The organism is Streptomyces rimosus (assembly GCF_008704655.1).
Taxonomy (GTDB): domain Bacteria; phylum Actinomycetota; class Actinomycetes; order Streptomycetales; family Streptomycetaceae; genus Streptomyces; species Streptomyces rimosus.
In genome coordinates this window covers 3,274,890-3,505,575 of sequence record NZ_CP023688.1, presented here as the reverse complement: position 1 = coordinate 3,505,575, position 230,686 = coordinate 3,274,890, and the positions used below count along the sequence as shown (strand labels likewise).

Sequence of the window (230,686 nt, the reverse complement as noted above, 5' to 3'; positions counted from 1 at the left end):
GCGCACCACGGCACTGAGCGCCGGTGCCCGGCGCGGGCCGCACCACCGGCACCGATCACGGGGGCGACATCGTGTCATCCACGCAGCGGCTCTCGCTGCTCAACGACGAGCCGGTGGACTCCGCCGGAGGCGACCTGCTGGGCGCGGGCCGCGCCGCCCGGCAACTCGCCGACCTGCTGCTCGCCTCCCGGGCCTCCACCCCCTTCACCCTCGCCGTGGACGCGGGGTGGGGCATGGGCAAGAGCAGCCTGATGCGCCTGGTCGACGCGGAGCTGACGACGGCGCCCGAGGTACACACCGTCTGGTACAACGCCTGGACCTCGACCGGCGCGGACGCCCTGGAAGGGCTGATCAAGTCGGTGCTGATGCGCTTCGACCGGCGGCTGCTGCGACGGGCCCTGCACCGGGTCTCCGAACAGCGGGCCCTGCTGCGCGTCCTGCGGGCGCTCGCCACCGTCGCGGCGGGCCCGCTCGGCGCCGCCGGGCTGGTCGACGAACTGTGGAGCAGCCTGTCCGTCAACTCCCAGGCGCGTAACGAGATGCGCGACGCGATCCGCGACCTGGCCCAGGAGTGGTCCCAGAACGCGGCCTACTCGCCGCGCCGGATGCTCGTCGTCTTCATCGACGACCTGGACCGCTGCTCCGAGGAGACGGTGCTGGCGGTGTGCGAGGCGGTCAAGGTCTACCTGGACGTACCGGGACTGGCGTTCGTCATCGGCTGCGACCGCTCCGTGATGGGGCCGAGCGGCCTGCTGCGCGACCTGTCCCCGGCCGGCACCGCCTTCATGGAGAAGATCTTCCAGACCAGCTACCGCATCCCGGTGGCCGACGGCCAGGACGTACGGGAGTACATCGCGCGGTGCGCGCGCACCGCCGGGATCGAGCAACTCCTCGACGAGCCCCTGGTCGACCTGCTCGCCGAGCGCTCGGCCCGCAACCCGCGCCGCATCAAACGGCTGGTCAACGGCTTCGTCCTGGAAGCCACCCTGAATCCGATGTGGGCCGACCACCCGCCGGAGGCGGTGCTGCGCACCCTGCTGATCCAGTACTTCTACGCCGACTTCTACCGGATGATGACCAGCCCGCCGGGGGCCGATGAGGGGGATGTGGTCGCGGACTTCTGTACGTACCGGCGGGTGCGGACGCTGTTGCGGACGTCGGCGCCTGTGCCCGACGAGGAGCGGCCGATGGTCGAAGCCTTTCTGGCGCAGCGCGATGTGCCACAGAGCCTGACAGACCCGTACGCCGTCCTGGAGCGGCTGGAACGCGAACTGCCCACCGTCTTCCCCGACATGGTCACCGACGCCGCGTTCAACTCGCTGCTCGACGGCCTGCTCGGCCTGCCGCGCTCCGAGAAACTGGTGCGCAGGCTGCGCGAGGGCGCGCCCGCGCTGGTGGCGGCGCCGCAGCGGGAGCCGGACATCGGGGCCGGGGCGATACCGGACGCGCGGACCGGCATCGTCGTACGGCGCGGGGCCGGCTTCCCGGACTTCGATCCGCAAGCGCCCCTCGCCGGACGCACGATCCTGTGGGTCGACGACCGCCCCGAGAACAACACTTCCTTGGCCGCCTGGTTCCGCCGGGAGGGGGCGACCGTGGAGACAGCGGTGGACTCCGCTGCCGCCGACGCCGCCATCGCCGCCCGGGTGCCGTCCCTGATCATCTCCGACATCGCCCGCGGCACGGACGACCGGGCCGGTTTCACCCACGTGGCGGCCCTGCGCCGGGACGAGCGCTACACCGGCCCCGTCGTCTTCTTCGCCGGCCGGGTCACCCCCGCCCGCCAGGACACCGCCCGGGACCTGGGCGCACTGGGCGTCGCGGCCGACGCGGACGAGCTGATCCGGCTGATCAGGGGCGCGTTCGCTGCACCGTACGCCCCGCCAGTACATCCGTCCGCCGCCCGTCCTCGATGACGAACCGCCCGTCGATCAGGACGTGCGCAATGCCCGTCGGCAGGGTGCGCGGCGCGTCGAAGGTGGAGCCGGCGGCGACCGTGTCCGGGTCGAAGAGGACCAGGTCGGCGCGGTACCCCTCGCGGACAAGACCGCGGTCGGGCAGCCGCAGCCGCGCCGCCGGGCGCCCGGTCAGATGCGCCACGCACTCCTCCAGCGACAGCACGCCCAGCTCCCGCGCGTAGGTCCCCAGGTACTTCGGGAACGTGCCGTACGCCCGCGGGTGCGGCTTGGCGCCCTGGAGGATGCCGTCGCTGCCGCCGGTGTGCACCGGGTGGCGCATGATCGCGCGGACGTTCTCCTCGTGGCCGACGTGCTGGAGGATCGTCGGGCCGAGCCGGTCCTGGAGCAGCAGCCGCCGGGCCGTCGTCCACGGCGCCTCGCCGCGCTCCCGCGCCGACGCGGCGACCGTCCGGCCGACGTGGTCCGCCAGCGCGGGGTCCGAGACGCCGGAGATCTCGATGGTGTCCCACTCGATCGGCACGCCGTGGCAGCCGTCCGCGCCCTCCACCTCCATGACGTGCCGGATGCGCTCCGCCGTCGCGTCGTCCCGCAGCCGCGCCAGGATCGCCTCGGGACCGCCCTCGCTCGCCCAGCTCGGCAGCATGGCGACCAGCGTCGTACAGCCGGGCGTGTACGGGTACGTGTCGAGGGTGATGTCCGCGCCCGACGCCAGGGCCTCGTCCAGGAGGGCGAGGAGTTCGGGGGCGCGGCCCTTGTTCACGCCGAAGTTCATGGTGGCGTGGGCGAGGTGCAGGGCGCAGCCCGCCTGGCGCGTCAGGCCGACCATCTCCGCGTACGCCTCCAGGGCGCCCGCCCCGTATGAGCGGTGGTGCGGGCAGTAATAGCCGCCGTAGCGCGCCACGACCCGGCACAGCTCGGTGAGTTCGGCGTCGTCCGCGTACATGCCGGGGGTGTAGGTGAGGCCCGAGGACAGCCCGACGGCGCCCTGCTCCAGGCCCTCCGCGACCAGCTGCCGCATCCGGGCCAGTTCGCCGGGCGTGGCCGCGCGGTCCTCCCAGCCGAGCGCCAGCATCCGTACGGTGCCCTGCGGGACGAGGTACGCCGCGTTGACGGCGATGCCCTGACCGCCGAAGCCGTGGTCGAGGCGGTCCAGGTACTCGCCGACCGTGCGCCAGCTGAAGTCGATGTCCGAGCCGTCCCCGTTCCAGCCGGTGATCTGGGCGCGTACCTCGGCGAGCGTACGGTCGTCGACCGGTGCGTACGACAGGCCGTCCTGCCCGATGACTTCGAGGGTGACGCCCTGCGCGGCCTTCGCCTCGTGTGCCGGGTCGCGCAGCAGCGCCAGGTCGCTGTGCGCGTGCATGTCGATGAAGCCGGGGGAGAGGGCCAGGCCCGCGCCGTCCACGACGCGTGCGGCGCCGGGGCGCGGCCCGGAGTCCGTCTCCCGGCGGATCTCGGCGATCCGGCCGCCGTCGAGGGCGACGTCCGCCCGGTAGGAGGGGGTGCCGGAGCCGTCGATGACGCGTACGTCGCGGACCACGGTGTCCATGACCGAACTGCCTTTCCTGTCGAACAAAGGCCGGGGCCGGGCCGCGGCGTGCGGCCATGGCGTACGGCCCCCGCTCCGGCGAAAGGGGGGTGCACCGGAGCGGGGACCTGGCGCGCCCGGGGGCAGGGGGATGCCCCCGGCGCTCGGCGCGGGGCTCGGGGGTGGTGCTCCGCGCCGGGATCGTGGGGCCCCGGTGGTACGGGGCCGTGATGGGGCCGCCTCAGAAGAACGTACGGACGTAATCCACGACCGTGCCGTCCGCCTCGGCCACCGGGATCAGCTGCCACTTGTCGAAGGACGTGCACGGGTGCGACAGCCCCAGGCCGACCCAGTCGCCGACCTCCAGGGCGTCGCCCCGCTCCGTACGGACCCAGGCGTGCTGGTCGGAGAGCCCGGTGATGGTGATCCCGTCCGCCGGCCGCTCGCCGCCGTCCCGGCCGGACCGTACGACCTGGGCCTGCGGCAGGTCGAGGTCGTACGCCGCGTCCCGCTTGCCCGCGTTCAGGAACGCCTGCTCGGGGGTCGGGCGGGAGACGACCTGCGCCCACAGGCGGAAGGCGGGCCGCAGGGCGCCCTCGTCCGGGACGCGGTTGAAGGGGGTGATGCGGCGGTAGTGGCCGTCGTCGTGGGAGACGTACGCGCCGGAGCGCAGCAGCTTCAGCAGCGGCCGGGACAGTTCGGGCGCCTCGGCGAAGACCTCGGCGACCGCGTCGAACCAGGCGCTGCCGCCCGCGCTGAGCACGATCTCCTCCAGGTCGGCGAAGCGCCCGGTCCGGTCGAAGGACACGGTCAGCGCGAGGAGACGGCGCAGCCAGGCCGTCACCCGCTCGTGCGTGGCGTCGGGCACCTCGCCCTCGTACCCGGCGATGCCGACCAGGCGCAGCGTGTCCACGCCCGCGACGGCGTCGGCCAGTTCGAAGCACTCGGCGTCGGTACGGACACCGGTCCGCGCGCCCTCGCCCGCGGCCAGTTCGATCACCACGTCCAGCGGGCGGGTGGCGCCCGCCTCGCGCAGGGCGGCGTCCATCAGCTCGATGCCGCGCAGCGAGTCGACGTAGCAGACGCAGCGGAAGCCGGGGTCGGCGTCCAGTTCGGCGGCGAGCCAGCGCAGCGCGACGGCGTCGACGACCTCGTTGGCGAGGAAGATCCGCTGGATGCCGTAGGCGCGGTAGACGCGGGCCTGGTGGGGGACGGCGGCGGTGATGCCCCAGGCGCCGCGGGCCAGCTGGCCGGCGAAGAGCTGCGGGGCCATCGAGGTCTTGCCGTGCGGGGCGAAGGCCAGGCCGTGCCGCTCGGCGTAGCTCTCCAGCAGCGCGAGGTTGTGCTCCAGCGATTCGGCGGACAGGGCGAGGACGGGGGTGGTGAAGCCGCCGGTGAACAGGTTCCGCCGCTCCGCCGCGAGCTCGCCGACGGTACGGCCGTCCGCGTCCGGGGGAAGCCCCTTGAAGCGGTGGTCGACGCGTTCGTCCGCGAGGGTCTTCGCGTGCCGGGCGGCGGTGGCTGCGTCGGCGCCGGACGCGGCACCGGTGGCGCTGCGGTCGGCGTGGGGCGCGGCGGCCATGGGGGCCTCCTCCAGATCATGTTGCACTGTGTGCAACACCCATTGCGCATATCGCTTACAGCTGTCTAACATCCGAGCCATCGCCGGGTCAATGGTGCGCAACACGTCGCGGAACGGCTCAACGAGCCCGTACGCAAAGGAGTGCAGGAGATCGTGACCACGTCCCAGAACGACCGCACCGATGGCACCGACACGACGGACGGCGGTAACACGCCGCAAGGCGCCGGCGCGCCGGACGGCACCGGGCCCGGCGGACCGGGCACCGACGTCGTCTGCCTCGGCGAATCCATGGTCACCTTCATGCCCACCGAACCCGGGCGGCTCGCCGACGTAACCCTCTTCGAACGCGGCATCGGCGGCGCCGAGTCCAACGTCGCCTGCGCCCTCGCCCGCACCGGCCACCGCACCCGATGGATCTCCCGCGTCGGCGCCGACGCCTTCGGCGACCACCTGCGCGCGGCCGTCGCCGCCTGCGGCGTGGACGTCTCCCACGTCCAGCGCGACCCGCACCGCCCCACCGGCGTCTACTTCCGTACGGCGGGCGAACGCGCCACCGGTACGCGGACGGCCGCCGGCGAGGCCGAGGTGGCGTACTACCGCGCCGGATCCGCCGCCTCCGCCATGGCCCCCGACCTGCTCGACCACGACGTACTGCGCGACACCCGCGTCCTGCACCTCACCGGCATCACCGCCGCCCTGTCCGACAGCTGCCTCGACGTGCTGCGCACCCTCACCGCGCCGTCCCCCGGGCGCCCGCTCGTCTCCTTCGACGTCAACTACCGCGTCGGCCTCTGGCAGGACCGCACCGTACGCGGCCCCGAGATCGTCCTCGACCTCGCCCGCCGCTGCGACCTGGTCTTCGTCGGCGAGGACGAGGCCGCGGCCGCCTGGGACCTGCACGGGCCGGAAGCCCTGCGCGAAGCGCTGCCCGAACCCGCCGTCCTCGTCGTCAAACAAGGCGCCCACGGCGCCACCGCATACGCCCGCCAGTCCGACGGCACCGACACGCTCACCACCGCGCCCGCCCTCGCGGTCGAGGTGGTCGCGCCCGTCGGCGCGGGCGACGCCTTCGCCGCCGGATTCCTCTCCGCCACCCTCCGCGACCTGCCCGTGTTCGAGCGCATCCGGCACGGCCACCTCATGGCCGCCGCCTCTCTCACCGTCCCCGGCGACCTCGGCACACCCCCGTCCCGCGACCTCGCCGACCACCTTGCGGGCCTCGACCCCGCCGCCTGGGGGAGACTGCGACTCGGCCCCGGCTGGACGACCGACGGTGACACACCCACCGACCGCAACGGCGACACCACCAGCCACGGGGTGCACAACCCACGGGTGGAGGTCCGTACACGATGAGTCAGACAGTCGACCGCGCACTGAGCATCCTGCCGCTGCTGGCGGAGGGTCCGGCCAACCTGGAACAGGTGGCCGGCCGCCTCGGCGTGCACAAGTCCACCGCGCTGCGGCTGCTGCGCACGCTCCACGAGCACGGCATGGTCTACCGGCAGGGCGACCAGCGCTACCGCCTCGGCGCCCGGCTCTTCGCCCTCGCCCAGCAGGCCGTGGAGAACCTGGACGTACGCGAGATCGCCCATCCGCACCTGGTCGAGCTGAACGAGAAGTGCGGGCACACGGTGCACCTCGCGGTGTACGAGGAGAACGAGGTCCTCTACATCGACAAGGTCGAGAGCCGCTACCCCGTACGGATGTACTCGCGCATCGGCAAACCCGTCGCCATCACCGTCGCGGCCGTCGCCAAGCTGCTGCTGGCTGACCTGCCCGAGGCCGAGCGCCGCGCGCTTGCCGAAAAGCTCGACTACCCCCTCTACACGTCCCGTTCGACACCCAACGCCACGGCGTTCCTCGCCGAACTGGCCAAGGTGCGCGAACAGGGCTGGGCCACCGACCTCGGCGGCCACGAGGAGTCCATCAACTGCGTCGGGGCCCCCATCCGCGGCGCGGACGGCCGGGTCGTCGCCGCCATGTCGGTGTCCGCGCCGAACGTGGTCGTCACGGCCGAGGAACTCCTCACCCTGCTTCCGTCGGTACGCCGTACCGCGGACGCCATCAGCCGGGAGTACTCCGGCACCACCCCGCAGAAGGACCAGTAAGGAAGCCTGACCATGACCGAGAAGACCGCCCTCACCCCCGCCACCCACACCACCCCGCCCGCCAAGTTCTCGCACGGCGTGAAGAAGGGCAACATCCTCCAGGTCGCCGGCCAGGTCGGCTTCCTGCCCGCCGTCGAGGGCCAGGCCCCCACCCCGGCCGGCCCCACCCTGCGCGAGCAGACGCTCCAGACCTTCGCCAACGTCAAGGCGATCCTGGAGGAAGGCGGCGCGACCTGGGACGACGTCATGATGATGCGCGTCTACCTCACCGACGTCGACCACTTCGCCGAGATGAACGAGATCTACAACGCGTACTTCGAGGCCGAGGGCCTGAAGGAAGCGCCGGCCGCCCGTACGACCGTGTACGTCGGCCTCCCCAAGGGCCTGCTCATCGAGATCGACGCCCTCGCGGTGCTGGGCTGACCGGGACACCCCCTTGCCGTTACCGCCGCTGAACCCGCCGCACGGTGCGGCGCCCCGCACGCCCGGGGCGCCGTGCCGCGGTCCCCCCTGCCTGGAACCACCCTGTCTGACAACGGAGTCACCACATGGTCCACGCTGCCCTCGCCGCTGCCGCGGCCCCCGCCGCACCACCGGCGCCACCCCACACCGGCGGCCTGCTCGCCCTCATACCGGGTACCCCCGGGCTGCTCACCGTCGCCGCCCTGGGAATCCTCCTTCTCCTCTTCCTCATCATCAAAGTCCGCCTCCAGCCGTTCGTAGCGCTGCTGGGCGTCTCCATAGCCGTAGGCCTGGCGGCAGGCTTGTCCGTCACCGAACTCTTCGGCACAGTCCAGAAATCCAGCCTCCCCTCCCTCATCGAGAGCGGCATGGGCGGCATCCTGGGCCACGTCGCCATCATCATCGGCCTGGGCACCATGCTCGGCGCGATCCTCGAAGTCTCCGGCGGAGCCGAGGTATTGAGCGCGCGCCTGCTCGGCCTCTTCGGCGAACGCCGCGCCCCCCTGGCCATGGGCCTCACCGGCCTGATCTTCGGCATCCCCGTCTTCTTCGACGTAGGCATCTTCGTCCTCGCGCCCATCGTCTACGCGGCAGCCAAACGAAGCGGCAAAAGCATCCTCCTCTACTGCATGCCGTTGCTCGCCGGCCTCTCCATGACCCACGCGTTCCTGCCGCCCCACCCCGGCCCGGTCGCCGCCGCCGGCCTGTTCAAGGTGGACCTCGGCTGGATCATCCTCATGGGCATCGTCTGCGGCATCCCCGCCGTCCTGGCCGCCTGGGCCTACGCCGCGTGGATCGGCAAGCGGATCTTCGTCCCCGTACCGCAGGACATGGTCGAGGCGGCCGAGGAGTCCCGAGCCGCGGTGATCGCCGAACAGACGGCAGCAGGCGTCCGGCCCCACGAAAAGCCGGTCGCCCTGGGCACCGTCCTCGCCATCATCGGCACCCCGCTCGTCCTGATCCTCCTCGCCACCTTCTCCTCGATCGCCCTGGATCCCTCCACCCTCCGCTCGGTGGTCGAGTTCTTCGGCAACCCCTTCGTAGCCCTGACGATCGCCCTGCTCCTCGCGTACTACCTCCTGGGCATCCGCCGAGGCTGGTCCCGCAAGTCCCTGGAAACCGTCTCCACCGCGTCCCTCAAGCCGGTCGGCAACATCCTCCTGGTGGTCGGCGCGGGCGGCATCTTCGGCGCCGTCCTCAAGGGCAGCGGCGTGGCCGACGCCCTCTCCGACACCTTCCACAACGTCGGCCTCCCCGTCATCCTGCTCGCCTGGCTGGTCTCGGTGGTCCTCCGAGTAGCCCAGGGCTCGGCAACCGTAGCCATCGTCACCACCGCCGGCATCGTCCTCCCCCTGATAGACGGCCAACACCTCTCCCAGCCCCACCTGGCCCTGATCATCATGGCCATCTCAGCCGGCTCGATCTTCGCCTCCCACGTCAACGACGGCGGCTTCTGGATGGTCGCCAAGTACTTCGGCATCTCCGAACGCGACACGTTGAAGTCGTGGACGGTGTTGGAGACGGTGCTGTCGGTGGTGGGGTTTTTGGTGGCGGTGGGGGTGGGGTTGGTGGTGTAGGTCAGGCGCTTCCGTGGCTGAGGCCCGCAAGAACTGCGTGCGCACGTGCGTCGGAGTCTCCGAAGGTGGTGGCCGTACACCCGCGGACTTGGGCGACGCGCTGCTGGAGCGTAAGGCGCAGCGCGTCGTCATGAGCGAGCCTGCACCAGTTGTGTACGAGGCAGATCGTGGCCCGGCGCCCAGCCTCGACGCGCATCACCTCGATAAGCGCGCAGAACTGCGGGCGCGTAGCACTGAGTGCGTCGTCTCCTCGGTCGACCCACAGCCCTGCGATCTGCCAGCCATGGCGGTCGGCGTAGTTGACGCAGCCGGAGAGGCGCAGATCGAGGATGGCACTGGACCGCGTCGCGTTGCGGTCGTAGATGAGGACGAGCGGAGACGGGGTAGCTGTATTCACCCGCTCAGATTCGTACTTTGCCACTCGGACCTCGATACCCAGCCGGTAATCTCACGGTGGGATGACTTTCCATCCCACCGTGAGCCCGAGGAGCGGCGATGGTGCCGGTTCAATTGCCGGACCGCGCTTGGCAGTAAGCGGCTGTACGCCAGGCGTTGAGGTCGCGGGACATCGGTGCCGTGTTCCGCCACGTCCAGCAGTACGGCGGCGCCAGCCAGGCCCGTATTGCCACGGCGGTGGGCATGACGCAGGCGCGCGTCAACGAGATCATCAATGGGCGCAGAGAAGTGGTACGCCTCGACGTCTTCGAGCGGGTCGCCGACGGGTTGGGCTTGCCGGATGACGCACGCCACCTGCTCGGCCTGGCGGCGGGTCGGGAACGCCGTGCCGGCGGCCCGGTCTTCGAGCTGGCGTCGTTCCCCGAAGTGGTCCGCGTCTACCAGACACAGTCGGCAGCGGCGCAGGACATCCGTGAGCAGGCGCGTACGGCATCAGAATGGGACGTGCTGGCGGTACGCGGGCTCGGCCTTATCGGTTTGAAAGACTCGATGCTACGTCCCTGCCTGACCCGGTCGCAGGAGGCGTCGCCCCGCGTACGGGTTCTTCTGCTGGACCCCACGGCCCCCGCACTGGCACGTCGGGCGGCTGAGATCGGTGAGTCGGCGGAATCATTGGCCGGCGGGGTGCGACTCGCCGAGGCGCGCCTACGAGAACTTGCCGACGGCGGTGATGTAGCGGTGTACCGGTACAGGACCTTGCCCACATGGCGGGTCATCCGGCTGGACTCCACCATGTTCGTGTCTGCCTTCGATTCCGGGTGGGAAGGACACGAGTCCGCCACGTACAAGGTGATGGAGACGCCGCATGGACCGCTGTTCCACGGCTTTCGGCGCATGGTGGAAGCGACCGTGGCCGACGGTGAACGCACGGTATGACGACCGGGGGCAGGCGTGATCGAAGCCGAACTGAAAGCGCGTGTACGGGAACCGGCGGTGGTGCGGGAGCGTTTGGGGCGGATGGCCGTAGGGCGGGACGAGGTGTATCGGGACGCGTATTTCGATACCCCGGGCGCGGATTTGGAGGCGGGGGACCGGGAGCTTCGGCTCCGTACCGTGGACGGCCCGGACGGGACGCGGGCCCTGTTGACGTACAAAGAAGCGCGGGTCGACGAAGTGTCGGGGTCGAAGCCGGAGTACGAGACGGGTGTCGGCGACCCGGCAGCCGTCCGGGTCATGCTCAATGGTCTCGGGTACACCGAGACGCTCGCCTTCGAGAAGCACTGCCGGAACTACGAGTTCACCGCGTATGGGCGGCCGATGCTCGCCACTCTCGTCCGAGTCCCGGAAATCGACGGGACATATGTGGAGGTGGAGACGCAGGTGTCGGGTGAAAGGGAATTACGGGGTGCTTTGGGGGATGTACGGGCTGTCCTCGACGCGTTGGGGGTCGGGGAAGGTGACCTGACCGCCGAGTTGTACACCGACGCCGTACGGCAACGGCGTACCCGGGAATCCTGACGGCCGGGGCCCGCCGTGCGGCAGGCCCCGGTTACGCGATCGGAGGCGGCCCGCTCAGGCGTCCGGATTCTTGCCCTCCGCGACCTTCTTGATGCGGTCGATCTGCAGCTTGGCGAAATCGGCGTAGGGTTCGCTGTCCGTGAGGTCCGTGGATTCTAGGCGGATCAGGACTCCGCCCAGGCGCATGTGGACCTCGGTGTGCTTTCCGGTGAAGGCGTCGGTCGCTTCGGCGCCGGCCGAGATCTGGAGGGGCTTGGCGTCGGCGCCGGCCTTGTGGCGTTCTCTCTTGGTCAGGCCCTTCATGGCGGCCTGTGCGTCTTCCGGGGTTTTGAAGGAGAAGAGCGTGAAGTAGAGGTGTCCCGTCCGGCCTTCCGCGTTCTGCTTCTCCTTGAGGAAATACGTGTTGCCGTAGCTGACGAAGCCGCCGCAGTTCGTCTCCGTGGTGTCCTGGCACTTGCGCAGGGCGTCGTTCGGGGACAGGAACTTCGGGCTCCGGCCCTTCCAGCCCTCTGGTGCGCTGGACTTGCTCACGAGGGCGGTGCGCACCTGGTCCGCTGCCAGTACGAGCGGCGCCTTCTGCTGATCTCCGCCGCCCTGGTCCGCGCCGTTCCCGGTGTCGCCGCCGCTGCCTCCGCCGCTGCCGCAGGCGGCCAGTGACGCCGCGAGCACCGCTCCGGTCACGATCCCCCGTACCGATCTGAACACGTTCGTCCCCTCTCTCGGATGATCCAATGATCAATTGGCATGTACTCAACCGCATGGCTGTGCGGCATGCCAACTCCCCGAGGGGCGGGATGGTTCGGCCCCGGCCGCCTCCCTCACCGATTCCGGTCGCGTACGGCCGCGGCGATCGTCACCGCGGTGCCGGCGAGTATCGGGACGAGCATCGCCGGGACAAGCCAGCCGGGCACGTCCGGGTCCGGCGTGGAACGCCAGAACAGGCCGCAGCCCGCGAGGAGGGAGAGGCCGATGCAGGCGTTGAGCAGGAGTACGGCGCGGGCGATGCGGCGGGCCGAGGCCCGGTTGGCGGGCCTGTTGGTCAGGGACGAAGCGGCCCGTACGGCGAACGGTGTGTCGGTGGCCGTCAGCTCGTCGCGTGGTGTGAGCCGCAGTGTCATCTCCGCGCCGGCGGCCGTCACCACCGTCACGCCCGCGTACACGAAGACCAGTATGAACGCGCTGCCGATCGACTTGTCTGCCCAGACGTCCACGCCATCGCTTCCGATATGCCACGGTATGCGGTCTGGCAGGTGCGGATAGCGCAGCGCGCCCCAGACCGCCTGTGCGGCGAGCAGGACGACGCTGGGAAGCAGCCACAGCCGGACCGGGGAGGAGAGGATGGCCATGAGTCGATCATCCGATGAAAGGCCCGGGCGGGGAAGCGGGGGATGCGGGCGTGGCCGGGGCCCGCCCCACGGCAGACCCCGGCCACAAGGGCGATCACCTCACCCCGTCTTGCAGTACTGCGCCTCCTTGCCGATCGAGCGGTACATGCAGTCGCTGTTCTCCAGGAGTTGGAGGACCGCGTCCCGGTTGCGGGACGTTTCGCGGGTGATGACGGAGTCGCGGGGGTAGAAGCCGCCCGCGCCCGCGGAGGACGGGTACATCTCGAAGGTGTAGGCGAAGATCTTCTGGTTGCCCCAGAGCCAGTCGTCGATGGAGCCGTCCGTGATGTAGAGGTCGCTGGACTGCTCGGGGGTGTAGCCGTTGCTGGCGGCCATGGACTTGCCGACGGCGGCGAACGCGTCGCGGTCGTCCTGGGTCATGCCGGGGGCGGTGTCGTTGTAGGTGTAGCCGAAGGGCCACAGGACCAGTTCGCTGTACGTGTGGAAGTCGATGGCGGTCTTGATCTGCTGGACGCCGCCGATGTTACGGCTGCGGACGAAGTTGCTGACGACCTTGACCTCGGGGGCCGATGCGGCGGACGGGCCGCGGTAGGTCTCCGAGCCGGTGCTGCCCGAGGAGCCGCCGCAGCAGCCCCACTTGAAGTCCCAGTTGCGGTTCAGGTCGGTGCCGACGTTCGCCGAGCCGCTGTTGGGCTGGCGGTTCTTGCGCCAGCTGCGGAACGAGCCGCTGGCGATGTCGTACGCGCCGCCGTCCGGGTTCACGTCCGGGATGATCCAGATCTCGCGTGAGTCGAGCATCTTGGTGACGCGCGGATCGCTGCCGTACTTGGACGTGTAGTCGTTGAGCAGGTAGAGCGCCATCTCCACGGTGAGGTGTTCGCGCGCGTGCTGGTGCGCGGTGAAGAGGACCTCGGGTTCCTGTTCGTCCTGGGCGACGTTCTTGCTGAGTTTGAGGGCGAGGATGTCCCGGCCCTCGTAGGACGTGCCGATGACGCGCTTGCTGAGAATGGCCGGGTACTTGGCCACCAGGGCGTTGATCTCGGCGGTGGCCTCGGCGTAGTTGTGGTACTTGCCGTACCCGGAGGGGAAGTCCTTGACGCGGTTGCCGGTGCCCGCCGGGGGCGCGGGCAAGGCCCGCAGGCGGTAGCCGAGTGAGCGTACGAGGGCGGCCTGCGCGGTGTCCGCGGTGATGACGACGGTGCGGCCGTGCACCTCGTCGATGGACACCCCCGTAGAGGCGAGCGCGCTGCGCTGCGCGGCGGTGGCGGGGCCGGTGATCTCGTACTGGCGGGGTGTGCCGGTGTCCTCCGCCGGGGTGCCGACGCCGACGGCGGTACGGGCGGAAGTGTCCTGGCGAGGAGAGTCCTCGGCCTGCGCGGCGAAGGGCGCGGCCAGGGCGAGGGAGACGAGCGCGGTGAGGACGGTGGTCCGCCTGCCGCGTCTTCGGGGTCGTCGCATGGTGTCCTCCGTGGGGGTGTGAGGCGAGCGACGGCGCCAGTGTTCGGCGTTGGCATGCCTCGGTCAATCCCTTCTGTTGACGCAAACACGCCAAATTCACGCGGGTTTCCGGAAGATTCTTGTCAGGGGCCGGTGCCGCCCCAACAATGCGCACGACAAGTCCGGCGCCACGCCGGACTCACCAGTGTGAGAGGACCCCCACATGAACAGACCTCTCGTCGGCGCCCTGGCCACGGCCGTCCTGGGCGCCACGGCGCTCGCGGGCACCGCCGGTACGGCCCATGCGACCACGACATCGGACGCGGCGGACCGGGGTGCGGCCCGGACCGCGACGGCACCGCAGCTCGCGGCCGTGGCCGAGGCCGCGGCTCCCAAGGCGAAGGCCGTCACCTTCGCGGGAACGGTCGCGCTCAGCAACTGTTCGGGATCGATAGTCCGGATGCCGAACTCGGCCGACAATGATCCGGCTCTGGTCATGTCCAACGGCCACTGCCTGGAGAGCGGTATGCCCGACCCGGGTGAGGTCGTCGTCGACCAGCCGTCCAGCCGCAGCTTCACCGTGCTCAGCGCCTCGGCCGGCAATCTCGGCACGGTACGCGCCACCAAGGTCGCGTACGCCACCATGACCGACACCGACGTGTCCTTCTACGAACTCTCCTCCACCTACGCCCAGATAAAGCAGCGTTACGGCATCAAGGCCCTGGACATCGACACCAACCACCCCGCCAAGGGCGCCGGGATCACCGTCGTGTCCGGCTACTGGAAGAAGACCTACTCCTGCAACATCGACGGGTTCGTGCACCAGTTGAAGGAGGGGGGCTACGTGATGAAGGATTCCGTGCGCTACACCCCCGCCTGCAAGACGATCGGCGGTACGTCCGGGTCGCCCGTCATCGACACCGCCTCCGGCAAGGTCGCCGCCATCAACAACACGGGCAACGAGAACGGCGGCCGCTGCACCATGAACAACCCGTGCGAGGTCGACGAGAACGGCAAGGTCACCGTGCGCAAGGGCATCAACTACGCGCAGGAGATCTACACCATCCCCAAGTGCTTCGGCACCGGCAACAAGCTGGACCTGGGGCGGGCGGGCTGCGTACTGCCCAAGCCGTGACGGCACGGGCGGCACACGCGGTCCGCAGTTCGTAAACCGCAGTGCGTAAACCGCAGTCCGTAGGACCCGAGCCGGCCGCGCGGCGCTTCGAGCACCGCGCGGCCGGTCTTCCGCCGTACGTAAGGGATCACGTACCTACGGGATCACGCACCCACGGGCTTACGGCATCCCCTGCACATGCGCCCCCACCTGCCTCGCGAACGCGTTGCCGTCCGCCGCGTCCCAGTTGGTGGACCAGGCCATCGCGCCCCGCAGCCCCGGGTACGTCTTCGGCGGCTTGAACGAGCCGCAGTTCCTGCCCTGCGTCAGGCAGTCCAGCGCCGCGTTCACCACGGACGGCTCCACATACCCGCCGCCCGCCGCGCGCGACGACGCCGGTACGCCGATGCCCACCTGCGACGGCGCGAGCCCGCCTTCCAGCTGGACGCAGGCGAGCGAGGTGAGGAAGTCCACCGTGCCCTGCGCGTACACCTTGCCGTCGCAGCCGTTCATCGAGCCGCTGTTGTAGTACTGCATGTTGACGACCGTGAGGAAGTCCTTGATGCCCAGGGCCGTCTTGAAGTACTCGTTCTGCGGCGACTGCATGTCGACCGTCTGCGGCGCCATCGTGACGACCACACCGCTGTGCGCGGCGTGCAGAGCCTTGAGCGCCTTTGTCATATAGGCCGAGTTGAGGCCGTTCTCCAGGTCGATGTCGACGCCGTCGAACCCGTACTCGTCCATGAGCTTGCCGACCGAGTCGGCGAAGTTCTTCGCGGAGGCGTCGTCGCTGACCGAGACCGCGCCCTTTTCGCCGCCGACCGAGATGATCACCGATCTCCCGGCCGCCTGCTTGGCCTTGATGTCCGCCTTGAACTCGTCGGCGGAGCCGTAGCCGACCGCCGGGTCGAGGTGGAATCCGACGGCGCCGGGCGTGCCGGTCGCCTCCGCGAAGGACACCGCGATGATGTCGTAGGCGTCGTTCACGTCCTTGAGTTTCTGGACCGTGGCGCCGTTGTCGAAATTCTGCCAGTAGCCGGTGACGGCGTGCTTCGGTACGGCCGCGGCGCGGGCCACCGTGGGGGAGTGGCCGGTCCGTGAGGTGGTGGGCGGCGTGGCCTCGGACGCGTCGGCGGTGCCGGCCGCGACGACGCCGGCGGCGGTCAGGGCCGCGGCGGCGAGCCCCGTCAGCGCCCGCGCGCCGCGTCGTGCTGTACGTCCTGTACGCCGTTCCGCATGTGCTGCTCTTCCTGATCGTGCGCGTACCACTGGTGCCTCCGTGGGGGGAGTTGAGCTGGGTGGTTCTGCTGCGCGTTCAGGGGCCCCTGAGCTGTTGTGGTGCTGGTGTTGCACGTGGTGCGTCGTGCTGGCGTACAAGGTGGTCCAGACCAATGTCCGTGTCAAGAGGTCGCGCGGAATCCTGAATTCCCCGGGGCCGGGGCAGGAGAAGGGAGCGACGGGGGAAAGGAGATGCCAAGACGGGGGCCGAGTACCCCGGAACGTGTTCTCCGGGGCGGAACTCGTGGATAAGGTGCTGAGCCAACAGCAGTGCCGACAGCGCCAACAGTGCCGACAGCGCCAGCAGCGCAGTGGGGGACGCGACGTGCCGACCGCGATTGCAGTCACCAGCGCCGACCTCGCGCTGCCCGCCACCGACCGGCAGACCCCGGCCGCCGTCGTCGTCCGCCCGCCGCATGCCCAGCCGTTGGACGAGGCGCTGACCGAGCTGGGCGCGGTGCTGGAACACCACGGCCATCTCGTCGCGCTCTACTCCACCGCCTGCCCGCCGGACCACGTACGCCGTCTGCACACCCTGCGCGCCGTCCTGGAGAGCGACCGTTTCGCGATCGTGCCGGTCGACCTGCCGCCGCTCGGCCTCGCCGTACTGGGCCACCAGCTCCGGCAGTTGTCGCTGTGCGACTTCAGCCCCGGCCTGCTGGCCTGTGCGGCCCGCCTGCTGGCCCACTACGTGCACGCGGGCGCCCTGCTGGGCAGCGTGGCCCGGCTCGACCGGGTCGCCACCGATCTGCGCTCCCACCTGCGCTCCTGGGTGCCCGGTACGCAGTTCGCGGTGCTCGCCAACCCCGAACCGCACCTCGTCCACCTCGACCGGCACGCCGAACGGGCCGCCGAAGCCGGCCTGCGCCCGCCCGGCTTCGCCACCCGCCTCGTCCACGCGCGCGGCCAGTTGGCCGGCGACTGGGTCGGCGGCGTGCTGGCCCGCTCCTGGCAGGTGCAGGGGACGTACGAGGTCCCGCTGCCCGCCGAGTCGGCGGCCTGGTGGGGCACGCGCAAACTGGCCGAGTTCGCGGCGGCCATCCCGGATCTCTCGGTGCTCTACCAGCTCGTGGCGTCCGTACGGAGAGAGGAGTGCGGCTGGTGCGGTCTCGAACTCATCGGCGACCGGTGCGCGTTCTGCTGCGCGCCGTCCGCCGCTCCGACCGCGGGCGCGGGCCCGGGCGCCGCGCGCCGTACGAACGGGGCCGCGCGCTCCCTCCCGGGCCCGGACGCCGACACGCCCGCCTCCTCCCTGCTGCGGCGGCGCGGTCTGGCCCCGGTCGCACCGGCCGGCGTCCCCGGGCCCGAGCCGGGCCGACGGACGGCCGTACGGGCGCGCTGAGCCAACGGCGCACGGCCGGCCGGCCCGTACCGAACCCGCCCGTATCCGCCCCGCCCGGCCCCCGCGCGCCGGGCCCCCACCCGTGCGAACCGCCCCGCCCGGCCCAGGCCGGACCCGCCCCCGCCCGCCCCGTCCCCAGCGAGGTCCCGCACTCATGAACTCACGCCAGCGCCGCGGAGTGATCCTGCTGCTCCTGTCGGTCCTCTGCGCGCTCGGCGCGTTCGTCGGCGTGCTGTCGGTGATCCGCGACGTGGAGTCCAAGGTCGGGCCCGAGCGCACCGCGTACCGGCTCACGTCGGACGTGCCCGCCTACCAGGCGCTCGATCCGGGCCAGTTCGAGCAGGTCGCGATACCGGAGCGCTGGCTGCCGGCCACCGCCGTCACCGACCTGGCCCGGGTACGCGGGAAGATCGCCGTCACGCCCCTGCACAAGGGCTCGCTCCTCCAGAACGACATGGTCGTCGACCGCCCGGCGCTCAAGCCGGGACAGCAGGAGATCGCCATCATGATCGACGCGGCCACCGGCGTGGCCGGGAAGATCAACCCCGGGGCGCGGGTGAATATCTACGCCACCTTCGAGGGCAAGCGTGCCGAGGACAAGCCCGTCTCCAAGGTGATCGTGGCCAACGCGCAGGTCATCGACCGCGGCAAGCTGACCCCGCTGGAGAACAAGGACCCCGGCGACACCCGCTCCTCCAGTACCCGCCGCGCCACCGAGGCGGTGCCGATCACCTTCGCGCTGAGCACCGCGGACGCCCAGCGCGTCGCCTACGCGGAGTCCTTCGCCACCCACGTACGGCTCGCCCTGGTCGCCCCCGGCACCGAGGCCGCCATCCCGCCGGGCGAGCGCACCTACACCCTCGACGGCGACAAATGACCCGGAGGCACAGGTGACCATCCGCATCCTCGCGGCCGTCGGCGAACCGGACGCAGCCCGTGCCGTGTCCTCGCTGATCGGCCAGCTGCCGGGCGCCGAGCCCGCGCCGCCGGTCGCCGACTCGACGGCCCTGGTCAACGCCCTCGACCAGGCCGCGTCCCGGTCGGTGGCCGGTGCCGCGGCCCCGCCGTCCGCGGCCGTGGACGAACTCCCCGAGGTCGTCCTCGTCCACGAGCGCATCGGCCCGGTGCCCGCGCTGGAGCTGATCCGCGACATCGCGCTGCGCTTCCCCGCCGTCGGCGTCGTGCTGATCACCGCCGACGCGGGCCCCGCCTTGTTCGCCGCCGCCATGGACGCGGGCGCGCGCGGCGTCGTCGGCCTGCCGCTCGGCTACGACGAACTGGCCGCCCGGGTGCAGGCCGCCGCCCAGTGGGCGACCGGCGTACGGGTGCACCTGGGCGGCGGCCAGGAGGCGGCGGCCGGGCCCGCCGGGACGCTCGTCACCGTCACGGGCGCCAAGGGCGGTGTGGGTACGACCCTCACCGCCGTCCAACTGGCCCTCGCCGCGCGCGCCGCCGGGCGCAGCGTCGCGCTGGTGGACATGGACCTCCAGTCCGGCGACGTGGCCTCCTACCTGGACGTCCAGTTCCGCCGCTCGATCGTCGACCTGGCGGGCATCCAGGACATCTCCGTACGCGTACTCCAGGACGCCGTGCACGCCCACCACACCGGCCTCGGCCTGCTGCTGGCGCCGGAGGAGGGGGAGCGCGGGGAGGAGGTGGACGACCGGGCCGCCCGTACGGTCCTCTCAGCGCTGCGCTCGCGCTACGAGCTGGTGGTGGTGGACTGCGGCGCCCAGATGCAGTCCGCCAACGCGGCAGCCGTGGAACTCTCCGACGTGGCGCTGCTGGTGACCACGCCGGACGTGGTTGCCGTACGGGCCGCCAAGCGCCTGGTACGGCTGTGGGACCGCCTCCAGATCCGCAAGGCCGAGGACACCACCACCGTCGTCAACCGCCTCACCCGCAACACCGAGATCCAGCCGCCGCTGGTGGCCAAGGCCACCGGCACCCGCGTCGCGCGCACCCCCGTACCGGCCGGCTTCAAGGAACTCCAGCCGTACGTCGACGCCGGCCGGATGCAGGACCTGGACGCCCGCTCCACCGTTCGGCAGGCCCTGTGGGCGCTGGCGGGGGAACTGGGCCTGGTCGACGTGCCCGCCGCACGGCAGGGGCGGGGCAGCCACCGCGCCCGTACGTCGCTGACCGGGCGGCGGCGCAAGGCGCTGACGGCCGGACCGGGCGCCGCGGAGCCGGGCGCGGGCTCGTACGGCCCGGCCGATCCGTACGAGGAGGGCTGAGGCATGCGCCGCGCCCGGCCGGGCGACGACCGCGGTCAGGTCTCCGTCGAACTGCTCGGCCTCACCCCGCTGATCCTCGTAGCCCTCGCCGTCGTCTGGCAGTTCGTGCTGATCGGCTATACGTACGCGCTCGCCGCCAACGCGGCGGACAAGGGCGCGCGAGCGGGCACCGCCACCCGGACCGGCGGCGAGGGCGCCTGCGCGGCGGCGGCGAAGAAGGACCTGCCCGGCGCCTGGCAGGGCGGCGCCGACATCACGTGCGGCGCGCAGGGCGGCCTGTTCACCGCCCGGATCGGGCTCAAGGTGCCGGTGCTCTTCCCCGGCGTCGCGGACTTCCCGTGGGGGACAGTCACGGGTTCGGCGGGGGCGGCGGAGGAGGAGGGGACGTGAGGGGGACGGTACGCACCCGGAGAGGCAGCAGGCCGCGCGTCCGGCGCGACGACCGCGGCCAGATCTCCATCGAATTCCTCGGCTTCCTGCCGATCCTGCTGCTCATCGCCCTCGCCGTGGTGCAGCTCGGCCTGGCCGCGTACGCCGTCCAGCAGGCCGGTACGGGAGCGCGCGCCGCCGCCCGTACGGCCACCCTGGACGAGGCCGACCGGAAGATCGGCCCGGTCGCGGCGGGCAAGGCGGCCATGAGCGGCTGGGCGGGCGCGGACGCCGTGGTCGAAGCCTCGGAAGGCGGCGGCGAGGTCCACGCGACCGCCACCGTCGAGATCCCGACCCTCCTTCCCGGCGTCGGCCCCTGGCACGCCACCCGCACCGCCACCATGGCCCTGCCCGCGGAACCCGGAGGAACGACCGCCCCATGAGCCTCAAAGCCCGCATCGCCGCGCCGGAGGCCCCGCCGTCCGGCCGCGAGGACGGCCATCTCGTCGCCGTCTACCGTGCCAAGCTGCTCGAAGAGATCGACCTCGCCGAGATGTCCGCGCTGGCCGCGGCCGAGCGCCGCACCCGCCTGGAGCGCGTTCTCGGCCACATCATCAGCCGCGAGGGCCCGGTCCTGTCCACGGCCGAGCGCGCGCAGCTCATCCGCCGGGTGGTGGACGAGGCGCTCGGCCTCGGCGTCCTGGAACCGCTCCTCGAAGACGCCTCGGTCACCGAGATCATGGTCAACGGTCCCGACCAGGTGTACGTGGAGCGGCACGGCCGGGTGGAACTCGTACCCGTCCGCTTCGCCTCCCACGAACAGCTCATGCAGACCATCGAGCGCATCGTCTCGACCGTCAACCGGCGGGTGGACGAGTCCAATCCGATGGTCGACGCGCGGCTGCCGTCCGGCGAGCGCGTCAACGTCATCATCCCGCCGCTCGCCCTGAACGGCGCCACCCTCACCATCCGCCGCTTCCCGCGCGCCTACACGCTGCCCGAGCTGATCGGCATGGGCACGCTCGACGACCAGATGGTGATGCTGCTGGCGGCGCTGGTGCGGGCCAAGTTCAACGTCGTGGTCTCCGGGCCCACCGGCGCGGGCAAGACCACCCTGCTCAACGCCCTCTCCGGGCTGATCCCGGAGGGCGAGCGCATCATCACCGTCGAGGACGCCGCCGAACTCCAGCTCCAGCAGACCCATGTGATCCGCCTGGAGTCCCGGCCGCCCAACGTGGAGGGCAAGGGCCGGATCACCATCCGCGACCTCGTACGCAACTCGCTGCGCATGCGTCCCGACCGCATCATCGTCGGCGAGGTCCGCGGCGGCGAGACGCTGGACATGCTCCAGGCGATGTCCACCGGCCACGACGGCTCACTGGCCACCGTGCACGCCAACAGCGCCGAGGACGCCCTGATGCGCCTCCAGACGCTCGCCTCCATGTCGGACGTCAAGGTCCCCTTCGAGGCGCTGCGCGACCAGATCAACAGCGCCGTCGACTGCATCGTGCAGATCGCCCGGCACGCCGACGGCTCCCGCCGGATCGGCGAGGTCGCCATCCTGGACTCGCACGGCCACGCCGACTACCGCCTCGCCACGGTCTGCCGCTTCGAGGCCGAGCCCAGCGGCGCCGACCGCACCGTACGCGGCCGCTTCCGCTACTTCCCACTGCCGCGCCGGGTCGCCCAACGCCTCTATCTGGCCGACGAACCCGTACCCCCGGCCTTCGGTGTCGCCGCCACCGACGGCCGGCTCGCCACCCGAGAGGTCACGTGACGGCCCCGTAGGCCCACAGCCCGTAAACCCACAGCCCGCAGCAGGAGGACGGACGTAACCCCCATGTCCCTGGACAGCATCGCCCTGCTCACCCTCGGCACCACGCTGCTCTGCGCGGTGCTGGCCGTGGTGGGTCTGCGGCTGTACGCGACCGGACGCGAGCGACACCAGGCCCTCGTCGACCGGCTCTCCGACGACCCCGGCCTGCCCCGGACGGGCCGCGGCCGCCGCTTCGCGGGCGTCGACCGCCGGCTGCGCGCCACCCGCCTCGGCCGCGGCCTCGAACTGCGGCTGGCCGCCACCGGCCTGGACGTCACCCCCGGCGAGTTCTTCGTCTGCCTGCTCGCCGTGGTTGCCGGGGTGTGGCTGATCGCCCAGGCGGTCCTGGCGCCCTTCTTCGGGCCGATCGCCGCGCTGGCGGCGGTCTGGGCCGCGTACGCCTTCCTCAACTGGCAGCGGCAGAAACGTATCGAGCGGTTCATCAACCAGCTGCCCGAACTGTCCCGCATCCTCGCCAACGCCACCCAGGCCGGGCTGGCCCTGCGCACCGCCCTGGGCATGGCGGCGGAAGAACTGGAGGCACCGGCGGGCGAGGAACTGGCCAAGGTCTCCGACAAGCTCGCCGTCGGCCACTCCCTGGACGATGCCCTGGACGAGCTGGCCGCCCGCCTGCCCTCGCGCGAACTCGTCGTCCTCGTCACCACCCTCGTGCTGTCCAACCGCGCGGGCGGCACGGTCGTCGGCTCGCTGCGCAACCTCACCAAGACCCTGGAGGAGCGCAAGGAGACCCGGCGCGAGGTGCGCACCCAGCTCTCCCAGGTCGTCGTCACGGCGTACGTCGTGCCGTTCCTGGGCCTGGGCACGCTGCTGCTGATGGACCGCATCGCGCCCGGGGCCATCGACCGGATGACGGCCACGTTCCTGGGGCAGGCCGCGGTGGTCGTGGCCTGCGTCCTGTACGCGGTCGGCTTCTTCGTGATCCGCCGCATCTCCAAGATCGACGTCTGACCGCGCCCGCCGCACCTCCCCTCCAGAAGGCACCCACCCATGGGAATCGGAACGACCGGCCTCCTCCTGGCCCTCGCGCTCGCCCTCTCCGTGGCGGGCATCTGCTACGGCATCGCCCTCTACCGCCGCGAGGCCAGACTGCCCCCGGACATCGCCGTCGCCCTGGAGATGGGCGCGTCCCGTACCACCGTCGTCGGCTCGGCGGTGGACCGGATGGGCATGCGCTACGCGCCACTCGTCCTACGCCTGATGGGGGAGAAGCGGGTGGCCAAGGTACGCAGGCGCATCGATCTCGCGGGCAACCCGGGCGGCCTCACCGTGGACCGCTACGCGGCCCGCCGCGCGGTCTACGGCTTCCTCGGCTTCGGCGGCGCGCTCGTCATGCTGCTGCGCTCCCAGCTCCTGCTGGCCCTCCTGCTGTTCGCCTTCGGCCTCTTCTGGAACGAGGTCGGCATCTGGGCCGCCATTCGCCAACGCAAGGACACCATCGAACGCACCCTGCCCGACTTCCTCGACGTGCTCGCCGTCGTGGTCAGCGCCGGACTGGGCTTCCGGCAGGCCCTGGACCGGGTGGCCGACAAGTACGAAGGCCCCTGGGCCGACGAGCTGCGGATCACCCTGCGGCAGATGGACATGGGCGTCAGCCGCCGCGAGGCGTTCGAGGAACTGCGCAGACGCAACGACTCCGATCAGGTGGCGCAGTTCGTCACCGCACTCCAGCAGGGCGAGGAACTCGGGTCCCCGATCGTGGACACCCTCATCCAGATCGCCGACGACATGCGCCGCACCGACGCGCAGAACGCCCGCCGCCGCGCCGCCCGCGCGGTGCCCAAGGCCACCGTGGTCGTCACCACGTTCATGGTGCCCGGCACGATGATCCTGCTGGTCGCGGGCTTCTTCCTGGGCTCGGGAACCGACTTCGGCTCGCTCATGGGCAAGTGATCGGTGCTACGCGGGCGGCGCGTCAACTCACATACCGCACACGCGGTTTCCGCGTCTCGAAACGGCCCCCTGTTGTGCGTACGCCCTTCGCGTACGCAACGGTATATGGCACAGTCGGCATCCATGTGTTCCCCGGCCCCGGCCGTACCGCCGGGCACACCGGGACATCCGGAAACGGCGCTGCCGACGAGGACGGGGCGGGGGTGGGACCAATGCCGTCGGACGGAACGGGCGTACCGGGAGAGCCGGGCGCGGCGGAGGGGACGGCGCTGCCGGGCGGACCGGACGGCCCGAAGGACCCCCCGATGCTTCAACTCGGTTCACCGGGAAAGGAATGGTGCCGTGTGCCCTGTTCCGGGACCGGTGTTCCGGCGTACGTTTCTCGTGTCGCGAGCGTGTGTGTGCGCAGCGTGCTCACGTTCGGAGCACGGACGTCCGGTGCCCGTGCGAACCGGGCCCGCCCGTACGGCGCCCGCTCGCGCGGCGACACCACGGGGGCAGACCATCCGGACCGGAGCGGCCCGGCCGCCCATGGAGGGGAACACGATGGCGAAGCGGTTGTTCGGAAACGACCGGGGACAGACCTCGAACGACCAGGGCCTGATCTCGAACGACCGGGGGCAGACCTCGATCGAGTACCTGGGCATCATCGCCGTGGTGGTGGCGATCGTACTGGTGCTGTCGACCACGGACTTCGGCAGCCAGATCGCCACGGCCATCTCGAACAAGATCTCCCAGGTCGTGGGCATCTGACGCGGGGCGCGTCCCGCCGGCGGGCGCGACGCGCCGGGCCGGAAGGGGACGCGCGAGGGGCCCGGGACTCCGGGCAGGCGTTCCCCGTCTACATCGTGGCCGTGGCGGGCCTGCTCTTCCTGGCCCTGGCGTTCTTCGCGGTCGGGCAGGCCGCGGCGGTACGCAACTCCGCGCAGACCGCGGCCGACGCGGCGGCCCTCGCGGCCGGTCAGAAGTACCGCGACCAGCTGACCACGAAGCTCCTGGACGCGGTCCGTACGGGCGCGCCCTGGCGCGACTTCCTCGACGGCCGTGGCGTACCCGGCGACGAGGCGTGTACGAACGCCCAGTGGTTCGCGGGGCGCAACGACGCCGACGCGACGTGCACCCCCGGCTCGTACCCCACGTCCTTCGCCGTACAGGCCGACACCCGTAAGACGGTGGGCCGTTCGGTCATTCCGGGGACCGAGGGCAAGCACGCGTCGGCACGCGCCAAGGCGGTGGTGGAGCCGCGCTGCGCCGCGGGCCCGCAGCGGGAGCCGGGGCCGCCCGGTACGGGCCAGGACGAGGGTCAGGGGCAGGGCGGGGATCAGGGCCAGAGCGGGGGTCAGGGCCAGAATGAGGACGGCGACCCGCCTGCCGGGGAACCCGCGCCCGGCCCTCCCCTCGACCTCGTCTGCGAGCACGGCAAGAAGTGGACGATCGACCCCGCCGACCCGCGCGGCGAGCTGCCGGAAGCGTCCGACCTGTTCTCCGTACGCCTTGCCGAATGACCAGCCGACGACGAGCAGAGGGAATCGCATCCATGAGTACCGGGCGCCCTTCGAAGGCCAGGAGAGTGGCCGCCGCGGCGATCGCCGCCGGGCTCGCTCTCGTCGTGAGCGGCTGCGGCGGGGACGACGGCGGCGGCGCGGCCGACGGCAAACCCCCGACACGGGCCGCCGCCCCGAAGACCACCGGCCGCGGCACCCCGGCCGCCGACACCACCCAGGCCATCGGCGAGATGAAGGGCCCGGACGGGGTGGTCGTCACCCTGCACTCCGCGGTCCGCGACTCCGGAGGCTTCGTCACGGTCAGCGGTACGGTCACCAACAAGGGCACCAAGATCTTCAACGCGATCAACTGGCGCTCCAACGAGACCGGCATGCGCTCGCGCTCCTCCGTCTCCGGCGCCACCCTGGTCGACAAGGCCGGCAAGAAGCGCTACCTGGTGCTGCGCGACACCGAGGGCGAATGCCTGTGCACGACCGGGCTCAGCGGCCTCAAACCCGGGGAGAGCCGTCCCCTGTTCGCCCAGTTCCCGGCCCCGCCGGAAAAAGTGACCGAGGTCGACTTCCAGCTGCCGACCCTGCCGCCCGCCACCGTCACGATCTCGGACTGACCCATGGCCACCACGTCCGGGACCAGGACCCGTACGGCGCGCGCCGCCGTCACCACGGCCGCCGCCCTCCTCCTGGCCGTCACCCTCGGCCCGCCCACCGCCCGCGCCGACGACCCGCCAGGCGTCTCCGAGGACACCACCGCCCCGGTGAAGATCGACCCGCACGACCCGGACCTGCGGATGGTCCAGGGCGCCACGCTCGCCCCCGCCAAGGTCCTCAACATCAAGTCCATCGTCGAGACCGACGACGGCGCCGAGCGGCGCCAGGACACCAACGCCAACGTGACCTTCGCCCTCCAGGCCGAGGTCCTCTTCGGCAAGGACAGCGCCGAACTGACCCCCGACGCACTGTCCCGCATCGGCACCATCGCCACCGAGATCAAGCGACAGCACGCCACCAGCCTGCGCGTCTTCGGCTTCACCGACAACCTCGGCACAGCCGCCCACGGCCTGGTCCTCTCCAAGGACCGCGCCAACGCCGTCCAGCGCGAACTCGCCAAGACCCTGGGCCCGACCATCACCTTTCAGATCCGCGGCTACGGCGAGGAGTATCCGATAGCGGACAACGGGACGGAGGAGGGGCGGAAGAAGAACCGGCGGGTGGAGGTCAGTTTTCCGCGGGCGGGACGTTAGGTCCCGGGGGCGGGACGTCAGGTTCCCGGATACGTCCGCTCCTACGTCTCCTCCATCGGGCCGACCAGTATTGGACTGATCGATACAGTACCTGTACCGTCATCGCCATGGCCCGTCCCAGGAAGTTCGACGAGGAGCGGGCGGTCGACGCGGCGATGCACGCGTTCCGGGCCGCCGGCTACGAAGCCACGTCCACGCAGGACCTGTGCGAGGCGACCGGCCTCGGGCGGAGCAGCATCTACAACACCTTCAAGAGCAAGCACGACCTCTTCGAGCGGGCGCTCGACCGCTACATGGGAGAGCGCAACGGCGAACTGTTCGCGCTGATGGAGAGCGACCTGCCGGTGCGGGAGAAGATCCGTACGCACCTTGAGCGGGTCGTCGAGGAGGAGTGCGGCGAACAGGACGACCGGCGGGGATGCCTGGTGGTGAACACCGCCGTCGAGGTCGCGGCCCGTGACCAGCAGGTCGCGGGCGAACTGGCCCGGGACTACCGGGTGCGGCTGGAGGTGATCCGCGCCGCGATCGCGTCCGGGCAGCGGGACGGCGACATCGCCCCGGACAAGGACGTCACCGCCCTCGCGCACCTCGTCATCGCGGCTGTCGGCGGCCTGCGCGTCTCGGCGCGCTGCGGGGCCGGCCGGACCGCGCTGCGCGGGGTCGTGGAGGGGGTCATGGCGGCTTTGTGAGGGGGCGGGCCGACGCGCGATGCGGCCCGCCTTCTTTTTGCCTTCGTTTTGGACTGATCAATACATAACGCCGGGCGGTTGTGCCCGCGCGGTATCCGAGAACCGGAGCAGGAGCAGAACCACGTGAAAGCCACACCCATAGCCGTTTACCTTCTCGGGCTGGGGATCTTCGCCCAGGGAACCTCCGAATTCATGCTCGCCGGGCTGCTGCCCAACGTGGCCGCCGACCTCGGGGTCTCCATCCCCGACGCCGGGCTCCTGGTGTCCGCGTTCGCCATCGGCATGGTCGTGGGCGCGCCCGTACTCGCCATCGCCACCCTGCGCATGCCGCGCCGGACCGCACTGGCCGCCTTCCAACTCGTCTTCGTGGCGGGGCACGTGGTCGGTGCCCTGGCCCCGAGCTACGGGGTGCTCTTCGCGACGCGGGTCGTCAGCGCGTTCGCGTACGCGGGCTTCTGGGCGGTGGCCGCCGCGACGGCGGTGAGCCTGGTGCCCGCCGGCGCCAAGGGCAAGGCCCTGTCGGTCGTCGGCACCGGCCTCACGCTCGCGACTATCGTGGGCGTACCGGCCGGCACGGTGCTGAGCCAGCACGTGGGGTGGCGCGCGGCGTTCTGGGCCGTCGTCGTCCTGACCGTACTCAGCCTGCTCGCCCTGCTGGCCGTACTCCCCGCCGGCCGCGCTGACGACACCGAACTCCCGTCCCCCCGGCGGGAGATCAGGGCCATGACCCGGCCCGCCCTATGGGTCTCCTACCTCCTCACCACGCTGAGCTTCGGCGCCGCCATCGTCACGTTCAGCTACCTCGCACCCCTGCTGACCGAAGTGAGCGGACTGCCGTCCGGGCTGGTGCCGGCCGTACTCGCGCTGTACGGCGTCGGCGGCCTCCTCGGCATGACCCTCGGCGGCCGCACCGCCGACCGCCACCCCCTGCGCACCCTCTTCCTCGGCATCGGCGCCCTGGCCATCGCCTCCGCACTGCTGGCACTGACGGCCACGAACCTGCCCGCGACCATCGCCCTGACCTTCACCCTCGGCCTGACCGGCTACCTCACCAACCCGGTGGTCCAGTCCCGCGTCTTCACCCTCGCCCCGGACGCGCCGACGCTGGCCCCGGCGGTCAACACGTCCGCCTTCAACGTGGGCATTACCCTCACGCCAATGCTCGGCGGCCTGACGATCGACGCGGGTTACGGCTATACGTCGGTGGCCTGGGTGGGGGCGGCGGTCGGCGCGTTGGCGTTGCTCGCGGCGCTGTGGGCGGCGATGTTGCAGCGGCGGGCGGAGGGCCGTACGGCAATGGGCCGATCGGCGGACGCGGCCTCGGGTGTCGCTACCGCAGCCAGACCGGACGCCCTGACGGCAGCCGACTGACCGACTGGCTCAGCGGTACAGCTCGCACCACACGATCTTGCCGTCCACTCCGAGGCGGTTCGGATCGAGTGCGTACCACCCCCAGTCGTCGGCATACGCCCCGACGAGCCGCAACCCGCGCCCGGACCCGGCGACGAGACCGTCCGGCGCGGGGTGCTCGGCGACGCCGGGCAGCGTACGGCCGGTGTCCCACATGCTCATCCGCACCATGCCGTCCTCCCAGGAAAGCCGCATGCGAGCCGGGCCGGGCGCGTGGAGGTAGCAGTTGGTGGCGAGCTCCGACGCGAGCAACCGGGCCCGGTCGCCGAGTTCGGGGAGCGAGTGGCGGTTGAGGACGAGGTGGGCGGTGGTGCGGGCGATCCCGGGGCTGAGGGGGCAGTAGGGGAGCCGGAGGCTGTACTCCCAGTTGCCGTGCCGGTAGGCGGGGTGTCGGAGGGGGGTGACTGCGTGCAGGGGCATGCGCATCTCCACTACTGCGAGAAGTAGTTGATCCGACACGGACGGTAGTGCAAGGCGGGTGCTGTAGTCCACGCCTTGGGTGTACTTCAGTACCCGGCTGTAGATTTGGCTCTCACCGATCCGGAGGTGTGTGACCGTATGCCTGCCAGGGAAGCGCCAACTGTTCGGCAGCGGCGCCTAGGTCGTGAGCTGAGAAAGCTGCGCGAGCGCGCCGGACTGAGCGCGACTGAAGCCGGTTCACTGACCGGACTGGGCCAATCGCGGGTCAGCAATATCGAAGTGGCACGCATCGGGGTGAGCCCGGAACGGGTGCGTACCTTGGCGCGCGCCTACGGTTGCGCCGACTTGGCGCTCGTGGAGGCTCTTGCGGCCATGGCGGTTGGTGGGAAACGCGGTTGGTGGGAGGAGTATCGCGATACGCTGCCACCAGCGCTGCTTGACCTCGCCGAGATGGAACAGCATGCGACTGCCATTCGTACGGCCCAGGTGTCGCACTTGCCTGGACTTTTGCAGACCCCCGACTACGCTCGGCTGACCTTCCTGCAGAATGTTCCCGAGCCTTCGCCTCCACACGTCGAACACCTTGTTTCGTATCGTGTCAAACGGCAGGAAGTCCTTTATCGGGATGGTCCTGTGCCATACACGGCGATCATTCATGAGGCCGCGTTGCGCATGGAGTTCGGCGGGCGCTCGCTGACGCGTAAGCAGCTTGAGCACATTGTCACCATGAGCGAGCGGGAGCGGATCACTGTGTCGGTGATTCCCTTCTCGGCAGGCATCTTCCCGGGCGCGGGGCAGACGGTCGTCTACGCGGAGGGACCGGTCTCGCAGCTGGACACCGTGCAACTCGACACCGAGCATGGTTCGGTGTTCGAGTGCGCGGATGCCCAACTGGACATGTACCGCACGTTCATGGAGCGTTTCGAGGCCATGGCACTCGGAGAAAACGCTTCGCGGGACTTCATCTGCGGCATCATCAACAACCTTTGAGAAGGCGGGCCCTAATCGTGACCATAACCAACTGGCAGAAGTCCTCCTACAGCGGCAACGCGAGCAACTGTGTCGAACTCGCGGAGGCCGCCGACAGGACCGTGCTTCTTCGCGAGAGTGATGAGCCGTCCACCGTCGTTGTCACCAGCCCTCAGGTTCTCGGAGGGCTGCTGCGGGCCGCCCGAGGTGATGTGATCGACCGCTGAGGACCGTGACGCCTTGGAGGTACGACCATGTCCGCCGAACCCGACCCAACGCCCAGCCACCGGGCCATCGAGAACCTCATAGCGCGCTACGCCGAGCTCGTGGACGACGGTGACTTCGCCGGGCTCGGGGTGTTGCTGGCCGATGCGACCTTTACCGGGAGTGGGGCACCGGTCAGTGGGGCCGGGGCTATCGAGCGGATGTTCCGGGAAACTCTGATCGTTTACGGCGACGGTACGCCGAGGACGCAGCACGTCACGTCCAATGTGGCGATCGAGGTCGACGAGCGGGCGGGTACCGCGGACGCGCGGTCGTACGTCACCGTGTTCCAGGCGCTGCCCGAGTTGCCGCTACAGGCCATTGCCGCTGGTCGTTACCGTGATCGGTTCGAGCGTCGGGGCGGGCGGTGGCGTTTTGCGGAGCGGCGGGTGCGGATGCGGCTCGTCGGTGATGTGAGCCGGCATCTGCGTGGGGGCACCGCGTAGCGGGGCGGCGTTCGATCATGCGTGCGGCGCGGCGTGGTCATGCCTGGGTTGACGGCGCGGAGGCGCCATCTCGCGGTTGTCGGGGCCGGTTGCCGACTGGAAGGGGTAATTGCGCGGTGTCGGGCGGTTGGTTGGCACTGGAAGATAGTACATATGCGGGTATGTGCCCTATGGTCGTTTTCGCACCGATCACGCGCGATCAGCTGGAAGCGCATCGCGCGGGCCTGTCTGCTTGCTCCTGCCCTGGGAGAGGCCGGCCCGCGGCAGGGAGACGAGCCACCAGCTGATGCGGCGTGCGGGCGGTGCCGAGCTGTCGAGCGGGTGGAGGACCGAAGTACGGGCAGATCAGGGGGCGTCGACCGTGACGCGTACGCCGGGGCGCAGGCCCCAGCGGGCCATCGCGCCGGCCTCCGCCTCCAGGACGTGCCGGGCACGGAGACGGGGGAGCCCGAGCCGTCCCGGCCGCATGGTGCGGACGGTCAGCACGGTGAGGTCCCGGGTGAGGTAGGCGACGTCGATCGCGAAGCGCATACGGAAGGTGTGGACCGCGCTCGCGGGGGTGAGGAGCAGGGCGCCGTCGATGCCGTCGCGCCCGAGGAGGCCGCGGCTGCGCGCGCGGTAGGACGCGGCGATCTCCAAAGGGATCGCCGCCCGGCCGGAGGGTGCGGTGCTGCCGGAGGGTGCGGCCGGGGCGCCGGACGCGGCAACGCCGCCGGACGTGGCCACACTGCTGGGCGCGACCACGCCGCCGGACGCCCCCAGTGTGCCGCCGGACGCCCCCGGTGCGCCGTCGACCGCCCCGGCCGTCCTGTCCGCCCCGTCCGCCCCGCCCATCCCCAGGGCTTCCGCCCCCGTCGTTTCTCCGCCGCCCCCCTGCGCAAAGCGGAGCGTTCCTGATCCGTTCTGCCAGTGGGTCATGGGGAGCGTTTTATCAGCCTAGGGTCGGCTGCGTGGCTGTGATGGTGATGGTTTTTGCCGCCGTGTACGGGGCCGCGGCGGGGGTGCTTGTGCCGCGGCCTGCTTATCGGCTGGCCGTTGAGCCGGGGGAGGCGTGGCGGGTCCGCTGTCCGGGTGGGCATCCGGTCGCCGGTCCGTGGCGGGGGTGGCTGGGTGTGGGGCGCTGTCGTTCGTGTGGGCCGTACGGGCCGCGCGCGGTGCCGGTCGCCCTGGTCACGGCGGTGGTGTGCGTACTGCTCGCCGCCGCCACCGGTCCCCGCCCCGAGCTGGTGGCCTGGCTGGCGGCCGCCCCGGTGGCGGTGCTGCTCGCGGTGGTCGACTGGCGCGTGCGGCGGCTGCCGGATGTGCTGACCCTGCCGCTGGCGGGCGGCGCGGCGCTTCTGCTCGGGGGTGCCGCGCTCGGTACCGAGGCGGCCGGCTCGTGGGGCGGGGCGGTGCTCGGGGGATTCGCCCTCGCGGGGTTCTATTACGTCCTTTATCTGATCAATCCGGCGGGAATGGGACTGGGGGACGTCAAGCTGGCGATCGGGTTGGGGGTCACTCTTGGGTGGTACGGCTGGGCAATTCTGATCACTGGCGCGTTCGCGGGGTTGCTGCTCGGCGCGCTCTACGGCTGCGGGGTCCTGCTGCGGCGCGCCGGACGCGCGGAACGCCGTAATGATGGGCTCAAACAGGCCATCCCGTACGGCCCTTTCATGATCACCGGCGCGTTTCTCGGGGTGCTTCTGGGGGGCGCGGCGGCGTCTTGATCCAAAATCCGGGCGCGCCGTTCCACCCGAAGTTGCACGGAGCACCCCCTCGGCGGGGTTATGGTGGAAACCCCCCCTCGGGCCGGTCCGTATCCCCCCCACGGACCGGCCCGCTTTTTTGTGCCCGGGTATGGATCTCGCCATGATCACGCCAGGACGGGTTTCGTACACGGAACGTGCGAACGTCTCTACGGAAGGTAGGGAGTGTTCCGTAAAGGCGTCGCGGACCGAACAGAATCAGCCGCGCTTGGCCCAGATGTTCACACCGTCGGTCGACTTCGCGAACTCCTCGATCTCGGACAATTCCTCATCCGTGATCTTCGGGGCGCCCACCGCGGCCACGTTCGCCTCCAGCTGCGCCACGCTGCTCGCCCCGATCAGCGCCGAGGTCATCCGCTCGTCCCGCAGCACCCAGGACAGCGCCAGCTGGGCGAGCGACTGCCCGCGGCGCGCGGCGATGCCGTTCAGGCCGCGCAGGCGCCGCCGTACGTCCTCCGAGAGCAGCCCCGGGTCGAGCGACTTGCCCTGGGACGCGCGCGAGCCCTCCGGAATGCCGTTCAGGTACTTGTCCGTCAGCAGGCCCTGGGCGAGCGGCGCGAAGGAAATGCAGCCCATGCCTTCCGCCTCCAGGGTGTCCAGCAGCGCGTCGTCCTCCGTCCAGCGGTTGATCATCGAGTACGAGGGCTGGTGGATCAGCGGCCGTACGCCCATCTCCCGCAGGATGCGGGCGGCTTCACGGGTCTGCTCGGAGGAGTACGACGAGACGCCCACGTACAGCGCCTTGCCCTGCTGGACGGCGGACGCCAGGGCGCCCATCGTCTCCTCCAGCGGGGTGTCCGGGTCGAATCGGTGCGAATAGAAGATGTCGACGTAATCGACGCCCATCCGCTTCAGCGAGGCATCCAGCGACGAGAGGAGGTATTTGCGCGAACCCCATTCGCCGTACGGCCCGGGGTGCATGAGATATCCGGCCTTGGTGGAGAGGACGATCTCGTCGCGGTAGGGCCGGAAGTCCTGCGCGAAGATCTTTCCGAAGTTCAGCTCGGCCGAACCGGGCGGCGGGCCGTAGTTGTTCGCCAGGTCGAAGTGGGTCACGCCCAGGTCGAAGGCGCGGCGCAGGATCGCCCGCTGGGACGCCAGCGTGCGGTCGTCACCGAAGTTGTGCCACAGTCCCAGGGAGACGGCGGGGAGTTTGAGGCCGCTGCGCCCGGTGCGGCGGTACTCCATGGAGTCGTAGCGCGTATTCGCGGCAATGTGGACAGAGGCGTCAGTCATGGTCATCTCCTTATCACGGAGTTGTGACACACCTGATTGGGCCGCCGGGACGTCCGCGACGTAAAGTTGCCGACTTGAGGCGACGGGGGCGACCGCCATTTGCACGGAGGGGCTTGACCACACATGCTGCGATCTTCCGGGGTGCGCATCCCGTACCCGCCCGCGTTGCGCAACCTCGTCTACAGGCTCTACGCCCGCCGGGTCGAAGGCCGCCTCGACCATGCCCAGGTCCCCAAGCACATCGGCGTCATCCTCGACGGCAACCGCCGCTGGGCGCGCGCCGACGGCCGCACCACCGTGCAGGGCCACCAGGCCGGCGCCGAAAAGATCACCGAGCTGCTGGGCTGGTGCGCGGAGACCGACGTCGAGGTCGTCACGCTGTGGCTGCTGTCCACGGACAACCTCGACCGGTCCGAGAAGGAACTGACCCCGCTGCTGGGCATCATCGAGAACACGGTGCGCGGCCTGGCCGCGGACGGCCGCTGGCGGGTCCACCACGTCGGCAACCGCGACCTGCTGCCCTCCGACACCCAGCGGGTGCTCAAGGAGGCCGAGCAGGCCACCGAGGGCCACACCGGCATCCTGGTGAACGTCGCCGTCGGCTACGGCGGCCGCCAGGAGATCGCGGACGCGGTGCGCTCGCTGCTCCTGGACCACGCCGAGCGCGGCACCACCTTCGAGGAACTGGCCGACATCGTCGACATCGACCTCATCTCGGAGCACCTCTACACCCGCGGCCAGCCGGACCCGGACCTGGTGATCCGCACCAGCGGCGAACAGCGGCTCTCCGGCTTCATGCTCTGGCAGAGCGCCCACTCGGAGTACTACTTCTGCGAGGTCTTCTGGCCGGCCTTCCGCAAGGTGGACTTCCTGCGCGCCTTGCGCGACTACGCCGCCCGTCACCGGCGTTACGGCTTTTAGGCCACCCGGACCATCAACTCCCGGCGCGGGACTCCACCCGCGCCAAAGCCGTAACCAAGCGTTCACCGACCGTGCGTCATATGCCATTGCATGGGGGCGCGCGTTCGCGGGAATATCCCTTCCAGGTCGGTATCCGGCAGTACCAGTCATCGGATGCCGTATCTCAGCGGACGGCACGGGGCCGTCCGCCCGGGAGGCCCTTTGCACACCACGGACGACCGTGCGGACCGCACGGACGACGCGGAGGGCCGGCGCTCGGCCCGCGTACGAGGGTCCGAGCCCGGTCCCGTCGCCCGCCGCCCGACGGCGCGGCGACTTCTCTCCCGCGACGCCGTCGCACCCCGACCTCATCCGAGGGGGTACGTCCACCCGTGGTGAACAGCAAGCAGCGCCGTGAGAACGGCCGGCGCACCTATGTCCTCGACACCAGCGTCCTGCTGGCGGATCCAGGGTCCATGTCCCGCTTCGACGAGCACGAGGTCGTGCTGCCGGTCGTCGTGGTCACCGAACTGGAGGCGAAGAGGCATCATCCGGAATTGGGCTACTTCGCCCGGCAGGCCCTGCGCCTGCTCGACGAGTACCGGGTGCGGTACGGGCGGCTGGACGCCCCGATCCCCATCGGGGACCTGGGGGGAACCCTCAGGGTCGAGCTGAACCACGCCGACCCCGGAGTGCTGCCGGCCGGCTTCCGCCTGGGCGACAACGACTCGCGCATCCTCGCGGTGGCCCGCAACCTCCAGGCGGAGGGCTATGACGTCACGGTCGTCTCCAAGGACCTGCCGCTGCGCATCAAGGCGTCCGCGGTGGGCCTGCTGGCGGAGGAGTACCGCGCCGAACTGGCCATCACGGACTCCGGCTGGACGGGCATGGCGGAGCTGACCGCCACCGCCGAGCAGATCGACGGGCTCTTCGCCGCGGAGAGCGCGTACTTCCCGGAGGCGGCCGGGCTGCCCGTGCACACCGGTCTCGTACTCCAGTCGGAGCGGGGCAAGGCACTCGGCAGGGTGACGGTCGACGGCAGCGTACGGCTGGTGCGCGGCGACCGGGACGCGTTCGGCATCCACGGGCGCAGCGCCGAGCAGCGCATCGCCCTGGACCTGCTGCTCGACCAGGAGGTCGGCATCGTCTCGATGGGCGGCCGGGCCGGTACGGGCAAGTCGGCGCTGGCGCTGTGCGCGGGTCTGGAGGCGGTGCTGGAGCGGCGTCAGCACCGCAAGGTGATGGTCTTCCGGCCGCTGTACGCGGTCGGCGGCCAGGAGCTGGGCTATCTGCCGGGCACCGAGGCGGAGAAGATGAGCCCGTGGGCCCAGGCCGTCTTCGACACGCTGTCGGCGGTGACCACCGCCGAGGTCATCGAAGAGGTGGTGGGGCGCGGCATGCTGGAGGTGCTGCCGCTCACCCACATCCGCGGCCGTTCGCTGCACGACGCCTTCGTCATCGTCGACGAGGCACAGTCGCTGGAGCGCAACGTCCTGCTGACGGTGCTGTCCCGGATCGGCGCCAACTCGCGGGTGGTGCTCACGCATGACGTGGCGCAGCGCGACAACCTGCGGGTCGGCCGGTACGACGGCGTGGTCGCGGTCGTCGAGAAGCTCAAGGGCCATCCGCTGTTCGCGCATGTGACGCTGACCCGCTCGGAGCGGTCGCCGATCGCGGCGCTGGTGACCGAAATGCTGGAGGACGGCCGGATCTGACCGGGTGTGGCATGAGCGCCGTCCGGCAAGAGCGCAGAAGCTTAGCCGGGCGGCGCCGTGCTGCGCGGGCTTTTCCGTGAATCATCCGGGCCAAACGAGGTGTGAGCTTTCACACGCAACGGAGAATTGATTCGACGACTCCGCTTCGGGCAAAGTCTGGTTCCTGTCAGGCCCCGCATACGGCACACCAGCACCCCCAGCGGTGCGGAACCCCGAGAACTGCATAGCGCGCCGTATGCCGCCCGAGCACCACGCGGACCCCGAGGGGTACGTACCGGGCCAGTGCCTCCCGTGACCAGCCGTCCCCTCCGCTCGTTCGGGGCCGGAACAAGGGGAGACCAGCGCCAGGGGCACGATTGCGTCCGCGAGGTCACCTATGCGGACGATGCTGGAAGGAAAGCGTGTGAGCCGGATTTCGGTCCGGGGATTCGCCGTGGCCTCCGCCACCGCGGTCACCACCGTCGGCGCCGTTGTCGGTGTCGCGTCAGGTCAGGAGCAGGGCTCGGTCGCCCACACCGAGGCCACCGCGGCCGACGCCACGATCGCCGACATCCCCGCGGGCCTCCAGGCCCAGGTGCAGGCCGCGCCCCTGACGCAGCAGGCGGACGAGGCGTCCACGCAGGCTGACGCCGCGGCGCTGAAGTCCGCGCAGGAGGAGGCCCGCAAGGCGGCCGCCCAGGACGCGCAGGACAAGAAGGACGCCGCCGACAAGAAGGCGAAGGCCGAAGAGGACGCCAAGAAGCGCGAGAAGGAGAAGGAAGACGCTTCCCGCTCCGCCGCGCGGGACGCGTCCACCTTCACCGCCAAGGCGTCCTACAGCATCGCCGAGACGCAGGCGATCGCCCGTCAGATGCTGCCGGGCGACCAGTTCCAGTGCTTCAGCAACATCGTGGACCACGAGTCCGGCTGGAACTACCGGGCCACCAACGCCTCCTCCGGCGCCTACGGCCTCGTCCAGGCGCTGCCCGGCACCAAGATGGCCTCCGCCGGCTCCGACTGGCGGACCAACCCGGCCACCCAGATAAAGTGGGGGCTGAACTACATGAACAGCCGTTACAACAGCCCGTGCGGCGCCTGGTCCTTCTGGCAGGCCAACCACTGGTACTAGAAACGCGTGCGACGGCCCCCGCGCAGGGCGGCCGTTGCTCCGCTTCGTACGCGAAACCCCCGACCGCGACGGCGTCGGGGGTTTCGCGCGCCTGTCACCGGTAACGTCGTCCTGACAGCACCGGGGGGCGGGAGGGGAAGAGGAAGCGACATGTCCAGATTGCCTCAGTGGGTCGGTGGCCTCGGCGCCGGTCTGACGCGGATCGCGCAGCGGCTGGAGGACCAGCGGCGGCGCGCGGAGGCCGCGGCGGCCGAGACCGACCCGGAAGAGCTGAGGCGTGCCGAGCGCACGGACGGTTCCCGGGTGCCGCACGACGGCCCGTACCCCGACGGCCGGGCCTCCGGCGCACCGCAGGACGCGCCGCACCAGCCGGCCAACTCGGTCCCCGCCCCGCCGGCCTACGCGCCCGCCGTCGCGCCCCGCCCCGACCCGGTGGCCGCCGTGCCCTGGGGCGTACGGGTCGCGGCCGAGGCGGGCTGGCGGCTGCTCGTCCTGGCGGGCACGATCTGGGTGCTGGCCAAGGCCATCACCTCCATCCAGCTGGTGGTGCTGGCGTTCGTGGCCGCGCTGCTGATCACCGCGCTGCTCCAGCCCACCGTCGCCTGGCTCAAGCGCCGTGGCGTGCCGCGGGGGCTCGCCACGGCGCTGACGTTCATCGCCGGTTTCGTCATCATGGGCCTGGTCGGCTGGTTCGTCGTCTGGCAGGTCCAGGACAACATCGACTCGGTGTCCAGCCGTATCCAGGAAGGCATCACCGAGCTGAAGGGCTGGCTCCTCAAGAGTCCGTTCCATGTGACCGAGGACCAGATCAACCACATCGCCAAGAACCTCCAGGACGCGGTCGGCGCCAACACCCAGGCCATCACCTCGGCCGGGCTGGAGGGCGTGACCGTCGTCCTGGAGGTGCTCACCGGCATCCTGCTGGCGATGTTCACCACGCTCTTCCTGCTGTACGACGGCCGGCGCATCTGGAACTGGGTGCTCAAGCTGGTGCCGAGCGCGGCGCGCGAGGGCGTGGCGGGCGCCGGGCCGCGCGCCTGGCGCACACTGACCGCCTATGTGCGCGGGACGGTGATAGTGGCCCTGATCGACGCCATCTTCATCGGCATCGGCATCTACTTCCTCGATGTGCCGCTGGCCGTGCCGCTCGCCGTCTTCATCTTCCTGTTCGCCTTCGTCCCGCTGGTGGGCGCGGTGGTCTCCGGCGCGCTGGCGTGCGTGGTTGCGCTGGTGACGCAGGGCGTCTTCGCGTCGCTGATGGTGCTCGCGGTGGTGCTGGCGGTGCAGCAGATCGAGGGGCACATCCTGCAGCCCTTCATCCTGGGCCGCGCGGTACGGGTCCACCCGCTGGCCGTCATCCTGTCGGTGGCCGCGGGCGGCCTGATCGCCGGCATCGGCGGCGCGGTGGTCGCGGTGCCGCTGGTCGCGGTCACCAACACCGTCGTCGGCTACCTCCGCTCGTACTCCCGCGAACAGGCCCTGCGCATGACACCGCCTCCGCACGGCGCCACGGCCCTGGACATCGCGCCGACGCCGCCGAAGGGGGCCGACCCGCAGGACTGAGCGGGGTCCGGCTCAGTACGGCGCGTCCTTCGCGCCCTCGTACGCGCGCAGCCGGGCCGTGTCCTGATCGGTCCAGCCGGGCGGCGGGACGACCGCCGCCCAGCCGTCGACCGCGCCGGTGCCGTAGCGGTGCCCGTGCGGCGGCGGCGCTCCGAAGGACACCGCGAGGTCGACCGTCGTCTGCCAGAAGGTGATCACCGGCCAGAAACGCATCTCGTCGGTGACGTCCGGGCCGAGCGGCCGGTTCAGCCAGGCGGGCCGGTGCCAGAGCAGGTCGGGCGTCCACCACACCACCGGGTCGGAGGCGTTCTGGAGGTAGACCACCCGGGGGTGCTCCCACGGCCCGTCCGGACGCTTGAGGTCCCGCTCCGGATACTGGGCGAAGCGCACATGCCGCCCCCGGTCGTACTCCGGCCGCCACACCGGGCTGCCGGGATCGCGCCCGGCGGTCACTTCCTTCCATACGGGGCTGACGTTGGGCGGCCCGGCCAGCAGCGCGCCGTCCACCTTGCCGAGCATGTCGTCCAGGCCGTCGAACGCCGCCTCGGTCGCGTACGTCCCCAGGCTCTCGCCGCCGACGACCAGCTTGGGCCGGTCGTCGGCGGGCAGCGCGGACCACTTGGCGTACACCGCGTCGAACACCGCGCGGGCGTCCCGTGCCGCCTTCTCCTTGTCGACCAGGAAGGAGATCCAGGACGGCAGATACGAGTACTGGGTCGCCACGATCGCCGAGTCACCGCCGTACATGTACTCCAGCGGCTCCGGCATCCGCGGGTCCACCCAGCCGCTGCCCGTGGTGCCCAGCAGCGCCAGCACCTTGCGGTCGAAGCCGCCGGTGCGCTCCAGCTCCTGTACGGCGAGGTCGGCGGTGCGCCGGAAGTGGGCGTCGCCGCCCTCCTGTTCGCCGATGTAGACGCGTACCGGGTCCTTGGCGGGCCGGCCGGTGAAGGCGGCGATGTCCTGCTTGCGGGGCACCGAGCCGATGAAGTTGCGGCCCTCGGCGCCCAGTTCGGCCCAGTCGACCACGGAGGTGGGGCCGCCGGAGACATACGCGGAGGCGGGCTGGGTGATGCCGTCGGCGGTGCTCAGGTTCGCGGCCTTGGAGATCCGGTCCACGATGTCGATGAAACCGCGTTCGTACAGGACGTCCTTGGAGCCGATGGTGACCAGGAGGGCGGTCAGCGCCACCCCGATCACATACGCCGCCGGGCGCGGCACCCAGCGGCCGAAGAACCGGGTGAGCCGGCGGGCGACCAGCCGTACGCACCGGGCCAGCAGTACCAGCAGCGCGCAGACCGCCACCGCGATCAGGATGATCATCGGCGTGTGCCAGACCAGGGACGGCTCGACCTCCTGGAGACGGCGGAGGCGGCGCTGCGCGTGGGCGCTCCAGGAGACCGCCGCGGTGGACAGCGCGATGCCGAGGACGTGGAAGGCCAGCCAGCAGCGGGCGCGGGCGCGTTCGCCGGGGCGGCGCCGGCACAGCGCGCGGAAGAGGCTGCTCGCCGCGGCTCCAAGGGCGTAGCCGATGGCGGCCGTGATGCCGCCGACCAGGCCCTGGAGGTACCACGGGCGGGGGAGCAGCGACGGGGTGAGGGAGAGCCAGAAGAAGAGGGCCGCGACGCAGCAGGCGGTGAGGTCGGGCCAGCGGCGGACGATCCAGGAGGGGTCGGGCGCGTCCCAGTAGGGGCGTGTGAGCCACCGGGCGAGCAGGTGCAGCAGCGCGGACATTTGCCCCATTATGCGCAAAACCCCGCGGACCGGTGGTCCGCGGGGCTCTGTCGTACCGGCCGGGTGCCGTGGGGCACCTCCGGTTCACCTACTCGGCGAGGGTGGCCTCGGCGTCGAGGGTGGCGCCGACGGCCTGGAGGACCGAGGCGATCTTGATGGCCTCAAGGATCGTCTCGCGGTCCACGCCGGCCTTGCGCAGCACCTGCTCGTGCGAGTCCAGGCACATGCCGCAGCCGTTGATGGCCGAGACGGCCAGCGACCACAGCTCGAAGTCGACCTTCTCCACGCCCGGGTTGCCGATGACGTTCATCCGCAGGCCGGCGCGCATCGTGCCGTACTCGGGGTCCGACAGCAGGTGCCGGGTCCGGTAGAACACGTTGTTCATCGCCATGATGGCGGCGGCGGACTTGGCCGCGGTGTACGCCTCGTCGGAGAGGTTGGCCTTGGCCTCCGGCTCCAGCTCGCGCAGCACCTTCGGCGAGCGCGAGGCGATCGCGCAGGCCAAAACGGTGCCCCAGAGCTGCTGCTTGGGCAGCTCGCTGTTGCCGATGACCGAGCCGAGGTTCAGCTTCAGGTCCTTGGCGAAGTCCGGGATCGCGGACTTCAGCTCGTCGAGAGCCATGTCAGATCAGCCTTCCAGTTCCGCTGTTCGCCGCAGTTCACTCGCCCGCGAGCAGCGCGACCGGGTCGAGGGTCTCGTCGCCCTTGCTCCAGTTGCAGGGGCACAGCTCGTCGGTCTGCAGGGCGTCCAGGACCCGCAGGACCTCCTTGGGGTTACGGCCGACGGAGCCGGCGGTCACCATGGTGAACTGGATCTCGTTGTTCTGGTCCACGATGAAGACGGCGCGCTGCGCGAAGCCGTCCTCGCCCTCGATGCCGAGCGCGCGCATCAGCTCGTGCTTGGAGTCGGCCAGCATCGGGAAGGGCAGGTCGGTCAGGTCCGGGTGGTCCTTGCGCCAGGCGTGGTGCACGAACTCGGAGTCACCGGAGAAGCCGAGGATCTGGGCGTCACGGTCGGCGAACTCGTCGTTCAGCTTGCCGAAGGCGGCGATCTCGGTGGGGCAGACGAAGGTGAAGTCCTTGGGCCAGGCGAAGACGATCTTCCACTTGCCCTCGTAGGTCTTGTGGTTGATCTGCTCGAACTCGCTGCCCTTCTCCAGGGAGACGCAGGCGGTCAGATCGAACTCGGGGAACTTGTCACCGACAGTGAGCACAGGCTCTCCTTCGTGTGCCGTAAGTCCTGATTCAGGGCTTACGCGAGGGGTTGGACGGTTCCCTACACTGCCACAGGCCCCATTGATCAGTGAAATAGCCAGATCAACAAGCGTTGATCGGTGCTGGCTATCAGTCGCCCCGAGAAGGGTGAGGCGGGGGTGGCGGGCGGTCCGAGATGTGAGTGAGGTGTTCCGAGCCGGGCAGCCTCGTGCACAACAATGCCGGATCGGTCGAAAAGGGACGGGAATCCGGGGAATCCACCGGCTATCTCCGAAACGATGTTCCCCGGATCGTGCACCTCGCCAAAGCATCGCCCCATCACGAGCCATGAGACGTACAATCACCCGCATGGCACAGAAGATCGTCACTATTTACACGGATGACCTGACCGGGGAAGAATCCTCGGAGGTCGCCACGCACTCCCTCGCGGTCGACGGTATTGCTTACGAGGTCGACCTCGCGCCGGACAGCTACGACAAGCTGCTGGAGGCGATCGGCCCCTTCCTGAAGGCCGGACGCCGTACCGGGCGTATGAAGACGAGTGCCGGGGCGCGCAAGAGCGGCTCCGCCTCGGGTTCGGGCGAGACCGCGAAGATCCGCGCCTGGGCCAAGGAGAACGGCTACGAGGTGAACGAGCGCGGTCGCGTGTCGGCCGAAATCCGTGAGGCGTACCAGAACGCCAACAAGTAGCACCCCGCGGCATCGGCGAAGATGCCGCCGCCGTGCCCCCTTTCGCTGCTGTCCGGGGCGCGGTCTGCTGAAAGGTGCTGGTGGCAGCCGGTGCGCCGGGGAATCGGCGACGGCTGCCACTGCCCGAATCGCGGCCGAATCCGGCCGCGGAAAAGACCGGACCGCACGTTTCGCGAACGGTACGTACCGGGCAGGTCCGTTTCCGCGACGGCCCGGTTACGAGGTGCCCGTGTGGCGGGTGTGCTGCCGCGCCTGCAAAATACACCGCCCGCGTCCGGAGAATCCGGTGCGCGCCGGCCGGACGTCAATCCCGGAGCCGGCGAGTCAGCCGTCTCGTGGCAGAACGGCGAAATAGGACGAGGGGAATCCCGGCCGCCGGAAATGTACGGTCCGGAACCCGGCCGGCGGACGCGCGCGGACACCGCTCCCGAAACCGGACGGTAACCCGCCGTGGCAATTGCCCGGCAGCCCGCCCGCCGGAACCCGCCCCGGAAATCTCTCCGCCGGGGAGCGGGCCAGGACGCCATTAGACTGGACGGTCCTGATCGGAGGTGGCTATCGGTGGCGTCCCCCACGAATGCCGGGACCCGGCAGCGGCAGCCCAGCCTGGCGCAGCTGCGGGCCTTTGTCGCGGTGGCCGAGCACCTGCACTTCCGCGAGGCCGCGGCCGAGATCGGCATGAGCCAGCCCGCGCTGTCCGGCGCCGTGTCCGCGCTGGAGGAGGCCCTCGGCGTACAGCTCCTGGAGCGGACCACCCGCAAGGTGCTGCTCTCCCCGGCCGGTGAGCGGGTCGCGGCGCGGGCCCGTACGGTCCTGGAGGCGGTCGGCGACCTCATGGAAGAGGCGGAGGCGGCGCGTGCGCCGTTCACCGGCGTGCTGCGCCTCGGGGTGATCCCGACCGTCGCCCCGTATCTGCTCCCGACCGTGCTGCGGCTGGTCCACGACCGGTACCCGGACCTGGACCTCCAGGTCCACGAGGAGCAGACCGGCTCGCTGCTGGACGGCCTTCAGCAGGGCCGGCTGGACCTGCTGCTGCTCGCGGTCCCGCTGGGCGCCCCGACGATCACCGAACTCCCGCTCTTCGACGAGGACTTCGTCCTGGTCGCCCCGCAGGACCACTGGCTGGGGGGACGCGGCGACATCCCGCGCGAAGCGCTCAAGGACATGGACCTGCTCCTGCTGGACGAGGGCCACTGCCTGCGCGACCAGGCGCTCGACATCTGCCGGGAGGCGGGCCGCGAGGACGGCGCGCCGGTGACGACCAGCGCGGCCGGGCTGTCCACCCTGGTGCAGCTGGTCGCGGGCGGCATGGGCGTCACGCTCCTGCCCCGCACCGCACTGCGCGTCGAGACCGCACGCAACGACCAGCTGACGACCGGCTACTTCGCCGACCCGGCCCCGTCCCGCCGGATCGCCCTGGCGATGCGGTCCGGCGCGGCCCGCCAGAGCGAGTTCGAGGAGTTCGCGGCGGCGCTGCGCGAGGCGATGCGGGGGCTCCCGGTGCGGATCGTGGAGTGAGGCGGCGCGGGGTCCGTACCCGTACGTGAAGGGCCCCGAGCGACGTCTACTCCGTACGCAGCCCGTCCGGCCGCATCAGCCGCCACAGCAGCGGCAGGCTGAGCGCGGTCACCGCGAGGATCACCGCCCCGGCCGCACCGGTGAGGGCGGCGATCCCGGACCAGTCCGGCAGCACCGGCTTGCTGACCAGGTGCAGCAGCAGAAGTCCGAGGCCCAGACCGCAGCCGACCGCCAGCGCCAGCCCGAGGACGACGGGGACGGCGGTCTGCCACAGCACCGACCGGCCGAGCGTGCGGCGCGGTGTGCCGAAGGCGTCGAGGGCGGACAACAGCCGTCTGCGCTCGCGGAGTTGCTCCAGCACGGTGATGAGCAGACCCGCGCCGATGATGCAGAGCACGCCCACCGCGCCCGCCTGGAGCGCCGAGCCGACGATGTCGTACACGCCGGGTTCCCGCAGGCCGTCCCCTAGCGCCGAGACGTGCAGCAGCGGATCGAAGCGGGCGGCCGCGTTGCGTACGTACTCGACCGCGTCCGGGCGGCCCGGGTCGAGGTGGACCTCGGCCTCGGCGGTCGGGGCCCGCAGCAGCGCGGGGTCCAGGGCACCGGGCGTGGCCAGGATCTTGGTCGGTGCCAGGGAGAAGAGGCTGGCGCGCGGGGCGACGGTGCGCGCGGTGTGCGGAAGCGTCCAGGTGGTGGGGTTGCGGGCGGCCTCCGAGCTGGAGTAGGGCGAGATGGCCAGCCGGGCGCCGGGGGCCGGGAGGCGCGGCACTTCGCGGTCGATCGGGTTGTCCGGGATTCCGCTGCCCCGGCTGAGGAACACGTCGCCGTCCGCACACCGGTCGATACGGGCCAGCCTGCGCAGCGCGTCGCAGTCGCCGACGGCCAGCCCGTAGTACTCCGGCGGGGAATTCCTGCCCGGGGCGGGTGGCTTGCCGGGCGACGCCGGGGCCGCGCTGTCGAGCAGTACACCGTACGAGTTCCGCACGCCGGTCGTGTCCCGCAGCCGCTGGAACATGGCGGCGGCGTGAGAAGGGGCCCAGTGCCCGGACCAGGAGCCGACCTGCACCTGGTTCGCGTCGGACGGCCGGTACATCCGGTACCCCAGGGACGGGTCGGTGGTCTGCACGCCCGCCAGCAGCAGTTGCACCGCGACGGCTCCGGCGACCGCCACCGTGATGCCGCTGACCGAGCGCGCCGCCGCGGTCGTGCTCAACTGGAGGCGCCGTACGGCCAGTTGCCAGGACGGTACGCCGCCCCCGCCGAACCGGGCGACCACCGCGTCCAGCAGCCACGGCAGCACCGCCGCCACACCCAGCAGGAGCAGCGAGGTGCCCACGACCACCTGGACCCCGGCCCCGGTGCCGACGATCGCCGCGTCACCGGCCGCCTTGGGCCACAGCAGCGCGGCGCCCGCGGCGGGCAGCAGCAGCCGCCACCACAGACGGCGCCGGACCGGCGGTGCGGAGCGGGTCACGCCGAGCGGTTCGACGGTGACCCGGCGCATGGTGACCAGGGCGACGCCGACCGAGCAGACCGGCACGGCCACCGCGACGAGCGCCGTCAGCCACGGGTCGGGCACCACGTCGGAGGGGAAGACCCCGAGGTTCAGCATCCGTATGCGCGCGATCGGGTAGCGGACCGCGAGGAAGAGGACGGCGCCCGTGAGCAGGCCCAGCAGCGACCCGGCCAGCGCCTCGCCGGCCGCGATCCGCCGGGTCGTGGCGCGGTCGGCGCCCACCAGTCGCAGCGCGGCCAGCCGCCGGTCGCGGCGCTCCCCGCCGAACCGTACGGACACCGCGATGAACACGGCCACCGGAGTGAGCAGCGCGGCGCATCCGACGAGGACCGACAGCAGCAGTACCGGTTCTTCGGCGGCGGCTTCTCCGGAGGCGTGCGGGTCGAGGACGCGGCCGAAGCCGTGGATACGCGTCACACCGGCGCTGATGCCGGTGAGCCGGTCCGTCCCCTGGTAGTAGGCCAGTTCGCCGCGACCGGCCAGCCCTTCGTCGCCGATCCGCCCCACGACGCGGGCGCCCTGGAAGCGGTCGCGCAGCAGCGCCCCGTCCGGGGAGGCCAGCAGGTCGGCGAGGGCCGGTGAGACCACCATCTCGCCGGGGCCCGGCAGCCGGGTCACGCCGGGCGGGAGGGCGGGCCGGTCGCCGTCGGGCTGCACCAGGCGGCCGCGCACGGGCTGTTGGCGATAGGCGGTGTCGGTCTCGGCGACCAGCAAAGAGTGGGCGCCCGGACGGCTGTCCTCGATCAACCGGTCGGAACGGGCGTTGTCGCGTGCGACCGCCGTGGTCACGGCGTGCGGAACCGCCGTGGCCACCAGCAGCACGGCGACGCCCAGCCCCACACCGAGCGCGGTCAGCGCCGTACGGATCCACCCCTCGCGTCCGCCGCCGACCGCGAACCGTACGCCCATGGCAAGATCACGGCACCAGCGCCGGACCGGGTGCCGTCCGGGTTCCCCCACCTGCGTTCACTCCGTCCGTAGGCCGTCCGGCCGCATCATCCGCCACAGCGGCGGCAGGCTGACCACCGTCACCAGCAGGATCACCGCCGCTCCCGCGCCCGCCATGCCTGCCACCACCGGCCAGTCCACGAAGACCGCACTGTCGATCATCAACAGCAGCAGTGTGCCCAGGGCCAGGCCGCCGCCGACGGCGAGCAGCAGGCCCAGGGCGACGGGGATCGCGGTCTGCCACAGGACCGACCAGCCGAGTGTGGTGCGGCGGGTGCCGAACGCGTCCAGTGCCGACAGCAGCCGCCGGTGTTCGTACAGCTGCTCCACGGTGGAGATCACCAGGCCCGCGCCGATCAGCAGCAGGGTGACCACCGCGCCGATGAACAGGCCGGTGCGCAGGCTGTCGTACTGCCCGTCGTGGCGGTTCTCGGCCAGCGCGGTCACGCCCAGCGTCGGGTCGATCCGCGCGGCGGTGGTACGGATGTGCTCCACCGCGTCCGGTGTGGCCGGGTCGTAGCGGACGCTCAGGTGCATGAGGGGCCGGTGCATCCGGCCGGTGTCCACCGCGGACGGGGTGATCAGGATGCCGTGGGTGGGCAGGCCGTCGTCGTCGGCCTTCGCGTGCACCACACGGGCTGTGGCGGGCAGCGTCCACAGCTGGGGCGGGCGGACGGGGCCGACGCCCTCGGGCGGGTCCAGATTGAGCCGGGCGCCCGGTTTCACGAAGGGGCGGTTCTCCAGGTTGGAGGTGATGAAGACATCGCCGTCGCGGCAGGTGCCGACCTCCGCGATCCGGGCCAGCTCCGCGCAGTCGCCGACGGTGGCGAACACACTGTCCGCCATGCGGTGGTCGCTGCCCTCCATGAACCGGCCCCGGTCCCCGGCCGCCGAGACGGACGATTCGATCGTGCCGCCGGCCGTACGGACTCCCTCGGTGCCGCGCAGCTGCGCGAGCGCGCGCCGGATCTGCGGCCAGCCGTCGGTGCCCCCGGTCATCTCGACCACCGGGCGGCCGTTGCGGGCATAGCTCTCGGCGAATCCGGCCTGCATGCCGGTGAAGGTCATGTGGACGGCGATGGCCCCGGCGACCGCGACGGTGATGCCGGCGACCGCGCGGGTGGCGGCGCCGCTGTTCAGCTGGAGGCGGCGGGTGGCCAGCTGCCAGGGCACCGGGCCGCCGCGCAGCCGCCGTACCACCGCGTCGACCAGCCACGGCAGCAGCGCGGTGACGCCGAGCAGCAGCAGGGTGGCGCCGGTGGCCAGCCGGATGGTGTTGAGCGGGGTGTCCACCCGGCCGACGTCCCGCGAGACGGTGGCCAGCAGCACGGCCCCGGCCAGCGGCACCAGCGGCCGCCACCACAGGCGCCGCCGTACGGGCGGCCGGTGGCGGACGACGCCCAGCGGCTCGGCCGTCACCCCGCGCTGCGCGAACAGCGTCACCAGTACGGCGGCGGCCGGCACCAGCACCGCGATCAGCACGGCCAGCAGCGGGTCCGGGACGATGTCCGACGGGAAGACGTTGATGTCCCACAGCGTCACCACCGAGGCCAGCTGCCGCCCGCCGAGGAAGAACCCGGCGCCCAGCACCAGTCCCGCCAGCGAGCCGAGCAGCGTCTCACCGGCGGCGATCCGGCGGGTCGTGCGGATGTCCGAGCCGACCAGGCGCAGCGCGGCGAGGCGCTGTTCGCGCCGCTCGTTGCCGAACCGTACGGACGTGCCGATGAAGACCATGACCGGCGTCAGCAGCGCCACGCACGTCATGATGACCAGCACCACCGCCGGGGCCCGCATCGGGCGCTGCACGAACTCCAGCCCGAAGTGGTCGATGCGGTAGGCCCCGGACCGTTCGGTCAGCGCGGAGCTGCCCGCGAGATAGGTCAGTTCGGCCGGTCCTTGCAGGCCCTCGTCGCCGATGGTGCCCACCACGCGGTACGGGAGCCGGTCGCGCAGCGCCTTGCCGCCGGACGAGTCCAGCAGCTCCTTGAGGGCGGGGGAGACCAGCATGGTTCCCGGGCGCGGGAGTCCGGCGATGCCCGGCGGCTTGGGCGGGTGCGTGCCGTCGGGCCGTACGAGCCGTCCGCGGATGTTCTGGTGGTGGTAGCGGGTGTCGGCGTGCGCGTACAGCAGCGTGGTGTCGGCGGCCCGCGGCTCTTGTGCCTGGCCCAGGTTCTCGCGGGCCTTCTCCCGGCCGTGCCAGGAGTCGAGCAGGGAGGGCACGGACGCGCCGAGGAAGAGGACGGCGACGCCGAGCCCGACGCCGACGGCGGTCAGGGCCGTACGGATCCAGCCTTCACGGCCGCCGCCGGCGGCGAAGCGCAGACCCATCATCAGGTCGCGGGCCCAGGCGGCGGGGCCGGCCGGCGGGGAGTCGGGCATGGCGGGGAGCGTAGGTGCGGCGGCTTCGCGGGCCGGGGTGCCGCGCCCGGCGGGTCCGCCGTTGGTACGAGGGCCGAGCAGCGTCATCCGCAGGTGCCGCCGGACGGGCCGCCGTGTGGCGTGTGGGTGCCGGGCGGGCTCATATCAGGCCCGCCAGCATGTCCTTCACCTTGCCGTCGCGGACGACGACCTCGCGGTCGGAGTAGGCGGCGACCCGTGCTTCGTGGGTGACCAGGACGACGGCCGCGTTGGTGTCGCGCGCCGCGTCGGTCAGCAGGGTCATCACGCGCTCGCCGTTGAGGGAGTCCAGCGCGCCGGTGGGCTCGTCGGCGAAGATCACGCGGGGGCGGGCGGCGAGGGCGCGGGCCACCGCGACCCGCTGGCCCTGGCCGCCGGAGACCTCGCCGGGCCGGCTGCCCGCGGTGTCCTCGACCTCCAGCCGCTCCAGCCACTCGCGGGCGTGCCGCTGCGCGTCCTTGCGCTTGACGCCGTTCAGGCGCAGCGGCAGCGCCACGTTCTCCAGGCAGGTCAGCTCGGGGACGAGCTGGCCGAACTGGAAGACGAAGCCGAAGTCCGCCCGGCGCAGGGCGCTGCGCTGCGCGTCGTTCATCCCCGTCACGTCGTGGTCCCCGTAGCGGACCGTGCCGGAGTCGGGCAGGACGATGCCCGCCAGGCAGTGCAGCAGAGTCGATTTGCCGGAGCCGGAGGGGCCCAGGACGGCCACGACCTCGCCCGGGTGGATGGAGAAGTCCACCCCGTCCAGCGCGGCGGTCTGCCCGAACGCCTTGTGCAGCCCCTCGGCGGCCAGCAGCGATCCCGCGGGCGTCACGAGCCGATCACCGCGGCCAGCTTGTCCAGGCGCGCGGCCGTCAGCTCCAGCCAGCGCAGGTCGGCCTCCAGATGGAACAGGGCGTGGTCGCAGATGAGCTGGTCGGCGAGGTCGCCCTTGCGCTTGCGCTCGGTCAGGCCGCGCATCAGCCGCAGGTGCTCGGTGCGCTGGGTGTCCAGCAGCTCGGCGGCGTCCCGGCCGGTGAGCAGGGCCAGCACCACCTTCGTGTACAGGGTCGACTGGAGGTACGGCTCGGGCTTCTCGGGCCGGGCGAGCCACTGCGCGACGTCGGTCACGCCGGCGTCCGTGATGGCGTACCGCTTGCGCTCCGGGCCCGCGCCCGCCTCGACGCCGTCCACTTCGACGAGGCCGTTCTTCAGCAGCCGGGACATGGTCGAGTAGACCTGTCCGTAGTGCAGCGGACGGTCGTGGCCGAAGTGCTCGTCGAACGCGCGCTTCAGGTCGTAGCCATGGCGGGGGCCGGACTCCAGGAGGCCCAGCAGCGTATGACCGATTGACATGCGACCACCTTACTTTGTCGCTACGGCCGTGGTGTATACGTGCGGTGCATAGACCGCCCGGCCCCGGGACCCGTCGCGCGGGTCCCGGGGCCGGGCGGCGGCGCGGTCACTCCGTACGCAGCCCGTCCGCCCGCATCATCCGCCACAGCGGCGGCATGCTGAGCAGCGTCACGAGCAGCACCAGTGCGGCGCCGAACAGCGGCAGCGGCCAGACCACCGACCACGCGATGCCGCTCTTGTGCGTCAGGCCCAGCAGCACCCGGCCGAGGCCCAGGCCGCCGGCCACCGCGAGCGCCAGGCCGAGGGCCATCGGGACGGCCGTCTGCCACAGCACGGACCAGGCGAGCGTGCCGCGCCGGGTGCCGAAGGCCACCAGGACCGACAGCAGGCGGCGGCGTTCGCGCAGCTGCTCCAGGGTGGTGACCAGCATGCTGGCGGCGATCAGCGTCATGGTCGCCACGGACGCGATCAGCAGGCCGTTGCGGACGCTGACGAAGCGCCGGTCGTCGCTGGTGTCCATGAGCTGGAAGGTGTTGGCGGTCACGTCGATGCGGGCCGCGGTGTTGCGGGCGTACTCGGCGGCGTCCGGGACGGCCGGGTCGAGCCGCACCATGGCCCGCGCCGTGGGGTCGGCCAGCTTCGCGACGTCGATCGCGCCCGTGGTGGCGAACAGGCCGGTGCGCTCTTCACCGGTCGGGTCGGGCCGGGCGTCGACGGGGCGGATCGTCCGGGGCAGGGTCCACGGGGTGGGCCGGCCCTTGAGCTTGCCGTGCTCGTCGAAGTCGTTGAGCAGCACCCGGGCACCGGGGGATACGACCTTGGGCAGCTCCTCGTCCGTGTAGGAGCCGGGACCGCCCTTGATCAGGAAGACGTCGCCGTCCTTGCACGGGCCCGGCCGGGCGATCTCCTGGAGGGTCTCGCAGCTGCCGACGGTGAGCGAGGTGCTCAGCGGGAAGCCCCCTTCGTTCCGCTCCGGGCCGGGGGAGACGATCCGCGAGTTGACGGTGGCGATGACGCCGCTGACGCCCTTCGTCCCGTTGAACGCGTCGATCATCTTCTGTGTGGCGGCGCCGTCCCTGGCGGGCAGCATCACCTGGAGCTGGGCCCGCGACGCGTCCTGCCCGGTGGGCTTGGTGAAGTCGTCGCCGACGGCGGTGAACAGCATCTGCAGCGCGATGGCACCGGCCACCGCGACCGTGATGCCGCTGACCGCGCGTGCCGCGCTGCTGCTGCTCAGCTGGAGCCGGCGGGCGGCCAGCTGCCAGGGGACCGGGCCGCCCTTGAAGCGCGCCACGACCGCCTCCACCAGCCAGGGCAGCAGCATGGTCAGGCCGAGCAGCGTCAGCACGGCGCCGCCGCCGATCAAGTACGTGTTGACGGAGCCGGTCTTCCTGTCGACCGTGCCGAACGCCGCCAGTACCCCCAGCCCGATGACCGGGATCGGCAGCCGCCACCACAGCCGCCGGCGGCGCGGCACCGCGCTGCGGACGACGCCCAGCGGCTCGATGGCGATGCCGCGCAGCGCGAAGAGCGTGACGACGACGGCGGACGCCGGTACGGCCAGCAGGATCAGGACGGCCAGCGCGGGGACCGGCGACAGGTCGGTGGGAAAGGCGTTGAGGCTGCTGATGTCGACAGCGCCGATGAACTGCCGGCCGAGCAGGAACATCCCGACGCCCACGACCAGCCCGAACAGCGAACCGAGCAGGGCCTCGCCGGCGGCGATCCGGCGCGCCATGTGGTTGTCGGCGCCCACCAGGCGCAGCGCGGCCAGCCGCCGGTCGCGCCGCTCGCCGCCGAAGCGGACGGCGGTGGCGATGAAGATGGCCACCGGCATCAGCAGGACGACGCAGCCCACCAGGATCAGCACCAGCAGGACCGGGTCCATGTCCCGTGACTCGATCTTCCGCCCATAGGCGTCGGCGCGGTTGGTCCCGTTGCCGTCCTTCAGGACGAGCTGGTCACTGCCCGCGTAGTAGTAGTACTCGCTGGGGCCGATCACGCCGGCTTGCCCGATCGTGCCGACCACGCGGTACGGGAGCCGGTCGTGCAGCAGCTCGCCGTCCGGGGATTCCAGGAGTTCCTTCAGGGCGGGCGAGACGACCGCCTCGCCCGGCCCGGGCATCTTGTCCACGCCGGGCGGCAGTACGGGGTGGCTGCCCTCCGGACGCAGCAGCAGGCCGTCCACGCTGTCGCCGCGGAACTGGGAACCCACGTGGTGGAAGAGGAAGGAGTGGTCGGAGCGCTTCGCGTCGTGCTCCCCGAACATGAGGTTGCGCGCGTTGCTCCGCTCGGAGCGGCTGTTCAGCAGGTTCGGTACGGAGGAGGCGCCCAGCAGCAGCGCCACGCCGAGGCCGACGCCGACGGCGGTCAGCGCCGTACGGACCCAGCCCTCGCGGCCGCTGCCGACCGCGAAGCGCATGCCCATGACGAGGTCGCGGAACCAGACGGCCGGACCGGCCGGGGCCTTGGCCCGGGACTCCTCCTGGCCCGTGGGGCCGGGGCGGTGGTCGAGGGTGGTCATGCCAGACCCGCCATTTCCCGGGCCTGGCCGTCGCGGACGACGACCTCGCGGTCGGAATAGGCCGCGACCCGTGCTTCGTGGGTGACCAGGACGACGGCCGCGTTGGTGTCCCGCGCGGCCTCCGTCAGCAAGGTCATCACGCGCTCGCCGTTGAGGGAGTCCAGCGCGCCGGTGGGCTCGTCGGCGAAGATCACGCGGGGGCGGGCGGCGAGCGCGCGGGCCACCGCGACCCGCTGGCCCTGGCCGCCGGAGACCTCGCCGGGCCGCTTGGCCCGCACCTCGCCGACCTCCAGCCGCTCCAGCCACTCCAGCGAGCGCTCCTCGGCCTCCTTGCGCTTGACGCCGTTCAGGCGCAGCGGCAGCGCCACGTTCTCCAGGCAGGTCAGCTCGGGGACGAGCTGGCCGAACTGGAAGACGAAGCCGTAATCGGAGCGCCGTAGCGCGCTGCGCTGGGCGTCGGACATGTGGGTCAGGTCGCGGGAGCCGTAGAGCACGCTGCCGGAGTCCGGGCGGATGATCCCGGCCAGGCAGTGCAGCAGGGTCGATTTGCCGGAGCCGGAGGGGCCCATGACGGCGACGACCTCGCCCGGGTGGATGGAGAAGTCCGCGCCGTCGAGCGCGGGGGTCGAGCCGTACGCCTTGTGCAGCGCGCGGGCCGTGAGAAGGGAACCGGCCGGGGTCATACGAGGGCCTCCGGAAGTGCGGACAGGGGCGGTGGGGCGGCAGCGGCCGATGCCGCTGCCGGGGTGGGCCGGTGCCGTGACGGATACGGCGAACGGCGGCCTCCAGGGACCGGCCCCAAGGGACATGCCACAGACTACATGGCGTGTATACCCATGGTGTATAGCTGGGGAAAGGAAGGCCGGGGACCCCGCCCGCGTACGGGCCGGGTCCCCGGCGTACCGGTCTCACCCGTGCGGTCCGGCGCCCTCCGGGCCCGGCGGCTCTTCGTCCCCCGCCGCCTCCCGCGGCTCCGCCGACTTCGGCGGCCGCCCCCGCCGGGGCAGGCCGCCCGCGCCCTTCGGCAGCCGGCCGGCGTCCGAGAGCGCCTTCCGCAGCAGGAACTCGACCTGGGCGTTGGCGCTGCGCAGCTCGTCGTCGGCCCAGCGGGCGAGCGCGTCGTGCACCAGCGGGTCGAGCCGCAGCAGCATCTGCTTGCGCCGCTGCGCCGCCCGCCGCTTCGGCGCCTGCCCGCCGTCCCCGGGGCCGCCGGCCCCGGTCGCGTCCTGGGAGCCGCCCTCGCTCACTGGTACAGGGAGCCGGTGTTCAGTACGGGCTGGGCGGCCCGGTCGCCGCACAGCACCACCATCAGGTTGCTGACCATGGCCGCCTTCCGCTCCTCGTCCAGTTCCACGATGTCCTGCTCGCTGATCCGGGCCAGCGCCATCTCGACCATGCCGACCGCGCCCTCGACGATCTGCTGGCGGGCCGCCACCACCGCGCCGGCCTGCTGCCGCTGGAGCATCGCCGAGGCGATCTCCGGAGCGTACGCGAGGTGGCTGAAGCGGGACTCGATGATCCGTACGCCCGCGGCCTGCACCCGGGCGGTCAGCTCGACGGCCAGCTTCTCGGTGATCTCCTCGGCGTTGCCGCGCAGCGACAGCGCGTCCTCGTCGTGCGCGTCGTACGGGTACTCGATCGCGATGTGCCGCACCGCCGCCTCGGTCTGGGTGGCGACGAACTCCAGGAAGTCATCGACCTCGAAGAGGGCCTGCGCGGTGTCCTCGACCTGCCACACGACGATGGAGGCCAGCTCGATCGGGTTGCCGTAGGCGTCGTTGACCTTCAGGACCGCGGTCTCGTGGTTGCGGACGCGGGTGGAGATCTTGCGGTCGGCGGTCAGCGGGTTCACCCAGCGCAGGCCGTCCTCGCGGATGGTGCCGACGTAGCGGCCGAAGAGCTGGATGACGCGGGCCTCGCCGGGGGCGACCATCTTCACGCCGGTCATGCAGAACAGCGAGCCCACCGACAGCAGGACGCCGACGACGATCAGCGGCACGCCCACCGCCTTGTTCCCGCCCGCGGCGAGGGCGCCGCCACCGATGATCATGCCCAGCCCGGCGAACGCGCCGAGGACGGTGAGCAGCAGGCCCAGGCCGCCCGGGATGCTGTGCGCCGGCGTCTCGCGGACCTGCGGGCGGGGCATCTGCGGCGCGTCGGCCGTGAGCTGCGCCCCGCCGTCCGCCCCGTCGTTGCCGCCGCCGGCCGGTGTCTGGTCGGACATGTGTCTCCCCGTTTCTCGTGTACTGGTCGGTGATGCTCGCGCAACTCTAGCAAAGTGATAGCACTTTAAGAGGGTTCTCAGTCGAGTGCGGCATCCTTGGGCGGAGGTTCCCCCAGGAACGGGTGCTCTTTGTCACGCCGGCAAAAGCCTTGATCGATGAGCATTTGTCGACAGATGCGGTGTTAGCTTCGTGAGCTGAGTTATTGGGGGCGGAACGACTGGAGTTGCGGGAGCGATGGGGCGAGCGGACGCGAGACGGGCGGCGCAGGGACGTAACCGCCGGGCCAAACCGAAGACCAAGGCCAAGAAGGGCGGCATACGCCGCTTCTTCACCTGGAAGAAGCTGCTCGGGGCCTTCCTCGGTGTGTGCCTGCTGGGCATCCTCGGCTTCATCGGCCTGTACCTGTACGTGGACGTGCCCGACCAGGGCAACGCGGCGGCCACGACCCAGAGCAACGTCTACAAGTACGCCGACGGCACGGTCATGGCCCGCAAGGGCCTGCTCAACCGCGAGACCGTCAAGATCGACGAGATCCCCGAGCCCGTCCAGCACGCCTTCGTCGCGGCCGAGAACAAGACCTTCTACCAGGACTCCGGCGTCGACCTGAAGGGTACGCTGCGCGGCGTCCTCAACACGCTCAGGGGCCGGGGCAAGCAGGGTGGTTCCACCATCACCCAGCAGTACGTCAAGAACTACTACCTGAGCCAGGAGCAGACGGTCAGCCGCAAGCTCCAGGAGATCGTCATCTCCCTCAAGGTCGACAACAAGCTGGACAAGAAGGACATCCTCGCCGGCTACATGAACACCAGCTACTACGGCCGCGGCGCGTACGGCATCCAGGCCGCCGCCCAGGCGTACTACGGCGTGGACGTGGACAAGCTGACCGTCAGCCAGGGCGCCTACCTGGCCTCCCTCCTCCAGGCGCCGAGCCAGTACGACTGGGCCATCGCCTCCGAGGCCGGCAAGAAGCGGGTGCAGGAGCGCTGGGCGTACACGCTCGACAACATGGTCGAGATGAAGTGGCTCAGCCCGGAGGACCGGCAGAAGCAGAAGTTCCAGGAGCCCATCAAGCCCAAGCCGCTGCCCGGTGTGGCCGGCCAGATCGGCTACTTCGTCAACGCCGCCAACGACGAACTCATCCGTAAGGGTGTCGACGAAAAGGAACTCGCGGCCGGCGGCTGGACCATCACCCTGGGCATCGACAAGAAGCGGCAGCAGGAGCTGGAGAAGGCGGTCAAGAACAAGCTGACCGACGACCTCAAGCCCGACGTCCGCAAGGTGGACCGGGACGCCCAGCTCGGCGCCGTCTCGGTCGACCCCAAGACCGGCCACGTGGTCGCCATGTACGGCGGCGCGGGCTACACCAAGCACTACACGAACAACGCCACGCGGGCCGACTTCCAGCCCGCCTCCACGTTCAAGCCGCTGATCTTCGCCTCCGCCCTGGAGAACCACGCCAAGACCCAGTCCGGCGTGCCGATCACCCCCGACACGGTCTACGACGGCCGCAACCGGCGCCCGGTCGTGGGCGGCACCAAGCCGTTCGCCCCGCCGAACGAGGACGAGCGCTCCTACGGCCGGATCAGCGTCCAGCAGGCGACCAACAACTCCGTCAACTCCGTCTTCGCGCAGATGGGCGCCGACGTGGGCCTGGACGAGGTCAAGAAGACCGCGGTCGGCCTCGGCATGGACGGCAGCCGGATGGACGTCCAGCCCGCCATGACGCTCGGCACCATGGGCGCCAGCCCGCTCCAGATGGCCGGCGCCTACGCCACCCTCGACAACCACGGCAAGAAGGTCACCCCGTCCCTGGTCGTCAAGGCGGAGCACGGCTCGCAGGAGACCGAACTGCCCGACCCGATCGGCTCCCAGGTGCTGACCCGCAACACCGCCGACACCGTCACCTCCGTCCTGCGCGGCGTGGTCAACGACGGTACGGCCAAGGAAGCCATAGGCGGCACGGACTACCAGGCCGCGGGCAAGACCGGCACCTCCGACGACAACAAGTCGGCGTGGTTCGTCGGCTACACGCCCAAGCTGGTCACCGCGGTCGGCATGTTCGGCGAGGAGGCCAAGGGCGGCAAGCAGGTGACGCTCAAGGGCACCGGCGGTGGCGGCCGCGTCAACGGCGGCGGCTACCCGGCCAAGATCTGGGCCGCCTACACCGCCGCCGCGATCGGCGACGACACCGGGGCCAAGTTCGACCTGGAGACGGACCTCGGCTCCGGCGGCGGACCGGTCAACACGCCGCCGCCGAGCCAGACGCCCTCGCACACCCCGTCCCAGACGCCCTCGCAGACGCCGTCCCAGACCCCGTCGCAGACGCCGTCCCGGACTCCGTCGCACTCGCCGTCCCAGACCCCGTCGCACTCGCCGTCGCGGACGCCCTCGAAGCCGCCGGAGTCGCCGCCCGCCTCCCCGACGGCCGGCAGCGGCGGCAGCGGCAACAACGGCCGCCCGCCCGGCTTCGACGACCTGGGCTGACCCGGCGTCCGGCACGAACGGCCGTGGCCCCCACCGCAGTGGTGGGGGCCACGGCCGTTTCCGTCCCGCGGGGCGCGCTCCGGCTCAGCTGCCGTTGAAGCGCGCGGCGATCCGGTCGCCGAGTGCCTTGTCGACATTGCGCCAGTACTGCAGGGCGCGCAGCAGCACCGGCCGGCTCACCCCGTTCGACAGGTGCCCGACCACGTTGTTCACCAGCCGCTCGCGCGCCGCGTCGTCCAGCACCTTGCGCACCTGGGTGCCCGCCTGGCCGAAGTCGTCGTCGTCACGGCGCAGCTTGTACGCCTCACGCACCATCTCGCCCGCCGCGTGCCAGCCCGCCGGGTCGCCGAAGTTCTGCGTGTCGGCGGCCGGCCCGCCGTACGAGTTGGGCGCGTACGGGCGGGCCGCTTGGGACGGCTCGTAGCGCATCGGGCCGTCCTTGGCGTACGAGCTGACCACCGAGTGCGGGCGGTTGGGCGGCAGCTGCGCGTAGTTCGGGCCGATGCGGTAGCGGTGGGTGTCCGGGTACGAGAACAGCCGCCCCAGCAGCATCTTGTCCGGCGACGGGCCGATGCCCGGCACCATGTTGGACGGCTCGAAGGCCGCCTGCTCGATGTGGACGAAGAAGTCCTCCGGGTTGCGGTCCAGCGTCATCCGGCCGACCTCGATCAGCGGGTAGTCGCCGTGCGGCCACACCTTCGTCAGGTCGAACGGGTTGAAGCGGTAGTCCGGCGCGTCGTCGAACGGCATGACCTGGACGTACATGGTCCACGAGGGGGCGTCCCCGGACGCGATCGCCTGGTACAGGTCGCGGCGGTGCACATCGCCGTCCTCGCCCGCCAGCCGGTCCGCCTCCTCCTGCGTCAGGAAGTCGATGCCCTGGTCCGTCTTGATGTGGTACTTGATCCAGAACCGCTCGCCGCCGCCGTTGATCCACATGTAGGTGTGCGAGCCGTAGCCGTTCATGTGCCGGTACGTCTTCGGGATGCCGCGGTCGCCCATCAGCCAGGTGACCATGTGCGCCGACTCCGGCGAGAGCGTCCAGAAGTCCCACTGCATGTCGTTGTCGCGCAGCCCGTTGTCCGGGCGGCGCTTCTGCGACCGGATGAAGTCCTGGAACTTGATCGTGTCCCGTACGAAGAAGACCGGTGTGTTGTTGCCGACCAGGTCGTAGTTGCCGTACTCAGTGTAGAACTTCAGCGCGAAGCCGCGCGGGTCGCGCCAGGTGTCCGGCGAGCCCTGCTCGCCCGCGACCGTCGAGAAGCGGGCCAGCATCTCGGTGCGCCGGCCCGGCTGGAAGAGATCCGCCTTGGTGAACTGGCTGACGTCGTTGGTCACCTCGAAGAACCCGTACGCGCCGCTGCCCTTGGCGTGCACCACCCGCTCGGGCACCCGTTCCCGGTTGAACTGGGCCATCTTCTCGATCAGATAGTGGTCCTGGAGCAGCAGCGGACCGTCGGGACCCACCGAGAGCGAGTGCTCGTCGCTCTCGACCGGGATGCCGGCATTGGTCGTCGTACGCGGGACGTCGTGCGCGGAGCTGGTCATGGGGGTGCGCCTCCCGGTGGTGGGTCATCGGTCCCTTGCCACCTCAGAAGTCAACTCCGCCGACGCGGTGTCGGCAACCGTTGGACGCCGTCCAATTCGGGACGAAGTCCGGCCGCCGGTACGCCCGTTGGCGGCCCGGCGGCCGGTATCGCGAAGCGCAGGAGGCCCGCCTAGGGCGTGCCCCCGAACGGCATGGACAGCTCGAACCACACCACCTTGCCGGTGCTCAGCCGTGTCGCGCCCCAGCGCCGGGCCATCCGATTGACCAGGTACAGGCCGCGGCCGCCCTCGTCGGACGGGCGGGCCTGGCGCAGCCGCGGCAGCTGCGGCACATCGTCGCCGACCTCGCAGCGCAGCACGTCCGTCCGCAGCAGGCGCAGCGTGATGGGCCGCTCCGCGTACCGCACCGCGTTCGTCACCACCTCGCTGACCAGCAGTTCCAGCTGGTCGGTCAGCTCCTCCAGGCCCCACCGGGACAGCGCCCTGCGGGCCAGCCGGCGGGCCTGCCCGGCGGTCTGCGCCTTCGGGTCCAGGTACCAGTACGCGACATCGCTCGGTGCGATCCCGTCGAACCGGGCCGCCAGCAGCGCGATGTCGTCGTCCCGGTCGCCGGGCCCGAGCATGTCCAGCACCTCGTCGCACAGCGGCTCCAGCGGCGGCGGGTTCGGCCCGGTCAGCCGGGCTGTCTCGGTCAGCCGCTCCCGCAGCTGCTCGATGCCGGTCCACACATCGCGGATACGGGACTCCACCAGGCCGTCCGTGTACAGCACCAGCGTGGCGCCCGCCGGCGCGTCCAGCTCGACCGCCTCGAAGTCCACCCCGCCGACGCCGATCGGCGCGCCCGGCGGCACGTTCAGCACCTCCGCGCGCCGCCGCGGTGCAGCATCACGGGCGGCGGGTGCCCGGCGTTGGCGACCATGATGCGGTGCGCGACCGGGTCGTAGACCGCGTACAGGCACGTCGCCATCCGGTCCGAGCCGAGCCGCTGCGCCTGCTCGTCGAGGTGGTGCAGCACCTCCTGCGGCGGCAGGTCCAGCCCCGCGAGGGTCTGCGCGGTGGTGCGCAGCTGGCCCATGATCGCCGCGGAGGTCATCGAGTGGCCCATCACGTCACCGACGACCAGCGCCACCCGGCTGCCGGGCAGCGGGATCGCGTCGTACCAGTCGCCGCCCACCCGCGCCGTCTCGGCGGCCGGCAGATAGCGGCTGGCCAGCCGGACGCCGGTGGGCTGCGGCAGCGAGTCCGGCAGCATCGTGCGCTGGAGCGCGTCCGCGATGTACGCCTCGCGCCCGTACAGCACCGCCTTGTCCACGCCCAGCGCCGTGTGCGTCGCCAGCTGCGCCGCCACCAGCAGATCGTCCGCCTCGAAGGCCGGGCGGTCCGGGCGGCGCAGGAACACCGCCGCACCGATCACCCGGCGGCGCCCGCGCAACGGCGCCAGGATCACCCGGTGCCCGGCGGGCAGCTGGGTGAGCGGGCCGAGCAGCTCGGGCAGCGCAGCGCGCGCCGCCTGCACCTCGCCGAACAGCGGCCGTACCCCGCGCAGCACCTCCGCCAGCGGCCCGCCCGGCAGCACCTCGGACAGCTCCGCCGCGCTGCCGCCCATCGCCGGGCTCAGGTCCGGCTGCGCGGGCAGCATCGGCAGCCGCCCGCCGTTGGTGTCCGGCTCCTCGGGAATCCGGTCGGTACGGCGCAGCCGCAGCACCACCGGGCCGGTCGGCCGCTCGTCGCCCACCGGCAGCGGATCGCGCAGATAGACCAGGATGGCGTCGGCGAACGTCGGCACCGTCGCCCGGCACAGCCCCAGCACGATCTCGTCCAGGTCTATGCCGCGCGCGATCCGCCGGGTCGCCGCGCCGATGAAGCGCAGCCGGTCGCCGCCCGCCTGACGCGCCGCCAGCACCTCGCTGCTCTCGGCCGGGTGCGCGGAGCGGGCGGGCGGCGCGGCCGGTCCCGCGGCCTGCTCGGACGCCCGGGCGGGCTGCTCACCGCGCGCGCCGGATTCCACCGGTACGCCGTGCGGCGCGGCGGGCGGCGGGACCGCGGGCGTCCCCTCGGGGCACGGGCGCGGCCGTCCGACGCCGCCGGCGGTGCCGCCGTCGCCGGGCCCCTGCCAGGGCGTGCCCCCGGCGTCGGCCCCGGGCTCCTCGCAGCGGTTGTCCGCGGTGTGCGCAGAATCGTCACCGCGCGGTGCCGCGGGAGACATCTCAGCCACCTCGGCCGGTCCGTGGGGTGTGGGCCGCCCCGGCAGGCCGCCGGGACCGGCGGCCGCGGTGTTCGGCGCCCGGTGCGGGGTCGCCGAGGACGCGGCAGGCGGGGCGGCCTGCCGCGGTTCGTGGGAGGTCGGGTGCTCCGTCACGCGTGGGATTCCATCCATCCGGGGCTGCGCGCGTGGCGCGCCGCGTCTCAAGCGCGTCGCAGGTGCAGGAAGAGCTGGATCTCGGGTGGGGTGTCCGTACTGGCCGGGGCATACGCATACGAGTCCTCCCCGGTGACTTCGAAGCCCGCGTCGTGCACGACCTGGCGCAAGTCGTCCCGCAGGTAACCCGATACCCGGATCGTGCTGCCCAGGAACGGAATCGGGCAGTCGTCCAGATCGGCTTCGACCATGGCCAGCACCAGCAGCCCGCCCGGCCGCAGCAGCGAGCGCAGCATCCGCAGCGTGTACGGGATCTCCGCGCGGGGCAGCATCAGCAGCGAGAAGAAGGCGGTGACGCCGTCGAAGGAGCCGGGCCCGCCGAGCTTGCCGTGGCGCAGGTCGGCGATGTCCAGCCGGTGGAACTCGCCCGCCGGGACGTTTTCCCGGGCCAGGTCCACCATCGAGGGGGACAGGTCCACACCGACGACCGTGTGCCCCGCGTCCGCCAGCTGACGGGCCGTCGGCAGCCCCGTACCGCACCCGAGGTCCAGCACCCGGGACCCGGGCGGCAGCGCGGCCGCGAGCCGGGCGCCCGCGGCGAGCTGGCCGTCCTTGTGGGGGAATGCCTCGTCGTAGCGGTCGCCGATCGCGTCGAACGCCTCCGCCTGCCCCGCCCGGTCCAGGACTAACCCGTTCAGGCCCTCGTATCCGTCGTAGCCTTCAGCGCTCACGACCTCGCCTCTCCTGCGACCGCGGTCAAGTTCGGGGCTCCGGCGCGGGAGCCACGTCCGTGCAGTTCCGTGCAGTCTTGAGTTACGCCTGTGCAGTCTTGTGGAGGACGATCCTACGGTTGATCCCCAGGGGCGCATCAAGGGGGCTCACTCGCACGCCACGTGACGCCTTGACCTGCTCACCGGGGCGCGCGGGCGCGCCCCTGCACCGGGCGGACCGCGCCCCGCGCGCGGAAGCTCACCCCCGCGCGTCCGGTGCGGGTACCGGCCGGTCCCAGTCCTCCGGCAGCCCCGGCACCTCCCACGCCGGGTCCGGCCGCCAGTCCTCCCAGCCGCCGCCGAACGGCACCCCCCACGCGCCGATGTGCTCGACCGCCGCGCGGCCCGCCGCCCGTACGTCCGCCGCCAGCGCGGCCGGCATCAGCCCGTCCCGCTGCGCCTGCGCGAATTCGTCCTCGTCCCGCCACTCCCAATGCCGGTCCGGATACACGCAGATGTCCAGGAAGTGGTCCTGGGAGTCGATACCGCCCGCCCAGCGGCGGCGCGGCTCCTCCAGGTTCACGTACCAGTTCTTGAAGTGCCAGCCCGGCTCCCAGAACAGCCACACCGACCAGGGGTCGTGCGGCCGGGCCAGCTTCAGCACCCCGGTGCCGAACCACTGGTCGAGCGCGGTGCGCCGGGGCTTCTTGTAGCGGGTGGCGAGCGGCTCGCGGTGGACGGGCGTCCCGTCGGCCAGCACCGGCTTGACGCAGGGCGTGCCCGGGGCCATCCACACCGCGAGCAGCTCGTCGGTGTCCTGGACGACGGTCATCGGGCGGCAGATGTGAATACCGTCGCCGGCGTTGTCGCGGTAGCGCCACAGAATCCGGTCCCCGGGCGCCCAGCTCCCCGTCCGCTCCACGGCGTCCCGCGCGTCCCCCGCCCCGGCGGCGCCCTTCCTCGTCTCCACCATGTCCGCTGTCATGCGCAGATCTTAGTGGCGTACGGATGGCCGCGCCGTGACGCAGGACGCACGGTCCGTTACGGACGGGGGCCGGCGCCACACGGGTGTCGCCCCCTTACGGGTGCGTCATCCGCAGCACATCCAGCGCCTCGTCCAACTGCTCCTCGGTCAGCAGTCCCTTGTCGACGTACCCCGACTCGATGACCACCTCGCGAATGGTCCTGCGCTCCGCGAGCGACTTCTTGGCGACCTTCGCTGCCTCCTCGTACCCGATGTACTTGTTGAGCGGGGTGACGACGGAGGGCGACGACTCCGCGTACTCCCGGGCCCGTTCGGCGTTCGCGGTGATCCCGTCGACCGTGCGGTCCGCCAGCAGCCGTGTGACGTTGGCCAGCAGCCGTACCGACTCCAGCACGTTCTTCGCGATGACCGGCAGCATCACGTTCAGCTCGAAGTTGCCCGCGGCGCCCGCCGCGGCCACCGTCGCGTCGTTGCCGGTGACCTGCGCCGCCACCATCAGCGCCGCCTCCGGGATCACCGGGTTGACCTTGCCCGGCATGATGGACGAACCCGGCTGGAGGTCGGGCAGGTTGATCTCGGCGAGGCCGGTGCGCGGCCCCGAGGACATCCACCGCAGATCGTTGGCGATCTTCGTCAGGCCGACGGCGATGGTCCGCAGCTGCCCGCTGGTCTCCACGACCGCGTCCCGCGCGCCCTGCGCCTCGAAGTGGTTGCGCGCCTCGGTCAGCGGCAGCCCCGTCGCCCGCGCCACCTCGGCGATCACCGCGGCGGGGAAGCCGGGCGGGGTGTTGATCCCGGTGCCCACGGCCGTACCGCCCAGCGGCAGTTCGGCCAGCCGCGGCAGCGCGGCCCGCAGCCGCTCCACGCCGTAGCGCACCTGCGCGGCGAAGCCGCCGAACTCCTGGCCGAGGGTGACGGGCGTGGCGTCCATGAGGTGCGTCCGCCCCGCCTTCACCACCTCGGCGAACTCGGTCTCCTTGCGCTCCAGGGAAGCCGCCAGGTGCTCCAGCGCGGGAATCAGATCACGGGTGACGGCCGCGGTCGCCGCGATGTGGATCGAGGAGGGGAAGACGTCGTTGGAGGACTGGGAGGCGTTGACGTGGTCATTGGGGTGGACGTCCCGCCCCAGCCGCTCGGTCGCGAGGGTGGCCAGCACCTCGTTGGTGTTCATGTTGGACGACGTACCGGAGCCGGTCTGGAAGACGTCGACGGGGAAGTGCTCGTCCCACTTCCCGTCCGCGACCTCGGCCGCGGCCTCCTGGATCGCCCGCGCGATGTCCTCGTCCACCACCCCGAGCTCGGCGTTCACCTTGGCCGCCGCGGCCTTGATCCGCGCCAGCGCCTCGATGTGCGCCCGCTCCAGCCGCTGCCCGGAAACCGGGAAGTTCTCGACGGCACGCTGGGTCTGGGCGCGCCATTTGGCGTGAGAGGGGACCCTTACCTCGCCCATGGAGTCGTGTTCGATGCGGAAGTCGCCGTTGTCGTTCATATCTATGACAGTGCCCGGGAACCGCGATGTGTTCCCGGGCACCGTCAGGAGTCAGCCGTCAGGCGGACCGCCCGGTGGCTCAGGCGGTACGTACCGGAATGCTGGTGAAGGTGGGAGCCGGCGCCGGGTCCTGGAAGAAGTCGTTGCCCTTGTCGTCGACGACGATGAAGGCGGGGAAGTCCTCGACCTCGATGCGCCAGACGGCCTCCATGCCGAGCTCCTCGTATTCGAGGACCTCGACCTTCTTGATGCAGTCCTGCGCCAGGCGGGCCGCCGGGCCGCCGATGGAGCCGAGGTAGAAGCCGCCGTGCGCTGCGCACGCGTCGGTGACCTGCTTGGAGCGGTTGCCCTTGGCGAGCATGACCTTCGAGCCGCCCGCCGCCTGGAACTGCTCGACGTAGGCGTCCATGCGGCCGGCCGTGGTCGGGCCGAAGGAGCCGGACGCGTAGCCCTCGGGGGTCTTCGCGGGGCCCGCGTAGTACACCGGGTGGTTCTTCAGGTACTCGGGCATCTCCTCGCCCGCGTCCAGCCGCTCCTTGATCTTCGCGTGCGCGATGTCGCGGGCGACGACCAGGGTGCCGGTGAGCGAGAGGCGGGTCTTGACCGGGTGCTTGGTCAGCTCGGCCAGGATGGCGTCCATCGGCTGGTTCAGGTCGACCCGTACGGCGTCGAGGTCCGGGCCCGCGCCCTCGGTCAGCTCCTCCTCGGTCGTCTCCGGGAGGAAGCGCGCCGGGTCCTTCTCCAGCTGCTCCAGGAAGACGCCCTCGGCGGTGATCTTCGCGACGGCCTGGCGGTCCGCCGAGCAGGACACCGCGATGGCGACCGGGCAGGACGCGCCGTGCCGGGGCAGGCGGACCACGCGTACGTCGTGGCAGAAGTACTTGCCGCCGAACTGCGCGCCGATGCCGATCTTCTGCGTCAGCTCGAAGACCTTCTCCTCCAGCTCCTTGTCCCGGAAGCCGTGGCCGGTGGGGGAGCCCTCGGCGGGCAGCTCGTCCAGGTAGTGCGCGGAGGCGTACTTGGCGGTCTTCAGCGCGTACTCGGCACTGGTGCCGCCGACGACGATCGCCAGGTGGTACGGCGGGCAGGCGGCCGTGCCCAGCGAGCGGATCTTCTCCTCCAGGAACTTCATCATGGAGGTCTCGTTGAGGACCGCCTTGGTCTCCTGGAAGAGGAAGGACTTGTTGGCCGAGCCGCCGCCCTTGGCCATGAACAGGAACTTGTACGCGTCACCGTCGGTGGCGTACAGCTCGATCTGCGCCGGCAGGTTGGAGCCGGTGTTCTTCTCGTCCCACATGGTCAGCGGGGCCATCTGCGAGTACCGCAGGTTCAGCTGCGTGTACGCGTCGTAGATGCCGCGGGACAGGGCCTCCTCGTCCCGGCCCTCGGTCAGCACGTTCTGGCCGCGCTTGCCCATGACGATCGCCGTGCCGGTGTCCTGGCACATCGGCAGCACGCCCGCCGCCGCGATGTTCGCGTTCTTCAGCAGGTCCAGCGCCACGAAGCGGTCGTTGGCGGACGCCTCGGGGTCGTCCAGGATGCGGCGCAGCTGGGCGAGGTGGGCCGGGCGCAGGTAGTGCGAGATGTCGTGCATGGCCTCGGCGGCCAGCTTGCGCAGCGCCTCCGGCTCGACCTTGAGGAACGTGCGCCCGTCGGCCTCGAAGGTGCTCACGCCCTCCGAAGTGATCAGGCGGTAGGGGGTGTTGTCCTCGCCTACTGGGAGCAGGTCGGTATAGGCGAATTCCGGCATCAGGGCCATTCCTCACTCGGCAGTGGTTTCGGCTGACATCTGCGGCAGCGCCTGAACAGCGTAGAACCCTTACTCGCGGCCGCCGCTGTGAGGTAAGGCTCACCCGGGGCGCGCGACGGGGCCGCGCGTCCCCTGGTCGCGATCTATCGCGTTTCGGTACGCTGCTGCCCGTGGACGAATCGCCGCTCGCCAAACGAGCCCAGCAGCCGGTGAACCTGACCAAGCCCGTGGCGGAGGCCGGAATCCGGGCCTCCGACGCCGACCGGGACCGGATCGCGGAGATCCTCCGCGAGGCGCTGGCGGTCGGACGGCTGGACGCGGAGGAGCACGCCGAACGTATCGACCTGGTCTACCGCGCCAAGACGATGGGCGAACTGGAACCGCTGGTACGGGACCTGCCCGCGGAGGACGGCGGACCCCGGCGGCAGCCCGCGTCCGCCGCGTACGGGGACGGGCCGGGCGCCGCGCCGCCGGACCAGACCATGGTCGCGATCTTCAGCGCCTCGACCCGCAAGGGGCGCTGGCGGGTGCCGGGCCGGATCAACGCCGTCGCCATCTTCGGCAGCGTGGAGATCGATCTGACCGAGGGCATCTTCCAGCAGCAACAGGTCCAGATCAACGTCACCGCGATCTTCGGCAGTGTGGAGATCCGGGTGCCGGAGAACATCACGCTGCGCAGCAACGGTTCCGGCGTGCTCGGCGCCTTCGAGGTCGAGACGAACGAGTCGGTGGAGGGCGACGCGCCGGTCGTCCAGGTCAACGGCTACGCGGTGCTCGGCAGCGTCGAGGCCAAGGCCAAGCGCGGCAAGTGGCTGCGCGACCTGCGCGACGATCTGCGCGGCGCGCGGCGCGCGTGGCAGGAGCAGCGGCGCGACGAGCGGCGGGCGCTCCACGAACAGCGCCGGGACGAGCGCGGGGCCTGGCGCGAGCAGCGCCGGGACGAGCGGCGCGAACGGCACGGGCGGCTGCACGGCGGCTGGGACTGACGGGGCCGGAGGCGGCGGGGGAGGCCGCCGGCGGCGCAGCCCGCAGCCGGTCGGTGTGCGACGGGAGAGACGGGGGAAAAACCGGGCGGACCGCACCCTTCCGGGCTGCGGGAAGGTTGAATTCCCCGCGCTTCCGCACTGCTCAAACGCCGTTCGCAACCGTGTGCATAAGCACGCGTACAGCGGGTAGGGCTGGTGCATCGTCTCTCGTACGGCTGCGGGGTGCGAAAAGTCGTGCGCAGCGAGACGGGCAAGGGTGACTCTTTCGCCGAAGCCGTCGTCAGGAGTAGACCGTGCTGCTACCGCATCAGCCTCTGCAGGACACCGCAGTTGTTCCGCCCCAGCGGGTTCCCTCTCGCGAAGAGGCCGGTCCCTGGCACGCGGAGGCGGTGTGCCGCCGTGACGAGGCGGGACTGTTCTTCGCACCGTCCAAGGAGCCGACCGCCGCACGCCTGGCGCGGGAGGAAGCCGCGAAGCGGGTCTGTGCCCGCTGCCCGGTGATGATCGAATGCCGGGAGCACGCCCTGATGCAGCCCGAGCCCTACGGAGTGTGGGGCGGCCTGACCGCCGCCGAGCGCCGGGTCGTGCTCGCGCGCCGTCGGCGCCGGGAGACCGAGCTGCAGCGCTCGGCCCGGATGCAGGCCGCCGGCTGAGCGGCCCATGCACCCGGCACGCGTAACGGGCCGGGACCCCGCCGAGTGTGACGGCGGAGTCCCGGCCCGATTGCTGTGCGCGCCGGCCGGCCGTTGCCGGTCCGGCTGCCGCTAGCTGGGGCGCTCGAAGTCGACCGAGCTGTACGCGCGCAGCTTGGCGAGCCGGTGCTCGGAGTCGACCCGGCGGATCGTGCCGGACTTGGAGCGCATCACCAGCGACGAGGTGGTCGCGGTCTCGGCGCGGTAGCGCACGCCGCGCAGCAGGTCGCCGTCGGTGATGCCGGTGGCCACGAAGAAGACGTTGTCGCCGCGCACCAGGTCGTCGGTCTGGAGCACCTTGTCCAGGTCGTGCCCGGCGTCGATCGCGCGCTGCCGCTCCTCGTCGTCCTTCGGCCACAGCTTGGCCTGGAGGGTGCCGCCCAGGCACTTCAGGGCGCACGCGGCGATGATGCCCTCGGGCGTACCGCCGATGCCCAGCAGCAGGTCCACGCCGGTGCCCTCGCGGGCCGCCATGATCGCGCCGGCCACGTCGCCGTCGGAGATGAACTTGATCCGGGCGCCCGCCTCCCGTACCTCCTTGACCAGGCCCTCGTGGCGCGGCCGGTCCAGGATGACGACGGTGACGTCCTCGACGGCGGACTTCTTCGCCTTGGCGATCCGGCGGATGTTCACGCCGACCGGAGCGGTGATGTCGACGAAGTCGGCGGCCTCCGGGCCGGTGGCCAGCTTGTCCATGTAGAACACCGCGGACGGGTCGAACATGGCGCCGCGCTCGGCGACGGCCATCACGGAGACCGCGTTGGCCATGCCCTTGGCGGTCAGCGTCGTACCGTCGACCGGGTCCACGGCCACGTCGCACTCGGCGCCGGTGCCGTCGCCGACCCGCTCGCCGTTGTAGAGCATCGGGGCGTTGTCCTTCTCGCCCTCCCCGATGACCACGACGCCGTTCATGGAGACGGTGTGGATCAAGGCGCGCATGGCCTTGACGGCGGCGCCGTCGGCGCCGTTCTTGTCGCCGCGCCCGACCCAGCGGCCCGAGGCCATGGCTCCGGCCTCGGTCACCCGGACGAGCTCCAGTGCGAGGTTGCGGTCGGGAGCCTCGGGGCTGACCTCGAGTTGGGACGGCAGATGATGCTCGGTCATCGAGCGCACCTTTCTGTACGGCGACGGCCGGAATGGTGAGGGTGGCTATGACTTTATCGGTAGGTCGCCACAATGAGCAGTGGGCCCTACGCATGAGCAGCGCCCGCGCGCCATACGGGCGTGTCCCCGCAAGGGCGGGCACCGGGCGGCGAACGGCAGGGGGCGTGTCTTCGCAGGGCCGGGCATGGGGGACGATAGAGACGTGGCAGGTATGCGAGGCAAGCAGACGGTTCGGGACATGGTCCTGTCGATGGCGGTGATCGGCGCCCTCGTCGCGGGCATCTATGTCTTCATCCCGCACAACGACAGCAGGAGCGCCGAGGTCAACGCGGTCAAGACGGTCGACTACCGCGTCGAGCTCGCGACCGCCCGGCGCGCCGCGCCGTACGCGATCGCCGCGCCCAAGGGCCTGCCCGAGGGCTGGCGCGCCACCTCCGTCACGTACAAGGCGAGCAACGACGGCAAGGGCGGCGCCTGGCACCTGGGCTTCCTCGACCCGGAGCAGGAGTACGCGGCGCTGGAGCAGAGCGACGCGCCCGCGAAGAAGTTCATCCAGGACGTCACGCTGGGCGCCGAGAAGGCGCCGGGCAAGCAGGCCGTCGGCGGCGTGAAGTGGGACCGCTACAAGGGCGAGAAGTACCGCGCGCTGGTGCGCGAGGAGGAGGGCGTCACCACCGTCCTCACCGGCACCGCGCCGTACGGACGGCTCGCGGAACTGGCCGCGTCTCTGGAGGCGAAGAAGGGCTGACGCTGACGGCCGGGGTGCCTGCCCCCGTGGCCGTACGGCTGCATACGTACGACGAGGCCGCCGCACCGGGATGGGTGCGGCGGCCTCGTCGTACGTGGGGAAGGCTCAGACGGTGGTCACGGCCTCGTCGAAGCTCAGACGGGGCGAGCGCGGGCTGTGCTGTCCCGGGGGCGACCCCCGGACCCCCGGCCGGATCAGACCGTCGTGACGGCCTCGTCGAAGCTCAGGCGCGGCGAGCGCGGGAAGAAGGCGTCGGCGCCCGGCTTGCCGACGTTGATGACCATGAAGGACTTCTGCTTGCCGTCGCCGAAGAACTCCTTGTCGATGCCGGCGAAGTCGAAGCCGGTCATCGGGCCGGCGGCCAGGCCGGCCGCGCGGATGCCGAGGATGAGGTAGCCCGCCTGGAGGGTCGCGTTCTGGGCGCCGGCGACCTCGCGGACGGACAGCTCGCTGAAGTAGGCGTCCTTGATGCCCGGGGCGTGCGGGAACAGGGTCGGCAGCTTCTCGTGGAAGTCCAGGTCCGTGGAGAGCACCAGCGTCAGCGGCGCGCTCAGCGTCTTCGGGCCGTTGGCGCCCATGGCGTGCTTGACCAGGCGCTCACGGGCGTCCGCCGAGCGGACCAGGGTCAGCCGCAGCGGCGACTGGTTGAAGGCGGTCGGCGCGTACTTCACCAGGTCGTAGATGGCCTGAACCTGCTCGTCCGTCACCGGCTCGTCGGTGAACGAGTTGGCGGTCTGGGCCTCGCGGAAGAGGAGGTCCTGGGCGGCGGCGTCGAGCGCGAGAGACATGAGGGCACCTCGGTGAGTCGGTGATTTCCGTGTTCGGTATCAACTGTAACCAAGATAGATTAAGTTTCAACTAAAACGGGGGAATCGTGACTCGGTTCACAAGGTGGGGGAGTGACGCGCGCAGACGCTTAGGGGAGGGGCGCGGATGCAGGCGGGCCTACGAGTGGTCGTAGGCGCGGCCGTACGCGTGGTTACGTGCGCGAGGGGCCGTGCCGCCCCGTACCCCTACGTACGCGGGCCCGGCCCCTTATCCGTACAGCCGACCGCTACTCGGCCTCGGCCTCGGCCTCCGCCTCGTCCTCTTCCGCCAGCGCCGCGTCCAGCCGCGCCCGCGCGCCGTCCAGCCAGCGGCGGCAGACCTTTGCCAGTTCCTCGCCGCGCTCCCAGAGCGCGAGGGACTCCTCCAGGGTGGTCCCGCCGGCCTCCAGGCTGCGGACGACCTCGATCAGCTCGTCCCGGGCCTGCTCGTACCCGAGCGCGGAACCCGCCGGCTGCGCCGCGTCCGCCGCGCCGCCCGCCACCGTGTCGTCCGTCTTCGCCTTAGCCATGGCTCTCACCCTAATCCTGGGGTCCGACATCGGACGGTGCGCCGGAGACCCGGACCCGGAACTCGCCCTCGGCGACCCTGGCCCGCAGCTCGTCGTCCGGCGCGACCTCACCGGGCGAGCGCACGGCCGAACCGTCCGGCCTCTGGAGGACGGCGTACCCGCGCTCCAGGGTGGCCTTGGGGGAGAGGGCGACCACCCGCGCCAGGGTGTGCGACAGCTCGGAGTCGGCCCGGTCGAGCAGATGCCCCAGCGTGCGTCGGCCGCGCTCCAGCAGCGCCGTGACCTGCTCCTCGCGCTCCTCGACCATCCGGTGGGGCCGCTCCATCGAGGGCCTGCTCAGCGCCGCCGCCAGGCCGCGCTCCTCGCGGTCGAGGAAGCCGCTGACCGCGCGCAGCGCCCGCTCCCGCAGCTGCTGGATACGGGCGAACTCCTCGCCCACGTCCGGTACGACCTTCTTGGCCGCGTCCGTCGGCGTCGAGGCGCGCAGGTCGGCGACCAGGTCGAGCAGCGGCGAATCCGGTTCGTGGCCGATCGCGGAGACGACCGGCGTACGGGCCGCGCCCACCGCCCTGACCAGCTGCTCGTCCGAGAACGGCAGTAGGTCCTCGACGCTGCCGCCGCCGCGCGCCACGATGATCACGTCGACCTCGGGCAGCGCGTCCAGCTCCTTGACCGCCTCGATGACCTGCGGCACCGCGTGCACCCCCTGCACCGGTACGTTGCGCACCTCGAAGCGGACCGCCGGCCAGCGCAGGCGGGCGTTCTCCAGGACGTCCCGCTCGGCGGCGCTGGCCCGCCCGCAGACCAGGCCGATCAGCTGCGGCAGGAACGGCAGTCCGCGCTTGCGCTCCGCCCGGAACAGGCCCTCGGCGGCGAGGGACTTCTTCAGCTGCTCCAGCCGCGCCAGCAGCTCGCCGACGCCCACCGGTTTGATCTCGGCGGCGCGCAGCGAGAGCTGGCCGCGCGGCGCGTACCACTCCGGCTTGGCATGCACGACGACGCGGGCGCCCTCGCTCACCACGTCGGCGATCTTGTCGAAGACCTGGCGGTAGCACGTCACGCTGACCGAGATGTCGTACGACGGGTCGCGCAGCGTCAGGAAGACCACACCGGCGCCCGGCCGCCGGGACAGCTGGGTGATCTGGCCCTCGACCCAGACGGCACCCAGCCGGTCGATCCACCCCCCGATGAGCCGCGACACCTCGCCGACGGGGATCGGCGCCTCCGCAGACGTCCTCACACTCATGCGTCGAGCGTATAGCCCGGCACTGACAGCGCGGGGCGGCGCGGGGCGGGCGGCGGGGTCCGTACGAGGCTGGGCGGCGCGGGGCGGGCGCGAACCCGTAAGAGGCCGGTCGCTCGCCGCAGCCCCGTACAAGGCCGGTCGCTTGCCGCAGCCTCGTACAAGGCCGGTCGCTCGCCGCAGCCCCGTAAAGTCGGCCGCCTGCCGCCTGCCGCCTGCCGCCTGCCGCCTGCCGCCTGCCGCCTGCCGCCTGCCGCCTGCCGCCTGCCGCCTGCCGCAGGCCCGATCCCGGCGTGGCCGGCCGATCACCGCTCGACGGTGCCCGTCGTACCGCCCCTCCTGCGCCCGTACTGCACCGCCAGCACCACCAGCCCCACCGCCAGCCAGACGGCGCCGACGGTCTGCGCGGTCCCGGACGCCTCCACGATCACCGCGACCACCACCGCAAGGCCCAGCAGCGGCACCAGGACGTGCTTGAGGACGTTCGGCCGCCCGGCCCGCTTGCGTACCCAGAACCAGCCGATCACCGAGGCGTGCAGCAGTCCGAAGGCGGTCAGCGCGCCCACGTTGACGATCGAGGAGAGATGGTCCAGGCCGTCGTCGCGGCGGGCCGCCCACACCGCCGCGATCAGCGTCACCACCGCGGCGCCCAGCAGCGCCCGCCGCGGCACCCCGCTGCCCGCGTCCACCTTCGACATCGCGCCCGGCAGCCGCCGGTCCCGCGCCATCGCGAACAGCAGCCGGCCGGCCGCCGCCTGCCCCGCCAGCGCCGCGAACGCCGCGCCGATCGCCTTGCTCGCCGCCACCAGCTTCTGCAGCCACTCGCCGACGGCCGCGTCCGCCGTCGTGTAGAAGGCGTCGCCCTGCCCGGCGGGGTTCGCCGCCAGCTCGGCCGCGGACATCGGCGCGAGCAGCGCCGCCAGATAGGTCTGCACGGCGAACAGCACACCCGCCAGCACCAGGCAGGTCAGCACGGCCCGCGCCACCCGCGCGGAACTCCCCGTGGTCTCCTCCGCGAACGACGCGATCGCGTCGAACCCCAGATACGACAGCACCGCCACCGACACCGCCGCCAGCACCGCGCTCGTCGAGAAACCGCCCTCCCCGGTCAGCGGTACCGACCACCCGCGCCGCGCCCCGTCCGTGACCAGCACCCACACCGCCGCCACCACGAACACCACCAGCACCGCCAGTTCCATGGCCAGCACCGCGAACCCGGCCACCGCCGCGGTGCGTACCCCCATGAGGTTCAGCAGCGTGGTGACGACCACCGCGAGCGCCGTCCACACCCACTGGTGCACGGACGGCACCAGCGCGTGCATGGCGATACCGGAGAAGAGGTACGCCACCGCCGGAATCAGCAGATAGTCGAGCATCGCCATCCACCCCGCGACGAAGCCCGCGCCGTCGCCGAGCCCGACCCGCGCGTAGGTGAACACCGAGCCGGCCTGCGGGGCGACCCGCACCATCTGCGCGTACGAGTACGCGGTGAAGGCCATCGCCACGGTCGCCACGAGGTAGACGACCGTGATCGCGCCGTGCGACTTGGCCTGGAGCGTGCCGAAGATGCCGACGGGCGCCATCGGGGCGATGAAGAGCAGCCCGTAGACGATCAGGTCCCGGAAGCTCAGCGTGCGCCGGAGCCCGGCGTCGGCGGACGCGCCGGGTGACGCGCCGGGTGACGCGCCGGGTGACGCGGTGGTCCCGGCGGACGGCGGCGGGGAGGACCGGGCCGGCTCGGAGGACGGATTCGGTCCGGGGGACGGGTTCCGCCCGGAGGACGGGTTCGGCTCGGACGGTGCGCTCATGACGGTCACTCCAGCGGGGGACGTACGTGCCGACGATGATCGTCGGCTGCCTTCCAGCTTCGGGCAAGGCCGCGCGCCGGGTGGGGTGGACGCGCCAGCAGGGGCGGAGGGGGCCGGGAGGCGGCCTCGCCGCGGCGCGACGCATACGCACTCCGGTGGCGTACGGCGGCGCGGCACTCCGGTGGCACTCCAGTGGCGTACGGCAACACGTACATACCCGCGGCACGGCGCACGCGCCTCCGTAACAGGGCGCTCGCACGCTCGCACCGCCATACGCACGCCTCTACGCCCCGCGATCCCCACCCCCCCATGCCCGCGGTCTCACGCGCCGCCCCACACCCGTGCAGCCACCCCGCGCCGCGGTCTCACGCACCGCCCCACACCCGTAGAGCCACCCCCGCCACCCCGGTGACACCGTCCCGCGCCCCCGTCAACCCCGTTCACCCCGCCGCGCCCCCACGGCAGCACGAACCCCGAAGTACGCCCCGTACGATGGATCGTATGACTGCTGCTACGCCCAGCCCGTCGCCCGCCAGCGCTCCGGACGGAGCCGCCACGCCGCGCGAGGACCGCCGCCGGGTCCTGCTCGCCGCGCCGCGTGGTTATTGCGCGGGCGTGGACCGTGCCGTGATCGCCGTCGAGAAAGCCCTGGAACAGTACGGCGCGCCCGTCTACGTGCGCCACGAGATCGTCCACAACAAGTACGTCGTCAAGACCCTGGAGAAGAAGGGCGCGATCTTCGTCGAGGAGACGGCGGAGGTCCCCGAGGGCAACATCGTCATCTTCTCCGCGCACGGTGTCGCCCCGGTCGTCCACGACGAGGCCAAGCAGGGCAAGCTGGCCACCATCGACGCCACCTGCCCGCTGGTCACCAAGGTGCACAAGGAAGCCGTCCGGTACGCCAAGGAGGACTTCGACATCCTCCTGATCGGCCACGAGGGCCACGAAGAGGTCATCGGCACCAGCGGCGAGGCCCCCGACCACATCACCCTGGTCGACGGCCCCGACGATGTGCAGAACATCGAGGTCCGCGACCCGGACAAGGTCGTCTGGCTCTCCCAGACCACCCTCTCGGTCGACGAGACCATGGAGACGGTCGACGCCATCAAGGGCCGCTACCCCAACCTCCTCTCCCCGCCCAGCGACGACATCTGCTACGCCACGCAGAACCGCCAGACCGCCGTCAAGCAGATGGGCGCCCAGACCGACCTGGTCATCGTGGTCGGCTCCAAGAACTCCTCGAACTCGGTCCGCCTCGTCGAGGTCGCCCTCGGCGCGGGCGCCGGCGCCGCCCACCTGGTCGACGGCGCCGAGGAGATCGACGAGAGCTGGCTGGAGGGCGTGACCACCGTCGGCCTCACCTCCGGCGCCTCCGTCCCCGAGATCCTGGTGCACGGCGTCCTGGACTGGCTCGCCGAGCGCGGTTACGAGGACGTGGAGACCGTCAAGGCCGCCGAGGAGTCCATCACCTTCTCGCTGCCCAAGGAACTCCGCCGCGACCTGCGCGCCGAGGCGAAGACCGCCGCCGAGGGCTGAGCCCGAGGGCCCGGGGACCGCGTGCCCGGGCCTGCGGAGGCCATCCGAGGGGTGAACCGGCCGCCCGGCGCCTAGCCTCTAAGGCATGAAGGTCTTTGGTGTGGACATCGGCGGGTCGGGCATCAAGGGCGCTCCGGTGGACCTGGAGCGCGGCGACCTGGCGGAAGAGCGGTTCAAGGTACTGACCCCGCATCCGGCCACCCCGGACGCGGTCGCGGACTGCGTCAAGCAGGTCGTGGACCATTTCGGCTGGTCGGGGCCGGTCGGCGCGACGTTCCCCGGCGTGGTGACGGACGGCGTCACCCGTACGGCGGCCAATGTCGACAAAGGGTGGATCGACCGGAACGCCGCCGCGCTGCTGGCCGGCCGCCTCGGTGACGAGACCGGCGGCTGCCCGGTCACCGTCCTGAACGACGCGGACGCGGCGGGCCTGGCCGAGATGCGGTTCGGCGCGGGCCGCGGCCGCCGGGGCACGGTCATCGTGCTCACCTTCGGCACCGGCATCGGCAGCGCCGTCTTCACCGACGGCGAACTGGTCCCCAACACCGAGCTGGGACACCTGGAACTGCACGGCCACGACGCCGAGAAGCGGGCGTCCACCAAGGTCAAGGACGACGAGGACCTGAGCTGGCCGGACTGGGCGCACCGCGTACAGAAGTACCTCGCCCACGTGGAGATGCTCTTCTCGCCCCGGCTGTTCGTGATCGGCGGCGGCGTCAGCCGCAAGGCGGCGAAGTTCCTGCCGCTGATCGAGGGCATCCGGGCGGAGATCGTGCCCGCGCAGCTCCAGAACAGCGCGGGCATCGTGGGCGCGGCGATGGCGGCCGCGGCCGCGGAACGGGACGGAGCGGCGGCCCCGGCCGGCGCCGGCGCGTCCGCCGGCCCGCTGGCCGCCCCCGCTTCCGCCCCTTCCTCCGACGGCCCTACGTCGCAGGTCGGCTGGCCGGCCGATCCCTGACCTGGCCCGCGCGCGGCCCGGGGCTGCGGGCGTGATGCGACCCCTGGGCCAGCCCCGGCCGCTGCCCGGGGCCAGGGCCCTCGTCCACCTGCCCGCGCCTTCGCTGCCAACGGCCGGACACCGGATCCGGCGCCTGCCCGGAGGCGCGCCCGGCCGCACCGTTCGCGCTCCTGCCCTTCGCGGGCTCCCGGCCTTGCGCCCCCTGCGCCCCCTGCGCCCGCGCCACCTGCCGTTGCGCGTGCCGCTCGGCCTGCCGCCGTGCGATGGCCGCCGCCTTGCGTACGACGACGATCAGCGCGCAGGCCAGCGTCCCCGCGAACAGCCAGCCCGCCTGCGTCGCCAGCACCGTGAAGACGCCCATCAGCAGCCCGGTGAACCCGCCCGTGTTGTGGCTGATCGGCACGGTGCCGAGGGTGAACATGATCGGCAGCGCGATCGGGGCCGTGATCAGGTCGTACGGCCGTACCCACAGCCCGGCCGACACGCCGACCAGGAGGAAGAAGACCCCGTACGCCGTCGGCGCGCCCCCGAACAGCAGGTTGTCGAAGAAGGCGAAAGCGAACAGGACGAAGGTGCCGAGCAGACCGCAGCCCAGGCCGGTGAGCCGGGGCGACGGCAGCCGCGCTGCCGCCGCCGCCAGCGGGGCCAGCGGGCCGCGCCGGCGGGCACGCACGCGGTAGACGGTCGACGTCTCACCGCCGGGTGCCGCCGCACCCGGCGCGCGTGGGGCGCCCGGGGCCCGCGGGGCACCAGGGGTGCCTGCCTTGCCCCGGGCCTCCGGAGCGTTCGGCGGCACGGCCTCCGCGGGACGGGGAAGCCGTGCGTCCTGGCCCGCTGCCGGACGGACGGTCCGGGGCGGACTGTGCTGAGGGCTGCGCGCTCTGTGTTGCTCCACTCGGCAACGGTAGGCCGCTAAGTGGGATCAATTGGTTACAGGACACGCGTTTTGACTGACCTGACCGGACCATTCGGCGTACAAATCACCCGTTGGGCGGGACGCCGCGTACGCAGAGGGGGCCCTGCGCCGCAGTACACCGGGCGTCCTCCCGCCCCGTCCGGCCGCCTCCACCTCCGCCGCCCGCCGCCCTTCCCCCGCCCCGTAGACTGGACGACCGGTCCTCCATGGACCGCACCCCTTACGGCCGCCCCGGCCCCGCAGCGGGCCGTACGCACCGTCGCCCAGTCCACCCGCATCCTCTCCGGGAAGTCGCCACCGTGTCGCTCACGATCGGAATCGTCGGTCTGCCGAATGTCGGCAAGTCGACCATGTTCAACGCCCTGACCAAGAACGACGTGCTGGCGGCCAACTACCCGTTCGCCACCATCGAGCCCAACGTCGGCGTCGTCGGCGTCCCCGACCCGCGCCTGGCCAAGCTGGCCGAGATCTTCGACTCCCAGAAGATCCTCCCGGCCACCGTCGACTTCGTCGACATCGCCGGCATCGTCCGCGGCGCCTCCGAGGGCGAGGGCCTGGGCAACAAGTTCCTGGCGAACATCCGCGAGTCCGACGCGATCTGCCAGGTCATCCGCGCCTTCAAGGACGAGAACGTCGTCCACGTCGACGGCAAGGTCTCGCCGAAGGACGACATCGAGACCATCAACACCGAGCTGATCCTCGCCGACCTCCAGACCATCGAGAAGGTCCTGCCGCGCCTCCAGAAGGAGTCGCGCATCAAGAAGGACGTGGCCCCGAAGGTCAAGGCCGTCGAGGAGGCCAAGGCCATCCTGGAGGAGGGCCGCACCCTCTTCTCCGCCGGCATCGTCCAGGGCGCCGAGAACTCCGAGCTCCTCCACGACCTCCACCTCCTCACCACCAAGCCCTTCCTCTACGTCTTCAACGTCGACGAGGACGAGCTGACCGACGAGGACTTCAAGAACGAACAGCGCGCCCTGGTGGCCCCCGCCGAAGCCATCTTCCTGAACGCCAAACTTGAAGCCGACCTCGCCGAACTCGACGAGGAAGAGGCCCTCGAACTCCTCCAGTCCGTAGGCCAGGAAGAACCCGGCCTCGCCACCCTCGCCCACGTAGGCTTCAACACCCTCGGCCTCCAGACCTACCTGACGGCCGGCCCCAAGGAAACCCGCGCTTGGACCATCAAGAAGGGGGCTACGGCTCCTGAGGCGGCTGGTGTTATTCACACCGACTTCCAGAAGGGGTTCATCAAGGCTGAGGTCATTTCGTTTGATGACCTGGTGGAGACGGGGTCGGTGGCGGAGGCTCGGGCTGCTGGGAAGGCGCGTATGGAGGGCAAGGATTATGTGATGCAGGATGGGGATGTCGTGGAGTTCCGCTTCAACGTGTGAGCGGATGAAATAACACCACGTCGCTGACCCGGCAGACCTGCTGGTCAGAAGGGGTCGGGCTCTTGAGGGCCCGGCCCTTTCGTCGATCCCGCGCTGGATCGGTGCTGGATATTCTGACCTGACGTGAGAAACACTCAGGCGTCGTAGACGGTGGAGCGATGCCCGACGTGTACCACCCACACCACCAGCTCGCCGTTGTCGATCGTGTAGATCAGGCGGTAGTCACCCACTCGTAGGCGTCGGCGGTCGGGCTGGGAGACGAGGGCGGTGGTGTTGAACCCCAGCGGGTCGGTCTCCAACTCGGTCAGCTTCGCCAGAATGCGGAGAGCCATGTCTCGCGGGACCTTGCGGAGTTCGGTCTGAGCCTCGGGGCGGAAGACGGTGCGGTACTCACTCACTGCGTGCCAGCGTCTCCCTCATGATGTCCTCGAGCGGGATGCCGGGTGCAGGGTTGGCCATGCGCTCATCGATGATCCGGTTGATCTCGCGCTCTTCCCACTCCTGGTACTTGCGCAGCGTCTCGATGGAGACGACGGCGGCGACCTGCTTGCCGCGTCGGGTGATCACGGTGGGTACGTCGTCCCGGTCGGCTCGCTCAACGACCTCGGCCAGATGCGCCCGGACATCGCGGATGGACTCTATGGGCAGTGGCTGCGTCATGCGCTCAAGGGTACCAAGTGTCTCATGTGTACACAATGGCTGGGCTCTCGTAGGTGCTGGGTATACCGCCTCCGTGCTGGATCGGTGCTGGATGTGGCCTCGGAAAGGTGCATGTCCGCAGGCCGCAGCGTTGTGGCGGACATTCCGGTTCAACGTCTGACCGGACACGTCAGTGTCTTCCAAGCCTGCAAGGGGCCGGTTCCTTCGGGACGCTGTTGGTTTATTCGGTCCCTCGCGTGACGTCGGTCTCCACGATCCGGTTGTGGTCGTGGAGACCGACGTTGTTGTGTGGGGTGGGTGTCGATGTCGATGCGTCCGAGTGGGCCGGGGGAGATTCCGGCGGAGACGGTGCGGGTGGCCCGGGCGGCGTTTGCGAAGGGAAGCCTGGCGATCCGGGTCCGGGACGAGCTGGGGCCGATGTTCCGGGACGAGGACTTCGCGGATCTGTTCGCCTCACGAGGCCGGCCTGCCTGGTCTCCGGCCGGTCTGGCGCTGGTGTCGGTGCTCCAGTTCGTGGACGGGCTGACCGACCGCCAGGCCGCGGAAGCGGTGCGGGCGCGGATCGACTTCAAGTACGCCCTCGGGCTGGAACTGGGCGATCCCGGCTTCGACTTCTCGGTGCTGTCGGAGTTCAGGGACCGGCTGGCCGGGGCCGATGGAGGGCGCCGGGTCATGGACGGTGTGCTGGTGGCAGCCCGCGAGAAGGGGCTGCTCAAGAGCGCGGGCCGGGCCCGCACCGACTCCACGCACATCTTGTCCTCGGCACGGCAGCTGAACTGGCTGGAGCTGGTCGCGGAGACGCTGCGATCGGCTCTGAACGCACTGGCCCAGGCTGCCCCCGGCTGGCTGGCCGAAGCCGCCGAGCCGGACTGGTTCCGGCACTACGCGACCCGGGCCGAGGAGTCCCGGTTCCCCAAGGGCCGTGCCAGGCGGGACGAGGTGGGCCTGCGGATCGGCAGGGACGGGATGCGGCTGCTGGAGGAGGTCTTCGCCACCGTTGCACCGCACCGGCTTCGCGCACTCGATGAGGTGGAGATCCTGCGGCAGGTCTGGGTCCAGCACTTCCACATGGTGGAGGGCGAGGTGGCCAGGCGGGACCCAAAAGACCGTCCGCCGGGCATGATGCGCCTGGTCACCCCGTATGACCGCGAGGCCCGTGGCAGCGTGAAGCGGGACATCATGTGGGACGGCTACAAGGTCCATCTCACCGAGATCTGCGAGGCGGACGCCCCGAACCTGATCACGAACGTGGCCACCACCGTCGCCACCGTCTCGGACAGCGTGATGAGCCAGTCGATCCACGCGGGCCTCGCCGACCGCGACTGCCTGCCCGGCGAACACTGGGTCGATGCCGGTTATCCCACCGCCACTCAAGTCCTGGCCGCCCGCACCGAGCATGGCGTCGCGCTGCACGGGCCCATGGCTGCCAACACGTCCGCCCAGTCCGCGGGCCCCTACGGCCTGGACGCATTCACCGTCGACTGGGACCAGCAGCAGGTGGCCTGCCCCGGCGGCGTCACCACGACCCAGTGGTATCCGCGCACGGACTCCAAGGGCCTCGCGGTCATCCGCGTGCGGTTCCGCCACAGCGAGTGTCGCCCCTGTCCCCACCGGCACGAGTGCGTGGGCTCGGCTACCGGCCAGCGCCGGGAGATCATGCTGCGTCACCGGGAGGAACACGAGATTATCCGACACAGCCGCGCCGAGCAGCAAACCGATGCCTGGAAGGACCGTTACAAGATCCGTGCCGGGGTCGAGGGCAGCATCTCCCAAGCAGTCGGGCGCTGCGGCCTGCGCAGATCCCGCTACCGGGGCCTGACAAAGACCAGCCTCCAGCACCAGCTCACCGGAGCCGCGATCAACCTTGCCCGCATCGACGCCCACCTCACCGGCACACCCCGAGCCCGCACCCGCACCAGCCACTTCGCAGCACTGTGCCCCGCCGAGATGACGCTCGACGGGGCACAAGCAGGGACCGAATAAACCAACAGCGTCCCTTCGGGGCCGGCCCCTTGGCGTGCTTTTCAGCCGCGGCGCCGAGCCGGGACGAGACTGTCCAGGTCGAGGCTGATCGGGAAGGGTACGGGGCGCCGGAGCGAGCCTCGGAAGATGCCAGCGGGGGCGTAAGTGCGGGTCGGCTGGTCGAGCTCGTAGGTGTGGACGACGGGTGAACCGTCTTCGTCCTCGACGCACCAGTAGTGCGGGATGCCGGCCTCGGCGTATTTGCGGAGCTTCACCGTACGGTCACGGTGGGCCGACTCGGGGGAGACGACCTCGACGGCGAGGTGCACGGCGTCTGGTGAGTAGTACGTACGGTCCGGGTCGTAGGGAAGAGTTGTCAGGAGGAGATCCGGCTCGGGGCGGTTGCGGTCGTCGAGCCGGATCGTCATCTCCCGCTCGACCTCGAAGCCGGCCGGCGCTTGCGCCATGAGCGCGGTGGTCAGGGCGGTGACGAGACGGCTGTGCCAAGCCCGCTGGGGCGGGAGCCTGAAAACGAGCGTCCCGTCGATGAGCTCTGAGTGGCTCGGTGCCTCGGGGAGACGGTCCAGGTCCTCCGCGACCCAGCCTTCCGCGCGCGGCGGGCGTATCCGGTTGGGTCGTGCGGTCATGACTCAACCGTAGGGGGCGGCAAGGCCTGGCCCCGGTCGCTCATGCGCTCGCTGCGAGTGTGTGGCGCCGATACTCGGGCCCCGGCTCGGCGAAGGTCAGCCCGTTTTCGTCCAGGGCGTTGTAGATCGTTATGCGGCCGGACGGGAAGAGGAAGCTGACGGCGACCATTCCCTGGGCCATGTCGGCGCCTTGCCAGTCCAGGAGCTGGATGTCCTGGAGGGGCTGTCCGAGGAGGACGGTCGTCTGTGGGGCCGCGTCGTGACGCCATTGTGTAGGGAAGGCCGGCCACTGCAGAGGAACTCGGGGGTCCACGGAGTTCCAGGTGATCGACAGGTCGTGGAACTTGTAGTGGTTGATCTCGACCTGCTCGCCGTCGAAGTCGAGAAGTACGGGGCAGTCGCTGAACCACTCGTCGTCCTGGGTGTCCCAGACGAGCCACAGGCGCGTCAGCGGGCGGCCGATGAGCGTCCGCAGGCGTTGTGCGTGCGTTGCGCGGATGCCGGCGATGCCGTTCAGCCAGCGTGGGCTGTAGTTCTCGATGCCGAACATCTGCGTGTTGTTCCACTGAGTGAGGGCCGTTCGCCGAGTGGCGTAAGTCCATTATGGGCCGCGCCGGCCAGGGAAATCTACGTTCTTGCGGATGATCTTGGGGTGATTTCGGCGGCCTAGCGTGAAGGCATGACTGCTGCGCATGACATTGAGGACATTCGGGTTGTCGCGCCGGACGGTGTGGAGATCGCCGTGCGGGACCACGGCGGGAACGGGCCGGCCCTGTTGCTTCTGCATGGGGCCGGGCGGAACTTGGTGGACTGGGAGCTTGTGGGGCCGTTGTTGGCCGAGGGGCATCGGGTGGTGGCTATGGACTTGCGGGGGCATGGGAAGTCGGGGGGTGGGGACGAGCCTTGGACGTTTGAGGGGGCGGTTGCTGATGTGGGGGCCGTGTTGGAGGAGTTGGGGATTGCGGGTGCTGTGGTGGTGGGGCATTCGTTGGGTGGGATGGTTGCGGCTTGTTGCTTGGAGGGGCTGGACGGGACGCTTGGTGCGGTGAATTTGGATGGGCATGGGATGGGGCGGGCTGAGCAGTACGTGGGGTTGGACAGGGGGTACGTGGAGCGGCGGTTGGCGGAAGTTCGGGCATTCGCCGATGCGGCCATGGGGCGGCCGTTGCCGGGAGGTGGGCTGGAGGGTGTATTGGCCTATAACGCTGTCATGGCGGAGGAGTTGGGGGTTTCGAGGGAGTTGCTGGAGGCGGGAGGGCGGCGGGGAGCTGTGCGGAATGCGGAGGGGGAGGTTTATCTGCGGCCCGAGCGGGTGGCGGGGCTTGGGATGCAGGAGGCTATGGCGGGGATTGATTTGTTCGGGTTGTATCGGCGGGTGCGGAAGCCGTTGCTGATTGTTCGCGCGTTGCGGCCGAATCCTTCTACGCCCGGTATGCCGTGGATGGATGAGTTGATGGCGGCCTACGTGAAGGGGTTGCACGCGGATCTGGATGAGTTGGCGCGTACCGAGAGGTGGGTCGAGGTGGCGGGGGTGGATGCCACGCATGCGATGTTGTTGGAGCGGCCGCGGGAGGTTGCTGCTTTGGTGGCGGACTTTGTCCGGCGTGTGGGGGCGGGGGAGTGGGGGGTCCCGCCTCAGCGGGGGTAGAGCTGGAAGAGGGTGGCGGGGGTGCCGCGGTACTGGTCGCCTGCCCCGCGCAGCATGGGCTCCAGGAAGCCGCGGGCGTAGGCGGCCGGGTCCTGGCCGGCGCCTTCCAGGCCGGTGATGTACGCGCGGTGCTCGGCCAGGGAGGCTACGGCCCGCTCGATCCCGGCGCCGACCTCCTTCGCGTGGGTGGGGTACGGGGACCCGGCCACCGCCACCCACCGGACGCCGTCCCAGGGGTCGAGCCCCTGCTCGGCGATCAGGTCCGGGAAGATCCAGCGGTTGCCCGCGTCGCCCGCCGCGTCCAGGGCGGCGCGGCCCACCACCCGGTGGTCGGGCGTGTTCCAGGCCACCCCGCCCCAGGTGTCGTGGTGATTGAGGGTGATCAGCAGTTCCGGGCGGTGCCGGCGGATGGCGGCCGACAGGTCGCGCCGCAGCGGCAGCCCGGCCTCGATGACGCCGTCCTGGTGCCCGTCCAGGAACTCCACCGTCCGTACGCCGACCACGGCGGCGCTCGCCCGCTGCTCCGCCTCGCGGACCGCGGCGCACTCCTGGGGGCCGAGCCCGTCGATCCCCGCCTCACCGCGCGTGACCAGGAGGTAGGTGACCTCGCGGCCGGCGGCCGTCCACTCGGCCACGGCGGCGGCCGCGCCGTATTCGAGGTCGTCGGGGTGGGCGACGACGGCGAGGGCGCGCTGCCAGTCCTCCGGCATGGGGGAGAGGGGAGGAGTGGAGGGCCGTTCGGTGCCGGTGCGGGGGGCGTCGGGCACGGTGGGCTCCTTCCCGTACCGCTCGGGCGCCGATCGGCGCGCGGGGCGGGTCGTACCGACTGTCGGACGACATGTCGTACCGACTTTCGCACGAAACGTACGGCCGCGCCGGACCGCCGGGAACGCGTGTCGTGAGGCGGCCAACTTCCATGATCGGCACATCGGTTGAGCTGGGCTTCATCACTTCGAGTGAATTACTGGCCCAGGCTTGCGGTCAACAACGCGCGGTTGCCACGCTGTTGCTGACTGTCAAGCTGTTGGGAGGGGCATGTGCCTTTCGGTGAGCAGCCCGCGTACCTCCGCGTCGCCGGCGACCTGCGCCAGAAGATCGTCGAAGGTGTGCTGCCCCCGCACACCCGCCTCCCCTCCCAGGCGCGCATCCGTGAGGAGTACGGCGTCTCCGACACCGTCGCCTTGGAGGCCCGCAAGGTCCTGATGGCCGAGGGCCTGGTCGAGGGCCGCTCCGGCTCCGGGACGTACGTACGCGAGCAGCCCGTCCCACGCCGTATCGCCCGCGCCGGCTACCGCACCGGCGTCGGCGCCACGCCCTTCCGGCAGGAGCAGGCCGACGAGCGGGTGAAGGGCACCTGGGAGTCCAGCAGCGAGCGGGAGGAGGCCGGCCCGGCCGTCGCGTCCCGGCTGCGCATCCAGGTGGGCGACCGGGTGATGCGCACGCGCTATCTCTTCCGCGCGGAGGGTGAGCCGTCCATGCTCTCGACCTCCTGGGAGCCGCTGGACCTGACGGGGCGCACCCCGGTGATGCTGCCCGAGGAGGGGCCGCTGGCCGGGCGCGGCGTGGTCGAGCGGATGGCGGCCATCGACGTGATCGTGGACAACGTCGTCGAGGAGGTCGGAGCGCGCCCCGGCCTGGCCGAGGAGGCCATGGCGCTGGGCGGGGTGCCGGGCCACGCGGTGCTGGTCATCTCGCGTACGTACTTCGCGGGCGGCCGCCCGGTGGAGACCGCCGACGTCGTCACGCTCGCCGACCGCCATCGGGTCGCGTATCACCTGCCGGTGCATTAGCCGATGCGGCAGGTAGCAGGCATGCGGGGCCGAAGCGTGCCGGTGCGGTGACGCCGGGTGTCCGGCGGGTGCTGATGGACCTGATGGACGCCGATGGCCTCCGATGGACGCCCCTCCCGCCACATTCATCGCCCCCTTCCCACCCCATCAATGGCCGAAACCCGCTCCCCCATACCAATTTCGGCGACGTCAAACGCAAGATCGCACGTTCCGTACTGACGCGTAACCCGCAAGTAGCCACCCCCTAAAAACGCGTATGTCCGGATTTGCCCAGGCAATTGACGTGTTGGAAACCTCACACACCTTCAGCCAGACCCGAGTTTTGACCCCGCTTGGGATTCCGATCTTCCAATTCGCTCTTACGATGGCGAAGTTTGTGCACGGCACGGGGGAAGATCAGGAGACCAAGCACGTTGAGCACGACGCAGACCCAGAGCGCGGAGCAGGGCTCCCACTCGAATTACCGACGGTCCCTCGGGACCATTGCCCTGACCGCCACGGGTCTTGGGTCGATCATCGGTTCCGGCTGGCTCTTCGGGGCCGAGCGGGCCGCTTCCATCGCCGGTCCCGCCGCCATCCTCGCCTGGGTCATCGGCGCGGCCGTCGCGCTCACGATCGCCCTCACCTACACCGAGCTGGGCTCGATGTTCCCGAAGGCGGGCGGCATGGTCCGCTACGGCCAGTACTCGCACGGCTCGCTGGCCGGCTATCTCGCGGCCTGGGCCAACTGGATCGCGATCGTCTCCGTCATACCCGGGGAGGCGACCGCCTCCGTCCAGTACATGAGCTCCTGGGACTTCGGGTGGGCCAAGGCGCTCTACGACGGCAAGGAGCTGACCGGCACGGGTGTCGCCCTGGCCAGCGTCCTGCTGATCTTCTACTTCTTCCTGAACTGGTTCGCGATCTCGCTCTTCGCGAAGACCAACACCGCGATCACGATCTTCAAGGTCGTGGTGCCGGTGCTGACCGCCAGCGCGCTGATGCTGGCGCACTTCGACACCGCCAACATCAAGGAGCACGGCGGCTTCACGCCGAACGGCTGGAGCGCGGTCTTCTCGGCCGTCGCCCTCTCCGGCATCGTCTGGGCCTACAACGGCTTCCAGTCGCCGCTGAACATGGCGGGCGAGGCGCGTAACCCGGGCAAGTCGCTGCCCAAGGCCGTCATCTACTCGATCGTGATCGCGCTCGTCATCTACGTCGCGCTCCAGGTCGCCTTCCTGATGGCCGTCCCCGGCGGCAAGCTGGAGTCCGCCGGCGGCTGGGCCCACCTCGGCTACAACTCGCCGCTCGCCGACCTCGCCATCGCCTGGGGCCTGAACTGGCTGGCGCTGCTGCTGTACGCGGACGCCTTCGTCTCCCCGTCCGGTACCGGCATGATCTACGCCGCGACCACCTCGCGGATGATCCACGGCGTGCAGGAGAACGGCCACCTGCCGAAGATCTTCGGCCGGGTCGACAAGAAGACCGGTGTGCCGCGCCCCGCGCTGATCCTCAACCTGTTCATCGCGTTCCTGTTCCTCGCGGTCTTCCGCGGCTGGGGTTCGCTCGCCGAGATCGTCTCGGTGGCCACCGTCATCTCGTACATCACCGGCCCGGTCGCGGTGATGTCGCTGCGCCGGCTCGCCCCCGACCTCAAGCGGCCGGTGAAGCTGAAGATCATGCCGGTCGTCGCGCCCATCGCGATGGTCTTCGGCTCGCTCGTCCTGTACTGGGGCCGCTGGCCGCTCACCGGCAAGGTCATCCTGATCATGGCGGTCGGTCTGCCGGTCTGGGCCTGGTACGAGCTGCGCAAGCCGTGGGCCGAGCTGAAGCCGCACCTGAAGGCGGGCGCCTGGATGGTGGCGTACCTGCTGGTCATGGCGTGCGTCTCGTACATGGGCGGCGAGGAGTTCGGCGGCAAGGGCTACCTGCCGGCGGGCTGGGACATCCTCGTGGTCGCGGTGATCGGCCTGCTCTTCTACGTCTGGGGCGTCCGCAGCTCGTGGCGCAACCCGTCGCTGATCCAGGCCGAGGCGGAGTCGCTGGCGGAGGCGGAGGCCGAGGCGGCCGGTGAGCCGGGCGCGGACGGTGCGAAGTCCGACGCCAAGTGCGAGGCGGGGACCGCCTGACAGGGTCGCTCGGAGGGCTGCGCGGCGTAACCGCCGGGCCGCCCCCGCGTCCCTCGTGAAGCGCAGTCGACGGGCGTCGTCGGTGGCAGGAGCCGCCGGCGGCGCCCGTTCGCGTACGAGGGCGACAGCGTGCGCGCACCGGCCGGGAGTGGCCGGAGGGGGTGCACGCGCTGTCCGGTGGCCGGTTCGGTACCTCTTTGTGCAAATCCGTATCCGGTGCGTAAAGGTCGGGCGTAGGCTCGGGCATATGCGGTATGCGGTTTCGGCATCAGATCTGGAGGGGCGCGCGACGGCGCGCCGGACGGCGGACGGAGGGGCGCGATGACCGACAGTGGCGCGGTGCTGCCCTGGCTCGTCATTCGTCAGGACGAGGGCGGCAACCGCTATCGCGTCGGCCGCTACGCCACCCGCGCGGAAGCGGAGCAGGTGGCCGACCGGCTCGACACCCGCAGTCACGGGCGGCTCTACGTCGTGGAGCGGGTGAACCACGCCACCACCTGACGTGCGGGGACGGCGGCGGGGGGACGTAGGCTGCCGCGCATGACGGACGTGCGTGTGGTGGTGGGCGCGGCGGTGCTCGACGGAGGCAGGCTGCTGGCCGCGCGGCGCAGCGCTCCGGCCGCGCTGGCCGGCCGCTGGGAGCTGCCCGGCGGCAAGGTGGAGCCCGGCGAGACGCCCGAGGAGGCGCTGACGCGCGAACTCCGCGAGGAGCTGGGGATCGAGGCGGAACCGGTGGAGCGGATTCCGGGGGAGTGGGCGCTGCGCCCCGGGCTGGTCCTGTGGGTGTGGACGGCCCGGCTGGTGTCCGGCGAGCCCCGGCCCCTCCAGGACCACGACGCGCTGTGCTGGCTGGCGCCGGAGCAGGAACACGAGGTCGACTGGCTCGACCAGGACCGCCCGGCGGTCGCCGAGGCGATGCGACGCCTGAGCGGGAACGCGTACGCGGCAGGGGGCTGAGCGGGAGCGCGTACGGGCCCGGCGCCCGGTCACCCCCTTCCCCCATACGGGCCGATCATCGGACCGACGCGCGTCCCTCGTACGGGGCCGCCGCGGGGCTTGCGTCCGGCCTCCCGCGATGGGTGGCGCCCCGGAGTGCCCCCGTGCCGTACGAGGCGTACGGGGCGAGCCCCCGTCTGCCTCAGTACGCCGTTTGTGCCACAGTGCGCTATTGAGGGCGATATTGCGACCCTGATATCGGGTATGTGCTGTTTACCCCCTCACCACGGACAATCCGGAGGGTGTTCGCACCGGGCTGGGAAGTGATCGGCGTGAGCGACAGCGCAGCGGCAGGGGCCCCCGAGTCCGCGTCCTACGCGCCCCGGCGCGGTGTGATCTCCGGGTCCCCCATCGCGGAATGGAGCTTCCCGGCCGAACCCGGCTCCGCGCGCACCGCCCGTGCCGTGGTCCGCGAGACACTCCGGGACTGGGGGCTGGACTCCGTGGCCGACCTGGCCGTTCTGCTCGTCAGCGAGCTGGTGACCAACTCCCTGCGCTATGCCAGCGGGCCCATCGGGGTGCGTATGGTCCTCAAGAGCGGGGGCGAGCTCCTCGTCGAGGTGTCCGACCCGGTGCCCGATCCGCCGCAGGAGCGCGCCGCGGCCCCCGAGGACGAGGGGGGCCGGGGACTGCAACTGGTGGCGTGCACCTCGCGGCGCTGGGGCACCCGGCACGGCAGGACGGGTAAAACAGTGTGGTTCGAGCTGTCTGTGGCGGGTTAGGAGTCTGGTGGCGGCCTGATCGTTGCCGTTTCATTGACATTCTGTGGACGGCCTGCGATCGAGACTGTGCTGTGATCGTGAAGACCGTGTTCCGGATAGCCGCGGTGCTGGATACTCGGCTCGTCCGGTCCGGGCACGATGAGCTGGAGGGGACGGGGCTCGTGAGCGAGAAGTCATCTGGCGGGGCAGGACCCGCGCAGCCGGCCGGGCCGGGTGGTACGGACGGTCCGGCGCGGCCTGCGGGGCCCGAGGGCCCGGAAGGCCCGCCGATATGGCAGAGCAGCCCGCCCGGCTCCATCTACGACTACATCCGCGTCGCGTCCTTCTCGCTCGGTCCCGACGGCCGCATCGACCGGTGGAGCGAGCGCGCCGCCGAGATGCTCGGCATCTCCGCCCGGTACGCCGTCGGCAAGGACCCGGTGTCCGCGTTCGTCCCCCATGAGCTGCACGAACAGGCCCGCCGTACGGTGTCGCAGATCCTCGACGGCCGGGAGTGGACCGGCCTGGTCCCCTACCGGACGCGCGAGGCGGACGAGGAGACCGGGGAGCCGGGGCGCCAGCGGCTGGCCGAGATCTACGTGATGCCGTCCGAGACCGCGGACGGCGAGCGCGCCGCGGTCTGTCTGGTCGTCGACGTCCGCGCGCTGCGCGGCATCGAGACGGATATAGCCGCCTCTCAGGCCGTTTTCGGCCAATCTCCCATGGGCTTCGTGCTCTTCGACACGGACCTGCGGATCCGCCGCGTCAACGAGCGCTTCGCGACCGTCTTCGGCGGCCCCCCGGCCAAGTACCGCGGCGGCGGACCGCACGACTTCCTGCCGCGTTCCGAGGCGGACCGGCTCCGGGCGGCGCTGCGCCGGGTGCTGGAGACCGGTGAGTCGGTCGCGGAGATGCAACTGGTCGGTACGGTCCCGCCGGCCGCGACCGCCCCCTCCCCGCCCGGCCCCACGCCGTCCATCCCTGCCCCCGCCGGCCCCGAGCCGTCCGCCGCCGAGCCGTCCCCCGCGCCCCCCGACGCCGACCGCCGCCGCTGGTCCGTCTCCCTGTACCGGCTGCACGGCGCCAGCGGGCGCCCCATCGGCGTCGCGGCCCTCGCCGCCGATGTGACGGGCCGGCGGCGGGCCGAGCGGGAGGCCGCCAGCGCCCGCCGCAACCTGGCCCTGCTCAACGAGGCCGGTGCCCGTATCGGCAATTCCCTGGACCTGGAGACCACCGCCCGCACGCTACTGGACGTGGCCGTGCCGCAGTTCTGCGACCTGGCCTCGGTGGACCTCTACCAGGGGCTGCTGGCCGGTGACGAGGCGCCGCCGGGGATGGCCGACGGCAGCGCCGAGCTGCGCCGGGTCGCCTTCGCCAGCGCCGTCTCGGACGCGCCGCTGGCCACCACGGCCTGTGGCGTCACCGAGGGGGAGTGCGGCCCGGTCGAGGTCGGTGCCGTCCACCGCTACCCGTTCAACTCCCCGTGCGCGGGCGCGCTGCGTACCGCCCAGGCGCAGATCGTCCCGGGCCGGGAGGGCGAGGAGCGGGCCGAGCTGGGCGCGGTGGTGCACTCGACGCTCGCGGTGCCGATGGTCGCCCGGGACACGGTCGTCGGGCTGGTGCAGTTCTCCCGTACGAAGGGCAGCGAACCGTTCGGCGAACGGGACACCGCCCTCGCCGTCGAGCTGGCCGCGCGCGCCGCGGTCTGTATCGACAACGCCCGGCTGTACCGCCGGGAGCACGAGCGCGCGCTGATCCTCCAGCGCAGCCTGCTGCCCCCGGGCGACCCGGAGGCGGCCGGTCTGGACATCGCCTGCCGCTATCTGCCGGGGACCACCGCGACCGAGGTCGGCGGCGACTGGTTCGACGTCATCGAGCTGCCCGGCCACCGCACCGCGCTGGTCGTCGGCGACGTGATGGGGCGCGGGCTGCGCGCGGCCGTCGCGATGGGTGAACTGCGTACGGCCGTACGCACCCTGGCGCTGCTCGACATGGAACCGGCCGAGGTGCTCTCCGCGCTCGACGAGATCGCGCGCGGGCTCGGGGCCACCGGAGGCGGCGCCCGTACGGCCGCGCGCGCCCCCCGCAGCCGTACCGCGCCCTCCGCCGAGACGTCCGCGGACTGTTCGGCGGAGACGCCCCGGCCGGGCCCCGGCACCGCCGACCTGTCCGAGGTCTACCTCGCCACCTGCGTCTACGCCGTGTACGACCCGGTCACCCGGCGCTGTACGTTCGCCAACGCCGGCCACCTGCCGCCCATCCTGGTCGAGGAGGGCGAGGACGCGCTGCTGCTGGACGTGCCGCCCGGCATGCCGCTCGGCGTCGGCGGCGAGCCGTTCGAGGAGACCGAGGTCGAACTGCCCGACGGCGCGCTGCTCGCCCTGTATACGGACGGCCTGGTCGAATCCCGCGAACACCCGCTGGACGAGGGCCTGAGCGCCTTCCGTACGGCCCTGTCGGAGACCGGGCGCCCTCTGGAGGACGTCTGCGACCACGTACTGAACGCGCTGGACACCCGCCACGGCGAGGACGACATTGCCCTGCTGATGGCGCGGGTGCACGGCCTGCCCAAGGACTCCGTCGGCGACTGGAACCTCGCCCCCGAGGCCCGCTCGGTCTCCCGCGCCCGTGAGCTGGCCCGAGACCAGCTCACGGACTGGGGCCTGGAGGCCCTGGTGGACACCACGGAGCTGCTGGTCAGCGAACTGGTCACCAACGCGCTGCGGCACGGCCACGGCGAGATCCGGCTGCGGCTGCTGCTGGACCGCACGCTGGTGTGCGAGGTCTGGGACGCGGACCTGGCCCAGCCCCGCCGCCGCCGGGCCCGGGACACCGACGAGGGCGGGCGGGGCCTGCAGCTCGTCGGTCTCCTCAGTGCCGGGTGGGGCAGCCGCCGTACGCCCCGCGGCAAGACCGTCTGGTTCGAGCTGGCGCTGCCCGACGGGGACACCGCCGTCCCCGATCCGGCGGACGCCCTGCTGAGCCTGTTCTGAGCGGGGGCCGGAGCCGGCCGGGTCCGGACCTCAGTCCGTACGGTTCCGCCGCCGGATCTTGCTGCCCAGCCAGACCAGCGGGTCGTACTTGCGGTCGACCGACCGTTCCTTCAGCGGGATCAGGGCGTTGTCGGTGATCCGGATGTGCTCGGGGCAGACCTCGGTGCAGCATTTGGTGATGTTGCAGTGGCCCAGGCCGTGGTTCTCCTGGGCGGTGCGTTTGCGGTCGAGGCCGGTCTCCGGGGCGGCGTCCAGCGGGTGCATGTCGAGTTCCGCTATGCGCATCAGGAAGCGCGGTCCCGCGAAGGCGGACTTGTTCTCCTCGTGGTCGCGCACGACGTGGCAGGTGTCCTGGCACAGGAAGCACTCGATGCACTTGCGGAACTCCTGCGAGCGGCCGACGTCCTCCTGCCGCATGCGGTACTCGCCCGGTTCCAGGCCGGGCGGCGGGACGAAGCTGGGGATCTCCCGGGCCTTGGCGTAGTTGAAGGAGACGTCCGTGACCAGGTCGCGGACGACCGGGAAGGTCCGCATCGGGGTGACGGTGACCGTCTCGTCGCGCTCGAAGACGGACATCCGGGTCATGCACATCAGCTTCGGCCGCCCGTTGATCTCCGCGCTGCACGACCCGCACTTGCCCGCCTTGCAGTTCCAGCGCACGGCCAGGTCGGGCACCTGGGTGGCCTGGAGCCGGTGGATGATGTCCAGGACCACCTCGCCGTCGTTGACCTCGACGCGGAAGTCCTCCAGACCGCCGCCGTCCGCGTCGCCCCGCCAGATCCTGAAGTGCGCCTTGTAGGCGTCGGACTGCGCGCTCACCGGCTCGTCCCCTCGTCGTCCGTCGTTCCGGCGGCCGGCGCCGCCGGTCCGGAAGGCGCGGCCTCGGCCGCCAGTTCCTCTTCCGCCAGGTACTTCGCCAGCTCGTCCCGCTCGAACAGCTCCAGCAGGTCGGGCCGGATCGGCGGGGTCTCGCGGCGGACGAGGCGGATCTGCCCGGTGGCCGGGTCCTGCGGCGGGGAGTCCGGGCCGCCGTCGGCCAGTTCGCAGACCAGGTTGACCCGGCGCCAGCGCCGGTCCATCTCCGGGTAGTCGTCCCGGGTGTGCCCGCCGCGGGATTCCGTACGCTCCAGGGCCGCGCGCGCCACGCACTCGCTGACCAGCAGCATGTTGCGCAGGTCGATGGCCAGGTGCCAGCCGGGGTTGTACTGCCGGTGGCCCTCGACACCGGCCCGGCGGGCCCGCACCCGCAGGTCGGCGAGGCGTTCCAGGGCCTCTTCCATCTCGCCCTGCTTGCGGATGATGCCCACCAGGTCGTTCATCGACTGCTGGAGTTCCTGGTGGAGGGTGTACGGGTTCTCGGCGGGGCGCCCGGCGTGGTCGGCGTCCGGCCCCTCGGCGCTGAACGGGCGCAGCGCCTCCGCCTCCGCCGCGTCGAGCTGGAGCGGGTCGGCGGCGGGGCGCGCGGAGCGGGACCGCGCGTACTCGGCCGCGTACAGGCCCGCCCGGCGGCCGAAGACCAGCAGGTCGGACAGGGAATTGCCGCCGAGCCGGTTGGAGCCGTGCATACCGCCGGCCACCTCGCCCGCGGCGAACAGGCCCGGTACGCCGGTGGCCGCCGCGGTGTCCGGATCGACCTCGACGCCGCCCATCACGTAGTGGCAGGTCGGCCCGACCTCCATCGCCTCGGCGGTGATGTCCACGTCCGCCAGCTCCTTGAACTGGTGGTGCATGGACGGCAGCCGCCGCCGGATCACCTCGGCCGGCATCCGGGTGGACACGTCCAGGAAGACACCGCCGTGCGGGGAGCCGCGGCCCGCCTTGACCTCGGCGTTGATGGCCCGCGCGACCTCGTCGCGGGGGAGCAGCTCGGGCGGGCGGCGGTTGTGGTCCGGGTCGTCGTACCAGCGGTCGCCCTCGGTCTCGGACTGCGCGTACTTCTCCTTGAACACATCCGGGATGTAGTCGAACATGAAGCGCTTGCCGTCGCTGTTGCGCAGCACCCCGCCGTCGCCGCGGACCGACTCGGTGACGAGGATGCCCTTGACGGACGGCGGCCAGACCATGCCCGTCGGGTGGAACTGCACGAACTCCATGTTGATCAGCGGCGCCCCGGCGAGCAGCGCGAGCGCGTGCCCGTCACCGGTGTACTCCCAGGAGTTGGACGTCACCTTGAAGGACTTGCCGATGCCGCCGGTGGCCAGCACCACGGACGGCGCCTGGAGGACGAAGAAGCGGCCGGACTCGCGCTCGTAGCAGAACGCGCCGGCCACCCGGTCCCCGTCCTTCAGGACGCGGGTGACGGTGCACTCCTGGAACACCTTCAACCGGGCGTCGTACGCGCCGAGTTCGCGTTCGTCCTCCTGCTGGAGCGAGACGATCTTCTGCTGGAGGGTGCGGATCAGCTCCAGGCCCGTACGGTCGCCGACGTGCGCCAGGCGCGGGTACTCGTGGCCGCCGAAGTTGCGCTGCGATATCCGGCCGTCCGGGGTGCGGTCGAACAGCGCTCCCCAGGTCTCCAGCTCCCAGACCCGCTGCGGCGCCTCGCGGGCGTGCAGCTCCGCCATCCGCCAGTGGTTGAGGAACTTGCCGCCGCGCATGGTGTCGCGGAAGTGCACCTGCCAGTTGTCGCCCTCGTTGACGTTGCCCATGCTGGCCGCGATGCCGCCCTCGGCCATCACCGTATGCGCCTTGCCGAACAGCGACTTGCAGATCACGGCCGTCCGCATGCCCTGTTCCCGGGCCTCGATGGCGGCGCGCAGTCCGGCGCCGCCCGCGCCCACCACGACGACGTCCCACTCCTGCCGGTCCAGCTGCGTCATCACCAGGCACCCTTCCTAGAAGAACCGCGGGTCGTCGAAGACCCCGGTGGCGAGCAGGAAGACGTAGAAGTCGGCGGCGGCCACGCTGATCAGCGAGGCCCAGGCGAGCGCCGCGTGCCGTGCGTTGAGCTTGCCGACCCAGCCCCACAGGCGGTAGCGCACCGGGTGTTTGGAGAAGTGCCGCAGCCGGCCGCCGATGATGTGCCGGCAGGAGTGGCAGGAGATCGTGTACGCCCAGATCAGCGCGATGTTGACGAGGAAGACCAGGGTGCCGAGCCCCATGTGGCCCCACTCGTAGTCCGCGTTCCTGAAGGTGAGCGCCGTGTCGTAGGTGAGGATGCCCGCCACGACCACCGCGAAGTAGAAGAAGTAGCGATGGATGTTCTGGAGGATCAGCGGGAAGCGGGTCTCGCCGGTGTACTTCTTGTGCGGCTCGGCGACCGCACAGGCCGGCGGCGATGCCCAGAAGCCGCGGTAGTACGCCTTGCGGTAGTAGTAGCAGGTCAGCCGGAAGCCCAGCGGGAAGATCAGGATCAGCAGTGCCGGGGACAGGCCCCACCAGGCGCCGAAGATCTCCCAGTTGGGGCCGCCGCGCATCGGATGGCAGTTCTGCGCCAGGCACGGCGAGTAGAACGGCGAGACGTAGGGCGCGGAGTAGTAGTCCGCGTTCGCGAACGCCCGCCAGGTCGAGTAGACGACGAAGGCGAACAGGCCCGCCGCGGTCGTGGCGGGGTACAGCCACCAGCGGTCGGTGCGCAGGTGGCGGGCGGATATCGCGGCGCGCGAAGGGGCGCGCACTCCGGCGCTGTACGGGCCGGCCGCGCCGTTCGCGCCGCGTGCGTCGGTATGCGGTTGGGGTTCGGTGCCAGTGGCCAACGTCGGTCTCCGTGGACGGCTGTCTGGGGGGTGGGACGGGTGGCGCTCGGCGGCGGTACGGGCGGGTGCCCTACGGCGCCCGGCGGCCGAGCGCGCCGAGGCCCTCGTCCTCCGCGCCGGCCCACAGGGCGGTGTCGTACGGCGTGTCCGGGATGGTCACCATCTCGGGGCCCGGTACGGGGGCGGACCCGCCGCCCGCGGGACGCGCGCGGGACGGTCCGGCGGCGCCTTCCCGCAGCAGTTGCAGGCTTTCGCGCAAACGATCCGTGTCGCTGCGCACGCGGCGTATGTCCAGGCCGCCGCCGACCCGTCGCTCCAGCTGGCCGACCGACCGTTCCAGATCGTCCAGATTGCGCTGAACAGCCGTCAGGTCGTCCTGAAGTGACATGACTTGCCTCACCTCCGCGGGTGTGGTCGGCACCGTTCCGCGCGGCCCCGGACACCGGCCCGGGCGCAGCGGCGTGCGCCTGCGAGTGTCGCGCGTCACAGTCGCGATTGGGAAGGGATCTGCCGCGATTGCGGAACCGGACCGGCGTGTTTCGGCAGGTGTGCGCCGTCGGTCCGTACCGCGGGGCGTGCGTTTGTACGGCGGCGCGTACGCCAGCGGGCGCGGGCCCGTACGCTCTCCCCGCGCGCGGCCCGGACGGCCGGGGCCGGACGGTCTCGCGTACGAGGTCCCGCGCGCACCGGCGCCACCGGCACGGCGCGGGCGGTTGGGCCGGGCGGGTGGCCTTCCCGGCCGTGGCCGACGTGTCGCCCGCCCGCACGGGGGCCGGTCGCCTTCAGTGGTGGAGCCATAGATGTGATGAGCCGCAAAGTCGGCCGAACGTGATCCGTGGCCCCGCGGTCCGCCGCGGTGGTCCGGCGCGGGCGAGCCCCGGAGGTAACCGTGATGACCCACCCCGTCAGGCCAGGCGGTGCGGCCTGCCGCAGGCGCCGCTGCGCCGCGCTCCTCGTCGCGGGAGTGCTGCTGCCACTGCCGGTGCTGACCGGCTGCGGCGGGGGCGACGACGCCGAGGAGGCCGCCCCCGGCGCCCAGGACATCGCCGCGACCGCCCGCGACCGGGTGCGCCAGGGCGGCACGCTGCGCTGGGCGGTGGACGCCGTGCCCGGCACCCTGAACGCCTTCCAGCCGCGCGCGGACGCCGCCACGCGGCGCGTCACCGAGGCCGTACTGCCCCGGCTGTTCACCCTGGACCAGCGCGGCCGTCCGCAGCGCAACCCGGACTACCTGGCCGCCGCCGACGTCACCGACCGCGAGCCTCGCCAGACCGTTGTCTACAAGATCAACCCGAAGGCCCGGTGGAGCGGCGGACGCGCCGTCGGACCCGAGGACTTCGCCGCTCAGTGGAACGCCCTGCGCGGCAAGGACAACGCGTACTGGAGCGCCCGCAACGCCGGTTACGACCGGATCGAGAAGGTCGAGCAGGGCGGCAGCGCGCGCGAGGTCAAGGTCACCTTCGCCAAGCCGTACGCCGACTGGAAGTCGCTGTTCACACCGCTGTACCCGAAGAGCGTGATGGGCGACGCGCGCGCCTTCAACGACGGCGCGCGCGAAGAGCTGAAGGAGACGGCCGGGCCGTTCGCGGTGCAGGGCCGTGACGAGCAGGCGGGCACCCTCACCCTCGCGCGCGACCCGAAGTGGTGGGGCGCGCCCGCCAAGCTGGACAAGGTGGTGCTGACGGCGGTGCCGCGCGAGAAGCGGGCCGCCGCGCTGGCCGCCGGGACGCTCGACCTGGCCGAGGTGGACCCGGACGACGCCCGCAAGATCACCGCGGCGGGCCGGCCCGCGCCGTCCGTGCCGTCGGGCAGCGCGTCGGGGAAAGCCGGATCGCCGGGCACCGGTTCGTCCGGCGCCGGCTCGCCCCACGCGGGCTCACCGAGCGCCGGGGCGCCCGGCGCAGCTTCACAAGCCGGGCGCGCGGAGGGCGCGGAGAACGACGCCGAGCGCTCCCCGGCCCCGGCCCCGGGCGGCGACGACGTACCGCCCCGCCGCGCGTCCACCGCCGAGCAGCAGGCGCTGCGCGGCTACACCGTCCGCAAGGCCCTCGAACCCGCCTACACCCAGCTCGCCCTCAACGGCAGCACCAACCCGCTCAACGACGAACGGGTGCGCCGCGCGGTGGCCCGCGCCATCGACCGGCAGAAGCTGGCCGACAGCGTGCTCAAGCCGCTCGGCCTGCCGAACCGCCCGCTCGGCAGCCACCTGCTGATGGCGGGCCAGCCCGGCTACGCGGACCACAGTGGCGCCCTCGGCGGACCGGACACCGGGGCCGCGCGGGCGATGCTGGCGGACGCGGGCTGGCGGGCGCCCGCCGGTACGGCCGAGCCGCAGCAGCCGGACAAGAAGGTGGACGCCGGGCACGACGACAAGGGGGGCGACGTGGTCCGGGCCGGCACCGTACCGACGACGCCGCTGTCCTCGGCCGGCGTGCGGGCGGCCGACCTCCAGCGCTCCACCCTGCTGCGGCAGAGCGCCGTCTTCTACAAGACCGCCGCCGCCGACCGGCGCACCACCGCAGAGGGCAACACGGCCACCGCCGCGTACGCGGACTACCGGCGCTACGAGATGCTGGCGGCCAACGCGCTGAGCGCCGCCGAGATGATCGAGGTGGCCCCGGCGCCCGGCGGCGTACGGACCCCGGACGGGCGGGACGGGCCGGGCCGGGCGGCCGACGGCAAGCCGGTCGGTGCGGACGTCCTGGGGCTCGCCGGCCCGGCCGACCCCGCGGCGGGCGGCCCGGCCGCCGTGAAGAAGGACGGCAGGCCGCTCGCCCTGCGCTTCGTGCTGCCGGACGGCCCCGGCTCCGAGCGGCTGCGCACGGTGGCCGACCGGATCTCCGCGATGCTCGCCCGGATCGGGGTGCAGACCGTCGTACGGAAGGTGCCGGACAAGAGCTACTTCGAGGACCACATCGCCGCCGGCGACTTCGACCTGGCGCTCTACACCTGGCCCGGCTCCGCCTACCCGGCCACCGACGGCCGTCCGATCTACGCCAAGCCGCAGCCCGCCGCCGACGGCAGCCTGACCGTCGAACAGAACTACACCCGGGTCGGCACCGACCACATCGACCAGCTGTTCGACCAGGCGGCGGCCGAGCTGGACGAGGACGCCTCCCGCGAGCTGGTCGAGCGGGCCGACGCCCGGATCTGGGCGGCGGCCGGCTCGGTACCGCTCTACCAGCGCCCCGAGGTCGTCGCGGTGAAGAAGAACCTGGTCAACGCGGGCGCGTTCGGCTTCTCGACGCCGCGCTACCAGGACATCGGCTTCAAGAAGAGCTGACGGCGGGCTCCGTAAGGGACGGCCGCCCCGGTGATCGTCCGGGGCGGCCGTCCCGCTGCCGTACGGACCGGTGACGCGGACCCGTCGGCCACCCGGCCGGAGGGGGAACGACAGGTGCCCAACCGGTGCACGATTCCCGTTCGGATTTACATCACCGCAGGTCAGAGGTGGTCCGTGCGACCTGGGGCGGCCGAGTCCGCCCCGGCCACGTACGATGGGGTGAGGCCGTGGCGTCTTCATGCCCGGCAGGCACACGTACCGGACCGTACGTGCAGCCATCCACGATCCGGGAGAAGCGCCGCAGTATGCCCACGCGCCACGACATTCGTAACGTCGCCATCGTCGCCCACGTCGACCACGGCAAGACGACCCTCGTCGACGCCATGCTCAAGCAGGCCGGCTCGTTCGCCGCGCACGCCGCGGAGAACCTCGACGAGCGCATGATGGACTCGAACGACCTGGAGCGTGAGAAAGGCATCACGATCCTCGCCAAGAACACGGCGGTGAAGTATCACCCCAAGGACGGCGGGGACCCGATCACCATCAACATCATCGACACCCCCGGCCACGCCGACTTCGGCGGTGAGGTCGAGCGCGGTCTGTCGATGGTGGACGCGGTCGTGCTGCTGGTGGACGCCTCCGAGGGCCCGCTGCCGCAGACCCGCTTCGTGCTGCGCAAGGCGCTGGCCGCGAAGATGCCGGTCATCCTGTGCATCAACAAGACCGACCGCCCGGACTCGCGCATCGCCGAGGTCGTCGACGAGACCTACGACCTGTTCCTGGACCTGGACGCGGACGAGGACCAGATCGAGTTCCCGATCGTCTACGCCTGCGCCCGTGACGGCGTCGCCTCGCTGACCAAGCCCGAGGACGGCACCGTCCCGCAGGACAGCGACAACCTGGAGCCGTTCTTCTCCACGCTGCTGGAGACCGTCCCGGCCCCCGAGTACGACGAGTCGGCCCCCCTCCAGGCGCACGTCACCAACCTGGACGCGGACAACTTCCTCGGCCGTATCGCGCTGCTCCGCGTCGAGCAGGGCGAGCTGCGCAAGGGCCAGACCGTGGCGTGGATGAAGCGCGACGGGTCCGTCCAGAACGTCCGCATCACCGAGCTGATGATGACCGAGGCGCTGACCCGCAAGCCGGCCGAGGTGGCGGGCCCGGGCGACATCTGCGCCGTCGCCGGTATCCCCGACATCATGATCGGTGAGACGCTGGCCGACCCGGAGAACCCGGTCGCGCTGCCGCTGATCACGGTCGACGAGCCCGCGATCTCGATGACCATCGGCACCAACACCTCCCCGCTGGTCGGCCGCGGCGGCACCGGCAAGGGCGCGGACGCCAAGGCCGCGGTCAAGGACCGCAAGGTCACCGCCCGCCAGGTCAAGGACCGTCTGGACCGTGAGCTGATCGGCAACGTCTCGCTGCGCGTGCTGGACACCGAGCGCCCGGACGCCTGGGAGGTGCAGGGCCGCGGTGAGCTGGCGCTGGCCATCCTGGTCGAGCAGATGCGCCGCGAGGGCTTCGAGATGACCATCGGCAAGCCGCAGGTGGTCACCAAGGAGGTCGACGGCAAGACCTACGAGCCGGTCGAGCGCATGACGATCGACGTGCCCGAGGAGCACATGGGCGCGGTCACCCAGCTCATGGGCGTGCGCAAGGGCCGGATGGACAACATGTCCAACCACGGCTCCGGCTGGGTCCGCATGGAGTTCGTCGTGCCGTCCCGCGGCCTGATCGGTTTCCGTACGGAGTTCCTGACCAACACCCGCGGTACCGGCATCGCGCACTCCATCCACGAGGGTCACGAGCCCTGGTTCGGCACCCTGACCACCCGTAACAACGGTTCGCTGGTCGCCGACCGGGCCGGCTCGGTCACCGCCTTCGCGATGACCAACCTCCAGGAGCGTGGCGTGCTCTTCGTCGAGCCCGGCACCGAGGTGTACGAGGGCATGATCGTCGGTGAGAACTCGCGCTCCGACGACATGGACGTGAACATCACCAAGGAGAAGAAGCTCACCAACATGCGCTCCTCCTCCGCCGACTCCTTCGAGGCGATCGTGCCGCCGCGCAAGCTCTCCCTGGAGCAGTCGCTGGAGTTCTGCCGCGACGACGAGTGCGTCGAGGTCACCCCGGAGGCGGTCCGTATCCGCAAGGTCGTCCTGGACGCCCGCGAGCGGGCCCGTACGGCGTCGCGCGCCAAGCGCTGATCCGTCACGCCGGGTAACCCCCGGCGCACGAGCGGCGATTACGCTCCGAGAGCGCCCCACCGGATTTTCCGTCCGGTGGGGCGCTTTCCGTTTCCCGCCATGGCGCAGCTGTTATCGCAAATGAACGCAATGAGTCAACAAGATTTCGGTTGCGATCCGGCCATGGTGAGTCCGAATTACGGACGAAGATCGCAACGTGGTGCGCCGACAGTCCGTTTCGTTACCGTCTGGATGGTTTGGTTTGTCCGGATTCCGAACTTCCGGAAAACGGATGTGACCAAACCGAGACCCCTTACACGTGGTTTATGGGGCGAAGGTGACTGAGACTGGGGTGCATTGAGCTCGGGTCAATGGGTCACGCGCTGTGGGGAGCGCCGACTCACGAGCAGCAGGGGCTGGTCGCTGGCTGTCAGGGGTGTCAGCTGCGGGCAGCTCCTTTCCATGAAGTGAATGGACTCATGAGGAGGCAGTCCCATGCGCGGTGCCAAGAGCGCCACCTGGATCGCAGGGGCGATAGCCATCGCCCTGTCGGCGACGGCGTGCGGTGGAAGCAGCGGCGGTTCGGGTGCTCAGGCCGGTTTCGTCCGGGCCAACTGGGGTGACCCGCAGAACCCGCTGGAGCCCGCGAACACCAATGAGGTGCTCGGCGGCAAGGTGCTGGACCAGATCTTCATGAATCTGAAGGAGTACGACCCGAAGACCGGCGAGGCGAAGAACGCCGCCGCCGAGTCGATCGAGACCACGGACGCCCAGAACTTCACCATCAAGATCAAGAAGGGTCTGAAGTTCTCCAACGGCGAGGCGCTCACCGCCAAGTCGTTCGTGGACGCCTGGAACTACGCGGCGCTGGCCACCAACAAGCAGAAGAACGCCTACTTCTTCTCCGACATCGAGGGCTACGACAAGACCTCGCCGGAGGACGGCAAGCCGACCGCCCAGACGCTGTCGGGCCTGAAGGTCGTGGACGACACCACCTTCACCGTCAAGCTGAGCAAGAAGTTCGGTACCTGGCCGGTCCGCCTGGGCTACAAGGCGTTCGCGCCGCTGCCCAAGCTGTTCTTCGACAAGCACGAGGAATACCTGAAGAAGCCGGTCGGCAACGGCCCGTACGCCGTCGAGTCGTACGAGCGGGGCAAGCTGATGAAGCTCGTCCCGAACGAGCACTACGCCGGTGTGCACAAGCCCAAGAACAAGGGCGTCCTGCTCCAGGTCTTCACCGACTCCAACGCCGCGTACGCCGCCCTCCAGGCCGGCAACCTCGATGTCGACGACGACATCCCGGCGGAGCAGATCAAGAACGCCAAGACCGACCTCAAGGGCAACTACTTCACCCAGCCCGCGGGTATCTACCAGGCCGTCACCTTCCCGTTCTACAAGGAAGAGTGGAACAAGCCGGGCATGGAGAAGGTCCGCAAGGGCATCTCCATGGCGATCGACCGCAAGAGCATCACGGACAAGATCTACAACGGCACCCGTACGCCGATGGTCGACCTCACCTCCCCGGTGCTCGGCGAGGCCAACGGCTACGACAAGAACATCTGCGGCGACGTCTGCACGTACAACCCGACCGAGGCCAAGAAGCTCATCGAAGAGGGCGGCGGCATCCCCGGCGGCAAGCTGACCATCAGCTACAACGCCGACAAGGACTCCCACAAGCAGTGGGCGGACGCGGCCTGCAACAGCATCAACAAGGCCCTCGGCAACGACAACGTCTGCGTGGGCAACCCGGTCGGTACCTTCGGTGACTTCCGCAACCAGATCACCAAGGGCGAGATGAACGGGCCGTTCCGCGCCGGCTGGCAGATGGACTACCCGCACATCGAGAACTTCCTCACCCCGCTGTACAAGACGGGGGCCAGCTCCAACGACGGCAAGTGGAGCAACAAGGAATTCGACAAGCTGATGGACGATGCCGCCGCCGAGACGGACATCAAGAAGGCCACCGACATCTACAAGCAGGCCGAGAAGATCGTCATCCAGGACGCGGTGAACATCCCGCTCTTCTACCAGAACGGCACCGTCGGCTGGTCGGAGAACGTCTCCGACGTCGCCCTCAACCCCTTCAGCGTCCCTGTCTTCAGCGACATCAAGGTCAAGGGCTGATCCGACGCAGCCGCCCCTGAGCGGGGCGCGAAGAACATAACCGCTTACGGCGGCAGGGGGCAGTCGGAACCCGTGCGATACGGGTCCGACTGCTCCCGCGTCGGCGCTTTCCTGGAGGACACATGGGGCGCTACGTCATACGACGACTGCTCCAGATGGTGCCCGTCTTCATCGGCACCACTTTCCTGATCTTCGTCATGGTCTACGCGATCGGCGATCCCATCGCCGCCATGTTCGGAGACCGGACACCGGACCCGGCCACCGCCGCGGCAATCCGGGAGTCCCTGCACCTCAACGACCCGTTGTGGAGCCAGTACCTGCAATACATGGCCGGGATTTTCCAGGGCGACTTCGGTACGTCCTTCAACGGCACCCCGGTCGTGGAACTGATGGGCAACGCCTTCCCGAACACCATCAAGCTGACGCTGGTGGCGTTCGCCATCGAGCTGGTGGTCGGCCTGACCCTCGGCGTCATCGCGGGCCTGCGCCGCGGCCGGATCGTGGACACCGGCGTGCTGGTCTTCACGCTGCTGGTGATCTCGATCCCGACGTTCGTCACCGGCTACGTGCTGCAGTACTTCATCGGTGTGAAGCTCGGCTGGGCCGCCCCGGCGGTCTCCATCGACGTCACCTTCGACCAGCTGCTGCTGCCCGGCATCGTGCTGGCGGGCGTCTCGCTGGCCTACGTCTCCCGGCTCACCCGTACCTCGGTCGCGGAGAACCTGCGCTCGGACTACATCCGCACCGCGACGGCCAAGGGCCTGCCGCGCCGCCGGGTGGTTACCGTCCACCTGATGCGCAACTCGCTGATCCCCGTCGTCACCTTCCTCGGCACCGACATCGGCGGCCTGATGGCCGGCGCCGTCGTCACCGAGCGGATCTTCAACATCCAGGGCGTCGGCTACCAGCTCTACCAGGGCATCCTGCGGCAGAACTCACCGACCGTGGTGGGCTTCGTGACCATCCTCGTGGTCGTCTTCCTCGCCGCCAACCTGCTCGTCGACCTGCTTTACGCGGTCCTGGACCCGAGGATCCGTTATGCCTGACACCGAGACCTCCGTGCACACCCAGGCTCCCGTGGACGCGGCCGACGTCGTCAGCGTGGAGCTGAAGGCGGACAAGCCCCGCAGCCTGTGGGGCGACGCCTGGCGCGACCTGCGGCGCAACCCGATCTTCTACATCTCCGCGGTACTGATCCTCTTCCTGGTCGTCGTCTCGATCTGGCCGAGCCTGCTGACCAGCACCAGCCCGTACGCCTGTGACATCACCAAGTCCAAGCAGGGCGCGACCGACGGCCACCCCTTCGGCTTCAACACCCAGGGCTGCGACGTCTACGCCCGCACCGTCTACGGTGCCCGGGCCTCGGTCGTCGTCGGTGTGTGCACCACCCTCCTCGCCGCCGTCTTCGGCTGTTTCATGGGCGGTCTGGCCGGCTTCTTCGGCGGCTGGTGGGACTCGATCCTCTCCCGGGTCGGCGACATCTTCTTCGGCATCCCGATTTTGCTCGGCGGCATCGTCTTCCTGTCCGTCATCAAGGGCGGCTCGATCTTCACGGTCGTGCTGCTGATGGCGATCCTGGGCTGGCCGCAGATCGCCCGTATCGCCCGCGGTTCGGTGATCACCGCCAAGCAGCAGGACTACGTGCAGGCCGCGCGCGCCCTGGGCGCGAGCACCTCGCGGATGCTGCTGCGGCACATCACGCCCAACGCCCTGGCGCCCGTCATCGTCGTGGCGACCATCGCGCTCGGTACGTACGTCTCGCTGGAGGCGACGCTGTCGTTCCTGGGCGTCGGCCTGAAGCCGCCGACGGTCTCCTGGGGCATCGACATCTCCACCGCCGCCACGGACGTGCGCAACGCGCCGCACATGCTGCTCTACCCGGCGGGCGCCCTCAGCATCACCGTGCTGGCGTTCATCATGCTCGGCGACGCGGTGCGCGACGCCCTCGACCCCAAGCTGCGCTGAGGGAGGCGTACGTGACCACCATCTCCAAACCCGCGGACGTTCCCGCGCAGCGGGACCGCGACAAGAGCGAGGGCACCCTCCTCGAAGTCCGCGACCTGCACGTGGAATTCCACACCCGGGACGGCGTCGTCAAGGCCGTCAACGGCGTCAACTACAGCGTCAGCGCGGGCGAGACGCTCGCCGTGCTCGGTGAATCCGGGTCCGGCAAGTCCGTCACCGCGCAGGCCATCATGGGCATCCTCGACATGCCGCCGGCCAAGATCCCGCAGGGGGAGATCCTCTTCCGCGGGCAGGACATGCTGAAGATGTCCGGCGAGCAGCGCCGCAAGATCCGCGGCGCCAAGATCGCCATGATCTTCCAGGACGCGCTGTCCTCCCTGAACCCGGTGCTCAGCGTGGGCTACCAGCTCAGCGAGATGTTCCGGGTCCACCAGGGCCTGAGCAAGAAGGCGGCCAAGGCCAAGTCGATCGATCTGATGGACCGGGTGAAGATCCCGGCCGCCTCGAAGCGGGTGGACGACTACCCCCACCAGTTCTCCGGCGGTATGCGCCAGCGCATCATGATCGCGATGGCGCTGGCCCTGGAGCCGGACCTGATCATCGCGGACGAGCCCACCACCGCCCTCGACGTGACCGTCCAGGCGCAGGTCATGGACCTGCTCGCGGACCTCCAGCGCGAGTTCAACATGGGTCTGATCCTGATCACCCACGACCTGGGTGTGGTCGCGGACGTCGCCGACAAGATCGCGGTGATGTACGCGGGCCGGATCGTCGAGCACGCTCCCGTGCACGAGCTGTACAAGACCCCCGCGCACCCGTACACCCGCGGTCTGCTCGACTCCATCCCGCGCCTGGACCAGAAGGGCCAGGAGCTGTACGCGATCAAGGGCCTGCCGCCCAACCTGCTCAACATTCCGCCGGGCTGCGCGTTCAACCCGCGCTGCCCGAAGGCGCAGGACATCTGCCGTACGGAGGTGCCGGCGCTGCACACCGTCGCCGACGCCCGCGGCAGCGCGTGCCACTTCTGGGAGGAGACGATCAATGGCTGAGCCGAAGAACGACGCGCGGCGCGAGCCGATCCTCGAAGTCCGCAACCTGGTCAAGCACTTCCCGCTCACCCAGGGCATCCTGTTCAAGAAGCAGGTCGGCGCGGTCAAGGCCGTGGACGGCATCTCCTTCGAGCTGTACCAGGGCGAGACGCTCGGCATCGTCGGCGAGTCCGGCTGTGGCAAGTCCACCGTCGCCAAGCTGCTGATGAACCTGGAGCGGGCGACCTCCGGCGAGGTCTTCTACAAGGGCCAGGACATCACCAAGCTGTCCGGGCGCGCGCTGAAGGCCGTACGGCGCAACATCCAGATGGTGTTCCAGGACCCGTACACCTCGCTCAACCCGCGGATGACGGTCGGCGACATCATCGGCGAGCCCTTCGACATCCACCCGGAGGTGGCCCCGAAGGGCGACCGGCGCCGCAAGGTGCAGGACCTGCTGGACGTCGTCGGCCTCAACCCCGAGTACCTCAACCGCTATCCGCACCAGTTCTCCGGCGGCCAGCGCCAGCGCATCGGCATCGCCCGCGGCCTCGCGCTCAACCCGGAGATCATCATCTGCGACGAGCCGGTCTCGGCGCTGGACGTGTCCGTCCAGGCGCAGGTCATCAACCTGATGGAGAAGCTCCAGGACGAGTTCAACCTCTCCTACCTCTTCATCGCGCACGACCTGTCCATCGTCCGGCACATCTCCGACCGGGTCGGGGTCATGTACCTCGGCAAGATGGCCGAGATCGGCACGGACGAGCAGATCTACGACCACCCGACGCACCCCTACACCCAGGCGCTGCTCTCGGCCGTCCCCGTCCCGGACCCCGACGCACGCGAGGGCCGCGAGCGCATCATCCTGACCGGCGACGTCCCGTCCCCGGCCAACCCGCCGTCCGGCTGCCGCTTCCGCACCCGCTGCTGGAAGGCGCAGGACAAGTGCGCCGAGGAACTCCCGCTGCTGGCGGTCCCCGAGCGTTTCGCCGGCTCGGGCTCCCTGGCCGCCCATGAGTCGGCCTGCCACTTCGCGGAGGAGAAGGACGTGGTGGGGGCGGCGTAGGGCCGTCTCCCCGACATACGCGGGCGCCCGGACCGGATCGGTCCGGGTGCCTTCGCGTTCCGGTCACCCGGCGGCGTGGTCCCTGTACTTGTCCATCGAGAACGCGCCCCCGGTGAACCCCGCCACCTGCGGCGCGTCCTCACCGGTGGGTTTGTGGTGCCCGGCCCGCGAACCGGAATGACGAAGTTGTACGTGCCGTCCGCCTTCTTCGCAGGGCCGTAGTTCTTGCGGTCCAGGCGCCGGGCGACGCTGCACTCCAGTGTCGTCAGATCCACCGTGAGCCTGTAGCGCGAATTCTTGCGCTCCTGAGATCGGGTGACCTCCATCTCCTCCCGCGTCGATCGCAGGGTGCGCTGGATCGACGCGCCCGCCGCCGGAGCCTGGGCTCCGGCAGCAACGCGCTGCAGGTGCCGCAACCAGGCGGAGTTCATCCCGGCGGGTTGCCGGCCCGCTTGCGAGGGGCCTGCTCCCCGTTCCCCACCCTCACCCTCAATTCCGCCTGCGTGCCAGGTTCCACCATCACCGCGCGGCCGGCGCGCTTCGCCTCAACCCCACTCCCCGAACACCTCCGTCGGCTTCCGCTGCGCCAGCGTGAACCACACCGCCTTGCCGTTCGGATAGTCCCGCACCCCCCAGCTGTCCGCACAGGCGTCCACGATCCCCAGCCCCCGCCCGTACTCCTCGTCCATCGCCGCCTTCTGCTGCTCCGGCACGCCGGGGCCGGTGTCCCACACGGCGATGGTCAGGTCGAACGGCGAACGGTCGACGCTCACGTACGCGTCGGTCCTGCCGTACTGGTACGAGTTGGTCACCAGCTCCGACACCATCAGCTCCGCCGTCTCGACCAGGCAGTTCAGCCCGGCCCCGGCCAGGATGTGCCGCAGCGCGGCTCTGACGACACCGACCGCCCGGGGGTCGTGCGGAATGAACAAGCCGTAGGACCAGGTCTCGCTGGGCGTGCTCATGAGGCAGCCTCCAGGTGAGTGCAGTCTGTGACTGGCGTCATACGTAAGGTAAGGGGGTGTGGCGTATACGTGCAACCGCCTCGGGGAAATGGCGAGTTGGGCCATACTGCCGATGGGAGAACTGGGAGGGACGCATGGGCCTGAGGGCGAACCCCACGTACCGGCAGCGGCGTTTCGGGGCCGAGGTCCGCAGGCTGCGAGAACGGGCCGGCCTGACCGTCAGCGAGGCCGCGGACGTGATGGGTATGCGGCAATCGCACGTCAGCAACGTCGAAGCCGGCCGCACGTCGCTGGCCCCGGCGAGGCTGCGCGAATTGGCCCAGACCGCGAGTGGTACACGTTCCACCTACGTCGAGGCGTTGATCGACCTCGGGCAGCGGTCCGGAAAGGGGTGGTGGAGCCTGTACCGGAACAGCGTCCGGGCACCCCTCCTCGACTTCGCCGAGCTGGAGGCGGGAGCCGAGTCCATCGCCTGCTACGAACCGATGTTCGTCCCCGGCCTGTTGCAGACACGGGCGTACGCCACGGCCGTACATCGCAGCGGGTACGTGGAAGTGCCGCGCAGCGCGGAGGCGGCCGCGGTGGAGTTCCGGATGGAGAGGCAGCGGGTGCTGTCGGGGGAGGGGGCGCCGAAGCTGCACGCGGTGGTGCACGAGGCCGCGCTGCGGGCTTCCTTCGGGGGCCGCGCACTCATGCGGGACCAGTTGCTGCGCCTGATCGACGCGTGTCACCTGCCGAACGTGACGCTCCAAGTGCTGCCGTTCGACGGCCCGGTGCCTTTCGGGGCGCCTTTTACCGTGCTGACGCCGCCCGTGCGGGAACTGTCGACGGCGGTCGTCCCGCATGTCGAGAACTCCCTGTACCTGGGCGAAGTCGAAGCCGTCCAGAGGTATGAGCACACGTTCGCTAAGCTGGCGGAAGCGGCGCTTCCCTCCGAGGCGCGGTGTGCGAAGGACACGGTCAAGCTCATCGAGCGACTTCTGTACCCCCTGCTCTAGGAAGGCGTACATGTCCCGGTTCGAGTGGCAGAAATCCAGCTTCAGCGAGGGACACACCGAAGCGTGTGTCGAGGTGGCGACAGGACCCGGTGCCACTCGGTGGATGCGGGAGAGCGCGGAGCCCGAAGTGGTGATGGGGGTTTCCGTGGGGGCTCTGGGTGGGCTGGTGCGGGTGGTCAAGAGTGGGGGGCTCGGTCGGGGCGGTGGGTGATCCACGGGCGGAGCTCTCGTGGGCGGCGCAGACTGGGGCGTAGGGACGTTTCGCCTGTGGGGTGAGGTCGATGCGCCGTTGCTGCGTGATGGCGGGGGCCGCCTTGGTGGGCGCCGTGCTGGCCGGGTGCGGTTCCTCCGGCGGGGACGGGACGGGGACGACGGTGACGAGTGCCCGTACGGTCACCGAGGCGCCCTCGCCTTCCGGTACGGGGATGGGCGCCCCCAGCACCGCACCGGAGGGGTCGGCCGCGGCGCGGGACGCCGCCTCCGTTGTCGAGGATTACTACGCGGCCGTCAATGCCCGTGACTTCCGTCGGGCCTGGGACCTCGGTGGCAAGCACCTCGGGGGCTCCTATGACGCCTTCGTGGCGGGCTTCGCGGACACCGCGCACGACAGCGTTCACGTCACCGGCGTGCAGGGAGACACGGTCTCGGTCGCGCTGGACGCGGAGCAGCGGGACGGGTCCGTGCGGTCCTTCGCCGGTACGTACACCGTCCGGGACGGGATGATCGTCGGCGCGGACATCCGGGCGGCGGCGGGCCCGTCGCCGAGTGGCGGGGGCACCGGTTCGCCATCGCCGCGGCCGTCGTCGGGCGGCCCCGACATCGACTGTTCGGATCTCGATGGGCCGACCCACGTCGGATCCTCCGATCCGTATCACCTCGACCGCAACCACAACGGAACCGGCTGCGAGTCGAACGACAGGTAACGGCCCACCGAGGGTGGCCAAGGTCGCTCATACGGGCGGTTCTCCTCCGTGTCGGGCCAGGCTGACGGGTTCCGGCAGGCCCGGGATGTCAGGTTGGGGCTGATAGGCCGGGTGGGTGCGGGCGCCCGGGCCGCAGCTCTGAGGAGGCAGCTCGTTGCGCGGAGCCTTGCGTGTCGGTTCGGCGTTCTTCGCGGCCGCCACGGTCGCCCTGGCGGGCGCCGGGTGCGGCGGGGGCGGGCAGGACCCCAGCGTCGTACGGGCGTCCTGGGGCGATCCGCAGAACCCGGTGGAGCCGGCGAACACCACCGACGTACAGGGCGGCAAGGTGCTCGACCTGGCCTTCAGGGGGCTGAAGCGGTACAACCCGCGCACGGCCGTGGCCGAGAACATGGTGGCCGAGTCGGTCGAATCGCCGGACGCGCGGAACTTCACGGTGAAGCTCAAACCGGGGTGGTCCTTCAGTAACGGGGAGAAGGTGACGGCCCGGTCTTTCGTCGACGCCTGGAATTACGGGGCGCTGGTCAGCAATCGGCAGCTCGGGGCGCCTTTCTTCAGCTATGTGGAGGGGTACGAGGAGGTCCACCCGGAGGGGGAGGGCTCGAAGCCGGCCGCGCGGACGATGCGCGGGCTGAAGGTCAAGGACGAGCTGACGTTCACGGTGCGGCTGAACCAGAAATTCGGGCTGTGGCCGGAGATGCTCGGCTACAGCGCCTTCCTGCCGCTGCCCCGGTCGTTCTTCACCGACCACGACGCCTGGCTGGCGAAGCCGGTCGGCAACGGTCCGTACGCCGTGCAGTCGTACGCCAAGGGCGGGATCATGCGGTTGCGGACCTGGAAGGATTACCCGGGGCCCGACAAGGCGAAGAACGGTGGGGTCGATCTTCAGGTCTATACGGACAACGACACCGCCTATACCGACCTGATGGCGGGAAATCTCGATCTCGTGGATGATGTGCCGGCTTCGCAGCTGAAGCATGTGCAGAAGGATCTGCAGGGGCGGTACATTAATCAGCCCGCCGGGATCATTCAGACGCTGTCGTTCCCGATGTACGAAAAGGGCTGGGCCAAGCCGGGGACGGAGAAAGTCCGACGCGGCATCTCCATGGCCATCAACCGCCCGGCGATCACCCGGCAGATCTTCCGGGGGACACGGACGCCGGCCACCGACTGGACCGCCATGGCCCTCGGTGAGCACGGCGGCTACCAGGCGGGGCTGTGCGGCGCGGCGTGTACGTACGACCCGGCGGCGGCCCGGAAGCTGGTCGACGAGGGGGGCGGGCTTCCCGGCGGGTCGATGAAGGTGACGTACAACGCGGACACCGGATCCCACAAACTGTGGGTGGACGCCCTGTGCAACAGCGTGAACCGGGCGCTGGGACGCCATGTGTGCGACGGGAGCCCGATGGGCACCTTCGCCGATTACCGGTCCAAGGTCAGCGCGAAGAAGATGAGCGGCCCCTTCCGCGCCGGCTGGCAGATGGACTATCCGCTGATCCAGACCTTCCTGCAGAGCCAGTATTTCACCGGCGCCTCGTCCAACGACTCGGGCTGGAGCAACAAGGAATTCGACCGGCTGGTAAGCAGCGCGAACGCGGAGAGCGACGTGGGCCGGGTCAACGCCACGTATCACCGGGCCGAGCGGATTCTCGCCCGGGAAATGCCCGCGATTCCGCTGTGGTACCAGAACGGCAGCGGCGGCTACACGGACCGGGTCGGGCATGTGGCCCTGAACCCCTTCAGCGTTCCGGTGTACGACCAGATCACGATCAAGGACTGAGGGCGGGCGGACGGCCATGGTGCGTTATGTGATCCGGCGGCTGCTGCAGATGGTGCCGGTCTTCATCGGTGCCACCTTCCTGATTTTCGTGATGGTGTACGCGCTCGGCGACCCGGTCGCCGCGCTGTCCGGCGACCGCGCCCCGGACCCCGCGACCGCCGCGCAGATCCGCCGCGAACTCCATTTGGACGAGCCGCTGTGGCAGCAGTACCTGCAGTACATGGGCCAGATCTTCACCGGGAATTTCGGCACGACGTTCGACGGCTTGCAGGTGCTGGACAAGATGGGCACCGCTTTTCCCGTCACCCTGCGGCTGACCGCCGTCGCCATCGTCGCCGAGATCGTCGTCGGGGTGACGCTGGGCGTGCTCAGCGGGCTGCGGCGCGGGCGGCTGCTGGACACCGGGGTGCTGGTGCTGACGCTGATCGTGGTGTCGGTGCCGACGTTCGTCAGCGGGTACGTCCTCCAGTACCTGCTGGGCGTGAAGTGGGGCTGGGTCACCCCGGCCGTCCCGATCGGCGCGCCCCTGGACGCGCTGCTGCTGCCCGGCTGTGTGCTGGCGCTGGTGTCGCTGGCGTACGTCACCCGGCTCACCCGTACGTCGATCGCGGAGAACGCCCGCGCCGACTACGTCCGTACGGCCGTCGCCAAGGGCCTGCCCCGGCGGCGGATCGTGGTGCGGCACCTGCTGCGCAACTCGCTCATCCCGGTGGTCACCTTCATCGGCGCCGACGTCGGCTCCCTGATGGGCGGCGCGGTGGTCACCGAGCGGATCTTCAATGTGCACGGCGTCGGCTACGAGCTGTACCAGGGCATCGTCCGCCAGAACTCCCCGACCGTCGTCGGCTTCGTGACCGTCCTGGTCATCGTCTTCCTGCTGGCGAACCTGATCGTCGACCTCCTGTACGCCGTGCTCGACCCGAGGATCCGCTATGCCTGAACCCGAGCGCCACGAGCCGTTCCAGACGGCGGGCAGCGGGACGCCACTGCCCGCCGTCGAGGCGGAGACCATGGGCGGGCTCGCCGGACCTCCCGAGGTGCCCGGCGCGCCGGGAGCGCCGCAGGGCACCGGCGTGCAGCCCGCCGCCGGACGGGCCCGCAGCCTGTGGTCGGACGCCTGGCACGACCTGCGCCGCAACCCGGTCTTCCTGGTCTCCGGACTGCTGATCGTCTTCTTCGTGCTGATCGCCGTCTGGCCGTCCCTGCTGACCGGCACCGACCCGCTGGACTGCGACATCACCCTGTCCCAGGAGGGCTCGCGGTCCGGCCACCCCTTCGGCTTCGACACCCAGGGCTGCGACGTCTTCGCGCGGACGGTGTACGGGGCCCGCGCCTCGGTGACGGTCGGCGTCTGCGCGACGGCCGGGGCCGCCCTGCTCGGCGGGGTGCTGGGCGGTCTCGCCGGGTTCTTCGGCGGCTGGTGGGACGCGCTGCTCTCCCGTATCGCCGACATGTTCTTCGCGATCCCGATGCTGCTGGGCGGCCTGGTGTTCCTGTCCGTGGTGCCGTCCGGCTCGGTCTGGCCGGTCGTCGGGTTCATCGTGCTGCTGGGCTGGCCGCAGCTCGCGCGGATCGCGCGCGGTTCCGTACTGACCGTCAAACAGGCCGACTTCGTGCAGGCCGCGCGGGCGCTCGGCGCCGGGAACACCCGGCTGCTGCTGCGGCACCTGGCGCCCAACGCGGTCGCGCCGGTGATCGTCGTGGCGACCATCGCGCTCGGTACGTACATCGCGCTGGAGGCGACGCTGTCCTACCTGGGCGTCGGCTTGAAACCGCCGACCGTCTCCTGGGGCATCGACATCTCCGAGGCGTCCAAACAGATCCGCAACGCGCCGCACATGCTGCTGTGGCCGGCGGGCGCGCTCAGCCTGACCGTGCTGGCGTTCATCATGCTCGGCGACGCGGTGCGCGACGCCCTCGACCCCAAGTTGCGCTGAGGAGACGGTGGATGACGGTTGAGGGCAGAGCCCCCGGCACGGAGGCGGACGGCGGCGCGCTGCTGGACGTACGCGGGTTGCAGGTCGAGTTCCGTACGCGGGACGGGATCGCGCACGCGGTCAACGGCGTCAGCTACACGGTCGCCGCGGGGGAGACGCTGGCCGTGCTCGGCGAGTCGGGGTCGGGCAAGTCGGTGACCGCCCAAGCCGTGCTGGGCATCCTCGACACCCCGCCCGGACACGTCACCGGCGGCGAGATCCTCTTCCACGGCCGGGACCTGCTGCGGATGGGCGCCGAGGAGCGGCGCCGTATTCGCGGCACCAAGCTGGCGATGATCTTCCAGGACGCGCTGTCGGCGCTCAACCCGGTACTGAGCGTGGGCGCGCAGCTCGGGGAGATGTTCGAGGTGCACCGCGGCGCCTCGCGCAAGGAGGCCCGCGACCGGGCCGCCGAGCTGATGGACCGGGTGCGCATCCCGGCCGCCCGCAGCCGGGTGGGCGACTATCCGCACCAGTTCTCCGGCGGTATGCGCCAGCGCATCATGATCGCGATGGCGCTGGCCCTGGAACCGGACCTGATCATCGCGGACGAGCCCACCACCGCCCTCGACGTGACCGTCCAGGCGCAGGTCATGGATCTGCTGGCGGAGCTGCGCCGGGAGTACGCCATGGGCCTCGTCCTGATCACCCACGACCTGGGCGTGGTCGCGGACGTGGCCGACCGGATCGCCGTCATGTACGCGGGCCGGATCGTGGAGACGGCTCCCGTCCACGGCCTCTACCGGGCGCCGGCCCACCCGTACACCCGCGGCCTGCTGGACTCCATCCCGCGCCTGGACCAGAAGGGCCGGGAACTGTACGCGATCAAGGGCCTGCCGCCCAGCCTGACCGCGATCCCGCCGGGCTGCCCCTTCCACCCGCGCTGCCCCAAGGCGCAAGACATCTGCCGTACGGACCGGCCGCCGCTCTACGACGTGGCGCCCGGCCGGGCCAGCGCGTGCCACTTCTGGGAGGAGACCGTCAGTGAGCAGGGAGAGCGCCCATGAGCGCTGAGGCCGGAGCGGGTGCGGGGGAGCCCGTCCTCGACGTACGGGAGCTGGCCAAGCTCTACCCGCTGACCCGCGGCATCGTGCTGCGCAAGCAGATCGGCTCGGTCAGGGCGGTGGACACCGTCTCCTTCACGCTGCGCAAAGGGGAGACGCTGGGCATCGTCGGCGAGTCCGGGTGCGGCAAGTCGACGGTCGCCAAGATGCTGGTGGGGCTGGAGAAGCCGACCGGCGGTCAGATCCTGTACCGGGGCGAGGACATCACCAAGCTGTCGGGGCGCGCGCTGAAGGCCGTGCGCCGCAACATCCAGATGGTGTTCCAGGACCCGTACACCTCGCTCAACCCGCGGATGACGGTCGGCGACATCATCGGCGAGCCGTACGACATCCACCCGGAGGTGGCCCCGAAGGGCGACCGGCGCCGCAAGGTGCAGGACCTGCTGGACGTCGTCGGCCTCAACCCCGAATACATCAACCGCTATCCGCACCAGTTCTCCGGCGGCCAGCGCCAGCGCATCGGCATCGCGCGCGGCCTCGCGCTGCGCCCGGAGATCATCGTGGCGGACGAGCCGGTCTCCGCGCTGGACGTGTCCGTCCAGGCGCAGGTCGTCAATTTGCTGGAACGCCTCCAGGACGAGTTCGACCTGTCGTACGTCTTCATCGCGCATGACCTGTCGGTCGTCCGGCACATCTCCGACCGGGTCGCCGTGATGTACCTCGGCCGCTTCGCCGAGACCGGTACGGAGGACGAGATCTACGGCCATCCGACGCACCCGTACACCCAGGCCCTGCTGTCCGCCGTACCCGTACCGGACCCCGGGGCCCGCACCCGCCGTGAACGCATCCTGCTGACGGGGGACGTGCCCTCGCCCGCCGACCCGCCGTCCGGCTGCCGCTTTCGCACCCGCTGCTGGAAGGCGCGGGAGCGCTGCGCGCTGGAGGTGCCGGCGCTGGCCGTACCGGAAGGGTTCGAGCAGGTGACGGGGCCCGCCCGGCACGCCTCGGCGTGCCACTTCGCGGAGGAGCGGCAGGTGGTGCCGGGCGGCTGAGGGGCTGCCCGGCCTCCACCGACGGCCGGGGCGTCAGCTTCCGAAGGGGATGTCGCGGGTCGTCGCCATCCGCCGCTCGGCCGGGTGCCCGGCGACGTAATCGGTGATCGAGGACAGTGCCCTCTTGACGGAGGACTCGTCGGTGCCGCAGCCGCCGCGCCATGTGGACGTGCCGTCCGGGTAACAGGCGGCCCGCTTCCCGTAGATGAGTCCGTCGGCGCCCGCTCCGCCGGACGCGTACGGCGCCAGCAGCCCGGCGGTGTTCTTCGCGTCCCCCGTACCGACCGTCCAGCCTGCCGTCGAGGCGAGGGCCCCGCGGTCCCGGGCCTTCGCACCGGCGCGGAGTTCGGAGGTGATGGTGCGGGCGTTGAGCGAGAGGCTGAAGAGGCCCTTGTCCATGACGCGTTGCCTGCCGGGAATGCGTGGGCCGTGGGCCGCGAAGGATTTCGCCACGTCCTCGGCGTTGCCGCTGAGCCCGACGCCTTCGAGGGGGCGCAGACGGGTCGTGACGTCCTTCCAGCCGGTGCCGCCCTCGGTGCCGTAGAACCCGTAGAGCACGCGGACGCCCTGCTTCTCGACGGTGCGGCGGGCCATGTCGCGCAGCGCCGCCACCGAACAGTGCCGCCGCTTCGCGTCGTCACTGCGGCAGTGGTCCGGGTTCTTGATGTCCAGCCATACGAAGGTCACGTTTCCGCCTTCGGCGCGCCGCTGGGCGATACGTTTGAGCATGGTCTCCATCGGGTCACCGGCGCTGGTGAGGGTGCCGTCGTGGTCCGCCCACCAGCCCTTCTTCCAGGCGGCCGCGTCGATCTCCACGGCGTTGGCGCCGTGCCGCAGCGCCGTGTCCACGCCGCCGGCGGTCAGCACCCGGTGGGCGATGGCGTAAGTGGGGCGCGGCGCGGGCCGCTGCGGGCCGCCGGCGGCAGCGGCCGGGGTGCTCGCGCAGAGAAGTGCCAGAACTCCGGTGGTGGCCAGGAGCGGCACACGGGCGGGTATCCGGGCCGGGGGGCGGTGAGCCATGCTGTTTCCTCTGTCCTCTTGTGAACCGTTGCCTCCTCGGCTTCGCCCGCCCGGAGTACGGGGCATGGATGCGCCGTCGCGATGTCCGCGTACGGGGAGAGCCGGAAGCGGGCGCCGCGGCCCCGCGACGGGCCGCGGCGCCTGCTCCGGTTCGCGCCTGCCCCGGACCGCTGAGGTGACACCGGTCGATGCCGTGGTGGGAAGCCCCCGGTCAGGCCGCCCCGCCGCCGGGCGCTCCCGGACCAGGGGGCGCCGCTTCCTCGATCGCCGCCAGCGCCGGGTCCAGCACGATGTCCTCGTCCCGCGCCGCCGTCGTCGGCTCCTCCGGGAAGTGGCAGGCCGTCAGGTGGCCCGAGACGTTGCCGGTGATCTGTACCAGCGGCGGTTCCTCGGCGGCGCACTTGTCGCGCGCCTTCCAGCAGCGGGTACGGAACCGGCAGCCGGACGGCGGGTCGATCGGCGACGGCACGTCCCCGGCCAGCCGGATGCGCTCGCGGTCGTCCGGCTCCTCCTGCGCGTCCAGCAGCCGGGCCTCCGGTACGGCGGAGAGCAGCGCGTGGGTGTACGGGTGGCGCGGTCGGTGGTAGATCGAGTCCCGGTCGCCGACCTCGACGATCTTCCCCAGGTACATCACCGCGACCCGCTGGCTGAAGTGCCGCACGATCGCCAGGTCGTGCGCGATGAACAGGAACGCGATGTTCAGCTCGCGCTGCAACTCCTGGAGCAGGTTGACCACTTGGGCCTGGATGGAGACGTCCAGCGCGGAGACCGGCTCGTCCGCGACGATCAGCTTCGGCTCCAGCGCGAGCGCCCGGGCCACGCCGATGCGCTGGCGCTGGCCGCCGGAGAACTCGTGCGGAAAGCGGTTGTAGTGCTCCGGGTTGAGGCCGACGGTCTCCAGCAGCTCGCGGACCCGCTGCTCCCGGCCGCCCGGCGGATCGATGCCGTTGATCTCCATCGGCCCGCCGATGATGGTGCCGACGGTCTGCCGGGGGTTCAGCGACGAGTACGGGTCCTGGAAGATCATCTGGATCTCGGAGCGGACCGGCGCCAGCTCCTTGCGCCCGGCGTGGGTGATGTCCCGGCCCCGGTACGTGATCGACCCCGCGGTCGGCTCCAGCAGCCGGGTCAGCAGCCGCCCGGTGGTGGACTTCCCGCAGCCCGACTCGCCGACCAGGCCGAACGTCTCGCCGGTGTGCACGGTCAGGTCGATACCGTCAACCGCCTGCACCGCCCCGATCCGACGCTTGAACGGAAACCCGGCCATGATCGGAAAGTGCTTGGCCAGCCCCTCCGCGGTCAGCAGCACCTCGCCGGACCCGGCGGCGGCCGGACGGGGGGCGGGGACGATGACGTCTTCGGGTGCGCTCATGGTCGTCGCTCCTAGCCCAGCCGGGGCTTGATCTTCTCGGTGAACAGGGTGTGTTTCTGCTCGGGGCTCAGATGGCAGGCCGCGGCGCGCCCGGGGGCCAGCAGCGGGCGTTCGTCCTGGCAGCGGGAGCCGCCGACCTCGGCAGGGAAGGCGCAGCGCGGGTGGAAGGGGCAGCCGGAGGGAGGCGCGAGCAGGCTCGGCGGGGTGCCGGGGATCGGGGTCAGCGGCTCGTCGACGCTCGACGACAGCCGCGGCATCGAGCCCAGCAGGCCCCAGGTGTACGGGTGCTGCGGCTCGGTGAGGATCTCCTTGACGGTGCCGCGCTCCACGGCCCGCCCGGCGTACATCACCAGCAGCTCGTCGGCGGTGTTGGCGACCACGCCCAGGTCGTGGGTGATCAGGATGATGGCGGAGCCGAACTCCTGCTGGAGGTCCTTCAGCAGGTCCAGGATCTGCGCCTGTACGGTCACGTCCAGCGCGGTGGTCGGCTCGTCGGCGATCAGCAGGGACGGGTTGCACACCAGCGCCATGGCGATCATGGCGCGCTGGCGCATGCCGCCGGAGAACTGGTGCGGATAGTCGTCCACCCGCAGCGTCGGCTGCGGGATGCCCACCTTGGCCAGCATCTCGATGGCCCGCTGCCGGCCCTCGCGCTTGCTCGCGCCGGTGTGCTTGACGAACGGCTCGGCGATCTGCCGCCCCACCGTGTAGTACGGCGACAGCGAGGTCAGCGGATCCTGGAAGATCATCGCCATCTTGTTGCCGCGCAGCTTCTCCAGGTCCTTCTCCCGGGCCCCGGTCAGCTCGTCGCCGTCCAGCAGGATCTCCCCGGCGATCTTCGTGTAGTTGGGGCTGTGCAGGCCCAGGATCGCCAGGTTGGTCACCGACTTGCCGGAGCCGGACTCGCCGACGATGCCGAGGGTGCGGCCGCGCTCCAGGTCGAAGGAGAGGTTGTCGACCGCCTGGACCACGCCGTCCTCGGTGCCGAAGCGCACGTACAGGTCCCGTACGGACAGGAAGGGCGCGGCGGGTGCGGGCGTGGCGGGGCCCGGCGCGGCCGCGGGCTGGGTGGGTGTGGACACGGGGTCTCTCCTAGGACAGCCGCACGCGCGGGTCGATGAACGCGTAGCAGGCGTCCACCACGATGTTGAACAGGATGATGAAGGTCGCGGCGAACAGCATCACGCCCATGGTCATCGGCAGGTCGGTGTTCTGCACCGACTTCACGGCGAGGGTGCCCAGACCCGGCAGCGCGAAGGTGTATTCGGTGATCATCGCGCCACCGAAGAGGGACCCCAGGTCGATGCCGAAAATGGTGACGATGGGAATGAGCGAGCCGCGCCAGGCATAGCGGAAGAAGACCCTGCGGGAGGTCATTCCCTTGGCCCGCGCGGTCCGTACGTGATCCTCCTGCAACTGTTCGATCATCGACGAGCGCGACATCCGGGTGTACTGCGCGGTGAAGATGATGGACAGCACGCACCACGGAATGATCAGCCCCAGGAACCATCCCACGGGGTCGTCGAAGAACGGCACGTACTTCGGCTGTCCGAACCAGCCGAGGTTGTAGACCAGCACGGCCAGCACGATCGGCCCGACGAAATAGATCTGCATCGAGGAGAGCACCAGCGAGGCCGAGCTGAAGAGCTTGTCGATCATCTTGCCCTGTTTCCAGGCCGCGATCATTCCGGTGCCCACGCCCACCGTCAGGAAGACCGCGGCGGCGCCGATGGTCAGCGAGATGGTGGTCGGAAAGCGGTCCACGATCGTGTCCCAGACGGGGTCGCCGTTGGCGAAGGAATAGCCGAAGCACGGGGCCGGGCAGGGCCCTTGGGCGAAATCCCGTCCGGTGACGATGCCGGACATGAATTCCCAGTACTGGACCGGAACCGGCTTGTCGAGCCCGAGATTCTTGTGGATCACTGCGATGGCGTCGGGCGTGCAGTTCTTTCCGCAGGCCAGCAGCGCGGGATCCCGGGGGGCGGCGAAGAAGAGGAAGAACGTGAACGCGCTGATGATCAGCAGGATCACGATCGCGCCGAGGGACCGGCGGAAGAGGAATCGCAGCATGGCAGTCGCAGCTCTCGTGGGCAGCCAGAGGGGCGGGGGTGCGCCGGGCCGGTATGCCCGTCCGGGACGACGGGCACACCGGGCGCGGGCGGCGCGCGGGCGCCTGGGGCGCCGGCTCCGCTACTTCTTCACGTACAGCTTGGTCGGGTCGACGGAGCTGATGATGTCGTTGTTGACGGCCCCGCCGACCTTGGAGCCGTGCAGCTGGATCTGCTTGTAGTAGAAGGTCGGCAGCTGCGGCAGGTCCTCCTTGAGGATCTTCTCGCCGAGCGCGAACCAGTCGTTCGCGGCCTGCTTCTGGTCGGTCAGCTGGGAGATCCGGTCGATCTCCTTGTTGACCGCGGGGTTGTTGTAGTGCGAGTAGTTCGGCGCGTTGTCCTGGATCTGCCGGCCGTCGTAGACCGGCGGGATCACGGTCAGCGCGCTGGGCCAGTCGGCGCCCCACGCGGAGGGGTAGATGTCGAACTGATTGTTGACCTTGCCGATGATGTCGTAGTAGGTGTCCGACGGCAGGTCCTTGTTCTGCACGTTGAACCCGGCCTTGCGCAGGTTGTCGGCGACCGCGACGGAGTACTTCTGCGGCTCCGGCGCGTTGGTGTACGCGAAGGTCAGCTTCATGCCGACCTTGCCTGCCTCCTTGAGCAGCTGCTTGGCCTTCTCCACGTCGCCCATCGGCTTCTTGAGCTTGCCGTACGGGTCGATGTCCTTGTGCCCGGTGAGCGTCGGGCTGATGTAGCTGCCCGCCAGCTCGCCGCCGCCCGGCACGCCGTACGCGTCCAGGATGGCCTGGATGGGCAGCGCGTAGGCGATGGCCTCGCGGACCTTCTTGTCCTTGAGGCGCTTCATGTTGAAGTTCATGACGCCGACGTAGGGCTGGTAGCCGGAGGTGGAGCGCTTCTTGATGTCCGGGTCGCCCGCCACCTGCTGGAGGCTGGCGGCGTCGACCTGGTTGTTGAAGCTGATGGCGGTCTTGTTGTCGGCGCTGTCGGACATCAGCCGCTGCGTGGAGTCGGGGTAGGAGACCCCGAACTGGATGTCGAACCGGTCGACGTACTGGTGCCGGACGATGTCCGTGTTCGGGTCCCAATTGGGATTGCGGACCAGCTGGATGCCCTTGCCGGACTTGAACGACCCCGGCTGGATCTTGTACGGGCCGGAGGCGATCGGCGCCTTGTCGTACTTCTCCTTGGTGTCGCCCTTCTCCGGCACGATGCCGTAGCCCGCCATGGCCAGCGCGTACGGCAGGTCACCGACCGGCTTCTTGAAGTGGAAGCGGATGGTGTTCTCGTCCGGCGTCTCCAGCACGCTGTCGGGCAGGTGCTTGCCCTTGTACGGGCCGTCCGGCAGCAGCTTGCGGTATTCGTTGCCCTGCGCGTCGGCCAGCCAGCGCTGGACGTACGTCGGCCCGTTGGAGACGAAGCTCGCGAACTGCCGCTCGAAGGTGTGCCGCAGGTCCTTCGAGGTGATCGGCTGCCCGTTCTCGAACTTCACGCCCTTCTTCAGCGTGTACGTCCATGTCCGGCCGCCGTCGGAGGACTTGCCGCTGTCCGTCGCCAGGTCGCCGACCACCGTGTACTTGCCCTGGTTGTCCAGATGGTACGAGGTCAGCCGGCGGAACAGCAGCGTGGACAGGGTGCCCTCGTCGCTGACGTAGATCTGGGCCGGGTCCAGGTGGGCGTAGGTGTCGCGCTGGTAGACCTTGAGGGTGCCGCCGGACGTGGCGCCCGGCACCGCCTCGGCCGGTCCGGTGGACGCCTTGGCGTCCCCGAAGGTGATCTGGGCGCGCTGGCTCTCCGCCTTCTTGCGGCCCTCGTCGTCCCCCGCCCCCTTGCCGGCCCCGCTGCTGCAGGCGGTCAGGACCAGTGCCCCCGCGGACAGCGCCACGACCGTGGCGCGCGCTCTGTGCGTACGGACTGTCTTCATGGTGGTGGATGCACCTGCCTGTCGTAGTTCCGTAGCCGCTGCCTGACGTGTGCGGTGCTGGGGTGGCAGCACCCCCCGTGGAACACGTTTCACCGGGCGCGCTTCGGGTCGAAGGCGTCCCGGACGGAATCCCCGAGGAGGTTGAACGCCACGATGAAGATCACCATCGCGACGCCGGGGAAGAACAAGTACGTGATGTCGTTGCGGTAGTAGTCGGCGGCGTTGGCGAACATCCGGCCCCAGTCGGGCGTGGGCTCGACCAGGCCGACGCCCAGGAAGGACAGGCCGGCGATGGCGGTGACGAAGTTGGGGAGCATGTACGTCGTCTGCACCAGGATCGGCGTCATCACGTTCGGCAGCAGCTCGCGCCGGATGATGCGGGCCGGGGAGGCCCCGCTGACCTTGGCCGCGTCGATGAACTCCCGTTCGCGCAGCGACAGAACGGTGCCGCGCAGCAGCCGGGCCAGGCTCATCCAGCCCAGGAACCACAGCACGAGGATCAGGATGAGACAGCGCATCCAGGTCGCCATCGCGTCCTCGGGGGCCACGAAGATCGCGCCGACCACGGGGACGAACGCGACGAAGAACAGCTGGTTGGGAAAGGCCATCAGCAGGTCGATGATCCGGCCGATGAAGTAGTCGATCCGGCCGCCGAAGTACCCGGCCGCCACGCCCATGACGATGGCGGTCAGCACCGATACGAGGGTGATCGCGACGGAGAGGTAGAGCGTCGTGCGGATGCCGTAGATCAATTGCGTGAACACATCGCGCCCGAGTCCCGGTTCGATTCCGAACCAGAATTCGCTGGAGACCCCGCCGTTCGGCTGGGCGGGATATCCGTTGACGAGCAGGCCGGGGGTGATCTGTCCGTAGCGGGTGTACGGATCTTTTCCGTACAGCTTGGAGATCACCGGGGCCAGCAGGCCGATCAAGAAGAACGCCAGCACGACACAGCCGCTGATCACTCCGGCCCGGTCGCGCCGGAATCTGATCCACATCAATTGGCCGGGGGAACGGCCGACCAGTTCCCCGTTCTTGCTGCCCTTGATTTTCCCCGTGCCCTCGGGTCCGAGTCCGGAGGGATCGGTCTGCACCGCGGTCTGGGACGGACTGGTCATCGCGAAGTTCCCCCGCACGGAGTTCACTTGGAACAGGAAGCCGAGCTGATAGGCACCGCTGGATGAGCGGACTTTCGCAAGTGATTTATGTCGCAGTCAAGAGGACGGTGGGGGCTCGACCGGGCGGTGTCCGCTTCTTGAGCGAAGGGTACGCAGATTGACGCCACGGCGTGCTTGACAGGCGTACGCGGTGTACGGCATGGGTGACATATCGTGCCCAACGTCTTTAACGTGCAGGCAACTTGACCGACGCGACGCCGATATACGGACGCGCCATCCTCGAAAGCGTACGGCCGTGCGGGTGCCGTGAACCGGCCGGGGCGGGCCCGTACCCGCCCCGGCCGGGAGTGCGCCCGGCCCGCCGCCGCCGTCTGCTGCCGCACTGTTGTCCCGGTGCGGCGACTGGAGTAGACCTGTCCGTGCGGGGGCAGGGGGTGGGCCACGTCATGGGGCGGAGAAGGGCTCGCGCGCGCGGCGCCGGGGGATTCGCCGTACTGCTGTGCGCGTCACTGGCCCTGCCGTGTGCCGCATGGATCGCCCGTGACGTATGGGTCGCCGAAAGCGCCGCGGATATCTGGTGGTTGTGGGCGGGGGAGCCGGTCCGGCCACAGGAATCACCGGTCTGGGCGACCACACTGCTCGACCCGCTGCTGGGGCTCGGCTACCTCTGCACGGCGGCGGCCGTACTGCGCCGCTCGCCCTCCGCCAACTGCGCGCTGACCGCGATGGCGGCCGCGACACTGCTGTTCCGCCTGCCGCTGCTGCGCACCCTTGGCGCTGAGCGGCTGTCCGGCCAAGAGCCGGGCGTCAGGGAAGGGGCGATGGTCACGGCCGGTGCCGCGCTTCTGCTGAGCGTGCTCCTGCTGATCACCGCCTCGGCCGGCCGGGACCGCACCGGCCGCCCGCCCGGCCGCCTGCGCCTCGGGCCCGCTGCGCCGGCAGCCCTGCTGCTGGGCGGTGCCGGTCTGGCACTGGCGGGCTGGCAGGCGTACTGGATACGGGAGATGGGGTGGCCGCTGTACCGGGACAGTGTCATCGGAAACACCGGTGTCTTCCGTGCCCTGTTGCAGCCGCCGCCCAACTGGTACCTGCTGTCGCTCGTGCTGCTGGCCCTGGTGTCGGCCGTCGGCGTCGCTCAACGCGCCGTATCCATGCGCCCGTTGGGCATGCTGACCGCTGCCCTGCTGCTGGCGCACGGCACAGCGAGACTGACGGCCGAGCAGCGCGCGGGACTGCTCGGCCGTTTCTCCGCCCTGCCCGCGTCCCGCCAACTGGACGTCACAACATGGACGTTCGTGGCTCTGGCCGGGCTGGTGGCGCTGTTCGCGCTGACCCGCCCGGCGGACAGCGCCCGCCCACGCGGCTCAGAGGCGGGACAGATGCCGCCGGGTTTCACGCCACCGGCCCCGCCATCGAAGCTGCCGCCCAACTGGTGATGCTGTTACGGACGTCTCACCGCGGTCACCGAACGCCCAGCGACCGCTTCAGGAAGTCCACTTGCAGCAGCAGGAGGTTTTCGGCCACCTGTTCCTGCGGGGTCATATGGGTGACGCCCGACAGGGGGAGCACCTCGTGCGGCCGGCCGGCGGCCAGCAGGGCCGAGGAGAGGCGCAGGGAGTGCGCCACGACCACGTTGTCGTCGGCCAGGCCGTGCACGATCATCATCGGGCGGTGCGGTTCCGCCGCGTCCACCAGGCCGTCGTCACCGACCAGCGAGTTGGCGGTGTAGCGGGCCGGGTCCTCGCCCGGGTGGCCCAGGTAGCGCTCCGTGTAGTGGGTGTCGTACAGCCGCTGGTCGGTGACCGGGGCGCCCACCACGGCGGCGTGGAACACGTCGGGGCGGCGCAGCACCGCCAGCCCCGCCAGATAGCCGCCGAACGACCAGCCCCGGATCGCCACCCGGTCCAGGTCCAGCGGGAAGCGGCCGGCCAGCCCCTGCAGCGCGTCGATCTGGTCCTGAAGGACCACCGCGGCGAGATCGTGGTGGACGGCCTTCTCCCAGTCGGGGGAGCGGCCCGGGGTGCCGCGCCCGTCCGCGACGACCACCGCGAACCCCTGGTCGGCGAACCACTGCGACGTGAGGTGGGCGTTGTGCGCGGCCACCACCCGCTGCGCGTGCGGACCGCCGTACGGGTCCATGAGCACCGGCAGAGGCCCGTCGCCCTCCTCGTAACCGGTCGGCAGCACCACCGCGCACGGGATGCGCCGCTCGCCCGACAGGACGAGCCGCGGGCTGGTGGCGAGCACCGGGACCTCGGCGTACGAGCCGACCGCGGCCAGCCAGGTCTCGCCGCCGTCCGCCTCCAGACGCACCACCTCCGTCTGCGCCCCCGGCCGCTCCAGACAGACGTGCGAGAGCACCGTGACGGAGCCGCCGCGCACCGCGGAGGACACCGACGGGTACGGGCGCTGCCCGACCCGCTCCCAGCCGCCCTGGTCGCCGCTGCCCCGGTACCAGGCGCGGTAGACGCCGATGTCGTGCAGGTCCTCGGCGCTCGCCGTGAACAGCACGTCGTCCTCGCCGATGTCCAGGACGGCGCGGACGTGCAGCGGCGCGGCGGTCAGCGCCCGGTCGCCGACGAACAGGCGGCGCGCGCCGCCCTCGTCCGCGATGCGCACCAGACGCCCGTCCGGCGTCCAGGCGGGCGATCCGGCGGCCAGCTCGACCCAGCGCGGGTCCTCGTCGGCGTGCAGCGTGCCGGTGGCGCCGGTCTTGGTGTCGACGGTCAGGTAGCGCTGCGCGCGCTGGTCGCGGGACTGGACGAGCAGGAGGGGCGGGCCGGCCGCCGACCAGTGCACCCGCGCCAGGTACGGGTAGCGCTCCTGGTCCCACGTCACGTCCGTGCGCGAGCCGTCCAGGCCGAGCAGCGCGAGACCCACCGAGGCGTTGGGGGTGCCGGCCGCCGGGTAGGCGACCTGCGCCGGTTCCCGGTCCGGGTGCGCGGGGTCGGCGATCCACCAGCGGTGTACGGGGGAGTCGTCCACCCGCGCGGCCAGCACGCGGTCGCTGTCCGGCGACCACCAGAAGCCGCGGTGCCGGTCCATCTCCTCGGCCGCGATGAACTCCGCCAGGCCCCAGGTGACGCCCGGGCCGTCCGGCTCGGCGAGCGAGCGGTCGCCCGCGCCGTCCTCGGTACGCTCCGGCCCTTCGGTCGGTACGACGCGCAGCCGGCCCTGCGACACGTACGCGATGTGCCGCCCGTCGGGCGACGGCCGGGGGTCCACCACCGGACCCGGTACGGGCAGTTCACGGGCCGTGCCGGCGCGCAGCTCGGCGGTGAACAGGCGGCCCGAGAGCGTGAAGGCGGCGAGTTCCACGGCGGCGTCCACGGCGTATCCCACCACGCCGGACGACCCCTCGCGGGTGCGTTCGCGGCGCGCCCGCTCCTCGGCGGACAGTTCCTCGTCCGCGCCGGCGAGCAGCGTCCGCGGGTCGGCGGCGGCGTACTCCCGCCCGTCATCAAGATCCAGCACCCACAGCACATTCGCTCGATCGGTGCCCGTACGGGAACGGAGGAAGGCGACGCGCGAGCCGTCCGGCGCGACCGCGAAGCCGCGTGGCGCGCCCAGCGAGAAGCGCTGGGTGCGGGCGTGTTGCCGGGGGAAGGAGAGCTGTCCGGTCATGCGGACGAGCCTACGGGGCCGCGTACGGGCGCGGCGGCACTCGCGATGATCGCGTGCGCCCCCGTTCTGCTCCCGTGCACCGACATATGCGCGAGCGTGGAAAGTTATGATCCCTTCCGCGGAGTGGGTATGGGAGTGGAGCGTGACTTCCCCGTGCCCGCGGGGCCGTCGGCCGTCGGTCCCGCACCGTCCCAACGCTGTCCGGACCGTGCGTACTTGGAGGTGAGCCGCCGTGGCACTGACGATTTCGGCGGTGGTGCTGCTGGCGATCATCGTCTTCCTGCTCGTCAAGAAGTCCGGGCTGAAGACGGGGCATGCGCTGGTGTGCATGCTGCTCGGGTTCTATCTGGCCAGCTCGTCGATCGGCCCGACCATCAAGCAGATGACGACGAACATCGCGGGCATGCTCAACGGCATCAAGTTCTAGCCACCGCCTCCGCGCGTTCCGGCCACCTCCTCGCCCCCTTCGCCGCAGCCCCCGGTCCTGGATGGTGAACGGGGGCTCCTGCCGGGGGACGGGCCGGGCGGGCCGGATCGGGTGCTGAGTCCCGGCCACCCGGCTCGTACGCTGGTCCCATGACCGACCTTCCCGCCCGCCGGCTGCTGCTCGTGCACGCGCACCCGGACGACGAGTCCATCAACAATGGCGCCACGATGGCCAAGTACGCGGACGAGGGTGCCCTGGTCACGCTCGTGACCTGCACCAGGGGCGAGGAGGGCGAGGTCATCCCGCCGGAGCTGGCCCACCTGGCGCCGGACCGCGACGACACCCTGGGCCCGTACCGGGTCAAGGAGCTGGCCGCCGCCATGGCGGCGCTCGGCGTCACCGACCACCGCTTCCTGGGCGGCGTGGGCCGCTACCGCGACTCCGGGATGATGGGCGCCCCGCAGAACGCGCGGCCGGGCGCCTTCTGGGGCGCCGATCCGGACGAGGCCGCCGGCCACCTGGTCGCCGTGGTCCGCGAGGTGCGGCCGCAGGTGCTGGTCACCTACGACGACAACGGCGGATACGGCCACCCCGACCACATCAAGGCGCACCGCGTCGCCATGCGCGCGGCCGACCTGGCCGCCGACCCGGCCTTCCGCCCGGAGCTGGGCGCGCCGCACCGCATCGCCAAGATCTACTGGAACCGCAACCCGCGCTCGGCGGTCGAGGAGGGCTTCGCGCGGCTGCGCGCGGCGGGCCTCTCCTTCCCCGGCGTCGCCGGGGTGGACGATGTGCCGGGAGTCGTGGACGACGCCGTGGTGACCGCCTCGATCACCGGCGGTGAGCGGTACGGGGCCGCCAAGGCGGCGGCGATGCGGGCGCACGCCACGCAGATCGCCGTCGAGGGCCCCTTCTTCGCGCTCTCCAACGACCTGGGGCAGCCGCTGTTCGCCACGGAGCACTACCAGCTGGTACGAGGTACGTCCGGCGCCGCCGAAGGGGAACGTGAGGACGATCTCTTCGCGGGCGTACCGGACGACGAGGGGGACGAGGAGCGCAACGCGGACGAGAGGGAGAAGGCGGTATGAGCGGCGCGAAGAAGCGGACGAGGGCCACGACGGGCGGCAAGGGGCCGAAGCAGGGCGCTCCGGCCGCCGCCGCGGGTGGCCGGAATGCGACGGCGGACGGCGGCACGGCGGGCAGGGCGCCCGGCACCGGACTCGCCGCGCCGCTGAGCCCCGGCCGGGTGGCCGGGTACGTCCTGCTGCTCGTCCTCGGCGCGGTGGTGGCCATCGCGGGCGGGCTCGTCCAGGCCGCGTGGTTCCCCGGCGGGCTGCTGCTGGCGCTGGCCGGGGCCGGCGGCCTCTTCTACGGGGGCGCGCGGGCCCTCGGCCGGACGGGTGGCGTGCTGGCACCCGGCGCGGGCTGGCTGGTGACGGTGATCCTGCTCAGCGACTCACGCCCCGAGGGAGACTTCCTCTTCGGGGCCAGCCCGGGCACGTATGTCTTCCTTGTCGGCGGCATCGCGCTGGCTGTGATCTGTGCCACCGGTGCGCAGATGCGGGCCAACGGTGCGCAAGCGGCCCGACTTGGCGGGTAAGCGCCGGTCAGGTAGATCATTTTCGGAACCGCACGGCGGTCCGGGGGTGGGGCGTTGGGCCGCTCCCCGGGTACCCGCCCACGGCGGACAGTATGGTGGTGCGCGCCGCCGAGCCGCCCAAGCACCTTACTGACGAGCGGCGGAGCCAACCGGGAGAACCTGCTTTGAGTCGTGAATCTGACAGTTCGTCCTCCGGTGCCCAGGGGCGCGGCGGTGCCGCGTACCCGTCGGGGACACCGCCGTACGGCACGCCTCGCGAGGCGGACGACGCAGCGGCGGCCGACGCCGCGGCGAAGCCGGAGGAGCCGAAGACCGAGACCACGCTGACCACGCGGATCAAGATCAACATTCCGGGGTCCCGCCCCATTCCGCCGGTCGTCGTGCGCAAGCCCGTCGGCGAGGAGTCCGGCGCGAACGGATCGTCCGTGACCGGATCGTCCGGTGCCTCCGGTACGCCCGGTACGTCCGGTGCTTCCGCCGGGGGCGCCTCCGACGGCGGGTCCGCGGGTGCCGAACGTACGGGCAGCACGCGCAAGCCCGAGGCGGCCGGTTCCGGCGGTGCCAAGAGCGCCCCGGCCGAGAAGACCAGTGACTGGTTCTCGCCCCGTAAGCCCACGGCGGCCTCCGCCGGTTCCCCGTCCGCGCCGCCCGCCGCTCCGGCGGCCTCGCCGGACCGGTCGGGCGCGACTCCGCCGCAGAACCCGGCCGCCGGTGGGCAGCAGCGCCCGGACCTGCCGTTCTTCTCCGACGCGCCCGCGCACGGCGGCGACTCGCCGTTCGACGCGGCCCCGTCGTCGCCGTTCGACGCGCCCGCCAACCCGTTCGACGGGCCCGCGGGCCAGGGAGCGTCGAGCCCGTTCGACGCCCCGGGCGGCTCCGGCGGTACGGACGGCCGCGGCGTCCCCACCGGGCCCGCCGGCCCCAGCGGCCCGACGGCCGGCCCGGCCACCGGCGACGTGTCCTTCGACCGGCCGTCCGGCTTCCGGACCCCGGGTGCGCCCGGCGGGCCCGCCGCGGCCGACGACACGGCCATCCTCACCCCGCAGCCCCCGGCCCCGCCCGCCGGAGCAGGCAGCGGCCTTGGCGTCACCGGCGGCATCGCGGGCGGTGTGCAGGGCGGCGGCACGGGCGGCTTCCCCGGCGGCGCCCCCACCGGTACCGACCGCTCCGGCGGCCGTGGCAGCGGCGACCACATCTCCAGCGACACCCTGGTCGGCGGCATCCCGGCGGTGCCCGCCGACGCCGCGGCGCCGTCCGGGCCGTCCTTCCCGTCCGGACCGGGCGCGGGCCAGGACACCCCGGCCCCGCCGCGCCCGAAGATCCCCGAGCCGATAAACGCGAAGAAGAAGGGCCGCAACAAGATCGTCCTGCTGGGCGTCGCGGTCGTCGTGCTCGCGGGCGTCGCGTACGGTGCCGGGCTGCTGCTCGACCACGCCGACGTGCCCAACGGGACCACCGCGCTGGGCGTGGACATCGGAGGCTCCACAAAGGAAGAGGCCGTCAAGAAGCTCGACGCGGCCGTCCAGAAGGCCCGTACCGAGCCGCTGAAGCTCAGCGTGGACGGCAAGGAGCAGACGCTCGTGCCCGCCAAGGCCGGGCTGAACATCGACACCCAGGCCACGGTCCGGGACGCCTCGGGCCGCGACTACAACCCGGTCTCCGTCATCAGCTCGCTGTTCGGCGGTACGCGTACCGCCAAGCCCGCGATGATCACCGACGACGAGAAGCTGGACATCGCGCTCAAGGCCGTCGCCGGTCCGGCGGGCGCCGCCAAGGACGGCGGCATCACCTTCGAGAACGGCAAGGCCGTCCCGCACTACGGCACGCCCTACAAGGCGGTCGACGTGAAGGCGTCCAAGAGCAAGATCGAGCAGGCGTACCTGGACCGCGCCACCACCGGCAAGAACACCCCGGTGGTGCTGGCCGCCGTCGAACAGCGGCCGAAGGCGGACAAGGCGGCGGTCGACCGCGCGATGAAGGAGGTGGCCGAGCCGGCGGTCTCCGGCTGGGTCTACCTGTCGGCGGGCGGCGTCGAGGTGCCGTTCAGCCAGCGCTCCATCGGCGAACTGCTGTCCTTCACCGTCGCCCCGGACGGCAAGCTCCAGCCGGTCATCGACCTGGCCAAGCTGGAGGAGAAGTACGGCCACGCCTTCGACAACGTGTCGATCGACGGCGGCTCCGGCAAGGTCAAGATGACCCCGAAGCACGCCGCCCACGCGCTCGACCAGGCGCTGCGAAAGCCCGCGCCGCCCGCGCCGCAGAAGCGCGTCGCGAAGGTGGAGGGCGCGATCGCGGGTTGATGCGCCATCGGAGCGTCGCTTCGGGGGTGTTACGTCGGGCCGGTTCCGTGTCGTCGTGCGGGGTCGGCTCGGCGTCGTGGCGCACACGGCCGGGCGTTGGCCGAAGGTGAGGTGGCGGACCTTACTTTCGTCGCTATTGCGCGGTACCCGGCGCGCCATAGCGTCCCGGCCATGCGATGCAAAAACAGCCGCCTGAGCAGCACCACCCGTGCCACGGCCTTCGCCCTGGCGCTCACCGCCGTCCTGGCCACCGGGCCCGCCGCCGCGGCCACGGCCCCCGACCACCGTACGAACGGCAACCGTGCAGACGGACTCCGTCCGGACGGCCACCAGGCCACGCAGGACGCGCTGCGCGCCGTCGTCGAGCAGGGCGGTCTGCCCGGGGTGGCCGCCGAGGCCCGGGACGGGCTCGGCCGGTGGTTCGGCTCGGCCGGTTACGCGGACACCGGGACGCGGCGGGAACGCACCCGCGCCGAGCACTTCCGTGCCGCCAGCATCACCAAGACCTTCATCGCCACCGTCCTCCTCCAGCTGGAAGAGGAGGGCGCCCTGAGCCTGGACGACACCGTGGAGAAGTGGCTGCCGGGCGTGGTGCGCGGCAACGGCAACGACGGCCGCGCCATCACCCTGCGTCAGCTGCTGAACCACACCAGCGGCCTTTTCAACTACACATCCGACCCCGAGTTCGCGGACCACACCTCCGGCCCCGGATTCCCCGGCCACCGCTACACCACCTACCGCCCCGCCGACCTGGTCGCCCTCGCGATGAAGCGGCCGCCGCGCGACGCGTCGGGCACGGCCTCGTACAGCAACACCAACTACGTCCTCGCCGGGATGATCATCGAGAAGATGACGGGCCACTCGTACGCCCACGAGGTGCAGCGGCGCATCCTGACACCCCTGAAGCTGCGCGAGACCTCCTTCCCGGGCGTGCGTCCCTGGATGCCGCTGCCGCATCCCACCGCCTACTCACGGCTGCACCAGCGGCAGCCCGACGCGCCCGTCGTGGACGCCACCGCACAGAACATGTCGTGGCTCGGCGCCGCGGGCGAGATCATCTCCACCACCGGCGATCTGAACACGTTCTTCCGGGCCCTGACGCAAGGTCAGCTGCTGGGTCCGGAGGCGATGCGGAAGATGTTCACCACCGTGCCCGCGGACACCGGCGGCTGGCGCTACGGGCTCGGCATCGAGTCCGTCACCCTCTCGTGCGGCGTGACGGTGGTGGGCAAGACGGGCCGCGCCAACGGCTCGGTGTCCGGGGTCGTCGGGACGACGGACGGCCGCCACCAGCTGACGTTCAACATCAACGGCGACTGGCTGGGCGACGCCGCCTCGTACGTGGGGGTGGTGGAGGCCGAGTTCTGCGGGGAGCGGAACGGCTGGGCAGGCACCCCGTACGCCCCCTAGGGGACACCACCCATGACATCTGTCATCCCGGAGTCACGACACCCGACACTGCCGGGCGGCCCCGCGTCACCGGCAAGCTGGTGCACATGACGAGCACAGCCACCACCCCACCACCTGCCACCGGGCGCCGCACGGGGGCGGCGCCCGTTGTCAGTTTCCGTAAAGTCAGCAAGAACTACGGTTCCGTGAAGGCGGTGGCCGACCTCGACCTGGAGCTGTACCCGGGCGAGACCGTCGCCCTGCTCGGCCCCAACGGCGCCGGCAAGTCCTCCACCCTCGACCTGCTCCTGGGCCTGCGCAACGCCGACACCGGCTCCGTGTCGCTCTTCGGCACGACCCCGCAGCGCGCCATCGAGCAGGGCAAGGTCGGGGCGATGCTCCAGAGCGGCGGCCTGATGGGCGGCGTCAAGGTCCGTGAGCTGGTCCGGCTCGCCGCCGACCTGCACCCGCACGCCTATCCGGTCGACCGGATCCTGGAGACCGCCGGGATCGCCGAGATCGCCGACCGGATGGTCGACAAGCTCTCCGGCGGCCAGGAGCAGCGGGTGCGGTTCGCACTGGCCACGGCCGGCGCCAACGACCTGATCGTGCTGGACGAGCCGACGACCGGCATGGACGTCACCTCCCGCCAGACCTTCTGGGGCACCATGCGCGCCCAGGCCCAGCAGGGCCGTACGGTGCTGTTCGCCACCCACTACCTGGAAGAGGCGGACGAGATCGCGGACCGCGTGATCGTGCTGCACCGCGGCCGGGTGCTGGCCGACGGCACCTCCGCCGAGATCAAGGCGCGGGCCGGCGCCCGCCGGGTCACCTTCGACCTGGACGGCCCGGCCGACCGCGAGGTGCTGCGCGGCCTGCCGTCCCTGACCTCCCTGGAGGTCTCGGGGCGCACCGTGCGCATCCAGTCCCAGGACGCGGACGCGACGGTGCACGCCGTCTACGGCCTCGGGCTGTACCCGCGCAACCTGGAAGTGGCCGGACTCGGCCTGGAGCAGGCGTTCATCGCCATCACCGACGCAGCGACCGCCGAGGAGGCGGCACGATGACCACCCTGATCAAGCTGGAGATCGTCCGCGCCCTGCGGAACAAGAAGTTCATGTTCTTCTCGGTGATCTACCCGCCGGTGCTCTACCTGATCATCGCGGGCGGCGCCGACAGCAGCCCGATACCGGGCATGAAGCTGAACATGGGGCTGTACTACATGGTCGCCATGTCCGCGTTCGGCGCGATGACCGCCGTGCTCATCGGCAACAGCGAGGCGATCGCCAAGGAGCGCGAGAAGGGCTGGGTGCGCCAGCTGCGGCTGACCGCGCTGCCCGGACGTGGCTATGTCGCCGCCAAGATGGCCTCCGCCGCGACGATCAGCCTGCCGTCGATCCTGCTCGTCCTGCTCGCCGGCGCCACGGTCAAGGGCGTACACCTGGAGACCTGGCAGTGGATCGCCATCCCCGTCGGCACCTGGCTCGGCAGCTTCGTCTTCGCCGCGCTCGGCGTGGCCATCGGCTACCTGGCCAACGGCGACGCGGTCCGTCCCATTGCGATGATGGTGTACTTCGTGCTGGCGTTCCTCGGCGGACTGTGGATGCCGCTGACGATCCTGCCGCAGTGGGTGCAGAACATCGCGGAGTGGCTGCCCACCCACGCGTACGCCGCACTCGGCACCGCCGTCGAGGCGGGGGGCGCCCCGCACCTGAAGGACGTCGCCATCCTCGTCGGCTACCTGATCATCTTCGCCGGGGGCGCGGCCTGGCTCTATCGGAAGGACACGCGTACGGCATGAGGGATCGGGAGACCGACTGCAACCCGGTGCTGATGGGGGCGCCTCCGCGCAACCGCAAGCAGCTGCTGGTGAAGTCCTTCTGGATCGTCATCTGGTTCTTCTACCTGGCGGGGCCGGTGGGGAACCTGGTCGAGGGCGACATGTCCCCGGCGCACGAGGTCCTGGGCTGGTCCGGTCTCCTGACGTTCGTCGTCCTGTACTTCGCGCTGGTCTTCCGGCGCATGGCCCACCGCCCGGCGCCGGACCGCGTGGCCCGGACGGTGGTGGCCTGCATCACGGCCCTCGCCATCGTGATGTCCCTGGTGCTCGGCCCGAACTGGCTGGTGCTCTTCACGTTCGTGGGCGTGGCGGTGGGCGTCACCGAGCCCCTGCGCGTCTCGCGGTGGACCATCCCGGCGCTGACCGCTCTGCTCCTGCTGATCGGCTCGCGCTACCCGGACGTACGGGCCTACCTCTTCGGATACGCCATTCCCTGCCTGCTCGCCGGGTTCTCGATGACCGGCGTGCAGTACCTGATCCGTACGACGCAGGAGCTGCGCGCCGCCCGCGAGGAGGTCGCCCGCCTCGCCGCCAACGAGGAGCGGCTGCGCCTCGCCCGCGACCTGCACGACCTCCTCGGCCACTCGCTCTCCCTGATCACGCTCAAGAGCGAGCTGGCCGGGCGGATGCTGCCCGGCGCCGCGGAAGCCGCCGCCCAGCAGGTCGCCGACATCGAACGGGTCAGCCGCCAGGCCCTCGTCGACGTCCGCGAGGCCGTCACCGGCTACCGGCGCCCCCGGCTCGCCGTCGAGTTGGCCGGGGTCCGCGCCGCGCTGCGCACCGCCGCGATCAGGGCGGACATCGACCCGGCCCTGGAGCGGGAGCACCGGGGCCTGACGGCGGAGGGGGAGGGCGCGCTGGCCTGGGCGCTGCGCGAGGCCGTCACCAACGTCGTACGGCACAGCGGCGCCGACCGCTGCGAGCTGCTGCTCACCGAGGAGTGGGAGGCCGACGAGCGGCGCTATCTGTGCCTGTCCGTCATCGACGACGGCGCCGGCCCGCCACGCGGCGGCGGCCACGACGGCAACGGCCTCAGCGGCCTGCGCGAGCGCCTCGCCCTGGCCGACGGCCGCCTGGAGACGGGCACCGCACGCCGCGGCGGCGGTTTCGCCCTGCGCGCGTACGTCCCGCTCGGCACCCCACCGCTGACCGGCACCGCGGCCCACGGCACGGACCACAGCCCGGCCACGGACCCGACCCCGTCCGGGGCCTGAAGCCGGTGCCCGCCCCGCCCGACCGCGCCTGGCCGGCGCATCCCACCCGTTGACTAGATTGGCCACATGACCGACCCCTGCGACGACCAGCCCACGCGGAAAGTGCGCCTCCTCCTTGCCGAGGACCAGTCGATGGTCCGCGAAGCGCTGGCCGCGCTTCTGGGGCTGGAACCCGACCTGGAGGTCGTGGCGCAGGCCGCGCGGGGCGACGAGGTCGTCGCCGCGGCGCGTGAGCAGCCCGTGGATGTGGCGCTGCTGGACATCGAGATGCCCGGTATCAGCGGGCTGGACGCCGCCGCCCTGCTGCGCGCCGAGTTCCCGAAGTTGAAGGTCGTCATCCTCACCACGTTCGGGCGGCCCGGCTATCTGCGCCGCGCGATGGAGTGCGGCGCCGACGCGTTCCTGGTCAAGGACGCCCCGGCCGCGCAACTGGCGGACGCCGTGCGGCGGGTGCTGCGCGGCGAGCGGGTCATCGACCCGGCGCTCGCGGCGGCGGCCCTGGCCGACGGGGCGAACCCGCTCACCGACCGCGAGTGCGATGTGCTGCGCGCGGCGGCCGACGGCTCCACCAACGCCGAGATCGCCGCCGCACTGCAACTCTCCCAGGGCACCGTGCGCAACTACCTGTCCACCGCCATCCAGAAGACGGGCGCCCGCAACCGCGCCGAGGCCGTCCGCACGGCGGGCGACAAGGGCTGGTTGTAGCCCGCGCACTCCGCAGGGGTCCCGGCCGCTGTAAGGAGTCTCACCCGCACCACAGCTCCCACCAGGACTTTCGGCCCTGGGCCGACCGGTCGGCCGGGCGCACGCTGGAGGAGTGACGACTATCCAGCGATCCCCGGCGCGTGACCGCGGTGTGGCGCTGCTGCTGGTCACCGGGACCCTGGCCATCACGCTGGCGGACGCGGTGTCCGGCCCGCAGCTGCACTTCGCCCTGTTCATGGGCATCGCGCCGCTGATCGCCGCGCTGCGCTGCGCCTACCGGTGGACCGCCGCGGTGGCCGCCGTGTACGTCCTGTGCCAGGCGTACATCCACGCCCGCCTGGTGCCCGACTGGTCCCTGGCCAGCAAGGTCGTCGGGATCTTCGGGGTGGCGCTGGTCGCCGTGTTCGCGCTGGTGCTGTGCCGGACGCGGCTGGAGCGGGAGGCGCTGTACGCCCGTACGAGCATGGTCGCCGACGCCGTGCAGCGGGAGATGCTGCGCGAGCTGCCGCTGACCGCCGGGCCCCTGGAGGCCTACGGGTTCTACGTCTCCGCACAGGAGGGTGCCCGCGTCGGCGGGGACATCTACGAGGCCGTGCAGACGCCGCACGGGCTGCGGCTGGTGATCGGCGACGTCCAGGGCAAGGGCATGCCGGCGATCGGCGCCGGGCACGAGGTGCTGGCCTCCTTCCGGGAGGCGGCCCACTACAAGGACACCCTCGAAGCCGTCGCCGAACGCATGGAACAGGCGCTGTCCCGCTACAACGCCCGCTCCGCCGAGCGCGGCGGCCAGGAGCGCTTCGTCACCGCCCTGCTGCTGGAGGTACGCGGGGAGGACGGCACGAAGGTGCTCTCCTGCGGCCACATCGCGTACTACCTCGTACGGAACGGCCAGGTCACCGAGCGCACCGACGGCGAGGGCGGCCTGCCGCTGGGCCTGGGGTGGCTGACCGGCGAGGCACGGCAGAGTGTGGCCGTCGAGCCGGTGGGGGACGACTGGATCGTGCTGTGCACCGACGGGGTCACCGAGGCGCGCGGCGCGGATGGCACGTTCTACCCGCTGGCCGACCGCCTGGCCCGCTGGACGCATCTGGAGCCGGACGAGCTGGCGCGTACCCTCCGCGCCGACCTGGAGCGGTTCACCGGCGGGCAGCTGAAGGACGACGCGACCGTACTGATCGTGCGCCGCGGTCCGCACGCCGTACCGCGCACGGAAGCGGAGGCCGCCGCGGAGCAGGCCGCGCCGGATCAGTTGAGCATGGCGCGGGCCGCCGCGGCCTGACGGCGCACCGCCGCAGCCGCCGCCGGATCGACCGCCCCGACCACCTTCGCGTACTCCTCCAGCTCGGCCGCGCCGCCCAGAAAGTCGCCGCGCTGGACGAGCAGTTGCGCGTGGTCGTGACGCAGCCGAGCCGGGTGGCTGGGCAGCAGCAGGGACAGCTCGACAGCCCACAGCTGTACGGCGCTGTGCTCCGGCCGGGCCGCCGCCCACGCCCGGATGTTGTTCAGGATGCGCAGCACGATCTCCAGCGGCTCGGCCGGCGTGAGCATCTGCTCGGTCAGCGGCGCCCCGGTCGCGCCCGCGACCAGCACCCCCGCGTCCTCGTCGGTCAGCAGCCGCCCGCCGTCGAAGGGGTCGGCGAGGACGTGCGCGCCGTACGGGTCGCCGAAGCCGACGACGAAGTGGCCCGGCAGCGCCACCCCGTACACCGGCGCCCCGGCCCGCCGCGCGACCTCCATCCACACCACCGACAGCAGGATCGGCAGGCCCCGCCGGCGCCGCAGCACCTCGTGCAGCAGCGACGACTCCAGGCGCCGGTAGTCGGCGGGCGTGCCGCGGAAGCCGAGGCGCGCGCCGAGCAGTTCGGCGACGTTGCGGGCCCAGGGGCGCGGGCCGCCCGCCGGGGCGAACGGCAGCCGCCCGGCCAGCGCGTCCAGTTCGATCTGGGCCGCGTCCATGCCCGCCTCGTCGAGCGCGGGATCGGCCTCCGCCGCGATCAGCAGACACAGCCTGGCCAGGTCGGGACGCTCGTCGCGGGCGGCCTCGGCGAACTGCCGCCGCCGCTCGGCGGACGCGCCGTCCCCGTCCGGCTCCGGGTGCCCGCGGGGCTCGTGCCCGTTCAGCTGGGGCCTCCCTGGGTGGCGCGCCAGTGGTGGTAGTGGTGGTGCGTGACGAAGCCCAGCCCGTCGTACAGCGCGCGGGCGTCCTGGTTGTCCGTCTCCACCTGGAGGTACGCGGCCGATGCGCCCTCGTCCAGGGCCTTGCGGGCCAGCGCCGCCATCACGGCGGAGGCCAGCCCGCGCCGCCGGTGCTCCGGGGCCACCTCGACGGCCGCGAACCCGGCCCACCGCCCGTCCACCACGCACCGCCCGATCGCGATCACCTCGCCCGCCTCGTCCGGCACGGCCGCGAACCACACGGACGGCCCGCCGTGCAGCACCTTGAGCACCTCGGGGCCGGGGTCGGCCGACCGCTGGTAGCGGCGCAGCCACCGCGCGTCCACCTCCCGGGTGAGCGCCACCCGGGACACATCCGCGTCCAGGTCGCCGATGGGCGCCAGCGCCGCGATCCGCAGCTCCGCCGTCACCTCGCGCGTCCAGCCGCGGCTGTCCAGGTCGGCCGCCAGCTGCTCCTGGGTGCCCGGGGCGCCCGTACCGACCTGGATGTACGCGGGCAGGTCGCGCTCCGCGTACCAGGCGCGCACCCGCTCCAGCGCGGTGTCCAGCGGCAGCCCCGGATCGCCCAGGGCCGCCACCGAGTTGGCCCGCCGGGTGAAGCCGCCGCTCGCCCGCAGCTGCCACTCGCCCAGCCACGCGCTCTCGACCGGCGGCCAGCCGCGGGCGGCCACCCGCTCCAGCTCGGGCGCGCTCGCCGCGGGGGAGCGGCGGCGGGCCGGAGCCGCGGGCACCGTTTTGCCCGCGACCAGCGTGGTCTCGGAAATCCGGACGGTCTCTCCGTTCCGGCGTGTGATGCTCAGCACACCGTCGTCCCATGATGTGAGAACGCCGACCGTGTCGGTGAACTTCGAAGACCCCTCGCCGGTGCCGTCCAGGCGCCGGACAGATACCCTTTTGCCCACGTCAGCACGGGTGATGTGGACCTCCAGCCGTCCGCCGGTAGTGAATTCCACGGCTCTACCCGCCCCTCTTGTTCGTCTCGTGCCCGGGAACGGAGATACTAGGTGCGGGCATCGACGACGCCGCGCTCCCGCGCGCCCCGCGGCGGAACTGCCAATCGGTCCGCCAGCCCTACCGAGGAGGAACGACAGCGTGACCTACGTCATCGCGCAGCCTTGTGTCGACGTCAAGGACAAGGCATGCATCGAGGAGTGCCCCGTCGACTGCATCTACGAGGGCTCCCGGTCCTTGTACATCCACCCGGACGAATGCGTCGACTGCGGCGCCTGCGAGCCGGTCTGCCCGGTCGAGGCGATCTTCTACGAGGACGACACCCCGGAGGAGTGGAAGGACTACTACAAGGCGAATGTGGAGTTCTTCGACGAGCTCGGTTCGCCCGGTGGTGCCAGCAAGCTGGGCCTGATCGAGCGCGACCACCCCTTCATCGCAGCGCTGCCGCCGCAGAACGGCTGAGCGGCCGCATGGCGCCGCCCCGGTCCCGTACGGCCGGCCGCCCCCTCGCGTAGACACGCGACGGGGTGCCGATGCCGCACGGGGCCGAGGCGTTTTCGGCCCTGTGCGTCCCGAGGAACGTGAGGAAAGAGAGCAACGTGGGCACCGTTTCGTCCCGTCTTCCGGTCTTCCCCTGGGACCGGCTGGAGCCCTACAAGGCCACGGCGGCCGCGCATGCGGACGGCATCGTGGACCTGTCCGTGGGCACTCCGGTCGATCCCGTGCCCGCGCTGGTCCAAAAGGCCCTCACGGACGCCGCCGACAGCCCCGGCTATCCGACGGTCTGGGGCACCGCCGCGCTGCGCGACGCGCTCACCGGCTGGGCGGAGCGGCGTCTGGGCGCCACCGGCCTGGCCCACACCAACGTGCTGCCGGTCGTCGGCTCCAAGGAACTGGTCGCCTGGCTGCCGACCCAGCTCGGCCTGGGCGCCGGCGACCGCGTCGCCTACCCGCGCCTGGCCTACCCGACGTACGAGGTCGGCGCGCGCCTGGCCGGCGCCGAGCCCGTCGTCTACGACGACCCCTGGGAGCTGGACCCGGCCGGCCTCAAGCTGCTGTGGCTCAACTCGCCGTCCAATCCGACCGGCCGCGTGCTCAGCGCCGACGAACTGCGCCGCACCGTCGCCTGGGCGCGCGAGCACGGCGTCCTGCTCTTCAGCGACGAGTGCTACATCGAGCTGGGCTGGGAGGCCGACCCGGTCTCCGTCCTGCACCCGGACGTCTGCGGCGGCTCGTACGGCGGCATCGTCTCCGTCCACTCGCTGTCCAAGCGCTCCAACCTGGCCGGCTACCGCGCGGCCTTCCTCGCGGGCGACGCCGCAGTCCTCGGCGAGCTGCTCCAGATCCGCAAGCACGGCGGCATGATGATCCCCGCGCCGGTGCAGGCCGCCACGGTCGCGGCGCTCGGCGACACCGAGCACGTCGGCGAGCAGCGCGAGCGCTACGCCCGCCGCCGTACGGCCCTGCGCGAGGCCCTGGAGGCCGCCGGCTTCCGCATCGAGCACAGTCAGGCGTCGCTCTACCTGTGGGCGACGCGCGACGAGTCGTGCTGGGACACCGTCGCCGACCTCGCCAAGCGCGGCGTCCTGGTCGCGCCCGGCGACTTCTACGGCACGGCGGGGGAGCGGTTCGTACGGGTCGCCTTCACCGCCACCGACGAGCGGGTGGACGCGGCCGTACGGCGCCTGGCGCAGTAACCGCGTACACCGGAGTCCGGCGCATACGAAAGCCCGGCGCGTACGCCGTCGTACGGCGTACGCGCCGGGCTTCGTGCGCCCCGGCGCGTCAGCTGATCGGCAGCCCGTTGGTGGGCAGCAGGTCCGAGGCCAGGCCGGAGTCGCCGACCGCCTGGGCGAGGCCGTCCGTGGACAGCGAGTCGGTCAGACCGTCGGTGGACAGACCGTCGCCGGGCAGCGTCTCGGTCAGGCCGTCGGTCGGCAGGCCGTCCTCGGTGGCCGTGTGCAGGGTGTCGGTGAGGATGTCCCCCGCGCTGTCCGCGGTGTCGCCGGCGGCGTTGCTCGCGGCCTCCTTGGCGGCCGGGGCGGTCTCCTTGAGTGTCTTGCCGGTGGTCTTGCCGGCGGACTTGCTCAGCGAGGGGACGGCCTTGCGGACGACCTTGCTGCCGGCCTCGGTGGCGTTCCCGCCGGTCTCGCCGGCGAGGTCACCGGCACCCTGCACCGCGCCGTCCGCGGTGTCGGCGAGGCTCGCGGTGTCCAACGCGGTCAGACCGCCCAGGTCGGCGGTCTTCGGCAGTTCCACGGCGCCCGCGGAGCCTGCCGCACCGACCACGGGGGCTGCGCCGGCGGCGACCAGCAGCGCGGCTCGGGCGATCCGGCGAAGGGGGAGGGACATGGTGCTCCTTGTCGGAGAGGGACTGGTTCTTCTGACAGACGTGCCGTGTCGCCGGGCGGGGCGCGGAGGCTGCCGGGCGCACGACGTGACTACCGCGCCAGGTCCGGGAAGGTTGCGGCGCCGCCGGTAAAGAATCGGTGGGGTGTCACATAATCTGATTCGGGTGAAACCGGGCAAAGTGCGCCGTACGCAGTACGGTGCGGAAACGTCACGCCTCTGTGTTCAGGCGGCTTCCACGCCGTTCGGGTGACCCCGTCGGCGGCGATGTCGTACCCCCGCGCCGGATTGACGGTCTTAACGCGAACGAGCGACCCGCCGGACGGCTGCTCGGTGACGCCGGGGCTGACGGCGTGACGGCCGTCCGGGTGACCGGCGCGGCGCGCGGCGACGGCTCCGGCGACCGCCGGACGGCCACGTCACGGCCGTGTTCCGGGCCCCGGCGGCAGGCGTACGGCCCCGCCCCGGACCCCGGCGGCAACCGCGCCGCCGCACCTCAGCGTCCGGTGACGATCCGTACGTCCGTACCCGAAGCACGCGCCGCCGCGCCGGTCGCCTGCTGCCAGCCCTTCCCGGAATCGGCCGCGGACCACATCTTCCCGGCGTAGGAAATCTGCTCGATGCCCAATTCGCCGGAGTGGGCCATCGCCCAGGTGGCCAGCTCCCAGCCGCGGCGCTCGCTGCCGGCGCCGTCCGCGTCCGAGGCCGCCCCGCCGGCCTGCCCCACGCCCGGCGTACGGCGCGTCACCGCGTCCTCGTCCTCGTCGCTGCCGGAGGAGTCCGGCAGCGCGGGCACCGTCAGCACCCGGCCGCCGTCCTTGCCGTCCTTGCCGCCCGGCGCGGTCCCGTCCGTGTGCGGCAGCACGTCGGGACCGAACTCGAGCACCAGCCTCTCGCGCACCCGGGCCGTGCCGCCCGGGTGCTTCTCGTCCGCCGGGCGGTTCACCGAGCAGGTCATCGCGGCCCCGTCGCGCCCGGTGAGCGCGCCGGTCAGCAGCGCGGCGTTCGGCTCGTGCTTGGCGTACGCCTGCGGGTAGCCGCTGCGCTGCACCTTCTGCGCGGCCACCGTCAGCGGCAGCCGCGAATAGCCCGGCACCTTGACCAGGTGGGTGTAGAACTCCCCGGCCGAGTAGACCGGGTCCATGATCTGCTTGACGGTGCCCCAGTCCTGCGAGGGACGCTGCTGGAAGAGGCCCACCGAATCCCGGTCCCCGAAGCCGATGTTGCGCAGCCCGGACTCCTGCATCGCGGTCGCCAGCGCGATGGTCACGGCCCGCTCCGGCAGCTTCCGCGAGGAGCCGACGGCCGCGATGGTCGCGGCGTTCGCGGCCTGCTCCGGCGAGATCTCGTACGGGTCGCCGCCGTCCGCGGTCCGTACCGCACAGCGGGGCGCCCCCGGGCCGCCGGTGACGTACTGGACGACGAGGTACACGGCCAGTCCGAGGAGCACGGCGAAGGCCGCGCCGATACGCAGGAGGCGCTTGCTGCGGGCGGGAGCGGTGGGCTGGGGGGACACGCAGCCAACGGTACTGGAGGGCCGCCGGTAGGGTCGGAACCATGCAGCCCGCTACGCAGACCCCCGCACTGGACCTCTCCCTCGACGCGGCCGAGCTGACCGCGCAGCTCGTCGACATCCCGTCGGTCAGCCAGGACGAGAAGGTCCTCGCGGACGCCGTCGAGAACGCCCTGCGCGCGCTCCCGCACCTGACGGTGGAGCGGGACGGCAACTGCGTGGTCGCGCGCACGCACCAGGGCCACGCCGAACGGGTCGTGCTGGCGGGCCACCTGGACACCGTGCCGATCGCGGGCAACGTGCCCTCGCGGCTCGACGAGGACGGCGTCCTGTGGGGCTGCGGCACCACCGACATGAAGTCCGGCGTCGCCGTACAGCTGCGCATCGCCGCCACCGTCCCCGCGCCCAACCGCGACCTGACCTTCGTCTTCTACGACGCCGAGGAGATCGCCGCCGAGTTCAACGGGCTCGGGCGGCTGGCCGAGAAGCACCCGGACTGGCTGGCGGGCGACTTCGCCGTCCTGCTGGAGCCCTCGGACACCCAGGTCGAGGGCGGCTGCCAGGGCACGCTGCGGGTGCTGCTGCGCACCGCGGGCGAGCGGGCCCACTCGGCGCGCAGCTGGATGGGCAGCAACGCCATCCACGCGGCGGCGCCGATTCTCGCCCGGCTGGCCGCGTACGAGCCGCGGCGCGCGGTGATCGACGGGCTCGAATACCGCGAGGGCCTGAACGCGGTGGGGATCGAGGGCGGCGTGGCCGGCAACGTCATCCCCGACGCCTGCACGGTCACCGTCAACTTCCGCTACGCGCCGGACCGCTCCGCACAGGACGCGCTCGACCACGTCCGCGAGGTCTTCGCGGACTGCGGCGTCACCGAGATGATCGTCGACGACCACTCGCCGGGCGCGCTGCCGGGCCTGTCGCACCCCGCGGCCGTTGCGTTCATGGCGGCGGTCGGCGGCACCGCGAAGCCCAAGTTCGGCTGGACGGACGTCTCGCGCTTCAGCGCGCTGGGCGTGCCCGCCGTCAACTACGGCCCGGGGGACGCACTGCTGGCGCACAAGAAGGACGAAAGGGTCGCCACCGACCGTATCCGGCACTGCGAGGAGCGCCTGCGGGCCTGGCTCACCGCCTGACCCACCCGGCACACCTGCCGCGGTTGTTTCCCGGCATCCGGAATTGCTCTGCCCGTCACCTGCGCCGATCTACCCTTGCCGGACACCGACCGGCAGCGGAGGGAGCACGATATGGCCATCCCCGAGGAAGAGCGGGCGTGGGAGGAACAGCGGCTGGGACCGGTGGTGCGCCGGCGCGATCAGGTGCAGCGGGGGACGACTGACCAGCGGCTGCTGGACACCGCCGAGGGCGACACGGAGTGGGTGCACACCGACCCCTGGCGGGTCATGCGCATCCAGTCGGAATTCGTGGAGGGCTTCGGCGCGCTGGCCGAACTCCCGAGCGCCATCAGCGTCTTCGGGTCGGCCCGTACACCCGTCGGCTCGCCCGAGTACGAGACGGGCGTGGCCCTCGGCCGGGCGCTGGTGGAGGCCGGCTTCGCGGTGATCACCGGCGGCGGGCCCGGCGTGATGGAGGCCGCGAACCGGGGCGCCAGGGAGGCCAAGGGCGTCTCCGTCGGCCTGGGCATCGAGCTGCCCTTCGAGCAGGGCATGAACCCGCACGTCGACATCGGCGTGAACTTCCGCTACTTCTTCGTCCGCAAGACGATGTTCGTGAAGTACGCGCAAGGGTTCGTCGTGCTGCCCGGCGGCATGGGCACCCTCGACGAGCTGTTCGAGGCGCTGACCCTCGTCCAGACGCGCAAGGTGACCCGCTTCCCGATCGTGCTCTTCGGTACGGAGTACTGGAGCGGCCTGGTCGACTGGCTGCGCGACACGGTCGTCGCCCAGGGCAAGGCGTCCGAGCACGACCTGCTGCTCTTCCACGTCACCGACGACGTGGACGAGGCGGTCGCGCTGGTCTCCAAGGAGACCGGGAAGTAGCCGTAAGGCGGCACGCCCGTACGGGTTACGCGAGCCCCCGGCGGGCGACCGCCGGGGGCCGGTGGCCGGCGATCGAGGCCACCATCTCCAGCACCTGCCGGGTCTCGGCGACCTCGTGGACGCGGTAGACCTGCGCGCCCAGCCACGCCGACACCGCGGTCGTCGCCAGCGTCCCGAGCAGCCGCTCCTTGACCGGCTTGTCCAGCGTCTCGCCGACGAAGTCCTTGTTCGACAGCGAGACCAGCACCGGGAACGGGGTGTTCCCCGCCCGGTCGTAGCCGAGGTCGCCGGGCACGGCGGCGGTCATCTCGCCGAGCCGGCGCGTCGCCTCCAGGCTGTGCCGGGTGTTCTTCCCGAAGTCGTGCCCGGGATCGATCATGATCGCGTCCCGGCGTACGCCCAGCTCCACCGCCCGCTCGGCCAGGCCCAGCGTCACCCGCAGGATGTCCGCCATCACATCCTCGTACGCCACCCGGTGCGGGCGGGTCCGCGGCTCCACACCACCCGCATGGGTGCACACCAGACCGGCGCCGTAGCGGGCCGCGACCTCGGCCAGCTTCGGGTCCACCCCGCCCCAGGCGTCGTTCAGCACGTCGGCGCCGGCCTCGCAGACCGCCTCGGCCACGTCGTGCCGCCAGGTGTCCACGCTGATCACCACGTCCGGGTGGCGGCGGCGCACCTCGGCGACGAAGCCGACCGTGCGCCGGGCCTCCTCGGCGGCGCTGACCTCCTCGCCCGGACCCGCCTTGACGCCGCCGATGTCGATGATCGCTGCGCCCTCGGCCACCGCCTGCTCCACCCGGGCGAGCGCGGGCTCGTCGCTGAAGGTGGCCCCCTGGTCGTAGAAGGAGTCCGGGGTCCTGTTCACGATCGCCATGATCACCGGCTCGTGCGCAGTGAATTCCCGTTGGCCCAGCCGCAGCATCGCTTCTCCCTCTTCGTGGTCCGGCAGCGACCCTAACCGTCACACCCGCATGGCACGATCAGGGGCAACACATAGCTCGGGGAGATGGTCGTGTTCTGGTTCTTGCTGATCGCGATGGTCGTGGTGGTCGCCGCGGTCACGCTCGCCGTGGTGGGCGGCGGTGCGGCGGGCGGCCTGGGCGAAGCCGCGCCGGACCGGCTGTACGACCCGCTGCCCGCGGACCGGCCCGCCTCCCGCGCCGATGTGGAGGCGCTGCGCCTGCCGGTGTGCGTGCGCGGCTACCGCATGAACGACGTCGACGACGTCCTGGACCGGCTCGGCGCCGAGCTGGCCGAGCGGGACGCGCGGATCGCCGAGCTGGAGTCCGCCCTCGCGGGGGCGCACGCCGCGGCGATGGGCGCGCCCGGCCTGATCGAGGACGGGCCCGCCGACCGGGCCGGGGAACGGCCGGCCGAGGGGGAGGCCCCGGCGTCCGGCGGCGAGGAAGAGGGGAAGACCGCCCGATGACTTCAGTGATCACGGCCCCGGACGGGGTGCCGCGCTGCCCCTGGGGCATGGAGTCGGAGAAAATGGCCGACTATCGCACGTACCACGACACCGAGTGGGGCCTGCCGGTCCACGGCGACGACGCGCTGTTCGAGCGGATGAGCCTGGAGGCGTTCCAGTCCGGGCTGTCCTGGATCACGATCCTGCGCCGCCGCGAGGGCTTCCGGGCCGCGTTCGCGGACTTCCGTATCGAGGCGGTCGCCCGGTTCACCGACGAGGACGCCGAGCGGCTGCTCACCGACGCCCGCATCATCCGCAACCGCGCCAAGATCCACGCGGTGATCAACAACGCCCGGGTGGCGGCCGCCCTGGAGCCGGGCGAGCTGGACCGGCTGATCTGGTCGTACGCCCCCGAGCGCGCCGTACGGCCCGCGCCGCGCACCCTCGCCGACGTGGCGCCGGTCACCCCGGAGTCCACGGCGCTGGCCAAGGATCTGAAGAAGCGCGGTTTCCGCTTCGTCGGCCCCACCACGGCGTACGCGACGATGCAGGCGTGCGGCCTGGTCAACGACCACCTCGCGGACTGCCACGTACGGGACGCGGTGGAGGCGGCGGCGCAGGGCTGAGGAACCCGGCCGGTCGTCCGGCCGGCGCCCGGCCGGGCCGCCGGACCCGGCTAGCGCCCCAAAAAGCGCGGCTTCTCCTTCTTCACGAAGGCTTCCACCGCGATGTGGTGATCTTCCGAGGCGCCCGCCCGCGTCTGGAGCTCCTCCTCCTTGGCGAGGGTCTCGGTGAGGGTGTGCCCGGCCCCGAACGCCAGGGATTCCTTGATCGCGGCGTATGCGGCGGTGGGCCCGGCGGCCAGCGTGCGGGCCACCGCCGCCGCCTCGGCCGCCAAGTCCGCCGCCGGTACGACCTTGTTGGCGATGCCCAGGTCGTACGCCTCCTGGGCGGTGATGCTGCGCGGGAAGAGCAGCAGGTCGGCGGCGCGGCCCTGGCCGACCAGGCGGGGCAGCGTCCAGGAGATCCCGGAGTCGGCGGTGAGCGCCACGCCCGCGAAGGAGGTGTTGAAGGAGGCGGTGTCGGCGACCACCCGGAAGTCGGCGGCCAGCGCGAAGCCGGCGCCCGCGCCCGCCGCGACCCCGTTCACCCCCGCCACCACCGGCTTCGGCATCCCGGCGAGCGCCGTGACGATGGGGTTGTAGTGCTCGCGCACTGTGCTCATGGTCTGCCCGGAGCCGGTCGCGCGGTCCTCGGCCAGCAGCCCGATGTGCTCCTTGAGATCCTGTCCCACGCAGAAGGCCCGGCCGGTGGCGGTCAGCAGGACGGCCCGTACGGCCGGGTCGGCGGCGGCCTCCCGCAGCGTGTCCCGCAGGGCGGCCTTGGCCTCCGTGTTCATCGCGTTCATCGCGTCGGGACGGTTGAGGGTGATCGTCCCGACGCCGTCGGTGACGTCGTAGAGCACGGTGTCGGCCATGGTGAGGGGTCCCTCCGTCGCGGCTCGGGCTGCCCGGCTGTGGCAGCCGTCGCTCAGGATGCCGGAGATCATCGGCGCCCGTCATGTGACGTACGTCAAAGAACCGGCCGGGACCGGACGCCGGTGGATGGCGAAGTATCGCAGCCCACTCCCCGAATTGGGTGGTTTTGCGAGAGCGCGTTGCCGAAGGGATGCTCCCCGATGTTGGTCATCGGGTCGTGCGATGCGGGATAATGGCCTGGAAGCAATGTGTTCGATGCCGGTGACACCTGGGTTGTCGGCTGCGTGAGCTGGTTTCAGGAAGGGGAACGAGCATGGCGGCCATGAAGCCGCGGACGGGCGACGGCCCGCTCGAGGTGACCAAGGAGGGGCGGGGCATCGTCATGCGCGTTCCGCTCGAAGGCGGCGGTCGACTCGTCGTCGAGCTGACTCCCGACGAAGCCAAGGCCCTGGGCGAGGCCCTGGAGAAGGTCACCGTCTGACAGGGCAGCCGCCCTGATGCTGCGGTTTCCCGGGGCTGACCCCTGGACCCCCAGCCGAATACCCGGGCCCCGGCCGGTGCTCGCGCGTGCGCGCGACGCCTGCCGGGGCCGCGTTCGTTCCCGGGCGGCGCCCGCCCGGCTCCCGGCCGTGGTCATCCGCGCTTGACGGCGCACAGCAGCCCGTCGCCCACCGGCAGCAGGGACGAGATCAGCGCGTCGCTCTCGCGCAGCGTGCGCAGCAGCTCCCGCAGGCGCAGCACCTCCGCGGGCTGCGCCGCCGAGTCGACGGTACGGCCGTCGGCGAAGACGCCCTCGAAGCAGACCAGGCCGCCGGGGCGCAGCAGCCGCAACGATTCAGCGAGGTAGTCGAGGCACTCCATGCGGTCGCCGTCACAGAAGACGAGGTCGTAGCCGCCGTCCGCGAGCCGGGGCAGGACGTCCAGGGCGCGGCCGGGGATGAAGCGCGCGCGGTTGCCGGCGAAGCCCGCCTCCCGGAACGCCTGCTTCGCGAACTGCTGCCGCTCCGGTTCCAGGTCGACCGTCGTCAGGACGCCGTCCGGCCGCATACCGTGCAGAAGGTAGATGCCCGACACTCCCGTGCCGGTGCCGATCTCGGCGACCGCCTTGGCGTCCGCCGTCGCGGCGAGCAGGCGCAGGGCGGTGCCGGTGCCCGTGGAGACCGCGCGGATGCCCGCCTCCCGCGCCTGCTCGCGGGACCAGTGCAGGGCGGCGTCGGCCTTGTCGTCGATGGTCCCGGCGCCGTACGCCTCGGCGAATGCCAAGCTCGTCTGCCGGTTGCCGGTAATGGCCCTCTCCTGTCCCCGTAGTTGACGCAACCGTGACTGTATCCGCTGCGTGCGGGAACCCGCAGATGGGACCGGGCGTTGAAGCACTGCAGGGGGGATGCGCCGGTGAAGACCCAGCGAGATGTGCGTGATGACACGAAGCCAGACCAAAAGCAGGTCAAATCTGCTTATCCGGAGCTAACGGGCGAGGTGGATATGGTAGGGGCTCTACTGGACACCACCAGAGCCACCAGGGGAGGTGCGGCTGCGGCGGGTGACCGATGGGCGCGCAGGCGCTTCAGGCGGTCGGTCGTCGAGCCGAAATCCGTGACAGACACCGCTGACCGTTCCCGCTCCCACGGCCTCAAGGGCAGGGCAGGGGCCTCCGACACCGCTACGACAGCGACCTTCGCCGCCGAAGCGGACGCGCAGGTCTGGTCCCCGCCGAGCTGGGAGGAGATCGTCAGCACCCACAGCGCACGGGTCTACCGCCTCGCCTACCGCCTCACGGGCAACCAGCACGACGCCGAGGACCTGACCCAGGAGGTGTTCGTCCGCGTCTTCCGCTCGCTGTCGACGTACACCCCCGGCACCTTCGAGGGCTGGCTGCACCGCATCACGACCAACCTCTTCCTGGACATGGTCCGCCGCCGCCAGCGCATCCGCTTCGACGCGCTCGGCGACGACGCGGCCGAGCGGCTCCCCAGCCGCGAGCCCTCCCCGCAGCAGCACTTCAACGACACCCACTTCGACGCCGACGTGCAGCAGGCGCTGGACACCCTCGCGCCCGAGTTCCGCGCCGCCGTCGTGCTCTGCGACATCGAAGGCCTGTCGTACGAGGAGATCGCCGCCACCCTCGGCGTCAAGCTGGGCACCGTCCGCAGCCGGATCCACCGCGGCCGCTCCCACCTGCGCAAGGCGCTCAAGCACCGCTCCCCGGCGGCGCGCGCCGAGGAGCGCGAACAGCGGACGCTCACTTCGCTCACTACAGGGGAGGTCGGAATCGCGTGAGCGGTACAGGCGGTCCGTCCCCCGCCGAGCATCATCTCGGCGACCGCCTCGCGGCTCTGGTCGACGGGGAGTTGGGACATGACGCGCGCGAGCGGGTGCTCGCGCATCTCGCTACGTGTGGAAAGTGCAAGGCGGAGGCCGACGACCAGCGACAGCTGAAGAACGTCTTCGCGGAAACCGCGCCCCCCGGACCCTCCGAGGGGCTGCTGGCGCGTCTCCAGGGCCTGCCCGGAGGTGATGCCGACGGCTTTGGAAGTCGACTGGGCCGCGGCGGCCTCGGCGGCGGCGCGTTCGGCGGTGATCTGGCCGGAGGCGGCGACTTCGAGGCGCGCGGCGGCTCGATCCGCTACGCGCCGTCCGGCGCCCATGCCATCGGCGCGGTGCCGCGGCAGCCGCGCTCCCGGGGGTTCCGTATCCACGAGACGGAGCGCTCTGCGCCGCAGCGCCGCCGGTTCGCCGCCGCGGCGGCCGGCGCGGTCTCGCTGGCGGCGTTCGCGCTCGGCGGCGCGCTGCCCCTGGAAGCGGCGGTCGACGGCCCCGGCGGGCGTACGGACGGTACGGGCAGCCAGATGACGCCGCTCAGCGCCACCCCGGGCCCCTACGGACGGCCCGACCTGAGCCACGGCGTGCCCATGTCGGCGACCGGCAGCCCCTGGTCCCGCTCGCTCCCGGCCGCGGGCGCCACCGCCGAGCCGGCGCCCAGCTCGCTGGGCCTGGCCGGACCGTCGGTGGCCGCACGCCCTGCCCCGCCCCTGTCGCTCTCCCTGGTCGGATGGCCGTCCGACGGCCGCTCCGCACTGACGGTGCCGACCGGTCAGGGCCTGCCGTACCACCTCGCACCGGCCGTCGCGTCCCCGCTGTCCGGCGCCCGCGCCGAGGGCCCGCCGCCGCCGTCGGCGGACTCCGGGCGTCCCCTGGCCGGGGCCTTCGGACCGTCCGCCCCCGCCTCCCGGGAGACGCTGACCGCCCACCGCCCCGCCCAGCGCTGACCGGGCCCTGCGCGAGGCCGCGCGGACCTGGTTGAATCGCTGTCCGGGCGGTGCTGTGTGCCGGGCTCCTGGCGGGCCGCGCCGCCGGTGAGGTGGCGGTGCCCGTGTGACACGGCGGGCGTATCGGTGGGGAGATCATGGACGAGGGGACGGCCGCCGGGCCGAAGCGGAACTGGTGGAGCCGGCCGGGGCAGCGGCCCGCGCCTCCGGCGGCGGACTCCGCGGCCGCGCCCGGCGCCACGGCGCCGGGCTCCGAAGGGGACGCCGCGACACGGGAGTTCCCGGCGGCGGGCGTGGGGGGAAGTGGCGAGGTGCCCGGGGCGTCGGGCGATGCCGTGACGACGGGGGACGCGTCCGTATCAGGCGGTACGTCCGGTCCTGCCCCTGACACGGCGTCACCCCGGGCCGCCTCCGGCGTGCCCTCCGACGCACCGCCGTCAGCCGGCCAGGTCCCCGCGCCGCCGACCGCCCCGCCGCAGCAGCCGCTGCACCCCCAGGACCCGTACGGTACGCCTCCGTACGGCGACCCCGGACCTTGGGCCCCCGCGCCGCCGGTCCAGCGCCCGATGGCCACCCCGGCCCACGGCACCGGCGTCCCGCCGCAGGGCACGGCCGCCGTTCCGCCGCCCGGCCAGCCCGCCTACGGCACCGGCGTCCCCGTACCGCCCCAGCCGCCGTACCCGGCCCAGCCGCAGCCCCCTGCTGCCCGGCCCCAGCCGTACGCCGACTCCACCCGTACGCCGATGCCCCAGGCCGAGCCGCCGGCCGCGCACGACCGGTCCGGGCACGCCCCGGCCGCCCCGCACGACCCCGCGGCCACCCCGTCCTCCGGCACGGACACCACCGTGCTGACCAAGGGCGACGGCGCGCGGCTGCCCGCCGTGGCGCACGACGCGTCCGGCGCCCCGCTCCCGCCCGAGGCGCACGGCGCGCCCCACCCGGGACAGCCGCCCGTACCGCAGCCCGGGAGTCACCAGCCCGGCGAGGCCACGGGCCACTGGCAGCAGTACGACCCCTGGCGCACGCCGCAGCACGGCGGGGCGATGGCGCTGGGCACGCCGCCTCCGCCCCCGGCGGCGCCCCGGCGCAGCCGCCGCGGCGCGCTGGCGGCCGGGGCGGTCGCGCTGGCGCTGCTGGCGGGCGGTATCGGCGGCGGTGTCGGCGCGTACATCGAGCGCAACGGCGGCCTGGGCTCCATCGAGCTGCCGCAGGACACCGGTGACGGGGGCGGCCGCAAGCCGGACAGCGTCGCCGGGATCGCCCAGGCGGCCCTGCCCAGCGTGGTCACCCTGCATGTCCGCGGCAATTCCGAGCAGGGCACCGGCACCGGCTTCGTCCTCGACAAGCAGGGCCACATCCTCACCAACAATCACGTCGTCGAGCCGGCCGGCACCGGCGGCGAGATATCCGTCTCCTTCAGTGGCGGTGAGACCGCCAAGGCCAAGGTCATCGGCCGGGACGGCGGCTATGACCTGGCCGTCGTGCAGGTCCAGGGCGTCTCCGGGCTGCGCCCGCTGGCGCTCGGCGACTCCGACTCCGTACGGGTCGGCGACCCCGTCGTGGCGATCGGCGCCCCGTACGACCTCGCCAACACGGTGACCGCGGGCATCATCAGCGCCAAGCAGCGCCCCATCACCGCGGGCGGCAAGAAGGGCGACGGCAGCGACGTCTCGTACGTGGACGCCCTGCAGACCGACGCCCCGATCAACCCGGGGAACTCCGGCGGCCCGCTCGTCGACTCCCGGGCGCGGGTGATCGGCATCAACAGCGCCATCCGCGCGGCCGACAGCTCCGGCGGCGGTCTGGAGGGCGGCGGCCAGGGCGGCAGCATAGGTCTGGGCTTCGCCATCCCGATCAACCAGGGCAAGTGGGTGGCCGAGCAGCTGATCAACAAGGGCAAGGTCCTGCACCCGGTGATCGGCGTCACGCTGGAGATGGAGTACGCGGGCGACGGCGCCCGGGTCAGCTCGAAGAGCAAGGACGGCGGCGCCCCGGTCACCCCCGGCGGCCCGGGGGCGAAGGCGGGCATCAAGCCGCGCGATGTGATCACCAAGGTGGACGGGCAGCCCGTGCACAGCGGCGAGGAGCTGATCATCAAGATCCGCAGCCACCGGCCGGGTGACCGGCTCACGCTGACCCTGCGCCGGGACGGCGGCGAGCAGACCGCGCAGCTCACGCTGGGCGCCTCCAGCCAGGAGTGAGCGCCGGACCCCGGGCGCCGGTCATGAGCGTTTGCACGGTGTTGGGGCGGGCGACTCCCGTCGGACGGCCGGGGCCAGGTACCGTGATAGGCGGCCTGGCCCATAGGCCGGACAGGTCCCCCTCGACCCCCCAGGTCCCGGTAGGCCGCGGATTACCCCCAAGGAGCTGCAAGGTGTTCTTCGACATAGGACCCCTAGAGCTGGTCGCGCTCGTGATCCTTGCGGTTCTGATCTTCGGGCCGGACAAGCTGCCCAAGGTGATCTCGGATGTCATGGGGTTCGTGCGCAAGATGCGGGCGTTCTCGGACAACGCCAAGGAGGACATCCGCAGCGAGCTGGGGCCGGAGTTCAAGGACTTCGAGTTCGAGGACCTCAAGCCGCGCAACTTCGTGCGCAAGCACGTGCTGGAGAACGACCAGTACGGCCTCCAGGAGATCCGTAACGGCTTCGACCTGAAGAAGGAGATGGCCGAGGTCACGGACGCGGTGCACGGCACCGACAGCGCCTCCTCCGCCGACCGGGGGTCCTCGTCCCGGGTGAGCTTCGCCAAGGACACCACGGACCCGGGCACCGGCTCCGCGGCGCCCGACATGTTCAAGAAGGGCGCGAAGCCGTCGCAGGGCGAGCGCCCGCCGTTCGACCCTGATGCCACCTGACTCGTCTTATGCAAGCCTTATGCCCGCTGGTGCCGACCGGGTTGACTATGCTCCCCGTGTCCGGGGTGAGGTCGCCTGAGGGGGGCGGGCCGCCCACGACATTGGGCAACTAGGAGGCTCCGCGCAGATGGAGACGACGGGTCGGGCAGGAGTGCAGGCGGTCACCGCCGACGCCGCGCGCAAGGTGGACGGCTATCTGATGGCCGCTTTCCCGTGGTACGGACTCGACGAGGCGTTCACCGGCCCCCGCTGGCTGATGCAGGTCGGCGCGGCGGCGGACGGCACGGTCGAGCACGGCGCCACCGGCCACGGCCAGGAGCCCACCATAAAGGTGGAGACCGCGCCGGACGCGGAGCGCTTCGCGGTCGTGGTGACCGTCGCCAGCCGGCCGGTGCGGCGCAGTGCCGACGGCACGGGAGTCCTGGAGGCCACCTCCGTCTCCACGGCGGCCTGGCTCGCCGGGTCGGGCCTGCTCTCCCGTACGTGGCCGACGCAGATGGACCGCTCGCTGCGCCAGGACTGGCTCGACCAGCAGACGATGCTCGCCTGGGAGCTGGCCGACGACCTCGCCGGCGAGGGCTGGAGCGCGCTGACGCTGCCGGTGGACGGCGTACCGACGCCGTTCCGCTACCGCGAGTCGGAGTACGGCTGGGTGCTGGCCGGCTCGGCCGGTGAGGGCCCCGGGGGCGTGCACATCGGAGCGTACGGGCGCGGGATGAGCGCGTACGGGCTGGGCTTCGCCGTGGTCAAGGACCTGAGCGTGTACGAGCACGGGAGGCGCGGCGCGGCCAGGGAGGACGCGCGGGCGGACGACGTGCCCGCGGAGGGCGTGACCGCGGACTGACGGACGGGCCGCAGGCCATCCCGTACGAGCCGGACGGCATGCCGGACGCTCTGAGCGGGCCGGACGGCACACCAAGAAGGGGCGAGCCCATCGGGCCCGCCCCTCCGCACGTTCCGGCCACCGCCCGGACGGCGGCCGGAACGGCTCAGAACTTGTTGCGCGGCGTGATGCCCAGCGACATGCCCGCCAGGCCGCGCTGCCGGCCGCCCAGCTTGCCCGCGATGGCGCGGATCGCCGCGCCGGCGGGGGACTCCGGATCGGTCAGCACCACCGGCTTGCCCTCGTCGCCGCCCTCGCGCAGCCGTACGTCGATCGGGATGGCGCCCAGCACCGGCACCTGGGTGCCGGTCGTCTTCGTCAGGCCCTCGGCGACCCGCTCGCCGCCGCCGGTGCCGAACACGTCCACCATCTCGTCGCAGTGCGGGCAGGGCAGCCCGGACATGTTCTCCACCACGCCGACGATCTTCTGGTGGGTCTGTACGGCGATGGAGCCGGCCCGCTCGGCGACCTCGGCGGCGGCCTGCTGCGGGGTCGTGACGACCAGGATCTCGGCGTTCGGGACGAGCTGCGCCACCGAGATGGCGATGTCGCCGGTGCCCGGGGGCAGGTCGAGCAGCAGGACGTCCAGGTCGCCCCAGTACACATCGGCCAGGAACTGCTGGAGCGCGCGGTGCAGCATCGGGCCGCGCCAGACCACCGGGGCGTTGCCCGGGGTGAACATGCCGATGGAGATCACCTTCACGCCGTTGGCCGACGGCGGCATGATCATGTTCTCGACCTGGGTGGGACGGCCGTCCGCGCCCAGCATCCGGGGCACCGAGTGGCCGTAGATGTCGGCGTCCACCACGCCGACCTTCAGACCGTCGGCCGCCATCGCCGCCGCCAGGTTGACCGTCACCGAGGACTTGCCGACGCCGCCCTTGCCGGAGGCGACCGCGTACACCCGGGTCAGCGAGCCGGGCTTGGCGAACGGCACCTCGCGCTCGGCGGTGCCACCGCGCAGCGAGGAGGCCAGCTCCTTGCGCTGCTCGTCGCTCATCACGTCCAGCTCGACGGTGACCCCGGTGACGCCCTCGACACGCGACACGGCGTCCCGGACGTTCGCGGTGATCGTCTCGCGCATCGGGCAGCCCGCGACCGTCAGATAGACCGCCACCGCGACCGTGCCGTCCGCCGCGATCTCCACCGATTTGACCATGCCGAGGTCGGTGATGGGGCGGTGGATCTCGGGGTCGTTCACCGTGGCGAGCGCGGCGCGGACCGCGTCCTCGCTGGGCGCTGCGCTTCGGGGCGTGTCGGTAGCCATGTGCCAAGACTACGGCGCTTGAGGGGGCCTCCGGAAAGGCCGGTCGGCGGTCGTGTTCGTCACTCCCGGTACGCCGGCCCCGTCCCCGGTACGCCGCCCCGCTACTCCCGCCGCCGGTACTCCCCGTCGCTCTCCGCGTCCACCAGCTGACGCAGCTCCAGCTCCTTGAGCACGTCCTGGAGTTCGGAGCGGATCCAGTCGCGGGTGGCCACCTCGCCCAGGCCCAGCCGGAGCGCCGCGATCTCCCGCGTCAGGTACTCGGTGTCGGCGATGGCGCGCTCGTTCTGCTTGCGGTCCTGTTCGCGGGTGACCCGGTCCCGGTCGTCCTGCCGGTTCTGCGCGAGCAGGATCAGCGGGGCCGCGTAGGACGCCTGGAGCGAGAGCATCAGCGTCAGGAAGATGAACGGGTACTTGTCGAAGCGCAGATGGTCGGGCGCGGCGACGTTCCAGATGATCCACACCACGATGATCACCGTCATCCAGACGATGAAGCGGCCGGTCCCCAGGAAGCGGGCGATCTTCTCCGACAGCCGCCCGAACGCCTCCGGGTCGTACTCCGGCAGCAGGCTGCGGCGCGGCGCGCGGGGCTGGTCCAGGCGCACGCGGGGGCGCCCGCCGCCCACTCCGGACCCGGGCGTCGCGCTCAGCGCCCGCGCGCGCTCCTTGACACCGTCCCGATCCTCAACGCCCATCGTCCGGCTCTCCCTCCCGGTCCGCCGCCGCGCCGGGCGGGCCGTGCATCTCCGCCTCGCGCCAGTCCTCGGGCAGCAGATGGTCCAGTACGTCGTCGACGGTCACCGCGCCCAGCAGCGAGCCGCTCTCGTCCACGACCGGCGCCGCGACCATGTTGTACGTGGCCAGATAGCTGGTCACCTCGTTCAGCGGGGTGTCCGGCGGGAGCGGCGGCAGATCGGTGTCGGCGACGGAGCTGACGAGCGTGAACGGCGGGTCGCGCAGCAGCCGCTGGAAGTGCACCAGGCCCAGGTACTTGCCGGTCGGCGTCTCGTCCGGCGGCCGGCACACGTACACCTGGGCGGCCAGCGACGGCGAGAGGTCCGGGTCGCGCACCCGGGCCAGCGCGTCCGCGATCGTCGCGTCCGGCCGCAGCACGATTGGCTCGGTGGTCATCAGGCCGCCCGCGGTGCGCTCCTCGTACGCCATCAGGCGCCGTACGTCCGCCGCGTCGTCCGGACGCATCAGGCCGAGCAGCCGCTCCTTCTCCTCCTCCGGCAGCTCGGAGAGCAGGTCGGCGGCGTCGTCCGGGTCCATCGCCTCCAGCACGTCGGCGGCCCGCTCCTCGGCGAGCTTGCCCATGATCTCGACCCGGTCGTCCTCCGGCAGCTCCTCCAGGACGTCCGCCAGCCGGTCGTCGTCCAGCGCGGCGGCCACCTCGCCGCGCCGCTTGGGCGTCAGGTGGTGCAGGGCGCTGGCCAGGTCGGCCGGGCGCAGCTGGTCGAAGGTGGCGAGCAGATTCTCCGCGCCCTGCCCGTGCTCCTCCAGCGAGAATCCGGTGACGGCCGACCACTCGACCGTCAGCGTCTCTCCCTTACGACGCAGCGCCCCGCCCTTCCCCTTCCGCACGAAGACCTTCTCGATCTCCCAGTCGCGGCGGGCCGGCAGCTGGGTGATGCCGATGTCGAGGACGGTGACCTCCTCGTCCGTCTCGACCAGCCGCACCCGGCGGTCCAGCAGCTCGCCGAGGACCAGCGTCTCCGAGGCGCGCTGTTCGAAGCGCCGCATGTTGACCACGCCGGTGGTGATGACCTGGCCGGACTCCACGCCCGTCACCCGGGTCATCGGCAGGAAGATCCGGCGGCGGCTGATCACCTCGACGACCAGGCCCAGCAGCCGGGGCGGCCGGCCGCCGACCCGCAGCAGCGCCACCAGGTCGCGCACCCGGCCGACCTGGTCGCCGTTGGGGTCGAAGACGGCGACGCCCGAGAGATGCGAGACGAACACCCGGGGGGTGATCACCGCCATGCCGAGTGCCTCCGCTTCCGTTCCGCCGCCGCCGGGACCCGGCCGCCGCGTCGCCACGGCCGCGCCCGTTTCTGCCTCGCGTTACGTGTTGCCGCTCCTCCGCAGGTGAAGCGTCCCGCGGAGCCTTGATCCGAATTCAGGCTAACGTGCACCGGCCGGTGCCGCCCGGGTGGGAAGGGCCGTACGGTGTCCACCACGTACTCCGCCGTACGGCGTGCCCGGCCCCGGGTACGCTGCCGTACTGCCGCCGAGGTCATCCGTATCAGGAAGCAGAGCCGTCGTGACCACATACCCCTCGGCAGGCCCCGTCCGGGCCTGCTCCCGCCGCCCGGCCGCATCGCACCGCAGGCGCGGGGCGGCGCTGACGGCGGCGGTGTGCGCGGTGCTCGCCGGGGCGCTGGCGGGCTGTGCGGCCGAGGACCCGGACGCCGGTACGAACGGGGTCGGCAAGCTGCCCGCCGACCAGATCCAGACCAAGGCGCAGACGGCCGCCCGCGGTGCCGGAACGGTACGGCTGGCCGGCAACCTGGTCAGCCAGGGCCGTACGTACAAGCTCGACATGCGACTCGGGCAGAACGGCGCCCAGGGCCAGCTGTCCACCAAGGCCGCCACCTTCCAGCTGCTGCGGGTCGGCGACGCGCTGTACCTGAAGGCGGACGCCGGCTTCTGGGAGCGCGAGAAGGGCGCCGCCCCCTCGAAGAACGACGGGACGGCCGCCTCCAAGCTCATCGGCAAGTACGTGAAGGTGCCCGCCTCCGACCCGGTCTACAAGCGCTTCAGCGGCTTCACCGACAAGAGCACGCTGCTGAGCAGCCTGCTGGGCCTGCACGGCAAACTGACCGCCGGCGAACGCGGCGCCGTGGACGGCACCCGCACCATCCGCATAGCCGCCGCCCAGGGCAGCGGCGGCACCCTCGACGTCTCCCTCGAAGGCAAGCCGTATCCACTGCGGCTGCGCCGCGCGGGCGGCGCCGGGGAGGTGCGGCTCACCGACTGGGGCAAGCCGGTGGACCTGCGGGCGCCGGCGGCGGACCAGGTGATCGACTACGGGAAGTCGATCACGATCGGGGACTGAGTTCCCATCGATGGCTCTCGGCGACCAGAGCCGACCGGGGCGTACCCACCGGATCGGCCGGGCGCCGCAAGCCCCGGTCCGGGACCCTGCCGCCCCTCACCCCTTCCGCTTCCTCCGCAGGAGCTTCGGGAGGGCCGCCGGGATCGGGCGGCGGGTGGTGGCCGGGGTGGGGAGGGGCACGGCGGCCTGGGAGGAGTCGTCGAAGTCCGTGTGGGCCGCGGCCTCCGTGATCGGGGCCAGCTTCAGGACGCGGCATTCGCGCGCCCAGCGCCCCGGCATCGTCTCCGCGTCCGGCGCGTTCAGCCGCTTGCCCTTGAGGTCCTCCACGGCGGCCTGCCACGCCTCGCCGTCCGGCGCCAGCTCGCTGACCCGGGCCTGCCAGCTGACCAGCCGGCCGCCCTTGTCCTTGCTGCGTACGGTGACGGTCGCGGTGCCGCCGTCCACCAGGCCGAGGTCGTGCAGCGGCTGCTCGTGGGCGGGCCCGGCGGCCCGGCCCGTACCGTCGCCGTCCGTGCCGACCACGCACGCGGCGCCGTCGTGCCAGACGTGCCACAGGGCCCGCGCCGGGCCGGTGGCGCCCCGTACCCAGATGAGGCCGGACTTCTTCGTGGCCTCTTCGATGAGCGCGCGGTCCAGCAGCGCCTGCGACACGGTCTCCGTCATGGGATCAGCCTAATGGGGTCCGGGCGGGCCGCCCGGACCGCCGGGCGTCACAGCCAGCCGTTGCGCTTGAAGCCGCGGTGGATGCCGAAGCAGATGGCGACCGTGACCAGCAGGACCAGCGGGTAGCCGTACTTCCACTTCAGCTCGGGCATGTACTCGAAGTTCATGCCGTAGATCCCGGCGATCATCGTGGGCACCGCGAAGATCGCCGCCCACGAGGTGATCTTGCGCATGTCCTCGTTCTGCGCCACCGTCGCCTGCGCCAGATTGGCCTGGAGGATCGAGTTGAGCAGGTCGTCGAAGGAGAGCACCTGCTCGGTGACCCGGGCCAGGTGGTCGGCCACGTCCCGGAAGTACTTCTGGATGTCGGTGTCGATCAGCCGCATCGGCCGCTCGCTGAGCACCTGCATCGGCCGCAGCAGCGGCGACACGGCCCGCTTGAACTCCAGGACCTCGCGCTTGAGTTGGTAGATCCGCCCGGCGTCGCCGCCCTTCGCCGAGCCCTTGCCGCCCGCGCCCTTGCCGTCGGACCCGGAGCTGAAGACGTCGATCTCCACTTCGTCGATGTCGTCCTGCATCGCCCCGGCCACCGCGATGTAGCCGTCCACGACCTGGTCGGCGATGGCGTGCAGCACCGCGGAGGGGCCCTTGCCCAGCAGCTCGGGGTCGTCCTGGAGGCGGTGGCGCAGCGCGCGCAGCGAGCCCTGGCCGCCGTGCCGCACGGTCACGATGAAGTCCCGGCCGGTGAAGCACATCACCTCGCCGGTCTCCACCACCTCACTGGTGGCGGTCAGCTCCGCGTGCTCCACGTAGTGGACCGTCTTGAAGACGGTGAACAGGGTGTCGTCGTAGCGCTCCAGCTTGGGCCGCTGGTGGGCGTGGACGGCGTCCTCCACCGCCAGCGGGTGCAGCCCGAACTCCCGTGCGATCTCGGCGAATTCCGCCTCGGTGGGCTCGTGCAGCCCGATCCAGGCGAAGCCGCTGTCGGCGCGCACGCTCGCCATCGCCTGGGACGGCGTGACGTGGTCGCTGACGCGCCGGCCGTCCCGGTAGACGCCGCAGTCCACGATGGCGCTGTTGGTGTGGGCGGACGTGCGGAGGTCGGTGTCGTACTTGTACGGGGAGTCCTCGCGGCGCCGGGACGGGCGGACGGCGGCACGCAGGTCGCGGATCATCGACATGGGCAGGCTCCTTCACGGGTACGCCGCCGGCCGCGGGCGCGCGGCGTAACGCTGCCCGGAACGTGGACGTACGCGTAGGCGCTGGCCATACGTCCGCAAAGCGGGCGGCGCTCCGTGCGCAGGTCTGACGGCGGTTCGCAGAAAACACGGAAACGAGAGTCGAAGGCGCTCTTCCGTCATCTGCTTCCGGCGCGAAGGAATTTCGCGGGTTTCACCGCGGGCGGCGGGGGTACGGAAGCCCCTGGATCAAGAAAGCCGCTGGGCGCGCGGGGAGATGACGGGAGAACTGTCGGTACTGCACGGTCGACTTGGATCCACCGCAGCCCCACCTCCTCCGGCCGGTCCCCGCTGGGGGACGAACGTCATTCCCTGACCAGACGGCAAGGCTATCAGCCGCTGGAACCGATCCGGCGCGCCTTTGCCCGTTCCATACGAACGTCCCCGCGAACGCCCCGTCGGGGCCGTACGCCCGTTCGCCGGGCGGCGGCGGCCGGGCCCGCGCCCCGGCCTATGCTCGCGGCATGTCTGACGTTCTTGAGCTGGTCGAAGCCCGTTTGCGTACGACCCTGGGCGAGCCGGACGCGCGCGCCGCCGTCACCTTCCTCGGCACCGACCGCATCGAGGTGCTGCGCTTCCTCGGTGGCGGTCCGGACGGCGATCTCGTGCGCTATGTCACCCTCGGAATGTCGGACCGGCCGATGGCCGACCCCACGGCGGTGCTGGCCGACCCGGTGCGCGGCCCGCGCGCGGAACTGGTGCTCTCGGTGCGTGCCGGGCGCGCCGACACCGACAAGGCCCTTCGCGCACTGGCCGTGCTCGCCGCGTCCCCGCAGGTCGAGGGCGTGATCGTGGCGCCGGGCGCGTCGCTGGACGTGGGGGAGCCGCTGTGGCCCGGCGCGCCGTTCACCTCCGTACTGGTCGCGGAGTCCGGCGGTCTGATCGAGGACCTGGAGCTGGACGCCCCGCTGGACCCGGTCCGCTTCCTGCCGCTGCTGCCGATGACGCCCAACGAGGCCGCCTGGAAGCGGGTGCACGGCGCCGAGGCGCTCCAGGAGCGGTGGCTCAAGGGCGGGACGGATCTGCGTGATCCGCTGCGTGCGGGGGTTTCGCTGGCGTAGGGCGGGTGCTTGCGGGGTGGGCGCCGGTTGTAGGGCGGACGCGACGGCGTACGGGCGGGCGTGACGGCGTACGGCGCGCCGCCCGGGGTGGGTGGCGCGCCGTACCGTGGCACTGAGGGCCCGTCAGTTGGCGAAGGCGGACACGCCGTCCTCCGTGGCGTGCCGCGGCTCCAGCTCGTGCGCCCGCAGCGTCAGCGCCCGGCGCCGTACGGCCACGATGCCCGCGCCGACCAGCGCCGCCAGCGCCGCGACCACGAACGGGATGTGCGCGTCCGTCCACTCCTCGATCTTCGGCGCCAGGAACGGCGCCGCCGCCGCGGCGAACCAGCGCACGAAGTTGTAGCCCGCGCTCGCCACCGGCCGCGGCGCGTCGGAGACGCCGAGGGCCAGCTCGGTGAAGACAGTGTTGTTCAGGCCGATGAAGGCGCCGGACAGGATCGTGCAGACGACGGCGGTGGTGTGGTTGCCGTACCCGAGCACCAGCAGGTCCGCGGCGAGCAGCACCAGCGAGCCGCCCAGCACCTTCAGCGACCCGAAGCGCTCCTGGACGCGCGGCGCCACCAGCACGGAGAAGACGGCGAGCAGCACGCCCCAGGCGAAGAACACACCGCCGGACTTGTACGGGCTCATGTCCAGCACGAACGGCGTGAAGGCCAGCACCGTGAAGAACGCGTAGTTGTAGAAGAACGCGGAGACGGCGGCGGAGGCCAGACCGCCGTGGCCGAGCGCCTTGATCGGGTCCAGTACGGACGTCTTGCGGGCCGGGCGGGGCTGCTCCTTGAGGAACGCGGTGATCGCGATGAAGCCGATGGCCATCAGCACGGCGGTGCCGAAGAAGGGGTAGCGCCACTTCATGTCGCCGAGGACCGCGCCGAGCAGCGGCCCGCAGGCCATGCCGAGGCCGAGCGCCGACTCGTACAGCAGGATCGCCGCGGCGCTGCCCCCGGCCGCCGCACCGACGATCACGGCGAGTGAGGTGGAGACGAACAGCGCGTTGCCGAGGCCCCAGCCGGCGCGGAAGCCGACCAGTTCGCCCACCGAGGAGGACGTGCCGGACAGCGCCGCGAAGACCACCACCAGCGCCAGCCCGGCCAGCAGCGTCTTGCGGCCGCCGATCCGGCTGGAGACGAAGCCGGTGACCAGCATGGCGACCGCGGTGATCAGGAAGTAGGAGGTGAACAGCAGGGAGACCTGGCTGTTGGAGGCGTGGAGCCCCTTGGCGATCGAGGGGAGGATCGGGTCGACGAGACCGATGCCCATGAAGGCGACGACCGAGGCGCCGGCCGTGGCCCAGACGGCCATCGGCTGGCGCAGGATGCTGGTGCCGCCCTCGTCGAACGGGTCCTCTCCGGCGCCGCCGCTGTCGCTTGCCCGCATGCCGCTGTCCCTTCCTGCTCGTCGGCTTCCGCCCCAGCGGAACGTTGCTGTATACACACAATAAGTTAGTCGCCCTAAAGAGTGCAAGCTGCAACTACCACTGGCGTATGTCCGGCCGGGGCTCCGGATGGGTGATCGTCCTTGACGCGGCGCCCGGCCCGGAGGACCGTGGGGCCCTATGAGGGGCGAACCCAGTTGCCCGAAGTGCGGTGGCCGGGTGCGGGCGCCCGGTCTCTTTGCCGACTCCTGGCAGTGCGGCGTGCACGGCACCGTGCACCCGCTGCAACCGGTCGTCCCGCCCAGCGTCGAAGCACTGGCCGTGGTGGTGCGCCGCGCCTGCGTACCGGTGTGGATGCCGTGGCCGCTGCCCGTCGGCTGGCTGTTCACGGGCGTGGCCTGCGCGGGCGACGACCGCAGCGGCGGCCGCGCCACCGCCGTGGCCTGCTCGGGACCCGGCCCGCTCGGCGGCCCCGGCGAACTGCTGCTGATCGCCGAGGAACTGGGCGTCGGCCTCGGCGCACGCTACGCGGGCATCGACGGCCCCGACCCCGGCCCCCACATGTGCGTGAACAAGCCGCCCCACGTGAAAGTGCTGGCCGCCGGACGCCCGACCCCGCTGTGGCACGTCGAGGGAGCCCCCGAGGACCGCGCGGTCTTCGCCGGGGAGGCGCGCGGCCTGTGGCTGTGGGCGGTGGTCTGGCCCGCCGAGTCGGGCCTGCTCCTCTACGACGAACTGGTCCTCACCGACCTGCGGGACGCGGGCGCCGAGGTGGACCTGCTGCCTTGTGGGGCGCTGTCGCCGCGGTTGCTTGCTTGAGGGGCGCCCGGAGTTCGGGTCCTTCTACGGATGCCGACTCTTCGTTGGCTTTACGGGCTCCCGCCCTTCCTGTTTACGGGCGGTTGCCTGGGCGACGTTCAAGGGCGGCTGCCTGGTCGACCTGCCTACGGGCAGCCGTTCCGCGCCCGGAGCTCCGGCGGCGGGCCCGACCGCAGGGCCGGCGGCTTCTGCGCGGCGTGTGACGGAGCCCGCGCGGTCGTGCGTTCGAGGGGCGGCGGGCGGCCGGTATTCTTCTGACGTCCCCTGGCCCGCCCCGTAGCAGTCTGGAGTTCCGCGTCGTGCGCATCGACCTGCACACCCACTCCACTGCTTCCGACGGTACGGACACCCCCGCCGAGCTGGTGCGCAACGCCGCCGCTGCCGGGCTGGACGTCGTCGCGCTGACCGATCACGACTCCGTGGGCGGGTACGCCGAGGCCAAGGCCGCGCTGCCGGCCGGGCTCACGCTGGTCACCGGCGCCGAGCTGTCCTGCCGCGTCGGCGGCGTGAGCATGCACATGCTGGCGTACCTCTTCGACCCCGACGAGCCCGAACTCGCCCGCGAGCGGGAGCTGGTCCGCGACGACCGGGTGCCGCGCGCCCAGAGCATGGTCGCCAAGCTCCAGGAGCTGGGCGTCCCGGTCACCTGGGAGCAGGTGGCGCGGATCGCCGGGGACGGCGCGGTGGGCCGTCCGCACGTCGCCGCCGCGATGGTGGAGCTGGGCGTCGTCGAAACCGTCTCCGACGCCTTCACGCCGCAGTGGCTCGCCAACGACGGACGGGCCTACGCCGAGGAGCACGAGCTGGATCCGTTCGACGCGATCCGCCTGGTCAAGGCCGCGGGCGGGGTCACCGTCTTCGCGCACCCGCTGGCGGTCAAGCGGGGGCGGACCATCCCCGAGAGCGTCATCGCCGAGCTGACGGCGGCCGGGCTGGACGGCATCGAGGTGGACCACATGGAACACGACGACGTCGCGCGGGCGCGCCTGCGCGGCCTCGCCGCCGACCTCGGCCTGCTGACCACCGGCTCCAGCGACTACCACGGCAGCCGCAAGACCGTCGCGCTCGGCGAGTACACCACCGATCCCGAGATCTACGGTGAGATCGTGCGCCGCGCGTTCGGCGCCTTCCCCGTGCCCGGCGCGGGCGGCTGACCCGTACCGCGTTCCGGCCGACCGGTTCGTACCGCGCTCCGCACCCGCCGGCCGATCACCTCACCGCACCCTGCCCGAGCCACGTCGCGGCCGGGTCGTGGGTGCCGGGGCGCGTCTGCCGGGGCGCGCCTGCCGGGGCGCGCCTGCCGGCTCGTACGCCCGGCGCGTGCTTGTCTGTGCGCTCGCCTGAGCTTCTCCGCTCCCGCCTGGCGCCCCTCCCCGCCACCTCTCCTCGTTACCGCTCTTCTCTCCACCGACCGCCCTCCACCCGCTTTCCCCGCTCTCCCGTACCACCTCCCGCAAGGCCATCACCGTGTTCGACTTCGCTGTCTTCAGCACCCTCTTCGTCACCCTGTTCGTGATCATGGATCCGCCGGGGATCATCCCGATCTTCCTCGCCCTCAGCTCCGGCCGCCCCGCCAAGGTGCAGCGCAAGATGGCCTGGCAGGCCGCTACCGTCGCGTTCTGCGTCATCGCCGTCTTCGGGCTCTTCGGCGAGCAGATCCTCGGCCGGCTGCACATCACGCCGCCCGCCCTGATGATCGCGGGCGGGCTGCTGCTCCTGCTGGTCGCGCTCAGCCTGCTGACCGGCAAGTCGGAGCAGCCGACGCAGACCAAGGACGTCAATGTGGCGCTGGTGCCGCTGGGCATGCCGCTGCTGGCCGGGCCGGGCGCGATCGTCTCGGTGATCCTGGCGGTGCAGCACGCGGACGGGTTCAGCGCCGAGGTGTCCGTATGGGCGGCGATCGTCGCCATCCACGTGGTGCTCTATCTCGTGATGCGCTTCTCGCTGGTGATCATCCGGGTGATCAAGGACGGCGGTGTGGTGCTGGTGACCCGGCTCGCCGGCATGATGCTCTCCGCGCTCGCGGTGCAGCAGATCATCAACGGCGTCATGCAGGTGGTGCGCGGCGGCTGACGGCGGGCGGCCCGTACCGGGCTCCAGGGCCCGCAAAACGCGAAGCGCCCCGCGCGAAGTGATTCGTGCGGGGCGCTCCGTGCGCCGGTCATGACGCGTTGCGTCACGCGTCCATGAGTGACGCGGTGTGGGTCATCGGGCGGCGGTATCGGCTGGGCGGATGTAGATGCGCTGGCCGACTGCGGCGGCCTGCTGCACGATCCGGTTGACGGAGGCGGCGTCCACGACGGTGCTGTCCACGGCGGTGCCGTCGACGTCGTCCAGGCGCATGATCTCGAAGCGCATAACGGCTTCTCCCTTCGTCTGATCCTCCTGCGGAGAACTTTGCTGTTGTACGGGGTACGCGTGAGGCGTCGCTGCCTGGCGTGCCCAGTGGGTACAACGACATGCTCCCTGCAATCATTCCCTACGCTAAAGAAAATTTTCGGCCGTCTAAATACTGGTGGGTAGTGAGAGCGGTTGTGCGCGCTGAGTGACCGGCCGGACAATGGGCCCGTATGAACGACGACGTGCGGCCCACCGGCCCCCCACCCGACCTCACCGCCGTGCTCGCGGGCATCGAGCGGACGAACGAGCTGCTCACGCGGGTGCTCGCGGAGGTCGCCACCACCCCGTCCACCCACGCGGCCTTCGTCGACGCGGGCTATGTGTACGCCGCCGCCGGGCGGCTGGTCGCCGGGACGGAGGACCGGCGGGCCTTCGAGCTGGACGCCGAGGGCCTGATCGAGGCGTTCATCGACAAGGCCCGCACGATCTTCCCGGACAGCCGGCTGCTGCGCGTCTACTGGTACGACGGCGCCCGGCGCCGTATCCACACCGCGGAACAGCAGCGCGTTGCCGAGCTGCCCGACGTCAAGGTCCGGCTCGGCAACCTGAACGCGAACAACCAGCAGAAGGGCGTCGACTCGCTGATCCGTTCCGACCTGGAGTCGCTGGCCCGGCACCGCGCGATCAGCGACGCGGTGCTCATCGGCGGTGACGAGGACCTGGTCTCGGCGGTGGAGGCCGCGCAGGGGTACGGCGCCCGGGTGCACCTGTGGGGCATCGAGGCGGTCGGCGGGCGCAACCAGGCCGAGCCGCTGCTGTGGGAGGTGGACAGCCAGCGCACCTTCGACCTGGAGTTCTGCAAGCCGTACGTGACCCGGCGGGCCGTCGCGTTCGAGGGCGGGGACCCGGCGGCCGACGGCAGCGGCGGCCTGCCGCCCACGCGTGACGAGGTGCGTTTCGTCGGCGCTCAGGTCGCCGCCCGCTGGCTCGCCGAACGCGGCGCCCCCTGGGTCACCGAGCTGCTGCCCGGCCACCCGTACCTGCCCGGCGCGGTCGATCAAGAACTGCTGACCGCCGCCGAGGCCCTGCTCGGGCACTCGCTGCGCGGGCACGCGGACCTGCGCCGGGCGCTGCGGGACGGCTTCTGGGAGCGCGTACGGGCGCAGGGGTAGGGCGTACGCGCGGGGGTGCGGCCGGAGGCCGGTTGTCCGGCTAGCGGTCCGTCTCGCGGTCCGCGTCGTGCCAGAACGCGGCGAGTGCCGCGGCCGTTGCGGCCGGGCGCTGCGCGTTGGGGGAGTGTTCCGCGCCCTCGACGACCGTACGGCGGGCCCCCAGCCGCTCGGCCATCGTGTCCATCTCCGACACCGGCCAGACGTAGTCCGCCGTGCCCGACACGACGTGCTTGGGCAGCGGTACGGCGGCCAGCTCCGCCACCCGGTCCGGCTCCGCGATCATCTGCAGTCCGGTGGCGACCAGCTGCCGCGGCGCGGTGTTCATCCAGCGCCGGTGCAGGAACGCGCCGATCTCGGGCGGGGTGGCGGCGTCCTCGGCCTCCGGCGGGTCGAGGTCGCGCATGGCCAGCCACACCGACTGCATGTCCATCCGCCCGAGGGCGTCGATGAGCATCCGTACGCGGATCTGCTGGGCCTCGACGATGGCGCCCGGACCGGAACTCATGACGGTCAGGGAACGGAACGGCGCGGAGTCGCGCAGGACGGCGGTACGGGAGACCAGGCCGCCGAAGGAGTGGCCCAGGAGATGCACCGGGCCGGCGTCCAGGGCGCGGGCCTGGGCGTGCACGTCCTGCGCCAACTCGCTCAGCGCGTAAGCGGATTCGTCGTCCGGGCCGGGCGTCTCGTGCTGTCCACGGCCGTCCACGGCCACCACCCGGAAACCCGCGGCGGCCAGCGGTTCCAGGAGGCCGATGAAGTCCTCCTTGCTGCCGGTGAAGCCCGGCACGAGGAGCGCGGTCCCGGCCGGTGTCCCGTCGGGACGGGCGTCGTGCACGGCGAACTCGCCGCGTTCGGTGGCGAGTCGGCGTGCGCGGGCGCACGCGGGCAAGGTGAGGGTGGGCGGCTTGCTCATGGGACGAGGCTATCGGGGGGCGCGTGGGGACCGCCGGGCGCGGGCGCACACGCCGACGGCCCGGCCCCGCGTGCTGCGGGAAACCGGGCCGTCGGCGTGTGCGGGATCAGCCCTCGGCAGGGGCCTCCGCGGTGACCTTCTTGGCCGCCGTCTTACGGGTACGCCGGGGCTTGGCCGGCGCCTCGTCCGCGGCCGGGGCCGCCTCGGCCTTCGCCGCGGTGGCCTTGCGGGTACGGCGCGGCTTGGCAGCGGCCTCCTCCGCCGACGGCTCGGCGGCTTCGGCGGTGGCCTCGGCCTTCTCGGCGGCGGTCTTGCGGGTGCGGCGCGGCTTCGCCGGCGCCTCTTCCGCGACCGCTTCGGCGGTGTCGACCGCGGCTTCCGCCTTCTTGGCGGCGGCCGTCTTGCGGGTACGCCGCGGCTTGGCAGCCGCCTCGTCCGCGGCCGTCTCCGCCACCGCCTGCGTGCCTTCGGCCGCATCGACCGCGGCCTCGGCCTTCTTCGCGGCCGTCTTGCGGGTGCGACGCGGCTTGGCAGCCGCCTCCTCCGCGACGGGCTCGGCAGCAGCCTCGGTCTTCTTGGCGGCCGTCTTACGGGTGCGGCGCGGCTTGGCCGGAGCCTCCTCCGCAGCCGTCTCCGCGACGGCCTCCGTGCCCTCGGCGGTGTCGACCGCGGCCTCGGCCTTCTTGGCAGCCGTCTTGCGGGTGCGGCGCGGCTTCGCCGGGGCCTCCTCCGCGACCGCCTCGGCGGCCTCGGCGGTGTCGACCGCGGCTTCCGCCTTCTTGGCCGCCGTCTTGCGGGTGCGGCGCGGCTTCGCCGGCGCTTCCTCCGCGACCGTCTCCGCCGCGGCCTCAACGGCTTCGGCAGCCGTCCCGGTCTTCTTGGCGGCGGTCTTGCGGGTACGGCGGGGCTTGGCCGGGGCCTCGTCCGCGACCGTCTCCGCAACGGCCTCCGGGGCAGCCGCCACGCTCTCCGCCGTCTCCACGGCGGTTTCCGCCGCGGGCTTGGCGCTGCGCGTACGGCGGCGCGACTTCGCGGGGGCCTCGGCGGGCTCGGTGACGGCGGGCGCCTCCGTGACGACCGTGGCCTCGGCGGTGGCCTGGGCCGGGACCTTGACGGTCGCGGCGGCGTCCTCGGCCGTGTCCACGGCGACGGAGGCCGTCGTACCGGCGGCCTCCGCCTTGGCGGCGCCGTTCGCGCCACCTCGCGTACGGCGGCGGCGCGGCTTGGACGGCGCCGCGGTGGCGTCGGCCTGCGCGGCCTCGGACGCGATGCTCTCGTCGCGGGCCGGGGTCACGGCGGCGGACGACGCGCCACCGGAACCGCCGCGCGTACGACGACGACGGCGCGGCTGGCGCGGCCCGTCCGTGGCGGCGCTGCCGCCCTCGGCCGTACCGGAAGCGGCGGGCGAACCGGAAGCGGCAGGCGTGCCGGACTCGTCCAGCGGCGCTCCACCGCGCGTGCGCCGGCGCTGGCGCGGCGTACGGGTGCGGCTCGGGCGCTCCTCCTCGACGGCGGGCGCGCCCCGGCGCGGACCGCGGCCACGGCCGCCCGTCTCGCCCAGGTCCTCGACCTCTTCGGCCGCCAGCCCGGCCCGCGTACGCTCCGCGCGCGGCAGGATGCCCTTGGTGCCCTCGGGGATCTCCAGCAGCTCGTAGAGGTGCGGGGAGGTGGAGTACGTCTCCTCCGGCTCGTCGAACGGGAGGTCCAGCGCCTTGTTGATCAGCTTCCAGCGCGGGATGTCGTCCCAGTCGACCAGCGTGACCGCGGTGCCCTTGGCGCCCGCGCGGCCGGTCCGGCCGATGCGGTGCAGATAGGTCTTCTCGTCCTCGGGGGTCTGGTAGTTGATGACGTGCGTCACACCCTCGACGTCGATGCCGCGGGCGGCGACGTCGGTGCACACCAGCACGTCGACCTTGCCGTTGCGGAAGGCGCGCAGCGCCTGCTCGCGCGCCCCCTGGCCGAGGTCGCCGTGCACCGCGCCGGCCGCGAAGCCGCGGCGGGTGAGCTGCTCGGCGATGTCGGCGGCGGTCCGCTTCGTACGGCAGAAGATCATCGCGAGGCCGCGGCCGTCCGCCTGGAGGATGCGGGAGACCAGCTCCGGCTTGTCCATCGAGTGGGCACGGAAGACGTGCTGCTTGATGTTGGCGACGGTCTTGCCCTGGTCGTCCGGCGCGGCGGCGCGGATGTGCGTGGGCTGCGACATGTAGCGGCGGGCCAGGCCGATGACCGCGCCCGGCATGGTCGCGGAGAACAGCATGGTCTGCCGGCGCGCCGGCAGCATGTTGATGATGCGCTCGACATCGGGCAGGAAGCCCAGGTCCAGCATCTCGTCGGCCTCGTCCAGGACGAGCGCCTTGACGTGCGAAAGGTTCAGCTTCTTCTGGCCCGCCAGGTCCAGCAGCCGGCCCGGGGTGCCGACGACCACGTCGACGCCCTTCTTCAGGGCCTCGACCTGCGGCTCGTACGCCCGGCCGCCGTAGATCGACAGCACCCGTACGTTACGGACCTTGCCGGCGGTCAGCAGGTCGTTGGTGACCTGCTGGCACAGTTCGCGGGTGGGAACCACCACGAGGGCCTGCGGGGCCTCCGTCAGCTGCTCGGGCTTGGCCCGGCCCGCCTCGACGTCCGCGGGGACGGTGACGCGCTCCAGCAGGGGGAGGCCGAAGCCCAGGGTCTTGCCGGTGCCGGTCTTGGCCTGGCCGATGACGTCGGAGCCCGACAGGGCCACCGGGAGCGTCATCTCCTGGATGGGGAAGGGGGACGTGATGCCGACGGCTTCCAGGGCCTCGGCGGTCTCGGGGAGAATCCCGAGCTCTCGGAACGTAGACAGAATCTTGCCTCTTCTGTGAGACGCGGCACGAGGCGGCCAAGGGGGTCGTACCGCGCCTCGCACGGTTTCGTACGGGGCCGGCCTCGATCGGCCGGGACGGCGCGGGACCACTGCCTTCGCGCAAGCACTCGAACCGCGAGCGGTGTCCCTCCCGCTGTGCGTACGTCGCGTACGCGCCGCGAAAGAGGGCGGTCGGGTTGGAGCCGATCGGGCCACCGACCGGGCATCCGCATGCGTGGAACAACCCACCGATACTCGGCGGGCGCATTACCACCATACCCCGGATGGCCACACGTGTGTCCGGGCAATCGTTCGGTCGGGTGGGACGGGAGTGGCTGACCAGCCACTTCCCCCGGTTGCGGGGCGGGCTATTGTGCGCTGCATGGAGACGCCTGACAACGCAGCGCAGACCGCCGACGACGCGCAAGAACACACCGGGATCGCCGCCCAGGACTGGGCCGCGGCCTCCGAGGAACCGCAGTACCGGGCCGCCGTCATCGACCTGCTCGGAGCGCTCGCCTACGGGGAGCTGTCCGCCTTCGAGCGGCTCGCGGAGGACGCGAAGCTGGCGCCGACGATGGACGACAAGGCGGAGCTGGCCAAGATGGCGTCGGCCGAATTCCATCACTTCGAGCGGCTGCGGGACCGGCTCGCGGAGATCCAGGCGGAGCCGAACGAGGCCATGGAGCCGTTCGCCGCGGCGCTGGACGAGTTCCACCGGCAGACGGCGCCGTCCGACTGGCTGGAGGGCCTGGTCAAGGCGTACGTCGGCGACTCGATCGCCAGCGACTTCTACCGGGAGGTGGCGGCCCGGCTCGACTCCGACACCCGCGACCTGGTGCTCGGCGTCCTCGACGACACCGGGCACGCGACGTTCGCGGTCGAGAAGGTACGGGCCGCGATCGAGGCCGAGCCGCGGGTCGGCGGACGGCTGGCGCTGTGGGCGCGGCGGCTGATGGGCGAGGCGCTGTCCCAGGCGCAGCGGGTCGTCGCCGAGCGGGACTCGCTGTCGACCATGCTGGTCGGCGGCGTCGCCGACGGGTTCGATCTGGCCGAGGTCGGGCGGATGTTCTCGCGGATCACGGAGGCGCACACGAAGCGGATGGCTGCGCTGGGCTTGGCCGCGTAACGGCCGCGCAGCGGCCGGGGGGTCGGTCTTGTGGTGGCCGGCCCCCTCCTGTCGCGGGGGTGTCGCCTGCGGCGGGCGTCCTCAAGCGCCGGACGGGCTGGATGCGCTTGGCTCGTCCCCAAGGGCCGGGCAAGCTGGTTTTGCTTCGCCTGTCCCCCAAGGGCCGGGCGAGCTGGTTTTGCTTGGCTCGTTCCCAGGCGCTGGACGGGCTGGTTTTGCTTCGCCTGTCCCCAAGGGCCGGACGGGCTGGTTTCGCTTTGCTCGTCCTTGAGCGCCGGACGGGCTGAATTTGCTTGGCTCGTCCCCCAAGGGCCGGACGCGCTGGTTTCGCTTCGCTGGTGCTCAAGCGCCCGCTCGGCTGGATTTGCTTCGCTCGTCCCCAGGGGCCGCACGCGCTGGTTCGGTCTCGTCCGCTCCCTCACCCGCCCGGCGGGGCGTTCCCGCTTCGCTCGTCCTCAGGCGCGGGGGCGGTTCGATCTTCCTCCGCCCCTTCTCAAACGCCGGACAGGCCCCGCTCCGCCACGCCCCGCACCAGCCTGCCGCGCGGTCGTACCAGCAGTGACAGCATCGCCGCGCTGAGTCCGGCGGCGGCCAGCAGCGTGTGGACGAAGTGGCCGGGGCCGAGGATGGAGTGGGCGAGGAAGGCGCCCAGGAGGGCCGCGGCGGGGCCGGTGGCCAGGGTGAGGAGGCGGGCGGGGAAGCGGCCGGGCAGCCAGTGGGTGGCGGCGAGTGCGATGACGAGTCCGACGAGCACGGAACCGAGAGCTTCCCAGACCATGGTTTATCCCTCCCGCGGTAGCGACCGGTTGGACGACACAAATCGGTCGTAGGCCGTCGTACCCAGCGGGAATGCGCGGCAACCCTCGTCGGCGCACCCGGTCGGCGAAGGGTCTCGTACGACGAGCGGCGGCCCGGAGACGATCTCTCCGGGCCGCCGCTCGTTACGCGTGCGCGCGGGCCTTCCAGGGGCCCGCGGCCGACTACAGCGTGCCGAAACCGACCTTGCGCGTGGTCTGCTCGCCGATCTCCACGTAGGCCAGCCGGTCCGCCGGCACCAGGACCTTGCGGCCGTGCTCGTCCACGAGGCTCAGCAGTTCCGTCTTGCCGCCCAGTGCGTCCGCCACCGCTCGCTCGACGTCCTCGGCGGTCTGCCCGCTCTCCAGAACGATCTCGCGGGGCGCGTGCTGCACGCCGATCTTGACCTCCACGGCTTTGTCCCTCCGACGGTCTCGGTCCCCTTGGCCGGGCCATGGGGCAGGTGCGCGGTGATCCGCGCCGTACCCAGCACACATTAGCCCGGTACGCGGACGGACAGTGACGCCGCGGAGCACGCCCGCAGCGAACACCCGGCAGGCGCGGCGGCCACCGGAGGCGGCCTCGGGTTCCGTCCGGCCCACCCGCCCATGGCGGAGCTCACCGGCCGACGGCGGAGCTCACCGGCCCATGGCGGAGTTCACGCCGGCTCGCGGCGGAGTTCACCGACCTGTGGCGGAGTTCACCGACGCACGGTGGCGCTCACTGCCCGTCGGCGCCGTGCAGCGGGAAGCCCGCGATGCCCTTCCAGGCGAGCGAGGTCAGCAGCTGGACGGCGGTCTCGCGCGGCACGGTGCTCTCCGAGGAGAGCCAGTAGCGCGCGACCACCTGCGAGACGCCGCCCAGCCCGACGGCCAGCAGCATCGACTCGTCCTTGGACAGGCCGGTGTCCTCGGCGATGACCTCGCTGATCGCCTCGGCGCACTCCAGGGAGACCTTGTCCACCCGCTCGCGCACGGCGGGCTCGTTGGTCAGGTCGGACTCGAAGACGAGGCGGAAGGCGCCGCCCGGGTCCTCGACGTACGCGAAGTAGGCGTCCATCGTCGCGGCGACGCGCTGCTTGTTGTCGGTCGTCGAGGCCAGCGCGCTGCGCACGGACTGCAGCAGCGCCTCGCAGTGCTGGTCCAGGAGGGCCAGGTAGAGGTCGAGCTTGCCCGGGAAGTGCTGGTAGAGCACGGGCTTGCTGACACCGGCGCGCTCGGCGATGTCGTCCATCGCGGCCGCGTGGTAGCCCTGCGCCACGAAGACCTCCTGGGCCGCGCCCAGGAGCTGGTTGCGCCGGGCTCGGCGTGGCAGGCGCGTGCCCCGCGGGCGTGCCGCCTCGGTCTGCTCGATGGCGCTCACGCTGCCTCCCAGGTGTTGTTCCGTCCGCGGCGTACGCACGCGCCGCGCCCGCCATCGTACTTTTGGGTAACCCGGCCGCGCGCGGTCGCGGGCGAGAAAATCTGCCGCCGAACGCTGTGGGAAGCCGACATATGGCCCCAGGTCATCGGTAATCGTCTTCGTCGAGATCCACGACACGGGCCTGCTCGGCGATGTCCGCCTCGTTCGCGACGGCCGGATCGATGCCGGTCAGCGGGTCGTCCTGCGCGTGGCCGACGTCGGTGTGCTGTTCGGCGGCGTCCGCCTCCGGCGCCTCGACGTCGAACTCGGCGGCTTCCGTCTCGTCCTCGAAGGTGTCCGGGTCGGTCGGGTCGACGGGCATGGTGGCTCCCTTTCTCTCACGTACTACGGAGGCCAGGGCGAGTGCCCGCACGCGAGCGCTCATCACACGGGTGCCCTTCACGCCCGAGCCTAAGAGAGCGGGTTCCGAAATGCGATGTGGTGTGTGAGCGCGAACACACGATCGGCGGCGTGATCGTCTCGTAACATCGACGCATGTCTTCGACGGAGTCGACCGGATCGCCGGACACCCGCGCCGTGCTCCCGGTGCCCCCGGCGGGCCGTCCCTCGCGTGTCGGCGCTGGGGAGACGGTGCGTTCCGTGAGCCTGCCCGGCCTGACGCTGAGCGTGCGGGGGGTGCCCGGCAAGCGCGCCGGACTGCCGCCCGCGCTGTACGTCCACGGCCTCGGCGGCTCCTCCCAGAACTGGTCCGCGCTGATGCCGCTGCTCGCCGACCGGGTCGACGGCGAGGCGCTGGACCTCCCCGGCTTCGGCGACGCGCCGCCGCCGGACGACGGCGACTACTCGGTCTCCGCGCAGGCGCGGGCGGTCATCCGCTATCTGGACGCGAGCGGCCGCGGCCCCGTCCACCTGGTGGGCAACTCGATGGGCGGCGCGGCGGTCACCCGCGTGGCGGCGGTCCGCCCGGACCTGGTGCGGACCCTGACGCTGATCTCGCCCGCGCTGCCCGAGCTGCGGCCGCAGCTGACCGCGGTGCCGACCGGGCTGCTCGCGGTTCCGGGCGTGACCCGGCTGTTCAGCCGGCTGACGCGGGACTGGACGCCGGAGCGGCGCACCCGTGAGGTGCTCGCCCTGTGTTACGGCGATCCGGCGCTGGTGACCCCGGACGGCTTCACCGCCGCCGCCGAGGAATACGCACGGCGTCTCGAACTCCCGTACTTCTGGGAGGTGATGACCCGTTCGGCACGGGGCATCGTCAATGCGTACACGCTCGGCGGGCAGCACAATCTGTGGCGGCAGGCGCAGCGGGTGCTCGCGCCCACGCTTCTCGTCTACGGTGGGCGCGATCGCCTGGTCTCCTTCCGTATGGCACGCCGGGCGGCCGCCGCTTTCCGCGGCTCCCGGCTGCTGACGCTGCCGGAGGCGGGGCACGTGGCGATGATGGAGTGCCCGGAAACGGTGGCGCGGGCCTTCCGCGAGCTGTTGGACGACGAAGCGGCCGCGCGGGGCGCGGCCGGGGCGGACGGGAGCGCCGGGGCGGTACGGTCCGCCGCCGGGGCCGTGTCCGGCGACGTGGGTAGGAGCTGACAGGCCGAGTGGGACGTCACAGCCGCCGGGGTCCGGCCGCAACCGCCGGTGACACCTCCGGAATAGCTGAGGTGGACGGCGCGAGCGGGCCCGGCGCGGCTGGTGGCGCCGTACCCGCTCCCGGACCGGGCACGGGCCGCCGGCGCCGCCGCGCGGAGGCCGGGGCGGATGCGCGTACGGATGCGCGTACGGGTACGGAGACCGGAGCCGGGGCCGACGGCGGTACGTCCGCCGAGGCGGGCGCCGTCCCGGGCGTACCCCGGGGCACGTCCGCGCGCGGAGCGTCCCGGCCGATGCCGCAGCAGCGCGCGCCCGAGCACGGGCCCGCGCAGGGCGCACTCCGGTACGGATTCGGGCACCCCGCGCCGGGGCACGGACCGGCGCGTACGTCGGCACGCAACCCGGTTCCGGGTACGCCGCAGGCCACACCACAGGCCCCTCAGGGCCCACCGCGTGTGCCGCGCCCGCGCGGCGGACCGCAGACGACGCCCTCCACCCCGTCCGGTTCGGCCACCCCGGCACACGGATTCACCCCCTTCGGGAACGACACCGGCGAGGGCGCCGCGGCCCGGCCCGCCCCCGAACCGGCCCCGGGCAGCACAGCGTCCAGCGGTCCGTCCGCAGCCCCCGGCAGCCCATCGGCTCCCAACGGCCCCACCACCACGGGCGCCGGGTCGCTCGGAGCGCCGCTCGCCGCCCAGGGCCGCGTCCCGGCGCCACGCCAGGACTACGTGGACGCCTTCGACCGGATGTCGGCCGGGCAGCGGCCCGGCGCTCTTGAGGACGTGGACGACGATGTGTTCGCGGCCGGTGCCCCGGGGCGCGGACCGGTGCCTACCGCCGGGCGGCCGGGGGCCTTCGGGTACGCGGCCGACGGGGCGCACGGCGAACCGTACGAGCCGTACGAGGACATGGACCTGGGCGGACTCGAAGCCGAGGGGGACCGGCCCGGCCCCGGCAAGAAGGGCGCCAAGGGCCGTACGTTCACCGGCGTCGCCGCGGCGGCCGTGACGACCGTGCTCGCGGTCGTGGTGGCCGGGCAGGTCGCCGAGCAGCAGCAGGACGACGGCAAGCCGCAGGCGCTGGGCGAGGGGGACCGTACGGCCGACGGCGCCGGGGCCTCGCGCTCGCAGACGCGGCCGACGCAGCAGGCGGCCCCCGCCACCTACGACCAGAAGATGGCGCAGGTCTTCCCGCTGGACGAGAAGCTGACGGCCTCCGGGCGGTTCGAGCCGGTCGGCGGGGACGCCAAGGCGCCCGGCCACGGCCGGGTCTGGCGCTACCGGGTGGACATCGAGGCGGGCATGGGCCTCGACGGTCAGCTGTTCGCCGACGCGGTGCACAAGACCCTCAACGACGAGCGGAGCTGGGCGCACGGCGGACAGCGCACGTTCGAGCGGGTGGGTTCCGGCCGCGCCGACTTCGTCATCACACTGGCCAGCCCGGGCACCACCGCCAAGTGGTGCGCCAAATCCGGTCTCGACACGACCCAGGACAACGTGTCGTGCGACTCCGCGGCGACCGAACGCGTCATGATCAACGCGTACCGGTGGGCGCAGGGCGCCAAGACCTACGGGCCGGACAAGATGCACGCCTACCGGCAGATGCTCATCAACCACGAGGTGGGCCACCGGCTCGGGCACAACCACGAGAGCTGCACGCGGCAGGGCGCCCTGGCGCCGGTGATGATGCAGCAGACCAAGTTCCTGACCACCGACGGCGCGACCTGCCGGCCCAACGCCTGGCCGTTCCCGGACGGGCGCTGAGCCCGGGGTGTGACGTGCGCTGAGGCAGGCGCGGTGTGACGGGCGCTCGGCCGGGACGTGACGTCCGCTGAGCCGGGGCGCGACAGGCGCCCCCCGGCGGCCGTCGGGCCGGGTTGAACCGGTGCCTGAACCGGACCCGTAAACCGAAATGTGGGACGAATCGTCTCCCATAACGGGACGCTTTTGCCAGCACCCGCCCCTTCGTGATGTCTTCATGCCCATGCCGCACCCTGCAACCGCCTACGAGCGCGCCGCCTTCGAGCTGGCGCTGATCGGCGTGTCCGCGCAGTCCGTGGCCGACATCCGCTGTCGCTGAGGCCCGTCCCCGGCCGCGCGCTGGAGCGCCGCGACGGCCCGTGTTCCCCGGGTCCGTACCACCGCGGCGACGTGTGACCCCGGGCCGGGGCGTCCCCCGCGCATCCACGTATCCCACCCGAACGTGTCCGCAGGGGCGGTCCCGCGCCTCGCCGCGCTTCTGCTGCCGCCTTCCTCGGGTACGTCCAGCCGCGAAAGGCGCCCATCGTCATGTCCCAGACGTTCCGTTTTCTCCATTTTCCTCCCGCCAGACGGGTGGTCGCCGTCGCGGTGGGCGTCGTGCTCGCCGCCACCGCCACCGCCTGCGGCCCCAAGGACGCCGCCGCGGGTGACGGCACGAGCGCCGCGCCGGCCAAGGGCGGCACGCTCACCGTCCTGAACTCCCAGCCGCAGACCAACTTCGACCCGGCGCGCCTCTACACCTCCGGCGGCGGCAACGTACCGACGCTGGTCTTCCGTACGCTGACCACCCGCAACCGGGAGAACGGCGCGGCCGGCGCCAAGGCCGTACCGGACCTCGCCACCGACACCGGCCGTCCCAGCGAGAACGCCACCGTGTGGACGTACACGCTCAAGGACGGCCTCAAGTTCGAGGACGGGTCGCCGATCACCAGCGCCGACATCAAATACGGCATCGAGCGCTCCTTCGCCGCCGAACTCTCCGGCGGGGCGCCCTTTTTGCGTGACTGGCTGGTGGGCGGGGAAAGCTACCAGGGCCCGTACAAGGACAAGGACGGGCTCAAGTCCATCGAGACGCCGGACGCGAAGACCATCGTCTTCCACCTGAAGAAGCCCGAAGGTGAATTCCCGCTGCTCGCCACGCAGACGCAGTTCGCGCCGGTGCCGAAGGCGAAGGACACGGGCACGAAATACGAGGAACACCCGGTCTCCTCGGGCCCGTACAAGGTCGCGAAGAACACCGGCGACGGTGAGCACCTTGTCCTGGAACGCAATCCGCACTGGTCCGAGAAGACCGACTCCGAGCGGCATGCCTACCCCGATACCATCGACGTGAAATCGGGTCTGGATTCCGCGGTCGTCAACCAGCGGCTGGCCACCGGCGCCGGTCCGGACGCCGCCGCGGTGACCACCGACACCGATCTCGGCCCGGCCGAACTCGCGCGGATCGGCGGCGACAAGGAACTCGGCAAGCGGGTCGGCACCGGCCACTTCGGCTACACCAATTACCTCGCGTTCAATCCGAAGGTGAAGCCCTTCGACAACCCCAAGGTGCGCCAGGCCATTGCCTACGCCGTCAACCGGCAGAGCGTGGTGAACGCCGCGGGCGGCTCCGCGCTGGCCGAGCCGGCCACCACCTTCCTGCCGAACAGCAAACCCTTCGGATACACCCCGTACGACCCGTTCCCGGCCGGGCGCACCGGAAATCCGGCGAAGGCCAGAGAACTGCTCAAGGAGGCCGGTTACGAGAACGGGCTGAACATCACCCTCGCCCATTCCACCGCCAAGAACTTCTCGACCAGCCCGGAAATCGCCACCGCCGTCCAGGAAGCCCTGAAGAAGGCCGGGATCACCGTCAGGCTCCAGGGGCTGGAGAACAACGACTACCAGGAGAAGGTGCACAGCGTCGACGACGAACCCGGCCTGTTCTTCGGCAGCTGGGGAGCGGACTGGCCGTCCGGCGGCGCATTCCTGGCGCCGATCTTCGACGGCCGGCAGATCGTCCGGGACGCCGCGAACTTCAACCACGCGCAGCTCGACGACCCGGCGGTCAACCACGAGATCGACGAGATCAACAAGCTGACCGACCTGACGGCGGCGGCCCCCCGGTGGGGCGCGCTGGACAAGAAGATCGGCGAGCAGGCCCTGTCCGTACCGCTGTTCCACCCGGTCTACAAGCGCTTGTACGGCAAGGACATCAAGAACGTCGTCATCAGCGACTGGACCGGCGTGCTGGACATCTCGCAGGTCGCGGTCAAGTGATGTCGGCACCTGAAGAAACCCCGGCAGCGCACGTGCCGCCGGTACCCGAAGTGACACCCCATCAGCGCGACGCGGTGTGGCGGCGGCTGCGGCAGCGGCCCGCCGCCGTCGCCTCCGCCGCCGTGCTCCTCGCGCTCGTCCTGCTCGCCCTCGCCGCCCCGCTGCTCGCGGCGCTGGAGGGCCAGGACCCGACCACGTACCACGACGGTCTGATCGACTCCGCGCGCGGCGGCGTGCCGCTCGGCCCGTACGGCGGGATCAGCGGCGACCACTGGCTGGGCGTCGAACCCGGCACCGGCCGTGACCTGTTCGCGCGGCTGCTGTACGGGGCCCGGGTCTCGCTGCTCATCGCGCTCGGCGCCACGGCCGTACAGGTCCTGGTCGGCCTGGTGGTCGGCCTCGCCGCGGGCCTCGGCCACCGGCTCGCCGACCAGGTGCTCTCCCGGTTCACCGAGGTGCTGACCGCGCTGCCGACGCTCGTCATCGCGATCTCGCTGACCGCGATCGTGCCCGCCGACTTCCCCCGCCCGCTGCTGCTGGTGCTGGTCATCGGGCTGCTCGGCTGGGTCGGCACCTCCCGTATCGTGCGGGCCCGCACTCTCGCCCTGAAGAAGCTGGACCATGTGGCGGCGGCCCGGCTGGGCGGCTCGGGACCGCTGCGGGTGGCGCGCCGCGAACTGCTGCCCGCGCTCGCCGCGCCCGTGATCACCTACGCGGCGGTCCTGGTGCCCGGCAACATCGTCGCGGAGGCGTCGCTGTCCTTCCTCGGCATCGGCGTCACACCGCCCACCGCGTCCTGGGGCCAGATGCTGTCCACCGCGACGACCTGGTTCCGGGCCGACCCCATGTACGTCCTGCTTCCGGCGGGCTGCCTGCTGGTGACCGTCCTGGCGTTCACCGTGCTCGGCGACGTGGTCCGTACGGCGCTCGATCCGCGCGAGCGGTCCCGGCTGCGGGTCGGCAGCCGCGCGGCCCGTACGAAGCGGATCGCGGCCGCCACCGTGACCGCGGACGCCACCCGTGAGAAGGAGGCCGCAGTATGACCGGCTACGCCCTGCGCCGGCTGGGCGGCGCGCTCGTCGTCCTCCTCCTGCTGACGGTCGCCGTCTACGCGCTCTTCTACGTGGCGCCCGGCGACCCCGCCAAACTGGCCTGCGGCCCGCGCTGCAACCCCGGGCAGATCCAGCAGGTGCGCGAACGCCTGGAGCTGGACGCGCCGCTCCTGACGCAGTACCTGCACTTCCTCCAGGGGCTGGTGGCCGGCCGCGACTTCTCGTCCGGCACCACCGTGCTCCACTGCGACGCGCCCTGCCTCGGCCTCTCCTATCAGAACAGCACCCCGGTCACCGAACTGCTGGGCGACCGGCTGCCGGTCACCGCGTCCCTCGCGCTCGGCGCGATGGTGCTCTGGCTGCTGCTCGGCGTCGGCACCGGGCTGCTGTCCGCGCTGCGCCGCGGCGGCACGACGGAGCGCGTCCTGACCGGCCTGACCCTCGTCGGCACCGCCACTCCGGTCTTCATCACCGGGCTCCTGCTGCTGATGGTCTTCTGCGCGTACCTGCAATGGCTGCCGTTTCCCACCTACGTCCCGCTGTCCGAGGACCCCGAGCAGTGGGCCTGGAACCTGCTGCTGCCCTGGACGGCGCTGGCGCTGCTGGAATCCGCCAAGTACGCCCGGCTGACCCGCGCCTCGACGCTGGAGACGCTGGCCGAGGACCATATCCGCACCTTCCGCGCGTACGGCGTGCGGGAACGTTCCGTCGTCACCCGGCACGCGCTGCGCGGCGCGCTGCCGCCCGTCATCGCGCTCACCGCGCTCGACCTCGGCACGATGTTCGGCGGCGCGATGCTCACCGAGACCCTCTTCGGGCTGCCGGGCATCGGGCAGCTCCTGGTGCACTCGGTGCGGGTCGTCGATCTGCCCGTCGTCGTCGGGGTGACGCTGGGCACCGGCGCGGCCGTCGTCGTCGCCAACCTGGTGGCGGACATCCTCTACACACTCGCCGACCGAAGGGTGGCCCTGACATGACCTCACCCGGCGTGACCTCCCCGGACACGCGTCCCGCTGACGTTTCCGGAGCGGCGGAGGACCTTCTGGTGGAGGTCCGGGACCTGTCGGTCGCCTTCCCCGCCGACGGCGACGGCGATTCCGCCGTACGGGCTGTGGACGGCCTCTCCTTCACGCTCGCCCCGGGCCGCGCCCTGGGCATCGTCGGCGAGTCCGGCTCCGGCAAGTCCACCGTCGCGGCCGCCCTGCTCGACCTGCACCGGGGGACCGGGGCGTGGGTCGGCGGTACGGTACGGGTCGCCGGTACGGACGTACGGGCCGCTGACGAGCGCGCGCTGCGGCGACTGCGCGGCGGCCGGGCCGCGATGGTCTTCCAGGACCCGCTGTCCTCGCTCGACCCGTACTACGCGATCGGCGACCAGATAGCCGAGGTCTACCGGGTGCACCGGCCGGACGTCTCCCGGCGCGCGGCCCGTGCCCGCGCCGTCGAGGTGCTGGAGCGCGTCGGCATCGCGGACGCCCCCCGGCGCGCCCGCTCGCGGCCGCACGAATTCAGCGGGGGCATGCGCCAGCGCGCGTTGCTCGCCATGGCGCTCGCCTGCGAACCGCGCCTGCTGATCGCCGATGAGCCGACCACCGCGCTGGACGTCACCGTGCAGGCGCAGATCCTCGACCTGCTGCACGACCTCCGGGCCGAGACCGGCATGGGACTGCTCCTGGTCACCCACGACCTGGGAGTGGTCGCGGGCAGCGTGGACGAGGTGCTGGTGATGCGCGGCGGCCGGGCGGTCGAGCACGGCACCGTCGGGGAGGTGCTGCGCACGCCGCGCGAGCCGTACACGAAGGAACTGCTGGCGGCGGTGCCCCGCGTGGACGCCGAACCGGCCGTACGCCGCGCACGGGCCTCCGGCGGCGAGGACGGCGTCCTGCTCGAAGCCGCCGGGCTGCGGCGCGAGTTCGGCGGCCGCCGGAATCGTACGACCGCGGTCGACGAGGTCTCGCTGACCGTACGGGAAGGGGAGGTCCTCGGCCTCGTCGGTGAGTCGGGCAGCGGCAAGACGACGCTCGGACGGATGCTCGTACGGCTGCTGGACCCGACCGCCGGGACCCTGCGCTACCGCGGCCACGACATCGGGGCGCTCACCGACCGCAAGCTGCGGCCGCTGCGCAGCGAGTTGCAGATGGTCTTCCAGGACCCGGTGTCCTCGCTCAACCCGCGGCGCAGCATCGGCGAGTCGGTCGCCGACCCGCTGCGCGCGGCCGGTGACCGGGACGACGCGCGCGTGGTGCGCCGGGCGTGCGAGCTGCTGGAGCGGGTCGGCCTGGACCCGGCCTGGTACCACCGCTACCCGCACGAGTTCAGCGGCGGCCAGCGGCAGCGCGTCGGCATCGCGCGGGCGCTCGCCCCCGGCCCCCGGCTGCTGGTCTGCGACGAGCCGGTCTCGGCGCTCGACGTCACCACCCAGGCGCAGATCATGGAACTCCTCGGCGAACTGCGGCGGGAACTGGGCCTGGCGCTGGTCTTCATCGCGCACGACCTGGCGGTGGTGCGGGCGGTCAGCGACCGGGTCGCGGTGATGCGCGGCGGCCGGATCGTGGAGGAGGGCCCCACCGGCGAGGTGTACGGGCGTCCCGCGCACCCGTACACGAAGGGCCTGCTGGCGGCGGTGCCCGTGCTCGACCCGGACGTGTCTGCCGGCCGCCGGGCCCTGCGGGCCGCGGCGTGACGGGCACATAGCGCGCCAGAACGCCCACCGGGGTGGAAAGTTACGTCTCTTCACCCCTTCCGGTGGCGCGACGGACAACCGTCCGTCGTGTCACCGGGATCTCTGCGTAGCTTCTTCCTGCAGGTAGCGGCGGGCCTCCCAGGGGCGGCCGCCGTCGTCCGACGCCTATCAGGGAGAACGGGGGTGCACTCGTGCGCATTGCTCTGCTCACCGAGAGTGGTGCCCTGGACGCGTCCGGTGAGACGCGTCCGTGGTGCGACCGGCTCGTGCGCGGGCTCACCGGCCACGAGTTCGAGATCTACACCCTCGCCCGCGGCCCCGAGGGCGCCCCGTACCGCGGCCGGACGGTGCGGACCGCACCGCTGTACGGGGAACTCCCCGCCCCGCTGATGTGGCGGCCGGAAAGGCGGCGCGCACGGGCGCGCGGGCGGCTTGCGCGCCGGCGGTTCGCCGCGTGCTTCGCCGACTTGGTGGCGGGGTTCGTCACCGTACGGGCTCCCGGAGCACGGGCCGCCGAGGAGGCGGGCGGGGGCGCCTTCCCCGGCGCTTCGGCAGGGGCCGGTGAGGAGCGTCGCGAGGATCAGGCGGACCGTTTCGCCGCCGGGCTCCACGGGCTGGCCGAGCTGGCCCGCGCGCAGGGCCGCCTGCCCGGTCTCCTCCGCTCCGAACAGGCCGTACGCCTCCTGGAAGCCGCCTGCCGCGCCCCCGGCGCACCGCGCGCCGCGCACGGCGCGCGCGTGGCCGACCTGCTGGCCGTGACCGAGGAGCTGGAGCGCGCCCTGCGCCCCCTCTCCCTCGACTGGTACGGCGATGCGCCGGGCAGCGCGTACGCCTTCGGGGCCGGTGACGTACCCGCAGGCGGCGGACTCGCCGCGGTCGATCTCTGCCACGCCGCCACCGGCGGCCCGGCCGCCCTCCCCGGGCTGCTGGCCAAACGCTTCTTCGGCACGCCTCTCCTGCTCACCGAATACGGCGTGCGGCTGCGCGAGCACTACCTCGCGCGCGCCGGAGCACGGCTCAGCGCCCCCGTACGGTCCCTGCTGGGCGCCTTCGAAACCGCGCTGGCCGCCGAGACGTACGCCCAGGCCGCGCTCGTCGTCCCGGGCACTGCCCACACCCGGCGCTGGCAGGAGCGCTGCGGCGCCGACCGGGAGCGCCTGCGCACCATCCACCCGGGCATGGACGCCGGCGGCTTCACCGCCGTCCCGGACGCCGTGGCCGACCACTCCACGACCCTGGTGTGGACCGGCACCGTCGAGCCCGCCAAGGACCTCGTCTGCCTGCTGCACGCCTTCGCGCGCGTCCACCGGGCCGAACCCGCCGCCACCCTGCGCATCGTCGGGGCGCCGGGCACCGGACCGGAGGACGCCGCCTACCTGGCGCACTGCCGGGCGCTGGCCGCCCAGCTTTTCCCCGACGAGGCCGCCGACGCGTGCAGCGCGGGCGACAATCCGGTCTCCTTCGAGGAGATCGGCGGCCCGGAGGCGCCCCGCCCGCAGGACGCCTACGCGGCCGGTGCGGTGCTGGTCCTCTCCAGTGTGGCGGAGGGTTTCCCGCGCTCCTTGGTGGAGGCGATGCTCAGCGGCCGGGCCACGGTCTCCACCGACGTCGGCGCGGTGTGCGAGGTCATCGGCGGTACGGGCCTGGTCGTACCGCCCCGCAACCCGCGCGCGCTCGCCGACGCGTGCCTGGCGCTGCTCCGCGACCCCGGCAGGCGCGCCCGGCTGGGCGCCGCCGCGCGCGCCCGCGCACTCGAACTGTTCACGGTGGAGCAGAACGTCGCGGCATTTCGTGGCATCTATCTGGAGCTGATGTCCCGTACGCCGTGCCGTCCGGCTGTTGGCGCCCCGCTCGGCCAGGGCGGCGCGCCCCGCCTGTTCGCCCGGCCTGCCGAAGCCCATGTGCCGGGCCGCTGGGCCGCGGTGCGCGGCACCGGACAGCCCGCACCGCCGACCGGCCGCACCCCGAGCTGGGCAGACCCGGGCCCGGACCCGGACGGGGACGGCGCGCGGCGCGTGGACCCCCCGCCCGCCGAAAGCGAGCGCCTGCCCACCACCTCCCCCGCCCGCCCGCAGCCTGCCGAAGCGGCTACCGCCCGCCCGCAGCCCGCCCAGCCTGCCGCCGCCGGAACGGCCGCCGGTGCCGACCGCCAGAGAGGAGCGCGGCCGTGACCACAGCCGAAACCGGCACCGGACCCGACGGGCCGCCTTCGGAGCCCGGGACCCGTCCGGGCCCCCGCCCACCCGACGCCCCCACCCGCCGCGGCCCCGCCGACCCCGTGAAGACGCTGATGCACCGGCACCGGACGCTGTGCGAGCACGCCGTCGACCCGATGGAGATCGCCGCCGGTCTGGAGGCCCACGGCGTCACCGACCGCACGGCGGCCCGCTTCCGCCACCGCGACGTCTTCTCGCTGGCCGAGGAGCTGTACGCCCGGGTCCCGCGCGCCGAGACACCGCCGCCCGACGCGCCCGGGACCGAGTCCGTACGGCGCGGGCGGGGCGTCCGCGCGGTGCTGCACCTGCTGCCCGGCGCCCTGTGCGCGGCGACCGTGGCCGCCGTCGCCGCGGCCGCCCACGCGTCCACTCCCGTACCCACGGCATGGATTGATGCCCCGTCAACCCAACTTGCCCAGGCGGTCGTCGGCGCGGCCGGAGCCTGCCTGGTCCTCCTGGCCCTGCGCCTGTGCGTCCGCCACGGCCCGCTGCGCGCCCGGCGTCCGTCCGCGCGCGCCGCCGGGCTGTGGACCTGCTGGCTGGCCGCGTACGCGCTGTGCGGCGACTGGCTGCTGCGGCTGCTGCTGGCCGGTGGTCCCGAGCTCCCTTATGTAAGGCCGCAGTTCGACACCGGCACCGCCCTGGCCCTGACGTGTGCCGTCGTGCCCGCCGCCTGGTGCGCGCACTGGTTCGCGGCCCGCGCGCGGCGCGGACTGGCGGACAGCCGGTGCCTGACCGCCTTCGGCTCACGCGTACGGCCGCTGCTGCTGGTCGCCGTGACCATGCAACTCGCCGCGCTGCTCGCCCTGTCGGCCGCCCTGGGTGCCGCCGTCGGCGACGGGGGAGCGGGACCGGTGGTCGCCGCCACGGCCCTCGGCCTCCTGCTCTTCCTGGCGCGGCTGCTCGCCCGGCACGGCTTCCCCGCCGCGGCCGCCGCGGGACCGGCCGCCGCCGTCGCGCTGGAGGCCGCCGCCCTGGCCTCCGTACCGGCCGCCCGGCTGCCGGGCCTGGCGCCGCTCGGCAAGCCGGTCGAGACCGCCGTCACCCTCCTCGGCCCGTCCGCCGTACCGGCCGTGGCCTGCGCGCTGCCCGCCGCCGGCCTGCTGCTGTACGCGCTGCGCGCCCTGACCGGCGCCTCGGCGCACGCCCCTGACCCCGTCGCGGCCTCCGCCGCCCCACCGGCGGAGGCGGACCGGCCATGACCCCACGCACCTCGCCACCCGCGATACGCACGCCACTTCCACCGGCGCGCACGCCACCACCCCCGGCGCGCGTGCCATCACCGTCTGCGCGCACGCCGGTACCCCTGGCGGGCGCGCGGGCACCGGCAGGACGCCTGCCGCGCTCCCGTGGCGCCGGTCGTCCCCGTACGTACGTCCGCCGCCGTCCACGCGGCGCTCACCGCCACTTCCCGGCCCCCGATGTGGTGGTGGCCGCCCCTGCCGTACCACGTCCCCCAACTCCCTGCACGAGGAGAAAAAGACCATGAACGTCCAGCCCACCGAAGCACACCGGGACCGGGGGGTCGCGCGATGAGGGTGCTGCTCATCGGTGCCAACGGGTACCTCGGGCGCTATGTCGCCGACCGGCTGCTCGCCGACCCCGCCGTCCAGCTGACCGCCCTCGGGCGCGGCGACGACGCGGACGTCCGCTTCGACCTGGCCTCCGGCAGCCCGGGAGCGCTCACCCGCTTCCTGGACGCCGTCCACCCCGGCGTAGTGATCAACTGCGCGGGCACCACCCGGGGCGGCGCCCGCGACCTGACCCGGCACAACACCGTCGCGGTCGCCACCGTCTGCGAGTCGCTGCGGCGCAGCAGCTGCGGCGCCCGGCTCGTGCACCTGGGCTGCGCCTCCGAGTACGGCCCCTCGCAGCCCGGTTCCTCGACCGCCGAGGACGCCGTCCCGCGCCCCGGCGGCCCGTACGGCGTCAGCAAGCTCGCCGCCACCGAACTGGTCCTCGGCTCCGGCCTGGACGCCGTCGTGCTGCGGGTCTTCTCGCCCGTCGGCCCCGGGACCCCGGCGGGCTCGCCGCTGGGCCGCCTCGCGGAGGCGATGCGGCGCGCGATGCAGTCCGGCGACACCGAACTGAAGCTGGGCGGCCTGGGCGTACAGCGCGACTTCGTGGACGTACGGGACGTGGCGCGGGCCGTGCACGCCGCCTCCCTCTCCGCCGCGCAGGGCGTGGTCAACATCGGTACGGGGCACGCCGTACGGCTGCGCGAGGCCGCCGCGCTGCTCGCCCGCGTCGCCGGGTTCGGCGGCTCACTCCACGAACTGGACACCCCGCCCGGCTACCCGGGCGGCGGCCCCGCCGCGGCCCGCCTCGCGATTCCGGGGCCGACATCTGAACACGGCACCATCCCCCCTGCGTACCCCTATCCGGACGGGTGCGGGAGCTGGCAGCAGGCGGACGTGCGCACCGCTCGCGACCGCCTGGGGTGGCGGCCCCGGATCGGGCTGGAGGAGTCCCTCGCCGACATCTGGATGGAGGCCGCATGCCGTATCTGACGACTCCGGTGGACGGCGGGCGCGCAGCGACCGGTGCCGCGCCGCTGGGCGTCGGCGTCCCCGGGTTCGCCCATCCGCTGATGGCACCCACGGAGTGGGCCGAACTGCTGCGGCTCTCCCGAGGCCTGGCCTGCACCGGGGGAGCAGGCCGGGCGCCGGGTCCGCAGGGCACCGCGGCGGCGTTGCACTGGGTGGTGCTCAACGTCGCGCGGGGCCCTGGGGCCCGGCCCGACCCGTACTGCCTGCCCGCCACCGCCCAGTTGCGGGACGCGGGCGCCCGGCTGCTGGGCCACCTCGACCTGGAGCACGGGGCCCGGCCCTTCGGTGAGCTGGTCTCCGACGCGCACCGCTTCCTGGACTGGTACAAGGTCGACGGCTTCTATCTGGACAGCTGTCCCACAGAGCGGACACAGCTGTCCGAGACCCGGCGCCTGACCACCACGCTGCGCGCCCTGAGGGACGGCGCGCACCTGGTCACCGGGCACGGCCGCCACCCGCACCCCGGTTACGCGGACGCCGCCGACCAGCTCGTCACCTTCGCCGGGCGCTGGTCCGACTACCGCTGGTCGCAAGTGGCCGAGTGGACCGCCGAGTACCCGGCCGGGCGCTTCTGCCACCTGGTGCACGGCGTTCCCCGTACGCACCTGGAAGAAGCCCTGCGCATCGCCCGCTGGCAGGGCGCCGGAACGGTCTATTTCACCGACCGGCTCGACCACGGCGGCGGCGCCTGGGAGTCGCTGCCCGGCTACTGGGACGAATTCGTCTCGCGTATCGGACCTGGTGTCTCGGAATGAAGAAGGGCGTGGCAGTGTTACGGGAAGACCACCGTCCCCCGCCCCGGGTCCGCCCGGAGCGGGGGGTCGCCCATCGAGAACCGACCAACGGAGTCCCCGTGTCGCTGCCACCCCTGGTCGAGCCCGCCGAGGAGCTCACCGTCGACGAGGTCCGCAGGTACTCCCGCCACCTGATCATCCCGGATGTCGGGATGGACGGGCAGAAGCGGCTGAAGAACGCCAAGGTGCTGTGTGTCGGCGCCGGCGGCCTGGGCTCGCCCGCGCTGATGTACCTGGCCGCGGCGGGCGTCGGGACCCTCGGCATCGTGGAGTTCGACGAGGTCGACGAGTCCAACCTCCAGCGCCAGATCATCCACAGCCAGGCGGACATCGGCCGCTCCAAGGCCGCCTCCGCCAAGGACACGGTGCTGGGCATCAACCCGTACGTCACGGTCAACCTCCACGAAGAGCGCCTCGACTCCACCAACGTCATGGAGCTGTTCGCCCAGTACGACCTGATCGTCGACGGCACGGACAACTTCGCCACCCGCTACCTGGTCAACGACGCCTGCGTGCTGCTGAACAAGCCGTACGTCTGGGGCTCGATCTACCGGTTCGACGGCCAGGCGTCGGTGTTCTGGAGCGAGCACGGCCCCTGCTACCGCTGCCTGTACCCGGAGCCCCCGCCGCCCGGCATGGTCCCCTCCTGCGCCGAGGGCGGCGTCCTGGGCGTGCTGTGCGCGTCCATCGGCTCCATCCAGGTCAACGAGGCGATCAAGCTGCTGGCCGGCATCGGTGAGCCGCTGGTCGGCCGCCTGATGATCTACGACGCGCTGGAGATGACGTACCGCCAGGTCAAGGTACGCAAGGACCCCGAGTGCGCGGTCTGCGGCGAGAACCCGACCGTCACCGAACTCATCGACTACGAGGCCTTCTGCGGCGTCGTGTCCGAGGAGGCCCAGGAGGCGGCGGCCGGTTCCACGATCACTCCGCAGCAGCTCAAGGAGTGGATCGACACGGACGAGAAGATCGAGATCATCGACGTCCGGGAGCCGAACGAGTACGAGATCGTCTCGATCCCCGGCGCCAAGCTGATCCCGAAGAACGAGTTCCTGATGGGCACCGCCCTCCAGGACCTCCCGCAGGACAAGAAGATCGTCCTGCACTGCAAGACCGGCGTCCGCTCCGCCGAGGTCCTCGCCGTCCTGAAGTCCGCCGGCTTCGCGGACGCGGTCCACGTGGGCGGCGGCGTGATCGGCTGGGTGAACACGGTTGAGCCGGAGAAGCCGGTGTACTGACCGGTGCTCCGCACGGCGTACGAAAGGGCCCGCACACCGGCTGGTGTGCGGGCCCTCGTCGTATGCGCCCGGCGTGCGTGCCCGTGCCGTACGCCGTCAGATCTGCCCCTTACGCGTCAGCTGTGTGAACGAGATCCAGCCCGGCAGCACCGGCAGCCAGAAGGTCATCAGCCGGAACAGCAGAACCGCGGGGAACGCGATGTCCGTGGTGAGCCCGGCCAGCGTCAGCGTGGTGGTCAGCGCGGTCTCGATGGCCGCCACACCGCCGGGGGTGGGCGCCGCGGAGCCCACCGCGTTGCCCGCGAGGAACACCACCGCGATGGCCGCGTAGCTGAGCTGTCCGCCCCCGCCGAACGCGCGGATCGACGCGTCCAGGCACAGCACGTTCGCCGCCGTGAGCAGCAGCGTGCCGCTGATGCCGACCACCAGCTTCTTCGGGCGCTGGAGCACGTCCAGGATGCGCGGCACCACGCCCGCGAACAGGGACCGTACGCGGGTGCCGATGAACTTGCGCAGCCCCGGGACCGCGGTCACCACGAGCACCAGCACGGCCGCCGTCAGCAGGCCCGCGATCACCGCGCGGGACGGGGAGAGCGACGGCGTGCGCTCGGTGCCGGTCAGGTAGCCGAAGGTCAGCAGCAGCAGGATGTGGCAGCCCAGGCCGAACAGCTGGGACGCGCCCACGCTCGCCACCGCGAGACCGGGCCGGATGCCCGAGCGCTGGAGGAAGCGGGTGTTCAGCGCCACACCGCCCACCGCGGCGGGCGCGACCAGCTTGACGAAGTTGCCCGCCACCTGCGCGATCACCGTCCGCAGGAAGGACACCTTCTCGGGTACGAAGCCGAGCAGGCTCATCGCCGCCGCCGGGTAGGTCAGCGTCGAGAAGACCAGCGCCGCCACCACCCACACCCACTGGGCCTCGCCGACCACCTCGCCGAACTTGGCGTGGGTGATCTGTGAGGCCAGGAAGTACGCGGCGAACACGCCGGCGATCCAGGTGACGAGGGTGCGTGGCCGGATGCGTTCCAGACGGGCCGGTTCCACCGGCGCGGCCGGGCGGATCAGCAGCACCTGCTGGCGGATCTGCGAGAGCAGGTCCTCCTCGCGGGCCTCCTCCAGCGCCTCGTCGACCGCCCGCTTCTCGGCGCTCTTCTCGGCGCGCGCCACCTTGCGGTTGGCCGGCTGCTCCTGTGTGTGTGCGCCGCCCCGCCGGGCCGCCTCGGCGGCCTTGCGTTCCTTGGTGGCGCGCGACGCCTCCAGGACCGCCTCGCGCTCCCGCGCGGAGCGCTCGCGGGCCAGCTGCCGCAGCGTGGACCGGGTGGTGCGGCTGAGGGCGATCGGCTGGAGCAGCGGCAGGCTGTCGGCCACCGCGTCCGGGTCGAGTACGTCGACGGCGGCGGCCACCGCCCGCTCGGCGCCGGTCCGCAGCGCGAACGTGGTCAGCAGCTGCGCGATGTCCATCCGCAGGACCAGGTCGCCCGCCGCGATCTCGCCGCCGCGCAGATCGGTCAGGATGATGCTGCCGGAACGATCCACCAGGAGGGCGTCACCCACCAGGCGGCGGTGCGCGATGCGCCGCGACTGGAGCGCCGCCACCTGTCGCCAGGCGTTGCGCATCAGCTCGTCGGTGATCTCCTCGTCCGGCAGTGCGTCCAGCGGCCGGCCGTCGATGTGCTCGTACACGAGCATCACGGCGTCCGGGCCCAGCTCGGAGGTGGCGATCAGCTTGGGGGCGCTGGCGCCGGCCGCGATCGCCGCGTATGCCAGCAGCGCCTCCTGCTCCAGCGCCTGGCGCAGTGACTGGAGGCTGCGGCGCTGGTTGATGCCCCGCAGCGACAGCCGGCGCCACACCCGGTAGAAGAATCCCTGGGCCTGCCGCTCGCGGTCCACGACGGTCACGTCGATGGGCGGGCCGTCCTCCAGGGTGACGATGTAGCGGCGGCCGCGGTCGACGTGCTCCGGGTGCTCGGGGTTGCCGATGTCCTCCGCGCGTACCGCGCTGACCGGGTGGAAGCCGACCCGGCGCAGTCCGGCCAGGAGGTTCTGCCCGGTGGGGCGCACATTGGGGGAGCCGACCGCGTACAGCGTCCCGAAGGCCACCGTCCAGCCGATGAGGATGGTGGTGACGATGGCGAGCGGTGTCGTGTAGCGGCCGACGAGCACGGCGAAGGCGTCCAGCAGCAGGACGCACCACATCGCCACCCGCCAGCGGGGACGCCGCGACATACCCACTGCTGTCATGTACGCGATGACCGGCGCGAGATAGCTGTGCACCGGCGCGGTCAGTCCGCCGTTGGCCAGCGGCTGGGTCAGTGCGACCCGGATGGACTCCGGGGCCGCCTCGGCGACCCACAGATCGGTGGCCAGCGAGACGCCGTGCGCGAGGACCGCCGCCAGCACGCCGTCCGCGATCCGCAGCCCGTCGCGTTTGATCAGCCGTTCCACGGCGAAGGCCACCGGCACGATCAGCACGGCAACGCTCGACGCCAGCCCGGCGAAATTGATCAGCAGCCGCGGCGCCAGCCCGGCGCCCTCGCCGATGTCGCGCTGGAGACCTTGGGTCGTGCCGTGCGCGTAGTTGGCCAGCAGCAGCACCAGCGCGATGCCGACGATGCCCAGCAGCAGGCGCATCAGGTCGGAGGGCCGGTGCACCCGGGCGGGGAGCAGCGGCTCGTCACCGGAGACCTGGTCCACGTGGAACTCGCTGCCGACGCGGTCGGAGAGTGGGGCGGTGCGGTCCGCCTTCTCTGTTTTCTCCGACTTTGGCTTGTCGGGCACGGGCTTGTCCGTCTTCGGCCGGTCGGGTGCGGACTTCTTCCGGGTGGATGTGCCGGTCGCCCCCGATGGTGCGGGCGATCCGGCCCCCCCGGCCCCTCCGGCCGTGCATTCCTCTTCTGCCGCGCCCCCCGCTCCGCTGGAAGCGGTCGCCGTGTCGGCCCGGCGGGGCTGATCCGGCCCCTCCGGACTCGCGGACTCCTCGGCTCTTCCGGCCTTCTCGATCGTGCTCGCCTTTTCGGTCGCGGAAGCCTGTGACGGCTTCCCCCGTGATGTCCCGTCCCCCCGGGCGGGGGTGTCGGTGGACAGCGCCTCAGGGGTGCCGGCCTCCCGCGGAGGCACCGCACCCTGCTGTTCGGCCGTCTCTTCTTGATCTCGTATCACCAGTCACCGCCCGGAAGATGGTGGCATGGCCGCGGGGAGGCGGGGGGCATCAGGGTGCATTTCGAAGGGCCGGGAAACGGAACATACGCCGCCGCGCCCGCCCGCGCACGCCGTCGGTGGGCAACCGCGCAGGCCACGGGTGACTGTCGGTGGCGTGGTGCAGGATGGGCCGAATGAGTGGGAAAACGGGAGGGCCGCACGGGCCCGGCGGGCCCGGCGGACACGGCGGTGACGGGGTGGGCGAGGAGGGCGGCGGCCCACCGGACTCCGGCGGATCGCAGCTCCCCGTGTACGCGGAACGCGTACTCGCGGTCGCCGAGCTGATCCCGCCCGGCCGCGTGATGACGTACGGCGACATCGCCGAGTGGCTCGCGGGGGAGGACCCGCCCGAAGGGTGCCGTGAGGACGACCCGGGGTGGCGCGTGGGCGGGCCGCGCCAGGTGGGCCGGGTGATGGCCCTGTACGGAGGCGCCGTGCCGTGGTGGCGCGTCGTGCGCGCCGACGGCCGCCTGCTGCCCGGCGGCGAGCTGCGCGCGATGGCGCACTACCGAGAGGAGGGCACCCCGCTGCGGGAGGCCGGCCGGTCGGCCGAGGGCCACGTACCGCGCCTCGACCTGCGGCGGGCCCGCTGGGACGGCAGCGATCCGGTGCGAAGGGACTGAGGCGATGGGTGGCTGAGCCGGGGAGGACTTCCCAGCGGGTCCGGCCCGCAGCCTGCCCGCCGTGACGGCCGAGCGCGTACCGGCCGACCGGGTGACGGCCGAGCGCGTACCGGCCGACCGGGTGCCGGCCGAGCCTGTACCGGTCGCTCCGTAGGGCGCGGCGGTTCCGGTCCGCCCGTACGGCATGCCCGGCGCGCCCGGCCGCTGGAGCGTCCCCTTCCGGCCGGGCCCGTCCGGCACAGACCTCCGCGCTCGGTCCCCGGCCCCGGGTACCGTCGTGGGACGCGCTGCGGCTCGTGCGCCGTCTGGCGTAGCGTCGGGCACGGCCCGCACCACCGCCCCGCCGCCCGGCGACCGGCGCGGTGGCCGCACCGGCCCGCGCCGCACCGCGGTGCGCACCACGACCAGCACCTCCTCCCAGGACCGGCGATCCACGTGAGTTCCTCCTTCTCGGCCTCGGCCGTGCCGTCCGCGCAGCCGCGCCGGCGAGCGGCGCGCCGGGATGCCTCCGGCGCGTACCGACTGGTGCGTACCCGGCCGGGACCGGCGGACCCTCCTGCTTTGGACGCACGCCAGCGCGCTGTGGTTGACCATCGCACCGGGCCGCTGCTGGTGCTCGCGGGCCCCGGTACGGGCAAGACCACGACCCTCGTGGAGGCGGTCGCCCGGCGGGTACGGGACGGCGCCGACCCCGAGCGGCTGCTCGTGCTGACCTTCAGCCGCAAGGCCGCCGTCGAACTGCGGGACCGGATCGCCGCCCGCTTGGGCAGCGCCGCCGCCCCACAGGCCACCACCTTCCACTCGTACTGCTACGCGCTCGTACGGGCCCACCAGGACGCCGACCTGTTCGCCGACCCGCTGCGCCTGCTGTCCGGGCCCGAGCAGGACCTCGTGGTGCGCGAGCTGCTCGAAGGGCAGGCCGGGCTGGCGGCCGCCGGGCGGGCCAGGGTGCGCTGGCCGGACGAGCTGCGGGCCTGCCTGACGACGCGGGGTTTCGCCGACGAGGTGCGCGCGGTGCTCGCGCGCAGCCGCGAACTGGGACTGGGCCCGGAAGCGCTTGCCGACTTCGCGCGGCGCACCGGGCGGCCCGACTGGGGCGCGGCTGCCGACTTCCTCGCCGAGTACCTGGACGTGCTGGACGCGCAGGGCGTGCTCGACTACGCCGAACTGGTGCATCGGGCGGTGCTGCTCGCAGAGCGCGACGAGGTCGCCGCGGAGCTGGCAGCGCGCTACGACGCGGTGTTCGTGGACGAGTACCAGGACACGGACGCCTCACAGATACGGCTGCTGCGCGCGCTGGCCGGCGGCGGCCGTACGCTCGTGGCCTTCGGCGACCCGGACCAGTCGATCTACGCGTTCCGCGGCGCCGACGTCAACGGCATCCTCGACTTCCCGCTGATGTTCCCCCGAACGGGTGGCGATCCGGCGCCGGTGGAGGTCCTCGGCACCTCCCGCCGTTCGGGCGCCGCGGTCCTGGCGGCCACCCGGCGGCTCACGTCCCGTATGCCGCTGACCCGCCTGCCCGCCCAGAAGGTACGGGAGCACCGCGACCTCGCGGCCGTACGGGACGGGGGCCGCGTCGAGGTCTACACGTACCCGACGCCGGGCGCCGAGCTGGACAACATCGCCGACATCCTGCGCCGCGCGCACCTGGAGGACGGCGTGCCGTGGCGTGACATGGCCGTCCTCGTACGCGCCGGCGCCCGCTCCATCCCCGGCGTGCGCCGGGCGCTGACCTCGGCCGGCGTCCCTCTGGAGATCGACGGCGACGAACTGCCGCTGCGCCGGGAACCGGCGGTGGCGCCGCTGCTCACGGCGCTGCGGGTGGCGGCTTCGGCGGTGACGGCCTCGACGGAGGCGGCTTCGGCGGTGGTGGCGCCCGCGCCCGCCGATGAGGCACTTGCCGAGGACGCGCCTGCCGCCGACGCCCCCGTACCGGCCGACGGGTCCACCGAGGCCGCGCACGGGATCTCCACCGAGACGGCCATAGAACTGCTCACCTCCCCCCTCGGCGGCATGGACGCCGCGGATCTGCGCCGGCTGGGCCGGGCGCTGCGCGAGGAGGAGCGGGTGGCCGGCCACGACGTACCGCCGCCCTCCGACGAACTGATCGCGCGGGCGCTCGCCGAGCCGGAGCGCCTGGTCGCGCACGATCCGGCGTACGCGCGGGGCGCCCGGCACCTCGGCGAGCTGCTGCGCACCACCCGCGACCTGCTGGCCGCCGGCGGCACCGCCGAGGAAGCCCTGTGGACGCTGTGGGACGGCACGCCCACCTGGTCGCAGCGGCTGGAGCGGACCGCCCGGCGCGGCGGTGCGGCGGCCCGCAACGCCGACCGTGACCTGGACGCCGTGGTGGCGCTGTTCGAGACCGCCGCCCGCGCGGAGGCCCGGACCGGCGGCCGGGGCGCGCTTAACTTCCTGGAGGAGCTGGACGCCCAGGACATCGCCGCCGACACCCTGACCCGCCGGACCGTGCGCCCCGACGCCGTGCGCCTGATGACCGCGCACCGCTCCAAGGGCCTGGAGTGGCGCCTCGTGGTCGTCGCGGGCGTACAGGAAGGGCTCTGGCCGGACCTGCGCCGCCGCGGCTCTCTCCTGGAGGCGGACCGGATCGGCCGGGACGGGCTGGCCGAACCGCTGCCCCCGGGCGCGCTGCTCACCGAGGAGCGCCGGCTGTTCTACGTGGCGGCGACCCGCGCCCGCGACCGCCTGGTGGTCACCGCCGTCAAGGCCGCGTCCGACGACGGCGACCAGCCGTCCCGCTTCCTGACCGAGCTGGGCGTGGAGCTGCGGGACGTCACCGGGCGCCCCCGCCGCCCGCTGTCGGTCGCCGCGCTGGTCGCCGAGCTGCGGGCCACCACCGTGGACCCGCAGGCCACCCCGGCGCTGCGCGAGGCCGCCGCGCAGCGCCTGGCGAAGCTGGCCGCGCTGCGCGACGACGACGGCCAGCCGCTGGTGCCGGCCGCTCACCCCGATCAGTGGTGGGGCCTGTACGAGCCGACGCACAGCGCCGTGCCGCTGCGCGACCGCGACCGTCCCGTGACGCTCTCGGGCAGCGCGCTGGACCAGCTCGCCAACACCTGCGCGCTTCAGTGGTTCCTCGGGCGCGAGGTGAAGGCGGACAGCCCCGCGACCGCCGCCCAGGGCTTCGGCAACGTCGTCCACGTACTCGCCGACGAGGTCGCCTCCGGCCGTACGCCCGCCGACCTGTCCGTCCTGATGGAGCGCCTGGACTCGGTCTGGGACGCGCTCGCCTTCGACGCGCCCTGGAAGTCGCGGCAGGAGAAGGACAACGCGCGCGCCGCCCTGGAGCGCTTCCTGCGCTGGCACGTGATGGAGCGTGCCACGCTGGGCCGCGAGACCGTCGCGACCGAGCACGGCTTCGACGTCACCCTCGAAGCGGGCGAGTACGCGGTCCGCATCCGGGGCAGCATGGACCGCGTCGAGCGGGACGCGGAGGGCCGCGCGTACGTCGTCGACTTCAAGACCGGCAAGCAGAAGCCGACCGGCCCGGAGGTCGCCCGCCACCCGCAGCTCGCGGTGTACCAGCTCGCGGTACGGGAGGGCGCGGTGGACGCCGTCTTCGAGGGGCGGCGGCCGGAGCCGGGCGGCGCGGAACTCGTCCACCTGCGGCTGGGCGCGCCCCAGAAGGAGGGCGGGGACGCGCTGCCCGCCGTGCAGGCGCAGGGGCCGGTCGACGGCGAGTGGGTGGGGGAGCTGCTGGCCACCGCCGCCGGGCGCGTACTGGAGGAGCGCTTCACGCCCACCACGGGCCAGCACTGCACCCACTGCACGTTCCGCAACTCCTGCTCGGCACTGCCGGAGGGACAGCACGTGGTGGAGTGACGCCGTGGGGCGGCACCGGTCTCCCGGCGTCCCACCGGCCCGCTCAGCTGGGTTTTGCCGCGATTGTCAGTGGGGGCCGATACGGTCTCGGATGTGTCAGCGCGTATCACCGACCCCGAGCAGCTCAAGGAGCTCCTCGGCATCCCGTTCACCCCGGAGCAGACGGCCTGCATCACGGCTCCGCCCGCCCCGCAGGTCATCGTGGCCGGTGCCGGTTCCGGCAAGACCACGGTCATGGCCGCGCGCGTGGTGTGGCTGGTCGGCACGGGCCAGGTCGCCCCGGAGCAGGTGCTCGGGCTGACGTTCACGAACAAGGCGGCGGGCGAGCTGGCCGAGCGCGTCCGCAAGGCCCTGGCGGCGGCGGGGGTGACGGAGCCGGCCGACCCGTTCGGCGTCCCGGCGCCGGGGGCCGGCGGCCCGGCCGACGCCGTCCCCGGTGAGCCCCGCATCTCGACGTACCACTCCTTCGCCGGCCAGCTCCTCAAGGACCACGGCCTGCGCATCGGTCTGGAGCCCAGCGCCCGCCTGCTCGCCGACGCGACCCGCTTCCAGCTGGCCGCCCGGGTGCTGCGTGCCGCGCCGGGCCCGTATCCGGCGCTGACGAGGTCGCTGCCCACCCTCGTGGAGGACCTGCTCGCGCTCGACGGCGAGCTGGCCGAGCATCTGGTGGAGCCGGACCGGCTGCGGGCGTACGACACCGAGCTGCTGGCCGCCCTGGAGAAGGTCAAGCTCTCCAACGCCGATCTGCGCAAGGTGCCCGAGACGGCCCGCGGCCGCCTGGAACTGCTGGAGCTGGTCGAGGCGTACCGCGACCAGAAGCGGCGGCGCGAGCTGCTGGACTTCGGCGACCAGATCGCCCTGTCGGCGACGCTCGCGACCACCCGCCCAGAGGTGGGCGCGCTGTTGCGCGAGGAGTTCAGGGTCGTCCTCCTGGACGAGTACCAGGACACCTCCGTGGCCCAGCGGATCATGCTGTCCGGCCTGTTCGGTGGCGGTACGGGCCATGCCGTGACCGCCGTCGGCGACCCCTGCCAGGCCATCTACGGATGGCGCGGCGCCTCCGTCGCCAACCTGGACGACTTCCCCGCCCACTTCCCCTTCGAGGACGGCACCCCGGCCCGCCGCGCCGCCCTCAGCCAGAACCGCCGCAGCGGCGGCCGCCTCCTCGACCTGGCCAACGGCCTCGCCGAGCCGCTGCGCGGCATGCACGAAGGCGTCGAGGCGCTGCGCCCGGCGCCGGGCGCGGAGCGCGACGGCGTGGTGCGCTGCGCGCTGCTGCCCACCCACGCGGAGGAGATGACCTGGCTCGCCGACCGCATCGCCCACCTGGTCGGCACGGGCACCCCGCCCGGCGAGATCGCCGTCCTGTGCCGTACGGCCGGCGACTTCGCCCGTATCCAGGGCGAGCTGGTCGCGCGGGAGATCCCGGTGGAGGTCGTCGGCCTCTCCGGGCTGCTGCACCTGCCGGAGATCGCCGACCTGGTGGCGGTGTGCGAGGTCCTCCAGGACCCCACGGCCAACGCCGCCCTGGTACGGCTCCTGATCGGCCCGCGCTGGCGGATCGGCCCCCGCGACCTGGCCCTCCTGGGCCGCCGCGCGCGGCTGCTCGTCCACCGGGAGGGCCAGTCCGAGGACCCCGAACGCCGCCTGGCCGAGGCCGTGGAGGGCGTGGACCCGGCCGAGACGATCTCGCTCGCCGACGCGCTCGACACGTTCCTGGAATCGGACGGCCACGACGACGGTCTGCCGTTCTCCCCCGAGGCCCGCGTCCGCTTCGCCTACCTGGCGCGCGAGCTGCGCGAGCTGCGGCGCTCGCTGGGCGACCCGCTGATGGACGTACTGCACCGGGTGCTGACCGTCACCGGCCTGGAGGTCGAGCTGTCCGCGTCCCCGCGCGCTCTGGCGGCCCGCCGACGGGAGACCCTTGGCGCGTTCCTGGACATCGCGGCCGGGTTCGCCGCCAAGCAGGGCGGCGCCGCTCTGGACGGCGACGCGACGCTGCTGGCCTTCCTGGGCTTCCTGCGTACGGCCGTCCAGCACGAAAAGGGCCTGGACAGCTCCCTGCCGGGTGGCGACAACACGGTCAAGGTGCTGACCGCCCACAAGTCCAAGGGCCTGGAATGGGATGTGGTCGCCGTCCCCGGCCTGGTCGGCAAGCAGTTCCCCAGCGAGCAGTCCCGCGACTCCTGGCTCACCCAGCCCAAGGTCCTCCCGCACGCTCTCCGTGGCGACGCCGCGACGCTGCCGGACGTGGACGACTGGAGCAGCCGCGGCGTGAAGTCCTTCAAGGAGGCGATGAAGGAGCACCAGTCGGTCGAGGAATTGCGCCTCGGCTACGTGACCTTCACCCGCCCCCGCTCCCTGCTGCTCGGCTCCGGGCACTGGTGGGGCCCCGACCAGAAGCGGCCGCGCGGCCCGTCCGCCTTCCTGGAGGCGCTGCGGGCGCACTGCGAGGCGGGCCACGGCGAGATCGAGGAGTGGGCCGAGCCCCCTGAGGAGGGCGCGGAAAACCCGTCGCTCAAGGAGGCCGAGGCCGAGCTGGAGTGGCCACTGCCGCTCGACGCCGTGGCGACGGAGCGCCGCCGCGCGGCTGCCGCGACGGTACGGGCGTATCTGGACGGGATGACGGCTGACGCCGCGCCGCCGCACGCGACCGCGACCGATGGGGCGGAGGCGGCCGCCGCGCACGATGCTCCGCATCCGGCGGCGGGGGCGGGGGGCGCCACGGTGCCCGGTCAGGCCCCGCCCGCCCGCAGCCCGGAGCGGCCTTCGCCCGAGGACGATCCGTACGGCGACATCGATGCCCACGGTTACGGCGAAGCCGACGCGTATGCCGTCGAGGACGACCACGGGCCCGGGGCCGCGCACGACCTGGCCGACTGGGACGCCTGGAGCGCCGAGCGCCCCGCGCGTGAGCGCGCCCACGTACCGGCCCAGGCCCCCGCCCCGGGAGCACCACCGCAGCACGCCTCCGAGCAGGTCCCCGGCCCCGCGGCGGCCCCGGACCGCCACCCTGGAACGCCCGCCCTCCTCCCCGAGGAGCACCGCACCGTCGCCTCCTGGGACCGCGATCTCGACGCGCTCGCCGACGAGCTGCGCCGGGCCCGCGCGACCGTCCGGGACGTGCCCCTGCCGTCCTCGCTCAGCGCCTCGCAGCTCCTGTGGCTGGCCGCCGACCCGGACGGCTTCACCCGGGAGCTGGCGCGGCCCATGCCGCACCCGCCCCGTCCCGCCGCCCGTCGCGGTACCCGCTTCCACGCCTGGGTCGAGTCCCGCTTCGAGGAGCTGACGCTGCCCGTGCTCGGCCCGGACGAGCTGCCGGGCGGTGCGTACGGCCATGAGGCGCGCGCCCAGGACGCGGCCGGGGAGGCGGAGCAGATCGCCGACGAGGACGATCTCGAAGCCCTCAAGGAGGCGTTCGCCCGCACCCCGTACGCCCGGCGCACCCCGTACCGCATCGAGGTCCCCGTACAGCTCACCCTCGCGGGCCGGGTGGTACGCGGCCGTATCGACGCCGTCTACCGCACCCGCGGCCCCGAGGGCGACCGGTACGAAATCATCGACTGGAAGACCCACCACGCGCAGACCGCCGACCCGCTGCAACTGGCCCTCTACCGGGTGGCCTGGGCCGAGCAGCACGGCCTGCCCCTCTCCGCGGTGGACGCCGCGTTCCTGTACGTACGCAGCGGCGAGACCGTCCGCCCCCAGCGGCTGCCCGACCGGGCCGGGCTGGAGCGCATCCTGCTCGGCGAGCACGACCGGGCCGCCGGCGAGGAGGACGGAGGGGGAGGAGACCAGAGGTGACAAGATCGTCGAGACCGGCGGCGGAGCATGTCCGCGCGCCGGATAGGCTCGGACACATGAGCACCACCTCGGACAGCGCCGTCCGCGCGTACATCAACGTCCACCGCGAAGAGTTCCTCGACGACCTCGCCGCCTGGCTGCGCATCCCCTCCGTGTCCGCGGACCCGGAGCGCGCCGCCGACGTGCGCCGCAGCGCCGAGTGGCTGGCCGGCCGGCTCACCGCGACCGGCTTCCCGACCGCCGAGATCTGGGAGACGGACGGTGCTCCCGCGGTCTTCGCCGAGTGGCCCTCCGGGGATCCGACGGCCCCCACCGTCCTCGTGTACGGCCACCACGACGTGCAGCCCGCCGCCCGCGAGGACGGCTGGCACACCGACCCGTTCGAGCCGCAGACCGTCGACGGCAAGCTGTACGCCCGCGGCGCCGCCGACGACAAGGGCCAGGTGTTCTTCCACACCCTCGGCGTGCGCGCCCACCTGGCCGCGACCGGCCGCACCGCGCCCGCCGTCAACCTCAAGCTGCTCATCGAGGGCGAGGAGGAGTCCGGCTCCCCGAACTTCCCCGCCCTGATCACCAAGCACGCCGACCGCCTGGCCTGCGACGCGGTGATCGTCTCCGACACCGGCATGTGGTCCAAGGACACCCCCACCGTCTGCACGGGCATGCGCGGCCTCACCGACTGCCAGATCGACCTGTACGGCCCCGACCAGGACATCCACTCCGGCTCCTTCGGCGGCGCGGTGCCCAACCCCGCCACCGAGGCCGCCCGCCTGGCCGCCGCCCTGCACGACGACGAGCGCCGGGTGGCCATCCCCGGCTTCTACGACGGCATCGTCGAGCTGACCGACCGCGAGCGCGAGCTCTTCGCCGAGCTGCCCTTCGACGAGGCCGGCTGGCTGCGTACGGCCCACTCCCACGCCGCGCTCGGCGAGGCCGGCCACAGCACCCTGGAGCGCATCTGGGCCCGCCCCACCGCCGAGGTCAACGGCATCGGCGGCGGCTACCAGGGCCCCGGCGGCAAGACCATCGTGCCGTCCGCCGCGCAGCTGAAGCTGTCCTTCCGCCTGGTGGCGGGCCAGGACGCGGCCGCCGTCCAGCAGTCCGTACGGGACTGGGTCGCCGCCCGCCTCCCCGACGGCATCCGCCACGAGATCACCTTCTGGGGCGCCACCCGCCCCTGCCTGACCCCGCTCGACCACCCCGCCCTCCAGTCCGTCGTACGGGCCATGGGCCGCGCCTTCAACCAGAAGATCCGCTTCACCCGCGAGGGCGGCTCGGGCCCCGCCGCCGACCTCCAGGACGTCCTCGGCGTCCCGGTCCTCTTCCTCGGCATATCCATCCCCTCGGACGGCTGGCACGCCCCGAACGAGAAGGTCGAACTGGACCTGCTGATGAAGGGCGTCGAAACCGCCGCGCACCTGTGGGGCGACCTGGCGGAGAACTGGCGCGTGGCTTGACCGGTGACCGCGCCGCGACGGCGCCCGTGCCCGTGCCCCGGACGGCGCGACGCGTGACCGGGCCGACGGGTGTGTGCGGGGGCGTGCCCGTACGACCGCGTCGGCTGTACGGCTGCCCGCACGGCTTCCACGACCGCCCGTACGGTCGTACCGCCATGCGTACGGACCGTACCGCCGCCCGCCCGGCGCCCGTACGCGGCGAGCACGGCACGTCCGGCAGGACCGGCACGCCCGGCAAGCACGGCCACCACCGCAATCACCCACGCCATAGGGGGAGTTGGAAACCGCAGTGACCACCTGGACCGACCACAGCGCCGACCGGCCGATCACCTTCAGCGCGCCGAGCGGCATCGACCGCGCCGCCCACCACCGCCTCGACGAGGCGTGGCTCGCGGCGGCCTGGAGCCACCCGACGACGCGCGTCTTCGTGGTCTCCGGCGGCCAGGCACTCGTCGACGACACCCCGGACGGGCGTACGGAACTGGTCATGACGCCCTCCTTCGAGGCGCCGCTCACCGAGACACACCGCTACTTCCTCGGTACCGACGAGGACGGCGTGCGCTACTTCGCGCTCCAGAAGGACGCGCTGCCGGGCCGCATGGACCAGTCAGCGCGCCCCGCCGGCCTCCGCGAGGCGGGCCTGCTGCTCTCGCCGCGCGACGCCGGCCTGCTCGTCCACGCCGTCGCCCTGGAGAACTGGCAGCGCCTGCACCGCTTCTGCTCGCGCTGCGGCGAACGCACCGTGATCGCCGCGGCGGGCCACATCCGCCGCTGCCCCGCCTGCGGCGCCGAGCACTACCCGCGCACCGACCCCGCCGTGATCATGCTCGTCACGGACGAGGAGGACCGCGCCCTGCTCGGCCGCCAGGTCCACTGGCCCGAAGGCCGCTTCTCCACCCTGGCGGGCTTCGTGGAGCCCGGCGAGTCCATCGAGCAGTCGGTGGCCCGCGAGGTCTACGAAGAGGCGGGCGTGGTCGTCGGCGACGTCGAATACGTCGCCAGCCAGCCCTGGCCGTTCCCCTCCAGCCTGATGCTCGGCTTCATGGCCCGCGCCACGTCCTCCGAGATCCAGGTCGACGGCGAGGAGATCGAAGAGGCCCGCTGGTTCTCCCGCGAAGACCTCAAGACCGCCTTCGAATCCGGCGAGGTCCTCCCTCCGTACGGCATCTCCATCGCCGCCCGCCTGATCGAAATGTGGTACGGAAAGCCGCTGCCGAAGCCGTGATGACGACGGGGCCGGGGCCTGGACGGGCCCCGGCCTCTCTTCAGGGGCAGGCACCCCGCTCTCCCTGCCTCCCCTTGGCCACGCAAAGCGCACAGGGAAACGGACACGGCGGAACGACACCCCCGCCCCTCACGACGGCAACGGAACCTCCCGCCGATGCGTCTCCCTCATATGCCGGCGATACCGCACCCGGGCGTCCACTTCCATCGACTGGTCCCGGCTTTCCCGGCCCTTGGCTTCGAGGGTCTTCAGCAGCACGCATACTTCGCACCCGTCCGTCGGAATTTCTGTCATGCCGACACGATCGGTCCTTACGGGGCTCCCGCCCAGTGGCATCCGTAGGGGCAAGTTCCGGATCTCCGCCCTTTTGGTCTCCCGGAGCGGGTGCGTAGGAGCATCATGGCCCCATGCCCATCGGGGATCTGGTCAGGAACCTGCGCAAGGCCCGCGGCTGGAGCCAGGGACGTTTGGTGTCGGAGATCAACAAGGCGTTCGGTACGGGGCTGACCCGGGAGTATGTGAGCCGCTGGGAGTGCTCCAAGGTCACGCCGGGGGCCTGTCACCTCAGACATCTGTCAGCCGTCCTGGACGTTCCTCTGGCCACCCTTGAGGGCGAAGTGGGCCAGCGTACCTTCCTCAGTGACGTGGCCGCCACCGCGATAGCTCCCGTGGTGGCTTCGGATCTGCTCAGCGCGGGGTTCGCCGCGCGCCTGCGGGGCGGCCCGACGGCGGAACACTGGGAAGCCACGCTGGCCACGTACGGCACCGACTACATGTCGATGGGGGCCGCGGACATCCAGCGCCGCGTGGCCGGCGAACTCGTCGTCGTGCAACAACAGCTCGACGACCCCCGTCTGTGGTCGGTGGCCGCGCGGCTCATGACCTTGTACGCCAAGACGTTCCCCGGCTCGGACGGCTCCAGGGCCGTCTCGTGGTACGGCACGGCTGCCAGGGCCGCCGACCGGTCAGGGGACGAACGAACCCGCGTATGGGTGCGCGGCCGGGCCGCGATCGCCCTCGGGTACGAAGGCGCTTCCCTGGGCGTCGCCGACATACTGGCGGACCAGGCCATGGCGATCTCCGACAAGCCGTCTCTCGGGCTCGTGAACGCCGTGATGGGGAAAGCTCACACGGCAGCCGTCCGTGGCGACAGGGCGACTGCCGTGCGTCTTGCCGACCACGGCCGTCGCCTCTTCGACTGTGTCGGTAGCCACGAGCAGACGTCCGACTACGCGGTCCCCTGGTGGCGGATGAACGTCTTCCTGTCCCTGCTGCTCGCCAGGGTGGGGGACGAGAAGAAGGCGGTCGAGGCCCAGGAGCAGGCACGCCGCGAGCTTCCGGCGAGCCTGCCCAGGTTCGCGACGCACCTGGAGATGCACCGGGGACTGATGCTGGCCCGGTCCGGCGACCGCGCCGGGGGCGCGGCCTACGCCGAGGCGGCCCTGGACCGGCTGCCGCCCGCGAAGCACTCGCTCACGCTGCGGATGCTCATGGAGGAGGTCAGGACCTGACGCGGCAGCCGGTCGGGGCATGACGAAACCCCCGGTCGCCACGACCGGGGGTTCACCCGTGTAACCGGAGGCTCGGGTGGAGCCCCGGGGCTCAGGCCCCCAGGGCCTGCTTGACCTGGGCCAGGGACGGGTTCGTCAGGGTGGAGCCGTCGGGGAAGAGGACCGTGGGGACGGTCTGGTTGCCGCCGTTGGCCTTTTCGACGAAGGCGGCGGACTCGGGGTCCTGCTCGATGTTGATCTCGGTGTACGCGATGCCCTCGCGGTCCATCTGGCTCTTCAGGCGGCGGCAGTAGCCGCACCACGTGGTGCTGTACATCGTCACAGTGCCCGCCATGGGTCCTCGCGCTCCTTCAAGCTCGGCGTGTTTGCAGTAGGGGAACGTCCGCCCGACCGGGACCATTCCCGTCCGTACCGGGCCGCTTCCGCACGCGTACGGTTCCGTATCGGCATGCGTACGGCTGCGCATCCGTAGGCGCGCGTATTCGTATGACCACGCAGCGGCGGCTGTGGACAACTTTCCCGGCTGTCCCGGTCGACCTGGCAGCATTGCGGTGTGACAGCAGCATCGGACTCCACTCTCTTCCCGCAGGCGGCCGCGACCCAGTTCCCGGCCACGCCCGAGGGTGCCGACGCGGTGCTCGACGGCCTCGACCCCGAGCAGCGCGAGGTCGCCACGGCCCTGCACGGCCCCGTGTGCGTCCTGGCGGGCGCCGGGACGGGCAAGACCCGCGCGATCACCCACCGGATCGCGTACGGCGTCCGTGCGGGCATCCTGCAGCCCGGCACGGTGCTCGCCGTCACGTTCACCGCCCGCGCGGCGGGGGAGATGCGCGGGCGGCTGCGCCAGCTCGGCGCGGGCGGCGTCCAGGCCCGTACGTTCCACTCCGCCGCCCTGCGCCAGCTCCAGTACTTCTGGCCCAAGGCGGTCGGCGGCGAGCTGCCACGGCTCGTGGAGCGCAAGGTCCAGCTGGTCGCCGAGGCCGCCGCCCGCTGCCGCATCCGTCTGGACCGCAACGAGCTGCGCGACGTCACCAGCGAGATCGAGTGGTCCAAGGTCACCCAGACCGTGCCCGCCGACTACCCGGCCGCCGTCCACAAGGCGGGCCGGGAGGCCCCCCGCGACCCGGCCGAGATCGGGCAGATCTACGGGACGTACGAGCAGCTCAAGCGCGACCGGGGGACCATCGATTTCGAGGACGTCCTGCTGCTGACCGTCGGCGTCCTCCAGGACCGGCACGACATCGCCGAGCAGGTCCGCGCCCAGTACCAGCACTTCGTCGTGGACGAGTACCAGGACGTCAGCCCGCTCCAGCAGCGGCTGCTCGACCTGTGGCTCGGCGACCGCGACAACCTCTGCGTCGTCGGCGACGCCAGCCAGACGATCTACAGCTTCACCGGCGCCACCCCCGACCACCTGCTGAACTTCCGCACCCGCCATCCGAACGCGACGGTCGTCAAGCTGGTCCGCGACTACCGCTCCACGCCCCAGGTCGTGCACCTCGCCAACGGCCTCCTGTCGCAGGCGCGCGGCCGCGCCGCCGAACACCGCCTGGAGCTGATCTCGCAGCGGGACCCGGGCCCCGAGCCGACGTACGTCGAGTACGGGGACGAGCCCGCCGAGGCCGAGGGCACCGCCCGCCGCATCCGCGACCTGATCGCCTCCGGCGTCCCGGCGAGTGAGATAGCGGTCCTCTTCCGTATCAACGCCCAGTCCGAGGTCTACGAGCAGGCCCTCGCCGATCTCGGCGTGCCGTATCAGCTGCGCGGTGCCGAGCGCTTCTTCGAGCGGCCCGAGGTGCGCGAGGCAGGCGTCAAGCTGCGCGGCGCCGCCCGCTTCGGCGCCAACGACGCGCTCCTCGACGACGCCGTGGACCTCCCGTCCGAGGTGCGGGCGGTGCTCAGCGACATGGGCTGGACGAGCACGCCACCGGCCGGCTCCGGCGCCGTACGGGACCGCTGGGAGTCGCTGGCCGCCCTGGTCCGCCTCGCCGAGGAGTTCGCCAAGGCCCGGCCGACGGCCACCCTCGCCGACCTGGTCGCCGAACTGGACGAGCGGGCCAACGCCCAGCACGCGCCGACGGTCGACGGTGTGACGCTCGCCTCTTTCCACGCGGCCAAGGGCCTGGAGTGGGACGCCGTCTTCCTGGTCGGCCTGACCGAGGGCATGATGCCGATCACCTACGCCAAGACCGACGAGCAGGTGGAGGAAGAGCGCCGCCTGCTGTACGTCGGCGTGACCCGGGCCCGGCACCACCTAGGCCTGTCATGGTCCCTGGCCCGCTCCCCAGGGGGCCGCGCGGTCCGCCGCCCCAGCCGCTTCCTGGACGGCCTGCGGCCCGGCTCGGGCGCCGCCGGGCGCCGTACGGCGGCGGCCGTCGCGGGCGGCATCGAGCGGGGCGGCGGCAGCGTCCGGAGCGTGAGCAGGCGCCGCGACCGCTCCCCGGCCCGCTGCCGGGTCTGCGGCAAGACGCTGACCGACGCGGGCGAGATGAAGCTCATGCGCTGCGACGACTGCCCCTGCGAGCTCGACGAGGCGCTGTACGAGCGGCTGCGCGACTGGCGGGCCGGGCAGGCGCGGCAGCTGGGCCAGCCCGCGTACTGCGTCTTCACGGACAAGACCCTGATGGCGATCGCCGAGGCCGTACCGGGAACCGAAGGGGAGCTCGCGGCCATCCCTGGTGTGGGGGGACGCAAGCTCGGCAGGTTCGGAGCCGACGTCCTCGCACTGTGCGCGGGTGAGGAGCTGGTTCCGGCAGCGGACGGGCCCTCGTCGGACGATCTTTCGGAGGGCGGTGCAAGAAGCTCCGGAAAGTCGTCAGAAAAATAGTTTGCGCGCGCGGAGCGCATCCCCATAGCCTTCACAGGCACGAGGACAACGGGCCTTTCGGGATCCGCTGGATTCGTGTTGTACTGAACAAGCTCGGACCGGATTCTCCGGTCCCCCGAGACGCCGAGAGGAGGCGAGACCAGTGATCAGCTTCATGACGAGCCAGAAAATGACCGATCGTTCGGTCGTCGCCGCCTGCACCCTTGGCGCCTCGCTGCAGGGCACCGGTCTGTCCGGCTCCGGCCGGCTGTCCGGCCTCGAGGTCTCCCGTGCCGCTTCCCTGGTGATCCTGCCGGAGGCGAAGCGTGACGAGCGACCGACCCAGGCACCCGCAGTAGTGGCAGCGGCACCGGCAGCGAACGCGCATGCCTTTGCCGGCGCGGCGACCAACGGTGCCGAATCCCGGAAGCAGTACCAGACGCAGCAGGACACGTGGGCCCACCGCGGGCACGAACCCTGGAGAGATCCAGCCTGATCGGCATGATCAGGTCGGCACCTTCCAGGGCCGCGGAACCCACACCGGGATCCGCGGCCCTTTTGTTTTACCCAAGAGCCCGGCCACCAGCCGGGCCGAACAGACGAGGAACACACCACCGTGCAACTCCAGACGCACACCCCGTCCGTCGCCACCGACCTGATCCCTCCGCCCGACTCCCAGGAGACCCCTTTGCTGCCCCTCACCGAGCTCGACGACGAGATCGACCGCCTCGGCGCCGCCGTACCGTGCCGTACCTACGACCCGGAGGTCTTCTTCGCCGAGACCCCGGCCGACGTGGAGTACGCCAAGTCCCTGTGCCAGACCTGTCCGGTGCGCGAGGCGTGTCTCGCCGGCGCCAAGGACCGTCGTGAGCCGTGGGGCGTCTGGGGCGGCGAACTCTTCGTCCAGGGCGTCGTGGTGCCCCGCAAGCGTCCGCGTGGCCGTCCGCGCAAGAACCCGGTCGCGGCATGAACCTCAGCGGCGCGTACACCAGCGGCACCGGAACGATCGACCGTCCCGCCCAGCGGGACCCCCAGAAGCAGGACCCGATGAACCCCACCCTCACCGACACCACCGCACCCGCGAACTCCGGCGCGATCGAGTCGCGCCAGAACAGGACCCTCGAAATGCAACTCATCCCAGAAGCCCTGGCTCGTGCGCAAATGCAAGAGCGCTTGCAGGAGGCCGAGTCCGAACGCAGGGCCCAGCGCCTCGCCGCGGCCCGGCGCATGCAGCGCCGTGCCGAGCGGGCGTCGCTGCGCGCCCGGCGCGCCTTGGCCATGGCCGTCATGCAGTGAGCCACCGGCGGCCTGGCACGCGCACCGTGCCGGCGCCGCCCGGCGGTGTCACCACCGCATCACGCGGCCATGCGGTAGCACGCACCTCAGGGGCTGTCCAACTGGGCGGCCCCTGAGGGCGTTGTGCCCCCTTTACCGGCGGTGCCGGGGATATTGTCGGCTGATGAACCAGAAGACGTATGAACAGGCGGAGTTGGCGACCGGTGACGCGGTGTGTGTCCGGTGCGGTGCCGTGGCCGAGGGCGCCGCGCCGACCTGGACCTGCACCATCGTCAACGGCACCCGCCAGCACCTCTGCGACACCTGCACCCGCGCCTGCCTCCGCACCATCGAGTCCCACCTGGACCCGGTCGCCGCGAGATGAGCGGCTCGCCGCGCGGTGCGGAGGGGCGGCACGGTCGCGTCAGGCCGTGGTCTCCTCCGCCGTGGACCGGGGCTGTTCCGGTACGGACGGCGAGGTGTCGGCCGGGGTGAAGCCCGGGAGCCAGGACTCCAGCTCGTCGCGCATGCGGACGGTGGCGCCCAGCTGGCACAGGACACCGATCGTGCTCAGCGTCACGCGGTGTATGAGGAGGTAGGACGGGGGCAGATTGAGCTGGCGGCCGAGCTGGTAGGCGGGGGAGCGGGGATCGGCGATGCGCGCGGCCTGGGTGCGCATCCAGGAGCGGGTGAAGGTGAAGGCGTCCGCCTGGGCCGGTTCGATGATCGGGAGCAGATAGTCCAGCACCGCTTCGGGATCCAGCTCGATGGACTCCTTGACGAAGCCCTCCTCGCACAGCAGCTCGTAGACCGCCTCGGCCTCGCCGTCGAGCGTCATCCGCAGTGAGGTGCCGATCGTGGACGGTAGGCCGTCCGGCAGGCGGTCGACCGTGCCGAAGTCCAGCACGCCCAGCCGCCACTTCTCCGCCGGTCCTTCCGGGGCGTCACCGGTCAGCAGGCGGAAGTTCCCCGGGTGGGGGTCGGCGTGCAGCAGGCCCGTACGCGCGGTGCCCGAGAAGAGGAAGCGGGCCAGGAGCTGCCCGGCCCGGTCGCGCTCCTCCTCGGTGCCGTCGGCGATGACCTCCGACAGGGGGATGCCGTCCATCCACTCGGTCACCAGCACCTGGTCGCCCTGGTGGATCACCGCGGGCACCAGGACGTCCGGGTCGTCGGCGAACTCCTCGGCGTGCGCCTGCTGGGCCTCGGCCTCCAGGGCGTAGTCCAGCTCCTCGGAGACCCGGTCGCGCAGCTCGGAGATCAGCGGCTTGATGTCCATGCCGGGGATCAGCGGACCGAGCAGCCGGGCGAACCGGCCGAGCTGGGACAGATCGGAGAGCAGGGCGGCGCCCGCCCCCGGATACTGCACCTTGACGGCCACCTCGCGGCCGTCGTGCCAGACCGCGCGGTGCACCTGCCCGATCGAGGCGGCGGCCGACGGTTTGTCGTCGAACTCCGTGAACAGCTCGCGCCAGTCCTCGCCGAGCCGCTCCGCCAGCACCTTGTGCACGGTGTCCGTCGGCATCGGCGGCGCGGCTTCCTGGAGTTTGGTGAGCGCGGCGCGGTAGGGGCCGGCGATCTCCTCCGGCAGCGCCGACTCGAAGACGGACAGCGCCTGCCCGAACTTCATGGCGCCGCCCTTCAGCTCGCCGAGCACCCGGAAGAGCTGTTCGGCGGTCCGCTGCTGGAGCTCGCGGCCGACGAGGTCCGCCGACCTGCCCCCGATCCGCTTGCCCAGCCCCCAGGTGGCACGGCCGGCGAATCCCAGTGGCAGCGCGGCCAGCTTGGCGGTGCGGGTGACCGCCTTGCGGGGAAGATCTGACATTCGCCCCTCCAACTCACACTGTCCCCAACCGGGGTTACTCCGCCATTGTTACGTGTTGCCGACGCGGTTCCGAGGCACCCGTGGCCCCGGCCGGCCCCGCCGCACCGCAGCCGCACTCCGGATGCGGCGCGATCCGGGTCGTCCGCCAGTCCGCGCACGGCAGCGCGACCTCCATCCGGGCCCCGGTGCAGGGTGGCAACTGGCCGTCCAGGAACGCCAGCGCCTGTACGGCCGCCAGCCCTGCCACCGTCGTCGCCAGCGCAGCGTCGCACGCTGGCACGGCCGGTGCCCCGCGCCCCGAGCGCCACTGGGCGAGCAGCCGCGGCCAGGCCGGTTCCGCGTCCGTACGCCGCAGCTCCAGGCAGCCCGCGCAGGAGGAGCCGCCCGGCAGGACCAGCGGTCCCACCACACCCGTGCCTTCGACCACTCCGGCCAACAGGTGCGGGATGCCTGCGGACAGGAAGGGCTCGACCAGGACCGGGTCGGGAGCGTAGGCGGCGAGGCCGTCGCGCGGTGTGATCACGACGAGCGCGAGGCCCGACTCGCCCGCTTCCGGCGGCGCCTCTCCGGCGCGGTTTCCGCGCGACCAGGGAGAGGCGCGGTGCACCACGCTACGCGCGGCGGCGTCGCGCCGTATGCCGATGTGATCCGCTCGCACGCCGCCCGGCAGGACGTCCCACGGCTCGACCTTCCCGCCGTCCTGCACCTCCACCCGCCCGATGCCCGCCGCCGAGAGCAGCGCCGCGACCGAGGCCCCCACTCGCCCCGCGCCGCGCACCCGCGCTCGTACGGCGCGGCGCGCTCCCATGCGCTCCAGTCCACCCGCGGCCTCGGGATGCCGCACCGACAGCGACGCGAGATCCGCCCGCAACCGCCCGAAGGCCGCGGCGTCCGACCGCACCGCCTCGGCCGCCGGACCGCCCCCCGACGGCGTGTCCAACAGCCCCGCCCGCCCCAGCCGCTCCACCGTCCGCCGCGCGCGCTCGGCGGACAACCCCAGCGACTCGGCCGCTTCCGCCAGCTGACCGAGGCTGCGCGTGCCGTCGATCAAGGCCAGAAAGCTGCCCGTCGCGGTGTCCACGGGCCCCAGCTCCACCGCGTGCGCCGGGGCCACCCCGAACCGCACCGTCTCCCGGTCCCGCCAGCCGCGCCGCAGCGCGGGCTTCAACATCGGATGCATGAATCCGTCCCCCGTCGATCGGATCTCGTCCAGCACCGCCAGCATGCCCCGGCCGCCGGACGGGCATCGGAAGTTGTCCACAGCCGGCGGGCAATAGTCGTACAAGCCATGACCGCCTCTGGGCGTTTCGGCCGCACGGCAGAACCGGGAGGCGGGACTTCCCGCGCGGGCAGCGGGTAACGTCGGGGCGTGCCCGCCGACCCTTTGCGCCGAGCCGCAGACCCCCAACGCAGGACCGCCGCGCGCCCCGCGACCGGCGGCTCCGCGACGAGCGCGGTCGAGGTGCGCAGAAGCTCGCGGCGCCGCCGTACGGTCTCCGCCTACCGCGAGGGCGACCGCACCATCGTGCTGATCCCGGCCCGGATGTCCGAGGCGGAGGAACGGCGCTGGGTGACGGTGATGCTGGACAAGCTGGCCGCGCAGGAGAGCAAGCGGGTGCTCGGCGACGGCGAGCTGGCCGAGCGCGCGGAGCGCCTGTCGCTGCAGTACCTGGACGGCCGCGCCCGGCCCGACACGGTGCGCTGGGTGACCAACCAGAACACCCGCTGGGGTTCCTGCACGCCCGCCGAGGGCAGCATCCGCCTCTCGCACCGGCTCCAGGGCATGCCCGAGTACGTCATCGACTATGTGCTCCTCCATGAGCTGGCGCATCTTCTCGTCCCCGGTCACGGACAGCGTTTCTGGCAGCTCCTGGAGTCATACCCACGAACGGAGCGGGCGCGCGGCTATCTCGAAGGTGTGGTCGCGGCGGAGCGGCTGCCGCATCTGCCCGCCGCCCGTACGGAATAAGGCCGTTCCGCGCGATGCGTGCCGCGCCCCGGCATCGTCCGCCGTCAGCGGCAGCGGTTAGCCTGGCGCGACGTCAATCAGAGCGCGGAGCGGGAGCGGGGGACGGTCGTTACGTATGGCCAGGGAATTCCAGCGGGGCCACAAGGCCAGGATCAGTGATCTGACGGCCGGGACGGATCTGTACGTGGGCGTGCAGATCGCGGGTTCCGGCCTGACCTTCGACATCAGCTGCTTCGGACTCGACGCGGACGAGCGGCTCTCCGACGACCGGTACTTCGTCTTCTTCAACCAGCCCGCGTCGCCCGAGGGCGCGATCCAGCAGCTTGGCCCCCAGGCGGGCGACACCGAGTCCTTCCGGGTCACGCTCGACCGGATCCCGCGGCACATCCAGAAGCTCTCCTTCACCGCCACCCTGGACGGCGCGGGCCAGATGTCCCAGGTCGGGCCCGGCTACCTGCGCATCGTCGCCGGCGGCGAGGAGGTCGCCCGCTACGCGTTCAACGGCGGCGAGTTCACCACCGAGCGCGCCGTCATGCTCGGCGACTTCTACCTGAAGGGCGAGTGGCGCTTCGCCGCGGTCGGGCAGGGCTTCGACGGCGGACTGGAAGCGCTGCTGAAGAACTTCGGCGGCGAGGTCGCCGAGGAGGAGCCCGCGGCCGGGCCCGCGCCGCAGGGCGGCGTGCCGGGCTTCGCGCCGCCCGCCGCCTCCGAGCCCGCGCCGGGCTTCGCGGTTCCGACGGCGCAGGGGCAGCCCGCCCCGGCGCCCGCAGCACCGCAGCCGCCCGCCCCGGCCTTCGGCGCGCCCCCGAGCACGCCCCAGGGCGCCCCGCAGGGCCAGCAGCCCTACGGAGCACCGCAGCCGCCGGCGCCGCCCCGGCCGGAGCCGCAGATTCCGCCGCAGGCGCAGCCCCCGGCCCCGCCGGTGCACAGCGCCCCGACCATCGCGGCCCCGATGGTGCCGCCCGGCGCCCCGCCCGGCCGGCAGCCGCCGTTCGGCCAGGACCCGTACCAGCAGGCACCGCCCGCCCCGTACGGCCGGCCGCCCCAGGCAGCCCCGCAGGCACCGCCCCAGGCGCCGCCTCAGGCCTCGTACGGCCAGCCGGGCGGCCAGTTCCCCGGCCAGCAGGCTCCGGCCCCGTACGGCGCTCCCCAGGGCCAACCGTCCCCGTACGGACAGCCGTCCGCCCAGGGGCCCGGCCTCGGCGTCGTCCTGGACAAGTACCGCGAGGCGCCGACCGGCCAGCGGTGGACCCCGCAGAACGAGAAGCTGATCCGCGCCGACCTCGGCATCGACGGGCAGCCCGTGCTCGCCCGCCAGGGCAGCATGGTCCTCTACCAGGGCAAGGTCGACTTCAGCTACAAGGGCGCCGGTATACGGGGCCGCATCGTGGGCAACGCCACCGGCCAGGAGATGCAGCTGATGCGCTGCACGGGCCAGGGCCAGGTGTTCTTCGCGGACAACAGCGCCCATGTGCACCCGATCGAGCTCCAGGGCGACGCGATCTGCGTGTCGTCCGAGAGCGTGCTCGCCTTCGACGAGTCGCTCCAGCACGAGGTCCGCCGCATCGAGGGGCACGGCATACCGGGCGGCGCGCTGTTCACCATGCAGTTCCAGGGCACCGGCACGGTCGTGGTCAAGACCCGGGGCACCCCGGTCGTCCTCCCGGTCACCCCGACGACCTTCGCGGACGCCAACGCCATCGTCGCCTGGTCGGCAGCCTCCCAGGTGATCATCTCCAGCCAGGTGAGCCTGCGCCGCCACGCGTACCCGGGGCACTCCGGCGAGACCGTGAACCTCCAGTTCCGCGGCGCGCCCGGCAATTTCATCGTCGTCCAGCCCTACGAGGTCTGAGGGAGCCCGCCATGTACGAACAGCAAGTCCCGGGCTATGCCCCGGCCGGGCCCGTGGCCCGTATGGAGAACCACGGCAGCGCGATGGTCAAGATCGCCATGCAGAGCGGCCAGGACGTCTTCGCCCGCACCGGCTCGATGGTCGCCTACGAGGGCTTCGTCCAGTACGAGCCGAACCCGCCCGCGGTCCGCCAGATGGCCTCCCAGTGGCTGACCGGCGAGGGCGCGCCCCTGATGAAGTGCTCCGGTGACGGCCTGCTCTACCTCGCCGACTACGGGGCGGACGTCGTCTGCATCAACCTCGACGGCGACGCGCTCTCCGTCAACGGCACCAACCTCCTGGCCTTCGACGCACACCTCCAGTGGGGCGTGCAGCGGGTCAAGGGCATGGCGAAGTTCGCCGGTCAGGGGCTGTTCAACGTCGGTATCTCGGGCACCGGCTGGGTCGCGCTGACCTCCCGCGGCACCCCGATCGTGGTGGACTGCGGGCGCGGCGAGGACGAGACGTACGTCGATCCCGACGCGCTCGTCGCCTGGTCGACCAACCTGAAGATGAAGGGCAAGCGCAGCTTCAAGGCGTCCTCGATGATCGGGCGCGGCAGCGGCGAGGCGTATCAGCTCGGCTTCTCCGGCCAGGGCTTCGTCGTCGTACAGCCCAGTGAGGACAGCACCGACCGGCTCCGGGCCCGGGGCTGAGGGGGAGGACGTCAAGCCATCATGCAGAGTCCGCTTTTCGCCTACACCGAGGCGCAGACCCAGGAGCGGTTCGCCCTCCAGAACCCGCAGTTGCTGCGGGTCGCCCTACAGGGCCACGAGGACCTGCTCGCCCGTAAGGGCACCATGGTCGCCTATCAGGGGCTGCTGGAATTCGACGGGAACCACCAGACGCCGGGACAGCAGCACGCCCGCGCGATGTCGGGCGAGGGCCTGGACCTGATGCGCGTCTCCGGACAGGGCACGGTCTACCTGGCCAACCTCGCCCAGTACGTCCACATCATGGACGTGGACCACGACGGCCTGACCGTGGACAGCAATTACGTGCTGGCGCTGGACTCCGGCCTCCACTGGGAGGTCATCTCGGTGGACAGCCAGTACGGGATCTCCGGCACCGGCAAGTACCAGCTCAACATCTCCGGCCGCGGCAAGGTCGTCCTGATGACCTCGGGCCAGCCGCTGATGATGCAGGTCACCCCGGACAAGTACGTCAACGCCGACGCCGACGCGGTGGTCGCCTGGTCCGCCTCGCTCCGCGTACAGATGCAGGCGCAGACGCACTCCACGGGCGTGTGGCGGCGCCGCGGCAATACGGGCGAGGGCTGGGAGCTGAGCTTCCTGGGACAGGGCTACGCGCTCGTCCAGCCCAGCGAGCTGCTGCCGCCGCAGAACGCCGTCATCGGGTCCGGCCTGGCCGCCCAGTTCGGCATGGGCCAGCAGGGCGCCCACGGGCAGAACCAGGGCAACATCTTCACCAACTGAGGCCCACCGGCCGCGCGCCCCTCGACCGGGGCGCGCGGCAGACCGGCGCGCTCTACAGCAGCGCGCGCGTACGCTCCACGAGGCGCACGACCGAGTCGTCCGCCACGTCCGCCACCTCGTCGTACGGGAACCAGCGCAGATCCAGCGACTCGTCGCTGATCGCCGCCTCGGCCCCCTCGGGCGCCAGCGCCGCGTACTGCACGTCCAGATGCCACGCGCACGGCGTCAGATGCCGGTCCAGGCGCACCGGCCCGCCCAGCAGCGTCAGCCCGGACGTGATCCCGGACTCCTCGCGCGCCTCGCGCAGCGCCGCGTCCGCGAGCGTGGCGTCCTCCGGCTCGCAGTGCCCGCCCATCTGGAGCCACATCTTGAGCTTGCGGTGCAGCGTCAGCAGCACCTGCCCGCGCGCCGGATCGATCACCAGCGCGCTGGCGGTGATGTGCCCGGCCTTGCACGGCTTGCCCATGCCGTCCGGGTGGGTGGCCAGGTGGTCCAGGTAGTCCAGCCGCAGCCGGTCCTGCTCAGGGGACGGCGCGGGCCACTCCTTGAGGACCCGCGCCGCGTCGTCGTGAAGACTCACTTCTCGCCGTCGCCCCCGGGCTTTCCGCCCTCCTCGGAGCCGTCCTCGCCGGTCTCCTTGGTCAGGTCCGGCTTCGTCGTACCGCTGCCCGCGGCCTCGCCGAGCATCTTGTCCAGCTCGGAGAAGTCCAGCTGCTCGTGGTGGACGAAGCCGTCCGGGTCGTCCAGGTCGGCGGCCGTCGGGAGCATGTCCGGGTGCTCCCACAGGGCGTCCCGGCCGTCCAGGCCGCGCGCGTCCGTCAGCAGGGCCCACAGCCGCGAGGCGTCCCGCAGGCGCCGCGGACGCAGCTCCAGGCCGATCAGGGTGGCGAAGGTCTGCTCGGCGGGGCCGCCGGTCGCCCGGCGCCGCCGCAGCGTCTCGCGCAGCGCGTCCGCCGAGGGCAGGTGCGGGGAGGCGGCGGCGTGCACCACCGCGTCCACCCAGCCCTCGACGAGGGCCAGCGCGGTCTCCAGGCGGGCCAGCGCCGCCTTCTGCTCCGGGGTGTCCTCGGGCTGGAACATGCCCTGCTGGAGGGCGTTCTGCAGCTCCTCGGGGTGCTGCGGGTCGAGCTGGCCGACCACGTCCTCCAGCTTGGTCGTGTCGACCTTGATCCCGCGGGCGTAGCCCTCGACCGCGCCGAACAGGTGCGAGCGCAGCCACGGCACATGGGCGAAGAGGCGCTGGTGGGCGGCCTCGCGCAGGGCCAGGTAGAGCCGGACCTCCTCCTCGGGGACGCCGAGGCCGGAGCCGAAGTTGGCGATGTTGCCCGGCAGCAGCGCGGCCTTGCCGGCCGGCCCCAGCGGCAGCCCGACGTCCGTCGAGCCGACGACCTCGCCGGCCAGGACGCCCAGCGCCTGTCCGATCTGCGTACCGAACATCGCGCCGCCCATGGAGCGCATCATGCCGAGCAGCGGGCCCGCCATGGCCTGCATCTCCTCGGGCAGGACGTCGCCCATGGCCGCGCCGACGCGCTCCGCGACCGGGTCCACCAGGTCCTTCCACACCGGCAGGGTCTCCTCGACCCACTCGGCGCGGCTCCAGGACAGCACCGTGCCCGCTCCCGAGGGCAGCGACGTCACACCGTCCAGCCAGAGGTCGGCCAGGCGTACGGCCTCTTCGACGGCCGCCCGCTCACCAGGGGAGACGCTGGCGTCCATGGTGCCGTCCTCGGCGCCCTGCGCGACGGTCTGGCGCGCGATGTCCTTGGCCATGTCCCAGTTCACCGGGCCGCCCTCGTAGGAGAGCATCTGGCCCAGCTTCTGGAAGGCGGCACCGAGGTCGCCAGGGTTCATCTCGCCGCCAGGACCGCCCATGCCGCCGAAGAGCGCCGCGAACGGATTGTCCGCGCCGCCGCTCCCGCCGCCGAATCCGAACGGGTTCGCGGGGCCCTGGCTACCTCCCTGGCCGCCCTTCTTCTTGCCGTTGTCGCCGTCCTCCGGCTCCTCCGGCGGAAGGCCGAATCCAAATGGGGTGTCACTCACGGGTTTCCTCGGCTCGTAGGGCCGCCGGCCCCGGGCCGGCGGCGGCTGCCCGACATTCTCTTCCAGCCTAGACACCCCGCCCGCATCGGGGCTCGGTGCTTCGCCGCCCCGGTGCCTGCGGCAGGATGGACGCCACCTGGTACGTACGCGTCAGCACGCCCACGTACTGAAGACAACCGCTGGAGACGCCCGGTGAGTTCCCCAGATCCAACCGTTCGCGCAGCGCGAAACGCCGCTGCCGAGACCGAGAGCGCAGCCGAACAGGCGGGCGATGCGCCTGCCAGGCCGCTGCGCCGACCCGTCGTCGCGGTCACCGGCGCCGCCTCCGGCGTGGGTGCCCTGCTGACCCAGGCGCTGACCGAGTCCGACGAGGTCAAGCGGGTGGTGGCCATCGACGAGCGGCGCGGCGAGGCCGCCGAGGCGCACTGGCACGTCCTGGACGTCCGGGACCCGGCCATCGCCGACAAGCTGCGCGGCGCGGACGTCGTCGTGCACCTGGCCGTCGACCTCGACCTGGAGACCGACGCCGCGGCCCGTACGGCGTACAACGTCCGCGGCACGCAGACGGTCCTCACGGCCGCCGCGGCCGCCGGCGTGCACCGCGTCGTGCTGTGCACCTCCGCCATGGTCTACGGCGCGCTCCCGGACAACGATGTGCCGCTGGCCGAGGACGCCGAGCTGCGGGCCACCGCCGACGCCACCGGGGTGGGCGACCTCCTGGAGATCGAGCGCCTGGCGCACCGCGCGCCCCGCGCGCACCCCGGCCTGAACGTCACCGTCCTGCGCCCCACCGTCCTGGTGGGCGGTACGGACACCGCGCTGACCCGCTACTTCGAGTCGCCGCGCCTGCTGGTCGTCGCGGGGTCCCGCCCCGCGTGGCAGTTCTGCCATGTGGAGGACCTGGTCAGCGCCCTGATGTACGCCGCGCTGGAGAAGGTCGAGGGCGAGCTGGCGGTGGGCTGCGACGGCTGGCTGGAGCAGGAGGAGGTCGAGGAGCTGTCCGGGATCCGGCGCATGGAGCTGCCGTCCTCCGTGGCGCTCGGCGCCGCCGCCCGGCTGCACCGCATCGGCCTCACACCGTCGCCCGCCGGTGACCTGGCGTACACGATGCACCCGTGGGTCGTCAGCGGCAGCCGGCTGCACGAGGCGGGCTGGCGCCCCCGGTGGACGAACGAGGAGGTGCTGGCCGAGCTGCTGGAGGAGGTCGCGGGCCGGCACACCGTCGCGGGCCGCCGGCTGGGCCGCAAGGACGCCACAGCGGCCGGTGCGGCGGGCGCGACCGTCGCTCTCCTGGGCACCGCCGCCCTGGTCCGCCGCGCCCGCAAGGCCCGCCGCCGCATCTGAGGTGCCGGTCGCGGCCGGGGTGCCTCCGTAGCCGGCCGCGAGGTGCCTTCGTACGGCCGCGGGCGGCCTTCGTGCGGTCTGACGGCCGCCTCCGGCCGCCCGCCTGTAGAAGCCTCCAGACGGCCTTCCGCAGGACCGGCGGAACGGCCATGCCACGCGGCGCCTCCCGGTACGGCACGATGGGGGTATGCCAGGCATGTATGACCACCCCGGTGAGCTGAGCGCGGCGGACCCGATCCGCCTGCTCGCCGTCCGTGACACCCCGCTCTCCCTGGACGAGGTCTTCGCGGCCGTCGGCGACCCGGCGGCCGGCGGGACGGCCCTGTTCGTCGGCACGGTCCGCAACCACGACAGCGGCGCGGACGTGGACACCCTCGGGTACTCGGCGCACCCGAGCGCCGAGGCCGAACTGCGCCGCGTCGCCGAGAAGGTGGCCGCCGACTTCCCCGTACGCGCCCTGGCCGCGGTGCACCGGGTGGGCGACTTGGTCGTCGGTGACCTGGCCGTGGTCGTCGCCGTCTCCTGCCCGCACCGCGCGGAGGCGTTCGCGGCCTGCCGGCGGCTGATCGACGACCTCAAGCACGAGGTGCCGATCTGGAAGCACCAGCGCTTTTCGGACGGCACCGAGGAATGGGTCGGTGCCTGTTGACGGCCGGTTTCCGGCGGTGGCGCCCGTTCCGGGCGGTTTCCGGTAAAGCCTTTACGTGCGCTCCAGTTGCGTAACCCGGCCCCTGGCGTAAGCGTTGACCTGGCAGATGGTTAATCTGCTTATTCGTCGTTGCGGTTGTTACAAGGGGTCGGGAGGCCGCTATGGGAGCGCTCCTCTGGTTGCTGATTCCGGTTCTCGCCGCCATCGCCGCCGTCGTGTGGAGCAGTTGGGCATCACGCAACCGCAGGACCGGGGATGTCGCGGAACTGGCGGGGTACGCGCGCTTCCGGGCAGCGATGGAAAAGCCCGAGAAGGCGCATTCCGGTTCCGACGCGGCATGAGCATGACGGAATGAGCCGGGGCCGTGGCGGGCGTACGCAGTCGCAAGCGGCCGCCGTGGCTCCGGTTCCCCGCCGCCCCCGCACGGCCCGGCGGGCCCCCGGACGGACGGCCCCGGAGACCGGGTGTCAGAGGCGTCCCGTACTGTCGTTCCATGCCACGCCGCACCGCGACGCTGCTCGCCTCCCTCGTGATGCTGATTGCGCTGATCTGCGCCGGGTTGGTGATTCCCGTCCCGTATTCGGAGATGTATCCGGGGCCCACGACCAACACGCTGGGTGAGGACAAGGGCGAGCCGGTGCTGCAGATCTCCGGCCACAAGACGTATCCCACGTCCGGCAACCTGAACATGGTCACGGTCCGTGTCACCGGCGCCGAGTACCGCATGAACCTCCTCGAAGCGGTCTACGGCTGGCTCAAGCACGACAGCATCGTGGTGCCCCACAAGATCCTCTACCCGGAGGGTCAGACGGCCGAGCAGTCCGACCAGCAGAACGCCGAGGAGTTCACCCAGTCCCTGGAGAGCGCCAAGGTCGCGGCGTTCCGGCAGCTGGACATCCCGGTCGGTTCCCAGACGGTCGTGGCGTCCGTCGTCAAGGACGCCCCCGCGGACGGCAAGCTGCACGCCGGCGACGTGATCAAGGCCGTGGACGGTACGGCGATCAAGGCCAACACGGACGTCGCCAAGCTGGTGACCAAGCACAAGCCCGGCGAGCGGGCGGTCTTCACGGTCATCCCGGCCAAGGAGGCGGCCGCGGCCCAGAAGAAGGGCAAGAAGCCCGAGGGGCCCACCAAGGACATCGCCGTCACGACCGCGAAGTCGAAGGACGGCCGGTCCATAGTCGGGATCCAGGCCGGCATCGACTACACGTTCCCGTTCAACGTGGACATCAAGCTGGCCGACGTCAGCGGGCCCAGCGCCGGGCTGATGTTCGCCCTCGGGATCATCGACAAGCTCACGCCCGAGGACCTGACCGGCGGGAAGTTCGTGGCCGGTACGGGCACGATCGACGCCGACGGCAAGGTCGGCCCGATCGGCGGCATCGCGATGAAGGTCGTCGGCGCGCGCAACAAGGGGGCGGAGTACTTCCTCACCCCCAAGGACAACTGCCCGGCCGTGGTCGACGACCACCCGGACGGCCTCCGCCTGGTCAAGGTGGACACCATCCGCGACGCGCTGACGTCCCTGGAGAAGATCCGCAAGGGCGACACGGCGAGCCTGCCGAGCTGCCCCGCGAACCCGTAGCCGGGCCGGTCACGGCACGGCCGGGGGCCGGGCACGGGGCCCGGCCCCGGTCGGCCCCGTGTCAGCCCTCGAAGGTCGCGGCCAGCGCGTCCGCCAGGCCCGGCACCAGCTGCGAGCCGGTCAGCACCTCGGAGGTGGCGTCCTTCTCGCGCAGCCGCAGCGCCGACTCGCGCTCGCCGTCGCGCAGCACGGCCACCGTCATCCGCACCTCCTGGCGGTCCGGGTGCTCGGCGACCCACTTCGCGAGCTGGGCCTCGTCCATGCCCTCCGGCACGGAGTCCTCGGCGGTCGGCGGCAGCATCAGCCGCTCCACCGTCATCGCGCAGCCGGCCACCGCCTCCGGCCAGCCGATGGTGGCCAGGAACTCGTCCAGCGGCACGTCGGCCGGGACCTCGTCCTGCTCGACGGGGGTCAGTGAGGCGGTGGTGGTGGCGTCGATGCCGAGCTGTTCGGCGAGCGAGGGCTCCTGTTCGCGGAGCCGGGCGGTGTCCACGAGGGCGAAGAGGCGGGCGGGCTGGTCCCAGCCGAGCCCGGCGGCGTACTCGTCGATTTCGAGTACGGCACGGGTCAGCGGGCTGGCGGCGAGGGGGGTGCCGTCGACGGGAAGGTTGTCCATGCCCAATATCGTGCCCTGCGGACCCCGGAAATCGGGAACCGAGTAAAGCCTTAGTAAGTTGCAACAGTGGGTCCTACTATCGCCGGGCCTGCTCAACACGACAGCGAACTTCGAGGTGCGCACCTTGGCTTTCCAGATGCCGGACCGCGGCGGAGGCCCGACAGGGCCACGGATCAGAGTCGGCCGACCGTCCCGGCGGGTCCGGACCCTGTTCATGACACTGGGCGTGCTGGCCGTGCTGGCCATGCTCTTCGTCATGTTCTCCGGGTTCTGGACCGACTGGCTCTGGTACCGGTCGGTCGATTACTCCTCGGTCTTCACCACCACCCTGTGGACGAAGATCGGACTGTTCTTCGCCTTCGGTGTGCTGATGGCCGCCGCGGTCGGGGTCAACATCTGGCTGGCGCACCGCCTGCGGCCGCCGCTGAGCGCTATGTCCATGGAGCAGCAGAGCCTGGACCGCTACCGGATGGGCATCGCGCCGTACAAGAAGTGGGCGCTGATCGCGGTCACCGCCGTGGTGGGCCTGATCGCCGGCGCCTCCGCCTCCGGCCAGTGGCGCACGTGGCTCCAGTGGGTGAACGGCGTGCCGTTCGGCCAGAAGGACCCGCAGTTCGGCCAGGACGTCTCGTTCTACGCCTTCGACCTGCCCTGGTACCGCTTCCTGCTCAGCTTCGGCTTCGCGTGCGCGGTGCTGTGCCTGATCGCCGCGGCGCTGACCCACTACCTGTACGGCGGGCTGCGCCTGACGAGCCCCGGCTCGCGCGCTACGGCCGCCGCCACCGGCCACCTGTCCGTGGTGCTCGGCATCTTCGTCTCCCTGAAGGCCATCGCGTACTGGCTCGACCGGTACGGCCTGGCGGTCAAGTCCAGCGGCCTGAAGTCCGCCGACGGCTGGACGGGCCTGCGCTACGTCGACGCCAACGCCTATCTCCCGGCGAAGACGATCCTGTTCTTCATCGCGGCGATCTGCGCGGTGCTCTTCTTCGCGACGCTGTGGCGCCGCACCTGGCAGCTGCCGGTCATCGGCTTCGGCCTGATGGTGCTCTCCGCGGTCCTCATCGGCGGCCTGTACCCGGCCATCGTGCAGAAGTTCCAGGTCCAGCCGAACGAGCAGGCCAAGGAAGCGCCGTACATCAAGCAGAACATCAAGGCGACCCGGGACGCGTACGACATCAACGGTGTCGACGTGCAGGGCTACGACGGCAACTACAAGCCGCAGAACGACGCGGAGCGGCGGAAGCTGCGGGACGCCGCCGACACCACGGCCAGCGTCCGGCTGCTCGACCCGAACGTGGTCTCCCCGTCCTTCCAGCAGCGCCAGCAGGTCCGCAGCTACTACCAGTTCCCGTCCACCCTCGACGTCGACCGGTACAAGGACAAGGACGGCAAGGACCAGGACACCGTCATCGGTCTGCGCGAGCTGAACCTCAACGGCGTCTCCGAGCGGAACTGGATCAACGACCACTTCAAGTACACCCACGGGTTCGGCGCGGTGGCCGCCAAGGGCACCACGTTCGCCGAGGGCGGCGAGCCGGACTACACCGAGAGCGAGCTGCCGTCGAAGGGCCAGTTCGGGCCGTACGAGCAGCGCGTCTACTACGGCGAGAAGACCACCCAGTACTCGATCGTGGGCGGGCCGCAGAAGGAGCTGGACTACTCCTCCGACAAGAGCGGCGAGAAGAGCTACAGCTACACCGGCAAGAGCGGGGTGAACCTCGCCAATCCGGTCAACCGCGCCGCCTACGCGGTGGCGTTCGGCGAGCCGCAGATCCTCTACTCGGGCGCCATCGGCAAGGGCTCGCGGATCCTGTACAACCGCACGCCCAAGGAGCGCGTGGAGGCGGTCGCCCCCTGGCTGACCATCGACGGCGACGCCTATCCGGCGGTCATCGACGGCCGGATCAAGTGGATCGTGGACGCCTACACGACGAGCAACGGCTATCCGTACGCCTCGCGCACCACGCTCGGCGACACCACCGCCGATTCGCTCACCGACGGTCAGCGGGCGGTCGTCGCCCAGCAGAACCAGGTCAACTACATCCGCAACTCGGTCAAGGCGACGGTCGACGCCTACGACGGCTCGGTCAAGCTCTACGAGTGGGACACCAAGGACCCGGTCCTGAAGACCTGGATGAAGTCCTTCCCCGGGACGGTCGAGAAGAAGAGTTCCATCAGCAAGTCCCTGATGGAGCACATGCGCTACCCGCAGGACCTCTTCAAGGTGCAGCGCCAGCTGCTGACGACGTACCACGTCACCGACCCGAACACCTTCTACACGGGCAGCGAGCGCTGGCAGGTCCCGAACGACCCGACGAACAAGTCGGGCAACTCGGTGCCGCCGTACTACCAGAGCCTGAAGATGCCCGACCAGAAGGCCCAGACGTTCGCGCTGACCACGACGTTCACGCCCAACAAGCGGGACAACCTGGGCGCGTTCATGGCGGTCGACGCCAATGCCACCAGCGCCGACTACGGCAAGATCAGAGTGCTGAAACTGCCGTCGCAGACGCCGGTGCCGGGACCGCAGCAGGTCCAGTCGAAGTTCAACTCCGATCCGAAGATCGCCAATGAGCTGAACATCCTGAAGAAACTCGGTGACTCCGAGATCGAGTACGGCAACCTGCTCACGGTCCCGATGAACGGCGGCCTGCTGTACGTCGAACCGGTCTATCTGCGCGGCGCGGGCACCAACTACCCGCTGCTGAAGAAGGTGCTGGTCAGTTACGGCGAGAACGACCCCGTGCTGGGCAACAACCTGGCCGAGGCGCTCGATGTCGTCTTCGGCAAGAAGCCGCCGGGCTCCGGCAACCAGAACCCGCCGGGCGGCGGTGACACGGGTCAGCAGCCGCCGGCCGACCAGACGGTCCAGCAGGCCCTCGACGACGCCGTGAAGGCGTACGAGGACGGCGAGAAGGCCCGCAGGGACGGCGACTGGGGCGGCTACGGCGAGGCGCAGAAGAAGCTGAAGGCGGCCCTGGACCGGGCGGCCGAGGCGGAGAAGAAGGCGCAGAAGGGCAACACCGGCAAGAACGGCGGCTGACAGCGCCGGCCCGGCCCCGCGTGGGCCGGGCACCACCTCCGTGCCGTGGTACCGTGGACACACAACGGCGCGGGGTGGAGCAGCTCGGTAGCTCGCTGGGCTCATAACCCAGAGGTCGCAGGTTCAAATCCTGTCCCCGCTACTGGAAACGAAGGCCCGGATCCTTGGGATCCGGGCCTTCGTCATGTGCGGGGTGGCATCCCGGGCGACACCCCGGGCGACACGCCCGGCGAGGCGCGCCGTCTTCACGTGTGAACGGAACTGGAGGGAACGGAGTTTGGCATGTCTCTGTGTCGGGAAGTCGACAAAACGCTGTAGTGACCTCACTGGCTGCGGTATACCAGGTGTACGCGGGTTGCGGGTGGTGCGACGATGGCCCTCATGGGGGACAAGGCAAGGTTGTTGGAGACAGGCCGGTTTGTGCACGCGCCCGACGACGGGCGCGTATCCGAGACGCCGGAGGGACGGGAGACCGTGCTTCCGGACCAGCGTGACGACCAGCTGCCGCTGGACGCCATCGAGGCCGATGCCCCGGCCGAGGCGTCCGAAGCCGTGATCGAAGCGAACCACCGCCGGGCCGCCGACGCCGGCGACACCGGAGCCATGAGCGTGCTGGGCGCGCTGCTGCTGCGCCGCGGCGACCTCGACGGCGCCGAACCGTACCTGCGCTCCGCCACCGCCGCGGGCGACCGCGCCGCCGCCAACAACCTGGGCGTCCTGCTGCATCAGCGGGGTTACGCGGACGAGGCGGCGGGCTGGTGGCGTATCGCCGCCGTCGCCGGGTCCGCCGCCGCGGCGCACGCGCTGGGCCGCTACTACCGCGAGCGCGGCGACGAGCCCGCCGCCGAGTACTGGCTGCGCCAGTCCGCCGAGTCGGGCCACTGCCTGGGCGCGTACGCCCTCGCCGACCTCCTGGAGCACCGCGGCGACGTGGGCGCCGAGCGCTGGTTCCGTACCGCCGCCGAGCGCGGGCACCGCGAGGCCGCGTACCGCCTCGCGCGCCTCCTGGAGGACCGCGCGCAGACCGTGGGCGGGCGCGACGCCGCCGTGGAGGCCGAGGCCGAGCAGTGGTTCCGCCAGGCCGCGGCCCGCGGCCACCGCCGCGCCGCCCTGCACCTGGGCACGCTCCTGGAGGAGCGCGGCGACACCCAGGAGGCCGGCCGCTGGTACCTGACCGCAGCCAAGGGCGGTGAGGCGCGGGCCGCCTGCGCGCTCGGCTTCCTGCTGCGCGACGCGGGCGACGAGGAGAGCGCCGCCGAGTGGTGGCGCCGCGCCGCCCAGGACGGCGACGGCAACGCCGCCAACGCGCTGGGCGCGCTGCACGCCGACCGCGGCGAGACGCAGACCGCCGAGCGCTGGTACCGCGCCGCGCTCGACGCCGGCGATGTGAACGGCGCGTACAACATCGGCCTGCTCTGCGCCGAGCAGGGCCGGGACGGCCGCGGCGAGCAGTGGTACCGCCGCGCCGCCTACGCCGGGCACCGCGAGGCCGCCAACGCGCTCGCCATCATGCTGCTCCAGCGCGGCGACTCGGCGGGCGCCGAGCCGTGGTTCTCCAAGGCCGCCGAGGCGGGCAGCGTGGACGCCGCCTTCAACCTCGGCATCCTGTACGCGGAGCGCGGCGCGGAGCGGATGGCGCACGAGTGGTACGAGCGCGCCGCGGCGGCCGGCCACACCGAGGCCGCCCTCCAGGTCGCCATCGTCCAACTGCGCGAAGGCGACACGGAGGCCGCCGAGCGGAATCTGCGCTGCGCGGCGGAGGGCGGCAGCGCCGAGGCCGCGTTCCGCCTCGCCGACCTGCTGGACCGCCGGGACGGCGGGGCGGTCGAGCGGCGGCAGAACGACGAGTGCACCCGGTGGTACGAACACGCCGCCCGGCAGGGGCACCGGCGCGCCCAGGTCCGGGTTGGCATGTTCGCGGCGGCGCGGGGCGATGTGGTCGAGGCCGCGCGCTGGTACCGCGCGGCGGCCGAGGCGGGCAGTCGCAACGGCGCCTTCAACCTCGGCCTGCTCCTGGCGCGCGAGGGCAGCCTGCCCGAGGCCAAGCTGTGGTGGACCCGCGCG

Annotated in this window: 201 protein-coding genes, 1 tRNA gene and 2 pseudogenes (1 of these 204 running past the window's edge); 127 read left to right on the top strand and 77 right to left on the bottom strand. The window is 71.8% G+C overall.

Features of this window, described 5'->3' with window-relative positions; translation table 11 throughout:
* Positions 1-71: 71 nt before the first annotated feature.
* Positions 72-1,916 (top strand): P-loop NTPase fold protein, encoded by a 1,845-nt coding sequence (locus CP984_RS14365; RefSeq protein WP_226048656.1) that lies wholly within the window; start codon positions 72-74, stop codon positions 1,914-1,916.
* On the opposite strand, the gene CP984_RS14360 is transcribed toward CP984_RS14365, so the two are convergent.
* Together CP984_RS14360 and CP984_RS14355 are read right to left on the bottom strand one after the other, a co-directional pair.
* Positions 1,852-3,468 carry an N-acyl-D-amino-acid deacylase family protein gene (locus CP984_RS14360; RefSeq protein ID WP_003985468.1) on the bottom strand — a complete coding sequence of 539 codons (1,617 nt, stop codon included), beginning with the start codon at positions 3,466-3,468 and terminating at the stop codon, positions 1,852-1,854. The genes CP984_RS14365 and CP984_RS14360 overlap by 65 nt on opposite strands.
* Before the next feature lie 220 nt (positions 3,469-3,688).
* Positions 3,689-5,029: an amino acid deaminase gene (locus CP984_RS14355; protein ID WP_003985467.1), complete on the bottom strand. Its 1,341-nt coding sequence runs from the start codon at positions 5,027-5,029 to the stop codon at positions 3,689-3,691.
* 153 nt (positions 5,030-5,182) lie between these two features.
* Here CP984_RS14355 and CP984_RS14350 point away from each other — a divergent pair, with 153 nt between their 5' ends.
* The 4 genes from CP984_RS14350 (at position 5,183) to CP984_RS14335 (ending at position 9,176) form a co-directional block, all read left to right on the top strand.
* A complete protein-coding gene (locus tag CP984_RS14350) occupies positions 5,183-6,382 on the top strand; it encodes a sugar kinase (protein ID WP_003985466.1) in 1,200 nt (399 codons plus the stop codon).
* Positions 6,379-7,137 (top strand): IclR family transcriptional regulator, encoded by a 759-nt coding sequence (locus CP984_RS14345; RefSeq protein WP_003985465.1) that lies wholly within the window; start codon positions 6,379-6,381, stop codon positions 7,135-7,137. Before CP984_RS14350 ends, CP984_RS14345 begins: the two co-directional genes overlap by 4 nt.
* A 12-nt stretch (positions 7,138-7,149) precedes the next feature.
* Positions 7,150-7,560 (top strand): RidA family protein, encoded by a 411-nt coding sequence (locus tag CP984_RS14340; RefSeq protein WP_003985464.1) that lies wholly within the window; start codon positions 7,150-7,152, stop codon positions 7,558-7,560.
* A gap of 125 nt (positions 7,561-7,685) precedes the next feature.
* On the top strand, positions 7,686-9,176 hold the full coding sequence (locus tag CP984_RS14335) for a GntP family permease (RefSeq protein WP_003985463.1): 1,491 nt from the start codon (positions 7,686-7,688) through the stop codon (positions 9,174-9,176).
* Between the two features lies 1 nt (position 9,177).
* On the opposite strand, the gene CP984_RS14330 is transcribed toward CP984_RS14335, so the two are convergent.
* On the bottom strand, positions 9,178-9,597 hold the full coding sequence (locus CP984_RS14330; RefSeq protein ID WP_003985462.1) for a recombinase family protein: 420 nt from the start codon (positions 9,595-9,597) through the stop codon (positions 9,178-9,180).
* 155 nt (positions 9,598-9,752) lie between these two features.
* On the opposite strand from CP984_RS14330, the gene CP984_RS14325 reads away from it, so the two are divergent.
* Both CP984_RS14325 and CP984_RS14320 read left to right on the top strand, forming a co-directional pair.
* Positions 9,753-10,508: a helix-turn-helix domain-containing protein gene (locus CP984_RS14325; protein ID WP_003985461.1), complete on the top strand. Its 756-nt coding sequence runs from the start codon at positions 9,753-9,755 to the stop codon at positions 10,506-10,508.
* 15 nt (positions 10,509-10,523) lie between these two features.
* Positions 10,524-11,090, top strand: a complete 567-nt coding sequence (locus CP984_RS14320; protein WP_030181669.1) for a class IV adenylate cyclase — start codon at positions 10,524-10,526, stop codon at positions 11,088-11,090.
* 54 nt (positions 11,091-11,144) lie between these two features.
* Here the strand turns inward: CP984_RS14320 and CP984_RS14315 are convergent, their stop codons facing one another.
* The 3 genes from CP984_RS14315 to CP984_RS14305 all read right to left on the bottom strand — a co-directional run bounded on the left by CP984_RS14315 (position 11,145) and on the right by CP984_RS14305 (position 13,894).
* Positions 11,145-11,795, bottom strand: a complete 651-nt coding sequence (locus CP984_RS14315) for a hypothetical protein (RefSeq protein ID WP_003985459.1) — start codon at positions 11,793-11,795, stop codon at positions 11,145-11,147.
* Between the two features lie 113 nt (positions 11,796-11,908).
* Positions 11,909-12,436 (bottom strand): DUF1648 domain-containing protein, encoded by a 528-nt coding sequence (locus tag CP984_RS14310; RefSeq protein WP_003985458.1) that lies wholly within the window; start codon positions 12,434-12,436, stop codon positions 11,909-11,911.
* Positions 12,437-12,535: 99 nt separating this feature from the next.
* A complete protein-coding gene (locus CP984_RS14305; RefSeq protein ID WP_003985457.1) occupies positions 12,536-13,894 on the bottom strand; it encodes a M14 family metallopeptidase in 1,359 nt (452 codons plus the stop codon).
* Between the two features lie 202 nt (positions 13,895-14,096).
* Between CP984_RS14305 and CP984_RS14300 the strand changes: the two genes are divergently transcribed.
* A complete protein-coding gene (locus tag CP984_RS14300; protein WP_003985456.1) occupies positions 14,097-15,008 on the top strand; it encodes a S1 family peptidase in 912 nt (303 codons plus the stop codon).
* Between the two features lie 159 nt (positions 15,009-15,167).
* Here the strand turns inward: CP984_RS14300 and CP984_RS14295 are convergent, their stop codons facing one another.
* Positions 15,168-16,256 carry a chitinase gene (locus tag CP984_RS14295; RefSeq protein WP_003985455.1) on the bottom strand — a complete coding sequence of 363 codons (1,089 nt, stop codon included), beginning with the start codon at positions 16,254-16,256 and terminating at the stop codon, positions 15,168-15,170.
* Between the two features lie 334 nt (positions 16,257-16,590).
* On the opposite strand from CP984_RS14295, the gene CP984_RS14290 reads away from it, so the two are divergent.
* From CP984_RS14290 to CP984_RS14225, 14 genes are all read left to right on the top strand, one after another.
* Positions 16,591-17,607: a hypothetical protein gene (locus CP984_RS14290; RefSeq protein WP_063766054.1), complete on the top strand. Its 1,017-nt coding sequence runs from the start codon at positions 16,591-16,593 to the stop codon at positions 17,605-17,607.
* A 154-nt stretch (positions 17,608-17,761) separates the two neighbouring features.
* Positions 17,762-18,484 (top strand): Flp pilus assembly protein CpaB, encoded by a 723-nt coding sequence (gene cpaB, locus CP984_RS14280; RefSeq protein WP_003982771.1) that lies wholly within the window; start codon positions 17,762-17,764, stop codon positions 18,482-18,484.
* Positions 18,485-18,497: 13 nt separating this feature from the next.
* Positions 18,498-19,844 carry an AAA family ATPase gene (locus tag CP984_RS14275; RefSeq protein WP_003982770.1) on the top strand — a complete coding sequence of 449 codons (1,347 nt, stop codon included), beginning with the start codon at positions 18,498-18,500 and terminating at the stop codon, positions 19,842-19,844.
* Between the two features lie 3 nt (positions 19,845-19,847).
* Positions 19,848-20,234, top strand: coding sequence for a TadE/TadG family type IV pilus assembly protein (locus CP984_RS42030; RefSeq protein WP_003982769.1), 387 nt, complete (start codon positions 19,848-19,850; stop codon positions 20,232-20,234).
* Entirely contained in the window at positions 20,231-20,656 is a 426-nt protein-coding gene (locus tag CP984_RS14270) for a TadE/TadG family type IV pilus assembly protein (protein ID WP_003982768.1), read from the top strand. Before CP984_RS42030 ends, CP984_RS14270 begins: the two co-directional genes overlap by 4 nt.
* Positions 20,653-21,990: a CpaF family protein gene (locus tag CP984_RS14265; protein WP_003982767.1), complete on the top strand. Its 1,338-nt coding sequence runs from the start codon at positions 20,653-20,655 to the stop codon at positions 21,988-21,990. Before CP984_RS14270 ends, CP984_RS14265 begins: the two co-directional genes overlap by 4 nt.
* Before the next feature lie 63 nt (positions 21,991-22,053).
* Complete coding sequence (locus tag CP984_RS14260; protein WP_003982766.1) at positions 22,054-22,998, top strand: type II secretion system F family protein; 945 nt, start codon at positions 22,054-22,056, stop codon at positions 22,996-22,998.
* A 39-nt stretch (positions 22,999-23,037) separates the two neighbouring features.
* Positions 23,038-23,940, top strand: a complete 903-nt coding sequence (locus CP984_RS14255) for a DUF5936 domain-containing protein (protein WP_003982764.1) — start codon at positions 23,038-23,040, stop codon at positions 23,938-23,940.
* A gap of 546 nt (positions 23,941-24,486) precedes the next feature.
* On the top strand, positions 24,487-24,693 hold the full coding sequence (locus CP984_RS14250; RefSeq protein WP_003982763.1) for a hypothetical protein: 207 nt from the start codon (positions 24,487-24,489) through the stop codon (positions 24,691-24,693).
* Entirely contained in the window at positions 24,690-25,445 is a 756-nt protein-coding gene (locus CP984_RS14245) for a pilus assembly protein TadG-related protein (protein ID WP_078575146.1), read from the top strand. The genes CP984_RS14250 and CP984_RS14245 overlap by 4 nt, the downstream gene beginning before the upstream one ends.
* A 32-nt stretch (positions 25,446-25,477) precedes the next feature.
* The gene (locus CP984_RS14240; protein WP_030183861.1) at positions 25,478-26,053 is read left to right on the top strand and encodes a hypothetical protein; all 576 of its coding nucleotides are present in this window, start codon (positions 25,478-25,480) and stop codon (positions 26,051-26,053) included.
* Positions 26,054-26,056: 3 nt separating this feature from the next.
* On the top strand, positions 26,057-26,686 hold the full coding sequence (locus CP984_RS14235) for an OmpA family protein (protein WP_003982760.1): 630 nt from the start codon (positions 26,057-26,059) through the stop codon (positions 26,684-26,686).
* 107 nt (positions 26,687-26,793) lie between these two features.
* Positions 26,794-27,375, top strand: a complete 582-nt coding sequence (locus tag CP984_RS14230) for a TetR/AcrR family transcriptional regulator (protein ID WP_003982759.1) — start codon at positions 26,794-26,796, stop codon at positions 27,373-27,375.
* Between the two features lie 123 nt (positions 27,376-27,498).
* Positions 27,499-28,746: a Cmx/CmrA family chloramphenicol efflux MFS transporter gene (locus tag CP984_RS14225; protein WP_003982758.1), complete on the top strand. Its 1,248-nt coding sequence runs from the start codon at positions 27,499-27,501 to the stop codon at positions 28,744-28,746.
* Positions 28,747-28,755: 9 nt separating this feature from the next.
* Here CP984_RS14225 and CP984_RS14220 read toward each other — a convergent pair whose 3' ends face one another.
* A complete protein-coding gene (locus tag CP984_RS14220) occupies positions 28,756-29,205 on the bottom strand; it encodes an ATP-binding protein (protein WP_003982757.1) in 450 nt (149 codons plus the stop codon).
* A 138-nt stretch (positions 29,206-29,343) separates the two neighbouring features.
* On the opposite strand from CP984_RS14220, the gene CP984_RS14215 reads away from it, so the two are divergent.
* From CP984_RS14215 to CP984_RS14205, 3 genes are read left to right on the top strand one after another with little or no spacing between them, the layout of a single operon-like run.
* On the top strand, positions 29,344-30,195 hold the full coding sequence (locus tag CP984_RS14215; protein ID WP_078575115.1) for a helix-turn-helix domain-containing protein: 852 nt from the start codon (positions 29,344-29,346) through the stop codon (positions 30,193-30,195).
* 17 nt (positions 30,196-30,212) lie between these two features.
* Entirely contained in the window at positions 30,213-30,401 is a 189-nt protein-coding gene (locus tag CP984_RS14210; RefSeq protein WP_003982755.1) for a DUF397 domain-containing protein, read from the top strand.
* A gap of 27 nt (positions 30,402-30,428) precedes the next feature.
* Positions 30,429-30,884, top strand: a complete 456-nt coding sequence (locus CP984_RS14205; protein ID WP_003982754.1) for a nuclear transport factor 2 family protein — start codon at positions 30,429-30,431, stop codon at positions 30,882-30,884.
* A gap of 345 nt (positions 30,885-31,229) precedes the next feature.
* On the opposite strand, the gene CP984_RS14200 is transcribed toward CP984_RS14205, so the two are convergent.
* Entirely contained in the window at positions 31,230-31,529 is a 300-nt protein-coding gene (locus CP984_RS14200; RefSeq protein ID WP_033031773.1) for a DUF192 domain-containing protein, read from the bottom strand.
* A gap of 305 nt (positions 31,530-31,834) precedes the next feature.
* Between CP984_RS14200 and CP984_RS14195 the strand changes: the two genes are divergently transcribed.
* Complete coding sequence (locus CP984_RS14195) at positions 31,835-32,590, top strand: prepilin peptidase (RefSeq protein WP_086026245.1); 756 nt, start codon at positions 31,835-31,837, stop codon at positions 32,588-32,590.
* Between the two features lie 237 nt (positions 32,591-32,827).
* Here CP984_RS14195 and mgrA read toward each other — a convergent pair whose 3' ends face one another.
* The gene (gene mgrA, locus CP984_RS14190) at positions 32,828-33,871 is read right to left on the bottom strand and encodes an L-glyceraldehyde 3-phosphate reductase (protein WP_371280337.1); all 1,044 of its coding nucleotides are present in this window, start codon (positions 33,869-33,871) and stop codon (positions 32,828-32,830) included.
* 117 nt (positions 33,872-33,988) lie between these two features.
* On the opposite strand from mgrA, the gene CP984_RS14185 reads away from it, so the two are divergent.
* The 4 genes from CP984_RS14185 to CP984_RS14170 all read left to right on the top strand — a co-directional run bounded on the left by CP984_RS14185 (position 33,989) and on the right by CP984_RS14170 (position 39,151).
* Positions 33,989-34,786: an isoprenyl transferase gene (locus CP984_RS14185; protein WP_003982750.1), complete on the top strand. Its 798-nt coding sequence runs from the start codon at positions 33,989-33,991 to the stop codon at positions 34,784-34,786.
* Between the two features lie 371 nt (positions 34,787-35,157).
* Positions 35,158-36,480, top strand: coding sequence for a PhoH family protein (locus CP984_RS14180; RefSeq protein WP_003982749.1), 1,323 nt, complete (start codon positions 35,158-35,160; stop codon positions 36,478-36,480).
* Positions 36,481-36,883: 403 nt separating this feature from the next.
* A complete protein-coding gene (locus CP984_RS14175) occupies positions 36,884-37,588 on the top strand; it encodes an aggregation-promoting factor C-terminal-like domain-containing protein (RefSeq protein WP_030183883.1) in 705 nt (234 codons plus the stop codon).
* Positions 37,589-37,738: 150 nt separating this feature from the next.
* A complete protein-coding gene (locus CP984_RS14170; protein WP_030183885.1) occupies positions 37,739-39,151 on the top strand; it encodes an AI-2E family transporter in 1,413 nt (470 codons plus the stop codon).
* A gap of 12 nt (positions 39,152-39,163) precedes the next feature.
* Here CP984_RS14170 and CP984_RS14165 read toward each other — a convergent pair whose 3' ends face one another.
* The 3 genes from CP984_RS14165 to CP984_RS14155 all read right to left on the bottom strand — a co-directional run bounded on the left by CP984_RS14165 (position 39,164) and on the right by CP984_RS14155 (position 42,096).
* Positions 39,164-40,882 carry an alpha/beta hydrolase gene (locus tag CP984_RS14165; RefSeq protein ID WP_003982746.1) on the bottom strand — a complete coding sequence of 573 codons (1,719 nt, stop codon included), beginning with the start codon at positions 40,880-40,882 and terminating at the stop codon, positions 39,164-39,166.
* A gap of 88 nt (positions 40,883-40,970) precedes the next feature.
* On the bottom strand, positions 40,971-41,504 hold the full coding sequence (locus CP984_RS14160) for an alkyl hydroperoxide reductase (RefSeq protein WP_003982745.1): 534 nt from the start codon (positions 41,502-41,504) through the stop codon (positions 40,971-40,973).
* A 37-nt stretch (positions 41,505-41,541) separates the two neighbouring features.
* Entirely contained in the window at positions 41,542-42,096 is a 555-nt protein-coding gene (locus CP984_RS14155) for a peroxiredoxin (protein WP_003982744.1), read from the bottom strand.
* 349 nt (positions 42,097-42,445) lie between these two features.
* Here CP984_RS14155 and CP984_RS14150 point away from each other — a divergent pair, with 349 nt between their 5' ends.
* Together CP984_RS14150 and CP984_RS14145 are read left to right on the top strand one after the other, a co-directional pair.
* Entirely contained in the window at positions 42,446-42,787 is a 342-nt protein-coding gene (locus CP984_RS14150) for a histone-like nucleoid-structuring protein Lsr2 (protein ID WP_003982743.1), read from the top strand.
* A gap of 561 nt (positions 42,788-43,348) precedes the next feature.
* Complete coding sequence (locus tag CP984_RS14145) at positions 43,349-44,305, top strand: LysR substrate-binding domain-containing protein (protein WP_003982742.1); 957 nt, start codon at positions 43,349-43,351, stop codon at positions 44,303-44,305.
* 46 nt (positions 44,306-44,351) lie between these two features.
* Here CP984_RS14145 and CP984_RS14140 read toward each other — a convergent pair whose 3' ends face one another.
* The 8 genes from CP984_RS14140 to CP984_RS14105 all read right to left on the bottom strand — a co-directional run bounded on the left by CP984_RS14140 (position 44,352) and on the right by CP984_RS14105 (position 55,246).
* Positions 44,352-46,781, bottom strand: coding sequence for an FtsX-like permease family protein (locus tag CP984_RS14140; RefSeq protein WP_157849094.1), 2,430 nt, complete (start codon positions 46,779-46,781; stop codon positions 44,352-44,354).
* A 6-nt stretch (positions 46,782-46,787) separates the two neighbouring features.
* Positions 46,788-49,235 carry an ABC transporter permease gene (locus tag CP984_RS14135; RefSeq protein ID WP_003982740.1) on the bottom strand — a complete coding sequence of 816 codons (2,448 nt, stop codon included), beginning with the start codon at positions 49,233-49,235 and terminating at the stop codon, positions 46,788-46,790.
* Positions 49,236-49,287: 52 nt separating this feature from the next.
* On the bottom strand, positions 49,288-49,977 hold the full coding sequence (locus CP984_RS14130; RefSeq protein WP_003982739.1) for an ABC transporter ATP-binding protein: 690 nt from the start codon (positions 49,975-49,977) through the stop codon (positions 49,288-49,290).
* Positions 49,974-50,498: a PadR family transcriptional regulator gene (locus CP984_RS14125; protein ID WP_003982738.1), complete on the bottom strand. Its 525-nt coding sequence runs from the start codon at positions 50,496-50,498 to the stop codon at positions 49,974-49,976. Before CP984_RS14125 ends, CP984_RS14130 begins: the two co-directional genes overlap by 4 nt.
* A 106-nt stretch (positions 50,499-50,604) precedes the next feature.
* Positions 50,605-53,022, bottom strand: a complete 2,418-nt coding sequence (locus tag CP984_RS14120) for an ABC transporter permease (RefSeq protein WP_003982737.1) — start codon at positions 53,020-53,022, stop codon at positions 50,605-50,607.
* Complete coding sequence (locus tag CP984_RS14115) at positions 53,019-53,705, bottom strand: ABC transporter ATP-binding protein (protein ID WP_003982736.1); 687 nt, start codon at positions 53,703-53,705, stop codon at positions 53,019-53,021. The genes CP984_RS14120 and CP984_RS14115 overlap by 4 nt, the downstream gene beginning before the upstream one ends.
* A gap of 225 nt (positions 53,706-53,930) precedes the next feature.
* The gene (locus CP984_RS14110) at positions 53,931-54,269 is read right to left on the bottom strand and encodes a hypothetical protein (RefSeq protein WP_003982735.1); all 339 of its coding nucleotides are present in this window, start codon (positions 54,267-54,269) and stop codon (positions 53,931-53,933) included.
* Positions 54,266-55,246 (bottom strand): SPFH domain-containing protein, encoded by a 981-nt coding sequence (locus CP984_RS14105; RefSeq protein WP_003982734.1) that lies wholly within the window; start codon positions 55,244-55,246, stop codon positions 54,266-54,268. Before CP984_RS14105 ends, CP984_RS14110 begins: the two co-directional genes overlap by 4 nt.
* 235 nt (positions 55,247-55,481) lie before the next feature.
* On the opposite strand from CP984_RS14105, the gene CP984_RS14100 reads away from it, so the two are divergent.
* Positions 55,482-57,731, top strand: coding sequence for a transglycosylase domain-containing protein (locus CP984_RS14100; RefSeq protein ID WP_003982733.1), 2,250 nt, complete (start codon positions 55,482-55,484; stop codon positions 57,729-57,731).
* Between the two features lie 84 nt (positions 57,732-57,815).
* On the opposite strand, the gene CP984_RS14095 is transcribed toward CP984_RS14100, so the two are convergent.
* From CP984_RS14095 to CP984_RS14070, 6 genes and pseudogenes are all read right to left on the bottom strand, one after another.
* A complete protein-coding gene (locus CP984_RS14095; RefSeq protein ID WP_003982732.1) occupies positions 57,816-59,279 on the bottom strand; it encodes a catalase in 1,464 nt (487 codons plus the stop codon).
* Between the two features lie 170 nt (positions 59,280-59,449).
* Positions 59,450-61,656, bottom strand: a pseudogene (locus CP984_RS14090) (SpoIIE family protein phosphatase).
* A gap of 29 nt (positions 61,657-61,685) precedes the next feature.
* Entirely contained in the window at positions 61,686-62,369 is a 684-nt protein-coding gene (locus CP984_RS14085) for a class I SAM-dependent DNA methyltransferase (RefSeq protein WP_003987080.1), read from the bottom strand.
* Positions 62,370-62,607: 238 nt separating this feature from the next.
* Positions 62,608-63,333 carry a cytidylyl-2-hydroxypropylphosphonate hydrolase gene (gene fomD / locus CP984_RS14080; RefSeq protein WP_031019369.1) on the bottom strand — a complete coding sequence of 242 codons (726 nt, stop codon included), beginning with the start codon at positions 63,331-63,333 and terminating at the stop codon, positions 62,608-62,610.
* A 94-nt stretch (positions 63,334-63,427) separates the two neighbouring features.
* Positions 63,428-64,822 carry a class II fumarate hydratase gene (locus tag CP984_RS14075; protein ID WP_003987078.1) on the bottom strand — a complete coding sequence of 465 codons (1,395 nt, stop codon included), beginning with the start codon at positions 64,820-64,822 and terminating at the stop codon, positions 63,428-63,430.
* A 79-nt stretch (positions 64,823-64,901) separates the two neighbouring features.
* The gene (locus tag CP984_RS14070) at positions 64,902-66,581 is read right to left on the bottom strand and encodes a fumarate hydratase (protein ID WP_003987077.1); all 1,680 of its coding nucleotides are present in this window, start codon (positions 66,579-66,581) and stop codon (positions 64,902-64,904) included.
* A gap of 152 nt (positions 66,582-66,733) precedes the next feature.
* Here CP984_RS14070 and CP984_RS14065 point away from each other — a divergent pair.
* Together CP984_RS14065 and CP984_RS14060 are read left to right on the top strand one after the other, a co-directional pair.
* Positions 66,734-67,411, top strand: a pseudogene (locus tag CP984_RS14065) (DUF1707 SHOCT-like domain-containing protein); the annotation flags it as partial.
* 440 nt (positions 67,412-67,851) lie between these two features.
* Positions 67,852-68,211, top strand: a complete 360-nt coding sequence (locus CP984_RS14060) for a WhiB family transcriptional regulator (protein WP_032922291.1) — start codon at positions 67,852-67,854, stop codon at positions 68,209-68,211.
* Between the two features lie 111 nt (positions 68,212-68,322).
* On the opposite strand, the gene glpX is transcribed toward CP984_RS14060, so the two are convergent.
* A complete protein-coding gene (glpX, locus tag CP984_RS14055; protein WP_003986688.1) occupies positions 68,323-69,354 on the bottom strand; it encodes a class II fructose-bisphosphatase in 1,032 nt (343 codons plus the stop codon).
* A gap of 211 nt (positions 69,355-69,565) precedes the next feature.
* Here glpX and CP984_RS14050 point away from each other — a divergent pair, with 211 nt between their 5' ends.
* Positions 69,566-70,102 (top strand): DUF4245 domain-containing protein, encoded by a 537-nt coding sequence (locus CP984_RS14050; protein WP_030628510.1) that lies wholly within the window; start codon positions 69,566-69,568, stop codon positions 70,100-70,102.
* Between the two features lie 194 nt (positions 70,103-70,296).
* Here the strand turns inward: CP984_RS14050 and CP984_RS14045 are convergent, their stop codons facing one another.
* The 4 genes from CP984_RS14045 to CP984_RS14030 all read right to left on the bottom strand — a co-directional run bounded on the left by CP984_RS14045 (position 70,297) and on the right by CP984_RS14030 (position 74,489).
* Positions 70,297-70,890, bottom strand: coding sequence for a malonic semialdehyde reductase (locus tag CP984_RS14045; RefSeq protein WP_003986690.1), 594 nt, complete (start codon positions 70,888-70,890; stop codon positions 70,297-70,299).
* Positions 70,891-71,156: 266 nt separating this feature from the next.
* Entirely contained in the window at positions 71,157-71,438 is a 282-nt protein-coding gene (locus tag CP984_RS14040; protein WP_003986691.1) for an exodeoxyribonuclease VII small subunit, read from the bottom strand.
* A gap of 10 nt (positions 71,439-71,448) precedes the next feature.
* The gene (gene xseA / locus CP984_RS14035) at positions 71,449-72,684 is read right to left on the bottom strand and encodes an exodeoxyribonuclease VII large subunit (RefSeq protein ID WP_031019364.1); all 1,236 of its coding nucleotides are present in this window, start codon (positions 72,682-72,684) and stop codon (positions 71,449-71,451) included.
* A gap of 302 nt (positions 72,685-72,986) precedes the next feature.
* Positions 72,987-74,489: an APC family permease gene (locus CP984_RS14030; protein WP_003986694.1), complete on the bottom strand. Its 1,503-nt coding sequence runs from the start codon at positions 74,487-74,489 to the stop codon at positions 72,987-72,989.
* 492 nt (positions 74,490-74,981) lie between these two features.
* Here CP984_RS14030 and CP984_RS14025 point away from each other — a divergent pair, with 492 nt between their 5' ends.
* Both CP984_RS14025 and ppgK read left to right on the top strand, forming a co-directional pair.
* The gene (locus CP984_RS14025; RefSeq protein WP_078586862.1) at positions 74,982-76,025 is read left to right on the top strand and encodes a 4-hydroxy-3-methylbut-2-enyl diphosphate reductase; all 1,044 of its coding nucleotides are present in this window, start codon (positions 74,982-74,984) and stop codon (positions 76,023-76,025) included.
* Positions 76,026-76,110: 85 nt separating this feature from the next.
* The gene (gene ppgK / locus CP984_RS14020) at positions 76,111-76,983 is read left to right on the top strand and encodes a polyphosphate--glucose phosphotransferase (RefSeq protein WP_078586864.1); all 873 of its coding nucleotides are present in this window, start codon (positions 76,111-76,113) and stop codon (positions 76,981-76,983) included.
* On the opposite strand, the gene CP984_RS14015 is transcribed toward ppgK, so the two are convergent.
* A complete protein-coding gene (locus CP984_RS14015; protein ID WP_063604328.1) occupies positions 76,949-77,656 on the bottom strand; it encodes a DUF6542 domain-containing protein in 708 nt (235 codons plus the stop codon). The two genes, ppgK and CP984_RS14015, sit on opposite strands and share 35 nt — an antisense overlap.
* A 542-nt stretch (positions 77,657-78,198) precedes the next feature.
* On the opposite strand from CP984_RS14015, the gene ychF reads away from it, so the two are divergent.
* The gene (ychF, locus tag CP984_RS14010; protein WP_003987427.1) at positions 78,199-79,287 is read left to right on the top strand and encodes a redox-regulated ATPase YchF; all 1,089 of its coding nucleotides are present in this window, start codon (positions 78,199-78,201) and stop codon (positions 79,285-79,287) included.
* 134 nt (positions 79,288-79,421) lie between these two features.
* Here the strand turns inward: ychF and CP984_RS14005 are convergent, their stop codons facing one another.
* Both CP984_RS14005 and CP984_RS14000 read right to left on the bottom strand, forming a co-directional pair.
* The gene (locus tag CP984_RS14005) at positions 79,422-79,685 is read right to left on the bottom strand and encodes a type II toxin-antitoxin system RelE family toxin (RefSeq protein WP_003987428.1); all 264 of its coding nucleotides are present in this window, start codon (positions 79,683-79,685) and stop codon (positions 79,422-79,424) included.
* Positions 79,678-79,947 (bottom strand): type II toxin-antitoxin system Phd/YefM family antitoxin, encoded by a 270-nt coding sequence (locus tag CP984_RS14000; RefSeq protein WP_003987429.1) that lies wholly within the window; start codon positions 79,945-79,947, stop codon positions 79,678-79,680. Before CP984_RS14000 ends, CP984_RS14005 begins: the two co-directional genes overlap by 8 nt.
* A 303-nt stretch (positions 79,948-80,250) precedes the next feature.
* Here CP984_RS14000 and CP984_RS13995 point away from each other — a divergent pair, with 303 nt between their 5' ends.
* Positions 80,251-81,930: an IS1182-like element ISSdi1 family transposase gene (locus CP984_RS13995; protein WP_076611972.1), complete on the top strand. Its 1,680-nt coding sequence runs from the start codon at positions 80,251-80,253 to the stop codon at positions 81,928-81,930.
* A 41-nt stretch (positions 81,931-81,971) separates the two neighbouring features.
* Here the strand turns inward: CP984_RS13995 and CP984_RS13990 are convergent, their stop codons facing one another.
* Together CP984_RS13990 and CP984_RS13985 are read right to left on the bottom strand one after the other, a co-directional pair.
* Complete coding sequence (locus CP984_RS13990) at positions 81,972-82,556, bottom strand: Uma2 family endonuclease (protein WP_003982328.1); 585 nt, start codon at positions 82,554-82,556, stop codon at positions 81,972-81,974.
* A 40-nt stretch (positions 82,557-82,596) separates the two neighbouring features.
* Positions 82,597-83,106, bottom strand: a complete 510-nt coding sequence (locus CP984_RS13985) for a hypothetical protein (protein ID WP_003982327.1) — start codon at positions 83,104-83,106, stop codon at positions 82,597-82,599.
* A 129-nt stretch (positions 83,107-83,235) separates the two neighbouring features.
* On the opposite strand from CP984_RS13985, the gene CP984_RS13980 reads away from it, so the two are divergent.
* A complete protein-coding gene (locus CP984_RS13980; RefSeq protein ID WP_003982326.1) occupies positions 83,236-84,204 on the top strand; it encodes an alpha/beta fold hydrolase in 969 nt (322 codons plus the stop codon).
* Here CP984_RS13980 and CP984_RS13975 read toward each other — a convergent pair.
* The gene (locus tag CP984_RS13975) at positions 84,192-84,914 is read right to left on the bottom strand and encodes a PIG-L deacetylase family protein (RefSeq protein WP_030181983.1); all 723 of its coding nucleotides are present in this window, start codon (positions 84,912-84,914) and stop codon (positions 84,192-84,194) included. The genes CP984_RS13980 and CP984_RS13975 overlap by 13 nt on opposite strands.
* A 327-nt stretch (positions 84,915-85,241) precedes the next feature.
* Here CP984_RS13975 and CP984_RS13970 point away from each other — a divergent pair, with 327 nt between their 5' ends.
* The 6 genes from CP984_RS13970 (at position 85,242) to CP984_RS13945 (ending at position 92,792) form a co-directional block, all read left to right on the top strand.
* The gene (locus CP984_RS13970) at positions 85,242-85,994 is read left to right on the top strand and encodes a GntR family transcriptional regulator (protein WP_003982324.1); all 753 of its coding nucleotides are present in this window, start codon (positions 85,242-85,244) and stop codon (positions 85,992-85,994) included.
* Between the two features lie 413 nt (positions 85,995-86,407).
* Positions 86,408-88,102, top strand: a complete 1,695-nt coding sequence (locus tag CP984_RS13965; protein WP_003982323.1) for an APC family permease — start codon at positions 86,408-86,410, stop codon at positions 88,100-88,102.
* Between the two features lie 321 nt (positions 88,103-88,423).
* A complete protein-coding gene (locus CP984_RS13960; RefSeq protein ID WP_003982322.1) occupies positions 88,424-88,603 on the top strand; it encodes an SPOR domain-containing protein in 180 nt (59 codons plus the stop codon).
* A 39-nt stretch (positions 88,604-88,642) separates the two neighbouring features.
* Positions 88,643-89,059: a (deoxy)nucleoside triphosphate pyrophosphohydrolase gene (locus CP984_RS13955; protein ID WP_003982321.1), complete on the top strand. Its 417-nt coding sequence runs from the start codon at positions 88,643-88,645 to the stop codon at positions 89,057-89,059.
* A 302-nt stretch (positions 89,060-89,361) separates the two neighbouring features.
* Positions 89,362-89,820, top strand: coding sequence for an ATP-binding protein (locus tag CP984_RS13950; RefSeq protein WP_030181979.1), 459 nt, complete (start codon positions 89,362-89,364; stop codon positions 89,818-89,820).
* Between the two features lie 161 nt (positions 89,821-89,981).
* On the top strand, positions 89,982-92,792 hold the full coding sequence (locus CP984_RS13945) for a SpoIIE family protein phosphatase (RefSeq protein WP_100246579.1): 2,811 nt from the start codon (positions 89,982-89,984) through the stop codon (positions 92,790-92,792).
* 30 nt (positions 92,793-92,822) lie between these two features.
* Here CP984_RS13945 and CP984_RS13940 read toward each other — a convergent pair whose 3' ends face one another.
* The 4 genes from CP984_RS13940 to CP984_RS13925 form a co-directional block, all read right to left on the bottom strand.
* Positions 92,823-93,611 (bottom strand): succinate dehydrogenase/fumarate reductase iron-sulfur subunit, encoded by a 789-nt coding sequence (locus CP984_RS13940; RefSeq protein WP_003982318.1) that lies wholly within the window; start codon positions 93,609-93,611, stop codon positions 92,823-92,825.
* Entirely contained in the window at positions 93,608-95,611 is a 2,004-nt protein-coding gene (locus tag CP984_RS13935) for a fumarate reductase/succinate dehydrogenase flavoprotein subunit (protein ID WP_003982317.1), read from the bottom strand. Before CP984_RS13935 ends, CP984_RS13940 begins: the two co-directional genes overlap by 4 nt.
* Positions 95,612-95,626: 15 nt before the next feature.
* On the bottom strand, positions 95,627-96,487 hold the full coding sequence (locus CP984_RS13930; protein WP_003982316.1) for a hypothetical protein: 861 nt from the start codon (positions 96,485-96,487) through the stop codon (positions 95,627-95,629).
* Between the two features lie 70 nt (positions 96,488-96,557).
* The gene (locus tag CP984_RS13925; RefSeq protein WP_003982315.1) at positions 96,558-96,875 is read right to left on the bottom strand and encodes a hypothetical protein; all 318 of its coding nucleotides are present in this window, start codon (positions 96,873-96,875) and stop codon (positions 96,558-96,560) included.
* Between the two features lie 504 nt (positions 96,876-97,379).
* Here CP984_RS13925 and CP984_RS13920 point away from each other — a divergent pair.
* From CP984_RS13920 to CP984_RS13890, 7 genes are all read left to right on the top strand, one after another.
* Positions 97,380-99,770, top strand: coding sequence for an ABC transporter family substrate-binding protein (locus CP984_RS13920; RefSeq protein WP_003982314.1), 2,391 nt, complete (start codon positions 97,380-97,382; stop codon positions 99,768-99,770).
* Positions 99,771-100,075: 305 nt separating this feature from the next.
* Positions 100,076-101,980 (top strand): translational GTPase TypA, encoded by a 1,905-nt coding sequence (typA, locus tag CP984_RS13915; protein WP_003982313.1) that lies wholly within the window; start codon positions 100,076-100,078, stop codon positions 101,978-101,980.
* Positions 101,981-102,454: 474 nt separating this feature from the next.
* Complete coding sequence (locus CP984_RS13910) at positions 102,455-104,083, top strand: peptide ABC transporter substrate-binding protein (protein ID WP_003982312.1); 1,629 nt, start codon at positions 102,455-102,457, stop codon at positions 104,081-104,083.
* 122 nt (positions 104,084-104,205) lie between these two features.
* Complete coding sequence (locus tag CP984_RS13905) at positions 104,206-105,129, top strand: ABC transporter permease (protein ID WP_003982311.1); 924 nt, start codon at positions 104,206-104,208, stop codon at positions 105,127-105,129.
* On the top strand, positions 105,122-106,048 hold the full coding sequence (locus tag CP984_RS13900) for an ABC transporter permease (RefSeq protein WP_003982310.1): 927 nt from the start codon (positions 105,122-105,124) through the stop codon (positions 106,046-106,048). Before CP984_RS13905 ends, CP984_RS13900 begins: the two co-directional genes overlap by 8 nt.
* 11 nt (positions 106,049-106,059) lie before the next feature.
* Positions 106,060-107,097: an ABC transporter ATP-binding protein gene (locus CP984_RS13895; RefSeq protein ID WP_003982309.1), complete on the top strand. Its 1,038-nt coding sequence runs from the start codon at positions 106,060-106,062 to the stop codon at positions 107,095-107,097.
* A complete protein-coding gene (locus CP984_RS13890) occupies positions 107,090-108,142 on the top strand; it encodes an ABC transporter ATP-binding protein (RefSeq protein WP_003982308.1) in 1,053 nt (350 codons plus the stop codon). The genes CP984_RS13895 and CP984_RS13890 overlap by 8 nt, the downstream gene beginning before the upstream one ends.
* 545 nt (positions 108,143-108,687) lie before the next feature.
* On the opposite strand, the gene CP984_RS13885 is transcribed toward CP984_RS13890, so the two are convergent.
* Complete coding sequence (locus CP984_RS13885) at positions 108,688-109,107, bottom strand: ATP-binding protein (RefSeq protein ID WP_003982307.1); 420 nt, start codon at positions 109,105-109,107, stop codon at positions 108,688-108,690.
* Positions 109,108-109,241: 134 nt separating this feature from the next.
* Between CP984_RS13885 and CP984_RS13880 the strand changes: the two genes are divergently transcribed.
* The 8 genes from CP984_RS13880 (at position 109,242) to CP984_RS13845 (ending at position 116,837) form a co-directional block, all read left to right on the top strand.
* Positions 109,242-110,105 carry a helix-turn-helix domain-containing protein gene (locus tag CP984_RS13880; protein WP_003982306.1) on the top strand — a complete coding sequence of 288 codons (864 nt, stop codon included), beginning with the start codon at positions 109,242-109,244 and terminating at the stop codon, positions 110,103-110,105.
* Positions 109,999-110,316, top strand: a complete 318-nt coding sequence (locus CP984_RS42790) for a DUF397 domain-containing protein (protein ID WP_306464404.1) — start codon at positions 109,999-110,001, stop codon at positions 110,314-110,316. The genes CP984_RS13880 and CP984_RS42790 overlap by 107 nt, the downstream gene beginning before the upstream one ends.
* A gap of 70 nt (positions 110,317-110,386) precedes the next feature.
* On the top strand, positions 110,387-111,028 hold the full coding sequence (locus tag CP984_RS13870; RefSeq protein WP_129821008.1) for a hypothetical protein: 642 nt from the start codon (positions 110,387-110,389) through the stop codon (positions 111,026-111,028).
* A 154-nt stretch (positions 111,029-111,182) separates the two neighbouring features.
* Entirely contained in the window at positions 111,183-112,805 is a 1,623-nt protein-coding gene (locus CP984_RS13865) for a peptide ABC transporter substrate-binding protein (RefSeq protein ID WP_030181971.1), read from the top strand.
* A gap of 16 nt (positions 112,806-112,821) precedes the next feature.
* Complete coding sequence (locus tag CP984_RS13860; RefSeq protein ID WP_003982301.1) at positions 112,822-113,745, top strand: ABC transporter permease; 924 nt, start codon at positions 112,822-112,824, stop codon at positions 113,743-113,745.
* Positions 113,738-114,742 (top strand): ABC transporter permease, encoded by a 1,005-nt coding sequence (locus CP984_RS13855; protein ID WP_003982300.1) that lies wholly within the window; start codon positions 113,738-113,740, stop codon positions 114,740-114,742. Before CP984_RS13860 ends, CP984_RS13855 begins: the two co-directional genes overlap by 8 nt.
* A gap of 11 nt (positions 114,743-114,753) precedes the next feature.
* Positions 114,754-115,788 carry an ABC transporter ATP-binding protein gene (locus CP984_RS13850; RefSeq protein WP_003982299.1) on the top strand — a complete coding sequence of 345 codons (1,035 nt, stop codon included), beginning with the start codon at positions 114,754-114,756 and terminating at the stop codon, positions 115,786-115,788.
* A complete protein-coding gene (locus CP984_RS13845; protein ID WP_003982298.1) occupies positions 115,785-116,837 on the top strand; it encodes an ABC transporter ATP-binding protein in 1,053 nt (350 codons plus the stop codon). The genes CP984_RS13850 and CP984_RS13845 overlap by 4 nt, the downstream gene beginning before the upstream one ends.
* A 33-nt stretch (positions 116,838-116,870) precedes the next feature.
* On the opposite strand, the gene CP984_RS13840 is transcribed toward CP984_RS13845, so the two are convergent.
* From CP984_RS13840 to CP984_RS13815, 6 genes are all read right to left on the bottom strand, one after another.
* Positions 116,871-117,857, bottom strand: coding sequence for a PI-PLC domain-containing protein (locus tag CP984_RS13840; RefSeq protein WP_100246576.1), 987 nt, complete (start codon positions 117,855-117,857; stop codon positions 116,871-116,873).
* Between the two features lie 211 nt (positions 117,858-118,068).
* Positions 118,069-119,229 carry an ABC transporter ATP-binding protein gene (locus CP984_RS13835; protein WP_003982296.1) on the bottom strand — a complete coding sequence of 387 codons (1,161 nt, stop codon included), beginning with the start codon at positions 119,227-119,229 and terminating at the stop codon, positions 118,069-118,071.
* A gap of 11 nt (positions 119,230-119,240) precedes the next feature.
* Positions 119,241-120,311 carry an ABC transporter ATP-binding protein gene (locus CP984_RS13830; protein ID WP_003982295.1) on the bottom strand — a complete coding sequence of 357 codons (1,071 nt, stop codon included), beginning with the start codon at positions 120,309-120,311 and terminating at the stop codon, positions 119,241-119,243.
* A gap of 10 nt (positions 120,312-120,321) precedes the next feature.
* Positions 120,322-121,299 carry an ABC transporter permease gene (locus CP984_RS13825; protein ID WP_003982294.1) on the bottom strand — a complete coding sequence of 326 codons (978 nt, stop codon included), beginning with the start codon at positions 121,297-121,299 and terminating at the stop codon, positions 120,322-120,324.
* A 120-nt stretch (positions 121,300-121,419) separates the two neighbouring features.
* Complete coding sequence (locus CP984_RS13820; RefSeq protein WP_003982293.1) at positions 121,420-123,222, bottom strand: ABC transporter substrate-binding protein; 1,803 nt, start codon at positions 123,220-123,222, stop codon at positions 121,420-121,422.
* A gap of 89 nt (positions 123,223-123,311) precedes the next feature.
* Positions 123,312-124,340: an ABC transporter permease gene (locus CP984_RS13815; RefSeq protein ID WP_003982292.1), complete on the bottom strand. Its 1,029-nt coding sequence runs from the start codon at positions 124,338-124,340 to the stop codon at positions 123,312-123,314.
* 446 nt (positions 124,341-124,786) lie between these two features.
* Here CP984_RS13815 and CP984_RS13810 point away from each other — a divergent pair, with 446 nt between their 5' ends.
* Complete coding sequence (locus tag CP984_RS13810) at positions 124,787-125,776, top strand: hypothetical protein (RefSeq protein WP_030181964.1); 990 nt, start codon at positions 124,787-124,789, stop codon at positions 125,774-125,776.
* 25 nt (positions 125,777-125,801) lie between these two features.
* Here the strand turns inward: CP984_RS13810 and CP984_RS13805 are convergent, their stop codons facing one another.
* Positions 125,802-127,964 carry a S9 family peptidase gene (locus CP984_RS13805; protein ID WP_003982290.1) on the bottom strand — a complete coding sequence of 721 codons (2,163 nt, stop codon included), beginning with the start codon at positions 127,962-127,964 and terminating at the stop codon, positions 125,802-125,804.
* Between the two features lie 232 nt (positions 127,965-128,196).
* On the opposite strand from CP984_RS13805, the gene CP984_RS13800 reads away from it, so the two are divergent.
* The 10 genes from CP984_RS13800 to CP984_RS13755 all read left to right on the top strand — a co-directional run bounded on the left by CP984_RS13800 (position 128,197) and on the right by CP984_RS13755 (position 138,718).
* Positions 128,197-128,391, top strand: coding sequence for a hypothetical protein (locus CP984_RS13800; RefSeq protein ID WP_003982289.1), 195 nt, complete (start codon positions 128,197-128,199; stop codon positions 128,389-128,391).
* Positions 128,392-128,540: 149 nt separating this feature from the next.
* Positions 128,541-129,479, top strand: coding sequence for an N-acetyl-1-D-myo-inositol-2-amino-2-deoxy-alpha-D-glucopyranoside deacetylase (gene mshB / locus CP984_RS13795; RefSeq protein WP_003982288.1), 939 nt, complete (start codon positions 128,541-128,543; stop codon positions 129,477-129,479).
* Entirely contained in the window at positions 129,476-129,991 is a 516-nt protein-coding gene (locus tag CP984_RS13790; protein WP_003982284.1) for a DUF6113 family protein, read from the top strand. Before mshB ends, CP984_RS13790 begins: the two co-directional genes overlap by 4 nt.
* Positions 129,992-130,155: 164 nt before the next feature.
* Entirely contained in the window at positions 130,156-132,291 is a 2,136-nt protein-coding gene (locus CP984_RS13785) for a hypothetical protein (protein ID WP_030181959.1), read from the top strand.
* 171 nt (positions 132,292-132,462) lie between these two features.
* Positions 132,463-133,701, top strand: a complete 1,239-nt coding sequence (locus tag CP984_RS13780; RefSeq protein WP_003985054.1) for a serine hydrolase domain-containing protein — start codon at positions 132,463-132,465, stop codon at positions 133,699-133,701.
* A gap of 86 nt (positions 133,702-133,787) precedes the next feature.
* Positions 133,788-134,747 carry an ABC transporter ATP-binding protein gene (locus CP984_RS13775; RefSeq protein WP_030181956.1) on the top strand — a complete coding sequence of 320 codons (960 nt, stop codon included), beginning with the start codon at positions 133,788-133,790 and terminating at the stop codon, positions 134,745-134,747.
* Positions 134,744-135,481, top strand: coding sequence for an ABC transporter permease (locus CP984_RS13770; protein ID WP_003985056.1), 738 nt, complete (start codon positions 134,744-134,746; stop codon positions 135,479-135,481). Before CP984_RS13775 ends, CP984_RS13770 begins: the two co-directional genes overlap by 4 nt.
* Positions 135,478-136,734, top strand: coding sequence for a sensor histidine kinase (locus CP984_RS13765; RefSeq protein WP_003985057.1), 1,257 nt, complete (start codon positions 135,478-135,480; stop codon positions 136,732-136,734). The genes CP984_RS13770 and CP984_RS13765 overlap by 4 nt, the downstream gene beginning before the upstream one ends.
* Positions 136,735-136,800: 66 nt before the next feature.
* Entirely contained in the window at positions 136,801-137,439 is a 639-nt protein-coding gene (locus CP984_RS13760) for a response regulator transcription factor (protein ID WP_003985058.1), read from the top strand.
* Between the two features lie 112 nt (positions 137,440-137,551).
* Positions 137,552-138,718, top strand: a complete 1,167-nt coding sequence (locus tag CP984_RS13755; RefSeq protein WP_226048655.1) for a PP2C family protein-serine/threonine phosphatase — start codon at positions 137,552-137,554, stop codon at positions 138,716-138,718.
* On the opposite strand, the gene CP984_RS13750 is transcribed toward CP984_RS13755, so the two are convergent.
* Both CP984_RS13750 and CP984_RS13745 read right to left on the bottom strand, forming a co-directional pair.
* A complete protein-coding gene (locus tag CP984_RS13750) occupies positions 138,685-139,395 on the bottom strand; it encodes a transglutaminase-like domain-containing protein (RefSeq protein WP_003985060.1) in 711 nt (236 codons plus the stop codon). The genes CP984_RS13755 and CP984_RS13750 overlap by 34 nt on opposite strands.
* A gap of 161 nt (positions 139,396-139,556) precedes the next feature.
* Positions 139,557-140,567, bottom strand: coding sequence for a GNAT family N-acetyltransferase (locus CP984_RS13745; protein ID WP_003985061.1), 1,011 nt, complete (start codon positions 140,565-140,567; stop codon positions 139,557-139,559).
* Positions 140,568-140,706: 139 nt separating this feature from the next.
* Between CP984_RS13745 and fdxA the strand changes: the two genes are divergently transcribed.
* Positions 140,707-141,027: a ferredoxin gene (gene fdxA / locus CP984_RS13740; RefSeq protein WP_003985062.1), complete on the top strand. Its 321-nt coding sequence runs from the start codon at positions 140,707-140,709 to the stop codon at positions 141,025-141,027.
* Positions 141,028-141,164: 137 nt separating this feature from the next.
* Positions 141,165-142,262 carry a succinyldiaminopimelate transaminase gene (gene dapC / locus CP984_RS13735; RefSeq protein ID WP_003985063.1) on the top strand — a complete coding sequence of 366 codons (1,098 nt, stop codon included), beginning with the start codon at positions 141,165-141,167 and terminating at the stop codon, positions 142,260-142,262.
* 88 nt (positions 142,263-142,350) lie between these two features.
* Here the strand turns inward: dapC and CP984_RS13730 are convergent, their stop codons facing one another.
* Entirely contained in the window at positions 142,351-142,917 is a 567-nt protein-coding gene (locus CP984_RS13730) for a hypothetical protein (RefSeq protein ID WP_003985064.1), read from the bottom strand.
* Between the two features lie 493 nt (positions 142,918-143,410).
* Complete coding sequence (locus CP984_RS13725; protein WP_003985065.1) at positions 143,411-144,430, bottom strand: hypothetical protein; 1,020 nt, start codon at positions 144,428-144,430, stop codon at positions 143,411-143,413.
* A 41-nt stretch (positions 144,431-144,471) separates the two neighbouring features.
* On the opposite strand from CP984_RS13725, the gene dapE reads away from it, so the two are divergent.
* Together dapE and CP984_RS13715 are read left to right on the top strand one after the other, a co-directional pair.
* Positions 144,472-145,563, top strand: coding sequence for a succinyl-diaminopimelate desuccinylase (gene dapE, locus CP984_RS13720; RefSeq protein WP_003985066.1), 1,092 nt, complete (start codon positions 144,472-144,474; stop codon positions 145,561-145,563).
* 111 nt (positions 145,564-145,674) lie between these two features.
* Positions 145,675-146,427: an LOG family protein gene (locus tag CP984_RS13715; protein ID WP_003985067.1), complete on the top strand. Its 753-nt coding sequence runs from the start codon at positions 145,675-145,677 to the stop codon at positions 146,425-146,427.
* A gap of 25 nt (positions 146,428-146,452) precedes the next feature.
* Here CP984_RS13715 and folP read toward each other — a convergent pair whose 3' ends face one another.
* Positions 146,453-147,352: a dihydropteroate synthase gene (gene folP / locus CP984_RS13710; RefSeq protein WP_003985068.1), complete on the bottom strand. Its 900-nt coding sequence runs from the start codon at positions 147,350-147,352 to the stop codon at positions 146,453-146,455.
* A gap of 84 nt (positions 147,353-147,436) precedes the next feature.
* Here folP and CP984_RS13705 point away from each other — a divergent pair, with 84 nt between their 5' ends.
* On the top strand, positions 147,437-147,859 hold the full coding sequence (locus CP984_RS13705; RefSeq protein WP_030189955.1) for a cell division protein DivIVA: 423 nt from the start codon (positions 147,437-147,439) through the stop codon (positions 147,857-147,859).
* Complete coding sequence (locus CP984_RS13700) at positions 147,856-148,464, top strand: DNA-3-methyladenine glycosylase I (RefSeq protein WP_030181947.1); 609 nt, start codon at positions 147,856-147,858, stop codon at positions 148,462-148,464. The genes CP984_RS13705 and CP984_RS13700 overlap by 4 nt, the downstream gene beginning before the upstream one ends.
* 50 nt (positions 148,465-148,514) lie before the next feature.
* Here CP984_RS13700 and chcB read toward each other — a convergent pair whose 3' ends face one another.
* Complete coding sequence (gene chcB, locus CP984_RS13695) at positions 148,515-149,315, bottom strand: 2-cyclohexenylcarbonyl CoA isomerase (protein WP_003985071.1); 801 nt, start codon at positions 149,313-149,315, stop codon at positions 148,515-148,517.
* A 314-nt stretch (positions 149,316-149,629) separates the two neighbouring features.
* Between chcB and CP984_RS13690 the strand changes: the two genes are divergently transcribed.
* Complete coding sequence (locus CP984_RS13690) at positions 149,630-149,797, top strand: DUF3117 domain-containing protein (protein WP_003985072.1); 168 nt, start codon at positions 149,630-149,632, stop codon at positions 149,795-149,797.
* A gap of 152 nt (positions 149,798-149,949) precedes the next feature.
* On the opposite strand, the gene CP984_RS13685 is transcribed toward CP984_RS13690, so the two are convergent.
* Positions 149,950-150,633, bottom strand: coding sequence for an O-methyltransferase (locus CP984_RS13685; RefSeq protein WP_030181945.1), 684 nt, complete (start codon positions 150,631-150,633; stop codon positions 149,950-149,952).
* 276 nt (positions 150,634-150,909) lie between these two features.
* Between CP984_RS13685 and sigE the strand changes: the two genes are divergently transcribed.
* The 5 genes from sigE to CP984_RS13660 all read left to right on the top strand — a co-directional run bounded on the left by sigE (position 150,910) and on the right by CP984_RS13660 (position 156,283).
* A complete protein-coding gene (gene sigE / locus CP984_RS13680) occupies positions 150,910-151,593 on the top strand; it encodes an RNA polymerase sigma factor SigE (RefSeq protein ID WP_003985074.1) in 684 nt (227 codons plus the stop codon).
* Positions 151,590-152,582 carry a zf-HC2 domain-containing protein gene (locus CP984_RS13675; RefSeq protein ID WP_003985075.1) on the top strand — a complete coding sequence of 331 codons (993 nt, stop codon included), beginning with the start codon at positions 151,590-151,592 and terminating at the stop codon, positions 152,580-152,582. The genes sigE and CP984_RS13675 overlap by 4 nt, the downstream gene beginning before the upstream one ends.
* 137 nt (positions 152,583-152,719) lie before the next feature.
* On the top strand, positions 152,720-154,783 hold the full coding sequence (locus CP984_RS13670; protein WP_030819162.1) for a trypsin-like peptidase domain-containing protein: 2,064 nt from the start codon (positions 152,720-152,722) through the stop codon (positions 154,781-154,783).
* A gap of 173 nt (positions 154,784-154,956) precedes the next feature.
* Entirely contained in the window at positions 154,957-155,439 is a 483-nt protein-coding gene (locus CP984_RS13665; protein ID WP_003985746.1) for a sec-independent translocase, read from the top strand.
* A 127-nt stretch (positions 155,440-155,566) separates the two neighbouring features.
* Positions 155,567-156,283 (top strand): hypothetical protein, encoded by a 717-nt coding sequence (locus CP984_RS13660; RefSeq protein ID WP_030181939.1) that lies wholly within the window; start codon positions 155,567-155,569, stop codon positions 156,281-156,283.
* A 145-nt stretch (positions 156,284-156,428) separates the two neighbouring features.
* On the opposite strand, the gene CP984_RS13655 is transcribed toward CP984_RS13660, so the two are convergent.
* From CP984_RS13655 to CP984_RS13645, 3 genes are all read right to left on the bottom strand, one after another.
* Complete coding sequence (locus CP984_RS13655) at positions 156,429-157,589, bottom strand: Mrp/NBP35 family ATP-binding protein (RefSeq protein WP_003985748.1); 1,161 nt, start codon at positions 157,587-157,589, stop codon at positions 156,429-156,431.
* 101 nt (positions 157,590-157,690) lie between these two features.
* On the bottom strand, positions 157,691-158,281 hold the full coding sequence (locus CP984_RS13650) for a DUF1003 domain-containing protein (protein ID WP_003985749.1): 591 nt from the start codon (positions 158,279-158,281) through the stop codon (positions 157,691-157,693).
* Positions 158,271-159,569: a magnesium transporter MgtE N-terminal domain-containing protein gene (locus CP984_RS13645; protein WP_003985750.1), complete on the bottom strand. Its 1,299-nt coding sequence runs from the start codon at positions 159,567-159,569 to the stop codon at positions 158,271-158,273. Before CP984_RS13645 ends, CP984_RS13650 begins: the two co-directional genes overlap by 11 nt.
* A gap of 361 nt (positions 159,570-159,930) precedes the next feature.
* Here CP984_RS13645 and CP984_RS13640 point away from each other — a divergent pair, with 361 nt between their 5' ends.
* On the top strand, positions 159,931-160,644 hold the full coding sequence (locus CP984_RS13640) for a hypothetical protein (RefSeq protein WP_078575666.1): 714 nt from the start codon (positions 159,931-159,933) through the stop codon (positions 160,642-160,644).
* Between the two features lie 96 nt (positions 160,645-160,740).
* Here the strand turns inward: CP984_RS13640 and CP984_RS13635 are convergent, their stop codons facing one another.
* Complete coding sequence (locus CP984_RS13635; protein WP_003985752.1) at positions 160,741-161,307, bottom strand: hypothetical protein; 567 nt, start codon at positions 161,305-161,307, stop codon at positions 160,741-160,743.
* A gap of 47 nt (positions 161,308-161,354) precedes the next feature.
* Positions 161,355-162,488, bottom strand: a complete 1,134-nt coding sequence (locus CP984_RS13630; protein WP_003985753.1) for a magnesium and cobalt transport protein CorA — start codon at positions 162,486-162,488, stop codon at positions 161,355-161,357.
* Between the two features lie 521 nt (positions 162,489-163,009).
* Between CP984_RS13630 and CP984_RS13625 the strand changes: the two genes are divergently transcribed.
* Complete coding sequence (locus tag CP984_RS13625; protein ID WP_003985754.1) at positions 163,010-163,606, top strand: suppressor of fused domain protein; 597 nt, start codon at positions 163,010-163,012, stop codon at positions 163,604-163,606.
* 123 nt (positions 163,607-163,729) lie between these two features.
* On the opposite strand, the gene CP984_RS13620 is transcribed toward CP984_RS13625, so the two are convergent.
* Positions 163,730-164,983 (bottom strand): MFS transporter, encoded by a 1,254-nt coding sequence (locus CP984_RS13620; RefSeq protein WP_003985755.1) that lies wholly within the window; start codon positions 164,981-164,983, stop codon positions 163,730-163,732.
* A 178-nt stretch (positions 164,984-165,161) separates the two neighbouring features.
* Between CP984_RS13620 and CP984_RS13615 the strand changes: the two genes are divergently transcribed.
* The 3 genes from CP984_RS13615 (at position 165,162) to CP984_RS13605 (ending at position 167,873) form a co-directional block, all read left to right on the top strand.
* Positions 165,162-165,800: a DUF6758 family protein gene (locus tag CP984_RS13615; protein ID WP_003985756.1), complete on the top strand. Its 639-nt coding sequence runs from the start codon at positions 165,162-165,164 to the stop codon at positions 165,798-165,800.
* Positions 165,801-166,099: 299 nt separating this feature from the next.
* On the top strand, positions 166,100-166,954 hold the full coding sequence (locus CP984_RS13610; RefSeq protein WP_003985757.1) for a PHP domain-containing protein: 855 nt from the start codon (positions 166,100-166,102) through the stop codon (positions 166,952-166,954).
* Between the two features lie 313 nt (positions 166,955-167,267).
* Positions 167,268-167,873 (top strand): MarC family protein, encoded by a 606-nt coding sequence (locus tag CP984_RS13605; protein ID WP_003985758.1) that lies wholly within the window; start codon positions 167,268-167,270, stop codon positions 167,871-167,873.
* Positions 167,874-168,005: 132 nt separating this feature from the next.
* Here CP984_RS13605 and CP984_RS41270 read toward each other — a convergent pair whose 3' ends face one another.
* A complete protein-coding gene (locus CP984_RS41270; RefSeq protein ID WP_003985759.1) occupies positions 168,006-168,158 on the bottom strand; it encodes a hypothetical protein in 153 nt (50 codons plus the stop codon).
* Between the two features lie 212 nt (positions 168,159-168,370).
* Between CP984_RS41270 and CP984_RS13600 the strand changes: the two genes are divergently transcribed.
* Positions 168,371-169,312 carry an NYN domain-containing protein gene (locus CP984_RS13600; RefSeq protein ID WP_003985760.1) on the top strand — a complete coding sequence of 314 codons (942 nt, stop codon included), beginning with the start codon at positions 168,371-168,373 and terminating at the stop codon, positions 169,310-169,312.
* A gap of 40 nt (positions 169,313-169,352) precedes the next feature.
* Here the strand turns inward: CP984_RS13600 and CP984_RS13595 are convergent, their stop codons facing one another.
* Positions 169,353-170,225 carry an alpha/beta fold hydrolase gene (locus CP984_RS13595; RefSeq protein WP_003985761.1) on the bottom strand — a complete coding sequence of 291 codons (873 nt, stop codon included), beginning with the start codon at positions 170,223-170,225 and terminating at the stop codon, positions 169,353-169,355.
* A gap of 106 nt (positions 170,226-170,331) precedes the next feature.
* Positions 170,332-172,965 carry a DEAD/DEAH box helicase gene (locus CP984_RS13590; protein ID WP_030181934.1) on the bottom strand — a complete coding sequence of 878 codons (2,634 nt, stop codon included), beginning with the start codon at positions 172,963-172,965 and terminating at the stop codon, positions 170,332-170,334.
* 472 nt (positions 172,966-173,437) lie between these two features.
* Here CP984_RS13590 and CP984_RS13585 point away from each other — a divergent pair, with 472 nt between their 5' ends.
* A complete protein-coding gene (locus tag CP984_RS13585; RefSeq protein ID WP_030181931.1) occupies positions 173,438-174,184 on the top strand; it encodes a ferritin-like fold-containing protein in 747 nt (248 codons plus the stop codon).
* Positions 174,185-174,677: 493 nt separating this feature from the next.
* On the opposite strand, the gene CP984_RS13580 is transcribed toward CP984_RS13585, so the two are convergent.
* The 4 genes from CP984_RS13580 to CP984_RS13565 form a co-directional block, all read right to left on the bottom strand.
* The gene (locus CP984_RS13580; protein WP_003987010.1) at positions 174,678-174,962 is read right to left on the bottom strand and encodes a hypothetical protein; all 285 of its coding nucleotides are present in this window, start codon (positions 174,960-174,962) and stop codon (positions 174,678-174,680) included.
* 202 nt (positions 174,963-175,164) lie between these two features.
* Positions 175,165-175,392, bottom strand: coding sequence for a DUF3107 domain-containing protein (locus CP984_RS13575; RefSeq protein WP_003987009.1), 228 nt, complete (start codon positions 175,390-175,392; stop codon positions 175,165-175,167).
* A gap of 307 nt (positions 175,393-175,699) precedes the next feature.
* On the bottom strand, positions 175,700-176,341 hold the full coding sequence (locus CP984_RS13570; RefSeq protein WP_003987008.1) for a TetR/AcrR family transcriptional regulator: 642 nt from the start codon (positions 176,339-176,341) through the stop codon (positions 175,700-175,702).
* A gap of 142 nt (positions 176,342-176,483) precedes the next feature.
* The gene (locus CP984_RS13565) at positions 176,484-176,702 is read right to left on the bottom strand and encodes a hypothetical protein (protein ID WP_003987007.1); all 219 of its coding nucleotides are present in this window, start codon (positions 176,700-176,702) and stop codon (positions 176,484-176,486) included.
* 173 nt (positions 176,703-176,875) lie between these two features.
* On the opposite strand from CP984_RS13565, the gene CP984_RS13560 reads away from it, so the two are divergent.
* The 12 genes from CP984_RS13560 (at position 176,876) to moeZ (ending at position 192,482) form a co-directional block, all read left to right on the top strand.
* Positions 176,876-177,928, top strand: a complete 1,053-nt coding sequence (locus CP984_RS13560) for an alpha/beta fold hydrolase (RefSeq protein ID WP_043979226.1) — start codon at positions 176,876-176,878, stop codon at positions 177,926-177,928.
* A gap of 455 nt (positions 177,929-178,383) precedes the next feature.
* Positions 178,384-179,694 carry a DUF3152 domain-containing protein gene (locus CP984_RS13555; protein ID WP_003986541.1) on the top strand — a complete coding sequence of 437 codons (1,311 nt, stop codon included), beginning with the start codon at positions 178,384-178,386 and terminating at the stop codon, positions 179,692-179,694.
* Positions 179,695-179,914: 220 nt separating this feature from the next.
* Positions 179,915-180,010, top strand: coding sequence for an Ms4533A family Cys-rich leader peptide (locus tag CP984_RS42785; protein WP_312024593.1), 96 nt, complete (start codon positions 179,915-179,917; stop codon positions 180,008-180,010).
* Between the two features lie 209 nt (positions 180,011-180,219).
* Positions 180,220-181,950 (top strand): ABC transporter substrate-binding protein, encoded by a 1,731-nt coding sequence (locus tag CP984_RS13550; RefSeq protein WP_043979229.1) that lies wholly within the window; start codon positions 180,220-180,222, stop codon positions 181,948-181,950.
* Positions 181,950-182,993 carry an ABC transporter permease gene (locus tag CP984_RS13545; protein ID WP_030181923.1) on the top strand — a complete coding sequence of 348 codons (1,044 nt, stop codon included), beginning with the start codon at positions 181,950-181,952 and terminating at the stop codon, positions 182,991-182,993. The genes CP984_RS13550 and CP984_RS13545 overlap by 1 nt, the downstream gene beginning before the upstream one ends.
* Entirely contained in the window at positions 182,990-183,979 is a 990-nt protein-coding gene (locus tag CP984_RS13540; RefSeq protein ID WP_003986544.1) for an ABC transporter permease, read from the top strand. Before CP984_RS13545 ends, CP984_RS13540 begins: the two co-directional genes overlap by 4 nt.
* On the top strand, positions 183,976-185,685 hold the full coding sequence (locus CP984_RS13535; RefSeq protein WP_003986545.1) for a dipeptide ABC transporter ATP-binding protein: 1,710 nt from the start codon (positions 183,976-183,978) through the stop codon (positions 185,683-185,685). Before CP984_RS13540 ends, CP984_RS13535 begins: the two co-directional genes overlap by 4 nt.
* A 191-nt stretch (positions 185,686-185,876) precedes the next feature.
* Positions 185,877-187,856 carry a glycosyltransferase gene (locus tag CP984_RS13530; protein WP_063604386.1) on the top strand — a complete coding sequence of 660 codons (1,980 nt, stop codon included), beginning with the start codon at positions 185,877-185,879 and terminating at the stop codon, positions 187,854-187,856.
* Entirely contained in the window at positions 187,853-189,103 is a 1,251-nt protein-coding gene (locus tag CP984_RS13525) for a hypothetical protein (RefSeq protein WP_050498848.1), read from the top strand. Before CP984_RS13530 ends, CP984_RS13525 begins: the two co-directional genes overlap by 4 nt.
* Positions 189,104-189,433: 330 nt before the next feature.
* Positions 189,434-190,411, top strand: coding sequence for an NAD-dependent epimerase/dehydratase family protein (locus CP984_RS13520; RefSeq protein WP_003984446.1), 978 nt, complete (start codon positions 189,434-189,436; stop codon positions 190,409-190,411).
* Positions 190,399-191,205 carry a spherulation-specific family 4 protein gene (locus CP984_RS13515; RefSeq protein ID WP_003984445.1) on the top strand — a complete coding sequence of 269 codons (807 nt, stop codon included), beginning with the start codon at positions 190,399-190,401 and terminating at the stop codon, positions 191,203-191,205. Before CP984_RS13520 ends, CP984_RS13515 begins: the two co-directional genes overlap by 13 nt.
* Before the next feature lie 98 nt (positions 191,206-191,303).
* Entirely contained in the window at positions 191,304-192,482 is a 1,179-nt protein-coding gene (gene moeZ, locus CP984_RS13510; RefSeq protein WP_003984444.1) for an adenylyltransferase/sulfurtransferase MoeZ, read from the top strand.
* Positions 192,483-192,578: 96 nt separating this feature from the next.
* Here moeZ and CP984_RS13505 read toward each other — a convergent pair whose 3' ends face one another.
* A complete protein-coding gene (locus CP984_RS13505; protein WP_030184423.1) occupies positions 192,579-195,641 on the bottom strand; it encodes a lysylphosphatidylglycerol synthase transmembrane domain-containing protein in 3,063 nt (1,020 codons plus the stop codon).
* A 173-nt stretch (positions 195,642-195,814) separates the two neighbouring features.
* Here CP984_RS13505 and CP984_RS13500 point away from each other — a divergent pair, with 173 nt between their 5' ends.
* The 7 genes from CP984_RS13500 (at position 195,815) to CP984_RS13470 (ending at position 208,146) form a co-directional block, all read left to right on the top strand.
* Positions 195,815-196,303: an MGMT family protein gene (locus CP984_RS13500; RefSeq protein WP_078587132.1), complete on the top strand. Its 489-nt coding sequence runs from the start codon at positions 195,815-195,817 to the stop codon at positions 196,301-196,303.
* Between the two features lie 462 nt (positions 196,304-196,765).
* Positions 196,766-200,149: an ATP-dependent helicase gene (locus tag CP984_RS13495; RefSeq protein WP_086026268.1), complete on the top strand. Its 3,384-nt coding sequence runs from the start codon at positions 196,766-196,768 to the stop codon at positions 200,147-200,149.
* A 93-nt stretch (positions 200,150-200,242) separates the two neighbouring features.
* Positions 200,243-203,953, top strand: coding sequence for an ATP-dependent DNA helicase (locus tag CP984_RS13490; RefSeq protein ID WP_043979235.1), 3,711 nt, complete (start codon positions 200,243-200,245; stop codon positions 203,951-203,953).
* A gap of 56 nt (positions 203,954-204,009) precedes the next feature.
* Positions 204,010-205,410 (top strand): dipeptidase, encoded by a 1,401-nt coding sequence (locus tag CP984_RS13485; RefSeq protein ID WP_003984439.1) that lies wholly within the window; start codon positions 204,010-204,012, stop codon positions 205,408-205,410.
* Positions 205,411-205,493: 83 nt separating this feature from the next.
* Positions 205,494-205,703 (top strand): hypothetical protein, encoded by a 210-nt coding sequence (locus tag CP984_RS13480; protein WP_129821007.1) that lies wholly within the window; start codon positions 205,494-205,496, stop codon positions 205,701-205,703.
* Complete coding sequence (nudC, locus tag CP984_RS13475; RefSeq protein ID WP_003984438.1) at positions 205,700-206,635, top strand: NAD(+) diphosphatase; 936 nt, start codon at positions 205,700-205,702, stop codon at positions 206,633-206,635. The genes CP984_RS13480 and nudC overlap by 4 nt, the downstream gene beginning before the upstream one ends.
* 407 nt (positions 206,636-207,042) lie before the next feature.
* Positions 207,043-208,146 carry a helix-turn-helix domain-containing protein gene (locus CP984_RS13470; RefSeq protein WP_003984437.1) on the top strand — a complete coding sequence of 368 codons (1,104 nt, stop codon included), beginning with the start codon at positions 207,043-207,045 and terminating at the stop codon, positions 208,144-208,146.
* Positions 208,147-208,237: 91 nt separating this feature from the next.
* Here CP984_RS13470 and CP984_RS13465 read toward each other — a convergent pair whose 3' ends face one another.
* Positions 208,238-208,480 (bottom strand): mycoredoxin, encoded by a 243-nt coding sequence (locus tag CP984_RS13465; protein ID WP_003984436.1) that lies wholly within the window; start codon positions 208,478-208,480, stop codon positions 208,238-208,240.
* A 219-nt stretch (positions 208,481-208,699) separates the two neighbouring features.
* Between CP984_RS13465 and CP984_RS13460 the strand changes: the two genes are divergently transcribed.
* The 5 genes from CP984_RS13460 to CP984_RS13440 all read left to right on the top strand — a co-directional run bounded on the left by CP984_RS13460 (position 208,700) and on the right by CP984_RS13440 (position 212,612).
* On the top strand, positions 208,700-210,973 hold the full coding sequence (locus CP984_RS13460) for an ATP-dependent DNA helicase UvrD2 (RefSeq protein WP_003984435.1): 2,274 nt from the start codon (positions 208,700-208,702) through the stop codon (positions 210,971-210,973).
* Positions 210,974-211,115: 142 nt separating this feature from the next.
* The gene (locus CP984_RS13455; RefSeq protein WP_003984434.1) at positions 211,116-211,448 is read left to right on the top strand and encodes a hypothetical protein; all 333 of its coding nucleotides are present in this window, start codon (positions 211,116-211,118) and stop codon (positions 211,446-211,448) included.
* A gap of 120 nt (positions 211,449-211,568) precedes the next feature.
* Positions 211,569-211,922, top strand: a complete 354-nt coding sequence (locus tag CP984_RS13450) for a WhiB family transcriptional regulator (RefSeq protein WP_003984433.1) — start codon at positions 211,569-211,571, stop codon at positions 211,920-211,922.
* Entirely contained in the window at positions 211,919-212,248 is a 330-nt protein-coding gene (locus tag CP984_RS13445) for a hypothetical protein (RefSeq protein WP_003984432.1), read from the top strand. Before CP984_RS13450 ends, CP984_RS13445 begins: the two co-directional genes overlap by 4 nt.
* Positions 212,249-212,411: 163 nt before the next feature.
* Positions 212,412-212,612 carry a hypothetical protein gene (locus tag CP984_RS13440; RefSeq protein ID WP_003984431.1) on the top strand — a complete coding sequence of 67 codons (201 nt, stop codon included), beginning with the start codon at positions 212,412-212,414 and terminating at the stop codon, positions 212,610-212,612.
* Positions 212,613-212,651: 39 nt separating this feature from the next.
* Here the strand turns inward: CP984_RS13440 and CP984_RS13435 are convergent, their stop codons facing one another.
* Together CP984_RS13435 and CP984_RS13430 are read right to left on the bottom strand one after the other, a co-directional pair.
* The gene (locus tag CP984_RS13435) at positions 212,652-214,049 is read right to left on the bottom strand and encodes an ABC1 kinase family protein (protein WP_003984430.1); all 1,398 of its coding nucleotides are present in this window, start codon (positions 214,047-214,049) and stop codon (positions 212,652-212,654) included.
* Between the two features lie 34 nt (positions 214,050-214,083).
* The gene (locus CP984_RS13430; protein WP_032921702.1) at positions 214,084-215,229 is read right to left on the bottom strand and encodes a TOMM precursor leader peptide-binding protein; all 1,146 of its coding nucleotides are present in this window, start codon (positions 215,227-215,229) and stop codon (positions 214,084-214,086) included.
* A gap of 189 nt (positions 215,230-215,418) precedes the next feature.
* On the opposite strand from CP984_RS13430, the gene CP984_RS13425 reads away from it, so the two are divergent.
* The 4 genes from CP984_RS13425 to CP984_RS13410 all read left to right on the top strand — a co-directional run bounded on the left by CP984_RS13425 (position 215,419) and on the right by CP984_RS13410 (position 219,345).
* On the top strand, positions 215,419-216,018 hold the full coding sequence (locus tag CP984_RS13425) for a M48 metallopeptidase family protein (RefSeq protein ID WP_030184429.1): 600 nt from the start codon (positions 215,419-215,421) through the stop codon (positions 216,016-216,018).
* Between the two features lie 115 nt (positions 216,019-216,133).
* A complete protein-coding gene (locus tag CP984_RS13420) occupies positions 216,134-217,870 on the top strand; it encodes a TerD family protein (RefSeq protein ID WP_030184436.1) in 1,737 nt (578 codons plus the stop codon).
* Positions 217,871-217,881: 11 nt separating this feature from the next.
* Positions 217,882-218,565: an AIM24 family protein gene (locus CP984_RS13415; RefSeq protein WP_003986151.1), complete on the top strand. Its 684-nt coding sequence runs from the start codon at positions 217,882-217,884 to the stop codon at positions 218,563-218,565.
* A 21-nt stretch (positions 218,566-218,586) separates the two neighbouring features.
* A complete protein-coding gene (locus CP984_RS13410) occupies positions 218,587-219,345 on the top strand; it encodes an AIM24 family protein (protein ID WP_003986150.1) in 759 nt (252 codons plus the stop codon).
* Positions 219,346-219,397: 52 nt separating this feature from the next.
* Here CP984_RS13410 and CP984_RS13405 read toward each other — a convergent pair whose 3' ends face one another.
* Together CP984_RS13405 and CP984_RS13400 are read right to left on the bottom strand one after the other, a co-directional pair.
* On the bottom strand, positions 219,398-219,925 hold the full coding sequence (locus CP984_RS13405) for an NUDIX hydrolase (RefSeq protein ID WP_003986149.1): 528 nt from the start codon (positions 219,923-219,925) through the stop codon (positions 219,398-219,400).
* Entirely contained in the window at positions 219,922-221,385 is a 1,464-nt protein-coding gene (locus CP984_RS13400) for a zinc-dependent metalloprotease (protein ID WP_003986148.1), read from the bottom strand. Before CP984_RS13400 ends, CP984_RS13405 begins: the two co-directional genes overlap by 4 nt.
* A 192-nt stretch (positions 221,386-221,577) precedes the next feature.
* Here CP984_RS13400 and CP984_RS13395 point away from each other — a divergent pair, with 192 nt between their 5' ends.
* From CP984_RS13395 to CP984_RS13380, 4 genes are all read left to right on the top strand, one after another.
* The gene (locus CP984_RS13395; RefSeq protein WP_030184439.1) at positions 221,578-222,729 is read left to right on the top strand and encodes an SDR family oxidoreductase; all 1,152 of its coding nucleotides are present in this window, start codon (positions 221,578-221,580) and stop codon (positions 222,727-222,729) included.
* A gap of 187 nt (positions 222,730-222,916) precedes the next feature.
* Positions 222,917-223,378 (top strand): molybdenum cofactor biosynthesis protein MoaE, encoded by a 462-nt coding sequence (locus tag CP984_RS13390; protein ID WP_030184442.1) that lies wholly within the window; start codon positions 222,917-222,919, stop codon positions 223,376-223,378.
* 161 nt (positions 223,379-223,539) lie between these two features.
* On the top strand, positions 223,540-223,719 hold the full coding sequence (locus CP984_RS13385; RefSeq protein WP_003986145.1) for a hypothetical protein: 180 nt from the start codon (positions 223,540-223,542) through the stop codon (positions 223,717-223,719).
* Between the two features lie 152 nt (positions 223,720-223,871).
* Positions 223,872-224,963 carry a YlbL family protein gene (locus CP984_RS13380; protein ID WP_003986144.1) on the top strand — a complete coding sequence of 364 codons (1,092 nt, stop codon included), beginning with the start codon at positions 223,872-223,874 and terminating at the stop codon, positions 224,961-224,963.
* A 61-nt stretch (positions 224,964-225,024) separates the two neighbouring features.
* On the opposite strand, the gene CP984_RS13375 is transcribed toward CP984_RS13380, so the two are convergent.
* Positions 225,025-225,579 carry a PPA1309 family protein gene (locus CP984_RS13375; RefSeq protein ID WP_003986143.1) on the bottom strand — a complete coding sequence of 185 codons (555 nt, stop codon included), beginning with the start codon at positions 225,577-225,579 and terminating at the stop codon, positions 225,025-225,027.
* 136 nt (positions 225,580-225,715) lie between these two features.
* Here CP984_RS13375 and CP984_RS13370 point away from each other — a divergent pair, with 136 nt between their 5' ends.
* The 3 genes from CP984_RS13370 to CP984_RS13360 form a co-directional block, all read left to right on the top strand.
* Positions 225,716-228,622, top strand: coding sequence for a UPF0182 family membrane protein (locus tag CP984_RS13370; protein ID WP_078575786.1), 2,907 nt, complete (start codon positions 225,716-225,718; stop codon positions 228,620-228,622).
* Positions 228,623-228,690: 68 nt separating this feature from the next.
* Positions 228,691-228,764: transfer RNA gene (locus CP984_RS13365), tRNA-Met, on the top strand.
* A gap of 230 nt (positions 228,765-228,994) precedes the next feature.
* A protein-coding gene (locus CP984_RS13360) for a tetratricopeptide repeat protein (protein ID WP_226048654.1) crosses the window boundary here: on the top strand, positions 228,995-230,686 show its 5' portion. The gene runs 174 nt beyond the window's last position; the window shows 1,692 of its 1,866 coding nt (coding positions 1-1,692); its start codon is at positions 228,995-228,997; its stop codon lies beyond the right edge, outside the window.

Coding starts and splice junctions, on each gene's coding strand:
- CP984_RS14360 (WP_003985468.1), bottom strand. CDS start 3,468: ATGGACACCGTGGTCCGCGACGTACGCGTCATCGACGGCTCCGGCACC.
- CP984_RS14355 (WP_003985467.1), bottom strand. CDS start 5,029: ATGGCCGCCGCGCCCCACGCCGACCGCAGCGCCACCGGTGCCGCGTCC.
- CP984_RS14345 (WP_003985465.1), top strand. CDS start 6,379: ATGAGTCAGACAGTCGACCGCGCACTGAGCATCCTGCCGCTGCTGGCG.
- CP984_RS14340 (WP_003985464.1), top strand. CDS start 7,150: ATGACCGAGAAGACCGCCCTCACCCCCGCCACCCACACCACCCCGCCC.
- CP984_RS14335 (WP_003985463.1), top strand. CDS start 7,686: ATGGTCCACGCTGCCCTCGCCGCTGCCGCGGCCCCCGCCGCACCACCG.
- CP984_RS14310 (WP_003985458.1), bottom strand. CDS start 12,436: ATGGCCATCCTCTCCTCCCCGGTCCGGCTGTGGCTGCTTCCCAGCGTC.
- CP984_RS14305 (WP_003985457.1), bottom strand. CDS start 13,894: ATGCGACGACCCCGAAGACGCGGCAGGCGGACCACCGTCCTCACCGCG.
- CP984_RS14300 (WP_003985456.1), top strand. CDS start 14,097: ATGAACAGACCTCTCGTCGGCGCCCTGGCCACGGCCGTCCTGGGCGCC.
- cpaB (WP_003982771.1), top strand. CDS start 17,762: ATGAACTCACGCCAGCGCCGCGGAGTGATCCTGCTGCTCCTGTCGGTC.
- CP984_RS42030 (WP_003982769.1), top strand. CDS start 19,848: ATGCGCCGCGCCCGGCCGGGCGACGACCGCGGTCAGGTCTCCGTCGAA.
- CP984_RS14265 (WP_003982767.1), top strand. CDS start 20,653: ATGAGCCTCAAAGCCCGCATCGCCGCGCCGGAGGCCCCGCCGTCCGGC.
- CP984_RS14260 (WP_003982766.1), top strand. CDS start 22,054: ATGTCCCTGGACAGCATCGCCCTGCTCACCCTCGGCACCACGCTGCTC.
- CP984_RS14255 (WP_003982764.1), top strand. CDS start 23,038: ATGGGAATCGGAACGACCGGCCTCCTCCTGGCCCTCGCGCTCGCCCTC.
- CP984_RS14250 (WP_003982763.1), top strand. CDS start 24,487: ATGGCGAAGCGGTTGTTCGGAAACGACCGGGGACAGACCTCGAACGAC.
- CP984_RS14240 (WP_030183861.1), top strand. CDS start 25,478: ATGAGTACCGGGCGCCCTTCGAAGGCCAGGAGAGTGGCCGCCGCGGCG.
- CP984_RS14235 (WP_003982760.1), top strand. CDS start 26,057: ATGGCCACCACGTCCGGGACCAGGACCCGTACGGCGCGCGCCGCCGTC.
- CP984_RS14230 (WP_003982759.1), top strand. CDS start 26,794: ATGGCCCGTCCCAGGAAGTTCGACGAGGAGCGGGCGGTCGACGCGGCG.
- CP984_RS14220 (WP_003982757.1), bottom strand. CDS start 29,205: ATGCCCCTGCACGCAGTCACCCCCCTCCGACACCCCGCCTACCGGCAC.
- CP984_RS14215 (WP_078575115.1), top strand. CDS start 29,344: ATGCCTGCCAGGGAAGCGCCAACTGTTCGGCAGCGGCGCCTAGGTCGT.
- CP984_RS14205 (WP_003982754.1), top strand. CDS start 30,429: ATGTCCGCCGAACCCGACCCAACGCCCAGCCACCGGGCCATCGAGAAC.
- mgrA (WP_371280337.1), bottom strand. CDS start 33,871: ATGACCATGACTGACGCCTCTGTCCACATTGCCGCGAATACGCGCTAC.
- CP984_RS14185 (WP_003982750.1), top strand. CDS start 33,989: ATGCTGCGATCTTCCGGGGTGCGCATCCCGTACCCGCCCGCGTTGCGC.
- CP984_RS14170 (WP_030183885.1), top strand. CDS start 37,739: ATGTCCAGATTGCCTCAGTGGGTCGGTGGCCTCGGCGCCGGTCTGACG.
- CP984_RS14165 (WP_003982746.1), bottom strand. CDS start 40,882: ATGTCCGCGCTGCTGCACCTGCTCGCCCGGTGGCTCACACGCCCCTAC.
- CP984_RS14160 (WP_003982745.1), bottom strand. CDS start 41,504: ATGGCTCTCGACGAGCTGAAGTCCGCGATCCCGGACTTCGCCAAGGAC.
- CP984_RS14150 (WP_003982743.1), top strand. CDS start 42,446: ATGGCACAGAAGATCGTCACTATTTACACGGATGACCTGACCGGGGAA.
- CP984_RS14135 (WP_003982740.1), bottom strand. CDS start 49,235: ATGACGCTGCTCGGCCCTCGTACCAACGGCGGACCCGCCGGGCGCGGC.
- CP984_RS14125 (WP_003982738.1), bottom strand. CDS start 50,498: ATGTCAATCGGTCATACGCTGCTGGGCCTCCTGGAGTCCGGCCCCCGC.
- CP984_RS14120 (WP_003982737.1), bottom strand. CDS start 53,022: ATGACCACCCTCGACCACCGCCCCGGCCCCACGGGCCAGGAGGAGTCC.
- CP984_RS14115 (WP_003982736.1), bottom strand. CDS start 53,705: ATGACCCCGGCCGGTTCCCTTCTCACGGCCCGCGCGCTGCACAAGGCG.
- CP984_RS14105 (WP_003982734.1), bottom strand. CDS start 55,246: ATGTCCGACCAGACACCGGCCGGCGGCGGCAACGACGGGGCGGACGGC.
- CP984_RS14100 (WP_003982733.1), top strand. CDS start 55,482: ATGGGGCGAGCGGACGCGAGACGGGCGGCGCAGGGACGTAACCGCCGG.
- CP984_RS14095 (WP_003982732.1), bottom strand. CDS start 59,279: ATGACCAGCTCCGCGCACGACGTCCCGCGTACGACGACCAATGCCGGC.
- fomD (WP_031019369.1), bottom strand. CDS start 63,333: ATGACAGCGGACATGGTGGAGACGAGGAAGGGCGCCGCCGGGGCGGGG.
- CP984_RS14075 (WP_003987078.1), bottom strand. CDS start 64,822: ATGAACGACAACGGCGACTTCCGCATCGAACACGACTCCATGGGCGAG.
- CP984_RS14070 (WP_003987077.1), bottom strand. CDS start 66,581: ATGGCCCTGATGCCGGAATTCGCCTATACCGACCTGCTCCCAGTAGGC.
- glpX (WP_003986688.1), bottom strand. CDS start 69,354: ATGACCGAGCATCATCTGCCGTCCCAACTCGAGGTCAGCCCCGAGGCT.
- CP984_RS14050 (WP_030628510.1), top strand. CDS start 69,566: ATGCGAGGCAAGCAGACGGTTCGGGACATGGTCCTGTCGATGGCGGTG.
- CP984_RS14045 (WP_003986690.1), bottom strand. CDS start 70,890: ATGTCTCTCGCGCTCGACGCCGCCGCCCAGGACCTCCTCTTCCGCGAG.
- CP984_RS14040 (WP_003986691.1), bottom strand. CDS start 71,438: ATGGCTAAGGCGAAGACGGACGACACGGTGGCGGGCGGCGCGGCGGAC.
- xseA (WP_031019364.1), bottom strand. CDS start 72,684: ATGAGTGTGAGGACGTCTGCGGAGGCGCCGATCCCCGTCGGCGAGGTG.
- CP984_RS14030 (WP_003986694.1), bottom strand. CDS start 74,489: ATGAGCGCACCGTCCGAGCCGAACCCGTCCTCCGGGCGGAACCCGTCC.
- CP984_RS14025 (WP_078586862.1), top strand. CDS start 74,982: ATGGATCGTATGACTGCTGCTACGCCCAGCCCGTCGCCCGCCAGCGCT.
- ppgK (WP_078586864.1), top strand. CDS start 76,111: ATGAAGGTCTTTGGTGTGGACATCGGCGGGTCGGGCATCAAGGGCGCT.
- CP984_RS14000 (WP_003987429.1), bottom strand. CDS start 79,947: ATGACGCAGCCACTGCCCATAGAGTCCATCCGCGATGTCCGGGCGCAT.
- CP984_RS13995 (WP_076611972.1), top strand. CDS start 80,251: ATGTCGATGCGTCCGAGTGGGCCGGGGGAGATTCCGGCGGAGACGGTG.
- CP984_RS13990 (WP_003982328.1), bottom strand. CDS start 82,556: ATGACCGCACGACCCAACCGGATACGCCCGCCGCGCGCGGAAGGCTGG.
- CP984_RS13985 (WP_003982327.1), bottom strand. CDS start 83,106: ATGTTCGGCATCGAGAACTACAGCCCACGCTGGCTGAACGGCATCGCC.
- CP984_RS13980 (WP_003982326.1), top strand. CDS start 83,236: ATGACTGCTGCGCATGACATTGAGGACATTCGGGTTGTCGCGCCGGAC.
- CP984_RS13975 (WP_030181983.1), bottom strand. CDS start 84,914: ATGCCGGAGGACTGGCAGCGCGCCCTCGCCGTCGTCGCCCACCCCGAC.
- CP984_RS13960 (WP_003982322.1), top strand. CDS start 88,424: ATGACCGACAGTGGCGCGGTGCTGCCCTGGCTCGTCATTCGTCAGGAC.
- CP984_RS13955 (WP_003982321.1), top strand. CDS start 88,643: ATGACGGACGTGCGTGTGGTGGTGGGCGCGGCGGTGCTCGACGGAGGC.
- CP984_RS13935 (WP_003982317.1), bottom strand. CDS start 95,611: ATGACGCAGCTGGACCGGCAGGAGTGGGACGTCGTCGTGGTGGGCGCG.
- CP984_RS13925 (WP_003982315.1), bottom strand. CDS start 96,875: ATGTCACTTCAGGACGACCTGACGGCTGTTCAGCGCAATCTGGACGAT.
- CP984_RS13920 (WP_003982314.1), top strand. CDS start 97,380: ATGACCCACCCCGTCAGGCCAGGCGGTGCGGCCTGCCGCAGGCGCCGC.
- typA (WP_003982313.1), top strand. CDS start 100,076: ATGCCCACGCGCCACGACATTCGTAACGTCGCCATCGTCGCCCACGTC.
- CP984_RS13910 (WP_003982312.1), top strand. CDS start 102,455: ATGCGCGGTGCCAAGAGCGCCACCTGGATCGCAGGGGCGATAGCCATC.
- CP984_RS13905 (WP_003982311.1), top strand. CDS start 104,206: ATGGGGCGCTACGTCATACGACGACTGCTCCAGATGGTGCCCGTCTTC.
- CP984_RS13900 (WP_003982310.1), top strand. CDS start 105,122: ATGCCTGACACCGAGACCTCCGTGCACACCCAGGCTCCCGTGGACGCG.
- CP984_RS13890 (WP_003982308.1), top strand. CDS start 107,090: ATGGCTGAGCCGAAGAACGACGCGCGGCGCGAGCCGATCCTCGAAGTC.
- CP984_RS13885 (WP_003982307.1), bottom strand. CDS start 109,107: ATGAGCACGCCCAGCGAGACCTGGTCCTACGGCTTGTTCATTCCGCAC.
- CP984_RS13880 (WP_003982306.1), top strand. CDS start 109,242: ATGGGCCTGAGGGCGAACCCCACGTACCGGCAGCGGCGTTTCGGGGCC.
- CP984_RS42790 (WP_306464404.1), top strand. CDS start 109,999: ATGAGCACACGTTCGCTAAGCTGGCGGAAGCGGCGCTTCCCTCCGAGG.
- CP984_RS13870 (WP_129821008.1), top strand. CDS start 110,387: ATGCGCCGTTGCTGCGTGATGGCGGGGGCCGCCTTGGTGGGCGCCGTG.
- CP984_RS13860 (WP_003982301.1), top strand. CDS start 112,822: ATGGTGCGTTATGTGATCCGGCGGCTGCTGCAGATGGTGCCGGTCTTC.
- CP984_RS13855 (WP_003982300.1), top strand. CDS start 113,738: ATGCCTGAACCCGAGCGCCACGAGCCGTTCCAGACGGCGGGCAGCGGG.
- CP984_RS13850 (WP_003982299.1), top strand. CDS start 114,754: ATGACGGTTGAGGGCAGAGCCCCCGGCACGGAGGCGGACGGCGGCGCG.
- CP984_RS13845 (WP_003982298.1), top strand. CDS start 115,785: ATGAGCGCTGAGGCCGGAGCGGGTGCGGGGGAGCCCGTCCTCGACGTA.
- CP984_RS13840 (WP_100246576.1), bottom strand. CDS start 117,857: ATGGCTCACCGCCCCCCGGCCCGGATACCCGCCCGTGTGCCGCTCCTG.
- CP984_RS13835 (WP_003982296.1), bottom strand. CDS start 119,229: ATGAGCGCACCCGAAGACGTCATCGTCCCCGCCCCCCGTCCGGCCGCC.
- CP984_RS13825 (WP_003982294.1), bottom strand. CDS start 121,299: ATGCTGCGATTCCTCTTCCGCCGGTCCCTCGGCGCGATCGTGATCCTG.
- CP984_RS13820 (WP_003982293.1), bottom strand. CDS start 123,222: ATGAAGACAGTCCGTACGCACAGAGCGCGCGCCACGGTCGTGGCGCTG.
- CP984_RS13815 (WP_003982292.1), bottom strand. CDS start 124,340: ATGACCAGTCCGTCCCAGACCGCGGTGCAGACCGATCCCTCCGGACTC.
- CP984_RS13810 (WP_030181964.1), top strand. CDS start 124,787: ATGGGGCGGAGAAGGGCTCGCGCGCGCGGCGCCGGGGGATTCGCCGTA.
- CP984_RS13805 (WP_003982290.1), bottom strand. CDS start 127,964: ATGACCGGACAGCTCTCCTTCCCCCGGCAACACGCCCGCACCCAGCGC.
- mshB (WP_003982288.1), top strand. CDS start 128,541: ATGACCGACCTTCCCGCCCGCCGGCTGCTGCTCGTGCACGCGCACCCG.
- CP984_RS13790 (WP_003982284.1), top strand. CDS start 129,476: ATGAGCGGCGCGAAGAAGCGGACGAGGGCCACGACGGGCGGCAAGGGG.
- CP984_RS13780 (WP_003985054.1), top strand. CDS start 132,463: ATGCGATGCAAAAACAGCCGCCTGAGCAGCACCACCCGTGCCACGGCC.
- CP984_RS13775 (WP_030181956.1), top strand. CDS start 133,788: ATGACGAGCACAGCCACCACCCCACCACCTGCCACCGGGCGCCGCACG.
- CP984_RS13770 (WP_003985056.1), top strand. CDS start 134,744: ATGACCACCCTGATCAAGCTGGAGATCGTCCGCGCCCTGCGGAACAAG.
- CP984_RS13765 (WP_003985057.1), top strand. CDS start 135,478: ATGAGGGATCGGGAGACCGACTGCAACCCGGTGCTGATGGGGGCGCCT.
- CP984_RS13760 (WP_003985058.1), top strand. CDS start 136,801: ATGACCGACCCCTGCGACGACCAGCCCACGCGGAAAGTGCGCCTCCTC.
- CP984_RS13750 (WP_003985060.1), bottom strand. CDS start 139,395: ATGGACGCGGCCCAGATCGAACTGGACGCGCTGGCCGGGCGGCTGCCG.
- CP984_RS13730 (WP_003985064.1), bottom strand. CDS start 142,917: ATGTCCCTCCCCCTTCGCCGGATCGCCCGAGCCGCGCTGCTGGTCGCC.
- dapE (WP_003985066.1), top strand. CDS start 144,472: ATGCAGCCCGCTACGCAGACCCCCGCACTGGACCTCTCCCTCGACGCG.
- CP984_RS13715 (WP_003985067.1), top strand. CDS start 145,675: ATGGCCATCCCCGAGGAAGAGCGGGCGTGGGAGGAACAGCGGCTGGGA.
- folP (WP_003985068.1), bottom strand. CDS start 147,352: ATGCTGCGGCTGGGCCAACGGGAATTCACTGCGCACGAGCCGGTGATC.
- CP984_RS13705 (WP_030189955.1), top strand. CDS start 147,437: ATGGTCGTGTTCTGGTTCTTGCTGATCGCGATGGTCGTGGTGGTCGCC.
- CP984_RS13700 (WP_030181947.1), top strand. CDS start 147,856: ATGACTTCAGTGATCACGGCCCCGGACGGGGTGCCGCGCTGCCCCTGG.
- chcB (WP_003985071.1), bottom strand. CDS start 149,315: ATGGCCGACACCGTGCTCTACGACGTCACCGACGGCGTCGGGACGATC.
- CP984_RS13690 (WP_003985072.1), top strand. CDS start 149,630: ATGGCGGCCATGAAGCCGCGGACGGGCGACGGCCCGCTCGAGGTGACC.
- CP984_RS13670 (WP_030819162.1), top strand. CDS start 152,720: ATGGACGAGGGGACGGCCGCCGGGCCGAAGCGGAACTGGTGGAGCCGG.
- CP984_RS13660 (WP_030181939.1), top strand. CDS start 155,567: ATGGAGACGACGGGTCGGGCAGGAGTGCAGGCGGTCACCGCCGACGCC.
- CP984_RS13655 (WP_003985748.1), bottom strand. CDS start 157,589: ATGGCTACCGACACGCCCCGAAGCGCAGCGCCCAGCGAGGACGCGGTC.
- CP984_RS13650 (WP_003985749.1), bottom strand. CDS start 158,281: ATGGGCGTTGAGGATCGGGACGGTGTCAAGGAGCGCGCGCGGGCGCTG.
- CP984_RS13645 (WP_003985750.1), bottom strand. CDS start 159,569: ATGGCGGTGATCACCCCCCGGGTGTTCGTCTCGCATCTCTCGGGCGTC.
- CP984_RS13635 (WP_003985752.1), bottom strand. CDS start 161,307: ATGACGGAGACCGTGTCGCAGGCGCTGCTGGACCGCGCGCTCATCGAA.
- CP984_RS13630 (WP_003985753.1), bottom strand. CDS start 162,488: ATGTCGATGATCCGCGACCTGCGTGCCGCCGTCCGCCCGTCCCGGCGC.
- CP984_RS13625 (WP_003985754.1), top strand. CDS start 163,010: ATGTCTGACGTTCTTGAGCTGGTCGAAGCCCGTTTGCGTACGACCCTG.
- CP984_RS13620 (WP_003985755.1), bottom strand. CDS start 164,983: ATGCGGGCAAGCGACAGCGGCGGCGCCGGAGAGGACCCGTTCGACGAG.
- CP984_RS13615 (WP_003985756.1), top strand. CDS start 165,162: ATGAGGGGCGAACCCAGTTGCCCGAAGTGCGGTGGCCGGGTGCGGGCG.
- CP984_RS41270 (WP_003985759.1), bottom strand. CDS start 168,158: ATGCGCTTCGAGATCATGCGCCTGGACGACGTCGACGGCACCGCCGTG.
- CP984_RS13600 (WP_003985760.1), top strand. CDS start 168,371: ATGAACGACGACGTGCGGCCCACCGGCCCCCCACCCGACCTCACCGCC.
- CP984_RS13595 (WP_003985761.1), bottom strand. CDS start 170,225: ATGAGCAAGCCGCCCACCCTCACCTTGCCCGCGTGCGCCCGCGCACGC.
- CP984_RS13590 (WP_030181934.1), bottom strand. CDS start 172,965: ATGACGCTCCCGGTGGCCCTGTCGGGCTCCGACGTCATCGGCCAGGCC.
- CP984_RS13585 (WP_030181931.1), top strand. CDS start 173,438: ATGGAGACGCCTGACAACGCAGCGCAGACCGCCGACGACGCGCAAGAA.
- CP984_RS13580 (WP_003987010.1), bottom strand. CDS start 174,962: ATGGTCTGGGAAGCTCTCGGTTCCGTGCTCGTCGGACTCGTCATCGCA.
- CP984_RS13565 (WP_003987007.1), bottom strand. CDS start 176,702: ATGCCCGTCGACCCGACCGACCCGGACACCTTCGAGGACGAGACGGAA.
- CP984_RS13560 (WP_043979226.1), top strand. CDS start 176,876: ATGTCTTCGACGGAGTCGACCGGATCGCCGGACACCCGCGCCGTGCTC.
- CP984_RS42785 (WP_312024593.1), top strand. CDS start 179,915: ATGCCGCACCCTGCAACCGCCTACGAGCGCGCCGCCTTCGAGCTGGCG.
- CP984_RS13550 (WP_043979229.1), top strand. CDS start 180,220: ATGTCCCAGACGTTCCGTTTTCTCCATTTTCCTCCCGCCAGACGGGTG.
- CP984_RS13545 (WP_030181923.1), top strand. CDS start 181,950: ATGTCGGCACCTGAAGAAACCCCGGCAGCGCACGTGCCGCCGGTACCC.
- CP984_RS13540 (WP_003986544.1), top strand. CDS start 182,990: ATGACCGGCTACGCCCTGCGCCGGCTGGGCGGCGCGCTCGTCGTCCTC.
- CP984_RS13535 (WP_003986545.1), top strand. CDS start 183,976: ATGACCTCACCCGGCGTGACCTCCCCGGACACGCGTCCCGCTGACGTT.
- CP984_RS13520 (WP_003984446.1), top strand. CDS start 189,434: ATGAGGGTGCTGCTCATCGGTGCCAACGGGTACCTCGGGCGCTATGTC.
- CP984_RS13515 (WP_003984445.1), top strand. CDS start 190,399: ATGCCGTATCTGACGACTCCGGTGGACGGCGGGCGCGCAGCGACCGGT.
- CP984_RS13500 (WP_078587132.1), top strand. CDS start 195,815: ATGAGTGGGAAAACGGGAGGGCCGCACGGGCCCGGCGGGCCCGGCGGA.
- CP984_RS13485 (WP_003984439.1), top strand. CDS start 204,010: ATGAGCACCACCTCGGACAGCGCCGTCCGCGCGTACATCAACGTCCAC.
- CP984_RS13470 (WP_003984437.1), top strand. CDS start 207,043: ATGCCCATCGGGGATCTGGTCAGGAACCTGCGCAAGGCCCGCGGCTGG.
- CP984_RS13465 (WP_003984436.1), bottom strand. CDS start 208,480: ATGGCGGGCACTGTGACGATGTACAGCACCACGTGGTGCGGCTACTGC.
- CP984_RS13445 (WP_003984432.1), top strand. CDS start 211,919: ATGAACCTCAGCGGCGCGTACACCAGCGGCACCGGAACGATCGACCGT.
- CP984_RS13440 (WP_003984431.1), top strand. CDS start 212,412: ATGAACCAGAAGACGTATGAACAGGCGGAGTTGGCGACCGGTGACGCG.
- CP984_RS13435 (WP_003984430.1), bottom strand. CDS start 214,049: ATGTCAGATCTTCCCCGCAAGGCGGTCACCCGCACCGCCAAGCTGGCC.
- CP984_RS13430 (WP_032921702.1), bottom strand. CDS start 215,229: ATGCATCCGATGTTGAAGCCCGCGCTGCGGCGCGGCTGGCGGGACCGG.
- CP984_RS13420 (WP_030184436.1), top strand. CDS start 216,134: ATGGCCAGGGAATTCCAGCGGGGCCACAAGGCCAGGATCAGTGATCTG.
- CP984_RS13415 (WP_003986151.1), top strand. CDS start 217,882: ATGTACGAACAGCAAGTCCCGGGCTATGCCCCGGCCGGGCCCGTGGCC.
- CP984_RS13410 (WP_003986150.1), top strand. CDS start 218,587: ATGCAGAGTCCGCTTTTCGCCTACACCGAGGCGCAGACCCAGGAGCGG.
- CP984_RS13390 (WP_030184442.1), top strand. CDS start 222,917: ATGCCAGGCATGTATGACCACCCCGGTGAGCTGAGCGCGGCGGACCCG.
- CP984_RS13385 (WP_003986145.1), top strand. CDS start 223,540: ATGGGAGCGCTCCTCTGGTTGCTGATTCCGGTTCTCGCCGCCATCGCC.
- CP984_RS13380 (WP_003986144.1), top strand. CDS start 223,872: ATGCCACGCCGCACCGCGACGCTGCTCGCCTCCCTCGTGATGCTGATT.
- CP984_RS13375 (WP_003986143.1), bottom strand. CDS start 225,579: ATGGACAACCTTCCCGTCGACGGCACCCCCCTCGCCGCCAGCCCGCTG.
- CP984_RS13370 (WP_078575786.1), top strand. CDS start 225,716: ATGCCGGACCGCGGCGGAGGCCCGACAGGGCCACGGATCAGAGTCGGC.